At 61.8% G+C, this 230,686-nt stretch carries 206 protein-coding genes and 1 pseudogene (2 of these 207 only partly in view); 107 read left to right on the top strand and 100 right to left on the bottom strand.

Annotated elements, in window-relative coordinates; all coding sequences use genetic code 11:
• The 4 genes from IB266_RS13010 to IB266_RS12995 all read right to left on the bottom strand — a co-directional run.
• On the bottom strand, positions 1-817 hold the start of the coding sequence (locus tag IB266_RS13010) for a non-ribosomal peptide synthetase (protein ID WP_192261444.1). Its footprint begins 2,246 nt before the window's first position; the window shows 817 of its 3,063 coding nt (coding positions 1-817); it begins with the start codon at positions 815-817; its stop codon lies beyond the left edge, outside the window.
• Positions 818-928: 111 nt separating this feature from the next.
• Positions 929-1,975: a TauD/TfdA family dioxygenase gene (locus IB266_RS13005; protein WP_192261443.1), complete on the bottom strand. Its 1,047-nt coding sequence runs from the start codon at positions 1,973-1,975 to the stop codon at positions 929-931.
• A 17-nt stretch (positions 1,976-1,992) separates the two neighbouring features.
• The gene (locus IB266_RS13000) at positions 1,993-5,421 is read right to left on the bottom strand and encodes a condensation domain-containing protein (protein WP_192261442.1); all 3,429 of its coding nucleotides are present in this window, start codon (positions 5,419-5,421) and stop codon (positions 1,993-1,995) included.
• A 7-nt stretch (positions 5,422-5,428) separates the two neighbouring features.
• On the bottom strand, positions 5,429-6,406 hold the full coding sequence (locus IB266_RS12995; protein ID WP_192261441.1) for a TauD/TfdA family dioxygenase: 978 nt from the start codon (positions 6,404-6,406) through the stop codon (positions 5,429-5,431).
• Between the two features lie 247 nt (positions 6,407-6,653).
• Between IB266_RS12995 and IB266_RS12990 the strand changes: the two genes are divergently transcribed.
• Positions 6,654-8,714 (top strand): TonB-dependent receptor, encoded by a 2,061-nt coding sequence (locus IB266_RS12990; RefSeq protein WP_192261440.1) that lies wholly within the window; start codon positions 6,654-6,656, stop codon positions 8,712-8,714.
• Positions 8,715-8,820: 106 nt separating this feature from the next.
• Positions 8,821-10,242 (top strand): diaminobutyrate--2-oxoglutarate transaminase, encoded by a 1,422-nt coding sequence (locus tag IB266_RS12985; protein ID WP_103308069.1) that lies wholly within the window; start codon positions 8,821-8,823, stop codon positions 10,240-10,242.
• Between the two features lie 55 nt (positions 10,243-10,297).
• Here the strand turns inward: IB266_RS12985 and IB266_RS12980 are convergent, their stop codons facing one another.
• From IB266_RS12980 to tssB, 11 genes are all read right to left on the bottom strand, one after another.
• Positions 10,298-11,251, bottom strand: coding sequence for an MBL fold metallo-hydrolase (locus IB266_RS12980; protein ID WP_192261439.1), 954 nt, complete (start codon positions 11,249-11,251; stop codon positions 10,298-10,300).
• Positions 11,252-12,193: 942 nt separating this feature from the next.
• Positions 12,194-12,730 carry a toxin-antitoxin system YwqK family antitoxin gene (locus IB266_RS12975; RefSeq protein ID WP_192261438.1) on the bottom strand — a complete coding sequence of 179 codons (537 nt, stop codon included), beginning with the start codon at positions 12,728-12,730 and terminating at the stop codon, positions 12,194-12,196.
• Positions 12,731-12,743: 13 nt separating this feature from the next.
• Positions 12,744-14,753, bottom strand: a complete 2,010-nt coding sequence (gene tssI / locus IB266_RS12970) for a type VI secretion system tip protein VgrG (protein WP_192261437.1) — start codon at positions 14,751-14,753, stop codon at positions 12,744-12,746.
• A gap of 35 nt (positions 14,754-14,788) precedes the next feature.
• Positions 14,789-15,340, bottom strand: coding sequence for a hypothetical protein (locus IB266_RS12965; protein ID WP_225613510.1), 552 nt, complete (start codon positions 15,338-15,340; stop codon positions 14,789-14,791).
• A gap of 74 nt (positions 15,341-15,414) precedes the next feature.
• Entirely contained in the window at positions 15,415-17,958 is a 2,544-nt protein-coding gene (gene tssH / locus IB266_RS12960; protein ID WP_192261436.1) for a type VI secretion system ATPase TssH, read from the bottom strand.
• A gap of 1 nt (position 17,959) precedes the next feature.
• Positions 17,960-18,985 (bottom strand): type VI secretion system baseplate subunit TssG, encoded by a 1,026-nt coding sequence (gene tssG, locus IB266_RS12955; RefSeq protein WP_192261435.1) that lies wholly within the window; start codon positions 18,983-18,985, stop codon positions 17,960-17,962.
• A complete protein-coding gene (tssF, locus tag IB266_RS12950) occupies positions 18,949-20,739 on the bottom strand; it encodes a type VI secretion system baseplate subunit TssF (protein ID WP_192261434.1) in 1,791 nt (596 codons plus the stop codon). Before tssF ends, tssG begins: the two co-directional genes overlap by 37 nt.
• Positions 20,723-21,166 (bottom strand): type VI secretion system baseplate subunit TssE, encoded by a 444-nt coding sequence (gene tssE, locus IB266_RS12945; protein ID WP_092165319.1) that lies wholly within the window; start codon positions 21,164-21,166, stop codon positions 20,723-20,725. The genes tssF and tssE overlap by 17 nt, the downstream gene beginning before the upstream one ends.
• Positions 21,167-21,179: 13 nt before the next feature.
• Positions 21,180-21,677, bottom strand: coding sequence for an Hcp family type VI secretion system effector (locus tag IB266_RS12940; RefSeq protein ID WP_046063980.1), 498 nt, complete (start codon positions 21,675-21,677; stop codon positions 21,180-21,182).
• 223 nt (positions 21,678-21,900) lie between these two features.
• Positions 21,901-23,382, bottom strand: a complete 1,482-nt coding sequence (tssC, locus tag IB266_RS12935) for a type VI secretion system contractile sheath large subunit (RefSeq protein WP_060741946.1) — start codon at positions 23,380-23,382, stop codon at positions 21,901-21,903.
• Positions 23,383-23,412: 30 nt separating this feature from the next.
• Entirely contained in the window at positions 23,413-23,973 is a 561-nt protein-coding gene (gene tssB, locus IB266_RS12930; RefSeq protein ID WP_192261433.1) for a type VI secretion system contractile sheath small subunit, read from the bottom strand.
• Positions 23,974-24,197: 224 nt separating this feature from the next.
• Here tssB and IB266_RS12925 point away from each other — a divergent pair, with 224 nt between their 5' ends.
• From IB266_RS12925 to tssA, 5 genes are read left to right on the top strand one after another with little or no spacing between them, the layout of a single operon-like run.
• Entirely contained in the window at positions 24,198-24,662 is a 465-nt protein-coding gene (locus tag IB266_RS12925; RefSeq protein WP_192261432.1) for a type VI secretion protein, read from the top strand.
• A 52-nt stretch (positions 24,663-24,714) separates the two neighbouring features.
• On the top strand, positions 24,715-26,046 hold the full coding sequence (gene tssK, locus IB266_RS12920) for a type VI secretion system baseplate subunit TssK (protein WP_192261431.1): 1,332 nt from the start codon (positions 24,715-24,717) through the stop codon (positions 26,044-26,046).
• Between the two features lie 18 nt (positions 26,047-26,064).
• Positions 26,065-26,829, top strand: coding sequence for a DotU family type IV/VI secretion system protein (locus tag IB266_RS12915; protein ID WP_192261430.1), 765 nt, complete (start codon positions 26,065-26,067; stop codon positions 26,827-26,829).
• Positions 26,826-30,650: a type VI secretion system protein gene (locus IB266_RS12910; protein WP_192261429.1), complete on the top strand. Its 3,825-nt coding sequence runs from the start codon at positions 26,826-26,828 to the stop codon at positions 30,648-30,650. Before IB266_RS12915 ends, IB266_RS12910 begins: the two co-directional genes overlap by 4 nt.
• The gene (tssA, locus tag IB266_RS12905; protein WP_192261428.1) at positions 30,647-31,726 is read left to right on the top strand and encodes a type VI secretion system protein TssA; all 1,080 of its coding nucleotides are present in this window, start codon (positions 30,647-30,649) and stop codon (positions 31,724-31,726) included. The genes IB266_RS12910 and tssA overlap by 4 nt, the downstream gene beginning before the upstream one ends.
• On the opposite strand, the gene IB266_RS12900 is transcribed toward tssA, so the two are convergent.
• From IB266_RS12900 to IB266_RS12865, 8 genes are all read right to left on the bottom strand, one after another.
• Positions 31,723-32,676, bottom strand: a complete 954-nt coding sequence (locus IB266_RS12900; protein WP_192261427.1) for a 2-hydroxyacid dehydrogenase — start codon at positions 32,674-32,676, stop codon at positions 31,723-31,725. The genes tssA and IB266_RS12900 overlap by 4 nt on opposite strands.
• A 219-nt stretch (positions 32,677-32,895) precedes the next feature.
• Entirely contained in the window at positions 32,896-33,258 is a 363-nt protein-coding gene (locus IB266_RS12895) for a Mor transcription activator family protein (protein WP_092201048.1), read from the bottom strand.
• A 31-nt stretch (positions 33,259-33,289) separates the two neighbouring features.
• Complete coding sequence (locus IB266_RS12890; protein WP_192261426.1) at positions 33,290-33,610, bottom strand: hypothetical protein; 321 nt, start codon at positions 33,608-33,610, stop codon at positions 33,290-33,292.
• 1 nt (position 33,611) lies between these two features.
• Positions 33,612-34,793: an ExeA family protein gene (locus IB266_RS12885; RefSeq protein ID WP_192261425.1), complete on the bottom strand. Its 1,182-nt coding sequence runs from the start codon at positions 34,791-34,793 to the stop codon at positions 33,612-33,614.
• Complete coding sequence (locus IB266_RS12880) at positions 34,793-36,547, bottom strand: DDE-type integrase/transposase/recombinase (RefSeq protein ID WP_192261424.1); 1,755 nt, start codon at positions 36,545-36,547, stop codon at positions 34,793-34,795. Before IB266_RS12880 ends, IB266_RS12885 begins: the two co-directional genes overlap by 1 nt.
• A 3-nt stretch (positions 36,548-36,550) precedes the next feature.
• Positions 36,551-37,477 carry a hypothetical protein gene (locus IB266_RS12875; protein WP_192261423.1) on the bottom strand — a complete coding sequence of 309 codons (927 nt, stop codon included), beginning with the start codon at positions 37,475-37,477 and terminating at the stop codon, positions 36,551-36,553.
• Between the two features lie 9 nt (positions 37,478-37,486).
• Complete coding sequence (locus IB266_RS12870) at positions 37,487-37,789, bottom strand: helix-turn-helix domain-containing protein (RefSeq protein ID WP_092201036.1); 303 nt, start codon at positions 37,787-37,789, stop codon at positions 37,487-37,489.
• Between the two features lie 217 nt (positions 37,790-38,006).
• Positions 38,007-38,243, bottom strand: a complete 237-nt coding sequence (locus tag IB266_RS12865; protein WP_025214346.1) for a DNA-binding protein — start codon at positions 38,241-38,243, stop codon at positions 38,007-38,009.
• A 121-nt stretch (positions 38,244-38,364) separates the two neighbouring features.
• On the opposite strand from IB266_RS12865, the gene IB266_RS12860 reads away from it, so the two are divergent.
• The 6 genes from IB266_RS12860 to IB266_RS12835 all read left to right on the top strand — a co-directional run bounded on the left by IB266_RS12860 (position 38,365) and on the right by IB266_RS12835 (position 41,357).
• Positions 38,365-38,784: a helix-turn-helix domain-containing protein gene (locus IB266_RS12860; RefSeq protein ID WP_192261422.1), complete on the top strand. Its 420-nt coding sequence runs from the start codon at positions 38,365-38,367 to the stop codon at positions 38,782-38,784.
• Between the two features lie 16 nt (positions 38,785-38,800).
• The gene (locus IB266_RS12855) at positions 38,801-39,286 is read left to right on the top strand and encodes a hypothetical protein (RefSeq protein ID WP_092349359.1); all 486 of its coding nucleotides are present in this window, start codon (positions 38,801-38,803) and stop codon (positions 39,284-39,286) included.
• A gap of 69 nt (positions 39,287-39,355) precedes the next feature.
• Complete coding sequence (locus tag IB266_RS12850) at positions 39,356-39,955, top strand: hypothetical protein (protein ID WP_192261421.1); 600 nt, start codon at positions 39,356-39,358, stop codon at positions 39,953-39,955.
• Positions 39,956-40,105: 150 nt separating this feature from the next.
• A complete protein-coding gene (locus tag IB266_RS12845; protein WP_192261420.1) occupies positions 40,106-40,519 on the top strand; it encodes a hypothetical protein in 414 nt (137 codons plus the stop codon).
• Between the two features lie 149 nt (positions 40,520-40,668).
• Positions 40,669-40,974 carry a hypothetical protein gene (locus IB266_RS12840; RefSeq protein WP_192261419.1) on the top strand — a complete coding sequence of 102 codons (306 nt, stop codon included), beginning with the start codon at positions 40,669-40,671 and terminating at the stop codon, positions 40,972-40,974.
• Between the two features lie 164 nt (positions 40,975-41,138).
• Positions 41,139-41,357, top strand: a complete 219-nt coding sequence (locus IB266_RS12835) for a hypothetical protein (protein WP_192261418.1) — start codon at positions 41,139-41,141, stop codon at positions 41,355-41,357.
• An 812-nt stretch (positions 41,358-42,169) separates the two neighbouring features.
• Here the strand turns inward: IB266_RS12835 and IB266_RS12830 are convergent.
• Positions 42,170-42,772: a hypothetical protein gene (locus IB266_RS12830; protein ID WP_192261417.1), complete on the bottom strand. Its 603-nt coding sequence runs from the start codon at positions 42,770-42,772 to the stop codon at positions 42,170-42,172.
• 237 nt (positions 42,773-43,009) lie between these two features.
• On the opposite strand from IB266_RS12830, the gene IB266_RS12825 reads away from it, so the two are divergent.
• The 12 genes from IB266_RS12825 to IB266_RS12770 all read left to right on the top strand — a co-directional run bounded on the left by IB266_RS12825 (position 43,010) and on the right by IB266_RS12770 (position 52,672).
• Positions 43,010-43,510 (top strand): structural protein, encoded by a 501-nt coding sequence (locus tag IB266_RS12825; protein WP_192261416.1) that lies wholly within the window; start codon positions 43,010-43,012, stop codon positions 43,508-43,510.
• Complete coding sequence (locus IB266_RS12820; RefSeq protein ID WP_192261415.1) at positions 43,507-43,725, top strand: hypothetical protein; 219 nt, start codon at positions 43,507-43,509, stop codon at positions 43,723-43,725. Before IB266_RS12825 ends, IB266_RS12820 begins: the two co-directional genes overlap by 4 nt.
• A gap of 18 nt (positions 43,726-43,743) precedes the next feature.
• The gene (locus tag IB266_RS12815; RefSeq protein WP_192261414.1) at positions 43,744-44,049 is read left to right on the top strand and encodes a DUF2730 domain-containing protein; all 306 of its coding nucleotides are present in this window, start codon (positions 43,744-43,746) and stop codon (positions 44,047-44,049) included.
• The gene (locus tag IB266_RS12810; protein WP_192261413.1) at positions 44,046-44,339 is read left to right on the top strand and encodes an ArsR family transcriptional regulator; all 294 of its coding nucleotides are present in this window, start codon (positions 44,046-44,048) and stop codon (positions 44,337-44,339) included. The genes IB266_RS12815 and IB266_RS12810 overlap by 4 nt, the downstream gene beginning before the upstream one ends.
• Positions 44,340-44,341: 2 nt before the next feature.
• Positions 44,342-44,893 carry a phage protein Gp27 family protein gene (locus IB266_RS12805; protein ID WP_192261412.1) on the top strand — a complete coding sequence of 184 codons (552 nt, stop codon included), beginning with the start codon at positions 44,342-44,344 and terminating at the stop codon, positions 44,891-44,893.
• The gene (locus IB266_RS12800; RefSeq protein WP_192261411.1) at positions 44,890-46,494 is read left to right on the top strand and encodes a terminase large subunit domain-containing protein; all 1,605 of its coding nucleotides are present in this window, start codon (positions 44,890-44,892) and stop codon (positions 46,492-46,494) included. Before IB266_RS12805 ends, IB266_RS12800 begins: the two co-directional genes overlap by 4 nt.
• Entirely contained in the window at positions 46,491-47,873 is a 1,383-nt protein-coding gene (locus IB266_RS12795) for a DUF935 domain-containing protein (protein WP_192261410.1), read from the top strand. The genes IB266_RS12800 and IB266_RS12795 overlap by 4 nt, the downstream gene beginning before the upstream one ends.
• Position 47,874: 1 nt before the next feature.
• The gene (locus IB266_RS12790; RefSeq protein WP_192261409.1) at positions 47,875-48,717 is read left to right on the top strand and encodes a phage minor head protein; all 843 of its coding nucleotides are present in this window, start codon (positions 47,875-47,877) and stop codon (positions 48,715-48,717) included.
• 110 nt (positions 48,718-48,827) lie between these two features.
• Positions 48,828-49,310, top strand: a complete 483-nt coding sequence (locus IB266_RS12785) for a phage virion morphogenesis protein (RefSeq protein WP_192261408.1) — start codon at positions 48,828-48,830, stop codon at positions 49,308-49,310.
• Between the two features lie 93 nt (positions 49,311-49,403).
• Entirely contained in the window at positions 49,404-50,414 is a 1,011-nt protein-coding gene (locus tag IB266_RS12780) for a restriction endonuclease (RefSeq protein ID WP_192261407.1), read from the top strand.
• A gap of 47 nt (positions 50,415-50,461) precedes the next feature.
• Entirely contained in the window at positions 50,462-51,274 is an 813-nt protein-coding gene (locus IB266_RS12775) for an AbiJ-NTD4 domain-containing protein (protein WP_192261406.1), read from the top strand.
• A gap of 138 nt (positions 51,275-51,412) precedes the next feature.
• Positions 51,413-52,672, top strand: coding sequence for a hypothetical protein (locus IB266_RS12770; protein ID WP_192261405.1), 1,260 nt, complete (start codon positions 51,413-51,415; stop codon positions 52,670-52,672).
• A gap of 116 nt (positions 52,673-52,788) precedes the next feature.
• Here the strand turns inward: IB266_RS12770 and IB266_RS12765 are convergent, their stop codons facing one another.
• The 3 genes from IB266_RS12765 to IB266_RS12755 all read right to left on the bottom strand — a co-directional run bounded on the left by IB266_RS12765 (position 52,789) and on the right by IB266_RS12755 (position 54,962).
• Positions 52,789-53,370, bottom strand: coding sequence for a hypothetical protein (locus tag IB266_RS12765; RefSeq protein ID WP_192261404.1), 582 nt, complete (start codon positions 53,368-53,370; stop codon positions 52,789-52,791).
• Between the two features lie 96 nt (positions 53,371-53,466).
• Entirely contained in the window at positions 53,467-54,018 is a 552-nt protein-coding gene (locus IB266_RS12760) for a hypothetical protein (protein ID WP_192261403.1), read from the bottom strand.
• Between the two features lie 164 nt (positions 54,019-54,182).
• Positions 54,183-54,962: a hypothetical protein gene (locus tag IB266_RS12755; RefSeq protein ID WP_192261402.1), complete on the bottom strand. Its 780-nt coding sequence runs from the start codon at positions 54,960-54,962 to the stop codon at positions 54,183-54,185.
• Positions 54,963-55,859: 897 nt separating this feature from the next.
• Here IB266_RS12755 and IB266_RS12750 point away from each other — a divergent pair.
• The 11 genes from IB266_RS12750 (at position 55,860) to IB266_RS12700 (ending at position 63,933) form a co-directional block, all read left to right on the top strand.
• The gene (locus tag IB266_RS12750) at positions 55,860-56,213 is read left to right on the top strand and encodes a DUF6124 family protein (protein ID WP_192261401.1); all 354 of its coding nucleotides are present in this window, start codon (positions 55,860-55,862) and stop codon (positions 56,211-56,213) included.
• 415 nt (positions 56,214-56,628) lie between these two features.
• Positions 56,629-57,468, top strand: coding sequence for a phage protease (locus IB266_RS12745; RefSeq protein ID WP_192261400.1), 840 nt, complete (start codon positions 56,629-56,631; stop codon positions 57,466-57,468).
• Positions 57,469-57,477: 9 nt separating this feature from the next.
• Positions 57,478-57,846: a head decoration protein gene (locus tag IB266_RS12740; protein WP_192261399.1), complete on the top strand. Its 369-nt coding sequence runs from the start codon at positions 57,478-57,480 to the stop codon at positions 57,844-57,846.
• Between the two features lie 13 nt (positions 57,847-57,859).
• On the top strand, positions 57,860-58,840 hold the full coding sequence (locus IB266_RS12735) for a major capsid protein (protein ID WP_192261398.1): 981 nt from the start codon (positions 57,860-57,862) through the stop codon (positions 58,838-58,840).
• A 3-nt stretch (positions 58,841-58,843) separates the two neighbouring features.
• Entirely contained in the window at positions 58,844-59,275 is a 432-nt protein-coding gene (locus IB266_RS12730) for a gp436 family protein (protein ID WP_192261397.1), read from the top strand.
• Complete coding sequence (locus tag IB266_RS12725; RefSeq protein WP_192261396.1) at positions 59,275-59,757, top strand: Gp37 family protein; 483 nt, start codon at positions 59,275-59,277, stop codon at positions 59,755-59,757. The genes IB266_RS12730 and IB266_RS12725 overlap by 1 nt, the downstream gene beginning before the upstream one ends.
• Positions 59,754-59,996, top strand: a complete 243-nt coding sequence (locus tag IB266_RS12720; protein ID WP_192261395.1) for a hypothetical protein — start codon at positions 59,754-59,756, stop codon at positions 59,994-59,996. The genes IB266_RS12725 and IB266_RS12720 overlap by 4 nt, the downstream gene beginning before the upstream one ends.
• Before the next feature lie 3 nt (positions 59,997-59,999).
• Positions 60,000-61,421 (top strand): phage tail sheath subtilisin-like domain-containing protein, encoded by a 1,422-nt coding sequence (locus tag IB266_RS12715; protein WP_192261394.1) that lies wholly within the window; start codon positions 60,000-60,002, stop codon positions 61,419-61,421.
• Positions 61,422-61,946 carry a phage major tail tube protein gene (locus IB266_RS12710; protein WP_192261393.1) on the top strand — a complete coding sequence of 175 codons (525 nt, stop codon included), beginning with the start codon at positions 61,422-61,424 and terminating at the stop codon, positions 61,944-61,946. It begins immediately after the preceding gene.
• Between the two features lie 101 nt (positions 61,947-62,047).
• Positions 62,048-62,716, top strand: coding sequence for a hypothetical protein (locus IB266_RS12705; RefSeq protein WP_192261392.1), 669 nt, complete (start codon positions 62,048-62,050; stop codon positions 62,714-62,716).
• Positions 62,717-63,015: 299 nt separating this feature from the next.
• Positions 63,016-63,933, top strand: coding sequence for a hypothetical protein (locus IB266_RS12700; protein ID WP_192261391.1), 918 nt, complete (start codon positions 63,016-63,018; stop codon positions 63,931-63,933).
• A gap of 9 nt (positions 63,934-63,942) precedes the next feature.
• Here IB266_RS12700 and IB266_RS12695 read toward each other — a convergent pair whose 3' ends face one another.
• The 4 genes from IB266_RS12695 to IB266_RS12680 all read right to left on the bottom strand — a co-directional run bounded on the left by IB266_RS12695 (position 63,943) and on the right by IB266_RS12680 (position 67,016).
• Positions 63,943-64,533 (bottom strand): hypothetical protein, encoded by a 591-nt coding sequence (locus IB266_RS12695; protein WP_192261390.1) that lies wholly within the window; start codon positions 64,531-64,533, stop codon positions 63,943-63,945.
• A 79-nt stretch (positions 64,534-64,612) separates the two neighbouring features.
• Complete coding sequence (locus IB266_RS12690) at positions 64,613-65,101, bottom strand: hypothetical protein (RefSeq protein WP_318646593.1); 489 nt, start codon at positions 65,099-65,101, stop codon at positions 64,613-64,615.
• A 140-nt stretch (positions 65,102-65,241) separates the two neighbouring features.
• Positions 65,242-66,123, bottom strand: a complete 882-nt coding sequence (locus tag IB266_RS12685) for a FitA-like ribbon-helix-helix domain-containing protein (protein WP_192261389.1) — start codon at positions 66,121-66,123, stop codon at positions 65,242-65,244.
• A 602-nt stretch (positions 66,124-66,725) separates the two neighbouring features.
• The gene (locus IB266_RS12680) at positions 66,726-67,016 is read right to left on the bottom strand and encodes a hypothetical protein (RefSeq protein WP_192261388.1); all 291 of its coding nucleotides are present in this window, start codon (positions 67,014-67,016) and stop codon (positions 66,726-66,728) included.
• A gap of 265 nt (positions 67,017-67,281) precedes the next feature.
• Between IB266_RS12680 and IB266_RS12675 the strand changes: the two genes are divergently transcribed.
• Positions 67,282-67,647 carry a DUF6124 family protein gene (locus IB266_RS12675; protein ID WP_192261387.1) on the top strand — a complete coding sequence of 122 codons (366 nt, stop codon included), beginning with the start codon at positions 67,282-67,284 and terminating at the stop codon, positions 67,645-67,647.
• A 326-nt stretch (positions 67,648-67,973) separates the two neighbouring features.
• Here the strand turns inward: IB266_RS12675 and IB266_RS12670 are convergent, their stop codons facing one another.
• The gene (locus tag IB266_RS12670) at positions 67,974-68,267 is read right to left on the bottom strand and encodes a hypothetical protein (RefSeq protein WP_192261386.1); all 294 of its coding nucleotides are present in this window, start codon (positions 68,265-68,267) and stop codon (positions 67,974-67,976) included.
• A 158-nt stretch (positions 68,268-68,425) separates the two neighbouring features.
• On the opposite strand from IB266_RS12670, the gene IB266_RS12665 reads away from it, so the two are divergent.
• Complete coding sequence (locus tag IB266_RS12665) at positions 68,426-68,740, top strand: phage tail assembly protein (protein ID WP_192261385.1); 315 nt, start codon at positions 68,426-68,428, stop codon at positions 68,738-68,740.
• 59 nt (positions 68,741-68,799) lie between these two features.
• On the opposite strand, the gene IB266_RS12660 is transcribed toward IB266_RS12665, so the two are convergent.
• On the bottom strand, positions 68,800-69,060 hold the full coding sequence (locus IB266_RS12660) for a hypothetical protein (protein ID WP_092349438.1): 261 nt from the start codon (positions 69,058-69,060) through the stop codon (positions 68,800-68,802).
• Between the two features lie 21 nt (positions 69,061-69,081).
• Between IB266_RS12660 and IB266_RS12655 the strand changes: the two genes are divergently transcribed.
• From IB266_RS12655 to IB266_RS12635, 5 genes are read left to right on the top strand one after another with little or no spacing between them, the layout of a single operon-like run.
• A complete protein-coding gene (locus IB266_RS12655) occupies positions 69,082-71,604 on the top strand; it encodes a phage tail tape measure protein (protein WP_192261384.1) in 2,523 nt (840 codons plus the stop codon).
• Positions 71,604-72,485: a phage tail protein gene (locus IB266_RS12650; RefSeq protein ID WP_192261383.1), complete on the top strand. Its 882-nt coding sequence runs from the start codon at positions 71,604-71,606 to the stop codon at positions 72,483-72,485. Before IB266_RS12655 ends, IB266_RS12650 begins: the two co-directional genes overlap by 1 nt.
• The gene (locus tag IB266_RS12645; RefSeq protein ID WP_025214311.1) at positions 72,485-72,691 is read left to right on the top strand and encodes a tail protein X; all 207 of its coding nucleotides are present in this window, start codon (positions 72,485-72,487) and stop codon (positions 72,689-72,691) included. The genes IB266_RS12650 and IB266_RS12645 overlap by 1 nt, the downstream gene beginning before the upstream one ends.
• Positions 72,679-73,731, top strand: a complete 1,053-nt coding sequence (locus IB266_RS12640) for a phage late control D family protein (protein WP_192261382.1) — start codon at positions 72,679-72,681, stop codon at positions 73,729-73,731. Before IB266_RS12645 ends, IB266_RS12640 begins: the two co-directional genes overlap by 13 nt.
• Positions 73,728-74,261: a phage baseplate assembly protein V gene (locus tag IB266_RS12635; protein ID WP_192261381.1), complete on the top strand. Its 534-nt coding sequence runs from the start codon at positions 73,728-73,730 to the stop codon at positions 74,259-74,261. Before IB266_RS12640 ends, IB266_RS12635 begins: the two co-directional genes overlap by 4 nt.
• Here IB266_RS12635 and IB266_RS12630 read toward each other — a convergent pair.
• Complete coding sequence (locus IB266_RS12630; protein WP_192261380.1) at positions 74,258-75,133, bottom strand: hypothetical protein; 876 nt, start codon at positions 75,131-75,133, stop codon at positions 74,258-74,260. The genes IB266_RS12635 and IB266_RS12630 overlap by 4 nt on opposite strands.
• Positions 75,134-75,231: 98 nt before the next feature.
• Between IB266_RS12630 and IB266_RS12625 the strand changes: the two genes are divergently transcribed.
• The 8 genes from IB266_RS12625 (at position 75,232) to IB266_RS12590 (ending at position 81,486) form a co-directional block, all read left to right on the top strand.
• Positions 75,232-75,609, top strand: a complete 378-nt coding sequence (locus tag IB266_RS12625) for a GPW/gp25 family protein (protein ID WP_192261379.1) — start codon at positions 75,232-75,234, stop codon at positions 75,607-75,609.
• Complete coding sequence (locus IB266_RS12620) at positions 75,593-76,714, top strand: baseplate J/gp47 family protein (RefSeq protein ID WP_192261378.1); 1,122 nt, start codon at positions 75,593-75,595, stop codon at positions 76,712-76,714. The genes IB266_RS12625 and IB266_RS12620 overlap by 17 nt, the downstream gene beginning before the upstream one ends.
• Positions 76,707-77,252: a phage tail protein I gene (locus tag IB266_RS12615; protein ID WP_192261377.1), complete on the top strand. Its 546-nt coding sequence runs from the start codon at positions 76,707-76,709 to the stop codon at positions 77,250-77,252. The genes IB266_RS12620 and IB266_RS12615 overlap by 8 nt, the downstream gene beginning before the upstream one ends.
• The gene (locus IB266_RS30710) at positions 77,252-78,196 is read left to right on the top strand and encodes a glycine-rich domain-containing protein (RefSeq protein ID WP_225613509.1); all 945 of its coding nucleotides are present in this window, start codon (positions 77,252-77,254) and stop codon (positions 78,194-78,196) included. Before IB266_RS12615 ends, IB266_RS30710 begins: the two co-directional genes overlap by 1 nt.
• Positions 78,190-78,699, top strand: coding sequence for a DUF4376 domain-containing protein (locus tag IB266_RS12605; RefSeq protein WP_225613508.1), 510 nt, complete (start codon positions 78,190-78,192; stop codon positions 78,697-78,699). Before IB266_RS30710 ends, IB266_RS12605 begins: the two co-directional genes overlap by 7 nt.
• A complete protein-coding gene (locus IB266_RS12600; RefSeq protein WP_318646592.1) occupies positions 78,675-78,902 on the top strand; it encodes a Com family DNA-binding transcriptional regulator in 228 nt (75 codons plus the stop codon). Before IB266_RS12605 ends, IB266_RS12600 begins: the two co-directional genes overlap by 25 nt.
• On the top strand, positions 78,863-79,714 hold the full coding sequence (locus IB266_RS12595; RefSeq protein ID WP_192261376.1) for a DNA cytosine methyltransferase: 852 nt from the start codon (positions 78,863-78,865) through the stop codon (positions 79,712-79,714). Before IB266_RS12600 ends, IB266_RS12595 begins: the two co-directional genes overlap by 40 nt.
• Positions 79,715-80,205: 491 nt before the next feature.
• The gene (locus IB266_RS12590) at positions 80,206-81,486 is read left to right on the top strand and encodes a serine/threonine transporter (protein ID WP_192261375.1); all 1,281 of its coding nucleotides are present in this window, start codon (positions 80,206-80,208) and stop codon (positions 81,484-81,486) included.
• 260 nt (positions 81,487-81,746) lie between these two features.
• Here the strand turns inward: IB266_RS12590 and acnB are convergent, their stop codons facing one another.
• Entirely contained in the window at positions 81,747-84,356 is a 2,610-nt protein-coding gene (acnB, locus tag IB266_RS12585; protein WP_192261451.1) for a bifunctional aconitate hydratase 2/2-methylisocitrate dehydratase, read from the bottom strand.
• Between the two features lie 406 nt (positions 84,357-84,762).
• Here acnB and IB266_RS12580 point away from each other — a divergent pair, with 406 nt between their 5' ends.
• Positions 84,763-85,233, top strand: a complete 471-nt coding sequence (locus tag IB266_RS12580; protein WP_060741956.1) for a DUF1289 domain-containing protein — start codon at positions 84,763-84,765, stop codon at positions 85,231-85,233.
• A 186-nt stretch (positions 85,234-85,419) separates the two neighbouring features.
• Here the strand turns inward: IB266_RS12580 and IB266_RS12575 are convergent, their stop codons facing one another.
• Positions 85,420-86,283, bottom strand: a complete 864-nt coding sequence (locus tag IB266_RS12575; RefSeq protein WP_192261374.1) for a universal stress protein — start codon at positions 86,281-86,283, stop codon at positions 85,420-85,422.
• A gap of 178 nt (positions 86,284-86,461) precedes the next feature.
• On the opposite strand from IB266_RS12575, the gene IB266_RS12570 reads away from it, so the two are divergent.
• Positions 86,462-87,067, top strand: a complete 606-nt coding sequence (locus IB266_RS12570) for a tRNA-(ms[2]io[6]A)-hydroxylase (protein ID WP_060741958.1) — start codon at positions 86,462-86,464, stop codon at positions 87,065-87,067.
• A gap of 123 nt (positions 87,068-87,190) precedes the next feature.
• Here the strand turns inward: IB266_RS12570 and IB266_RS12565 are convergent, their stop codons facing one another.
• The 3 genes from IB266_RS12565 to IB266_RS12555 all read right to left on the bottom strand — a co-directional run bounded on the left by IB266_RS12565 (position 87,191) and on the right by IB266_RS12555 (position 89,600).
• On the bottom strand, positions 87,191-87,679 hold the full coding sequence (locus tag IB266_RS12565; protein WP_192261373.1) for a GFA family protein: 489 nt from the start codon (positions 87,677-87,679) through the stop codon (positions 87,191-87,193).
• A 200-nt stretch (positions 87,680-87,879) separates the two neighbouring features.
• Positions 87,880-88,494, bottom strand: a complete 615-nt coding sequence (locus tag IB266_RS12560) for a DNA-3-methyladenine glycosylase family protein (RefSeq protein ID WP_192261372.1) — start codon at positions 88,492-88,494, stop codon at positions 87,880-87,882.
• Positions 88,495-88,517: 23 nt separating this feature from the next.
• Positions 88,518-89,600 carry a bifunctional transcriptional activator/DNA repair enzyme AdaA gene (locus tag IB266_RS12555; protein ID WP_192261371.1) on the bottom strand — a complete coding sequence of 361 codons (1,083 nt, stop codon included), beginning with the start codon at positions 89,598-89,600 and terminating at the stop codon, positions 88,518-88,520.
• A gap of 211 nt (positions 89,601-89,811) precedes the next feature.
• On the opposite strand from IB266_RS12555, the gene IB266_RS12550 reads away from it, so the two are divergent.
• A complete protein-coding gene (locus IB266_RS12550; protein WP_192261370.1) occupies positions 89,812-90,399 on the top strand; it encodes a LysE family translocator in 588 nt (195 codons plus the stop codon).
• An 89-nt stretch (positions 90,400-90,488) separates the two neighbouring features.
• Here IB266_RS12550 and IB266_RS12545 read toward each other — a convergent pair whose 3' ends face one another.
• The gene (locus IB266_RS12545; protein ID WP_192261369.1) at positions 90,489-91,313 is read right to left on the bottom strand and encodes a helix-turn-helix transcriptional regulator; all 825 of its coding nucleotides are present in this window, start codon (positions 91,311-91,313) and stop codon (positions 90,489-90,491) included.
• Positions 91,314-91,450: 137 nt separating this feature from the next.
• Between IB266_RS12545 and IB266_RS12540 the strand changes: the two genes are divergently transcribed.
• A complete protein-coding gene (locus tag IB266_RS12540; protein ID WP_192261368.1) occupies positions 91,451-92,413 on the top strand; it encodes a sensor domain-containing diguanylate cyclase in 963 nt (320 codons plus the stop codon).
• 264 nt (positions 92,414-92,677) lie between these two features.
• On the opposite strand, the pseudogene IB266_RS31165 reads toward IB266_RS12540, so the two are convergent.
• Positions 92,678-92,758, bottom strand: a pseudogene (locus IB266_RS31165) (enoyl-ACP reductase); the annotation flags it as partial.
• 160 nt (positions 92,759-92,918) lie between these two features.
• Here IB266_RS31165 and IB266_RS31160 point away from each other — a divergent pair.
• Positions 92,919-93,329, top strand: coding sequence for a lipid II-degrading bacteriocin (locus tag IB266_RS31160; RefSeq protein ID WP_192261450.1), 411 nt, complete (start codon positions 92,919-92,921; stop codon positions 93,327-93,329).
• A 6-nt stretch (positions 93,330-93,335) separates the two neighbouring features.
• Entirely contained in the window at positions 93,336-93,803 is a 468-nt protein-coding gene (locus tag IB266_RS12530) for a hypothetical protein (RefSeq protein WP_192261367.1), read from the top strand.
• Between the two features lie 3 nt (positions 93,804-93,806).
• Here IB266_RS12530 and fabI read toward each other — a convergent pair whose 3' ends face one another.
• The 8 genes from fabI to gloB all read right to left on the bottom strand — a co-directional run bounded on the left by fabI (position 93,807) and on the right by gloB (position 104,536).
• A complete protein-coding gene (gene fabI / locus IB266_RS12525; RefSeq protein WP_192261366.1) occupies positions 93,807-94,601 on the bottom strand; it encodes an enoyl-ACP reductase FabI in 795 nt (264 codons plus the stop codon).
• 20 nt (positions 94,602-94,621) lie between these two features.
• Positions 94,622-96,232, bottom strand: a complete 1,611-nt coding sequence (locus IB266_RS12520) for an ABC transporter ATP-binding protein (RefSeq protein ID WP_060741966.1) — start codon at positions 96,230-96,232, stop codon at positions 94,622-94,624.
• A gap of 1 nt (position 96,233) precedes the next feature.
• The gene (locus IB266_RS12515; RefSeq protein WP_060741967.1) at positions 96,234-97,253 is read right to left on the bottom strand and encodes an ABC transporter permease; all 1,020 of its coding nucleotides are present in this window, start codon (positions 97,251-97,253) and stop codon (positions 96,234-96,236) included.
• Position 97,254: 1 nt separating this feature from the next.
• Positions 97,255-98,328 carry a microcin C ABC transporter permease YejB gene (locus IB266_RS12510; RefSeq protein ID WP_060741968.1) on the bottom strand — a complete coding sequence of 358 codons (1,074 nt, stop codon included), beginning with the start codon at positions 98,326-98,328 and terminating at the stop codon, positions 97,255-97,257.
• 4 nt (positions 98,329-98,332) lie between these two features.
• A complete protein-coding gene (locus tag IB266_RS12505) occupies positions 98,333-100,186 on the bottom strand; it encodes an extracellular solute-binding protein (protein WP_192261365.1) in 1,854 nt (617 codons plus the stop codon).
• Positions 100,183-102,015 carry an extracellular solute-binding protein gene (locus IB266_RS12500; protein WP_103308053.1) on the bottom strand — a complete coding sequence of 611 codons (1,833 nt, stop codon included), beginning with the start codon at positions 102,013-102,015 and terminating at the stop codon, positions 100,183-100,185. Before IB266_RS12500 ends, IB266_RS12505 begins: the two co-directional genes overlap by 4 nt.
• Positions 102,016-102,220: 205 nt before the next feature.
• Positions 102,221-103,669: a transglycosylase SLT domain-containing protein gene (locus tag IB266_RS12495; protein ID WP_092165368.1), complete on the bottom strand. Its 1,449-nt coding sequence runs from the start codon at positions 103,667-103,669 to the stop codon at positions 102,221-102,223.
• Between the two features lie 99 nt (positions 103,670-103,768).
• Positions 103,769-104,536 (bottom strand): hydroxyacylglutathione hydrolase, encoded by a 768-nt coding sequence (gloB, locus tag IB266_RS12490; protein WP_192261364.1) that lies wholly within the window; start codon positions 104,534-104,536, stop codon positions 103,769-103,771.
• Between the two features lie 65 nt (positions 104,537-104,601).
• Between gloB and IB266_RS12485 the strand changes: the two genes are divergently transcribed.
• From IB266_RS12485 to IB266_RS12470, 4 genes are all read left to right on the top strand, one after another.
• Entirely contained in the window at positions 104,602-105,360 is a 759-nt protein-coding gene (locus tag IB266_RS12485; RefSeq protein WP_053119806.1) for a class I SAM-dependent methyltransferase, read from the top strand.
• Positions 105,361-105,448: 88 nt separating this feature from the next.
• Positions 105,449-105,901: a ribonuclease HI gene (gene rnhA / locus IB266_RS12480; protein ID WP_030142629.1), complete on the top strand. Its 453-nt coding sequence runs from the start codon at positions 105,449-105,451 to the stop codon at positions 105,899-105,901.
• A gap of 236 nt (positions 105,902-106,137) precedes the next feature.
• The gene (gene dnaQ / locus IB266_RS12475; protein WP_060741972.1) at positions 106,138-106,899 is read left to right on the top strand and encodes a DNA polymerase III subunit epsilon; all 762 of its coding nucleotides are present in this window, start codon (positions 106,138-106,140) and stop codon (positions 106,897-106,899) included.
• 268 nt (positions 106,900-107,167) lie between these two features.
• Positions 107,168-107,782 carry a GNAT family N-acetyltransferase gene (locus IB266_RS12470; protein WP_103308052.1) on the top strand — a complete coding sequence of 205 codons (615 nt, stop codon included), beginning with the start codon at positions 107,168-107,170 and terminating at the stop codon, positions 107,780-107,782.
• Here IB266_RS12470 and IB266_RS12465 read toward each other — a convergent pair.
• On the bottom strand, positions 107,748-108,641 hold the full coding sequence (locus IB266_RS12465) for a LysR family transcriptional regulator (protein WP_192261363.1): 894 nt from the start codon (positions 108,639-108,641) through the stop codon (positions 107,748-107,750). The two genes, IB266_RS12470 and IB266_RS12465, sit on opposite strands and share 35 nt — an antisense overlap.
• 86 nt (positions 108,642-108,727) lie before the next feature.
• Positions 108,728-108,991: a hypothetical protein gene (locus tag IB266_RS12460; protein WP_081015420.1), complete on the bottom strand. Its 264-nt coding sequence runs from the start codon at positions 108,989-108,991 to the stop codon at positions 108,728-108,730.
• A gap of 185 nt (positions 108,992-109,176) precedes the next feature.
• Between IB266_RS12460 and IB266_RS12455 the strand changes: the two genes are divergently transcribed.
• From IB266_RS12455 to IB266_RS12445, 3 genes are all read left to right on the top strand, one after another.
• Complete coding sequence (locus IB266_RS12455; protein ID WP_072404556.1) at positions 109,177-109,734, top strand: NADPH-dependent FMN reductase; 558 nt, start codon at positions 109,177-109,179, stop codon at positions 109,732-109,734.
• Between the two features lie 202 nt (positions 109,735-109,936).
• The gene (locus IB266_RS12450) at positions 109,937-110,287 is read left to right on the top strand and encodes a metalloregulator ArsR/SmtB family transcription factor (RefSeq protein WP_192261362.1); all 351 of its coding nucleotides are present in this window, start codon (positions 109,937-109,939) and stop codon (positions 110,285-110,287) included.
• A gap of 37 nt (positions 110,288-110,324) precedes the next feature.
• Positions 110,325-111,608 carry an arsenic transporter gene (locus tag IB266_RS12445; RefSeq protein WP_060741978.1) on the top strand — a complete coding sequence of 428 codons (1,284 nt, stop codon included), beginning with the start codon at positions 110,325-110,327 and terminating at the stop codon, positions 111,606-111,608.
• A 140-nt stretch (positions 111,609-111,748) separates the two neighbouring features.
• On the opposite strand, the gene IB266_RS12440 is transcribed toward IB266_RS12445, so the two are convergent.
• Positions 111,749-112,714 carry a DUF1853 family protein gene (locus tag IB266_RS12440; protein ID WP_192261361.1) on the bottom strand — a complete coding sequence of 322 codons (966 nt, stop codon included), beginning with the start codon at positions 112,712-112,714 and terminating at the stop codon, positions 111,749-111,751.
• Positions 112,715-112,988: 274 nt separating this feature from the next.
• Between IB266_RS12440 and IB266_RS12435 the strand changes: the two genes are divergently transcribed.
• The 8 genes from IB266_RS12435 (at position 112,989) to IB266_RS12400 (ending at position 123,366) form a co-directional block, all read left to right on the top strand.
• The gene (locus tag IB266_RS12435) at positions 112,989-113,879 is read left to right on the top strand and encodes an NAD(+) kinase (protein WP_003180647.1); all 891 of its coding nucleotides are present in this window, start codon (positions 112,989-112,991) and stop codon (positions 113,877-113,879) included.
• Positions 113,876-114,850 (top strand): metallophosphoesterase, encoded by a 975-nt coding sequence (locus IB266_RS12430; protein ID WP_192261449.1) that lies wholly within the window; start codon positions 113,876-113,878, stop codon positions 114,848-114,850. The genes IB266_RS12435 and IB266_RS12430 overlap by 4 nt, the downstream gene beginning before the upstream one ends.
• On the top strand, positions 114,847-115,719 hold the full coding sequence (locus tag IB266_RS12425; protein WP_060741981.1) for a rhomboid family intramembrane serine protease: 873 nt from the start codon (positions 114,847-114,849) through the stop codon (positions 115,717-115,719). The genes IB266_RS12430 and IB266_RS12425 overlap by 4 nt, the downstream gene beginning before the upstream one ends.
• Positions 115,720-115,764: 45 nt before the next feature.
• Positions 115,765-116,025: a YeaC family protein gene (locus IB266_RS12420; protein WP_060741982.1), complete on the top strand. Its 261-nt coding sequence runs from the start codon at positions 115,765-115,767 to the stop codon at positions 116,023-116,025.
• Positions 116,022-116,852: a DUF2797 domain-containing protein gene (locus IB266_RS12415; RefSeq protein ID WP_072404542.1), complete on the top strand. Its 831-nt coding sequence runs from the start codon at positions 116,022-116,024 to the stop codon at positions 116,850-116,852. The genes IB266_RS12420 and IB266_RS12415 overlap by 4 nt, the downstream gene beginning before the upstream one ends.
• Before the next feature lie 13 nt (positions 116,853-116,865).
• Positions 116,866-119,523 carry an aminopeptidase N gene (gene pepN, locus IB266_RS12410; protein ID WP_192261360.1) on the top strand — a complete coding sequence of 886 codons (2,658 nt, stop codon included), beginning with the start codon at positions 116,866-116,868 and terminating at the stop codon, positions 119,521-119,523.
• Positions 119,524-119,894: 371 nt separating this feature from the next.
• Positions 119,895-120,947, top strand: coding sequence for a WD40/YVTN/BNR-like repeat-containing protein (locus tag IB266_RS12405; RefSeq protein WP_192261359.1), 1,053 nt, complete (start codon positions 119,895-119,897; stop codon positions 120,945-120,947).
• A gap of 43 nt (positions 120,948-120,990) precedes the next feature.
• Entirely contained in the window at positions 120,991-123,366 is a 2,376-nt protein-coding gene (locus IB266_RS12400; protein WP_192261358.1) for an efflux RND transporter permease subunit, read from the top strand.
• 169 nt (positions 123,367-123,535) lie between these two features.
• Here IB266_RS12400 and IB266_RS12395 read toward each other — a convergent pair whose 3' ends face one another.
• The 3 genes from IB266_RS12395 to IB266_RS12385 all read right to left on the bottom strand — a co-directional run bounded on the left by IB266_RS12395 (position 123,536) and on the right by IB266_RS12385 (position 131,185).
• Positions 123,536-128,224 (bottom strand): dermonecrotic toxin domain-containing protein, encoded by a 4,689-nt coding sequence (locus IB266_RS12395; RefSeq protein WP_192261357.1) that lies wholly within the window; start codon positions 128,222-128,224, stop codon positions 123,536-123,538.
• A gap of 248 nt (positions 128,225-128,472) precedes the next feature.
• Positions 128,473-129,192 (bottom strand): FadR/GntR family transcriptional regulator, encoded by a 720-nt coding sequence (locus tag IB266_RS12390; protein ID WP_060741988.1) that lies wholly within the window; start codon positions 129,190-129,192, stop codon positions 128,473-128,475.
• A gap of 256 nt (positions 129,193-129,448) precedes the next feature.
• Positions 129,449-131,185 carry an IlvD/Edd family dehydratase gene (locus IB266_RS12385; protein WP_192261356.1) on the bottom strand — a complete coding sequence of 579 codons (1,737 nt, stop codon included), beginning with the start codon at positions 131,183-131,185 and terminating at the stop codon, positions 129,449-129,451.
• A 193-nt stretch (positions 131,186-131,378) separates the two neighbouring features.
• Between IB266_RS12385 and IB266_RS12380 the strand changes: the two genes are divergently transcribed.
• The 7 genes from IB266_RS12380 (at position 131,379) to IB266_RS30880 (ending at position 137,768) form a co-directional block, all read left to right on the top strand.
• Positions 131,379-132,701, top strand: a complete 1,323-nt coding sequence (locus IB266_RS12380; RefSeq protein WP_060741990.1) for an MFS transporter — start codon at positions 131,379-131,381, stop codon at positions 132,699-132,701.
• Positions 132,702-132,851: 150 nt separating this feature from the next.
• Positions 132,852-133,844, top strand: a complete 993-nt coding sequence (gene araD1 / locus IB266_RS12375) for an AraD1 family protein (protein WP_192261355.1) — start codon at positions 132,852-132,854, stop codon at positions 133,842-133,844.
• 12 nt (positions 133,845-133,856) lie between these two features.
• Positions 133,857-135,437, top strand: coding sequence for an aldehyde dehydrogenase (NADP(+)) (locus tag IB266_RS12370; protein ID WP_103310143.1), 1,581 nt, complete (start codon positions 133,857-133,859; stop codon positions 135,435-135,437).
• A gap of 237 nt (positions 135,438-135,674) precedes the next feature.
• Positions 135,675-135,971 carry a DUF5629 family protein gene (locus tag IB266_RS12365; RefSeq protein WP_192261354.1) on the top strand — a complete coding sequence of 99 codons (297 nt, stop codon included), beginning with the start codon at positions 135,675-135,677 and terminating at the stop codon, positions 135,969-135,971.
• Positions 135,958-137,133, top strand: coding sequence for a lactonase family protein (locus IB266_RS12360; protein WP_192261353.1), 1,176 nt, complete (start codon positions 135,958-135,960; stop codon positions 137,131-137,133). Before IB266_RS12365 ends, IB266_RS12360 begins: the two co-directional genes overlap by 14 nt.
• Positions 137,134-137,289: 156 nt before the next feature.
• Positions 137,290-137,469, top strand: a complete 180-nt coding sequence (locus IB266_RS12355) for a hypothetical protein (RefSeq protein WP_003202673.1) — start codon at positions 137,290-137,292, stop codon at positions 137,467-137,469.
• 173 nt (positions 137,470-137,642) lie between these two features.
• On the top strand, positions 137,643-137,768 hold the full coding sequence (locus IB266_RS30880) for a hypothetical protein (protein WP_256587218.1): 126 nt from the start codon (positions 137,643-137,645) through the stop codon (positions 137,766-137,768).
• A gap of 149 nt (positions 137,769-137,917) precedes the next feature.
• Here IB266_RS30880 and IB266_RS12350 read toward each other — a convergent pair whose 3' ends face one another.
• The 9 genes from IB266_RS12350 to IB266_RS12310 all read right to left on the bottom strand — a co-directional run bounded on the left by IB266_RS12350 (position 137,918) and on the right by IB266_RS12310 (position 150,525).
• The gene (locus IB266_RS12350; RefSeq protein ID WP_192261352.1) at positions 137,918-138,520 is read right to left on the bottom strand and encodes a glutathione S-transferase; all 603 of its coding nucleotides are present in this window, start codon (positions 138,518-138,520) and stop codon (positions 137,918-137,920) included.
• Positions 138,517-142,158 carry an AAA family ATPase gene (locus tag IB266_RS12345; protein WP_192261351.1) on the bottom strand — a complete coding sequence of 1,214 codons (3,642 nt, stop codon included), beginning with the start codon at positions 142,156-142,158 and terminating at the stop codon, positions 138,517-138,519. The genes IB266_RS12350 and IB266_RS12345 overlap by 4 nt, the downstream gene beginning before the upstream one ends.
• Positions 142,155-143,399 (bottom strand): exonuclease SbcCD subunit D C-terminal domain-containing protein, encoded by a 1,245-nt coding sequence (locus IB266_RS12340; RefSeq protein WP_192261350.1) that lies wholly within the window; start codon positions 143,397-143,399, stop codon positions 142,155-142,157. The genes IB266_RS12345 and IB266_RS12340 overlap by 4 nt, the downstream gene beginning before the upstream one ends.
• Before the next feature lie 282 nt (positions 143,400-143,681).
• Complete coding sequence (locus tag IB266_RS12335; RefSeq protein ID WP_192261349.1) at positions 143,682-145,319, bottom strand: BatD family protein; 1,638 nt, start codon at positions 145,317-145,319, stop codon at positions 143,682-143,684.
• A complete protein-coding gene (locus tag IB266_RS12330) occupies positions 145,316-147,052 on the bottom strand; it encodes a tetratricopeptide repeat protein (protein WP_192261348.1) in 1,737 nt (578 codons plus the stop codon). The genes IB266_RS12335 and IB266_RS12330 overlap by 4 nt, the downstream gene beginning before the upstream one ends.
• On the bottom strand, positions 147,049-148,128 hold the full coding sequence (locus IB266_RS12325; protein ID WP_192261347.1) for a vWA domain-containing protein: 1,080 nt from the start codon (positions 148,126-148,128) through the stop codon (positions 147,049-147,051). Before IB266_RS12325 ends, IB266_RS12330 begins: the two co-directional genes overlap by 4 nt.
• A complete protein-coding gene (locus IB266_RS12320) occupies positions 148,121-148,615 on the bottom strand; it encodes a DUF4381 domain-containing protein (protein WP_060742000.1) in 495 nt (164 codons plus the stop codon). The genes IB266_RS12325 and IB266_RS12320 overlap by 8 nt, the downstream gene beginning before the upstream one ends.
• Positions 148,612-149,556: a DUF58 domain-containing protein gene (locus IB266_RS12315; RefSeq protein WP_060742001.1), complete on the bottom strand. Its 945-nt coding sequence runs from the start codon at positions 149,554-149,556 to the stop codon at positions 148,612-148,614. The genes IB266_RS12320 and IB266_RS12315 overlap by 4 nt, the downstream gene beginning before the upstream one ends.
• A gap of 9 nt (positions 149,557-149,565) precedes the next feature.
• On the bottom strand, positions 149,566-150,525 hold the full coding sequence (locus tag IB266_RS12310; protein WP_039589986.1) for an AAA family ATPase: 960 nt from the start codon (positions 150,523-150,525) through the stop codon (positions 149,566-149,568).
• 599 nt (positions 150,526-151,124) lie between these two features.
• Here IB266_RS12310 and IB266_RS12305 point away from each other — a divergent pair.
• Positions 151,125-151,493 (top strand): DUF6124 family protein, encoded by a 369-nt coding sequence (locus tag IB266_RS12305; protein ID WP_192261346.1) that lies wholly within the window; start codon positions 151,125-151,127, stop codon positions 151,491-151,493.
• A gap of 423 nt (positions 151,494-151,916) precedes the next feature.
• Here the strand turns inward: IB266_RS12305 and IB266_RS12300 are convergent, their stop codons facing one another.
• The 5 genes from IB266_RS12300 to IB266_RS12280 form a co-directional block, all read right to left on the bottom strand.
• Positions 151,917-152,894: a 2-hydroxyacid dehydrogenase gene (locus IB266_RS12300; protein ID WP_192261345.1), complete on the bottom strand. Its 978-nt coding sequence runs from the start codon at positions 152,892-152,894 to the stop codon at positions 151,917-151,919.
• A gap of 15 nt (positions 152,895-152,909) precedes the next feature.
• A complete protein-coding gene (locus IB266_RS12295) occupies positions 152,910-154,208 on the bottom strand; it encodes an MFS transporter (protein ID WP_060742004.1) in 1,299 nt (432 codons plus the stop codon).
• 92 nt (positions 154,209-154,300) lie between these two features.
• The gene (locus IB266_RS12290) at positions 154,301-155,275 is read right to left on the bottom strand and encodes a sugar kinase (RefSeq protein WP_192261344.1); all 975 of its coding nucleotides are present in this window, start codon (positions 155,273-155,275) and stop codon (positions 154,301-154,303) included.
• Complete coding sequence (locus tag IB266_RS12285; RefSeq protein WP_192261343.1) at positions 155,268-156,050, bottom strand: AP endonuclease; 783 nt, start codon at positions 156,048-156,050, stop codon at positions 155,268-155,270. The genes IB266_RS12290 and IB266_RS12285 overlap by 8 nt, the downstream gene beginning before the upstream one ends.
• A gap of 230 nt (positions 156,051-156,280) precedes the next feature.
• Entirely contained in the window at positions 156,281-157,306 is a 1,026-nt protein-coding gene (locus IB266_RS12280) for a LacI family DNA-binding transcriptional regulator (protein WP_192261342.1), read from the bottom strand.
• Between the two features lie 244 nt (positions 157,307-157,550).
• On the opposite strand from IB266_RS12280, the gene IB266_RS12275 reads away from it, so the two are divergent.
• The gene (locus IB266_RS12275; protein ID WP_192261341.1) at positions 157,551-159,704 is read left to right on the top strand and encodes a WG repeat-containing protein; all 2,154 of its coding nucleotides are present in this window, start codon (positions 157,551-157,553) and stop codon (positions 159,702-159,704) included.
• Positions 159,705-159,753: 49 nt separating this feature from the next.
• Here the strand turns inward: IB266_RS12275 and IB266_RS12270 are convergent, their stop codons facing one another.
• A complete protein-coding gene (locus IB266_RS12270) occupies positions 159,754-160,107 on the bottom strand; it encodes a hypothetical protein (RefSeq protein WP_092168782.1) in 354 nt (117 codons plus the stop codon).
• 429 nt (positions 160,108-160,536) lie between these two features.
• Here IB266_RS12270 and IB266_RS12265 point away from each other — a divergent pair, with 429 nt between their 5' ends.
• Positions 160,537-165,405 carry an NAD-glutamate dehydrogenase gene (locus tag IB266_RS12265; protein WP_192261340.1) on the top strand — a complete coding sequence of 1,623 codons (4,869 nt, stop codon included), beginning with the start codon at positions 160,537-160,539 and terminating at the stop codon, positions 165,403-165,405.
• Between the two features lie 187 nt (positions 165,406-165,592).
• Here IB266_RS12265 and IB266_RS12260 read toward each other — a convergent pair whose 3' ends face one another.
• The 3 genes from IB266_RS12260 to IB266_RS12250 all read right to left on the bottom strand — a co-directional run bounded on the left by IB266_RS12260 (position 165,593) and on the right by IB266_RS12250 (position 168,174).
• Entirely contained in the window at positions 165,593-165,997 is a 405-nt protein-coding gene (locus IB266_RS12260) for a cupin domain-containing protein (protein ID WP_192261339.1), read from the bottom strand.
• Between the two features lie 329 nt (positions 165,998-166,326).
• On the bottom strand, positions 166,327-166,620 hold the full coding sequence (locus IB266_RS12255) for a putative quinol monooxygenase (RefSeq protein ID WP_060742010.1): 294 nt from the start codon (positions 166,618-166,620) through the stop codon (positions 166,327-166,329).
• Positions 166,621-166,740: 120 nt separating this feature from the next.
• Complete coding sequence (locus IB266_RS12250; RefSeq protein WP_092473724.1) at positions 166,741-168,174, bottom strand: PLP-dependent aminotransferase family protein; 1,434 nt, start codon at positions 168,172-168,174, stop codon at positions 166,741-166,743.
• Positions 168,175-168,369: 195 nt separating this feature from the next.
• Here IB266_RS12250 and IB266_RS12245 point away from each other — a divergent pair, with 195 nt between their 5' ends.
• On the top strand, positions 168,370-168,810 hold the full coding sequence (locus tag IB266_RS12245; protein ID WP_072404481.1) for a carboxymuconolactone decarboxylase family protein: 441 nt from the start codon (positions 168,370-168,372) through the stop codon (positions 168,808-168,810).
• Between the two features lie 126 nt (positions 168,811-168,936).
• Here the strand turns inward: IB266_RS12245 and IB266_RS12240 are convergent, their stop codons facing one another.
• Positions 168,937-169,287, bottom strand: coding sequence for a hypothetical protein (locus tag IB266_RS12240; RefSeq protein WP_192261338.1), 351 nt, complete (start codon positions 169,285-169,287; stop codon positions 168,937-168,939).
• A 205-nt stretch (positions 169,288-169,492) separates the two neighbouring features.
• On the opposite strand from IB266_RS12240, the gene IB266_RS12235 reads away from it, so the two are divergent.
• The 3 genes from IB266_RS12235 to IB266_RS12225 are packed head-to-tail and all read left to right on the top strand — an operon-like array spanning position 169,493 to position 171,646.
• A complete protein-coding gene (locus tag IB266_RS12235) occupies positions 169,493-170,125 on the top strand; it encodes a secretin and TonB N-terminal domain-containing protein (protein WP_060742014.1) in 633 nt (210 codons plus the stop codon).
• A complete protein-coding gene (locus IB266_RS12230; RefSeq protein WP_060742015.1) occupies positions 170,122-170,667 on the top strand; it encodes a sigma-70 family RNA polymerase sigma factor in 546 nt (181 codons plus the stop codon). The genes IB266_RS12235 and IB266_RS12230 overlap by 4 nt, the downstream gene beginning before the upstream one ends.
• Before the next feature lie 37 nt (positions 170,668-170,704).
• Positions 170,705-171,646, top strand: a complete 942-nt coding sequence (locus IB266_RS12225; protein WP_192261448.1) for a FecR family protein — start codon at positions 170,705-170,707, stop codon at positions 171,644-171,646.
• A 227-nt stretch (positions 171,647-171,873) separates the two neighbouring features.
• Here the strand turns inward: IB266_RS12225 and IB266_RS12220 are convergent, their stop codons facing one another.
• Together IB266_RS12220 and gspH are read right to left on the bottom strand one after the other, a co-directional pair.
• Positions 171,874-172,485 (bottom strand): type II secretion system protein J, encoded by a 612-nt coding sequence (locus IB266_RS12220; RefSeq protein ID WP_192261337.1) that lies wholly within the window; start codon positions 172,483-172,485, stop codon positions 171,874-171,876.
• Complete coding sequence (gene gspH / locus IB266_RS12215; protein ID WP_092445040.1) at positions 172,482-172,934, bottom strand: type II secretion system minor pseudopilin GspH; 453 nt, start codon at positions 172,932-172,934, stop codon at positions 172,482-172,484. Before gspH ends, IB266_RS12220 begins: the two co-directional genes overlap by 4 nt.
• 116 nt (positions 172,935-173,050) lie before the next feature.
• On the opposite strand from gspH, the gene IB266_RS12210 reads away from it, so the two are divergent.
• Positions 173,051-173,521 (top strand): type II secretion system protein N, encoded by a 471-nt coding sequence (locus tag IB266_RS12210; protein ID WP_192261336.1) that lies wholly within the window; start codon positions 173,051-173,053, stop codon positions 173,519-173,521.
• 75 nt (positions 173,522-173,596) lie between these two features.
• Here the strand turns inward: IB266_RS12210 and gspI are convergent, their stop codons facing one another.
• Positions 173,597-173,974 (bottom strand): type II secretion system minor pseudopilin GspI, encoded by a 378-nt coding sequence (gene gspI / locus IB266_RS12205; protein ID WP_192261335.1) that lies wholly within the window; start codon positions 173,972-173,974, stop codon positions 173,597-173,599.
• Between the two features lie 148 nt (positions 173,975-174,122).
• Between gspI and gspG the strand changes: the two genes are divergently transcribed.
• From gspG to IB266_RS12160, 9 genes are all read left to right on the top strand, one after another.
• Entirely contained in the window at positions 174,123-174,572 is a 450-nt protein-coding gene (gene gspG, locus IB266_RS12200) for a type II secretion system major pseudopilin GspG (protein WP_060742020.1), read from the top strand.
• Between the two features lie 8 nt (positions 174,573-174,580).
• The gene (gspK, locus tag IB266_RS12195; RefSeq protein WP_192261334.1) at positions 174,581-175,567 is read left to right on the top strand and encodes a type II secretion system minor pseudopilin GspK; all 987 of its coding nucleotides are present in this window, start codon (positions 174,581-174,583) and stop codon (positions 175,565-175,567) included.
• Positions 175,564-176,745, top strand: coding sequence for a type II secretion system protein GspL (gene gspL / locus IB266_RS12190; protein WP_192261333.1), 1,182 nt, complete (start codon positions 175,564-175,566; stop codon positions 176,743-176,745). Before gspK ends, gspL begins: the two co-directional genes overlap by 4 nt.
• On the top strand, positions 176,738-177,313 hold the full coding sequence (gene gspM, locus IB266_RS12185; protein ID WP_192261332.1) for a type II secretion system protein GspM: 576 nt from the start codon (positions 176,738-176,740) through the stop codon (positions 177,311-177,313). Before gspL ends, gspM begins: the two co-directional genes overlap by 8 nt.
• The gene (gene gspD / locus IB266_RS12180; protein WP_192261331.1) at positions 177,310-179,673 is read left to right on the top strand and encodes a type II secretion system secretin GspD; all 2,364 of its coding nucleotides are present in this window, start codon (positions 177,310-177,312) and stop codon (positions 179,671-179,673) included. The genes gspM and gspD overlap by 4 nt, the downstream gene beginning before the upstream one ends.
• 169 nt (positions 179,674-179,842) lie before the next feature.
• Positions 179,843-181,261, top strand: a complete 1,419-nt coding sequence (gene gspE / locus IB266_RS12175) for a type II secretion system ATPase GspE (protein WP_192261330.1) — start codon at positions 179,843-179,845, stop codon at positions 181,259-181,261.
• On the top strand, positions 181,261-182,472 hold the full coding sequence (gene gspF, locus IB266_RS12170; RefSeq protein ID WP_192261329.1) for a type II secretion system inner membrane protein GspF: 1,212 nt from the start codon (positions 181,261-181,263) through the stop codon (positions 182,470-182,472). The genes gspE and gspF overlap by 1 nt, the downstream gene beginning before the upstream one ends.
• A gap of 509 nt (positions 182,473-182,981) precedes the next feature.
• Complete coding sequence (locus tag IB266_RS12165; protein WP_060742026.1) at positions 182,982-184,151, top strand: substrate-binding domain-containing protein; 1,170 nt, start codon at positions 182,982-182,984, stop codon at positions 184,149-184,151.
• Between the two features lie 214 nt (positions 184,152-184,365).
• Positions 184,366-196,983 carry a filamentous hemagglutinin family protein gene (locus tag IB266_RS12160; protein WP_192261328.1) on the top strand — a complete coding sequence of 4,206 codons (12,618 nt, stop codon included), beginning with the start codon at positions 184,366-184,368 and terminating at the stop codon, positions 196,981-196,983.
• 150 nt (positions 196,984-197,133) lie between these two features.
• On the opposite strand, the gene IB266_RS12155 is transcribed toward IB266_RS12160, so the two are convergent.
• The gene (locus tag IB266_RS12155; protein ID WP_192261327.1) at positions 197,134-199,707 is read right to left on the bottom strand and encodes an EAL domain-containing protein; all 2,574 of its coding nucleotides are present in this window, start codon (positions 199,705-199,707) and stop codon (positions 197,134-197,136) included.
• 339 nt (positions 199,708-200,046) lie between these two features.
• On the opposite strand from IB266_RS12155, the gene IB266_RS12150 reads away from it, so the two are divergent.
• The 3 genes from IB266_RS12150 to IB266_RS12140 all read left to right on the top strand — a co-directional run bounded on the left by IB266_RS12150 (position 200,047) and on the right by IB266_RS12140 (position 202,162).
• The gene (locus IB266_RS12150; protein ID WP_192261326.1) at positions 200,047-200,433 is read left to right on the top strand and encodes an EF-hand domain-containing protein; all 387 of its coding nucleotides are present in this window, start codon (positions 200,047-200,049) and stop codon (positions 200,431-200,433) included.
• A gap of 129 nt (positions 200,434-200,562) precedes the next feature.
• Entirely contained in the window at positions 200,563-201,408 is an 846-nt protein-coding gene (locus IB266_RS12145; RefSeq protein ID WP_192261325.1) for a DUF692 domain-containing protein, read from the top strand.
• Entirely contained in the window at positions 201,401-202,162 is a 762-nt protein-coding gene (locus IB266_RS12140; protein WP_192261324.1) for a DUF2063 domain-containing protein, read from the top strand. The genes IB266_RS12145 and IB266_RS12140 overlap by 8 nt, the downstream gene beginning before the upstream one ends.
• Positions 202,163-202,272: 110 nt before the next feature.
• On the opposite strand, the gene IB266_RS12135 is transcribed toward IB266_RS12140, so the two are convergent.
• The 4 genes from IB266_RS12135 to IB266_RS12120 all read right to left on the bottom strand — a co-directional run bounded on the left by IB266_RS12135 (position 202,273) and on the right by IB266_RS12120 (position 205,799).
• Positions 202,273-202,779 carry a DoxX family protein gene (locus IB266_RS12135; RefSeq protein WP_192261323.1) on the bottom strand — a complete coding sequence of 169 codons (507 nt, stop codon included), beginning with the start codon at positions 202,777-202,779 and terminating at the stop codon, positions 202,273-202,275.
• A 17-nt stretch (positions 202,780-202,796) separates the two neighbouring features.
• Positions 202,797-203,429: a ferric reductase-like transmembrane domain-containing protein gene (locus IB266_RS12130; protein ID WP_092198371.1), complete on the bottom strand. Its 633-nt coding sequence runs from the start codon at positions 203,427-203,429 to the stop codon at positions 202,797-202,799.
• Between the two features lie 322 nt (positions 203,430-203,751).
• Entirely contained in the window at positions 203,752-205,062 is a 1,311-nt protein-coding gene (locus tag IB266_RS12125) for an ATP-binding protein (protein ID WP_192261322.1), read from the bottom strand.
• Positions 205,059-205,799: a response regulator gene (locus IB266_RS12120; protein ID WP_003202589.1), complete on the bottom strand. Its 741-nt coding sequence runs from the start codon at positions 205,797-205,799 to the stop codon at positions 205,059-205,061. Before IB266_RS12120 ends, IB266_RS12125 begins: the two co-directional genes overlap by 4 nt.
• Positions 205,800-206,024: 225 nt before the next feature.
• Between IB266_RS12120 and IB266_RS12115 the strand changes: the two genes are divergently transcribed.
• The 3 genes from IB266_RS12115 to IB266_RS12105 all read left to right on the top strand — a co-directional run bounded on the left by IB266_RS12115 (position 206,025) and on the right by IB266_RS12105 (position 208,212).
• Positions 206,025-206,288 carry a DUF2790 domain-containing protein gene (locus IB266_RS12115; protein WP_072404435.1) on the top strand — a complete coding sequence of 88 codons (264 nt, stop codon included), beginning with the start codon at positions 206,025-206,027 and terminating at the stop codon, positions 206,286-206,288.
• 168 nt (positions 206,289-206,456) lie between these two features.
• Positions 206,457-207,665, top strand: a complete 1,209-nt coding sequence (locus IB266_RS12110; RefSeq protein ID WP_192261321.1) for a cytochrome c biogenesis protein DipZ — start codon at positions 206,457-206,459, stop codon at positions 207,663-207,665.
• 229 nt (positions 207,666-207,894) lie between these two features.
• A complete protein-coding gene (locus IB266_RS12105) occupies positions 207,895-208,212 on the top strand; it encodes a hypothetical protein (protein ID WP_412548307.1) in 318 nt (105 codons plus the stop codon).
• A 3-nt stretch (positions 208,213-208,215) separates the two neighbouring features.
• Here the strand turns inward: IB266_RS12105 and IB266_RS12100 are convergent, their stop codons facing one another.
• Complete coding sequence (locus tag IB266_RS12100; RefSeq protein ID WP_192261319.1) at positions 208,216-210,081, bottom strand: sigma-54-dependent Fis family transcriptional regulator; 1,866 nt, start codon at positions 210,079-210,081, stop codon at positions 208,216-208,218.
• Between the two features lie 343 nt (positions 210,082-210,424).
• Between IB266_RS12100 and IB266_RS12095 the strand changes: the two genes are divergently transcribed.
• The 5 genes from IB266_RS12095 (at position 210,425) to IB266_RS12075 (ending at position 215,789) form a co-directional block, all read left to right on the top strand.
• Positions 210,425-211,498: an ATP-NAD kinase family protein gene (locus tag IB266_RS12095; RefSeq protein WP_103310215.1), complete on the top strand. Its 1,074-nt coding sequence runs from the start codon at positions 210,425-210,427 to the stop codon at positions 211,496-211,498.
• Positions 211,499-211,500: 2 nt separating this feature from the next.
• The gene (locus tag IB266_RS12090; RefSeq protein ID WP_192261318.1) at positions 211,501-212,478 is read left to right on the top strand and encodes a thiamine pyrophosphate-dependent dehydrogenase E1 component subunit alpha; all 978 of its coding nucleotides are present in this window, start codon (positions 211,501-211,503) and stop codon (positions 212,476-212,478) included.
• Positions 212,479-212,514: 36 nt separating this feature from the next.
• Positions 212,515-213,531 carry an alpha-ketoacid dehydrogenase subunit beta gene (locus IB266_RS12085; protein WP_060742039.1) on the top strand — a complete coding sequence of 339 codons (1,017 nt, stop codon included), beginning with the start codon at positions 212,515-212,517 and terminating at the stop codon, positions 213,529-213,531.
• A complete protein-coding gene (locus tag IB266_RS12080) occupies positions 213,531-214,643 on the top strand; it encodes an acetoin dehydrogenase dihydrolipoyllysine-residue acetyltransferase subunit (protein WP_192261317.1) in 1,113 nt (370 codons plus the stop codon). Before IB266_RS12085 ends, IB266_RS12080 begins: the two co-directional genes overlap by 1 nt.
• Positions 214,644-214,724: 81 nt before the next feature.
• Positions 214,725-215,789, top strand: a complete 1,065-nt coding sequence (locus IB266_RS12075) for a 2,3-butanediol dehydrogenase (RefSeq protein WP_225613516.1) — start codon at positions 214,725-214,727, stop codon at positions 215,787-215,789.
• 53 nt (positions 215,790-215,842) lie between these two features.
• On the opposite strand, the gene IB266_RS12070 is transcribed toward IB266_RS12075, so the two are convergent.
• The 17 genes from IB266_RS12070 to IB266_RS11990 form a co-directional block, all read right to left on the bottom strand.
• A complete protein-coding gene (locus IB266_RS12070) occupies positions 215,843-216,346 on the bottom strand; it encodes a DUF6644 family protein (RefSeq protein ID WP_225613507.1) in 504 nt (167 codons plus the stop codon).
• Positions 216,346-216,696 carry a DUF6152 family protein gene (locus IB266_RS12065; protein ID WP_192261316.1) on the bottom strand — a complete coding sequence of 117 codons (351 nt, stop codon included), beginning with the start codon at positions 216,694-216,696 and terminating at the stop codon, positions 216,346-216,348. Before IB266_RS12065 ends, IB266_RS12070 begins: the two co-directional genes overlap by 1 nt.
• A 27-nt stretch (positions 216,697-216,723) precedes the next feature.
• Positions 216,724-217,278, bottom strand: coding sequence for a DinB family protein (locus IB266_RS12060; protein WP_192261315.1), 555 nt, complete (start codon positions 217,276-217,278; stop codon positions 216,724-216,726).
• Positions 217,279-217,428: 150 nt separating this feature from the next.
• On the bottom strand, positions 217,429-218,346 hold the full coding sequence (locus tag IB266_RS12055; RefSeq protein WP_025213515.1) for a dihydrodipicolinate synthase family protein: 918 nt from the start codon (positions 218,344-218,346) through the stop codon (positions 217,429-217,431).
• Between the two features lie 205 nt (positions 218,347-218,551).
• Positions 218,552-219,580 (bottom strand): trans-3-hydroxy-L-proline dehydratase, encoded by a 1,029-nt coding sequence (locus IB266_RS12050; RefSeq protein WP_192261314.1) that lies wholly within the window; start codon positions 219,578-219,580, stop codon positions 218,552-218,554.
• A 108-nt stretch (positions 219,581-219,688) separates the two neighbouring features.
• A complete protein-coding gene (locus tag IB266_RS12045) occupies positions 219,689-220,411 on the bottom strand; it encodes an amino acid ABC transporter ATP-binding protein (RefSeq protein WP_192261313.1) in 723 nt (240 codons plus the stop codon).
• Positions 220,404-221,054, bottom strand: coding sequence for an amino acid ABC transporter permease (locus tag IB266_RS12040; protein ID WP_060742045.1), 651 nt, complete (start codon positions 221,052-221,054; stop codon positions 220,404-220,406). Before IB266_RS12040 ends, IB266_RS12045 begins: the two co-directional genes overlap by 8 nt.
• A 12-nt stretch (positions 221,055-221,066) precedes the next feature.
• The gene (locus IB266_RS12035) at positions 221,067-221,732 is read right to left on the bottom strand and encodes an amino acid ABC transporter permease (protein ID WP_060742046.1); all 666 of its coding nucleotides are present in this window, start codon (positions 221,730-221,732) and stop codon (positions 221,067-221,069) included.
• The gene (locus tag IB266_RS12030) at positions 221,725-223,500 is read right to left on the bottom strand and encodes an aconitase X (protein WP_192261312.1); all 1,776 of its coding nucleotides are present in this window, start codon (positions 223,498-223,500) and stop codon (positions 221,725-221,727) included. The genes IB266_RS12035 and IB266_RS12030 overlap by 8 nt, the downstream gene beginning before the upstream one ends.
• 10 nt (positions 223,501-223,510) lie before the next feature.
• Positions 223,511-224,329, bottom strand: a complete 819-nt coding sequence (locus IB266_RS12025) for a transporter substrate-binding domain-containing protein (protein WP_192261311.1) — start codon at positions 224,327-224,329, stop codon at positions 223,511-223,513.
• 234 nt (positions 224,330-224,563) lie between these two features.
• Positions 224,564-225,313 carry an AraC family transcriptional regulator gene (locus IB266_RS12020; protein ID WP_192261310.1) on the bottom strand — a complete coding sequence of 250 codons (750 nt, stop codon included), beginning with the start codon at positions 225,311-225,313 and terminating at the stop codon, positions 224,564-224,566.
• Positions 225,314-225,500: 187 nt separating this feature from the next.
• On the bottom strand, positions 225,501-226,757 hold the full coding sequence (locus IB266_RS12015; RefSeq protein WP_192261309.1) for an FAD/NAD(P)-binding oxidoreductase: 1,257 nt from the start codon (positions 226,755-226,757) through the stop codon (positions 225,501-225,503).
• Positions 226,754-226,990 (bottom strand): 2Fe-2S iron-sulfur cluster-binding protein, encoded by a 237-nt coding sequence (locus IB266_RS12010; protein ID WP_060742051.1) that lies wholly within the window; start codon positions 226,988-226,990, stop codon positions 226,754-226,756. Before IB266_RS12010 ends, IB266_RS12015 begins: the two co-directional genes overlap by 4 nt.
• A gap of 233 nt (positions 226,991-227,223) precedes the next feature.
• On the bottom strand, positions 227,224-228,339 hold the full coding sequence (locus tag IB266_RS12005; RefSeq protein ID WP_192261308.1) for an NAD(P)/FAD-dependent oxidoreductase: 1,116 nt from the start codon (positions 228,337-228,339) through the stop codon (positions 227,224-227,226).
• Positions 228,336-229,268, bottom strand: a complete 933-nt coding sequence (locus tag IB266_RS12000) for a 4-hydroxyproline epimerase (protein WP_192261307.1) — start codon at positions 229,266-229,268, stop codon at positions 228,336-228,338. The genes IB266_RS12005 and IB266_RS12000 overlap by 4 nt, the downstream gene beginning before the upstream one ends.
• Positions 229,269-229,380: 112 nt before the next feature.
• A complete protein-coding gene (locus tag IB266_RS11995) occupies positions 229,381-230,052 on the bottom strand; it encodes a GntR family transcriptional regulator (RefSeq protein WP_060742054.1) in 672 nt (223 codons plus the stop codon).
• Positions 230,053-230,193: 141 nt separating this feature from the next.
• Positions 230,194-230,686: the 3' end of an MFS transporter gene (locus IB266_RS11990; RefSeq protein WP_192261306.1), read on the bottom strand. 674 nt of this gene lie beyond the right edge of the window; the window shows 493 of its 1,167 coding nt (coding positions 675-1,167); its start codon lies off the right edge, out of view — the gene reads right to left on this strand; it ends in the stop codon at positions 230,194-230,196.

The raw sequence follows: 230,686 nt of genomic DNA, 5'->3' as shown, positions 1-230,686 counted from the left end.
GCTCGAACAGACCCAGGGTGTTCTCCAGTTCCGCGCCGCGACTTTCATGGATCAGGGTGAGCGGCACCTGTTGTTGGCCGGCCAGTCGTCCCAATACCGCTGCCCATGCCGCCAGCAGCACGTCCGGGGTCAGGGCCGGGTGGCGGGCGATGTCAGCCGGCAGCGCCAGGTCCAATCGGGTCGGCGCAAACCCGCCTTTGAGGGCCGATTCTATGGGCAGTTGCAGGGTGGCCTGTTCGGTTTCGCCCGAGGGTTGCCAGAAAATCACGCCCGGATGGTCCGGCGCGTCTTCAACCAGGCTCCAGCGCCATTCGGCGTAGTCGGCGTACTGCAAGGTGTCGGACAGGTCCGTGGCGCTGTCTTGCAGCAGTGCATCGGCCAGCCATTTCAGGCTGGCGAGGTCGAAGTGGCTGCTGGCCGCCGCCAGGTCCAGGATCGTCTGTTCATCGGACAGGCGCACCAGGGTCACGTACAGGGGAGACGTCCAGTCGCGGGGTTGGCCGGCGAGTTGGGCCAGCGCGGCGTCCTGATCGGCGCGGTTGTATTGGCGCAGGTCCTGGAGCTTCACCGCCAGCGGAGCGGTTTCGTCGATCACCTGCACCGGGTGGCGCAGGCCGGGCACGGGCATCAGGCGCGTGCGCAGGATTTCACTGCCGGCCACCAGCGCCTGCAGGCGCTCGTTCAGGGCATCGACGTCCAGCGATTGCGACAGCGACCATTGCAAATGGCAGCTGAACGGATGCTCTGCCGCACCGTTGATATGGGGGTAAACCGATGCCTGTTGCGGCGAAATACGAAAACCTTGAAGTCCGCTCATGTTCATCTCGATTGAAAAAGGGCTTGAGCCTGGGTCACCGCACAGACGCTGGGGCTTGCTGGACAAGGGTCAGGCAAGCCTCCTGCGAACGGCGGGTGGACCCGTTGAATGTCAGACGGCAACGTCGCTCGACAGCAGGGCTTCAGCCATGCCGGTCATGATGGCGCGCTTGCCGGTAAAGGGTTCGCGACCGTGCACAGCGAGCATGTTGTCGATGAACAACACGTCCCCCTGTTGCCAACTGAACCGCACCAGCGAGTCGAGGTAGGCCGCGCGTAGCGACTCCAGGACCTGGGGCTCGATGGGTTCGCCATCGCCATAAAAGGTGTTGGTGGGCAGGTCGAGGTCGTTGAAGTTGCTTTGCAGCGAATCGCGGATTCGCCCGGGCAGGGTGCTGATGTGGAAGAATGTGGCGTGGTTGAACCAGACCTCTTCGCCGGTGCGCGGGTGGCGCACCACGGCCGGCCCGCGTTGGCGGGTGCGCAGGCGATTGTGGTCTTTCCATTCCACTTCGATGCCGACGCTGGCGCAGTAGGCTTCCACTTCGCCACGGTCTTCGGACTGGAACACGGTCTGCCACGGCAGGCCGAAACCGTCGCCGTAGTTGCGAACGTACAGCACGCCTTTTTCCCGGAAACGCGCCTCGATCTGCGGGCTGATCCTGGCCTTCACGGCGCGGGTCGAGCCGATCGGTGTTTCACCGCCGGTCTCGGACGGCAGTTGGCAGTAGAAGAACAGCCGCAGCGGGAAGCGCGGTGAGTAAGAGTGTTCGTTGTGGGGGAAGATCATCTGGTCGGCCGGGTAGTCGGTCGAGGTGTAGATATTGCCGCCGACCCGTGTCCGGGGCGAGGCACGGAACATGTATTCCAGCGCTCCGGGGGAAAGGGCGGCGATCACCTGGTCGAACTGCTCGACGGACGCGACGTTGAAGCCACGAAACAGCAGGGCGCCGTACTGCAGCAATTTCTTTTCCAACGACTCGCGTTCCCGGGTGGCCCAGGCGACCAGATCAACACCACTGACCGCTGGCTCGATCACCAGGGGCAGGGCGTGGTCCGGGCTGAGCAGGCGCTCGGTCACCAGTTGTTGTTCCGAGACGTTCATGGCTTTGCGACGCACGGCGCCGAGGGCGCGTGGCGATGGGGGCACGATAGACATAACGGCATCCGACTCGGTTAAAGGGACAAGGAGCGACGTTTGGCTTGCATCATCTGGCTGCGACCGGCCAGCGCCTGGGACTGTTGTCGCTCACGGGCAAAGGCCTGATCCCAACTGTCGATGCGCTCGGCCAGTGCCGGCAACGGCTCGTCCAGCAGGGTGTGCAGTTGTTCCAGCAGGCAGGTCCACAGGTGTTGCAGGCGCAAGGCACGGCCCTGGTCGAAGTATTCGCCGCGATACTTGAGGGTCGCGGCAAGGCCTTCGCTGCCGTGTACAAGGTCGAGTACCAGGTGGAAATCCCCCGGTGCCTGGGCCACGTCCAGCGCGGCCAACTGCGCACCGGCGATGGCGGTCGGGGTCACCCGTGACGGTTGGTAGTTGAGCTTGACCTGGAACAGCGGCGAGTGACCGGGACGGCGCTGCGGCGCGAGGGCCGAGACCACCAGATCGAAAGGCAGGCCTTGATGGGCGTAGGCCAGGCGCGCTTCATCGCGAACCCGCTCAAGGAAACCGGTCAGGGTTGGCTCGCCACGCAGGTCACAGCGCAGGGTCAACTGGTTGACGAAGAAGCCGATGACGTCGTTGTGCTCGGCCAGTGGTCGGCCGCTGACGTCGGTGCCCAGCAGGAATTGCTGCTGGCCGCCCAGTTGCTTGAGCACCAATTGATAACTGGCCAGCAACAGCATGAACAAGGTCATGCCTTGCTCGCGGGCCAGCGCTGCCAACCGCTCGCAGCTGGCCTGGGGCACGGTGAAGTCCAGGCTGTGTTCGCCCGGGGCCTGGCCGCTGCCACCCAGTTCCAAGGTTTGGGGCATGCCGGCCAAGTGTCCGCGCCAGAAGTCCTGCTCGTTGGCGATCCGCTGTTCGTTCCAATGCCAGGCTTCCCATTGGGCGAAATCGAGGTATTGCCCTGGGAGCACGGCGTCCGCTGACCCCGCCAGTTCCGCCAGCAATAGTTGCGCCGAGCGCCCATCGAAGGCGATGTGGTGCAGCGTCAGCAGCAGGTCATGCTGTTGCTCATGTCGGCTGAGTAATTGCGCCCGCAGCAGCGGGCCGACTTGCAAATCGACGGGGGTGGCGTGTTCGTGGGCCAAGCGCTGGCTCAGTGTCTGCTGTTGCTGCGCTTCATTCTGCCCACGCACATCGTGATGGACCAGCGCTACGGCCGTGGCCGGCAACACGTGTTGTTGCGGGCCATCGACACCGTCGCGGTACACCGTGCGCAGCACGCCATGTCGCTCGACCAGCGTGTTCAACCGCAGGGCCAGCGTCTCGATGTTCAGCGGACCTTGCAGGCGCAGGTGCAGCACCAGGTTGTGGCGAGTGTCGTCCGGGTTCAGCTGGCGCAGGAACCACAGGCGACGCTGGGCGAACGATTGATGTCCCTGGCTGAGGTTGGCCTGCTCGGTCGAAGCCTCGGCCGTCGGCATTGGCTGATTCAGGAGGTCTTGCAGGGCCAGCGCCCATTGGTCGAGGGTGGTTTCCCCGAACAGACTTTGGGTATCGAGGTTCCAGCCCAGGTCCTTGTGCAGGTGCGCGGCGAAGTCGGCCACGCCGATGGAGTCCAGGCCCTGGCCGATCAGGCTGAGGTCGAAGTCGGCGGAAAAATACGGGTTGACCGCGTGCAGTGTCTGTTCCAGCCATTGGCGGCAGGCGGCTTGGGCCTGTTGCGGTGTTTCGGTCACCAGGCGTTTGAGCTGGGCAAGGTCAAGGAGCTCGCCGTTCGCGGCCAGCACTGCACCGCTCTGGGCGATGATGCTCAACGTGCCCGCAGCGAGCTGTTTGCGTGCGCCTTGACGGGCGATCTTGCCGCTGGTGGTCATCGGGATGGTACCGGCTTGCACCAGCACGATCTGGTCGATGCCACAGTCGGCGGCTTCGCGCACGGCGTTTTGCATTGACGCGAACAGCGCTGGGTGATGCGCTGGGTCGACGAACTTGCGTTGCGGCTCGGCGACAATCACCAGCTTCTCGCGACCCAGTGCCGGGTCCATTTCCGAGAAGGCGGCGATGCGCCCGGTGCGGATGCCCGGCTCGGCGTCGGTAATGGCGAATTCGATGTCGTGAGGGTAGAGATTGCGCCCATTGAGAATCAACAGGTCCTTGAGCCGTCCGCAGATCACGACTTGGCCTTCGTGCATGAAGCCCAGGTCGCCGGAGCGCAGGTAATGCTCCGATGAACCGACAATCCGGGCTTCAAAGGCTTCGCGCGTGGCTTGGGGATTCTTCCAATAGGATTCGGCGTTGCTCGGGCCCTTGAGCCAGACTTCGCCAATACGATCGGTGGCGCACTGCTCGAAGGTGTGCGGGTCGACGATGGCAATGCTGTGCAGGGCTTGCGGGTAACCACAGGCGACGAACTCCACGGCGGCGGCATCGGCCGCCGCCAGCGCCACGCGGCCGGTTTCCAGCACGGCCTTGTCCAGGCGCAGCACCACCGGCAGCGCGTCGGCCGGCGTGGCGCTGACACACAGGGTCGCTTCGGCCTGGCCATAACCGGGGCTGATGGCCAATGGGTCGAGGCCACAGGCGGCAAAGCGCTGGGCGAACGCTTCGAGGGTGCCAGGGTGGATCGGTTCGGCGCCGTTGATCGCGTGCTTCCAGGCGCTCAGGTCGAGCTGCGCGATGAGGTTATCGCTGACCACGCGGTTGCACAGGGCATAAGCGAAGTTGGGGGCGAAACTGGCGGTGGCGCGATAGCGACTCAACGCTTGCAACCAGGTCGACGGCGCATTGACGAAGGTCTGGGAAGCCATCAGGTAGCACGGCATGCCGCTGTAGAGCGGGGCCAGCATACCGCCGATCAGGCCCATGTCGTGGTACAGCGGCAGCCAGTTGACCATGGCGCCGTGTTCGTCGAAAGCGTAGGCCTGGCGCATCAGTTCGACGTTGGCGATCAGATTGCGCTGACGTACTTCGACGCCTTTCGGCGAGCCGGTAGACCCCGAGGTGTATTGCAGGAAGGCCACGGTCGAAGCGTCGATGGCCGGGCGTTGCCACTGGCTGGCCGGTGGTGTGCCCAGGTCCTGGACAGTCAGCACATCGACCCGGCCCTCCACCAGTTCCAGCAAGCCTTCGCAATAATCCGCCGGGGTGAGAATCAGTGCCGGCTCGGCATCCACCACCACGTTGCGCACGCGGTCGAGGTGGCGCGGTTTGCGCGACGGTGGCGGAAACAACGGCACCGCAATCAGGCCCGCATACAGGCAAGCGCAGAAGGCGCGGGCGTAGTCGAGGCTGCTGGGCAGCATCAACAGCACCCGATCACCCGGCGCATAACGCGCTTGCAACGCGGCCGCCAGGGAGCGGGATTGCTCGTGCAGTTGGGCAAAGGTCAGGGTTTCGCCAATCTCTACGCCGTCCGGCAGAAAATGCAGGGCGGCACGCTGAGGGAAGTGCTGGGCGTTGGCTTCCAGCACGTCGATCCAGTGTTCGAATGAAAACATGTGCAGTTCACGCCATGGCCACGATGACTTTGCGGTCACCGGTGAAAGGATTGCGACCGTGTGCCACCAGTCGGTTGTCGAGCATCAGGATATCGCCGGGCTGCCAGGGGAAACTGATGGCAGTCTCGCGATAGACCTCGCGCACGGTGTCGAGCATGTCGTCGGCAATCGGCGAACCGTCGCCGAAATAGACATGGCGCGGCAGGTTTTCTTCACCCACCGCCGCCAACAGGCTGGCGCGTACGCTCGGTTCGATGGCCGAGACATGGAACAAGTGTGCCTGGTTGAACCAGACCCACTCACCGGTCTCGGGATGCTGCTGCACGGCGGCGCAACGCTGGCGGGTGCGCAGGTCGCCGTCGGCTTTCCATTCCCATTCGATGTCGTTGTCCTGGCAGTAGCGTTCGACCTGGGCGCGGTCCTGGGTGTTGAAGACTTTTTCCCAGGGCAGGTCCAGGGCGCCACTGTAGTTGCGCACATAAAGCAGCTCGCGACTGGCGAACAGCTCGCGGATCTCGGCAGGCATGCGCTGGTAAATCAGGCGGCTGTCGGCAATCGGGGTCTCGCCGCCGGTTTCACTGGCCTTGATGCAGTGGAACCAGATGCGCGAAGGCCAGGGGCGGGTGTAGGCCTGTTCGTTGTGCAACGGAATGAACTGATGGGCCGGGTACTCGGTGGAGCTATAGACCCCGGCGAAGACTTTGCTGCGCGGCGTGGAGCCGAATTCGTAGCTGGCCAGCGGGGCGCCGAAGCTGGCGGCGAAGCGCTTGAAGTCGATGGGGGTGGCGACGGTGAAGCCGCGGAACAATACGCCGCCCACCGTGGCCAGGACCTGGGCCAGGCCGTCGCGAATCGAGGCGTCCAGGTCATGGATCGACTGTCCCGATGCCCCCTGCACCAGCACGGGCAGCGATTGGGCGCTTGCATCCGTGGGCGCCATTGAAAACAGCTCGGAACGCCCGTTCAGGTGTTCGATTGAGGTCATCCTTGTGCATCCTCTTATAGCTTCTTCGACCAGTCACAAGACCTTGAAAGCAGGGCAGCGGTCGGTTGTGTAGGACTCGTCTGTAATGTATTCAATTCAATACAAGACGACATACTAGGTACAAATGAGAGGGATTATCAATACTATTTATTTAATTTTTTTTTTGGATTAGACTCCGCTCCGCTGGCGCCAAACAGCCTTCGGCCAGCTCAAAAAACCAAAAATATCTGTCGCAGGGGAGCGGGGCGTGAATTTCAAAAAGAACACAATTGCGTTGGCTGTAGGGTCGGCCATAGGCTTGAGCAACGGCGCTTGGGCGGCTGAAGAAGCCGGCAAGATGGAGATCGCTCCAATCACCGTGACCGGTGAAAAGATCGACCGTACCCTCGAAAAGACCCAGTCCAGCGTCGTGGTCGTCACCGACAAGAACCTGCGTGAGCACGGCGACAAGGACCTGGTGGATGTGTTTGCCCGCACGCCCGGCGTCTATAACCAGGCCGGCAATGAGAACTGGGGGATCCGTGGCGTGCCGGTGTCCGGTTTCGACGACCAGGGCCCGGCGGCTCTCAACGGTGCGGTATCGGTGTATGTCGACGGTGCAGTACAGCCTAACCGCGCACTGACCCTCAGCCCGGTTCCGCTCTGGGACGCCGAACAGGTCGAGGTTTTCCTTGGCCCGCAATCCACCACCCAGGGCCGTAACTCCCTGGCCGGCGCGGTGGTCATCCAGACCAAGAACCCAACCTTCGAACCGAGCTTCTCGGCGCAGACCAGCGTGGGCAACTACGGTGAGCACGGCGCAGCCGTGGCGGGTGGCGGGGCCATCGTGGATGACAAGATCGCCGGGCGTATCGCCGTGGATTACGGCGAAGGTGACGGCTACATCCGCAACACCACGCTCAATGACGACGCCAACCCGCGTCGTACCAGCAACGCCCGCGGCAAATTGCTGATCCTGCCTAACGACGACACCGATGTCCTCTTGACCTACGCCCACAGCGAACACCGCCAGGGCGACCGTTCGACCATGCGCGTCAACGGCAAGCCGAGCTACTACGACATCGCGTCCAACACCAAGGCCTTCGACAACCTCAAGCAGGACACCCTCAGCGCCAAGGTGGACTATCGCCTGAACGATGCCTGGTCGCTGACGAGCATGACCGCCAACACCCGTACGGACTACAGCAACCGTCTGGACTTCGACCAGACTGCCGTGGACAACGAGGTCGTTCTGCGTAAGCAGGACGGTAACCTGTTCAGTCAGGAGCTGCGTCTGAATTACGCCTCGGACACGGTGAAGAGTTTCGTCGGGGCTTACTATGGCCACAACACCAACAACTTCCACGACCGGTTGCTGTTCGATGACGTACTGGTTCGTACCGTCAAAGGTGATACCAAGATTGAAAACAAGGCGGTGTTTGGTGAAGTGAACTGGACGTTCGCGCCGCGCTGGACGTTGATCACCGGCCTGCGTTACGACCACGAGACGAACGATACCGATATCGAGGAGGACGGCCGCTTCGTCCCGGAGAAAATCAAAAAGTCGTTTGATGCCGTGCTACCGAAACTGGGCATCGACTACGAACTGGCAACGGACCAGTACCTCGGTTTCATGGTGCAGAAGGGCTACCGCGGTGGCGGTGTCAACCTGCGCTCCGGTAGTGGCCACCAGGCCTATGACCCGGAATATACCACCAACTACGAGCTGTCCTATCGCGGTTCCTTCTTCGACAAGACCCTGCGCACCCGCGCCAACCTGTACTACACCGACTGGAAAGACCAGCAGGTCAGTGTGCGGGAGAACGGTAGCAACGTCATTGATATCTTCAACGCCGGTCGCAGTGACATCAAGGGCTTGGAGGTCTTTGTCGAAAAAGACATCACCGAACAACTGACCCTCAATGTAGGTGGCGCCATTACCGATGCCAAGTACAAGGACTTCGTTGCGGACAATGGGCAGGACCGGAGCGGCGAATCGTTCCTTTACTCGCCCAAGTACAAGATGTCCGTGGGCGGTGTCTATCGCTTCGACGACCGTCTGATATTCGGCACGGACGTTACCTACCAGAGCACCGCGCCTTCGGAATACGAGTTCGATGCCAGCGGCAAGGTCACCGGTGAGCGCCGCAGCGACAACTACGTGCTGGTGAATTTCAACACCGAGTACAAAGTCACCAAGAACGTCGCGGTTTCCGCTTACGTGAAGAACGCGTTCGACAAGGAATACGTCACCAACAACCGCAACGACGACATCATCGACGTCGGCGCACCGCGCACGGTGGGGATGATTCTGCGTTACGACATGTAAACCCAAGGGCGCGGGGAGGCAATCTCCCCGCGCCTGCTCCAACGTTTCGGATGTTTGTTTCCAGGCTGTTCGTTCCCTTCCAAACCCAGCCTCCATGGAGGAAATCATGAGTGCTTTTTCGAATGTCACAGCAGGTGGCGCGCAACAGCTACGCCTGTTGCACACCGGTCTGTCGAGCCCTTACTGCCTCGATTCGACGCCGCTGCTGGAGCGTCAGCAACAGCAGGAGTCCAACGCCCGCAGTTACCCGCGACGCATTCCCCTGGTGCTTGAAAGGGCCCATGGCATCTATGTGCAGGACAGCCGGGGACAAGTGTTCGTCGATTGCCTGGCCGGTGCCGGAACCCTGGCGCTGGGGCACAACCATCCGGTGATCATCGAAGCCATCACCCAGGTCATGGCGGCCGGTGTGCCGATGCATACCCTGGACCTCATGACACCTGTGAAGGACGCATTCGTCCAGGAAATTTTCGCTTGCCTGCCCAGCGAGTTCGCTCGTCACGCACGCATCCAGTTCTGCGGCCCGAGTGGGGCCGATGCGGTCGAGGCCGCGCTCAAGTTGACCCGTACCGCCACCGGGCGACACTCGGTCCTGGCGTTCGAAGGGGCCTACCACGGAATGACCCTGGGCACGCTGGCCATCAGTGGCAACCTGTCGCCCAAAAATGCCCTTGGCGCCTTGATGCCAGGGGTACAGCGCCTGCCGTTCCCCCACGATTATCGTTGCCCGTTCGGGGTGGCTGGCGATCAGGCGGTCACCTTGAACGTGCGTTACCTCGAACACTTGCTCAACGACCCCGAAAGTGGGGTGACCGCACCCGCGGCGATGATCCTGGAGCCAATCCAGGGCGAGGGCGGGGTGATTGCAGCGCCGGACCGTTGGCTGCAGGAACTGCGCCGGTTGACCCAGGCCCACGGTATTCCGCTGATTGTCGACGAGATTCAGTGCGGCATCGCCCGTAGCGGGCGGATGTTCGGCTTCGAGCAATCGGGCATCACCCCGGATGTCATCACCCTGTCCAAAGCCATTGGCGGCGGGTTGCCGCTGTCGGTGATGGTTTACCACGAGTCCCTGGACGTCTGGCAGCCAGGTGCCCACGCCGGCACGTTCCGTGGTAATCAGTTGGCGATGGCGGCGGGTACCGCGACCTTGCGCTTCATCCGCGATCAAGGCCTGGTCCAGCACGCCGAAACGGTAGGGGCTCACCTGCAAAAACAATTGCAGGCACTGCAAAACGAGTTCGACTGGATCGGTGATGTGCGTGGGCGTGGCCTGATGCTCGGCATGGAAATCGTCGACCCGCAGGGCACCCCCGATGTACAGGGTCATCCGCCGGTGGACACGGCCCGGGCCAAGGCTTTCCAACAGGCGTGCCTGAAGCACGGATTGATCGTTGAACTGGGCGGCCGCCACGGCGCGACCGTCCGCTTCCTGCCGCCGTTGATCATCACCGAGCAGGAAATCGATTTTGTCGGGAAAATCCTGTTCCAGGCCGCGAGCACGATCAACGAGCGTCCCGCACGCTGATCATCGGGCAGGGGGCCGCGTCCGGCTTGGACGCGGGCCCCGGTCCAACGGGCCCTCAGTAGTCCCAATAGGCCGCTACCCAACGAAAGGCGTCACCGTCGACCGCCACCCGGCCAACGGAGGGGAACGGTAGATGAGTGGCGACCAGCAGCTCACCGGACGCCGCCGCTTCTTGCATCAGGCGGACCCGAACGCGGACCGACTCTTCAGGGTCATGTTCAAAGCCGTTGTGCCAGTCGGGGTGGTCGAAGGCGACCGGGAACAAGGCATCGCCGGCGAACGTCAAGCGCTCCTCGCCGCAGGTCACGTGGACCACGCTGTGCCCTGGCGTATGGCCGCCGGTGCGCTTGACCAGCACGCCCGGGGCGACCTCGTAGGCTTCCTCGAAGGTGCGCAGCTTGTCGTGGTACTCGTGCATGAATTGCTCGGCGGTGGCGCGCAGTACGTCCGGTACCGGCGAGGGCATGGAGGTGAGGGAGAAATCCGGGGCCGCCCAGAACGCTACCTCGGTCGCGGCCACGTGGATCCGCAGGTCTGGACGCAGCCGGCGCTTCACCTCATCGACCAGCAACCCGCCAATGTGGTCCATGTGCATGTGGGTAATCACCACGTCGGTCACCGACGCCAGATCGATACCAGCGGCGGCAAGGCGCTTGGGGAACTGCCCGGCCCGCGGGAAACCGGGGAACTGGCCGCCGAGCCCGGCATCGACCAGTATGGTCTGCTCGCCGCTACGTACCACCAGCACATTCAACGCCCAATCGAAGGCGTCCGGGCCCAGGAACATGTCCTTGAACCAGGCCGCGCGGGCAGCTGGGTCGGCATTGGTGGACATCGTTGCGGTCGGCAGGGGCAACACCCCATCGCTGACCACCAGTACGTCGATCTCGCCAATCTTCAGCGCATAACGCGAAGGGACCAGCTCCTCGTACGAGGTAGCGTGCAAGCTCATGTTTGAGTCCGGGTGCATTCCATCCTTTGCTGCAGGGGCGTTCAAATGCGTGGTCATGGTCGTTCTCCGAAGGCTTGGCTCAAGGGCTTTGGCGAAAGCCGCCTCTCTCGGCATGAGAAAGTGGCTGTCGCTGGAGAATGAGTCTGCATCGCGCCGGACCGCGTTCGATACCATACGTGGGTATGTTGTGCAGGCGCTTTAGCGTGATGGACCCCAGCAAAAGGTATGGGCATTCAGTGAGCCGGGGAGACGGCGGCACAGGCGCCATTGATGCAACTGACCCACCGCCATCGCGAGCAAGCCCGCTCCCACAGGGGATCCGGGTGTTCATGAGCTTTGCATGCAACGCAGGGCCAATTGTGGGAGCGAGCTTGCTCGCGATGGCGGCGACGCAGTCAACATCGATTCAAGCTGACCCAGCGCTTTCGCGAGCCAGCTCGCTCCCACAGGGGATCTGGGTGTTCATGAGCTTTGCATACAACGCAGGGCCATTGTGGGAGCGAGCTTGCTCGCGATGGCGACGGCACAGTCAACATCGATTCAAGCTGACCCAGCGCTTTCGCGAGCCAGCTCGCTCCCACAGGGGATCTGGGGGGTCATGAGCTTGCATGCAACGCAGGGCCAATTGTGGGAGCGAGCTTGCTCGCGATGGCGGCGACACAGTCAACATCGATTCAAGCTGACCCAGCGCTTTCGCGAGCCCGCTCCCACAGGGGATCTGGGGGGTCATGAGCTTGCATGCAACGCAGGGCCAATTGTGGGAGCGAGCTTGCTCGCGATGGCGGCGACGCAGTCAACATCGATTCAAGCTGACCCACCGCTTTCGCGAGCAAGCCCGCTCCCACAGGGGATCTGGGTGTTCATGAGCTTTGCATACAACGCAGGGCCATTGTAGGAGCGAGCTTGCTCGCGATGGCGGCGATACAGTCAACATCGATTCAAGCTGACCCACCGCTTTCGCGAGCCAGCCCGTTCCCACAGGAAAGTCAGGGGGCATGTTTAAGCGGGCTCATTCCAGCGCTTGAACCACCAGTGCAGCCGGGAGATCGGTTTGCCCTCGGCGTCCAATGGGCGGCCGTCTTCGGCGTAGGCTTGGGCCGGTTCCAGCAGTTGGCCGTTGAGGTAACGGGCTTCGACCGCCGGGTTGCCGTTGGGGTGCAGGCGGCGGTAGCGGCCGTCGCGCACGCCGTCGCGATAGACTTCGGCTTCGGCCAGTTGCCCGTCGGGGAAGTAGTTGTTGGCCTCACCGTGCAGCAACCCGCGACGGTACGTGGCCTGGCGTTGCAAGCCGCCTTCGGCCGCGTAAAAGCTCGCCACGCCCTGCAATTTTCCCTTTACGAACGGCAGGACCGCCGAGACCTTGCCATTGGGGTGATACAGGGTGCTGGTGCCCTGCAGTTCACCTTGGCTGTAGTTGAGTTTTGCTTGCGGGCGTTGGGCTTCTTCGATGTGCAGCGGACCGTCGAGCCGGCCCTCGACCAGTTGCCCGTCCAGCCGGCTGTCGCCGCGTTCCAGGTCCAGTCTTTTCGTGGTCATCGCCGTGCTCCCGTCAGTTGACCTTCACCAGGCCACCCTTGATGGTCAGCATGCCGCCGCCGTCCACCGTTTGTTCGGCGGCCGCCTTGTTCACCAGGCTGATGCCGGCGTCGTTGGTCAGGGTGGTGCCAGCCTTGTTTTCCAATGACGTCCCGGCCTGGTTGCTCAGGGCCGTGCCGGCTTTCTGGCTGATGGACGTGCTGGCCTGGGCCGCCAGGTCCGCGCCGCTCTTGATGGCGAAGCTGCCGCCGCTTTGCAGGGTCAGGGTGCCGCTGACCTTGATGGTCAGGTTGCCGTCCACCGTCAGGCTGTAATTGCCGGTGACCTTGTGCTCATAGTTACCGCCGGTGCTGTGGGTCTGGTCCGAGCCCACGGTGACGGTGCGGGTGTCCTTCACATCGAGGCTGTCGCTGCCGGTCTGGATGGTCACGCTGCGCTTGCCTTTCTCCAGGGTGACGGTCTCGTCGCCTTCCTTCACCGTGCGGGTGCGGGCGTTCTGCACCGTGAGGGTTTCGTCGTGGCCGACGGTGGCGGTGGTGTCGTTGAGCACGTTGATGTTGAAATCCTTTTGCGCCTGGAGGAACACCTCTTCGGCGTCCTTCTTGTCTTCGAAGCGCAACTCGTTGAATCCGCCGCCGCCCTTGGACGAGTTGGTCTTGATTCCGGATTGGGTCTGGTTCGCCGGCAGCGCGTAGGGCAGGGCGTTGTCGCCGTTATAGACGCAACCGGTGACCAAGGGACGATCCGGGTCGCCGTCGATGAAGGTCACGATGACTTCCTGGCCGATTCGCGGCACGAACTGCATGCCAAAGCCTTTGCCGCTCCAGGGCAGGACCACGCGCACCCAGCAGGAGGAAGTCTCGTCGTTCTTGCCGGTACGGTCCCAGGGGAACTGCAACTTGATCCGCCCGTACTCGTCGGTCCAGATCTCTTCGCCGGCCTTGCCCACCACCATGGCCGTCTGGGTGTGCATGCGCGGTTTTGATGTGGTGCGGGTCGGTCGATAAGCGGTGGCCTTGGGGATCGCTTCGAAGCGATTGCGGTAGCTTTCATGGCTGGCTTCGTGGCTGACCGAGGTCACCACCCAGTCGATATTCAGCGTCGTGTCTTCATGGCCGGCGAGGGTGAACCAATACCCCGGCACCAACCAGCGGCAGTCGCTCTCGCCGACAAAACATTTCTCCTGGCTGCGCAGGCCGTCCACCCGCTGTTTGGTCAGTGCATCGCCCTGGGCCTTGGCGTTGTAGCCGCCCGGATGTTCGTACATCGAGTTGGGTCCGGCCACGGCTTCGGCCTGGCTGAAGAGCGATGTGGTCGGCGTGGTGAATTCATAATCGGTGGCTTGGTAAACCCCGGCCACCGCCTGCAGGCACACCTGCCCTGAGCGGATACCGTGCAGTTCTCGCTCGCCCATTCCCTGCCCGAGATAATTCACAGTCGGCCCGTTGGGAATCGGTGCGAAGGCGTCGTTGCTGTCGGCCAGCACCAGGGTGTGCTTACCGGCTTCATGGCTGAAGAACCAGAAGATCCCATCTTCTTCCAGCAGTCGGGAAACGAAGGCCAGATCGGTTTCGCCGTACTGGACGCAGTACTCCCTTGGCGTGTAACTGCCGCTGAGTTTGAGCTGGAAATCGGTAAACGCGTGGGCCTTGAAGATCGTGGTGACGATGTCCGAGGTGGCAAGGTTCTGGAACACGCGGTTGTTGCTGGCAAGGCTCAGCCACCAGAGCCAGGGGCGCAGTACCAGTTGATAGTGCTCGGCGGTGGCGTCGGCGGGCAGTTGGCGGATTTCGGCGACCAGCCAATCCAGCGGGCGCAGCAAGGCGTCCTTGTGCAGCGTGGTGGTCACGTGGCTGGCGACCGCCGTGGTGAGGTCCAGCGAGGCGCCGTCGTTGATGCCGTTGAGAATGTGCGAGCCCAGGGCATTGAGGCGTTCTTCGCCGGACAGCGAGTCGGGGTACAGCGCCGACAGCGTGGCGGCGGTGAGGGAGAGGGTGGTGTTGCTGTCGGTGGAGCGGGGCATTGAAAGTCCTCACGACTTCAAGAAAAACGCAGGCGTCAGCTGTAATGAGTGGTGATGAAATTGTACGGCGCGCTTAATTCGTTCGATCGACTGAAAGGAAGGCCATGAGGGTACGTGTCTATGTTGCAGAGATAAGCGGTAAAGGACCCCTCGGCGTCGAAGACCCATGAATCACCACGGTTCAATGTCTTGTCCAGCAACTCACGATTTTTCTGGCTTGTAGCGACGACAACGACCCAGCGATTATCAGCCTTGAACCCGTGGAGCTTGTTGACATCCCGGGTGATGGATTCCTGAAGGTTCGCACCCCCGAAATCTCCGTTTGTGCTCTCTACCTTGATTTCCACTGCATAACTCTTTCCCAGAAGAACGAAATAGAAATCCACCTTCTCTGCGCTGTAAGGCCAGGGGTAACTGATCTCCCTGACCTTGGCAGTGATCCCGTAGCCACGTTGGAGGTGGTAGGAAATCTCAACTTGGGCGGCGCTTTCCCACGGGCCGTTCGAAGTCCAGCTTTTATTGAACTGGCTGGGTGTGCCGGAGAAGTCTTGCGGATGGACGCCAGCCGCTTGCAATACAACGTTCAAAAAGTCTCCTTCCGTCATGATGCCTGTCTCCGCTGAGTAAGAAGCTGTTGTAAAAGTCGGCCGGTTTAGCAGTATTACTCCAACACCCACTCCGCCAACTTCCCGGTCACCTGCGTCATCAACACATTCTCGACATCCCGCGCACCCGCCGCGCTGCACTTGGCCAACACGGCTTTGACGATCCCGGCATCGAACTCGAATTGCTTACCGGTCGCGGCCTTGTAGCGGCCACGCAGTTTCTCCAGTTTCGCCAGGACAATTCCCTCCAGTGTCGCCTCATCCAGCGGCCGGTACGCCACCACCGTCATGCGCGCCAGAAACGCCGGGCGAAACGCTTGTAGCAGGACTTTATGCAAGGCTTCGTTGAAGGCATCAGTGCCCAATTGCGCGGAGGGTGTGTCCAGCAGCAGTTCGGCGCCGACGTTGCTGGTGGCGAGCATCACGGTGTTCTTGAAGTCCACCACCAGGCCGGTGCCGTCTTCCATCAGGCCTTTGTCGAAGACGTTGTAGAAGGCTTCGAGCACGTCCGGGTGGGCCTTTTCGATTTCATCCAGCAACACCACGGAATAGGGTTTGCGCCGCACCGCTTCGGTGAGCACGCCGCCGCTGCCGTAGCCGACGTAGCCGGGCGGGGCGCCTTTGAGTTGGCTGACGGTGTGGGCTTCCTGGTACTCCGAGAGGTTGATGCTGATCAGGTTGCGTTCGCCGCCGTACAAGGCATCGGCCAAGGCGTAGGCGGTTTCGGTCTTGCCCACGCCGGTGGGGCCCACCAGCAGGAACACGCCGACCGGTTTCTGTGGGTCGGTGAGGCCGGCGCGGTAGGCTTGCAGGCGTTGGGCGATGGTGTTCAACGCCGTGCCCTGGCCCATGACCCGCTGGCCCATGCGCTGGCCGAGGGTGCGCACGGCATGGGCTTCGTCGGCGAGCATCTTGCCCACCGGGATGCCGGTCCAGCCGGCGATCACGGCGGCGACGGTCTTGCTGTCCACCTGTTCGGGCACCAGCGGATCGTCCTGGCGAATGGCATCGAGGCCGGCTTCCAGGCGCAGCAGTTCGGCGGCCAGGTGGTCGATGCGGTTATCGACCTCGGTGTCGGCTTTTTCACTGTCGGCCCGTTCGCTCAGGGCCAGCAGTTCGCGCCGGGTGTCGAGCAGTTCGCGTACGGCTTCGCGCTCTTCGCCCCAGCGGGTTTCCAGCTCGCGGATGGCCTGCACATTGCTGGTCGATTCGCCCTCTAGCAGGGTGATGCGCTCGCGGTGATCCAGGCCAGTGGCCTGTTCGCGGCGCAGGCGTTCGACTTCATCCTTGAGGCTGTTCTGCCGGTGGCGCAGGCTTTCCAGTGGCGGCGGCACGTCGTGTTGGCCGAGGGCGACCCGGGCACAGGCGGTGTCGAGCACGCTGATGGCTTTGTCCGGCAACTGCCGCCCGGAGATGTAGCGGTGGGACAGTTTCACCGCCTCGTGGATGGCGGCGTCCAACACTTGCACGCCGTGGTGCTGTTCCAGTTTGCTCGCCACGCCGCGGAGCATTTCCACGGCGGTGAGTTCGTCCGGTTCTTCGACCTGCACCAATTGGAAGCGGCGGGCCAGGGCCGGGTCTTTCTCGAAGTATTTTTTGTATTCCAGCCAGGTGGTGGCGGCCAGGGTGCGCAGTTCGCCCCGGGCCAGGGCCGGTTTGAGCAGATTGGCCGCATCGCTGCCGCCCTCCGCACCGCCGGCGCCGATCAGCGTGTGGGCTTCGTCAATGAACAGGATGATCGGTTTTTCGGCGCTGCGTACCGCGTCGATCACGCCCTTGAGGCGTTGTTCGAATTCGCCCTTGACCCCGGCGCCGGCCTGTAACAGGCCCAGGTCGAGGACGCGCAGGGTGACTTCCTGCAGCGATGGCGGCACATCCCCGGCGGCGATCCGCAGGGCCAGGCCCTCCACCACGGCGGTCTTGCCGACACCCGGCGCGCCCACCAGGATCGGGTTGTTCTGCCGGCGCCTGAGCAGGATGTCGATGCATTGACGGATTTCGCCGTCGCGGCCGACGATGGGGTCGATGCGACCGTTCCGGGCGTCGGCGGTCAGGTCCTGGGTGTACTGGTCCAGCACCGGGTCCTGTTTCTGTGGCGCCTCGCCGGGCTTGGCCGGGCGCACGCCAGCGACATGCTCACGGGAGCTTTCGGTCCATTCCAATAGCTGGGCGCGCAGGGCGTCGCGGGGAATGCGCAGCAACGACGAGGCGCTGTTGAGCAGCAGGCTGCGGCGCTCATCACGATCCAGCAGTGCCAGCAGCAACAGCCCGGAGCGGATGCTGTCCAGGCCCAGCACACTGGCCTGGACCACGGCGTCTTCCAACAGGCCGATGGTGTGCGCCGACAGGGCGGGGGTGCGGGTGCTGCCGGATTTGAACAGGTCCAGGGCCTTGTTGGTTTCCGCGGCCACCGCGTCACGTTCCAGGCCGAAACGCGGGAGCAGGCAGGCGAAGTCACCGCCCTCGATATCGAGCAACTCCAACAGCAGGTGTTCGATTTCCACGTAGTGGTGGCTGCGCTGCATGCAGCGTTGCGCGGCCCGTTCCAGGGCGCGGCGGTTGTCCGGGTTGAGGCGTCCGATCAGGCTGGCCAGTTCCATTTCAGGCAATCTCCGGCTGGCGAAGGCGGGTTTCGATCCGTTGCACGGCCAGGCTCGGCTGGCGTTGCAGGCCAGCGTTCCAGTTCAGCCGTGGCGCTGCCTGGCGACCCAGTTGCAGCGGGCCTGCACCGCGGACCAGCAGCACCAGGGTGCAGTCCAGGTCGGGGCCGAAATACAGGGCGTAAAGGCTGGCGAGCAGCGGATGGGTTTCGCCGGTGGGCAGCAATCCGCTGGCCTGGGCCGTGCTCAGCGGGCCGAGGGTCAGGCGCACGCCGGCATGTTCGTCCCAGACCCGGGTGCCGGCCACCGCGCTGCGGCCCAGGCGCAGGTTGCGCCCGCCCGGTTGCAGGCGGCTGCGACTGGCCGGCGGGATTTCACGCCAGCCGCCTTCGTAGGCACTCAGTTCCACGGGCAAGCCGAACTGCTCGCGAACAATCGCCGCGAACCCGTCCAGGGAGCGCCGGCCATCGGCGTACAGCGCGGTGCAGGCCAGGACCGCCGAGTCGGGGGCGGCCTGGCGCTCTTGCAAGGCCTTGGGCAGCAGGCCGGTCAGCGCTCGCAGCTGTGCGTGTACGGCGGACGCGCCTGGGGCGGTGAAACCGAGGGCGATGCGATGTTTGCGCATCACCTTGTAAAGCAGGCTGAGCAGGCGATGCTGGAACAGGTCGAGGAATTCCGCCGGGGCGTGATCCTTCGCCCGCGCTCGCTGTTGCAGCCATTCCTGGTAGGCGTAGGGCAGCGGGCCGTCCGGGCCTCCGAGGCCGAAGATCGGTGTGGTCAAGGTGGGCGGCAAGCCGGGTTCGTGGTCCAGGCTCTCGACTTCACTGGCGGCGAACAGCGGCGTCAAGGGCCCGCGCAGGCGCAAGGCTTCGGCGTGCGGCGCGGTGCCGCTGCCCAGGGGCTCGGCCTGGGGGTGTTCGCGTTCGAGTAATAACAGCGCCTGGAGCCATTCGAAGCGTTGCGGATCGCGTCGCAGTCGCTCGCTCAGGTTCAGAGCACCAGGGGTTTGCCGGCTTGGGGTTGCCATGTCTTCACCTCCTTGTCGGACTGGACCAGCACCGTGCGTACGAAGCGGTTGGCGGTGGCGTAAAGGGAAAAGAACTGCGCCAGCACGCCGGAGAAGAGCACGGCGCTGCTGCCGACAAAGTGTTGCGGATCCAGGTGCAGGCGCACCTCCAGGCCGTTGCGCCAGCCGCGCCAGGCGTCTTCGCCGACATGGGCGATGACGCGCTCGCAGCCCAGTCCGGCGACCCCTTCGATCTGACGGTGGGCGCTGGCCTCGTCCCGCAGGTTGTGCAATTCGAGAATCTCACGCAGTGCGTCCAATGCCTGGGGGCCTTCGACCAGTGAGAGATGGTTGAGGGTCAATTGCGACACCAGCCGCCAGCGCGATTCACCGTCCAGGCGCGGCAGGCTTTGCGGGCTGGGTGGGTTGCGCAGGCGCGCCCAGGCCACCGGTCCCGGGCGCTCGAAACCCAGCGGCGTACCGGCCGGCAGGCTCTGGGCCAGGTGGCGATTGGTGCACAGCAGTTCGGCGGTGAGGCTGTAGTCGCGGGTGTCGGCCAGCGGGTCGAACCGGGTGTCCACCAGGCTGATCATCAAGTCGGTGCCCAGCCGGTTCGGGCTCATGCCGCTGACCCGGCGCGCATGCCAATAGCAGGTTTGGTCGCTGCCATGCTGGCTGCCGTAGTAGGCCGGCACTTTGCGCACGCCCTGTCCGGAGATGGCGCGCATGCCCCGGATGCTGTGGATCTCGACGCTGTTTTCCCGATGACTGTCGGCCACCAATCGGTACTCGCTGCGGGTGCCATCCGGGCGCAGCGGCTCGGACGTGCGGGGGAACAGGTTGATCACCGGCGTGCAACCGAGGGCGATGTCGCTGGCCTGGAGCGGCAGGCGACTGCTGGGCGCCCGGTCGAACACGATGTACAGGTACAAGGCCTGGCTGTCGCTAGTGGCGCCGGCCAGGGGCAGGTCGAAGAAACCGAATTTATCCGGGAAGGCAAAGTACTCGGCCAGCAGGCGCATGCCAGGGTGCACGCCGTCCTCGTCCGGCAACAAGACCTGGTCGCTGGCGAAACCGACGATCTGCGGCAAGCCGGCCAACGGCTCGGGCACGCTGCCCGGCGCGCCGGCCAGGACCTTGATGGCGTGAGCACCCAGCAAATCGTACAGCCCGGCGTTGATCATCGGTGACGCCGCCAGGTGCACCCGCAGCGAGTCGATCCCCAGCGTTGACCACTGGCTTTCCCCCAGGCATCGCAATTCCAGGCGCAAGGCCGAGCGGGCCTGGACCACCCCGGTCAGCGCCTGGGCTTCATCGCTGCCCAACAGCAACGCTTCGCTGACGTGGACTGGCCACAGATGCACGGCGGCCGTGGTGCGAAAATGAATGCTCTGGCCTGTGTCGGTGGTGACGAACAGCGGTGTGTCGCGGGGCAGCGGGTAGCCCTCGTTCAAGTTGCCTTTGCTCGGGTCGGGCTCGAACTGCACGATGGCGCACGATGGCAAGGGCCGCATGGCCAACGGGTAAAGTTGTTCGAGCAGGGCATCGCTGAATTCGGCGTAGTCGTCGTCCAGCCGCCGTTGCAAGCGCGCGGCCAGCAGCGCGAACCCTTCCAGCAGGCGCTCGACGTGGGGGTCGGGGCATTCGCCGGGGGACAGCTCCAGGCGCCGGGCGACCTTGGGATAACGCTCGGCGAACAGGCTCCCGGCGTGACGCAACCAGGTCAGCTCCCGTTGGTAATAGTCCAGCAGTTGCGGGTCAATCGAGTCGCTCATGGCGTACCTCCAGGCCGTCGCCGGCGGGCTCGATGACAAAGGCCACGGGCCATGCATGCAGGTCGCCGCGCAGCTCGCCCGACAGCCGTATGCACAGTTGTTGCGGATGGCCCGGCACTGGGCAGACCTGGACCTCGCCCAGACGCAGGCGAGGTTCGAAGTGGGTGATGGCCTGGCGGATTTCCCGGGTCAGTTGGCGCCGGTCATCGCTGCGCTGCTGTTGCAGCGCGGTCCAGTCGGCGATGCCGTAGTCGAGGATGCTCGGGGGTTCGGTCAGCGCCCGTGGACCGCGTCGGGTATTGAACAGGCGCGACAGTTCGGCATGCACCGAGTCTTGCAACGCCTGTCGGTCGAACGCCCGCCCGGTGTCGTCCGCCGGGCTGGCCAGGCGTTCGAACAGGGGTGGGCGCAGCCCGAAGCCAGCCATGGGCGCGGCTGCCTTACTTGGTCATTTTGTTGGCGGCCAGGTCCCAGGTCGTGCCCGCCGTGCCTTCCTTGGTACCGTCGTCTTTCTGTGCGGTGAGCTCCCATTTGATCTTGGTGAAGTTCAGCGACAGGGTTTCCACCGGTTTGCCGCCGGTGCCGCCACTGACACTGACGTTGGATAGCACGACGTTGGTCAGGGTGTAGATGATGAAGGGCATGAGTTTGCCGCTGCCCTCGGCGGCGTTGCGGCCGATGGTGATGACCGCTTGCGGGATTGGCTTGCCGGCGCAGCAATACTCATTGAGGGTGGGGGTGGAGCTGTCGACGAACTTGGTCAGGGTGAATTCGCCGATGTGGGGCCGGCCGGAGGTGCGCTCCGAGTTGCTGACGTCGTTGGTGACCTGCATTGCCACGTTATGGCTGTAGGACATGACCTCGATCTTGTCCGTGAACCCCTCCAGCAGGCTGTCGCCCTTGATGTCGCCGCCGAGGTCGAGAATGATTGCATCCATTGTGTGGAACTCCTGAAGTCGAGTGGGGTGTTACCCGATATCGATCCGTTAAAGACGAACGCTGAACCTGTGGCGAGGGAGCTTGCTCCCGCTGGGCTGCGCAGCAGTCCTAAAAAACAGGGCCGCTTCGCGCCCCAGCGGGAGCAAGCTCCCTCGCCACATAGCCACATAGCCACATAGCCACATAGCCACATAGCCACATAGCCACATAGCCACATAGCGGTCAGGCAGCTACCGGCGGCGGCAGGGTCGCCACCAGGCGGATCGACGCGGTCAACTCCTCCAGTTGGAAGTGCGGTCGCAGGAACACCGTGGCCTTGTAGGCGCCGGGCTTGCCGGCCACCTCCGTCACATCCACCCGGGCTTCGCGCAATGGGTACTGCGCCTTGATCTCTTGTGGCGCGTTGTCATTGATCAGCACGTAGTCGGCAATCCAGTTGTTGAGGTAGGTCTGCACGTTGTCGCGGGTCATGAAACTGCCGACCTTGTCGCGCATGATCACCTTCAGGTAATGGGCAAAACGCGAAGCCGCGAGTACATACGGCAACATCGCCGAGATCCGCGCGTTGGCATTGGCCTCGTTGGTGTTGTAGACCTTGGCCTTGTTGGTGGTCTGTCCGCCGAAGAACACTGCCACGTCGCTGTTTTTCTTGTGGCACAGGGAGATGAAGCCCAGGTCGTTGAGTTCTTTTTCACGGCGGTCGGTGATTGCCACTTCGGTCGGGCATTTGAGCGACAGGTCCCCGGAGCTGGTGCGGAAGGTATGGGCCGGCAGGCCTTCGACCGCGCCACCGCCTTCGGCCCCGCGAATCGCCGCGCACCAGCCATATTTGGCGAAGGCTTCGGTGATGCGTTGCGCCAGCGTCCAGGCGGCATTGCCCCACAGGTACTTGCTGTGGTCGGTGCCATTGACGTCTTCGACGTAGTTGATGCCTTCCACCGGCAGCGTGTCCGGGCCGTAGGGCAGGCGCAGCAGGAAGTGCGGCAACACCAGGGACACGTAGCGCGAGTCTTCGCTTTCCCGGAAGGCGCGCCATTTGATCAGTTCCTGGCTCTCGAAAATCTTCGACAGGTCCCGGGGGATCGCCAGTTCGGTGAAGCTGGTCATGTCGAACAACCGCGGGCTGGCGGCGGCAATGAACGGGGCGTGCGCGGCGGCGGCGACGTTCGAGAGTTTTTCCAGCAGGCCGATGTCCTGGGGATGCCGGCCAAAGGTGTAGTCACCCACCAGCAGGCTGAACGGATGCCCGCCAAAGGTCCCGTATTCTTCCTCGTAGATTTTCTTGAACAGCGCGCTCTGGTCGAATTCGACGGCTTTTTCCAGGTCGTTCTGCAGTTCTTTCTGAGTGACGTTGAGCAGGCGCAATTTCAGCCGGGTGCTGGTTTCGGTGTTTTGCACCAGCAAGTGCAGGCCGCGCCAGGAGGCTTCGAGTTTCTGCAGGTCGGGGTGGTGCAGCACTTCGTTGAGCTGGGCGCTGATCAACTCGTCGATCTGGCTGATGCGGTCGTTGATCATCGCCACTGTGTCCTTGTCGATGGCCATGCCTTCGTCGAGGACCTGGGTGGCGAATTCGGCCAGCATGTCGCGGGCGTAGTCTTGCTGGCTGTCGTCGTGGGCCATGCGGCCTTCGGCGATGATCTTGTCCAGCAGGGACAGGGTCTGGGTCGTGCTCTCGCTGGTTTGAGCGCTGGATGAAGCAGGCATGGCGTTATCTCCCTTGAATGATGCGCGCGATCAGGCCTGTGGTTCGGCCGGGGCAGGGTCATCGTTGGCGGCGACGCTCGGCAGCTCCTGCGTCGCGTCCTGGGGCCTGGCCGACTTGATCTCCTGCAGGCCCTCGGTGTTGGCGATCACGTCACGCAGCAATTTGTCCAGGTCATCGTTGCCGTCGAGCTTGGTCAACAGATCCCGCAGGCGTTGGCGCGCCTCGAACAACCGACGCAACGGCGTGACCTGCTCCACGACCTTGACCGGGTCGAAGTCGTCGATGTGCCGGAAGTTGAGTTCGATGTTGAGCTTGCTGTCGTCGCCGCTGAGGGTGTTGTTCACCTGCAGCGTGGCACGGGGGGAGATGGAGGCGAGCACCTCGTTGAAATTGTCCCGGTCGATTTCCGTGAAGCGCCGCTCATTGAGCTTGGGCAGCGGGTCCAACGGCTTGCCCGAGAGGTCGGCCAGAATGCCGACCACCAGTGGCAATTCTTTTTTCTCGATGGCGTTGCCGATTTCCACGTCATAGGTGATCTGGACGCGGGGAGGACGGACTCTGTCGAGCTTGTGCTGGGTACTTTCTGCCATGGCGGCCGACTCCGATGCATGTGTGGGAGCAATGCATCGGGAGTCCCGCTCATCGCATTCCCTTGCTGATCCGCAGGTTGCAAATGGGCGGCAGAAAACCTGTCATTCCCTTGACGAACCTGGTCCATTCAACCGCGTGGGTCGAACTACCCAAGACGCTAGAACAGGTCTATAAAAAAGCAAGCAAAAACAATTTTTGACCGCTGAGAAAAGGAAGATTCATTTTGCGTGGGTTTTTTTATGGATTTTTTTTGAGCCTGGCACTCACCGGTTGCTCGTTCTTTGCACCCAGTGTCGACCTGGACAGCCTGACCCTGGACGTCGCGCCCCGGGCCAATGACGACACGCCGATCGCGGTGGATTTCATCGCGGTGAACGACCCGGACCTGCTCAAGCAGCTGTCGGGCATCACCGCCAGCCAATGGTTCGCCGAGCGCGAACAGTTCCAGCGCGACTATCGTCAACTCATGTCGGTATGGGGGCTGGAGCTGGTCCCGGGGCAATTCATCGACCGCCAACCCTTCCCATTGGAGGGCCGGCGCGCCGCTGGACTTTTGGTCTTCGCCAGCTATAACACTCCCGGAGCCCACCGGCTTCGGCTGGACGATCAGCGCAAGGCCTGGCTGAAGTTCGACAGTCGCGAGATGACCCTCGTCAACGATGGCCAGCGTGATGACCATCAGCCTTGAGTAAACCGCGGGCCGCCATGGGCGGCGACATTGGGATGTCGAAGGGAGTCGTATGAGTCTGTTACCTGACGCGGTGTGCTGGCATGAGGGCATGCAATTGCTGCCCCAGCATTTTCAATTGCAGGGGCTGCGTGCCGAGGCCTTGGCTGCGCATTTCGCCGGGGCCTGCAACCCTTGGTTCTGGGGCGTCAGCCAGTTGGAGGTCGACCCGTCGGCCCTCAGCGCCGGCCAGGTACGGCTGCTGCAATTGCAAGGGACCTTGCCGGACGGCTTGCCGGTCAACCTGCAGGCTGGCGTCGGGCCGACGCTGGAGCTGGACATCACCGAGGCCATCGACAAGACCGCCGACGCCACCGTGACCGTGTACCTGGCCGTCAGCCCACTGTGGCGTGCCGGGCAACTGTTGCCACTAAAGGGCCGTTTGCAATCGGTGGTCGGCGAGGCGTTGCCGGACCTCACCAGCGGTGAGTTTCCCGAATCGATCACTGTCTGGCGACCTAACCCGAGGTTGTGCACGCAACTGAGCAAGGCCGATTCGATCTGCCTGCCGTTGCTGCGCATCCGCAAGGAGGGCGGTGGCTTCTGGCGCGTACCCTACACGCCACCAACGCCGGTCCTGTTGCCGGAATCGGTCCTCGGCCGGCGGGTCGCCGGGGTGTGTGCCCGGGCCCGGGAAAAATGCATGTTCCTCGCCGGTCGCTTGCGTCAGGCCCAGGCGGCCGGCAACCAGGACGATGCCATGGAGATTCGCCGGCAATTGACCGCCTTGTGGGCGCGCTTGCCGGAAGTCGAAGGGGCGCTGAACACCCGGGTGGCGACGCCCCAGGCACTCTACGGTTTGCTGCTGGGGCTGGCCGGGAGCTGGTCGGCCCTCGATCCGCTGGCGGGCGTCCCGGCCTTCGCACCGTTGGATTTTCTCGAGTTGCAGCATGGCTACGAGCCGTTGCTGGATTGGCTGGAAACCACCCTGGAGCTGGTCCGTGCCGGCTATCGCAGCCTGGCCTTCGAGCGCAACGAGCAGGTCTTCTCCATCCAGTTGCCGGACGACCAGCCGGATCAACGCCTGGTGATCGGCCTGCGCATGCCCAACGGTGCCAGCGAGCAGGCCGCGGCCGACTGGTTGCGCGGGGCGATCATCGCGTCGGCGCGGCACGTTCCGCTGCTGAGCCGGCAGCGCATGAGTGGTTTGCCCCACCAGGCCATGAGCCGTAACGAACAGGTGGCCTACAGCGTCGGCGACGACACCCGTTTGTTCGTGGTGGCCGCCAGTGGGCAATGGTTCGACGGGCAATTGCCGCTGCACATCGTGGCGCCGGCATCGGCCCAGGCCAGCAGCCCGTGGCAGGTGGTGTTGTTCGTGGCGCAAGCCAGTGAAAGTGCCTGATCGCAAAAGGGGAGTCGTATGCCTGACGGAAGTGGCGGGGCGGTTCGGAGTCTGCATGAGGCGCCGCTGAGCAGCGCTTTTCGCCAGGCCTGGCTGAAGTGGTCCCAGGAGTGGCAGGACTTGCCCAAGGACAGCGACCCCGCGGTTTTGGTCAACCGGGTGGTGGAGTTTTCCGGGCGCAGTGCCCAACGCCTGTGGCGGGTGGCCTTCGCCACCGTCGGCGATGCGGCCACCGAGCAGGTCAAGGCGCTGGTCTATGCCTTCGTCGCGCTGGTGGACGAAACCCTGTTGTTCAGCCCTTGGCCCGGCCAACTGGCCTGGCAGCAGCACCCCCTCGAATCACGCATGTATGCCAGTCGCCAGGCCGGCGAGCGCTTGCCGGCGGCGATCAAGAAATTGCTGGACGAGCAGATGCCCGGTACCCGGGACCTGGCGAACGTCTACCTGCAGTGCCTGATCCTGGGGTTCCAGGGGCGATTGCGGGGCGAGCCTGGCCAGGTCCAGCAGGCCAAGTGGCGCGCGGCGCTGTTCACCTTCGCCTGGCAACACGACCCCGATTACGTCGATGTCAGCCAGCGCCTGGCGTTGGCTGCGGCCGCGCCGCCAGTGCGCATGCCGGTGCAGCAGTCGTTGCCGGACGGCTTGCGCCTGGGGCTGGCGATCCTGGCGATGGTGTTGTTGCTGACCGGCTTGGGACAGGTGTTCTGGCGTGACATCCGTTTGGAACTCGAGCCGGTGTTGCAACTGAACGAGTCGGCGGTGGTTCAGGAGCAGGATTCATGAGCACCCTGAGCATCGTTGCCCTGGTGTTGATCGCCATCGTCGTGGTGCTGTTGATCGCGGCCCTGATCTGGTGGCTGCGGACCCAGGGCGGGGCGGCGATCCGCAGTTTCTATGGGGCGGTGCGCCACATGGAACAGGAGCAGGGCACCCGGGATCGCTATCAGATGCCCTGGCTGATGATGCTCGGCAATGAAACCGACGGTGCCCGACTGTGTGCCCAGTGGCGCTTGCAACCGACCGACAAGGCGGCCTGGTTCGGGCGCTGGTTTTCCGATGTCGAAGGCGCGGTGCTGGTGGTGCCCCAGGCGTTGTTCCTGCCCGACGAAGGCATGAACCGGCAACGGGGCAACTGGTGGCGCCTGCTCGGGCTGATGTTGCGCTTGCGCAGCAAACGGCCATTGGATGCGGTGATCTGGACCGTGCCGTTCAGCACCCTTGATGACATCGAGCACACCACCGAGCTGAGCCTCAAGGTCCGGCGCTGCTTCATCGACCTTTTGCAACGCTTCGGCCTCAGCCTGCCGGTGTATGTGGTGATGACCGGGATGGAAGAGCTGCCCGGGTTCCAGGAACTGGTCAGCGCGCTGCCTGCCGAGGCGCGGGAGTCGATGCTGGGCTGGTCGTCGCCGTATTTGCCGGATGCGGCGTGGCAGTCGCAGTGGAGTGATCAGGCCCTGGACCAGGTCAACGCCGCGCTGTCGCAGTCGATCATCGAGATCGGTGCGCTGTCGGGACAATTGGGCACCGATCTCTATGGCTTGCCGGAGCGTTTCGAAGGCTTGCGGCGGGCCTTGCAGATCCTGCTGGAGCCGGTGTTCCAGGGCAACGCCCAAGGCGAAGCGCCGCGTTTTCGCGGGGTGTATTTCACCGCCAGCCAGGCGCCGGCCGTCAGCGGCGACGGGTTGACCGCCGCCGACAGCGCCCAGCGGCAAACTGTGTTCGCCCGGCAATTGTGGTCGCGGCGGCTGGTGGCCGAGCGTGGCCTGGCCCAGCCAGTGCCACGGCTGTTGCGCTTGCGCCAGCGTGGGCATCGGTTGGCCGCGGCGGTGGCGTTGGTGGTGGGCCTGGTCTGGCTGGGGGGCATGGTCTGGGTCTGGCACGATTCGGTGGAGCAAGCCGAGGGGCTGTCGCGGTTGATCCTCAGCGCCCATAAGAACCACCTCGTAGTCGACCCCGACGAACCCCAACTGGAGCCGACCCGGCACAATGTGCAGAACTACTGGAACGTGTTGGAAAAAGCCCCGAGCTGGCGCTTCGTCTCGGTGGTCTTTCCCACCTCGTGGTTCTCTTCCGTGGACACGCAACTGGAGAATGGGTTGCGCCTGACCGCCCGGCATCATTGGATCTTGCCGTTGCGGGATCTGTTGAACGCAGACCTGGAACAACTCAAGTCCATCCGCAACACCGAGCGGCGGGGCAATCTCGAGAGTGAAGACCCCGCGCAATGGCAGAGCTACGTGAAGGCCAAGGCACTGGTGGACCTGGCGGTACGCCTGGAACAGCACAACAAGATGTTCAGCCAGGTGGTGAACGATCCCAAGGCGCCGCTGGACGAACTGGTGCAACTGAGCAATACCGCGTTGTCCCTGGGACTCAACACCGGCACCTTGAGCCGCGCACATTTCTACAACCGGGTGCTGTTCGATGCCCAGAACAGCGATTTGAAAGGGTTGGACCTGAACGCCGCGCGCCCGGTGATCTCCGATAACTTCACCGGCCTGATGCAGCGCTGGCTGGACCATTACTTCCTGGCGGACAACTTCGTGCGCCAGGCCGGTTACCTCAAGCTGCACCTGCAACGGCTGGAGGCCGGCAGTGGCAATTCCTTGAGCGAGCTCGAAGACCTGATGGCGCTGATCGACGATTTGCAGACGCTGGTCAGCCTGACCAATTCGGCCTGGGGCCGAGGCAAGGGCCAGGACCTGGTACCCGGCTACAGCCAGATGCTGGACAAGGTCAGTCACAGCGCTTTGCTGGGGCCGGATATCGAGCAGGACCTGGAGAGCCAGGCGGCGAAGTTGCAGCAGAGTTTTCGTGACCAGTGGATCGTCCAGACCGGCTCCCGGGACAACCTGCTGGTGCAACAGGGCAGCGGCCTGCTGGTCTTGCAGGATCATGTCACCGCGCTGGATGGTGCGGTGCAGGCACTGTTCAAGCGCGATTTCGTGGCGTTGGCCATGCAGAAGGATCCGTCGGACAGCAACCCCGATGCGATGGGCCAGGGCGATGGCAGTGATGATTTCAGCGTTGCCCTGAACTACTTCGCCAGTTACAAGAGCTATGCCAGCGAAGAACTGCCGCGCATTCCGCCGGATTACCGTGACGCGCTGATGCAGGCCGCCGAAGGCGCTGCCGCACGGGCCATGTGGTTGAGCCTGGATGAAAGCGACGCGTCGTTGCCCGGCATGGGGTTCAATGTGCAAACGACCCAGGCCGTGGCGCTGCAGAAAGCCTTCATGGATGTGCACCGCGGCGACCTGGCGATCCGTTTCCAGCGCTTGCTCAATCGCCGGGCATTGGCGCAGATCAAGAGTGGCCTGGACGAAATCGATGCCCAGCCGCTGTTCAGCCAGCGGGCGGATGTCCAGCGCTGGGACGGTTCGAAGAACTTCGGCTTGCAGCTGTACGGTGCCAGCGATCCACAAGACTTGAAGCTGAGCCTGAGTCAGCAATTCGGCGTGATGCTGCAGGTCGCCGAACAGCGAATGCCCGCCCTGGAATGGCTGATCGTCCAGCAGGACAACCTGTCGGCCCTGGAGCACGACCAGGTGGCGCGCTTCATGGCCCTCAACGATGAATTGCTCAAGTACAAGAACCAGAACCCGGCCAGCTCGGCGGCCCAATTGGAGCAATTGGTGAGCCGGGACTTCATCGCCATGGACACCACGTCCTGTGCGCAGATCTTGCAGACCTCCAGCCTGCCCAGCGGGCGCGGTGACCTGGCCCAGCGCACGGTCGCGTTGCAGCAGGGCGCCCTGCAACGGTGCCTGTACCTGCAACAGAACCAGGCGGCGAGCGCCTGGAATGACTTGGCCAATTATTTCAATCAATACCTGGCCGGGCGTTTTCCGTTCGCCCAGGATGTGCGCGCCAGCGATGCCGACCCGGCGCGGGTCCAGCACCTGCTGGAGCTGATCGACACGCGCCTGCCCCTGGCCCAGGCCGGGCTGGTGTTGAGCCAGACGCCGGACCGCCTGGCGGCCGAGGATTTTCTCAACCGTTTGAAACAGGCCGGCACCTGGCTCGGGCCGCTGTTCGTGCGCGACAAGAGTGGCATTCTGGGGGTGGAGATGGACGTGCGCTGGCGGACCGATCGTGATGAAGAGCGCGGCGCTGACCAGGTGATCGCCTGGAGCCTGGACGCCGGCAACCAACAGATCAGCTACCCCGGCGGCGGCCAGCAGAACCTGCGGTGGATGGTCGGCCAGCCCGTGCGCCTGACCTTGCGCTGGGCCCGCAACGGCTACCAGCGTCCGGCCAACGATCCATTGCAACCGAACCTGGTGGTGCGCGACCTGGAGGCTGGCTGGGAGTACCAGGGGCCGTGGTCATTGCTGCGCCTGATGCGCGCGCTGGGGTCGGCCCAGCGCCAGCCGAATGTCGACTACACCGATTTTCCCCTGGCCCTGCAACTGCCGGTCACTGCCCAGACCCAGGCCCGCACGGCGGAACAGACACTGATGTTCGTGCGCCTGTCGTTGATGAGCCAGGGTTCCAAGCTGCCGTTGTCGATCCCGCCGCTGCCGACGCGGGCACCCCGTTCACCTTTCATGGCGACCTCATCGAGCCCCGCCATTGCCACTCGTGAGGAGGGCCTGTGAGCGTGCCGATATCGCCTTTGCCCGAGCTGGTCACTCAGTTGCTCGAGCCGATCAGCGTCGAGTCGCCCTGTGGCCTCGACCTGCGCTACGAGCCGGAATACGACCAACTGCGCGAATTGCGCCGGGAGGACGACACCAGCTTGCCCACCGGTGTGTGGCAGTCTTCGATCAAGCGCGCCCTGTGGCCGGACCTGGAACGGCTCGCGACCACGCTGCTGCTGGAGCGTAGCAAGGACTTGATGATCAGTGCCTGGCTGGGGGAGGCCTGGTTGCATCGGGCCGGTCTGGAGGGGTTGCCGGGCAGCCTGGCGCTGGTGGCGGGGTTGTGTGAACGCTATCCGGAGCAGTTGCATCCCCAGGCCGATGAAGGCGACCAGTCGTGGCGAGTGATCCCCTTGGAGTGGCTGGCCCGGCGCTACAGCGAAGTGTTGCTGACGCGGGTGCCATTGCTCGATGGCCGGGACCCGGCGTTTGCCAGTTTCTGCCTGGACGACTGGCAGCGCTTGCAACGTCAGCAGGTGTTGGTCAACGACAGCAAGAACGCCAAGGCGTCGGCGGAAGCGGCGCGCAACGAGCAAAAGAAACTCACCGAACTGATTCGCAGCACCCCCTTGTCATTCTGGTTGCATCGCCAGGGCAGCCTGATGCTGAGCCTGCAGCACCTGCAACGGCTCGAAGCCTGGAGCGACGCTTACCTGGGCAACCTGGCCCCGGGCTACAAATCCCTGCAAGACATGATTCAGGCGTTGCTGACACTGGTAGAGGAGTTCATCGCGATGCACCCACAACAACCCACCGTCGTGCCGGTGCAAACGTCCCCGGCGCCGCCGTCGACGCCTCAGCCACAGGCGGCCGCCGCCCAGGTCTTCCAGGAACCGGCCAATCGTGAGGAGGCCTACCGACAGCTACTGGTGATCGCCGGTTACCTGGCCCGTACCGAGCCCCACAGCCCGGTGCCCTATCTGATCCGGCGCGGCGTGGAGTGGGGCAACAAGCCGTTGAGCGAGCTACTGGGTGAACTGATCAGTGCCGATGCCGAATCCCGGCGGTTATGGACCTTGCTGGGCGTGCTTTAACGCTGCGCGTCGGGTAGCGGCACCGGCGTCAACACCGGTTTGCCGGCAAAGAACGCGTTCAGGTTCTGGCCCACCAACTCCACCGTGCCACGCGTCGCTTCCGGCGACAGGCCGGCCACATGGGGCGTCAGTACGACGTTGGGCAGGTTTTTCAGCGCGTCCGGCACTTCGGGTTCGTGATCGAACACGTCCAGGGCCGCGCCGGCGATCCGCCGCTGTTCCAAGGCGCTGATCAGGTCGGCGGTGGCGACCACACTGGCGCGGGCGATGTTCACCAGGAAGCCATGGGGGCCCAGGGCGTCGAGGGCCTGTTTGTTGATCAACTGCCGGGTATCCAGGCCGCCGGGTGTGGCGACGATCAGGAAGTCCGAGACCCGGGCCAGTTCCGTGGGCGTGGCGCAGAAGGTGTAGGGCACGTCGTTGCGCACCCGGCGATTGTGGTAGCTGACGCTCATGTCGAAGCCGAGGGCAGCGCGCTTGGCAATGGCCATGCCCACCGCGCCCAGGCCCAGCACGCCCAAGCGCTTGCCGGCCAGGGAAGGGCGCATGACCTTGGCCCACTCGCCACGGCGCACACTCGCATCGGCCCGGGGGATGTCGCGCACCAGCGCCAGCAGCAGTGCCATGGCATGGTCGGCCACCGACGACGCGTTGACCCCGGCGCCGTTGGTTACCACGATGCCCCGCTGGCGCGCGGCCTGCAGGTCCACCTGCTCGTAACCGGCACCGATCACGCAGATGATTTGCAGATTGGGCAGGGCGCCGATTTCTTCCGCCGTCAAACCCAGGGGGCCGCGGGTCAGTACCGCACTGAAGCGTTCACCGTGTTCGAAAATCGCTGTCTTGCGTTCGGCCGGCGTGGGCGCCAATTCCAGGTGGTAACCCTGCCGTTCGAGAATCGGCAGGTATTCATTGACGGTTTCAACCAGTACCAGAACGGTTGCGGTCATGCTGGGCTCCTGTGGGCGCTGGATCGATTGTGGCTATTCAACCTGATTGTAGGAGCCGGGGGCAGGGGGGCTTGGCTTTTTATGTGCATTTCGTGTTCAGGGTTGAGATAAATCCTACCGCATAAGCGAGATAAATCCGGTCTATTCCGGGATAGGCTGGCACAAATTGGGACAGCCTATGCAATACCGTTGCAACCAGTGCAACAAAAAACACCCCGCTCAGTCATCGACTGGCGGGGCGAACATATCGGCCTGGCGACGCGCTATCTCGTCTTTTCGAACCGCCTTAACGATCTTATAGATCCACTGAAGCGATACCCCCCACTTACGCGCCAGATCGCTTTGATTGGTGCCGTTGAATTCCTCGTAGATCTGCCGATCCCGCCGGCTCAGCTTGCCCGCCAGCCCCATTGGGAAATAGACGTTCTGCCCACCCCAATGCGCCGCCATGCGATCGGTGACCTCCTTGGCCACATGGCGGGCAGCCTCATCATCCATCGACACCAACTCACGTAGCGCGCCCGCAACGTGTTCAGTCAGATCAACCAGCAGTTCCGGCCCCTTGCTTCGGAAGTCATTCATACAGCCTTCACCGCAGCATCAAGGGCCAGGCTCATTGATCCTGCTCCTTCACTGGCGTAAACCAAGCCACATCAACACCTCGAACGGTCACGGTGTTGCAGGTCAATGGCCCCGCAGGCGAATAGCGAATCCCTCGCAGCTGAGAACCAAAGCGGCACATAAACCGCTCAAGGCTGCTCAGTTCAATAACAATCTTATTGTCCAAAAGTACCAGAAGCATGATCGAAACCCCGGCATCACGAATGTCACGCGTTAACTCATTGAACGCGGATAACTGCGCTGGAAACGCCTCAGTCAAAATGCTCAACGGCTGTACCGGTGCTGCTGTCGCTGCCAAATTCAGAGAATCCATCTCAAACCCCCTTAACGACATCGGCAGTCACCTTCGGCACACCCAGTTGAACAGCCAAATTCATCGCCGCAATCATCAGATTGCCAATCGCCAACGGATAAAGCAGAGAAACGGTCCCATCCCGCCCACCATGGCGAGTCGGCTGAGACAGCCGTGCCGCAATCGCCTCAATGGCACCCTGATCGATGACGTCCCCAAGCACCTTGCCCACTCGATCGAATCGAAACGTCAAAAACTCCTCCAGACGCGAATGCTCAACTGGCGTCAACGTAACCCGCTCACAACGCTGTACGACCTCACGCACATCCGCATTACGCTCGCTCAGCTTCACCCCAAGCTCCGGCTGACCAATCATGATCACACTCACCAACTTAGTGAACCCGACCTCCAACTCCAAAATACGCTTAAGGTGTTTCAGCGTCGGCACCGGCAAACTGTGCGCTTCCTCAATCACCAGACAATGGCGATACCCTGCGGCATGCGACTCCTTCAACGCCTTATGCAACTGAGCGAAGCGCGCCTCGGGACTGCTCTTGGGCTTAGATAAGGGCGCGACAGCCGCCATCATCGACTCGGCAATGTGGGTGCTCTTCAGCGACTTGCCCTTAACGTCGTTATCCTCGGACGCCAACACATACGGCTCAATGACCATCACAGGGTCATTGTTCTCGGCAATGCGGTTCACCAGGTCTCGGCGGAGCGTAGTTTTGCCGGCCCCCGATTCCCCCTCAACCGCTAGAAACCCACCATGCCGCGCCGTTTGATACATCGCCTCGCGCACATAACGAATATCCGGGCTCACCCACATATCCTGAGAACACTGCAGCTCATCAAACGGATCTCGAAACAGGCCAAACGCCTTACGAGTAGCTAGCTGTAGCGTTTGTTTAGGCAGTAACATCAATTCGTCCTCCCCGGACGGCTCTTTCACAAGGGCCGGACCTGCCGTGTTGGCGCACGGCGGGTCCACTTCATCAAAAGCATTAGCAATAGCGGCGTCATTGGCACCGGACTCCGTCAAGAATCCCCGAATGCGCCCCCGCAAAACCTCACCATCCAGACTGCGCGGCCAAAGGCCGTGGTTCAGCAACTGCGCAACCGTAGCGCTGCTCAAACTCAGCGACTGAGCCAACGCCGCCTGAGGTCGCCCCATCTCCTGCAAAATCCTTTTCAGCTTCAACATCACTCACCTCCAACCATGTGGCGCATGACCTCAACAGGCCGTTTCAACTCAGCCTCAACCGCCTCAATCTGCTCTTGAGGAACACCTTCTGGAAAACGCCTCAGCAACCACCCAAACGTCTCAGCCGACCAAAGATGGCCCAACCGCGGACGCAGAAGCTTCGCCGCCTCAACATGACTCAGCGGGGCAATCTCAACAGAGGGAACATTGACGTTCAGACTCGTACCGCGCCGTGGCAGATAAGCCGGCAGCACCGTGTCATTCACATGTTTATGCGGATCAATCAGCCCACCAAACGGCACGGCCTTCGTCTTACGCACGGCCTGTGCGTCGGCCTGACTGCTCGTGCCGGTCGCAATCTGCTCCAACACTTTGCGCGACACCTGAGCCGGCGTTTCGGCATGACGCTTGTACGCTTCGCCGATAGTCGCCGCAGTCTCGCTAAAGCCAAACGCATTCACCCCAATGCGCTCAATCACGTGATACCGCTCACGCCCGTCATCGCCCACCAGTACCGCAATTGCCGAGTCCTTATCCCGCCAACAATTGCGAGTGATCAGCAGTTGTTCGCCCACCATCACCCCCGGCACCGAACTCACATCAAACTGCGAGCCCCGGAACGAAACCCGCAGCAAATTGCTCACCTTGCGGTTTTCCGGCGTGCTCACCGCCAACTCGCGACATACCTCAACGCTGGGCGCCAGCCGCAGTTGCTCCTGCTTAATCAGCTGCCAAACGCCATACCGAGTACGCCGCGTGCGGGTATGAATCGACGTCGCATTGAAGTACCGCATCCACTGGCCGGCCCAGGTATTGATCTGATCCAGACTGCTGGCGGCCTGAAACTTCAAAGCACTTTCAAACTCACGCTCAACAATGTTGTGTGCCTGTTCAACCTGACCCTTGGCCCGCGCATTACCGACCCGATTGATAACCAAATCGATCGACAACACACGGCAAAGATTGCGAAAAATACCACTGGTCATCGCCGCCCCTGGGTCCGTCATCAGCACCCAGGGCACCCCATGAAATGGGTCTGACTCACTGCGTTTCTGCATTGCGTTAATGAGCACCGCGCACAGGTTCTCCGCTGATTCCGCCCCCAGCACATACTCGACATACAGCGTGCCGCTCGTATGGTCCGTGATCACATACCGCCACAGGCGCTGGCGTTCGATCTTCTTCAGATTCGCGGGCTTACCGTCATAGAACTCGGCCTTATTCATCACCCGAGCGCCATCATCGGCCAGATAAAACTGCGTCGAGATCGAAGCATCAATCTGCCAAACATGATTGGGATGCTGACTCGCCAACGACACCGCCGGCGCGTCCTGCAAAAGTTGTTCGGGGTGCAACTTATAAGCGCGCAACGCCCGGCTGATCGCACTGCGGCTCAACGGTCGAAACTCCCCCGTTTCCTCATCCACCCGGCCAGCCATCACCAAGTTATTACTGCGCAAGCGCTCAACGGCCCGCACAATCGTCGACAACTGCTTATTGTTCGCCCGGATGGACTCCAACAACACCGCCGAAATCAACCGAGCTTCCTCAAGCGGCAAAGCGCTGCAACCCGCATCACTGCGCCGCTTTCGCGGCTTCGCCAAACGCACCGCCTTCAACTGGCGTTGCAGAGTAGAAATCGAAACCCCCAACGCTAGCGCCCCAGCTTCGTAAATAGCCGTACGCTCACCATGCACAGCCGCATCAGCGCGCTGTGCGACCTGCATCAACTGCTCAATGTGTACCGGATTCATCAATCAGGCCTCCGCAGGCGTCATCCAGGCCACGCCATCCGCCTGATCTGGCAAGTTGAACTCACTGCGAACCGCCCCCAGCGTGACCTCCAACTGCCGAATCAAACCGGCTTTAAAGACCCGGTGGTCCTCACCACCGGAGGCTAGCGCTTCAAGCTTCGCAAACCCCTCGCGCAATGGCCCCAACACACTGGCCTCTGCCTCATAAGCGATGGCCGCCACTTCCCCACGCAAAGCCTTCGCCACCTCATCCGCAGACATCGCCTGGATTCGCTTACGGGATACCTCCAACTCCCGCCGAGCCTTATCCAACTCACCGGTCTTCTTCGCCATCACCTCGCTCTGCGCGGTGTAATCAGCCTTCATCTCATCAAGGCGCCGGCCTAACAGCTCCTTCTCCTGGGTGTGCTTGGCAATCATCTCCTCAGCAAGATCAACAAACGCCTCCTTGTCACCGGCTTTCGCCACCTCAATCAGCGCCGCCTGCTGGTCCTGCGGCAAACGCCGATACTGGCGCAGCTCGCGATAACCGATCCCCATACGCGACATCGAATCCAGCGCCTCCTCACCGAAGGCTCGCAGGTTCGCGATATCCCGATCCACCTGATCAACCGAACGCCCCAGCAGCCCGCAAAACTCCTCCCACGTACCGCTCAACACCTGCGCACCGTGCGGACTTTTGCGCCCAGCCAGCCCTCGATACAGCTTCTTCTCCTTCACAAATGCCAACTTCGAAGTCCGCACCGTGCGGGAAAACGCCTCAAACACGCCGGCCATTTGTGCCTGCCCCAGCAACTGACTCACCATGTCACGCTCTTCACCGTGCGAGGCGTGAAGCGCAGCCATCGCGTTCTGATCAGCCGTCAACATCACCCCATCCAAAACAGGCAGCGCCAGCGCCTCCACGGGTATGCTCTTGCTCCGTGCCATACAACCTCCTTAAACGATCGACCCAGCGGCAATACGCTGATTGATTTCCTGCATACGCTCCGTCAAACGGGCCATGTGCTCGGCATGCGCCTGTGCGATCTGCAACACACCCACCGAGTGAGCAAAGCGGCCGTTATCCAGCTTCACCGCCAGACCTTCCTCAATCAGGGTTTGCATGGCCCGGGTGATATTGCAGGGACTGTCCTGCGTCAGCTGCGCCAACTCCGTATTACTCAAACCCGTCACCGTGTGCCCCTTCAACGCCTTCAGCGCACGCAAAACGCGTGCAGCAGCCGACACCGAACGATTCATAACCTCGCCTCCGGCTCAGACATTTCAGGTAAATTGACACCCTCAATACCGGTGGCATTGAGTGGCAATGGGTTCAGGCAAAAAGTGGAAACAACGAAAAAGGTGTGAATTGGTGGGTTTTTTGTAGGAAAACTCTTTTTTTGCCCTGCGCACCCACACGACGTAGGTTTTAAAACGGTAGATTCCGAATAGCCGATATGATTTTTCATCATGAGCCTCACGCCACAAAACGGTTGAGCTCAAGGGCCGTCGCCGGATCAGTACAAATTTCTCCGGCCTTAAGACCCAGTTTGATCGCAATCTCGTGGGCCTGACCCCGTACACATTTCTTGCGTCCACCCAACACCTCGAACACCAGGTTGGGTGAAAAACGATTGGCGATTGCCCATTGGGTAATCGAAACACCTTTGGCCTTGAGCTCCGCTCGGGCCTGATCTGCTGTACGTAGCGCCATGGGTTCACTCCGGGGGCTGCGGGCACCGCTGGGGTGCCGATTAAGTTGCCGTTCGTGGTAGGACGGTGTGAATTCATGATGGAACCAAACGGTTCCCATTCAAAGGCTTTTTGGTAACCGAATGGTTTCTTTTTGTGAGCGATTGCGCGTAGAGCGGACACGACTTGGCCTCAACCAGACCGACTTCGCGGCACTGGCCGGCGTGACAAAAAAAACGCAAATGCTCTACGAAGCAGGCGAACGCGTGCCCGACGCTAACTACCTGGCCGCCATTGCCGAAGCCGGTGCCGACCTGAGCTTCATCGTCACCGGGCAAAAAAACACCGCCACGCCGTCCGCTGCCGCATGGGCGCCCATCGACAGCGAAAAACTTGGCCGAATTATCGAAATGCTAGAAGCGGCCGCCAAACAAGCCGGGCGGCGCTGGCCGGCCAAAAAGTTGGCCGAAACGGCCACCGATATCTACAACGCGCTGGGTGACGATCAAGGATTTGATCAACCACGCGTTGAGCGAATATTGAAGTTGGTAGTAAATCGCTAAATAGCAAAGGAATTCTATGCGAAGAGACGACGAGGCCCTGGTAAGCAATCTGTCAGCCAGGCTATCTGAGGAAATCGAAAATCTCCCCAGGGACGGAAAAAATCGCGAACTCACCATCAAGATCAAGGGCAACCGGGGGCATATCAACCTCGGTCATCAAACCTTTGACATAAAGACTGCCAAAGCACCCCCACCAGAAGGCGGTGATCGTGCTCGGGAATGCCCGCAGTGCCGCCACTGCACATGGCGCTACACACAGTTGTGCATGCACTGTCATTACAACCTGCACCGTCACGACGAAGTCGCTGAGCAGGAAAAAGATTGGGCGCACAAAAAGCGACACAACCTCCAAGTGTTGAAAGCAGGTGTCTGCTGCGTCGGCATTACCGGTCTCAGCTTTTTTGTCATGGACTATCCGCTTGAAACGCTAAAACCGTTGGCCTTAGGCCTGACAGGTGCTCTGGGATTCTTTGCACTCACAACCATGAGGTCACACAGATAAAGCACTGGCAGATAACCGCCAGCATTTAACGGTCAGGGACGACCAAAGACACTTTAAAAGGAGGTTTCAATGACCGAGAGAAAACACAGCACCCCTTGGAAGGATCGGCCAGCCGCCGAGAAAATCACACTGATAATCGGCTGGTGTGTTATCGCAAGCCTCATGGCATACGCATTCCTGCCGAACAAACCCGAACCAAGCGCCCCCTTACCAAGCGCCGCATCTGAAGCGCACCCGTCCACAGCGCGATACAACGGCCCGAGTGCACAGGCACTGAGCAGTGCAACCCAACACCTGTTGCAACTGGACAGCGCGATGGCCGAGGGTATGCAAATACTCAAAGCCGGCCAGCTCGGCGAGCTGAACGCTCACAGCCAACGATTCAAATCACTGCTGGAAGGTAGCTACGCGCAATTCGGTCGCTCCGTGTTTCAACCGCTGGGCAAATGCACCTCGGCGGCTGTCTTTGCTAATAGCTGGTGGCAGGCCCACGTGACTGCCATCCGCCAAGGCGGTACAGAGGCGATTCCCGGCTCGATCCAAAGCCACTTGGGTGAGTACACACTCAACCGAGCTGACTGTCTGCAAAGTGCGAATCCCTCGGTTGAGACCGCTGCTCCAACAATCGACCAAACACGGCGGATTGGCCAGCGCACGTATCAGCCATGATCGGCTGAGAGCAACTCGTCGATGCAGATGACGACAAGCAGAAAACGGCCAAAAACGAACAATTGCTCATTGGTAGTTAAGCTGCCGATGACAGTTCATAATGGCAAACTGAAGTCTTTCACTCTCTGTCAAAACTGAGAAAATTGTTTTATGAACGAAGGTTGGCAAAACGACGACTATCTCATCGTTCTCACGCAGGATGAGAGCGTCGCTGCGATGAAAGCCTACAGATTTGATCATTACCTGCCAGGTTACACGCTCCTAGGCCTAAGGGGCTGGGACGACTTTATCGTCATCAACGTTTCCGGAGTAATGTTTACTATTCCAACGCTGCCACTCGATGCGTCCTATGCCGCGCCGTTTGTGCTTCCCCATGAGCTTTCGCTGGAACCTGACGATCGGTTCACAGGAAAGATCAAGTGGCATCTGAAGCCGTTAGTCTTTGGGGGCGACCCGACAGATAAAGCGAATTTCGTGTGGATCACTCATGAACAACATGCTGAACTTGTCATCTGGTGGAACGAGCAGTACAAGAACGCCAAAGCGCAGAATCCGAGTAGTTAATCCTTAAAGCCAAAATCGCGTTGTTCGGGACGTCACCTAGGGAGCGACGTTTACCGGTCACAACCGTCAGGAGTCGGTCCGAAGTGGACATTTAGAGTGGCTAAAATAACCTGTCCCTTTTCCACACTTTCCGCAAGGAGCTATTCCTTATGACTCCATCAGTCATTCTTACTTTCGTCGAGCAACAAACAGGCATCCCGCGTCCAGATGGCCTTTTTCTGTATGGTCGAGATGATCTAACCGAAAGAAACGAGACGTTTGAGATCACTCAGTATTTACCCGGATACTTGCTGATTGGAGATGATAGCGGCAGCCGTGGGGTACTTGTCCATTATGAACTATCAGCGTATCCGGTCTATCTCTGTGACCTTGGCGTCTTGGCAGAAGAGGACCTCGTCCCGCTGGCCCCTACTCTCCATCACTGGATTGAGTTGAGTTGCCCTCTTCCAGATTAGGGGGGCTAGGTGCTGCCAGGCAATCATGCGAGTCGGAGCCGCTTCGCAGTAGTACTCAGTTCCTGCGTTTGCGCATGTCTGCATTGGGTTAGCAGCCGTCGTCCTTGCACCAGCCAAACGGGCTGAGTACGCTCTGAAAGCGCTTATAGCCACGGGAGGTGCATATGGAGAGCCATGCAGCATTGGAAATCGAGAAAGCTGCTTACGATGAGTTTCTGATCCAATGGAATCAAGGCGCCTTCCAACAACAGAGGCTTGGTCAAGCTTTCTATAATTTTTTCAACCTTCATAAGCTCACGGATCAGACATTGCTGACTGGCGTGTATGAGGCTGATGGTCAAAAAGCTACAGGCCTGATCTCCCGAATTTTCAACATCAGGTAGTAGCCGATTACCGGCCAAAAACAGCCGATAGGATTGGACTGCACCGAAGGCCTGTAAGGGATGATTAACATGCTGATTGAATGCCAAAGGTGCGAGCAAGGATACATACGAGCAATGCGTGTCCGCGCTACAAAAATCTCACTTTGGGTGTGCGAAGAATGTGAAGCCACGTGGAAGAGTCAGGCTGAAGTAAATGTCAGCACGTTTGAAGACTACGGAACGTTGATGGTCGGTACTGGACGTAGTCCTTTATGGTCAGAGCTGGAACCACAGTGAAGAGCACGTCATAGGGGGCCTTTTATCCAAGGTATATTCCGGCTTGGCGAAGCATCGCGACACCCGCCCCAGCATGGCGAGGATCGAGATCCCGCATCGCAAAAAACTCGAGCAGTACACGCGTTTACCAAAGCCAAGGCGCAGAAAAAAGGAGACCGAAATATGAAAGCGTCGAGAATGACTAAAGCACACGGCTCTCACAGGGCTCAAAAGCTAGTGGAGCTTGGCTGGACGGTTAAACATGAATTCAAGGCTGACAACGAAACATACGAGTGGTACTTGGAATGGGAACACGTCGAAGACCCTCCGTTGCTGTCCTCGCAAGATAATTGTGATGAACCCAGTCACTAACGCCCCTGTGACTGATTCAATATGGCAGATTTAACGTTGATGACCTAAGCACGATGGATGCGTTTTTTCAGTCTCAGCCATAAGCTGACATGATTGTCCATATGGCTGGGATTCTTAAGGCGCTTTGATGGTATCCGCAGATGGGGACGTGATACCTATGAGGACGAAGCCCTACCTATTTCGTCTCATTCATAAGTTGCAGAAGCACCTTCCAGACAGGTGTGCAGTTGCGACAAAAATCTGCAGTGGCCTTTGATTTTAGCCAGCTCCGCCATCAGTAGATCAATCCGGAAAATCATCAGTTTCGCGTCGCCACCTTCCAGTGCAATACCATCGCGTTTTTTTGCATCTGGCGCGCTTCTCGAAAGAGCCACTAGATGCTTTCCATCCGAGTACCGTTGAACGACCCAGTGAGAGAATGTGTGTCGGAACATTCTGTGCATCTCAAACGTTTCCACCGCGCAGATGATGCCGGCCTTGTCGATATTCAGGCCTGTCTCACGAGCTTCTTTTTTTGTGTGAAGCAAGACGTCGGTATCGTTCAGCGAGTATGCCGAATCACTTGCAATACCAAGCCGATGCTCTTGAAGCATGGCGATGAGCCCACGGCAGAATGCGTCTGCCACGCAGTACATCTGGATCAGCTCGCCGATCAGGGCGAGATCCTCCTTACTGGGGGCCAACAGGAGTCGTGGCAACTCATGAGTACCTTCAGCGTCCTCCAGTAGACGCATAATCTCGCGCAACTCTTCATCGACCGATTCAACCATTGAGTTGTCAGCTTCCATTTTTTGTCCTCGTGATGTCTGAATTAGCGCATAGACCTAGGCGGATGTTGCGCCATGCTTACATACTCGGGTGCTGGTTTGCTCAGCTTACCTCAGCAGAATATCTTTGTTGTCTGCTCGGCTAATCCCCTCCCTAAACCCGATTAAAAGCCCCTCCAGCCCACGCCGCCCACCATAGCGGCGTGAGCATTTCTAGCGCCTCAAATCACAGGGGCGCCACGACTGGAGGCATCCCCCATGCGACCCGAACACCCCCGCGGCATCCGCAACTACAACCCCGGCAACATCCGCCACGCCCATCGCATCCGCTGGCAAGGCATGTCCACCGCCCAGACCGACAGCCAATACGTCCAATACATCAACCCACGCTGGGGCATCCGCGCCATCGCCCGCGTCCTCATCACCTACCAAGACAAACACCGTGCCGCCGACGGCAGCCCCATCGACACCGTCCGCGAAATCATCGAGCGCTGGGCGCCGCCCTCAGAAAACAACACCGACGCCTACATCATCAGCGTCGCGCGCGCCCTGGGCCTCGACCCCGATGTGGCCAGCGTCGACGTCTACGACTTCGACATCATGCGCGCCCTGGTCACCGTCATCATCCGCCACGAAAACGGCCCTGGCCCCTTGCCGGGCGGCCGCTGGTACGGCGACGCCATCATTGCCGACGGCCTATCACTGGCCGGCATCGAGCGCGGCATTGTCCACGGCCAATTCAAAGGGGCGCCCGCATGAGACTCATCAGCGATTGGCGCCACGGCTACAAGCTCTACAGCCTTCAGATCGGATTGGTCATCGTCCTGGCAGGGTTCGCCCAACTGGAACTATTGCCCCTCTGGCAGCCCCAGCTAACCCCCAAGGCCTACGCCACCCTCAACAGCGCACTGGCCATCCTCCTGTTCGTCGCACGCCTGATCAAACAAGGGCCAGACCTGCCGCCACGGCGCTAAGAAACCCCGGAGCGTTGAATGAACCTCAATGAACTCAACTTCGGCTTCCAGACCGTTCAATGGCTGGTCCTCACCGTACTGGCTCTCTACACCTGGATCACCAACCGCCACACCGTCAGCGCCCGGGAACTGCTCGAACTGCGCACCCGCATCGTCGCCCTCGAGGAACACGTCCGGCACCTGCCAGACCCATCGGCCGTCACCGACCTGCTGGGCGACATGAAAGCCATCCGCGCCGAACTCACCGGCGTCAAAGACGCCCTCAGCCCCTTGGCCCGGTCGCTCGACCGCATCAACGACTACCTGCTGCGAGAAAAAACATGACCCCCTATGCCGACTACCTGCGCCACGACATGCGCCTGGTCATCTTGCGGCTGCTGGTTGAAATGCCCGGCTACCGCGCCAACAGCTCCGTCCTCAACACCGCCCTCGACAATTTTGGCCACACCGCCAGCCGCGACCAGGTCAAAACCGAACTGCAATGGCTCGCCGAACAGGGCGCCGTTAGCCTTGCCGACATCGGCCCGGTACTGGTTGCCACCCTCACCGAACGCGGCCAAGACATCGCCGCCGGCCGCGCCCGCGTGTCCGGCATCAAACGCCCGGGGGCCTGACCATGGCCGGCAAATCCTCCATCAATCGCCTGCCACCCCTGGTCAAGGCCTACATACAAAAACTTCTGCGTGAAGATCGCTTAACCCTCGACGACATGCTCGCCGACATCCAAAAGCGCTTCCCCGACGAAAAAGCCCCCAGCCGCAGCGCCTTGGGGCGCTTCAAACTGGGCTTCGATGAACTCATCGACAAAGCCCGCCAACAGCGCGAAATGGCCGAAGCTTTCGTCGGCGCCTTCGGTGAAGACGCCTCAGACAAAACCGGCGCCTTACTCGTCGAAGCCATCTCAACCCTGACCTACCAGGCCGCCATGGGCGCCCACGAAAAAGACGACGTCACCGTCGCTGAAGTCTCCGCGCTGGCCCGCGCCGCCAAAGCCACCATGGAAGCCCGGACCCTCAGCGTCAAAGAACGCCAAGCCATCGAAAAAGCCACCCGTGAACGCCTGCTGCAAGAGCAAGCCGCCGAACTCGACAACGCCGTCAAAGCCCAAGGCATGACCGAAGACCAGGCCCAGTTCTGGCGGCAGAAATTCCTCGGCGTCAAACCATGAAAGCCGCCGCCAGCACACTGCGCGTCATCGAATGGGACGAACTGCCGCCCAGCGTCCGCCAGATCCCCGAGGGCTACAACCCGCTGGCCGAAGGCATCCTCATGGCCCACCAATCCCAATGGCTGGCCATCGACGCCCACATCAAACTCTGTGAAAAGGGCCGCCGCACCGGCATCACCTTCGCCGAAGCACTGGACAGCGTCATCACCGCTGCCTCGCAAAAAATCGCCGGCGGCATGGACTGCTTCTACATCGGCGACACCAAAGAAAAGGGCCTGGAATTCATCGGCTACTGCGCCAAATTCAGCCGCGTCATCGCCGAAGCCCAAGCGTCGGGCGTCAGCCAAATCGAAGAATTCCTCTTCCAGGACCAAGACGACGCCGGCAACACCCGCCACATCAACGCCTATCGCATCCGCTACGCCTCGGGCTTCAAAATCGTCGCGCTCTCCAGCAACCCGGCCGGTGTGCGCGGCCTACAAGGCAAAGTCATCATCGATGAAGCCGCGTTTCACCGCGACGTTGCGGCCGTGCTCGACGCCGCCACCGCGCTGCTGATCTGGGGCGGTCGCATCGTCATCATCAGCACCCACAACGGCAAAGCCAACGCCTTCAATCAGATGGTCAGCGACATCCGCGATCAGCGCTACGGCAGCAGCGCCCAGGTCTTCCGCGCCACCTTCGACGATGCCGTCGCCAACGGCCTGTTTGAACGGGTCTGCTTCATGGCCGGCAAGGTCGCCACGGCTGACGAAAAAGAAGCCTGGTACAAACAAATCCGCAGCGCCTACGGCCCGCGCAAAGCGCAAATGCGCGAAGAACTCGACGCCATCCCCCGCGACGGCAACGGCGTCTGCATCCCCGGCGTATGGATCGAAGACGCCATGCGCCCCGGTCGTACCGTCCTGCGCCTGGCCCTAGACGACGACTTCGCCCAACAGCAGGTCTACCGGCGCGAGGCCTACGTCAACGACTGGATCGAGCGCTACCTCGCGCCATTGCTACAGTCGCTCAACCCTGAGCGACGGCACTTCATCGGCATGGACTACGCCCGGCACCGTGACTTCTCCATCATCTGCCCAATGTCCGTTGACCAAGCACGGCATCGCGACGTGCCGTTCGTGGTCGAGATGCACAAAGTGCCCACCCGGCAACAGCAGCAGATCCTGTTCTACATCCTGCGTCGGCTGCCGCGTTTCGTCGGCGCGGCCCTGGACGCCACCGGCAGCGGCGAAACCCTCGCCGAAGACACCGCCGACGCATTCGGCCACAACCGCATCCAACAAGTGAAAATCACCCGGACCTGGTACGGCGCGTGGATGCCCAAATTCGTGCAACTGTTCGAAGACGCGACAATCACGCTGCCCAAAGACGACTCGCTGCACCAAGACATCCGCGCCATCGAAACCGTCGACGGCATCCCCATGATCGTCAAAGCCCGCAAACAAGACCTCAAAGACCCCGACCTCTATCGCCACGGCGACTTCGCCGGTGCCGGTGCGCTCGCCAACTTCGCCACGCTGGAAGTCGCCAGCGGCCCGGTCACCGTCAAATCACGCCGCCCGCGCCAAGGCCAACACCTCACCCAGGGGTACGCATGAACAACACAGGCCTGTGGGTCAGCCCCACTGAATTCGTCCACTTTGCCGAGCCCCAACGCAGCCGCCCCCTCAACCGCCACATCGCTACCCGAGGCCGCGCCCAGGCCAGCGACTTCGGCAGCCATTTGCCTAACCCAGACCCGATTCTCAAAGCCCAAGGCAAAGACATTGCGGTGTACCGCCACCTGCGCAGCTCCGCCCTCGTCGGTGGCAATATCCGCCGCCGCAAGGCCGCCGTGCTGTCGCTGGAACGAGGCCTGCAACGTGAAGACACCGCCAGCAAAGTGGAACGCTTCATCACCGACTGGCTCAGCGACCTCGACCTGGACCGCATCATCCGCGAACTGCTCGACGCACCGTTATTCGGCTACCAACCCATCGAACTCCTATGGCGCCCCGTGGGCAGGCATTGGGTGCCACAAGACCTGCTCGGCAAACCGGCTGAATGGTTCTTCTACGACAAAAACAACGCGCTGCACTTTCGCGCCAAAGACGCCGGCCCAGACGGCGAGCCCTGCGACCCGCAACGCTTTGTCGTCGCCCGGCAAGACGCCACCTACGCCAACCCCTACGGTTTCCCAGACCTGAGCATGTGCTTCTGGCCGGCCACCTTCATGAAAGGCGGCCTCAAATTCTGGGTCCAGTTCACTGAAAAATACGGCAGCCCCTGGGTCATCGGCCAACACCCACGCGGCGCCACCGACGGCGAAACCGAACTGCTGCTCGACAGCCTCGAAGCCATGGTCCAAGACGCCGTCGCCGCCATTCCCGACGACGCCAGCGTGCAGATCATCGAAGCGGCCGGCAAAGCCGGCAGTGCCGACGTCTACCGCCAACTGCTCGAATACTGCCGCAGCGAAATCAACGTCGCCATGCTCGGGCAAAACCAGACCACCGAAAAAGACACCAACCACGCCAGCGCCACGGCTGGCGCCGAAGTCACCCAGGATATCCGCGACGGCGACGCTGCCATCGTCGCCAGCGCGCTCAACGCCTGCATTCGCCACGTCGTTGACCTCAACTTCGGCCCACACGTCGTCGCACCGCGCTATGCGCTGTGGCAACAAGAAGAAATCGACAAATCCCTGGCCCAGCGCGACAAGGCCCTGACCGAGTCCGGCGTAAGGTTCACCAACGCCTATTGGCAGCGCACCTACAACCTGCAGGACGGCGACCTACAACAAGCACCGACCCGGGGCGACAAACCCGCATTTGCCGAAACCACCCAACACCGGGCGCCGGACCAAGCCGCCCTCGACCAAGCCATCAATAGCCTGCCGGCCGAGCCCTTAAACCAACTGACTGAAAACCTCGCCAACCTGATGTTCATGGCCGACACCTGGGGCCGCCTAAGCACCACCGCAGACCGGGAAGACTGACATGGCCAGCCCCGCAAAGCAGCTCAATCCCGCGGACCTCAAGGTCATCTTCGGCCTCGAGCCCGCCAACGCTATCGCCTACCTGAAGGCCAAGGGCTACGCCATCACCTGGCATTGGCAAGAGATCCTCGACCAAGCCCACGACCACGCGTTCACCGTCGCCAAAGCCATGCGCCTGGACCTACTCAGCGACATTCGCGCCGCCCTGGAAACCGCCCTCCAACAGGGCCAAACCCTCCAGCAATTCACCGCCCATTTGAAACCCGTCCTACAAGCCCAAGGCTGGTGGGGCCAGCAAGTCATCGTCGACAGCCAAGGTAGCGCCGAAACCGTCCAGCTCGGTAGCCCACGTCGCCTAAAAACCATCTACCAAACCAACCTGCAAAGCGCCTACATGGTCGGTCGCAAAACCGCCATGGAACAGACCACCGAGACCCATCCGTACTGGATGTACATCGCCGTCCTCGACGGAAAAACCCGCAGCAGCCACCGGGCCATGCACGGCCAGGTCTTTCGCCACGACGACCCCATCTGGCAAACCATCTTCCCGCCTAACGGCTTCAACTGCCGCTGCCGCGTCGTCGCCCTGAGCGAAGCCGCCGTCAAGCGCCGTGGGCTTACCGTCATCTCCAGCCACGGAAAAACCTTCACCGAAACCGTCGAAACCGGCGCCGACAAACGCACCGGCGAGACCAGAACCGCCACCGTCACCGGCATCCGCCTCACCAACGCCCAAGGCCACACCCTCACATTCCGCACCGACCCAGGCTTCAACCACGCCCCTGGCACCGGCTTGGCCGAAGCCCTGAAACACAAGCAGGCCGACCAACCACCGACCGGATGAACACCACAGATCCCGTGGCGAGGGAGCTTGCTCCCGCTGGGCTGCACAGCAGCCCCAAATCCAGCCAGCCAAATTCCCCGACCCACCGTAAACCCTGAATGGATCGATCCATGTTCCTCATCGAACTAGACCACCAACACCTTCAACAAACCCTAAGCAAAGTGGAACAGTCCATCGGCGACCTCACTCCACTCATGCATAGCTTGGCCGCCGAACTCGCCAGCCAAACCGAAGAAAACTTCGAACACGAAGGCCGTCCCGAATGGCCCGAGCTCTCTGACGTCACCACCGAGCGCCGAGCTAAAACCGGTCACTGGCCCGGCAAAATCTTGCAAGTCAGCGCTGCCGGTTTGGCCGCATCAATCACCACCCAGGTCACCGACAGTTCGGCAGTAGTGGGCAGCAACAAGCCTTATGCGGCGATGATGCAGTTTGGAGGGGATCAGGCAGATTTTCCGCACCTGTGGGGCGATATCCCGGGGCGACCGTATTTGCCTATGGATGCTGAGGGTAACCTGCAGGATGAAGCGGAAAAGGCAGTCCTGGATTTAGCTTTGCCCCATCTGAGGGTCGTTACCAAGCGTGTTAAATAACGATCGTTGGCCGCGCTCAAGAATTTTCCAAAAATCTCCGCAGTAAGGTTACGCTATGGCCACTCGCCACATCTTGGATGTCAGGAGCTCTAAATGGCTCATCTATTCTATGGAAAAAGCGCTCCCAAGAGCATTGAGTACGTGAATTCGGACGTATTTCTAAAATTCCTGGCTAATATGACGAATGACTTTGCCGACATCCAAGATGCGCAATTTAATAAGTGGAACCACCTTCGCTTTGTTGATGTGACGGATACATATGCGAATCTGAAATCTTCGATTCAAGAGCTGTGTGATAACTCGCCTGTACCTGCATCGATTACCTCCTACTTCTCAGACGAAAACTCGGAGTTAACGCTAGAGCAACGATTCGAACTCTACACTAAACTTAATGCACATGAAGAGCAGTTAAACCCGCTACTGAATTTTGTAGACCCAGCAGGCTATAAATGGCACAAAGAATATTTTGAGTCTTTTGAGGCCGGGGTTCGCACCGCTACTGTGCTTGGGGGTATGACACGGTTGTCGGCTCAATTTTACGCTGAGGTTAATAACTTTAAGGTCGCGCTTGATTCCATCATCCCCAACCGAGACGCGATTATAAAAGTATTCACCAGCCAAAATATACGATACGCCACAGGCGAGCTGAATTTCGATAAAATATTTAAGGTGCTAAAATCACAGTTTGGCGATGCTTGGAAAGGCTACGTGGCTTACAAAGGCGTCCTAATTGAGTATTTACTGGATAGCACTGGGACTACTGTTCTTGCGAAGCCAAGCCCCAGCACTACAGGTCTTAGCCTAGAAAAAGCGGTTCTTGAGCTTTACCAAATCATTGGTTATACCGTCTCCGAGACCAGTGTTAGCGGAGACTTTGGCATTGATATCCTCGCTCAGTCGAATACTGAAAAAATCGGGATACAATGTAAAAACTATGCGGGCAATGTAGGCGTGGACTCGGTAATGCAAGCCCATTCGGGCGGGCACTATTACGGCTGCTCCAGGTTCGTAGTTTACAGCTCTAACGGGTTCACCAGCGCCGCTCATGAAATGGCAAAAAAGCTTAACGTTGAACTTCTTATATATAAGGGCGCACTGGGATAACGTTAAGCTCTACATTGCTTGTCACGACAAAAAAGGACCTGGCACAAATGAAGGATACGTTTTCGAAGCGAAATGGTTTTGCGAGCTCTGAAGAAGTCGACATCACTGTTCGAAATGACGCGCCGGAAGAGTTGCGGGGATACCTGATTCAACTGTGCTACGAATGTGGGCTTGGTCCGAAAGACGTGCGACACATTTTGTGCAGAGCGCTTAAGAAGCAGCCTGATCCAAACAATTGGAGTGATTATCCTAATGTTGATGGCGAAAACCTTGACCTTGTCCAGTCGGCAAAATGGTACAAGATTTACGATATTATCGAGCGATTGGAAGACTATCTAGCAAACCAAAATTACCGATCGGAAAATCACGAACATTTTTACGAGCAACTCAACGAATACTTTATTGAAAATGGAATTGGGTGGAAGTTGTTCGAGGGTAGAGTTGAGATTCGAGGGCCAGAATCATTCGAAGTTATCGTTAAAACCGCCTGTGATACCGAAAAGCAGGCGGGGAATGTTACTGCCAGCAAAGAGCTGCACCAAGCCATCGGAGATTTGTCGCGTCGACCGGAACCGGACCCGACTGGTGCGATCCAGCATGCTATGGCTTCCCTCGAATGCGTAGCGAGAGAAATTACCGGCGACGTTAAGGCAAATCTGGGTGACATCATGAAGCGCCACGGGTCGATTATTCCCAAGCCTCTCGATGAGGCTGTCATTAGAGCATGGGGCTTTGCCTCCGAGCATGGAAGACATCTTCGAGAAGGGCGAGAACCAACCTTTGCGGACGCTGAACTGATAGTTGGATTGAGCGCTTCGCTGGGTAACTATCTAGTCAAAATTACAAAGGGCAATCCATGACCCTCCGTTGCGGCCCTACCTTATTATTTTTGGCCGTTGACAACGACTATCCGCATGCGCATTTATACGCTGTAGTACTCCATGCGTACTTAATACGCACATTACATAATGCTAATTGCTAAAAAGTGAAGGAAGAGCATGAGCGAGGAAAAATATTCTTACAAACTACCCGATGAAACTTTGCCAGGTATAAGCTTTAAGGATCATGCGGCCGATTTACTTCAATTCAAAGAGTTTATAGATAATCTCGGGATAACAACACACAATACTAGAATTGACAGATATGCACGCTATTTTCATGAGTTGGCAGAGGGAACGGCAATCGATGAAAAAAGAATTTTCAAAAACGTCAATGATGTGAGATTTCAAAGCCCCCTCGACTGGCACTTGTATCTATTGAGAGAGGCCCACGAACTAATGTGGATTCTACGCGGCCTGAAAAAGCATGTCCCAATAGGAGTCGAGCCAAAATTAGAGAAAATAGTCAGCGGTAGTGATTTCGCGGCTCTCGACAAGAATACCGAGTCAAGGGATACGCAATTCGAGCTGAGAATTGCAAGTTACTTCTGTCAGTCGGGATGTACTGTGGATCTCGCTACTGATACCGACATAATAGCCATCACCGACAAGCACGCTTATTTTGTTGAATGTAAAAGAATAGCGGGCATTCGTAACCTGAAAGACAACCTCGTAAAAGCTAAAGACCAAATACTTCTTCGCATGCCAAAAAAATATGAAGGTAGGCACGCGAATGGCATAATCGCGGCAGATGTAACAAAATTAGCGTTTTTACACAATGGTCTGACTATGGGGCAGACGCCGGATCATGCGCGAGATATTATTCAGAGCAAACTTAAGGAGATCGCTCGAAAAGCATCGACATTGCAAATTTTTACTGGTCGCCCGGATATCATTGAGTGTCTACTTCAAATTCATATACCGTCCGTTGTTATGTTTCCGTCAGCAACCACAACCCGCTTTTCTTCCTACTCAATACATAACAAAAAACTGGACAGAAAGAGTAGCTCGGCAATTAGAGAGTTTTACAATATCTCCCAAGCTGGTAGTATCTCTGACGACCGAGAAATACCCTCAAAACAGTTAAAGCATAGAAAATTCATAGATGTGCCCGCAGGCAGCAGTTACTCTCTGGAGCAGGATTTGATAACAAAAATCCTCTCAGGAACAACTACGCAAAATTTCGTACCAGAAACAATAGTTGCCTCACTGAAGATGGACGATATTATTCATGAGTTTACCGTCTCGGATTTAAATACGGTGATGCGTAGACTTGCACCTGATAGAGTCCGCAAGTTCGCGGAGAACGAATCACCTAATAGAATCGAGCTGATCTTAGAAATGTTTGCGCGACGCTACCCTTATGAAAAAGAATCTTAGTAATCCAGGGGGACTAACTAGCGTTTCGGATAGGTAGCTTCGATCTAAGATGGTTGGGGAGGCGGCTAGCTCTTTAGCATACTGCGCATATCTTCTTGATATTTTTCAAAACTACGTCACCCAATCAGTGACGTTACATTGCTTGCATAGCTCTCTAGGTTAGGATTTTCCAGGTCGAAAGCTGGGTCCTTATTGTTAGAACCATAGCCATGTGCCGTAGCCAAATTATTAAAAATACTTGCGCTGACATTCTTAAGCTTGGAATCGTTAAAGTGGACGTGTTGATTTCGAGCCGCATACACGATTAGCCCTAAAGGAGTGCTTCGCACTTCTCGCCCTACGCAGAACTTAGCCAAGTACGGTGGAATTATAGCCCCCCAAGGTTCATGTAGCTGGGTATTTTCTGAATATATTTCCAAGCCCTTTTCGGCAATTTGTAGTATCGAACCGCATATGGTATCGAGGGCGAATGCTTCGGCACGAAAATCCTCCATAGCTGCCTTGGACTTCGCTAGCTCCTCTGAATTCGCTAAGCACCATTCAGAATAATGCGCGTCTTGCTCCGGACCATAGGGTAATCCGGAGACAAAAATTGGCCCTATCCCGGCCTTCAATGTATCTATATACCCGGTTATAGCGTTGAATAGGTGCCGCACGGCACTTTCGGTTCTCTGAAGATATTCGTCTACATTTCTCATTTGCAAGCTCTAAATTGAGTAAATAAGGCGTTGCGATGCGCTATAATTTTTTAGTTATGAATTTATCTTGTGGCGTTTACGTTGTGATTTTCACTTTTAGGTAGACTGGCGTATCTTCCTGGCAAGTGTCCGAAGACCAACCAATCTTACCGTTCCATGCGCAATCGCCCGCAGAGCAAAGAAAAAAGCTGAAAATGAATTTAGCACCAGCAATATTGGAATAAAATACACCAACAATGTTCTAGATGACCCCGACGCGTTTGAGATATCAAGCTTTAAAACTTCAGTAATCGTCGCAATTATAGAACCCAGCCCTACACCAACGACAAATAAGATGGTAGCTTGAAGCCCCCTTTCTGCCGCATACAACGACCTCCGTTGAGCTGCCCCAGGCTGCAAGGCTCTCGAACGGTTATACAACAGTGCTGTGAACCCAAATAACACGGCCAGTACGGGAAAACACACGCTACCAAGAGATAAGTAATCTTTTAGTTGCAAGTAATGATTCATTGCGCCAAAAAATACTGTTGAGCCAAGCGATAGGATAAGAAAGTAAAACAACCTTACAGCGGAGCGTTCCAAAAAGCTAACAATCTTACCAATTTTTTTTAGCAGCTTTTTAATCCCTGCATCTTCGTATCCTTTCATTTCAACGACTCCTAGTCCCACAGTGCGCTCCTGCATCGCAACAGTTCACGACCGTTACTATCAGATTGTTTATGTTACCCATTCCCCGACGAGCGTTGGCATAGTATGGCTCACCGGGAATAGATGTCACGAATAGAACCAGATCAGGCTTTATACTGACTACCCTAGAGATCACGTGAAATATAAATTGGAATTTCGCGACTCCAAGTACCGACTCCTTCGATATCCAATTGAAATCTGAACGGAAAAAATCCGTCAACATTCTCTGTAGATAACATCTCTACAACCTCCACCTTCCGAACAGCCATCAAAGGAGTTGTCGGCTTTATGGGATTGTGACCTGTATGTGGTATGCAAGCCATCCTAATAGTTTCGAGTTTTATCAGTCTCGGCAGCCACGGGGAACCAAAGAAAACTTGTGAATACTCTCGAATTCGCGTGCCCCATGAAGGATGAAATAACATCTCACCACGACTCGTTGATAAGCAGAGCTTTATTTTTTGTGGAAGTGCATCCAAACCACGGACCGTCGCTAGGTTTCCGTTCGTTATGAAAAGATCATTGTCGTCGCTAAGTGCGAGATCCATAGGCAGATGATTAGCATCGGTACGGGGAAAACTTTCAATAACAGCTACAGCAAGAGTGAGTTGTTGTTGGTGCTTTGACCATATCGGGGCTGAAGCTAGTTGACGTCCATCACCAAGCGCGTTGACTAGAACAAACCGATCGTAGGGATCTAGCGTTGTAAAACATTCTCCAAAACGGATTAGGTCCCCAAGCTCTCCGATAATGAAGTGGTCTAATCGGAATGACCATATGTTGGCCTCAATGCCAACTAGCTCACCGGTGAAGACGAGATCGGGACCAAGCGCTATGAAATCAGTGTCATGATGCGGGGCACTCGCCCCAGCTAAACGTGCTACCTGCGCTGTTTCATGGGCCATTTTGATTTCATGGAGACGGTGAACAGGGAATGCGTCAGGATTCACGTCAATCAGTCGAGCATGGCTTTGGCACAGCCAAATTCCATTCGTGATAGACGATCGCTGCTCCGAGGTCATTGTCGCGTCATACCTTGGTCCGCCCGGCGAAGCTGCGGTGATATGAGCAGCTACTCCAATGTTGACATGCTTATCCGGGCCAGTCTCGCTAGGTCCAACCGTAGGTCTTCCGCACTCTGAAAGAGAGCAACAATACCCAGCACGCAAAGCAAGAGCCCTTATGGTCGGCTTGCTGAAATCGTCGCGTTTTTCCTTAGCTGATTGGCCTGAGTCTGGGCCGCTGTGGCTGGTCATTAGTCCGAAGGTCCCTACTGATTAAAGTTCGTGCATGGCTTTTGCAGCCGCCGCATCGTATTGAGTAGCGCACGTGACCGGTAAAGGAGTTAAAAACTACATTCATGCTGCTTACTGCATTGCAGAATCATTTTGCCATCTATTTCGGAGGCATGCACTTCCGCATTGCCGCCCTTGGCATCAAGTCCTACAGCCACATACCCCGTAACACCAAGCCCTAGTCGCGAGGCTACGTCGCCTTGCGCCTTTGCCTACAACTAAGCCAGAATCCGCCCGCTTGTGTGTCCTGGTCCGTAACGGTAGTTTTGTTTCCGTCACTGCTCATCAGTGATCGGGTTTAGCGACCCGAATCGGTACGGTTGCATCAGCGCTCCTGATCTCATTGCAGATATCCCTATCTGCGACTGCTGTAATGGTGGCTGTGCGCGGGAGACCTTCGGGTCTGCCGGGCTCCTGTACCCCCGGTTCGCTAACCTGCGTACAGCCGCCACCCTAACTTGCTTAGCGACAAGTCATGGTGGCTCAACTAGGTACAGGAGTTCTATCATGTTCAAGGTCACACCCAATCCTCCGAATTCGGACCCCAGCTCCGCCGGCCTCGATCCAAAGAAAGTCCAAGAGGCCACCGATCGGGCGCTGGATTTCTATCTGAAACCGAAAGAAGCCGCCGCCAAAACCGCCCCGTCACCGGGTCAGCTCTTCACCGTCATCGACGGCATCGACACCGAAAGTCTGCTCGCCAACCTCAGCGAAAACCTGGCCTCGGCCAACGCCATGATCAACGACCTGGCGTTCGACCTGGACGGGTCGCGACGACATGTTGCGCTGGGCATTCAGCAGGTGATCGAGCTGAGCGAGCTGTTGGCAAATCGGGCGTTGGATAACGTCGATCCACGCTAGCACCCAGCCCGCAACGTGAGGCCGAGTCGGACCTTTGTAGTACCCCCAGCCTACAGAGCCGCCGACTCGCCCACCCGGCAAGGGAGCGTTGCGCCGCTAAGCGCTATAAGCTCCTGTCGCCCGCGTGCACCAGCCCAACTCACATTGCCCGGCGGCAATCTCAGATCCCCGGCATAAATACGTTATAAAACGCGTCAGAGGCCTTGTTCCTCAGTAGCCGACCTCATCATCCGCGATCAACCCAAACTTTCCCCCAAAGCCAACGTCTGCTCGCACACGTTCGCGTCTTCTGCTGCCGTTCTGAACCCACCTCAACCACGCCAACCTCTGGGCACCACCTCCCTAATCCTGATTAAAAGCCCAACCCGCCCGAAGCCCCGAAACTGCGCACACCATCCCCATCAAGCGCAGCCCCATGAACCCACTCCACATCTTTAAACCCGGCACCCACACCGCCCAATGCGGCACCACCTTCCACTTCACCGAAGCCGACCTAGCCGCCACCGTCGCCGCCTACAACCCAACCCTCCACGAAGCACCACTGGTCATCGGCCACCCACAACACGATGCCCCGGCCGCCGGCTGGGTCAAATCCCTAACCGCCACCGCCCAGGGCCTCATCGCCGAACCCCAACAAATCGACGCCTCCTTCGCCGAGCAAATCGCCAAGGGCAGCTACAAAAAAATCTCAGCGTCCTTCTACCACCCAACCGCCGCCAACAACCCCGTGCCCGGCGTCTATTACCTGCGCCACGTTGGCTTCCTCGGCGCCCAACCCCCAGCCGTCAAAGGTCTACGGCCCATCGAGCTGGCCGAGAGTGAGCCCGGCGTCATTCAATTCAGCGAAGACGGTCCACAGGCCACTGACCTAACCACCGCTGTACTAGAAGCAGAGAACCACCGCCTAAAAGCCGAACTCGCCCAACGCGACAACGCCGCCCGTATCGCTGCGCAACAAACCACTCACGCAGCCAGCGTCGCCTACGCCGAACAACTGGTCGCCGCCGGCATGAAGCCGTTGCACGCCCCAGTCGTCATTGCCGCCCTCGACGCCGCGCAGTCCGGCACCACCCCTTTGGAATTCGGCGAAGGCGACCAGTGCCAGCCCCTAAGCGTCGGCCTCAAGACCCTCTTCAACGACCTGACCAACCCCGTCAGCTTCACCGAAGTCGCCACCAAGGCCCGCACCGGCCTAACCGAGGCCGCACCCACCAACCCTTTACTCGCCGACGCCGCAGCCCGCGCCCAACGCTAGGAATCCCCCATGGCCACCTTCAACCAACCCAAAGACCTGGGCGATTTACTGCTGCTCCAAGTCAGCCCCGGCTGGACCAAAAGCAACGTCACGCTGCTCGCCGGCACCGACTACCCACTCGGTCAGGTGCTCGCCAAAGTCGCCGGCAAATACCAACGCCTTGATCCCGCTGGCAGCGGCGCCGCCAAAAAAGCCGCTGCCGTCCTGGCCGAACGCGTAGACGCCACGGCCAGCGATCAGCCCGGCGTGGTCATCGCCCGCGGCGCCGTCCTGGCCCTGGGGCAGTTGGTCTGGCCCGCCGGCATCACCGACGCCCAGCAAGCCGTCGCCCTCGACGAACTCAATGCCCTGGGCATCGTCGCCCGCGCAACCCTCTAACCCGGAGCCACCCATGAACCTGCCAGACCTGTTCAGCGTCGCCAACCTCACCGCCGCCATCAACAAACTCCCGGCCATCCCCGGCAAGGTCGGCGCCATGGGCCTGTTCGACGAGAAAGGCGTCACCAGCACCGCCGTCGTCATCGATGAGCGCGAAGGCCGCCTGGTGCTGGTGCCCAACACCTCACGCAATGACGACCCGGCGCCGCTCGAAGGCCGCAAGCGCAAACGCCGCACCTTCGAAACCTTGCACCTGCCGGTCAGCAGCTCGATCCTGCCCAGCCAGCTACAAGGCATCGCCGCCTTCGGCCAGGAAAGCGCCACCGCGCCCGTCGTCACCGTCGTCAACGACCACCTGCAAGAACTGAAAAACAGCATCGAAGCCACCCGCGAATTCCAACGCGTTGGCGCACTGCGCGGCCAATTGCTGGACGCCGACGGCTCGGTATTGTTCGACCTGTTTGGCGAATTCGACGTCAAACAGAAGAAGGTCACCGTGCCCCTCAGCAAGCCCGACACCAACGTGCGCAAGGCCTGCCTCGACGCCAAACGCCACGCCGAATCCAAACTCGGCGGCGTGATGGTCACCGGCTTTCGCGCCTTGTGTGGGCCAGACTGGTTTGACGCGTTCACCGACCACGCCAAGGTCAAAGAAGCTTTCGCCCACTACCAGGCGGCCCAAGACCGCCTCGGCGGTGACATGCGCTCAGGCTTCACCTTCGGCGGCATCGAGTACATCGAATACGACGTCACCGTCAGCGGCCAGCGCTTCATCCCGGCCGACATCGCCCAGATCTTTCCCGTCGCCCGTGGCGTGTTCCGCCTGTTCAACGCCCCGGCCAACTACAACGAAACCGTCAACACCCTGGGCCAGGCGTTCTACAGCAAAGCCGAGCCGCGCAAGATGGGCAAAGGCTGGGACCTGGAAGCCCAGGCCAACCCCTTGGCCATGTGCCTGTTCCCCGAAGCCCTCGTTGAACTGAAGGCGGGTTGAGCCATGCGCTACTGCACCCGTGCCGACCTCGCCAACGCCATCCCGTTGATGCCCCTCATCCAGCTCTCCAACGACGACCCGGCCGCCACCGAGCCCAACGAAGGCGTCATCGCCGACGGCGTGCGCCAGGCCCAAGAACTGGTCGACGGTTACCTGCGCGGCCGCTATCAACTGCCACTCGACCCGGTGCCCACCGTCCTGCGCGATGCCGTGGTCTACCTGGCCCGGCATTGGCTCTACCAACGCCGCCCCGAGGGCGCCTTGCCCGACGCCGTGAAGGACAGCCGCAAAGACACCCTCCAACTACTGGAAAACATCCGCGACGGCGTCATCACCCTCGGCACACCCACCGGCCAGGCCGTGCCAGAGCCGGGCGAGATCCGTGTGCGCGCACGTCCTCAACAATTCGGCGCCCAACAGTGGGACCGCTATTAATGACGCCGGCCAAAACCCAAACCGAACAACTGCTCGACGCCATGCTCGTCCGGCTACAAGCCGACCTTGGCAGTGAATTGATGATCGAGCTGTTCCCTGAAAATCCGTTGCAATACCGGCTCAACCATCCCCGCGGTGCCGTCTTGCTCGCCTACGGCAAATCCACGTTCGGCCAGTCAGAAAGCACCGACGCCTGCTTCCAGGCACGTCACTGGGTGCTGCGCCTCACATTGGTGTTCCGCCAACTCAATGGCAAAGACGGCGTCGTCGGTCACCTTGACCGCATCCGCACCTGCCTCACCGGGTGGTACCCGCCGCATGCCAACCAGGCCTGCCGTCCCGTGTCCGAACACTTTATCGGTCACCAAGGCGGCGTCTGGCAGTACGCCCAAGACTTCACCACCCGCACCACACACCTGCAAACCCTTGTCCCCGAAAGCGGACCACGACTGACCTTGGCTCAATTTCAGGAGTACCCATGAAACTCACCACGTACCGCTACGCCGGACCACCCAGTTGCGCCTCTCTACGCGTCGGCAAAACCGGCGAACGCCTCGAAGTCCTCCTGCACCCAGGCCAACCGGTCGGCATGCCCGCCGACCACGAGTACACCCGCGTTTTACTGGCCCTCAAACACCTGCATCCGCAACCCGCCAACCCTCTGCCGACGGGCTTACCCGTAAAGGCAGCAGCACAATCAATATCCGCCGCGAAGGAATAACCCATGCCCGCCAACTACCTACACGGCATCGAAACCACCGAAGTCGAACGCGGCCCCAGACCCATCCGGGTGGTCAAATCCGCCGTCATCGCCGTGATCGGCACGGCGCCCACCGGCCCCATCAACGAACTGACCCTATGCCTTAACGACATCCACGCCGCGCAGTTCGGCCCGCACAGAACAGGCTTCTCCATCCCCGAAGCCCTGCAAGGCATCTTCGACTTCGGCGCCGGCACCGTACTGGTCGTCAACGTGCTCGATCCTGCCGTCCACAGCACCACCGTGGATGAGCAAGACAAACAGTTCGCCCCCAACGATCAATTGCAACTGGAGCACGGCGCCCTGCAAACGCTGCAAATAAAATCGGCCGACGGGTTGGTTACCTACTTGGAAGGCGTGGACTACAAAGCCGACAGGCTCACAGGTCACATCAGGCGTCTGCCGACCGGCAATATTGCCGCCAACGCCCTGATCAAAGTGGCCTACACCTACGCCGATCCCAGCAAAGTCACCGCGACGGACATCATCGGCGCCGTCAACGCTGCCGGACGGCGCACCGGCCTGAAAGCCTTCCAAGACAGCTATAACCAACTGGGCTTCTTTCCTAAAATCTTCATTGCCCCAGGCTTCAGCACCTTGAAAGAAGTGACCGCCGAACTGGGCGCTTCGGTCGGCCAAGTCGGCGGCATCGCCTACATCGACGCGCCCATCGGCACCACCGTGCAGCAGGTATTGGCCGGGCGCGGTCCAGCGGGTGCCATTAACTTCAACACCAGCAGTGACCGTATTCGGTTGTGCTACCCGCACATCAAAGTCCGCGACGCCGCCCACGGCGAACGCCTGCAACCGCTGTCCATCCGCGCCGCCGGCCTGCGCGCCAAAGTCGACAACGACCACGGCTACTGGTGGAGCAGTTCCAACCAGGAACTGATCGGCGTCATCGGCCTGGAGCGGCCGCTAACTGCTCGGGTCGATGACTCGAACAGCGAAGTCAACCTGCTCAACGAAAACGGCATCACCACCGTCTTCAACTCCTTCGGCAGTGGCCTGCGCTTATGGGGTAACCGTACCGCGGCCTGGCCGACCGTCACCCACATGCGCAACTTCGAAAATGTGCGACGCACCAAAGACGTCGTTGATGAATCCATCCGCTACAGCGCATTGCAGTTCGTCGACCAGCCCATCACCACCTCGTTAATCACTAGCATCACCGAAAGCGTCAACCTGTTCCTGCGCAAACTCATCGGCGACGGCGCCTTACTCGGCGGCGAGTGCTGGTACGACCCGGCTCGCAACCCACAAACCGAATTGGAACAAGGCCACGTACTGTTCAACTACAAACTCACCGTACCGCTGCCGTTTGAGCGCGGCACCTTCGAAACTGAAATCACCGGGGACTACCTGGTCAACTTGGGGGCTGCATAAATGGCCGGCTTTAGCGCGCATCGTATTTCTAACGCCAACGTGTACCTGGATGGCACCAGCTTCTTTGGCAAATGCGAAGAGATCGACCTGGGCACCATCAAAACCGTGATGAGCGACTTCCAGGGGCTGGGCATGGTCGGACTGATTGAGCTGCCGGATGGCATCGACAAGCTGGAAGGGAAAATCACTTGGAACAGCTTGTACTTTGAGGCGGCCAAGAAGCTGGTGACGCCGTTCAAGAGCGTGCAGCTGCAGTGCCGTTCTAATGTGCAGGTTTTCAACAATGGTGGGTTGGTGAATGAGATTCCGCTGGTCACGACCATGACCATCACGGGGAAGGAGTATCAGTTGGGCACGCACAAGCCGCGAGATCCGACCAAGTACGAGACGCCGTTTTCGGCTACCTATGTGCGGCAGATGATCAATGGGGATGAGGTGGTGTTGTTGGATTATTTGGCGAATATTTTTCGGGTGGGAGGGGAGGACCAGTTGGCTAAGTACCGAAAGAACATCGGTCAGCTTTAGATTTCAAGGCTCCTCTACGCCAGCCAGGGTGAGCAGTGACTCATGAAGCCGGAGCGTCAGCCGATATTTAGTCCCAGTGACTCATTACGGGATGATAATTAATGGCTGACTCATCGTGGTGGCAGACCGCGGCGGCTTCACTGCTGACGGCTGCTTTTACCCTTGCAGGTACAAACTATCAACAGGCTCACCAAGATGAACGAGCGGACCGATCAAGATTTCTAGACGGTGCCCAATTAACGGCACAAGAAACCAGCCATCTATTAGACGACGGCTATAATGCGCTAGCGAAGCTGTTAAAGGAAATGGATAAAATGGGATCGGACGAGTTTTCGAAAGGGCCATTGGACGAGTACAAGGAGTTCTATCGTGGATGGCGTCAACAGTTGATCGCTGAACATTTCAAGTTGTCCCGATATTTCGGAAAGAGTATGGCAAATCAGCTCATCCATCTAGATGAAATTGACATCCATCCCGTAAACAATCTCGCTTCCCCTGATCCATGCACACCACCAGGAAGCGAAGATAGCTTTGATATAGAAAAGCTTGCATTCGAAACTCAGTGCTATGCTCGATCCGTGACAGTAAAGCAAGATATCATCAATCGCGACACTGAAGACAGAAACATTGACGAATTTGCAGAAGCGCTTAACGCAAAGCTGAGGACGCAAAACTTTACCAAAAAGCTACTTCAGCACTATGATAAGTCGTCAGTCAGTTACCTAAGAAAGCTGGATGTACGACTGACGGAGCTAGGATATCCTAAGTAATTGCAGTGCTTGGTCTTCATAGCGATAAATTCTAGTGCCGCACAATATCTACAAAGCGCTGTGCTCTGCCAAACCGCCTTCGCTGAGCCAGCTCTTGCGTGAGTCTGAGGCAGAGGGTTACTCTTGATCAAGAGCGATGGCAATATGACACGCCATATGGGCTGGTGGCAGAGGCAGGATGACATCGAAAACATACAGGACATGCTTACAAGTTCTTACTGTCTGTATTCCATCGCAGACGATGAGGCTAGGCGCTGACCAGTGCGCGCATAACGTAGTCAACAAGGAAGACAGAGTTTATGAGTGGGTTGAAATTACAAAAGGCTTTTCATAAGGAGTCACGAGGTAAGACCGGCGAAATTAAGCTATTTCGAGCATTCATTCGCGCCTTCAATTCGCTCGGCCCCGACGTGCTGGCGAAAGAGTACCACGGCAACCGGCACCAAGTTACATTTAATGAGTCTCGAGGCGCCGGCCGAGCTACCCCCCGCTGCGAGTTATGTGACGTGATGATTATTAATTATCCGGTTGGCAACCCTAGTGCTGCCCGAATAACATTTAATCAGGCAAAAGTCGCCGATAACACGCTAGGATGCACTCGAATAATTACAGCTGCTACTCCCTACAGCTTTCGTGCTAACTTGGAACAGTGGGATTTGCTTTCAAATCGCCCAGACATAAGCTCAGCGTCGAGAGCATTTCATCCACCATCAAATCTGCTATCCGGCGCGCTTCTTCCGTCTATCGGTACATTTGGTGTTTTTTACCCCGTAGGTACAAGCTTCGACTTCGCCTACTTGGTAGCCGATGGTCTCGCTCCGCTCAATAATAATCTCAGTCCTTCCGGAACCCTTTTATGGAGTACGCCACTAGGCATAGTTCGTGCAGTTAAAGGCCATGATGAAATTACAGGAACCTGCTGTCTTGAGCAGTTCGGAGATGCCTTAGGACTGAATCTAATTGGTACGCCTATCTCAACGCTCATGTATGGAGCCTCTGGAAACGTGGCAGCTCAAATGCGGATTTGGCTTACCGAAGTGTTGTTTATACTTCAGCGAGAACACCCTGAGTCATTACTACCTAAAGAATTGTTGGACGGGCTTGAGCTGAGGCGTGAGGCCGAAGAACAGCGCAACACTAAAAAACCAAAAAAAACCCCGGCGCTGCCCCGGGCAGTAATATTGATTAGGTCAAGTGAGCCCAATGACATGGCCTAAAAAGCCGGCCTATAGCTCCGATGAGGTTGGCTTATTTCTCTCGTAGTGCTCTCTCAACTCCTCATCTCCTGAGAGCACCATCATCATAATCTGCATCATGAGAATGGGGCCCGGCGTAATCTCATCAGGATTGACGTCTCGCCCATCATAATCGGGGTCAGTTTCGAGCTCGACGTTAACTATCCACCAAACCTCAACCTTGCGCATCAAGTTCATGACGTCTTGCATTTTCTCCGTAAGTGCAAGGTCTTTTCCATTCAAAACAATTTCAGGCATTTCATGCGCTAATGAGTTGCGTAGCTCTTTGAGCTGCTCCAAAACCTCATTGTCATCCTGATCAATAGCCCCTATATTCGTTAACCATATTAATGATGCATAAAGAGGGCTTCTCTTTTTATGAAGAGCAAGTACCTTGAGATCGTAATCTGGCGAGGTGGTTATACCATCGGCATCAAAACCGATGCAGTAGAAATCTTTTAAACGACCAATGATTGATTCTTTAAGCATTTCATAGGCCGTTATGTACAGCGATACAGCAATCATTCGCTCCTGCATCACTGCAGGCGTCAGAAGATTTCCCCACTGTTCCTCGACGCTCATATCGTTCCCCTTGAATGAGTTTTTTGCACGGTTCGGCAGGTTTGACGGTAGACGTATCGTAGCGGGGTGTCGATGATCTCTATTCGCGCAACCAGCGCGGCGCACTTATGGCGATGAACTGCCTGATCCCCAGCGAACCACGCTCATTGCGAGCTTTTGACCCAGGCTTTGTCAGCGCTGTAACCACCACATCGCGGCTGGCCTCGTACATAGCAAAAGCGTTGAAATCAGGATCCAGCAACACCAACAGCACTGAATCGAAGGGTTGGACCAAATCAATCGCGCCTAACCGACCGACCATTTTGCTCGGGTTCGGTACGCACCGGCCTTTAATCTGAATACGTACCGGGCACCCATTTCTAAATTCGGTGGCGTCAAAGCCAGCCTTTCTGGCGCAATGCAGATCCAAGCCAAGCTTTGTCGCCGCTTCGAATTCGGCCACCTCACCAGTGATGCCTAACAGCTTGCCCGTTAACCGGTAGTAACGCCGGGCAAGCACCTTTGCATCACGTAAGACTTCAAATATCTCAGCATTGATAGAATCGACACTGGTTTGGATATCAATCACATGTGGGAGCCTAGCCAAATCTGAGCCTCTTTGATGGTCAGCAGGGTGCCTCAGGGTTTGCGGTCGCGGGACAGCACATTAATAAGGGCGATCGCGTATGCAGTGCCAAGACGATACGTCAGATTGGCTACCACCTGATCTCACTCAGTCTCACCGTTGCCAAACGGCAATTCATTCATATCCTTCCATAGAGGCGAATATCCAGCCAGCCAATTAGCAGGGTCTTCCCCACTGAATAGCTTGCGCAACCAATCAGCCTGGCTAGCTAAGCGTAGGTAATACAGGGGATGATGGGCGCCTTGCTGCGTATTCATCTCGCTTTCTTCATAGTTATAGGCTCTCAGGACGCGGTTGCCACAGTTCGTTTTCAGGAAGCGAATAAAACTGTTGAGATTGCCGCTTCCCCCAGAGCCCATCCCTTCCTTAAGCATAAAGTGTTCGGAAATATAGCCACTGGAATAGGTTTGTCTTGCCCTGTCGTGCCGAATGCACAAAAGCATCCCATCAGAGCGACCTCCACAAACGCGTAGTAGGTAAAAGGTGACGTCTTTGCTGTGCCGGTCGTATAGGAAAAAATCTTGATATTTATTGCCGATGTTTTCGACAGGAAAGACCGTGCCCATGCCGCTCAGTAACCAACTATGGGACCCGCCGGACCAAGCAACGATACGATCCAACATGTCAAAGGTTGGCGAGCTAAGGCCGTCCAAGCAGTCCAGGAAATTCGCAGGCGATTCTTCGCCAATAGCCCGTGCTATGTCAGCGATGCTTTGAGGCTCCGTGATCGGAAAAACTTGATCTCTGCGCACGCAAGCTAACAGCTGATCCAGGCGAGACCCAAAGCCCTTCTGCCAAGCCTGACGGTAGGTTTCGGCTATCGCCGGTTTAGCTTCTAAGCTCGATACGTAGCTTTGCAGTATCGAACGGACTTCACCTTCAGTGGATCGATTGTTTTTGACGGCGGATTCACTAATCGCCTGGTGAATGTGATCTGGTAACTCGCGGATATTTATTCTCGCCATAACAGTCTCTCCTAGATGTTTGCGCCTCAATGACTTCATTTTGACTACAAAATGAAGTCATATTTTGCGAAAAAAAGCCCTCGTTTTGAGGGCGAATTGACACTATCCGACATTTTCTCCCAAAGGACAAGCTCTGAAGCGCTGAAATTCGGACGGATCGATCTTCAAGAATTCGGGGGGCTACATCTTTCAGCGCCATTCCCTACAACCACCACAGAATCCCCCGGCAGCGCATCCATAGCCCCAAAGGTATCGTATTCCCCGTCACCGCTCACGGTGACCGGGCGGAGCGGCCTGCAGTAGTACTTAAGGTGCCTCTGATGAAGAACAGGTCGCTCCGCCCGATGTTTGATGGCGCTGTACGCCAGGCCCCTAGGCTTTCTGGCGATGCCCAGTTCTCCGGTCTACTCCGGCGTGCAGTGGCCATCTTTTTAGCCAACCGGCTACTTATGGTGGCTGTGCGAGGGTTCAGCCGACTGCATCAAGGTCGGCCTCTTTGCTGGAGACCTCGTACAGCTGCCTCCCTCCGCCAAGCAGCCTTCAAAACCCATCAAGAGCGGTCGAGGGCCGAAGCCAGTCGCCCAAGACAACAATCTCCAACCTCAAACCCTCTGCCGAGAAAGCACGTCGTTGCTGCGGGCAAATGTAGGTAAATTCCTCAAAGCATCCGCCAGCGTATTATCTACAGCATGATCTCGTTTAATATCGATGAGGCCGGAGCGTCCCATAAGACGCTGTATTTGCAACAATACAATTTCAAGAGATAACGAAGAAAACTCGCCCCGTTTAATTGCTGTAAACATATCCAGCGCGACACGTTTAAATACATTCCATATGACGCCCAAAAGGCTACGAAACCTTGCGTCCTTACTTACGCATGCGTCAGAATCCACCGGCTTGTGCGCTTTGCCCCTGACCTCTATCGTTTACCTGCCACTGCCCATCAGTGGTCGGGTTTAGTCGCCCATCAGGTTTGGTAAGGTGCTTGAGCACCGTTCAGTCAGGTCATTATATTCCTGCACTAAATGGTGGTTGTGCGCAGGGCGTCCTAGGGCGCGCCGGGTTTTGCCAATTCCTACCGGTCGACTAACCTGCGTACAGCCGCCACCCTTCTTTTAGTCGAGAACGGTTGCAGCTCCAATGTAGGAATTGTCAATTATGTTCAAAGTAACTCCGAACCCCCCGGATATCGACTCGGTACTCTACGGCGACTCTCTCGACCCCGAAAAGTTGAAAGAGGCGGCAGACCGCGCGCTCAAGCACTACCTCAACCCCGGGGCAACGAAAACGCAGATACAGCCCCGCAAGCCCAGCACGATCTTCACCATCGACGCAGCGGTGGATGACGAAACGTTGCTCGTTGAGGCGTGCGAATCCTTGGCATCCGCCAGTGTGATGGTCAGCGACCTCACCGATTTGACGGACGGCCCACGACGCCAAACGATGCTGGTGCTGCAACGGGTCATCATGTTGGGTGAGTTAGCGGTCAATCGAGTACTGGATAACCACAAACTACCTGGGTAGTCGCCAGGTAATGTTGCGGGGGCGCCGCAAGCGCCCTCACAACAGAAGATCAGCAAGAACTACAGGGTCTCTTGCCTCTTCTGTTCAGCAACACGGCCAACGTAAGCACGCAGGTGAACCCTCGCGGCACTGACTGGGCTAAGCCCACGAAGCTCCGTGGAACGTTGGCTTCCGTCAGGCAGCGACACCGTTAAGGTGTCATTGAACACACTGTACAAAGCGGTGTGCTGCACGCCGTCAATTTCAATTGTGATTTCGTCTTCCATCCGGTCTCCGGTCGTAGCGAGGATAATCATTCCCGCAGCGACGGGAATGATCGTAGGTGATCAACGCGTGTTCAGACAGTCGGGTAGGCTATCGAACACCTCCAGACCGTGGCCGGTCACCACGTATTCCGAATTCCCTCGGATAAGCTCTTCATCTTTGAGCCACTTAATGCAGTCGTTCAGAAATGATTCCTCTAGTGACTGCTCGTAAAACATCGATTGAGCGTCCACATGACCTGATGGAAAGCCGAAATCCTCCGGACTCAAGCCAATAGGTGTAGGACAAGCATTGATCAGTTTGCTCATTATCTGAGTAATCAAATCATTAAATTTTTCTTTGTTCGACTCACTCATAATTCCATTTCTCCTTGTGTATCGGGTCTGGTTGCCGTCTTCCAAAGCAGCCTGAATCCTCTCTTTAAATCCGATTAAAAGCCAGTATCCAAGCGCACCGTCACCATCAGGGCTCAACGACGAGCAACCGATCCCACTGATCGACCTGGAGCATAACGATGGCCGACGCACTCAACTTCATCCTCAAATTCCCCTTCAACAGCGCCAGCGGCGAGCTGATCTCGACGCTGCCCATCAAACGCCTCAAACGCAAAGACATCACCGCGGCTCAAGCGGTGACCAAAGATGAAGGCGCCATGGAAGATCTGCTCGTCGCCAAGATGCTCAGCATCACGCTCGAAGACCTCGGCGAATTCGACATCGCCGACTCCCGGCTAGCCACCGAGGTGTTGCGGGAAATGGCAGCCGCACGTGACCTTGCTGCAGTCCTGGGACGAAGCCCTGTTGCTGGTGCTCAGGATGCAGCCGTCTGAGATCGCCCAGCTCGACATGCTGGAGTACTGGCGCTGGGTGGCGGTGTGTGAACGAGAGATCAATCGTCGGCTCGAACTGGCCGACAAAGCCAGTGGCTGATCAGCGTTACAACGCTCACCACCAAGCCGGCCAGTAACGCGCCGCCCGCAGCAAAAGGGGCAGCCATCAAAGCCAGCAACGGCAGCCCAAAACAGAACGCCAACACCGCCGCCCATAACGGCAAATGCACCAGACACAGCCAGGCAAGCCCAATCACACCGGCGCCGATGGTCAGTGCGTAAACAGTGTGGGCGGTGCGTAGCGCGGCTTTTTCAATCATGCCCAAAGCGTAGCAAGATCCATGGCGAATGAAGTCCTGTTGGGGTTAAAAATCGGTGGGGTTGTTTCAGGCAGTTTCAATGCAGCCTTCGGCTCAGCCAAATCTACCGTGCAGCAGCTCGGGCGGGCCACTGATGGTCTCACTGCCAAGCAGCAGACCATTGGCAACGCGCTGTCGGCGTCCCTGGCACGCGGCGGCACTGGCCTTGTCCAGCTGCGCCGCCAGTACCAGTCGGTGGGCAACGCCATCGACCAACTCAAAGCCAAGCAAGACAGCCTCACAGCCAGCATCGAGCGCGGTGCGGTGCTCAAGGGCAACCGCCGTGAGCTGCGCGGTCAGGCCATGGAGGTCATCGGTACCGGTGTAGCGTTGGGCGCGCCCGTGATGAAGTCGTTCAATACAGCGGTCGATTTCCAGGACCAGACCCGCGACATCGCCATCACCGGCGGCTTCAACCCAGCGCAAGAACAGCGCCTGAGCGCGGCCATGCGTGGTGCGGCGCTCAGGTGGAACCAGACCCAAACCGACATCGCCAACGGCACCGCCATCCTCATCGCCGGCGGCCTCGACAACCTGCAAGAGCTCACCGCATACGCCCCGGTCATGGCCAAAGCGGCCACCGCCACCCGCGCCAGCATGAAGGATCTGGGCTCGGTCGCCATCGCGCTCAACGACAACCTGGGCATCGGTGCCGCAGGCCTTGAGCGCGCCATGAACATGCTGGCGTTTGCCGGTAAAAGCGGTCAGTTCGAACTGGCCGACATGGCCAAATGGCTGCCGCAGCTCACGCCTCAGTTCGCTGCCTTGGGCATTACCGGCGAGCGCGCCGTGGCCGAGATCGGCGCCTCGCTGCAAATCGCACGGCGCGGGGCCGGTAGCAACGATGAGGCCGCCAATAACTACAAAAACTTCCTCTCAAAACTCACCGCGCCAGAGACGCTAAAAGCCTTTGAAAAGGCTGGCATCGATCTAAAGGGCAGTATGAAAAACCTGGTCAGCGAGGGTTTGTCGCCCGCGCAGGCCATGCTCAACATCCTCACCGCCCACCTGGGCAAAAAAGCCCCGGCCGCAGCCGCCGAGTACGGCAAAGCGCTGAACATCAAAGATGAACAAGAACGGCAGACGGCGCTGGCCCGGCTCGATGAAGCCTATAAGCTCGGCGCGTTATTCGCCGACCAGCAAGTCCTGTCCTTTATCCGGCCCGCCTTGGCGAATCAACAGAATCTGGCCAGTATCGAACAAGGCAGCAAAAGCGCCGCCGACCAAGGCCTGCTCGATCAGGACTGGGCCAAGCGCATGGGCAGTTCCAAAGAGCAATTGAAAGAGCTGCGCAACAACCTGACCGACATCGGCCTTTCAGTCGGCAGCGCGCTATTGCCCGCCATCGTCGACGTCAGCCGCGCCGTGGTGCCGCTCATGCGCTCGTTTTCGGCCTGGTCAGAACAGCACCCAGATCTTATTCGCGGCGTGGTCGGCTTGGTGGGGGGCCTGCTGCTCGGCAAACTGGCCTTCATCGGCGTGGCCTACGGCGCCCAACTGGTCATCGCACCGTTCGTGGCCATGACCACCACCATCACCGCACTGTCTGCCAAGTGGGCGTTGCTCCGTGGCCTGTGGCAGACGGGTAAATTCGCGCCGCTCATCACGCGGCTAAGCCGTATTGGCGGCGGGTTGCTCAAGGTCGCCCGCGGCGCGCTGTTCTTGGGCAAGATGCTCGGCGGTACGCTGTTGGTCGGGTTAAAGCTCGCCGGGCAAGCCGTCCTATGGCTTGGCCGAGCATTGATGCTCAATCCCATTGGGTTGTTGATCACCGGCATCGCGCTGGCGGCGTATTTGATTTACCGGCACTGGGCGCCGATCAAAGCGTTCTTCACCGGTCTGTGGGCCGAGGTCACCACTGGCTTTAGCGGCGGTCTGTCCGGCATCGTCGGCTTACTGGTCAATTTCTCTCCGGTCGGGTGGTTCTATCGCGCTTTTGCCAGTGTCATGACTTACTTGGGCATTGAGCTACCGGGCACGTTCACCGAGTTCGGCGGCCTGCTGGTCACGGGGTTGGTCAACGGCATCAGCAACATGGCCGGGGCCCTCAAAGACAGTGTCGTGGGCATTGGGTTATCCGTTAAGGGCTGGTTTACCGAAACCTTGGGCATCGAGTCCCCCAGCCGGGTTTTCATCGGTTACGGCGCTAACATCAGCGAAGGTGCAGCCCTCGGTATCCGCGCCCAGGCAGGCTTGGTTCGTCAGGCCGCGCTCGGCATGGCCGCACAAAGCGCGGTGGATATGGCGCCGCCCAATCCCGCGCAGGTGACCCAGGCCAGCATGATGGGCGGCACTGGCCGAAGGTCAGCCGTCGCGGGTTCTGAATTCGCGGGCCCAATGACCTTCCATTTCTCGCCTCAGATCAACCTGCCCAGCGGTGCCGGCATGGACCAGATCAACCAAGGCTTGCACGCCAGTTATGCCGAATGGGTGCGGTTGATGGAGCGCTACCTGCACGACAAACGCCGCCGCAGTTACGGCCCCGCCGATGAGGTCACCGCCTAATGTTTGCCATCTTGGGCGATATCGAATTCACCGTCGCAGGCGGTATCAGCGGCATGGAACACAACGCCTCAGCCGACTGGGCCGAGCATGCGCGCATCCAGGGCAAGCCGTTATTGGAGTGGATGGGCGATGGCCTGGATGAATGCAACCTGACCATCGAGTTACACCCGATGCTCGGCGACCCCGAAGAACGCCTACGGGCGTTACGCCAGGCCAAAAGCCAACATCAGCCGTTGGCGTTCGTCATGGGCAGTGGCGAGTACCTGGGGGCCTATGTCATCAGGCACATCAGCAACACCCTGCGGCGTGCCACCGCGACTGGGCAGACCAAAGCGGCCACTGTGCAACTCAATCTGGCGGAATACACCGGCACCTTTACGCGCAAAGTCGCGCACCCCGGCTTACTCGACGCCACCCTGAGCGGTACGTCAGCCGCCAATAGCGGTTCACCTGGCTGGATCACCCGCGTGACGCCATCACCCAGCACCACGCAAAAGGTGATCGCCCATGCGAAAACGGCAGCGAACATGCTCAAGGCGGGCCAAAGCCTTTATCACACGGTCAAGGACGGTAACGCCGCCATGATCCTGGGCCAAGTGCCGCAGCTACTCGGCATCACGGCGCGAGTCATCGAGCCGCTGCAAGGGTTAGCCACCGTCGCGGGGGTGCTCGACCACGGCTCAGATTTATCCCGCCTGGGCGAGCAAGTGCTGGGCAGCGTCATGGGCGCACGCGCCAGCCTGAACCCTGTTGACCTGGACAACATCCTCGATCGCTTTTCCGCGTCCCAAGAAGCGCTGGACCAGGCACTCAGCACCATGGATGCGGCCAACACCCGATTGGCGGGGCTGGCCGCGCAAGTCTTGACCCGGAGGGCCTGATGTTTATCGCGCATATCACCACCGAGGGCGAACGTTGGGACCAATTGGCCTGGCGGTATTACGGCGACGCCCACCGTTATTTGCCGATCGTCCAGGCCAACCCCCACGTGCCCATCAGCGCCATATTGCCCGCAGGGCTGACCCTCGCTATCCCTGTACTGCAACCGCTGCCCACCACAGAAGATCTGCCGCCATGGATGCGATGATTCCCCAGCAAGTGCCACAGGCGCGCTTTGTACTTATCTACCAGCAGCGCAACATCACCCGTAACGTCAGCCAGCACCTGCTGTCTTTGTCCTACACCGATTACCTCACCGGCCAGGCCGATAGCCTGGCGGTCGAGCTGGAAGACACACAAGGCCAGTGGCGTGACCAATGGTACCCAGGCCACGGCGACAGCCTGGAACTGTCCATCGGCTGGGAGGGTCAGCCCCTGCGCGCCCTCGGTCGTTTCGAAATCGACGAAATCGAACTCAACTGCCCACCCTCGACCATCACACTCCATGGCCTGGCCACCGGCATCAAAACGGCGTTGCGCACCACACAACACCACGCCTACGAAAACACCACACTGGCCGCTATCGCCCAGCAAATCGCCACCCGCCAAGGCCTGCAGCTGATTGGCAACATCCAACCGATCCCACTCGATCGACTGACCCAGCAAGACGCCGACTTGACCTTCCTGCGCAATCTGGCCGCCGAGTACGACTACGCCTTCAAAATCACCGGCCAACGCCTGGTCTTTCACGCCATTAGCCAGCTCGCCAACGCCGCGCCGGTAGCAACCCTGATACTCCAGGACCTAAGCCGCGTGAACCTGCGCGACCAAATAAAAAACGTCCCCCAGGCCATCGAGCTCAAACACAAAGACCCCGCCAGCAAACAACTGCTTACCTACAAAATCGAGAACGGCGAAACCGTCGCCGTGCCCAGCAGCATCAGCAAAACCACCACCAGCGGCGACACCCAAAAAAGTCGCAAACGCAGCGCCTCCACCGAAGAATCCAAAGCGAAAGCCAACGCAGAACAGGCCAAAGCCAACCGCGAACGCACCACCGGCAGTTGGGCGGCCATGGGCCGACCCAACCTAGTCAGCGGCAACGTCGTCACCCTGGCCGCGGCCGGCCAACTCGGCGGCCGCTACCTCATCACCTCATCCCACCACCGCATCACCCGTATTGGCGGCTACACCGTCGACAAACACGTTTGCCGCGTCCGCACAACCAATCAAGAGCAAACCCCATGAGCATCGATCTGGCCTACGGCGAAGTCAGCGCCATCGACTACCCAAGCTGCCGCATCCGCGTCCGCCTGGACGACCGCGATGGTCTTCAGACTTATTGGCTCAATATCCCTCAACGCAATACCCAGGGCACCAAACGCCGCCCACTCATGCCCGAACTGGGCGAACAGGTTGCGGTGTTGCTTGATGCGGATGGGGTGGATGGTGTTTACCTGGGCGGGATCTATTCAACCGCCGAACCGCCACCGGTTGGGGATGAGGACACGGATTATGTGCGGTTTAGTGATGGGACGGTTTCGACGTATGACCGGGAGGCCGGGGTGATGACGTTGGATTGCGTAGGGGCGTTGGTGCTGAAGTGTGGAAGGAACATCACGATTGAAGCAGGTGGTCCCGTAGTGGTGAAAGCACCTTCGGCGACGTTGGATATCGCGCAGGTCACGTTGAATGGTGACCTGCAGGTGAAGGGCGATCTCTATGCAACAGGAACTGTCCTGGATGCAGGAGGAAATTCGAATCACCATTCGCATTAAACTTTGGGAGTGGTACCACCTAAGGGTTTCTTTTTTTTGTACGTTTTTGTGAGAGCCAGTGAAAGCGGAGTACCGCTGCCGATACGTTTGAAATACTTAATGTCTTTCTCCATAGCCGCCTCCAGGTCTTTCCATTGACCGATAGGGCCAAGCGCGGAAAGGTCAAAATGTTGCTCTACGAGCGCCTGGAGCATTTCCGGGTAGCGTTTGTAATAGAAATCCCAAGCAGTTAAAAACTTCACTCGTACGAGCGGAGACTTATGAGAGCGCATTTGATGGTGGATATCCTTCAAAAAACGTACTTGCCAAGGTACGTTGGGTGCGTAGTCATCCCCGGGCAGTTTAGGGTCAAAAGGATAGGAGCCACGGGAAAAATTATTCAGGTCTTCCAGGCTTCGGTTGAGATAAACAAACTCAAAATTGTCACTGAACGAAGCAGTACGAAAAAACCTATTGTATTTAAGGCACTCTGTACTCATGAAAAGGCCTAGCGACGGGATCCCTTTCTCTGCGTTGTACGCGTCGATTAAGGCACCGCCGAAGAAGCACTCAACATTATCCAGTCTGTAATGAGTGAAATCTCCTTCGACCAAGACGGCCCGAAAATAGATGTCTTGCCCAGTCAGCCGGTGATGAAGGTCTTCAGCGAATTCGGTCAGCAACCACACACAATCCTCTCGCACAGGATCAGTGTCCGCATCTGCTGTGTTGTAGACCAAAATAGTGTCTGAAAAAACGATAGTGCTGAAGTTTGTTTGATGGTGAGCGTTGAGCGTATCAAGAATCGAGTAGACCCTTGCAACCTTCCGAGGCTCTGCCCGAGTCATTTCGGAAAACCCTAAGATATCTATATAGAGAAGAAATCGGCTCATTCCATGACCTTCTTGAGTACCAGGGAGGGACTTGGATATTGCCTCTCTTTAAATTCGATTAAAAGCCTGCGTCGTTCGCTTTCTGCACCATGGGCAGCATGACCAAGCCCATCTCGTACACCCACATCACCGCAGCCAACTGGCAGCCCACCATCGGTACTTCCGGCGAGGTCGTCGAGGGCCTGCGCGACATCGACCAATCCATCCGCATCATCCTCTGCACGCCCAAGGGTAGCGATCCCCATCGCCCAGAGTTTGGCAGCAACCTGCACCTGTACCTCGACTGGCCCACTAACCGCGTCACACCGCACTTGGTCCGCGAAGCCGTCGACGCGATTCGCCAATGGGAACCCCGCGTCTCGGTAGTGCAAGTGCAAATCCAGATTCACGCGGCGCAGATCACCGTGCGGGTGAAATGGCGCGTAGCCGGGGAGGTTCCCCAGTTGACCGAGGTGCCTTATGCGCGAACTACCTAAACCCGAATTCCTCAAAATAGACCCCGCCGCGCTAGAAGCCCAGCTCATCGCCCGCTATGAGCAGAAGTCCGGCAAAACCCTGTACCCAGCCCAGATCGAACGGTTGTACATCGACCAGATTGCCTACGCGGTATCCCGGTTACAGATGAGCATCCAACATGCCGGCGAGCAACTGCTGGTGCGGTTCGCCCGCGGCCCGATCCTCGATTACCTCGGCGAACTGGTCGCTACACCCAGACTGCTGGCCCAAGCCGCCCGTTGCACCATCCGCTTCACCATGCCCGCAGCCGTGACGCAGCCATTGCTGATCCCAACCGGTACTCGGGTCAGTGCCCAAGATGCCAAGCTCACCTTCATCACCGATCGAGACGTGGTGTTGGCGGTCGGTCAAACCCACATAACCGTTACCGCGACCTGCCTGACGACTGGCGAGCAAGGCAACGGCTGGACCGCCGGGCAGATCAGCTTACTCGGCAACGCGCCAGCGCCGGGTCTGACCGCAAGCAACACGACTGTCACCGCTCACGGTGCCCAAGATGAAGACGATGACCGCTACCGCGAGCGCATCATCCTGGCCCCCGAAGCCTTCAGCAACGCGGGAAGCCGGGCAGCCTATCGCTACCACACCCTGGCCGTTCACCAATCTATCGTCGACGTCGCCGTGCAGGGCCCAGATGAAGGCCAGCCCGATGGCCACGTCGCGCTGTTCCCGCTGACCACCTCTGGCTTGCCAACAGACGATCTACTCCGACGCATCGAGAACCAAATCAGTGGTGAAAAACTCCGCCCTCTGTGCGACACGGTCAACGCGCGGTCACCCACAGAGATCGCCTATCAAATCAAGGCAAACATTACTTTCTATGCCCACTCGGACCGAAGTGTCGCCATGGCCACCGCGCAGGCCGCCGCACGAGCTTATGCCGACGAATGCCGTGCCAGTCTTGGTCGCGACCTGGTGCCAGAACAACTCACCGCTTTGCTTCAGGTCACCGGCGTATACCGTGCCCATCTATTGCTTCCCGCAGCTCCACGGGAGTTGCAGGGCAACGACTGGGCAAACTGTTCAGAGATACAACTGATCGACGCCGGAGTGGCCCATGACTGAACAACCGCTGCCGCCGCCATTGGCCGGCGATGAACGTTTCGCGCTGCTGTGTGCACTGCTTAACCAAGCCTTGGATGACCTCGATCTCAACGTGATGTTGGTCTACCTGATCGATCTAGTGAAACCCTCACTACTTCCAATCCTGGCCGACCAGTTCTCACTCTTGGACGAAGCCGCCTGGCAGTTGGCCGAGTCCGAAGAAGCCAAACGCAAGTTGATCAAAGGCGCCGGCGAACTGCATCGCTTCAAAGGCACACCGTGGGCAATCCGAGAAGTCATCCGCCTGCTGGGCTTCGGCGAGGTCACCCTCTTGGAAGGGATACAAGCGCAGCCAAGCACCGAGCCCTCCATCTGGTCGCTATACCGGGTCGTTTTAAAGCGCGTCATCACCAACGACCAGGCGATGCTCCTGCGCCGCCTACTTCTTTCCGTCGCCCCGGCGCGCTGTCGCCTGGTGTCGCTCGACTATCAATCCGTCGCCATCCGCTACAACGCAGTCGCGTGCTACGACGGCCAATACAACCATGGGAGCAGCTAATGGCCGATTTACCCGAGTCTCAAGATTGGGCACCCGGTGTGTACCAGCTCGAAACCTCCGATCCCGTACTAGGCGGGCCGGAGGGCATATCGAATCAACAAGCCAAGCAATTGGCGAACCGAACGTCCTGGTTAAAGAAAAAAATAGAGTCTTTCCTCGACGGCTCAGGCATTAACTTTGCCAGCCAGCAGGAAGCAGAAAAAGGGGTTGAGACCAACAAACCCATGAACGCTCTCAGAGTGTTCCAAGCGATCGGCGCCAAAGTCGTTCAGGCGACCACAAGCACCTCAGGCATCGCGCGGATCGCAACTTCCACCATGGTCAGAGCCGGCACCGACAACCGCGCAATCGTGACGCCTAAGATGCTCGCGGCGATGTTCCCGTTCCGGGGGCGGCAGGTCTATAAAGTGCCGGGGGTCTACACCTGGGAAGTGCCCTCTGGAGTAACCAAAGTCTGGGTAGAGGTCATCGGCGCAGGTGGCGGTGGCGCGCGACTTACAACGCTCCCAGGTCCCTCCGGTGGTTCTGGTGGCGGGATAGCTCGAAGATTTTACGATGTCAGTGACAAAGCGTCGGTGATAGTCACAGTGGGCGCAGGCGGTATCGGCGCTTTAGTTGACGGGGGAACAGGCACCGGCGGTGGCACCTCGTCATTCGGTACGACCATAGCGGCCACGGGGGGCGGTGGTGGCTTAATCAACGGAAAAGGACCATACGGGGGAAGGGGTCATGGTGGCGACGAGAACCATAGTATTGGGATGGCCGGCCACGCGATTGGTGGCTCCGCCAGTACCACTTTCCTCGGTGGCGCTGGCGGTGGCGGATCGTCGGGGCCTTCGTGGACAGACGATGTAAAGCCTCTGACTCCTGGACATGGGGGCGGAGGACGAGGCGGCGGCGCCGCCCCTGATGGCGCAGATGGACAGGTGACCATTCAATGGTAACCAGCACCTGGGCACGAATAGAAAACGCAACAGTCGCCGAAGTGACGAACATAGACCCGCAAGACAGATTCCCGCCATCCCTTGTATGGATAACCTGTCCTGACGACACACGGCCAGGCATGCAGTATGTGGATGGAATATTCACGGCTAAACGTGAAACGCCCATTGACCATGCCGCACACATCGCCCGCGTGCGCTACCAGCACGAAACAGCAGGCATCACCGTCAACGGCGTGAATATCGATACCCACCGCGACAGCCAAGCCTTAATCACAGCCGCGGCGCTATCGGCCGTCATCGACCCAACCTACGTGTGTGTTTGGAAAGCCCTAAGCGGCCCGGTCACGCTAACGGCCACCCAACTGATCGACATCGCCACCGCGGTACGCACGCATGTTCAAGCCAGTTTCGACCGCGAGTGCCAGTTGCTGACAGCACTGGCAGAAGGCACCTACGAGGTCGACATGCTCGACCACGGATGGCCCGCGGCGCAGGGGACATAACCATGCAGGAAATACGCTGTGGCGAGTGCCACCGCAAACTCGCCACCGTTCGCAGTTTCACCGAACTACAAATCAAGTGCCCGCGCTGCCGGACACTCAATCACCTGAAGGCCCCGAGCCTCCTATCCGAATGCCCTGAGCATCTGCCCACAAAAGAGCAGACATGCCCCAGCCCACCATTGGAAGCCTGTTCGCAGGCATAGGAGGTTTTGATGTCGGATTCGAAAACGCAGGCTACCGAACCGCCTGGCAAGTGGAACTCAACCCCACCAACCGGGCTGTCCTTGCCGACCGATTTCCACATGCCACCCAGTTCGAAGACGTCCGCCGCTGCGGCGCCCACAATCTCAGCCCCGTCGATGTCCTCACCGCCGGATTCCCCTGCCAGGACATCAGCATTGCCGGCTCAAGACCCAACAACAAAGACACCCGAGGCCTGCGCGGCCAAAGAAGCGGTCTGTTCTGGGAAGTCATACGAATCCTCAAAGAGACACAACCTCGCTGGGTGGTGCTTGAGAATGTCGTTAACCTGCTCGCTATCAACGATAGCCAAGACTTTGAAACAGTCATCGGGGCCCTTGCGCAATGCGGGTATGTGGGATGCTGGCGAGTGCTTAATGCTCAATATTTCGGAGTCCCCCAGCAACGTCGCCGCATATTCCTGGTCGCAGGTCATCGACGAATGCCCCCCATCGAGCTGCTGGCTGACGCTGCGCCAGTGGAAGCAATACCTCCAGCGTCTAGCAAGATCCAATGGCCACGGCCAGCGGATGCATGGGCTGCCAATACTCTATTGGCAAACAAAGCAGGCTCACAAATCGCTATGGGCTGTACAACTTTCATCGCTCACCCGAACGGATGGCATCAGATGGCTGAGCGGCAGCGAACGTCTGAAAATGATGGGCTTTGCCTCGGACTGGATGCGGCCAACCTTGCAGAGGCTTTCGCTGCCGGAAACGCCGTCGTTACGCAAATCGCGCAATGGATTGCCGAAAAACTAATCACAGCAGGCTAACAACAAGGCAGCGAGGACATCATCTCGCTGCCTACCCACCTCAGTTCTGAAATTCCCTTGCACCAGCCGCAAAAAACCTAAACCCTATTTACCTCGCGCCAGAGTCCGAGTTTTTCGCGCTCGGCATCAATTTCGGTTGCCGTGGTGCCTTTGTGTGGGAGCCTGACAGACGGCCTGTCTCGCTGGTTGTACTCCGATCCAATATCCAAGGGTGGGGGCAAGCTTGCTCGCGATAGAGGTGGATCCGCTTGCATCGATGTGAACAGACCGGCGCCATCGCGAGCAAGCTCGCTCCCACAGGGGATGCAGGGAAATACAGGGACAATCCACTGCGGCGATCTGATCCGCATAACCGCTCCTCAGCTAAGTCTTTGCTTCTGCTCGTGAATCCCGGACAATCGCGCCCCTGTTTCGGCCAGGGCGCTGCCTGTCGGGGTTTTCCGACTCGTCCCGGCCGGGTGCATGTGACCGGAAAGCGGAGATCCGACCGGATGAATGATCAGGCCAATAGCGTCGAAGAGCGCTTTGAAACGACAGCCCCAGCCACCCTCAGCCAATGGAGTCGCCAGGACACCACCTGGATGCTGGGTCTGTTTGGCACCGCCATCGGTGCCGGCACTCTGTTCTTACCCATCAATGCGGGCCTGGGTGGCTTTTGGCCGCTGCTGATCCTGGCGTTGCTGGCGTTCCCCATGACGTTCTATGCCCATCGGGGCCTGACCCGTTTCGTGTTGTCCGGTCGCGACGGCGCGGACATCACCGAGGTGGTGGAAGAGCATTTCGGCCTCAAGGCCGGTGCGCTGATCACGCTTTTGTACTTCTTTGCCATTTTCCCGATCCTGCTGATCTACAGCGTGGCGCTGACCAACACGGTGGGCAGCTTCTTGGAACATCAGTTGCACATCCAGCCGCCCCCTCGGGCCGTGCTGTCCCTGGTGCTGATCCTCGGCCTGCTGGCGGTGGTCCGTTGCGGCGAGCAGGCGATCGTCAAGGCCATGAGCCTGATGGTCTACCCGTTCATCGTGGCGCTGCTGTTTCTGGCGGTGTTCCTGATTCCCCACTGGAGCGGCGGTATCCTGAGCACGGCGTCGACGCCGCCGGAACCTTCGGCGTTGTTGCATACCTTGTGGCTGGCGATTCCGGTGATGGTGTTCTCGTTCAACCACTCGCCGATCATCTCGGCGTTTGCGGTGGACCAGAAGCGTCGCTACGGCGGCAACGCCGAGGAGCGCAGTTCGCAGATCCTGTCGCGCGCCCATGTGCTGATGGTGGTGATGGTGCTGTTCTTCGTGTTCAGTTGCGTGCTGACCCTGACCCCGGCGCAATTGGCCGAGGCCAAGGCGCAGAACCTGTCGATCCTGTCGTACCTGGCTAACCATTTCAGCAACCCGACCATCGCCTTTGCCGCGCCGTTGATTGCGTTTGTCGCCATTTCCAAGTCGTTCCTGGGGCACTACATCGGCGCCAGCGAAGGCCTCAAGGGCCTGATCGTCAAGAGCGGCCGCCGTCCGGCACCCAAGACCCTGGACCGCCTCACCGCAGCGTTCATGCTGGTGGTGTGCTGGATCGTAGCCACCCTCAACCCGAGCATCCTGGGCATGATCGAAACCCTGGGCGGCCCGGTCATCGCAGCCATCCTGTTCCTGATGCCGATGTACGCCATCCGCAAAGTCCCGGCCATGGCCCGCTATCGCGGCCAGGCCTCCAACGTCTTCGTTGTGTTGGTGGGTTTGGTGGCGATTACGGCGTTGGTCTACTCCCTGATGGCCTGACCATCCCCTTGTGGGAGCGGGCTTGCTCGCGAAACCGGTGGTTCAACTGGCAGGGATGTTGGATGTGCCGCCGTCTTCGCGGGCAAGCCCGCTCCCACACTGGTTTTGGGATGTTCATGGAAATTGCAATCACCCCAAATCCCCTGTGGGAGCGAGCTTGCTCGCGATAGCGGTGGTTCGGCTGGCATCGAAATGACAGGCATAAAAAAAACGCCGCCCCTCGCAAGAAGGGCGGCGTTTTCAGTCGGGCGTTTTAAGCTTTACGCTTGAACGACCGGGATGTTGGCGTTTGCAGCCGCTTCACGGAACTCGGCGATCTGGTCGAAGCTCAGGTAGCGGTACACGTCCGCTGCCATGCTGTCGATCTTGCCGGCGTATTCCATGTACTCCTCGACGGTCGGCAGGCGACCCAGGATCGAAGCCACGGACGCCAGTTCGGCCGAAGCCAGGTAGACGTTCGCGCCGTCACCCAGACGGTTCGGGAAGTTACGGGTCGAGGTCGACACCACGGTGGAGTTCGGCTCGACGCGCGCCTGGTTACCCATGCACAGCGAGCAGCCTGGCATTTCCATCCGTGCACCGGCCTTGCCGTAGATGCCGTAGTAGCCTTCTTCGGTGAGCTGGTGAGCGTCCATCTTGGTCGGCGGCGACAGCCACAGACGGGTTGGCAGCTGACCCTTGACCTGCTCCAGCAGTTTACCGGCGGCGCGGAAGTGACCGATGTTGGTCATGCACGAACCGATGAACACTTCGTCGATCTTCTCGCCAGCAACACTGGACAGCAGACGGGCATCGTCCGGATCGTTTGGCGCGCAGAGCACAGGCTCGTTGATGTCGGCCAGATCGATTTCGATGACTTCGGCGTATTCGGCGTCGGCATCGGCTTCCATCAGTTGCGGGTTGGCGACCCAGGCTTCCATCGCTTGGGCGCGACGTTCCAGGGTACGTGCATCACCGTAGCCTTCGCCGATCATCCAGCGCAGCAGGGTGATGTTCGATTGCAGGTACTCGGTGATCGACTCTTTCGACAGCTTGATGGTGCAACCGGCAGCCGAACGTTCGGCCGAGGCGTCGGACAATTCGAAAGCCTGTTCCAGGGTCAAGCCTTCCAGGCCTTCGATTTCCAGGATGCGGCCGGAGAAAGCGTTTTTCTTGCCTTTCTTCTCGACAGTCAGCAGACCGTTCTGGATGGCGAAGTACGGAATGGCATGAACCAGGTCACGCAGGGTGATGCCAGGTTTCATTTTGCCTTTGAAGCGCACCAGGATCGATTCCGGCATGTCCAGCGGCATGACGCCGGTGGCAGCGGCGAACGCGACCAGGCCGGAACCGGCCGGGAACGAGATGCCCATCGGGAAACGGGTGTGCGAGTCACCACCGGTACCCACGGTGTCTGGCAGCAGCATGCGGTTCAGCCACGAGTGGATGATGCCGTCGCCCGGACGCAGGGAAACGCCGCCGCGGGTCATGATGAAGTCAGGCAGGGTGTGGTGGGTAGTCACGTCGATCGGCTTCGGATAGGCCGCGGTGTGGCAGAAGGACTGCATTACCAGGTCAGCCGAGAAGCCCAGGCACGCCAGGTCTTTCAGTTCGTCACGGGTCATCGGACCGGTGGTGTCCTGGGAACCCACGGTGGTCATCTTCGGTTCGCAGTAGGTACCCGGGCGCACGCCTTGGCCTTCCGCCAGACCGCAAGCCTTGCCGACCATCTTCTGCGCCAGGGTGAAACCCTTGGTGCTTTCAGCGGGGGCTTCCGGCTTCTTGAACAGGTCGAACGCTGGCAGACCCAGTTCGGCGCGTGCCTTCTCGGTCAGGCCGCGGCCGATGATCAGCGGGATACGACCGCCGGCACGGACTTCGTCCAACAGGACCGGGGTCTTCATTTCGAAGGTGGTCAGGACTTCATCGGTACCGTGCTTGCAGACTTTGCCAGCATGCGGGTACAGGTCGATCACGTCGCCCATGTGCATGTTGGACACATCGAATTCGATCGGCAGGGCGCCGGCGTCTTCCATGGTGTTGTAGAAAATCGGTGCGATCTTGCTGCCGAAGCAGAAACCGCCGGCGCGCTTGTTCGGAACGAAAGGAACGTCGTCGCCGAAGAACCACAGTACCGAGTTGGTCGCCGATTTGCGCGACGAACCGGTACCGACCACGTCACCGACGTAGGCGATCGGGAAGCCTTGGCCACGCATCTCTTCGATCTGCTTCATCGGGCCGGTCTTGCCTTGTTCATCAGGCACGATGCCGTCACGGGCCATTTTCAGCATGGCCAGGGCGTGCAGCGGGATGTCCGGGCGGGACCAGGCGTCAGGGGCAGGGGACAGGTCGTCGGTGTTGGTTTCGCCGGTGACCTTGAACACCCGCAGGCTGATCTTGTCGGCCAGCACAGGGCGGTTCTTGAACCACTCGCCGTCGGCCCAGGATTGCAGCACGGCCTTGGCGTGAACGTTACCGTTCTTGGCTTTTTCAGCCACGTCGTGGAAGGCATCGAACATCAGCAGGGTGTGCTTGAGTTCCTTGGCGGCTACCGGCGCCAGTTCGGCGTCGTCCAGCAGTTCCACCAAGGTCACGATGTTATAGCCGCCCTGCATGGTGCCGAGCAGTTCAACGGCACGCTTCTTGTCCAGCAGGGGGGATTGGGCCTCGCCCTTGGCCAGGGCGGAGAGGAAACCGGCCTTGACGTAGGCGGCTTCGTCGACTCCAGGCGGAACGCGGTTGGTGATCAGGTCAACGAGAAAGGTTTCTTCGCCAGCCGGAGGATTTTTCAGCAGCTCGATCAGGCCTGCGGTTTGTTCGGCGTTAAGCGGCTGGGGAACGATACCCAGGGCTGCGCGCTCTTCGATATGTTTGCGGTAGGCTTCAAGCACAGTTATTACCCTCATCAGTGGTCCCAAATGGGTGTCCGGGACGCTCATCCAGAAACCCACAGTACTCATGCGCGTCGGCGGCTTTTTGAGCCACCACGCCAGAGTTTCCGGAGTTCCTCACAGAAGCTGCTTTCAAAGTTTTACGCCTGCAGAACGGGAGCTGATGAGGGTTGGCGTTGGGCTTTCCCCGCTGGAAAGACCCTTCGCCAACACCGCTCTGAAGGAACGACTGTGCTCGTGACGCTTTGAAAACAGCTTCTAACGGACATTGGCGCCTTAAAAGGCTGGCTGATTCTACGGGAAAAAAAAATTAAAGGTAAGTTGGGCGCTCAAGTTTGAGGGGTGATCAATCTTAGACAAAGGGCTAACATGCCAGCCTGTCCTGCTTTTGCGTGTGCTTTTCCTTATGCCCAACCAGCTCATCAAGACCCCCTGCGTCGGCCTCTGCTCCACTGTCTACGGTGACCTGGTGTGCCGTGGCTGCAAGCGGTTCCACCATGAAGTGATTCACTGGAACGGCTACAACGAGGACGAAAAACGCGCGGTGTGGATGCGGCTCGAACAACTGTTGGTGCAGGTGATGGTGGCCAAGTTGGAGGTTTTCGACCCCGGGTTGCTGCGCCAGCAACTGGAATCGCGCAAGATCCGTTTTGTGCCGCACCAGTCGGAATATTGCTGGGCCTACCAGTTGATCGCCCGGGGCGCGCGGGTGATCAACAACCTGGAGGCCTATGGCATGGTGCTGATGCCGGAGTTTCGCGATTGGGACCTGCCGGACCTGCGCGATGCCATTGATCGGGAGTTTTTCCTTCTGTCCGAAGCCCATTACCAGCGGTACATCGCGCCGGGGTTCCTGAAGGATGCGATCGGCGGCTGACCCCTGGCCATTTGTGCAAAGGCGCTTTTGTGCCCGGGAGCTTTTGTGGCGAGGGAGCTTGCTCCCGCTCGGCTGCGCAGCAGACGCCTGGATTTTTCAGGGCCAGAAACTTTTTAGATCAAGAGCGAGGGTCGCTTCGCAACCCAGCGGGAGCAAGCTCCCTCGCCACAAAAAAGCCCATTCGCTTTATTCCTTGGCCGCCAGCTCCACCAGATGGTCCTCGACCTCCTGCGGCTTGAGCACCAGTATGTCGCTTTCCAGCGTATCGAGCACCGCCTCGGCGGTGTTGCCGATCAACACCCCGGACAACCCTGAACGGGCCACGGTGCCGATCACCGTCACCGCCGCCTGCAGCTTGCGCGCCATGAACGGGATCAGTACGTCCGCCGGGCCTTCTTCGATGTGCAGATGCTGGTCGTCGATGTCGAACTCGGCCTGGAACGCCCGGCATTGTTCGCGATACCGGGCTTCGATGGTTTCCTTGAGCTGGAAGGTCGGGTCGGCGGACGAAAGCATTGGCGTGGGATGGGCGCTGATTACATGCAGGTGCGCCTTGGCGAGGAGGGCGATGTCGTAGCCATGGTCGATGATGGTGGAGTGCAGGTGGCGGTGTTCGCCGTCGGCATTGCCAACGTCGACGGCGGCCAGGATCACCTTGTCTTTCCAGGAACCGGCGGTTTTCACCAGCAGCACCGGGGTGGGGCAATGGCGTAGCAGTTTCCAGTCCGCCGGGGTCAGCAGGGCCTTTTTCAGCGGACTGTCGGGAAAGTGCTGTTTGATCACCAGCCCGCAACCTTCAGCCTGCTGCACGTCGATGATGGTTTCGTAGAGGCTTTCGTTCCAGGCCTGTTCGGTGGTCACGCTGTAGCCATCCGCCAGCAGCGCAGCCTTCAGCACGCCGAGCATGCCGGCGTGATCGTGCTTTTTGTCGCACACCAACAGGTGCAGGTGTGCCTGGGTCACACCAGCGATCAGTTTGGCGCGCTTGAGCGCCAGGCTTTCCGAATGTTCGGGCTCAATGACCACCAGGATGCTGCGAATGGCTTGCATGATCGGCGTTCTCCTGCAATGAAAAGGCTGGCATTGCTCAACTATAGTTGTTGTGGGGCAGTCTAGTTGCTATGGGTGAGTCGTCGACTTGATGCATATCAATGGCGGTGGCTGGTGGTCTGGAGGCAGGCCGGTATAATCGGCGCCCTTCGCTCGACTACCTTTGCCCGTGAGCCCCATGAATCTTCCCGAAATCCACGAATTCCTTGGTTGCCGCACCCCCGATGCCTGGGTCCAGGCCGCGCTGGCCGACCAGGAAACGTTGCTGATCGACCACAAGAACTGCGAATTCAAGGCGGCCAGCACCGCCCTGAGCCTGATCGCCAAATACCATTCCCACGTCGACCTGATCAACCTGATGTCGCGCCTGGCCCGGGAAGAGCTGGTGCATCACGAGCAGGTCATGCGCCTGATGAAAAAACGCAAGATCGGCTTGCGCCAGCTCTCTGCCGGGCGTTATGCCTCGGGGCTGCGCAAGGTGGTACGCAGCCACGAACCGGTCAAACTGGTGGACACCCTGGTGGTCGGTGCCTTCATCGAAGCCCGCAGCTGCGAGCGCTTCGAAGCTTTGGTGCCGCACTTGGACGAGGAGCTGGGCAAGTTCTATTTCGGCTTGCTGAAAAGCGAAGCCCGGCATTTCCAGGGTTACCTGAAACTGGCCTACCAGTACGGCGACGCCAAGGACATTGCCCAGGTGATCGACAAGGTCCGTGAGGCCGAGCGCGAGTTGATCGAATCGCCGGATGTGGAGTTTCGGTTCCACAGTGGTGTACCGGCTCGATAGTGCAGAGGTGCCGGTACTGACGCCATCGCGAGCAAGCTCGCTCCCACAGGGGATTGGTGAACTTTCCAAGTCCAATGTGGGAGCGAGCTTGCTCGCGATGGGGCCTTATGCAGCACTGCATCTCTAAGTGACCAGCCCCAGGCGTTCATGCCACTGGGCAATGGATTCCTCGGGGTAGACATCGAACCGCTGATCGCCCTTATGCGCCTCGATCTCCACCCACGGTGCCTTGGAACCAAGCATCAAGTGGGTGTGTTCCGGCGGGGCCGGCAGCGGTGTGTCGATGGCTGAGGCAAACGGGTGCACCAGTTCCGGCCATTCGGGGCTGAACAACCACAACCCCGAACCGCACAGGGAGCAGAAATGCCGTTCGGCACTGCTGCGGTGGGCGCGTTTATCGCCTTCGTCCTTGAGCCGTGCATGGTAGATCGAGATGTGCTTGCGACCGTGCACCTTCAGGCTTCGGGCATCGCCCCCCAGGTTGATCGCATAACCGCCGCCGCCCTGGGTCTTGCGACAGATCGAGCAGTAGCAGCGCTGGTAAGGGTAGGGATGGGCACAGGCCAGGCTGAACGATACGGCGCCGCAGTGGCAGGATCCTTCGAGCTGCATGGGAACCTCCAGTGGGATTGGAAATGACTCAGTACAGCCTAGACAATCTGTGTCTTGACAGTCGAATTGAGGGTGGCCATGCGACCGCCTTCGCGAGCAAGCCCGCTCCCACAGGGGATCTGTGTCGGTCATAGAGCTTCTGCCCGTTCTCGGTCAGTGTGGGAGCGGGCTTGCTCGCGAAGGCGTCGGTACAGCCAATATCACTTCGGCACCCGCCACAAATACCACGCCGCCACCGTCCGATAAGGGCTCCAGGCCAGGCCGATCTCGACCATCTGCTTGCGGCTGGGTTGGTGCTCCAGCCCCTTCATCCGTCGATAACCTTCCCGCACCCCAAAGTCATCGGCCGGCAGGATGTCGGGCCGCTCCAGGCTGTAGATCAGCAGCATTTCCACCGTCCAGCGCCCGACGCCACGCAGGCTGATCAGGCGCTCGATCAACGCTTCGTCCTCCATTGCCCGCGCCGTGGCGTAATCCGGCACCACCCCGTCCAGGGCCGCTTGGGCGATGCCCTGGATGGTCGCGATCTTGCTGGCGGAAAATCCACAACCGCGCAATTGAGCAACGTCGGTCGCCAGGATTTGTACGGGTGTGGGGAATGTCTGCGCCGGGAACAACGCCAGCAACCGGCCCAGAATCGCATCGCCGGCCTTGGCGTGCAGTTGCTGATAGGCAATCGCCCGGACCAGGGCTTCATAGGGATCGCGGGCCGGCTTGGGTTGCAGCAGGCAAGGGCCGATCGTCGCGATATGCCGTCGCCAGTCTTCGTCGAGGTTGGCCAGGAAGGCACTGGCATCGTGGTAGGGCACAGGCATCAGGTGTTCGTTCTCCGGGACGCTCAAAACGCCAGGGGCAGTGAAACCTGCACCGCGGCTTTTTCCAGCCGCAACAGAAACGCCTTGCGCGGCTGGCCGCCACCATAACCGGTCAACGAGCCATCCGCTCCGATCACCCGGTGGCAGGGAATGACGATGGCCAGGCGATTCTGCCCGTTGGCCAGGCCCACGGCGCGGCTGGCACCAGGGCTGCCCAGGGCCGTGGCGATGCCGCCGTAGCTGCGGGTTTCGCCGTAGGGGATTTTTTGCAACTCGGCCCAGACCCGCACGGCGAAGGCGCTGCCGGGCATGTGCAGCGGGACATTGAACGTCGTGAGCTTGCCAGCGAAATAGTCGGCCAGTTCGGTTTCGATCTGTTGCAGGTGAGCGTTGTGCCCTGGTGCGACGGTGTAGCCGTAGCGTCGCTGCAGCTCTTCCAGCTCCTTGGTCAGGGCCGGGCGGTCGAGGAATTCCAGCAGCACCAGGCCCCGCCGTTCGGCCATGGCCAGCATCGGCCCCAGCGGCGTGGTCAGGCGGGTGAACAGCAGGGGTTCACTGAGGGCGGCGCGGCCCGGTGTGATGTGGAAGGATTTGACGAAAGCGTCCCGAAAACCGCTCAACGACTCATAACCGGAATCGAACGCCGCATTGTCGATGGAAGTGCCGTCCTTGATGCCGCCCAGGGCAATGCCCAGGCGGCGGGTGCGCAGGTAGGCGTGAAAGGTCATGCCGAAATGTTGCTTGAACCAGCGCCGCAGTTTCAGCGGTTCGATACCTTGTTCCAGCAGCAGGGCGTCGGTCCAGCGCAGGTCGGGTTCGGCGTCCACCGCTTTGAGCAGGGCCTGGATCCAGTCCGGCGCGATGGCGGCGGCGTCCAGCGGCTTGCAGCGCAGGCAGGCGCGGTAGCCGGCCGACATGGCTTCGTCGGCATGGGCGAAGAACTCCACGTTCTCCGGCTTCGGCTTGCGCGCGGTGCAACTGGGACGACAGAAGATGCCGGTGGTCTTGACCGCAGTGAAGAACACCCCCTCGTAGGCGGTGTCTCGTTCGAGCATGGCGCGGACCATCTCGGCGTGGGGCGGGAGCAGCGAGTCTTGTAGGTTCATGGGGCAGAGCATAGAACCGTGCCCGGGACGACTCCACCGGAAAATCGACAGTGAATTTTCCCGCAGTTGGTCGGATGCTCACGAGGATTGGCCGGCGACCGCACCGGCACCACTCGCACCGTGGATCCCCCAAGGGGCAGTTTTCTTCAATACCGGTAGCAACGGGAGATTTACCTTGATCGCCACCTCACAGATATGAAGAAGGTTTGCGATGAGTCTGATTCTTTCCATGGCGGCGTTTGCCTTAGTCGCCTCCATTACGCCGGGGCCGGTCAACATTGTGGCCCTCAGTTCCGGGGCTCGGTACGGGTTTCGAGCGACCTTGCGCCACGTGGCCGGCGCGACCCTGGGTTTTGTCTTGTTATTGGTGTTGATGGGGCTCGGGTTGCATGAAGTGCTACAACGCTGGCCTGGGCTCACGCGGGTGGTGCAACTGGGCGGTGTGGCGTTCCTTTTGTACATGGCCTGGAAACTGGCGATGGACAACGGGCACCTGGGCGCCAAGGACGAGGACCGGGCCCCGTCGATGTTCTACGGCGCGCTGATGCAATGGCTCAATCCCAAGGCCTGGCTGGCCTGTGTGGCGGGGATGGGGGCGTTCGTGGCTGATGGCGAGGCGCGGCTGGTGTGGCAGTTTGCGGCGGTCTACCTGGTGATCTGTTACCTATCGGTGGGCTGCTGGGCCTACGCCGGCAGTTTTCTGCGTACCTGGCTGGGGAATCCGGCGACCATGCGCCTGTTCAACCGGGCGATGGCGGTGTTGTTGGTGGCCAGTGCGGTGTATTTGGTGTTGCCTTGAGTCGAGCCCGCTGATCTTTGGCGACTGCTGCGCAGTCGAGCGGGAGCAAGCTCCCTCGCCACAGAATGTATTTAAGTCAGAGCGGCGCATCAACCGCGATACTGGCCCGGAGTAGCCGCCAGGTGTTGCTTGAAAGCGCGCTGGAAATGCGCCTGGTCGGCGAACCCGCTGTCCAGCGCCACGTCGGCGATCAGCTTGCCCTCGCGTAACTGGCGGCGGGCGAACTGGATCCGGCGGTTGACCAGAAAGGCATGGGGCGTCATCCCGTAGTGGCGCTTGAAGGCACGGCTCAGGTAGGACGGCGATAATTGTGCGGCGGCGCAGATGTCTTCGAGCCTCAGGGCTTCGGTGCAATGGTCGTGGATGAACTGCGCCGCGCGCATCAAACCCGGGTGGCTGCCCCGGTCCGGCCGGCCGGCAGGGTTGAGCCGTTGTTGCAGGTCAGTGAAAAACGCCTCGGCGGCGGTGCGCTTGCGGTCGGTGCCGAGCCGCTCATCCACCAGTTGCTCATACAACCCTTGCAACGCGGCAAACAGCTCGACATCACGGCTGTGGGTGGTGGAAAAGCTCTGGAAGTCCAGGGTTTCATCGAAACCGATACGACGTTGCAAATCCCTGAGCCACTGGGTATCGACGTACAGCATGACATACGACCACGGTTCATCGTCGATCGGGTTGCACGCATGGACATCGCCGGGGTTCATCAGCACCACCGTGCCGCACTGCACCTGGAAATTCGACCGTTCATGAATGTAGGTGCTGCGCCCGGCGGTGATCGCTCCGATGGAAAAATGGTCGTGGGAGTGGCGTGAATAGCAGACCTTGCGCCCATCGGCGATGGCCCGGGCTTCGATGAAGGGCAGGGCCGCGTCGCGCCAGAAGCGTGGGGCGGCGTCATGGGTGGCGTGCTTCATCGGTCAGCGTCCTCGTCTTGAACCTGTGAAGCAGTGTATTAGCCCTGGTCGGCAAATGCCCGTTGGATTTAGCCGTTCGGTTTGAACGGCAGTGGTACTGAACTAGACTTCATGAAGCCCCGCCCATGGAGTTCCCGATGCTTGCGCCAGGTAAACCGGACAACGAGGCCGTTCGCCTCAAGAATCTGCATTCGCTCAAGCTACTCGATACCGCACCCGAAGAGCGGTTTGACCGCCTGACCCGCCTTGCCCGGCGTCTGTTTGACGTGCCCATCGCCCTGGTGTCCTTGGTGGACGCCAACCGGCAGTGGTTCAAGTCCAGTGCCGGCCTGGATGCCAGCGAAACCCCGCGGGAAGTTTCCTTTTGTGGGCATGCGATTTTGCAGGATCAGATCCTGGAAATCTGCGACGCGGAGCAGGACGAGCGGTTTCACGACAATCCGTTGGTCACGGACACGCCTGGCATTCGCTTCTACGCCGGGCATCCGCTGGGGTTGGAGGATGGCAGCAAGCTTGGCACGTTGTGCCTGCTCGACACCAAGCCGCGCCAGCTCAATGACGAAGAGCGCGAACTGCTGCGCGACTTGGCGCGCATGGCCGAGCAGGAAATGGTTGCGGTGCAGATGGCGAGCATGGACGAGTTGACGCTGTTGTCCAATCGGCGCGGCTTCAAGACGTTGGCCCAGCATGCGTTGAATGTGTGTGATCGCTTGTCGCGACCGGCGACGCTGCTGTTCTTCGACCTCAACGACTTCAAGCCGATCAACGATCGCTATGGGCATGCCGAGGGTGACAGCGCGCTGAAAACCTTCGCTGATGTGCTGCGTATCGCCTTTCGCGAAAGTGATGTGATCGGTCGCTTGGGCGGTGATGAGTTCGTGGCGCTGCTCACCGGCTCTTCCTATGTCGAGACTTCGGCGATCATGGCGCGCCTCAAGGAAATCCTCGATGAGCGCAATGCGATGTTGCAGCGTGGCTATGACATTCGTTTCAGCGTGGGCCAGATCGAATACGACGCCCAGCGCCATCGGTCAATCGACAACCTGTTGGCCGACGCGGATGCGGCCATGTACGCCCAGAAACAGGCGTTGCGCCGCTGACATTCAGCATTGATGCAAGCTGACCCACCGCTATCGCGAGCAAGCTCGTTCCCACAGGGGATGTGTGGTGGGCGCGACTTCTATGAACACCTGGAACCAATGTGGGAGCGAGCTTGCTCGCGATGACGGCGGTACATCCAACATCAATGCCAGCTGATCCACCGCCATCGCGAGCAAGCTCGCTCCCACGGGGAGGTGTGGTGGGCATAAAAAACGCCGCTTGGCCTTTCCAGGGCAAGCGGCGTTTTTGCTGTAGCGTGAAGATTACTCTTCGAGGTTACCCATGGCGGTGGTGTTGAAGCCGCCGTCCACGCACATGACTTCACCGCTGATGCCAGAAGCAACGCAATAAATATGTACCGCACCAAGGGTATGGGGAATACGCAGAATGAGTTTCTCGCATCGTGTGATGCGGATTCATAGCTGCAGTGTTATCCATTACTCACTTGGCGAGTACCCGTATGAATACCGAATTACCCCCGACATTTGTTTACCCCGATGATTTCTGGGGAAGGGCAAGCCTGTCAGCGTCCGGCTGGATAGAATTGGTATCAGCCCTACGCCCAGCAAAATTCCAGATTTGATGGCGATTATTAATACGGCGGGTGTAGGCGTTACCAGCGTCAATCTCAAGATGCCTTATTCCACGGCCCAGGACTCAAACGTCGCACGGATCTACCTTGGAAACATTACGCTTCAAATTACCGGAGACGTTACTCGATATGCATCAGGTACTCTCAAGTTCTCTGGAAAGATAAAAGCGTACTCGGATCGTTATGATGCTAATGCCAGCAGTCATAGGGCTGCCTTTGATGAGCAAGCCACGAGCGCGCTCCGTGAAGTGGGAAGGGTCGCCAACGCACGGGATTATGAAATTCGAATCACTGGCGAGCTGCCAATCAATTTCTCTAGGTAAGTAGCCATGGCAGCAGGAAGACACACATTAAGTCTCGCCGCCATTGCTTCAGTGATGGGCGCATGCGCATTGTTGTTCTTTTTTGCGCTGGAGGGTGTCTCGGAAAATCCCAATGATTTAAGTGATACCCGGGGTATTCCCGCGGTAGCGATGTACACGGTCATGCTGATTATCTTGACCGCCGCTTCGGTGGCCCTGACGGGGTTGGGTTATCTGTTTCAAAGGCTTCTAAGGCGACGTGCTTTCAAATGGCGCATTGGCGTGTATGCGTTGACCAATGTCCTGCTTTTCCTTACGTCGCTCATGGGGACGTTCGTCGCCGCCATCTACACGTACGACACCATCGCAGGTGTATTGGGGGGGGCTGCTGTTTGTGTTCTCCCTTGTTTTGGTTCTGATTGGTTTTCCACGGAAATCGGGATAAAAAAAGCCGCGGGCCCTTTGCAGAACCCGCGGCTTTTTTATGCGCGGTGAAGATTACTCTTCGAGGTTACCCATGGCGGTGGTGTTGAAGCCGCCGTCCACGTACATGATTTCACCGCTGATGCCCGACGCCAGGTCCGAGCACAGGAAGGCGCCGGCGTTGCCGACTTCTTCGATGGTGACGTTGCGACGCAGCGGAGTTTGCGCTTCGTTGGCGGCCAGCATCTTGCGGAAGTTCTTGATGCCGGAAGCGGCGAGGGTGCGGATCGGGCCGGCCGATACGCAGTTGACGCGGGTACCCTCCGGGCCCAGGGAACCGGCCAGGTAACGTACGCCGGCTTCCAGGGAGGCCTTGGCCATGCCCATGACGTTGTAGTTCGGCATGGTGCGCTCGGCGCCCAGGTACGACAGGGTCAGCAGGCTGCCGTTGCGGCCTTTCATCATTTCGCGACCAGCCTTGGCCAGGGCCACGAAGCTGTAGGCGCTGATGTCGTGGGCAATGCGGAAACCTTCGCGGGTGGTGGCTTCGGTGAAGTCGCCGTCCAACTGGTCGCCCGGGGCGAAGCCCACGGAGTGCACGATGCAGTCCAGGCCGTCCCACTTCTTGCTCAGCGCTTCGAAGACGTTGGCGATTTCTTCATCGCTGGCCACGTCGCACGGGAAGCACAGCTCAGGGCTCGAGCCCCAGCCTTGTGCGAACTCTTCGACACGACCCTTGAGTTTGTCGTTCTGATAAGTGAAGGCAAGCTCAGCGCCCTCGCGATGCATGGCGGCGGCGATGCCGGATGCGATGGACAGCTTGCTGGCGACACCGACGATCAGTACGCGCTTACCGGCGAGAAAACCCATGTGTTGCTCCTCTTTTCAGGTTATTCGGCAGTTGTTGGGGCCAGGAAGGCGGCCTCCAGCAACTGCTGTGTATAGGGGTGCTGCGGCGCGGCGAATATGCTGCGGGCATCACCTTGTTCGACCACTTGGCCATGCTTGACCACCATCAATTGGTGGCTCAGCGCTTTGACGACAGCCAGGTCATGGCTGATAAACAGGTACGTCAGGTTGTACTTGGTTTGCAACGACCGCAACAGCTCCACCACTTGGCGTTGCACGGTACGGTCCAGGGCCGACGTTGGTTCATCCAGCAGAATCAACGCCGGCTTGAGCACCAGGGCCCGGGCAATGGCGATACGCTGCCGTTGCCCTCCGGAAAATTCATGGGGATAGCGGTTCCGGGTTTCCGGGTCCAGGCCTACCTCCTTCAATGCCGCGATTATCGCTTGTTCCTGTTCGGCCGCGGTGCCGATCTTGTGGATTCGCAGGCCTTCGCCGACGATCTGGCTGACACACATCCGTGGGCTCAGGCTGCCGAACGGGTCCTGAAACACCACTTGCATCTCCCGACGCAGTGGCCGGACCTGTTGCTGCGTCAGGCTGTCCAGCGGCTTGCCTTCGAAGCGGATCCCGCCCTGGCTGCCGATCAACCGCAGGATTGCCAGCCCCAGGGTGGATTTGCCGGAACCGCTTTCGCCGACGATACCCAGTGTCTGGCCCTGGGGCAGGCTGAAGCGGATGCCGTCCACGGCCTTGATGTAGTCCACCGTGCGTTTGAACAGGCCTTTCTTGATCGGGAACCAGACTTTCAGGTCCTCGACCTGCAACAGCGGCGGGCCGACGACGTTGTTCGCCGGGGTGCCGCTGGGCTCGGCGCCCAGCAGTTCCCGAGTGTACGGATGCTGCGGCGCGCGGAACAACTCTTCGCACGATGCCTGTTCGACGATGCAACCGCGCTGCATGACACATACGCGATGCGCAATTCTTCGCACCAGGTTCAAATCGTGGCTGATCAGCAGCAACGACATACCCAATCGCGCCTGCAACTCCTTGAGCAATTGCAGGATTTTCAGCTGGACGGTGACGTCCAGGGCGGTGGTCGGCTCGTCGGCGATCAGCAGTTCCGGCTCGTTGGCCAGGGCCATGGCGATCATCACTCGCTGGCGCTGGCCGCCGGACAACTCGTGGGGCAGGGCCTTGAGGCGCTTGTGGGGCTCGGGAATGCCGACCAGCTCCAGCAACTCCAGGGTCCGGCGGGTCGCGACCTTGCCGCTCAGGCCCTTGTGGATGCCAAGTACTTCATTGATCTGTTTTTCAATGCAGTGCAGCGGGTTGAGGGAGGTCATCGGCTCCTGGAAAATCATCGCGATCCGGTTGCCGCGGATATGGCGGATGGTCTTTTCCTTCAATCCCAGCAAATCCTGGCCGGCGTACTGGATGGTCCCGGTGGGGTGATGGGCCAGCGGGTAGGGCAGCAAGCGCAGGATCGAGTGAGCGGTGACCGACTTGCCCGAGCCGCTTTCACCCACCAGGGCCAGGGTTTCGCCGCGCTTGATGTCGAAGCTGACGCCCTCGACCACGCGCTGACGGCGTTCGCCGACAATGAACTCCACCGCCAGGTCGCGCACTTCGATCAGATTGTCCTGGTTCATATCACTTCCTCGGATCGAAGGCATCGCGAGCGGACTCGCCGATGAACACCAACAGGCTCAGCATCACGGCCAGCACGGCGAACGCACTGATGCCCAGCCACGGCGCCTGGAGGTTGGATTTGCCCTGGGCCACCAGTTCGCCCAGGGACGGCGCGCCCGGCGGCAGGCCAAAGCCGAGGAAATCCAGGGCGGTGAGGGTGCCGATAGCGCCGGTGAGGATGAACGGCATGAAGGTCATGGTCGAGACCATGGCGTTGGGGAGGATGTGCCGGAACATGATCGCGCCGTTCTGCATGCCCAGCGCCCGCGCGGCGCGCACGTATTCCAGGTTGCGCCCGCGCAGGAACTCGGCGCGGACCACGTCCACCAGGCTCATCCAGGAAAACAGCAGCATGATGCCCAGCAGCCACCAGAAGTTCGGCTGCACGAAGCTGGCGAGGATGATCAGCAGGTACAGCACCGGCAGCCCGGACCAGATTTCCAGGAAGCGTTGGCCGGCCAGGTCCACCCAGCCGCCATAGAAACCCTGCAGGGCGCCGGCGATCACGCCGATGATCGAGCTGAGCAGCGTCAGCGTCAGGGCGAACAGCACCGAGATACGGAAGCCGTAGATCACCCGGGCCAAAACATCGCGGCCCTGGTCATCGGTGCCCAGCCAATTCACGGAGGAGGGCGGTGCCGGGGCCGGGACCTTGAGGTCGTAGTTGATGCTCTGGTAGCTGAACGGAATCGGTGCCCACAGCACCCAGGCGTCCTTGGCCGCCAGCAGTTCACGGATGTACGGGCTCTTGTAGTTGGCTTCCAGGGGAAACTCGCCGCCAAACGTGGTTTCCGGGTAGCGCTTGAGGGCCGGGAAGTACCAGCCGTCGTCGTAATGCACCACCAGCGGCTTGTCGTTGGCGATCAACTCGGCGCCCAGGCTCAGCCCGAACAGGATCAGGAACAGCCACAGCGACCACCAGCCACGCTTGTTGGCCTTGAACAGTTCGAAACGACGGCGATTGAGAGGGGACAGGTTCATCTCAATGCTCCCGGCTTTCGAAGTCGATGCGCGGATCGACAAAGGTGTAGGTCAGGTCGCCGATCAGTTTCACCACCAGCCCCAGCAAGGTGAAGATGAACAGGGTGCCAAACACCACCGGATAATCGCGGTTGATGGCCGCTTCGAAACTCATCAGGCCCAGGCCGTCGAGGGAAAAGATCACTTCCACCAGCAAGGAACCGGTGAAGAAGATCCCGATGAACGCCGAAGGGAAGCCGGCGATCACCAGCAGCATGGCGTTGCGGAAGACATGGCCGTAGAGGACCCGATGGCGGGTCAGGCCCTTGGCCTTGGCGGTGACCACGTATTGCTTGTTGATTTCGTCGAGGAAGCTGTTCTTGGTCAGCAGGGTCATGGTGGCGAAGTTGCCGATCACCAGGGCGGTCACGGGCAAGGCCAGGTGCCAGAAGTAATCGAGGATCTTGCCGCCCATGCTCAATTCGTCGAAGTTGTTGGAGGTCAGCCCGCGCAACGGGAACCAGTCGAAATAACTGCCGCCGGCAAACACCACGATCAGCAGGATGGCGAACAGGAACGACGGGATCGCGTAGCCGACGATGATTGCCGAACTGGTCCACACATCGAAATGGCTGCCATGCCGCGTGGCCTTGGCGATCCCCAGCGGGATCGACACCAGGTACATGATCAGTGTGCTCCACAGCCCGAGGGAGATGGACACCGGCATCTTTTCCTTGATCAGGTCGATGACCTTGGCATCGCGGAAGAAACTGTCGCCGAAGTCCAGGTGGGCATAGTTCTTGATCATGATCCACAGGCGTTCGGGGGCCGACTTGTCGAAGCCGTACATGCGTTCGATTTCCTTGACCAGCGTCGGGTCCAGGCCCTGGGCCCCGCGGTAGGAAGAACCGGCCACCGACACCTCGGCACCGCCGCCGGCAATGCGGCTGGTGGCGCCCTCGAAACCCTCGAGCTTGGCGATCATCTGTTCCACCGGCCCGCCGGGCGCGGCCTGGATGATGACGAAGTTGATCAGCAGAATGCCGAACAGGGTCGGGATGATCAGCAGCAGTCGCCGAAAAATGTAAGCCAGCATCTTGTTACTCCACGCTCGCAGGGGCGGCGATTTGCTGCTCGATGACCTGCTTTTCTACTTCATCGGCCGGCTTGACCTCCGGCTTGACCCACCAGGTGGTGGTGCCGATGTCATAGGTCGGCGTGATCTTCGGATGACCGATGTGGTTCCAGTAGGCTACGCGCCAGGTCTTGATGTGCCAGTTGGGAATCACGTAGTAGCCCCATTGCAAGACCCGGTCCAATGCCCGGGCGTGAGCCACCAGGCTCTTGCGCGAGTCGGCATTGATCAATTGCTCCACCAGTTGGTCCACGGCCGGGTCCTTCAGGCCCATGGTGTTGCGGCTGCCGGGCTTGTCGGCGGCGGCGGACATCCAGAACTCACGCTGTTCGTTACCCGGCGAGCTGGATTGCGGGAAGCTGCCCACCACCAGGTCGAAGTCCCGGGAGCGCACGCGGTTGATGTACTGGGAGACGTCCACCCGGCGGATCACCAGGTCGATGCCCAGGTCGCTCAGGTTGCGCTTGAAGGGCAGCAATATACGCTCGAACTCGGTCTGGGCCAGCAGGAACTCCAGCACCACCGGTTTGCCTTGGGCATCGACCATCTTGTCGTCGACGATGCGCCAGCCGGCCTCTTGCAGCAATTGGTAGGCCTTGCGCTGCTGGTCGCGGATCATGCCGCTGCCGTCGCACATGGAAGGCTGGAAGGCTTCGCTGAAGACCTGCTCGGGGATTTTGCCGCGCAGGGGTTCGAGAATCTTCAGTTCGTCTTCGCCGGGCAGGCCGGTGGCGGCCATTTCCGAATTCTCGAAATAGCTGCGGGTGCGGGCGTAGGCGCCGTTGAACAGTTGCTTGTTGGTCCACTCGAAATCCAGCAGCAGGCTCAAGGCCTTGCGCACCCGCACATCCTGGAAGACCGGTCGGCGCAGGTTGTAGATAAAGCCCTGCATGCCGGTGGGGTTGCCGTTGGGGATCTGTTCCTTGATCAGCCGGCCTTCGGTCACGGCCGGGATGTTGTAGGCGTTGGCCCAGTTCTTGGCGGTCATTTCCAGCCAGTAATCGAACTGCCCGGCTTTCAACGCTTCGACCGCGACGGTGTTGTCGCGGTAGTAGTCGGTGACCAGCACGTCGAAGTTGTAGAACCCGCGATTGACCGGCAGGTCCTTGCCCCAGTAGTCCTTCACCCGCTCATAGCGGATCGAGCGGCCGGCCTTCACTTCGGCGACCTTGTAGGGGCCGCTGCCCAGGGGGATCTCCAGGTTGCCCTTGTTGAAGTCGCGCTCGGCCCACCAATGCTTTGGCAATACCGGCAATTGGCCGAGGATCAACGGTAGCTCGCGATTATGGGTGTGCTTGAACTTGAACAGGACTTTGAGCGGGTCTTCGGCGATGACTTCGGCGACGTCGTTGTAGTAGCCGCGGAACATCGGTGCGCCGTCCTTGGTCAGGGTCTGGAAGCTGAAGACCACGTCTTCCGCCCGTACCGGATGACCATCGTTGAAACGGGCTTCGGGGCGCAGGTAGAAGCGCACCCAGCCATTGTCCGGGGCTTTCTCGATTTTTTCGGCGATCAGGCCATATTCGGTGAAGGGTTCGTCCAGGCCCTGCTTGGCCAAGGTGTCGTAGATCAGGCCGATGTCATCGGCTGGCACGCCTTTGCTGATGAACGGGTTGAGGCTGTCGAACCCTCCAAAGCCGCCCTGGCGGAAGATACCGCCTTTGGGCGCGTCCGGGTTGACGTAGTCGAAGTGCTGGAAGTTGGCCGGGTATTTCGGCGGCTCGTTGTACAAGGTCACGGCATGCTGCGGCGCGGCGCAGGCCAGCCCGGCGAACAACAGGCTGCTGGCCTGCAGGAGCAGGGCACGTAAAGGCTTCATTGATCTTTCTCCGAAGATTTCAGCCACCAGGCGCTCAGGCCCAGGGTATAGGGCGGCGTGGTGACGAAGGCGAACCGGTTGCGGTACGCCAGGCGATGATAATTGAGATACCAGTTGGGAATGCAGTAATGCTGCCACAGCAGTACGCGATCCAGGGCCTTGCCGGCGGCGACCTGTTCGTCGCGGGTCTGGGCGGCGAGCAGTTTCTCCAGCAGATGGTCGACCACCGGGTTGGCGATCCCTGCGTAGTTCTTGCTGCCCTTGACCCCGACCTGACTGGAGTGAAAGTACTGCCATTGCTCGAGGCCCGGGCTGAGGGTCTGGTTCAATGTCAGCAGGATCATGTCGAAGTCGAACTGGTCCAGGCGCTGTTTGTATTGGGCGCGGTCCACCGTGCGCAGCCGGGCTTGAACACCGATGCTGGCAAGGTTTTCGACGTAGGGTTGCAGGATACGCTCCAGGTTCGGGTTCACTAGCAGGATTTCGAAGCTCAGGGGCTGGTGGTCGGCGTTCAGCAGGCGTTGGCCGTTGAGATTCCAGCCGGCTTCCTTCAAGAGTCCCAATGCCTTGCGCAGGGTTTCCCGGGGAATGCCGCGCCCGTCGGTCTTGGGCAAGCTGAAGGGTTCGGTGAGCAGTTTGGGCGGCAATTGATCCCGGTATGGCTTGAGCAGCAGCCATTCATGCCCCACCGGCAGGCCAGTGGCGGAGAATTCGCTGTTGGGGTAATAGCTGAGGGTGCGCTTGTAGGCGCCGCTGAACAGGGTGCGGTTGGTCCACTCGAAGTCGAACATCAGCCCCAGGGCTTCGCGCACCTTGACCTCGGCGAACGTGCCGCGCCGGGTGTTCATGAACAGGCCCTGGGTCTGGGTCGGGATCTGGTGGGGTATCTGCGCCTTGATCACATCGCCCCGGTTGACCGCCGGGAATTGATAGCCGTTGGCCCAGTTCTTGGCCTGGTGTTCGATGTAGATGTCGAACTCGCCGGCCTTGAAGGCTTCGAAGGCGACTTCGCTGTCACGGTAGAACTCCACGTCCATGCGGTCGTAGTTGTACTTGCCGCGATTGACCGGCAGGTCCTTGCCCCAGTAGTCCTTGACCCGCTCGAACACCAATTGGCGGCCTGGCTGCACTTTGGTGATGCGATACGGCCCGCTGCCCAGGGGCGGTTCGAAGGTCGTCGCCTTGAAGTCGCGGCCTTTCCAGTAATGCTGGGGCAGCACCGGCAGCTCGCCCAGGCGCAGGATCAGCAAGGGATTGCCCGAGCGCTTGAAGACGAAGCGGATTTTCAGCGGATTGAGAATGTCGACCCGCAGCACTTCCTGCAGGTTGGTGCGGTATTGCGGGTGGCCATCCTTGAGCAGCGTCCTGTAGGAGAACGCCACGTCATAGGCGGTGATGGGTACGCCATCGTGGAAGCGCGCTTCGGGACGCAGGTTGAAGACTACCCAGCTGCGGTCTTCGCTGTATTCCACCGACTGGGCGATCAGGCCATAGCTCGACGTCGGTTCATCACCGGACGGTGCGTACTGGCCAGTGCCGACCATCAGCGGTTCGTTCAGCTCATTGATGCCGTATTGCAGGAAATTGGGTGTGGAAACCGGGCTGCTACCCTTGAACGTGTAGGGATTGAGCGTATCGAAGGTGCCGAATGCCATGACCCGCAAGACTCCGCCCTTGGGCGCTTGCGGGTTGACCCAGTCGAAGTGGGTGAATCTGGCCGGGTACTTGAGCGTGCCGAACTGCGCATAGCCATGGCTTTCGCTGATGGTTGCGCTGGCGGGAGAGCTCAAGGCCAGGCTGATCAGGAGCAGGAGGAGGGGACGTATCAAGTCTGAGATCCGATCCAGGCGGCTTGGGCTTTATGGCCTGTACAGTAACAGCTTGTATCGGCAGGAAAAAGGCGGGGGCTGTAGGAGCTGTCGAGTGCAACGAGGCTGCGATCTTTCCCCAGACACTTGAGTCCCAAGCGAAAGATCAAAAGATCGCAGGCTTCGCCAGCTCCTACACACAGCCCAGCGGGAGCCCCCGGTCATGTCAGTGCGGCGAGTAGACCGTCAGCATCTGCCCAGGCTTGAGTGCCTTGCCCATCCGCGGGTTCCAGCGCTTGAGGTGCTGCATTTCCACGTTGAAGCGCTTGGCGACGACGTACAACGAATCGCCCTGCTTGACCTTGTATTGGGTCTGCTTCTTCTGGTCCTTGCTGTTGGCGGCCACTACGGTGCTGATGCGCTTGCCGGTGGCCTTGCTGGCCTTGGCGTCTTGCATCACCAGGGTCTGGCCGACCTTGAGCTTGTTGCCGCTGAGTTTGTTCCAGCGTTGCAGGTCCTTGGTCTGGACGTTGTTGGCCTTGGCGATCTGGGCCAGGTTGTCGCCGCGCTTGACGCGGTAGGTGCGCCTGGCACCTTCCACTTCGCTGTCGTCGGCTGATTCGAAAACCGGCTTGAGCGCGCGCTGGCTGATCAGCTCTTCCGGGCGCATGGTCGACAGGCTGGCGGTCAGCAACTGGGCCTTGGACGTCGGCACCAGCAGGTGCTGGGGGCCGTCGATGGTGGTGCGCTGCTTGAAGGCTGGATTGAGCTGGAACAGCTCGTCTTCGTCGATGTTGGCCACCGCCGCGACCTTGGACAGGTCCATGCGCTGGTTGATCTCGACGACCTGGAAATACGGTTCGTTGGCGATCGGGTTGAGGTTCACGCCATAGGCGTCGGGTGCGAGCACCACCTGGGACAGCGCCAGCAACTTCGGCACATAGGCCTGGGTCTCGCTGGGCAGCGGCAGGTTCCAGTAGTCGGTGGGCAGGCCAAGCTTCTCGTTGCGTTCGATGGCGCGGCTGACCGTGCCTTCACCGGCGTTGTAGGCCGCCAGCGCCAGCAACCAGTCGCCGTTGAACATGTCATGCAGGCGCGTCAGGTAGTCCATGGCGGCCGTGGTGGAGGCGGTGATGTCGCGTCGCCCGTCATAGAAGCGGGTCTGGCGCAGGTTGAAGTAACGCCCCGTGGACGGGATGAATTGCCACAGCCCCACCGCGTTGGCCCGGGAATAGGCCATGGGGTTGTAGGCGCTCTCGATCACCGGCAGCAGCGCCAGTTCCAGCGGCATGTTGCGTTCTTCAAGGCGTTCGACGATGTAATGGATGTACAGGCTGCCGCGCTCACCGGCGTTTTCCAGGAAGGAAGGGTTGCTGGCGAACCACAGGCGCTGTTGCTCGATGCGCGGGTTGACGCCGGCCGTTTCCTGCAGCTGGAAGCCCTGGCGCATGCGTTCCCAGATGTCCTGGGGCACTTGGGGGCTGGGTTTCTCGGTGAGCCATACCGGCTTCTGTTTGGCGCGAGCGGCGATATTCGGGGTGTGCGCCGCATCGGTCTGCGGCAGCTGGCTCGTGCTCTGGCAGCCCGCCAGGGTGGCGGACACAGCCACCGCGATGGCTTGAGCCAAGCGGGTCAATGTGTCTGACTGGACGGACCTGCGTATGGATGACGACATTGGCTGGAAGTAAGTTCCGGGCAAAAATGTCGGCCGATTCTAGGAAGCGCACCCCAACAGGTCAACCTTTCAGAATTTTTGTATCAATCGATAGCTGCCTTAGAACGTATCTTTCCAAGCCCTCAAGGCCGCAAAAACCTCACTCGGCGTCTGGTTTCGCTGGCCGCTCCGTTCGTCTGCTTTTTGTTTAACGGATGTTTCAGTCGTACGCAGAAACGGGTTGGTGAGTTTTTCCAGGGCCAGGGTCGAGGGCAGCGTCATGATGCCTTCGTTGCGTTGGCGGGCGACTTTTTCCAGGCGGGCGGCGATGTCCGGGTTGCCTGGCTCCACGGCGGCAGCGAACTTCAGGTTGCTGAGGGTGTATTCATGGGTGCAGTAGACCAGGGTATCTTCAGGCAACGCGGCGAGGCGACCCAGGGAGTGGTGCATCTGCGCGGGCGTGCCTTCGAAAAGCCGGCCGCAGCCAGCGGCGAACAGGGTGTCGCCACAAAAGAGCAGGCCATGGTGGTAGTAGGCGATGTGCCCCAGCGTATGGCCAGGTACCGCGTAGACATCGAAGTCCCAGCCGAGCACGCTCACCTGGTCGTTGTCATGCAGGGCCTGGTCCCGCGCCGGGATGTTTTCGCTGGCCGGGCCGTAAACGGTGGCGTTCGTCGCATTCTTCAGCGCCTGGACGCCGCCGACATGATCATGGTGATGGTGGGTGATCAGGATGTCGCTCAGGACCCAGCCCGGATGGGCGTCGAGCCAGGCCTGTACTGGCGCGGCATCACCCGGGTCGACCACGGCGCAGCGCTGGGTGGAGTGATCCTGTAACAACCAGATGTAGTTATCGGTGAACGCGGGCAGGGCACTGATCTGTATCATCGCGGAATTCGCCAAGCGGAAAACAAAGGCGCATCTTAGAACTTCCTGACGCGTTGGAGAATGCAATGACCGATGAAGCGTTCGCTCAGGCTGATCCTGACTGGCTGGCGTTGATCAGCGCGGCCCGTGAATGGCTGTCCGGCCCTGTCGGGCAATTTTTGCTGGAAGAGGAACGGCGCATGCTCGAAGACGAGTTGGGCCGGTTCTTTGGCGGCTATCTGGTGCACTACGGGCCTTCGGCGCAAACCCCACCGTCGGCACCGCAGGTCCAGCGCAACGTACGCCTGGGGGCGCCGTTGCCCGGGGTGGAAATCGTCTGCGAGGAGCAGGCCTGGCCCCTGAGCGAGCATGCCGCCGACGTGGTGGTCATGCAGCACGGCCTGGATTTCTGCCTGTCGCCCCACGGTTTGCTGCGTGAAGCCGCCAGCAGCGTGCGCCCTGGCGGGCATCTGTTGATCATCGGTATCAACCCCTGGAGCACCTGGGGGTTGCGTCATGTGTTTGCCCACGACGCCTTGCGCCAGGCCCGCTGCATCTCGGCGTCGAGGGTCGGCGACTGGCTCAACCTGCTGGGCTTCGCGCTGGAGAAACGCCGCTTCGGGTGCTATCGTCCGCCGCTTGCGTCACCCAAGTGGCAGGCTCGCCTGGCCGGCTGGGAGCGCAAGGCCGGCGACTGGCAGCTGTCCGGCGGTGGTTTCTACCTGCTGGTGGCGCGCAAGATCGCGGTCGGGCTGCGCCCGGTGCGTCAGGCGCGACGCGAGCCGATGGGCAAGCTGATTCCCTTGCCGATGGCCAAGGTCAATCGTCGTCACATCGAGCCATAACCCCTTTTAGCAGGCCTGGCCGGCCTTTCGACTACAGGCATCAACCGCCTGATCGGCTGGCCTTTGCATTTTTTCTGGATAGATTGGCATGAGCGATAGCGTAGAACTCTTCACTGATGGCGCCTGCAAGGGCAACCCCGGCCCGGGCGGCTGGGGCGCGTTGCTGGTGTGCAAGGGCGTGGAGAAGGAGCTCTGGGGCGGCGAAGCCAATACCACCAACAATCGCATGGAGCTGATGGGCGCCATCCGTGGCCTGGAAGAGCTCAAGCGGCCTTGCGATGTATTGCTGGTGACCGACTCGCAATACGTGATGAAAGGCATCAACGAGTGGATGGCCAACTGGAAGAAGCGCGGCTGGAAGACGGCGGCGAAGGAACCGGTGAAAAACGCCGACCTCTGGAAGCTGCTGGATGAGCAGGTCAACCGCCACAACGTCACCTGGAAATGGGTGCGTGGCCACATCGGCCACCACGGCAACGAGCGGGCCGACCAGTTGGCCAACCGTGGGGTGGATGAGGTGCGGGGCTACAAGCAGGCCTGATAGGGGCGTTGTCGGGATCTGGACAGGATGACATCTGTGGCGAGGGAGCTTGCTCCCGCTGGACTGCGAAGCAGGCCCCTGGGGCGGTCGCTGCGCAACCGAGCGGGAGCAAGCTCCCTCGCCACAAGAGCGCCAAGCCATAAAAAAGCCTGGCTGACAGGACATTGCGGATGCACTGGCGTGAGCGTGTTAAGATCCGCGCTTTTGCAAGACTGCCCGTTGAGAGCTGAACACTGATGGCCAACAGATCTGTAGTACTGGATACCGAAACCACCGGCATGCCGGTGACCGATGGTCACCGGATTATTGAAATCGGTTGTGTCGAGCTGATCGGCCGGCGCCTGACCGGTCGCCATTTCCACGTTTACCTGCAACCGGACCGTGAAAGTGACGAGGGCGCTATCGGCGTCCACGGCATCACCAACGAATTCCTGGTGGGCAAGCCGCGTTTTGCCGAAGTGGCCGATGAGTTCTTCGAATTCATCCAGGGCGCGCAGTTGATCATCCACAACGCGGCGTTCGACGTGGGGTTCATCAACAACGAATTCGCCCTGATGGGGCAACACGACCGGGCCGACATCACCCAGCATTGCACCATCCTCGACACCCTGATGATGGCCCGGGAACGGCATCCGGGGCAGCGCAACAGCCTCGACGCCTTGTGCAAGCGCTACGGTGTCGACAACTCCGGTCGTGAACTGCACGGCGCCTTGCTCGACTCCGAGATCCTGGCCGACGTCTACCTGACCATGACCGGCGGCCAGACCAGCCTGTCCCTGGCCGGCAACGCCTCGGACGGTAACGGCACCGGCGAAGGCTCCGGCAACCAGGCCACGGAAATTCGCCGTTTGCCCGCCGACCGCCAGCCATCGCGGATCATCCGCGCCAGCGAAAGCGACCTGGCCGAGCATGCCGCGCGTCTGGAAGCCATCGCCAAGTCCGCGGGTGCTCCGGCATTGTGGACACAGTTGGCCGAGGCACAGGCCGCCACGCACTGATGAAACCCCTCCTGTGGGAGCGAGCTTGCTCGCGATGACGGCGGCACATCCAGCATTGATGCTGGTTGAACGACCGCCATCGCGAACAAGCTCGCTCCCGCAGGGTCATCCATTGTTCATTTCTCGCCACAATCGCCACGACCTTCTACCCTGAGGTAACGGGCAGGCTACGGTACGGATTCCGCTTGATGTGTGATGATTTGAAAGACAAGGGCAATGGATGGCACCACGCCGTTGGGTGCTTCAAGGAATGAGGACCTTCCCCAGTATGCAACCGGTCATGAATCCCAAGCACCCCGGGCTGTCGGTGCGCATCGTCGATGATGGCTTTGCCGCCTACATCTGGGGCAGTGATTTCAGCTTTGAAGTCAGCGACTACGTGACGGCGCAGATCGGCCGTCCCGTCAGCCAATGGCCGGTGACGCCCATCGTTCCCTATCGCAAGTGCTATGGCATCGATCCCGAAGAGTTCAGCAGCTTCCGCGATGCCCCGGACAGCGAGATCTTCATGGCCTACCTTGATGACCAGCCCGTCGGGCACCTGGTGGTCAGCACCAACTGGAACGGTTATGCCCACATCGACGAGCTGGCGGTACACGCCCCGGCCCGTCGCCACGGAGTGGCCAAGGCGTTGCTCGATGTCGCCCAGTTCTGGAGTCGCAAGAAAAAACTGCCGGGCATCATGCTCGAGACCCAGAACAACAATCTGGGCGCCTGTCGGCTCTATGAGCGTTGCGGTTACGTGCTGGGTGGTATCGATCACCTGCGCTATCGCGGCATTGACCGGCATACCGCCGAAGTCGCGCTGTTCTGGTACCGGCTGTTCGACGACCCACTGGGCATGTCGATCAGTGGCTCAGCAACGCCTCGGCTTGTTCCGTAACCCGTTCCAGCAGCGATTGAAGGGCGGGTGAAGAGGGTGCGCCGTTGAGACTCAAGGCATAGAGGCTGATCGCGATGGCGGGCGATACCGGGCAGACGTCGAGGCCGCCATCCTTGGCGCCTGAGGCGGTGAACGGGTCGACGATGGCCAGGCCTTCGCCGGCCTCGACCATGGCGCGCATCATCTGATGGGTCTGGACGCGGAGCTGGATCATGGGTGCCGGTCGCAGCGCCGCCAGTTTATGCTCGAATGCAGGGCTCAGCGGGTCATGGCCATCCAGGCCCACCAACGGCTGGCCGGCCAGGTCCTGAAGCGAAATATATTTTTGACGGGGTTGCAGCCAGCCGTGGGGCGCGAGCAACTGCAGTTTGCCCTGGGCGATCATCTGGCAATGGATGTCGGGATGTTCAGGGTCGTGCAGGCTCAGGCCCAGGTCGCTTTCGCGCAACAGCAGGCTATGGACGATGTCGCGGGTCGGTCGGCTGAGCAGGGTGCACGGCGCATCCGGATGGCGACGACGCAAGGCGGCGATGCTCTGGGGCAGCAACTGCTGGGCCAGCGGTGGTGTGCAGATAATGCGCAAGGGCGCCGCCTGATGGTGTTTCAGGCTGCTGGCCAGGCGCTGCACCGGTTCTAGGGTGTCGTACACCCGCGTGATGCCGTCGCGTAATTCAAGGGTTTCCCGGGTCGCCTGCAAACGACCGCGCACACTGGCGAATAGCATGAAACCCAATTGGGCCTCGGCATCGCGCAATATCGCCTCGACCTCCGCCACCGGCAGTTGCAGCCATTCGGCCGCCGTGCCGAGGTGGCCGGTCTGCAGCAGCGCCTGGATCACTTCGATGTGGCGTAAACGCATGCAAGAAGTCCATGTTCGGCGGGTGAGCCATTGATTGGCTGAATCCTAACCCAAGTCCGGGTATGACTTCTGCTCATAACCAACGGTTATGAAGCTATTTGCGTTTCAGCGGGCGTTTGAGTGGGCAGTGGCGTTTCCGGTTCGCGCGTCAATTCGATTTGAGATTGCACGAGAATAAATTTGCCGTCGTCGAGTTTGTTGACTCGATCACCGATAGCCAATTTATAGGTAGTGACAGGCTCCTTGCCGTTTCCGTCGGGCGACGGGGTCGATTCCTGAAACTCATGCACTGAATAGACGCGACCTTCGGCGTCCCGCGCATGAAATTGTCCGACAAGTACTGCTGCCATTGCTTAGAACCTCTGGAAATAAATCACTCGATTTGCGGTTCTGTAGACCCTGGTCAAGCGCGGTAAGTTTTCCTACATGAAAAAAATAGTCCAGCCGGCCGGTTTTTGTCGCTCCACTGGTCCAATTGTCACCCCGATCATCTATAACTACAGGCTCCTTTGAGCCGACAGTCGAGAAGCCTCTCATGAGTAATGTCTACACAGTGGCCGTTTTGGTGGGCAGCCTGCGCAAGGCATCGATCAACCGCAAGGTCGCGCTGGCACTGGCTGACCTGGCGCCAGCCAACCTCAAGCTGAATATCATCGAGATTGGCGAGTTGCCGCTCTACAACGAAGACATCGATGTTTCCCCTCCGCCAGCCTACAGCACTTTCCGTCAGCAGGTGGGCGCGGCCGATGCCTTGTTGTTCGTCACGCCGGAATACAACCGTTCGGTGCCGGCGCCGTTGAAAAATGCCATCGATGTGGGGTCGCGTCCCTACGGCCAGAGTTGCCTGAGTGGCAAACCGGGCGCGGTGATCAGCGCTTCGCCGGGTGCCATTGGCGGTTTCGGCGCCAATCATCATTTGCGCCAGTCCCTGGTGTTCCTTGACGTGCCCTGCATGCAGCAGCCGGAAGGCTACCTGAGTAACGCCGGGACGGCGTTCGACGAGGCGGGCAACCTGTCGGAGTCCGTCAGGCCGTTCCTGCAGAAATTCATCGATGCCTATGGCAAGTGGGTCGAGCAACATAAGAAGGCCTGATACCCGGGATTTCAGATAAACCTGTGGCGAGGGAGCTTGCTCCCGCTGGACTGCGCAGCAGGCCCCTTTGGGCGGTCGCTGCGCAACCGAGGGGGAGCAAGCTCCCTCGCCACAAAAGCGTTTTGCGCGACCTATCCAGGGCTTTACTGAGTATTCGAATATCCATATATTCGCCATTCGCTCATCCCAGGCTTCCCACGCCATGCCCGACTCCCCCAATCCCGTCGATGTCTTCAAGGCCCTGGCCGATGACACCCGTACGCGCATTGCGTTGCTGGTGGCCCGTGAAGGCGAGTTGTGTGTCTGTGAACTCACCGCCGCGCTGGGCCTGAGCCAGCCGAAGATCTCCCGGCACCTGGCGCAATTGCGCAACGCTGGGTTGCTCAGCGACCGACGCCAGGGGCAGTGGGTTTATTACCGCCAGCACCCGCAGTTACCGGCCTGGGTCGGTACGATGCTGGAGCAGGCGTTGGCGGCCAGCGCTGCCTGGCTGACAGCGGACGTGCAGCGCTTGAATGCCATGCCTGATCGTCCGGTGGCGCGTTGCTGCTGAGTCCTTCTTTCCCATCCCTTTTCCAAGGCTGTTGCGCATGCTGATCGCGTCGTTGATTTTCCTGCTGACCATTACGTTGGTGATCTGGCAGCCCAAGGGGCTGGGCGTTGGCTGGAGCGCGACGCTGGGTGCGGTGCTGGCCTTGTTGAGCGGGGTGGTGCAGGTCAGTGATATCCCGCTGGTCTGGCAGATCATCTGGAATGCCACCGGGACGTTCGTCGCGCTGATCATCATCAGCCTGTTGCTGGACGAGGCGGGGTTCTTCGCTTGGGCGGCCCTGCATGTGGCCCGCTGGGGAAAGGGCAGCGGGCGCAAGCTGTTTGCGTTCATGGTGTTGCTGGGGGCGCTGGTGTCGGCGTTGTTTGCCAATGACGGGGCGGCGCTGATCCTCACGCCTATCGTGATCTCCATGTTGCTGGCCCTGCGGTTTTCCCCGGCGGCGACCCTCGCGTTCGTGATGGGCGCCGGTTTCATTGCCGACAGTGCGAGCCTGCCGCTGGTGGTGTCGAACCTGGTGAACATCGTCTCGGCGGACTTCTTCGGCATTGGTTTCAACCGCTACGCGGCGGTCATGGTGCCGGTGAACCTGGTGAGCGTGGCGGCCAGCCTGGCCATTCTGCTGTGGTTCTTTCGCCGCGACATTCCGCGCGACTATGACCCCGATCAACTGGACGATCCGGCGACGGCGATCCACGACAAGGCGACGTTCTATGCCGGCTGGGCGGTGCTGGTGATCCTGCTGCTGGGCTGCTTTGCCCTGGAGCCGCTGGGGATTCCCATCAGTGCGATCTCGGCGGTCTGTGCTGCGTTGCTGCTGGCGGTCGCGGCCCACGGCCACAAGATCTCCACCCGCAAGGCAATGAAGGAAGCGCCCTGGCAGATCGTGATCTTTTCCCTCGGCATGTACCTGGTGGTCTATGGCCTGCGCAACGCCGGGCTGACCGGTTACCTGGCCCACTGGCTCGACGGTTTCGCCGAATATGGCGTGTGGGGCGCGGCCATGGGCACCGGTGTGCTGACGGCGTTGCTCTCGTCGGCCATGAACAATTTGCCGACGGTGCTGATCGGCGCCTTGTCCATCGATGCCAGCCAGGCCACCGGGGCGGTGAAGGAGGCGATGATCTATGCCAACGTCATCGGCAGCGACCTGGGCCCGAAAATCACGCCCATTGGTAGCCTGGCGACGTTGCTGTGGCTGCATGTGCTGGCGCGCAAGAACATCCAGATCGGCTGGGGGTATTACTTCAAGGTCGGGATTGTGCTGACCGTGCCGGTGTTGCTGGTGACGTTGGCGGCGCTGGCTGTGCGGTTGTCCTTCTAGAACCGAGTTGGCTTCATCGCGAGCAAGCTCGCTCCCACAAGGGCGTGCATTCCAGTGTGGGAACTCACTTTTGCAGAAAAGTGCTTTCCAATGTGGGAGCGAGCTTGCTCGCGATGAGGGCCTGACAGGCAGCACAAGGCTCAGCCACCGCCCGGCACATCCGGCCAACGATCCGCCACCAGGAACACCCGCTCGGCTTCTTCCCACTCACCCTCGGCGTTTTCGCTCAGGCGCACCATCAATTGCGCCGGCGCCATGGGGTCCAGGGCCATTCGCCAGGCCTCCAGTTGCGCGGTGCTCCAGGTTTGCTCGGCAGGATAATGCGCCGGGGCCAGCCAGGCGGCGCGGGGCAGGGGTTGCCAGCGACCCGGCGGACGTTGGGCGATGAACGCAGGCCAGTCCCGTTGATGCAGCCAGCGCCCGCGTAAATGCCTGGGGTGGGCGCCGGCCGGTGGTTCGGCCTGGCCCGGCCAGGGGTAGAGCAAATACCCGCCCAGCCAGAGTTCGGAGCGAAACAGTTCGAGGCCCGAAGGCTCGATCCCCAGTGCCGCCAGGGCCTCGCGGCTTTCCGGGCGGGCGGAGATCGGCAGTTGGTGCTCGCGCAGATGCGCCAGCTTGCGGTCGAGCCGGTCATGGCAACCCGGGCCCAGCCATTGCGCGGCGTCCAGCCCGTTTCCGTGCTGGGGCCCGAGGTACAACTTGATAGCCAGCTCCAGGTGGTGGATGCCGTCGCGATCACGCAGCAACAGGTCCAGTTCCCCCAGGGTATGGCCTTCGCGTCGGATCGGCAGGTTCGCGGCGATCAATTCGATGCCTGGGGCATGCTGCACGGCAAACTGCCACAGTCTTTCGTAATACAGGCCCAGGCGGCGCGTTCGCCCTTGGGACAGGCAGTGCAGCAATGGATAGCTGTCGCGGTCCAGTTGCCGCAGCCAGTGTTCCAATCGGCCAGGCTCCTGCACCCAATCACTGCCAGCCAGGGGATGGCGCTGGGGCCAGGGCGTGTCGATGAGCATCGGCGGGGCGATGATCGCCCACGCGAGGTCGCGCACTTCGGGATGGTGCAGGCGTCGGGGCAAGTCCAGCAATTCAGGGAACAGGATCATTTTGCGAGCATAGCCGCTATGCGGCCAATGCTGTTCATTCCAGGAAAGTAAAGAACCCGTGGGCGAGGGAGCTTGCTCCCGCTCGGTTGCACGGCCACCGCCCCAAGGGGCCTGCTTCGCAGTCCAGCGGGAGCAAGCTCCCTCGCCACAGTGGTTCAGCTAAACCTTGGATGAACAGCATTGCGCCATGGGCAAGGCTTAAAGGATTTTGTCTACGGCGCGCTTTCGCCCATAATCGTGTTTTTCGCCCGCCGCAGACCCTCGCAGGAGCCTCATGGAGCAATTTCGCAATATCGGCATCATCGGTCGCCTGGGCAGTTCGCAGGTGTTGGACACCGTTCGCCGTCTCAAACGTTTCCTCCTGGAGCGGCACCTGCATGTGATCCTCGAAGATACCATCGCCGAAGTCCTGCCGGGCCATGGCCTGCAGACGTCGTCGCGCAAGATGCTCGGCGAAGTCTGTGACATGGTCATCGTGGTCGGCGGCGACGGGAGCCTGCTGGGGGCCGCCCGGGCCCTGGCACGACACAACATCCCGGTGCTGGGGATCAACCGGGGCAGCCTGGGGTTCCTCACCGATATCCGCCCCGACGAGCTGGAGATCAAGGTCGCCGAGGTGCTGGACGGCCACTACCTGGTGGAAAACCGCTTCCTGCTGCAGGCCGAGGTCCGCCGTCATGCCGAGGCCATCGGCCAGGGCGATGCCCTCAACGACGTGGTGCTGCACCCCGGTAAATCCACGCGGATGATCGAATTCGAGCTGTACATCGACGGCCAGTTCGTCTGCAGCCAGAAAGCCGACGGCCTGATCGTCGCCACTCCCACCGGCTCCACCGCCTATGCGCTGTCGGCCGGTGGGCCGATCATGCATCCCAAGCTCGACGCTATTGTGATTGTGCCCATGTACCCCCATACCTTGTCTGGGCGACCGATCGTGGTCGATGGTAACAGTGAGCTGAAAATCGTCGTGTCCAAGGATATGCAGATCTACCCGCAAGTGTCCTGTGACGGCCAGAACCATTTCACCTGCGCGCCGGGCGACACCATCACCGTCAGCAAAAAAGCGCAGAAGCTGCGCCTGATCCATCCGCTGGATCACAATTACTACGAAGTCTGCCGGACCAAGCTTGGCTGGGGCAGTCGGTTGGGGGGTGGAGGCGACTGATGCTCGATCCTGCGCGCAGTTACGATTTGATCGGTGACGTGCACGGATGCGCCCTGACCCTGGAACACCTGCTGGACCGACTCGGTTACCACAAGCAGGGCGGGGTCTGGCGGCATCCGTCGCGCATGGCCGTGTTCCTGGGGGACATCATCGACCGTGGCCCGCGGATCCGCGAGGCGCTGCACATCGTCCATGACATGGTCATGGCCGGCCAAGCGCTGTGCATCATGGGCAACCACGAGTTCAACGCCCTGGGCTGGAGCACACCGGCATTGCCGGGCAGCGGCCAGCGCTACGTGCGCGAACACACGCCGCGCCATGCCCGCCTGCTCAACGAGACACTGACCCAGTTTGAGCAGCATCCCGGCGACTGGCATGACTTTCTCGAATGGTTCTATGAGTTGCCGCTGTTTGTCGACGCTGGCCGCTTCCGGGTGGTGCACGCCTGTTGGGATGCCGGCCTGATCGAACCGCTGCGGGGCCTGTTCCCGGACGGTTGTGTCGACGAGCACTTCCTCCAGGCCTCGGCGCAACCGGGCAGTTTTGCCTGCACGGTGTTCGATCGCTTGCTGCGCGGCACGGACATGCGCCTGCCCCACGGCCTGACGCTGACGGGGGGCGATGGCCTGACCCGTTCGTTTTTCCGCACCAAGTTCTGGGAAGACAACCCGCAGACTTACGGCGACATCGTGTTCCAGCCCGACGCCTTGCCGGAACCGGTGGCTCGCACGCCGTTGTCGTCGGATGAAAAAAACAACCTGCTGCGCTATGGCGTCGATGAGCCGCTGTTGTTCGTCGGTCACTATTGGCGCAGCGGCAAACCTGCGCCGATCCGCCCGAACCTGGCCTGCCTGGATTACAGCGCGGTGCTCTACGGCAAGCTGGTCGCCTATCGCCTCGACCAGGAAACCCGCCTGGATCCGCACAAGTTTGTCTGGGTCGATGTCGAGCGACCGGAGGTGGTGCAATGAGTGCCGTCGCGGTTCTGCGCTTGCCCCTGGCAGTGGACCTGAGCGGCTTCGTCAAGCTGCTGCAGCGCATGCAGGTGCCCCATCGGGTCAGCGAAGAGGCGGGTGAGCAGGTGCTCTGGGTGCCGGATGAAATCAGCGAGAACGTGCGTGCGTTGTACGCCCGTTTTCCCGCCGGCGATCCCGATCAGCAGTTGGAACTGCCAGACACGGGGGGCACTTCCCGGCGAGCCGGGTTCGTCCAGCAATTGACCCGCCATCCAGTGACGGCCCTGGTGCTGTTGCTGAGCCTGATTGTCAGCGCGGTCACCCTGCTGGGGGAGAATCTTGCGACGCTACGCTGGCTGACCTTCCTCGAGTTTCGCGTCGTTGGCGATTACATCCAGTTCACGCCGCTGGGCGATAGCCTGGCGGCGGGGCAGTGGTGGCGCCTGGTAACGCCGATGCTGATTCACTTCGGCTTCCTGCACATCGCCATGAATGGCATGTGGTATTGGGAACTGGGGCGGCGGATCGAAGCGCGCCAGGGCGGTATCAACCTGTTGGGGCTGACGCTGTTGTTCAGTCTCGTCTCCAATTTCGCCCAGTACTTTTTCAGCGGTCCGACGCTGTTCGGCGGCTTGTCCGGTGTGCTGTACGGCCTGCTGGGCCATTGCTGGATCTACCAACTGCTCGCACCGAACCCGGCCTATCACTTGCCCCGTGGGGTGCTGGTGATGATGCTGGTGTGGTTGCTGCTGTGCCTGTCCGGATTGGTTTCGCTGATCGGCTTCGGTGAAATCGCCAATGCGGCCCACGTCGGCGGGCTGCTCGTCGGGTGCTTCACGGGCTTGTTGGGCGGGCTGTTCGCTCGCCGTAAAATGGCCCTTTGACCGGCGCCTGTGCCTTTTGAGAATGCGCGATTGCGCGGAGAACCCATGTCTTCCTTCAATGAAATGATCAAGAACATCACCCCCGATATCTACAAGAGCCTGAAACTGGCCGTGGAAATCGGTAAATGGGCCGACGGCAACAAGCTCACCGCCGAGCAGCGCGAGTTGTCGCTGCAGGCCATGATCGCCTGGGAAATCCAGAACCTGCCCGAAGACGAGCGCACCGGCTACATGGGTCCGCAGGAATGCCAGTCGAAGTCGACCGAAGTGCCCAATATCCTGTTCAAGTCGGACGCCATCCATTGATCGAGATTGGCCGCGGTGCAATCAGCAAGATGTCGGCACGCCTTGACGGGCCGACCGTTCAATACGCCTTTCGCCTGGACGAGGTCGAGGTGCCGGTCAACCCGTTGATCGGCAGCACGATCCGCCTGGAGTACCTCGGTGCGATCCACTGCACCCATTGCGGACGCCGGACCAAGACCAGCTTCAGCCAGGGTTACTGCTACCCTTGCATGACCAAGCTGGCCCAGTGCGACCTGTGCATCATGAGCCCGGAGCGTTGCCATTTCGACGCGGGCACTTGCCGTGACCCGGCCTGGGGCGAGCAATTCTGCATGACCGACCATGTGGTCTACCTGGCCAACTCCTCCGGTGTGAAGGTCGGCATCACCCGTGCCACGCAGCTGCCGACCCGCTGGCTGGACCAGGGCGCCAGCCAGGCGCTGCCGATCCTGCGGGTCGCCACGCGCCAGCAGTCAGGGTTTGTCGAGGACCTGTTCCGCAGCCAGGTGGCGGACAAGACCAACTGGCGCGCCTTGCTCAAGGGCGATGCGACAGCGGTGGACCTGCCGGCGATCCGCGACGCGCTGTTCGAAAGCTGCGCCCAGGGATTGCAGGGCTTGCAGGAACGATTCGGCCTGCAAGCGATCCAGACCATAGCGGACGTCGAGCCCATCGAGATTCGTTATCCGGTGGAGCAGTACCCGGCCAAGATCGTCAGCTTCAACCTGGACAAGAACCCGATCGCCGAAGGCACGCTGCTGGGGATCAAGGGCCAATACCTGATTTTCGACACTGGCGTGATCAACATTCGTAAGTACACGGCCTACCAGCTCGCCGTGCATCAGTAGAAGGATTCGACCCATGCGCACCGAACAACCGAAGATGATTTACCTCAAGGACTATCAGGCCCCCGAGTACCTGATCGACGAAACACACCTGACCTTCGAGTTGTTCGAGGACCACAGCCTGGTCCATGCGCAACTGGTGATGCGCCGCAACCCCGAGCGCGGCGCCGGGCTGCCGCCGCTGGTGCTCGATGGCCAGCATCTTGAATTGATCTCGCTCAAGCTCGACGATGCCGACCTGGGGCAGGGCGATTATCAACTGGACGACAATCATCTGACCGTGCACCCCAAGGCCCAGGCCTTTACGGTCGACACCACCGTCAGGATCCATCCGGAAACCAACACCGCCCTGGAAGGCCTGTACAAATCCGGCAGCATGTTCTGCACCCAGTGCGAGGCCGAAGGGTTCCGCAAGATCACCTATTACCTCGACCGTCCGGATGTGATGAGCAAGTTCACCACCACCGTGGTGGCCGAGCAGCACAGCTATCCGGTGCTGCTGTCCAACGGCAATCCGATTGCCAGCGGCCCCGGCGAAGACGGCCGGCACTGGGCGACCTGGGAAGACCCGTTCAAGAAACCGGCCTACCTGTTTGCCCTGGTGGCCGGTGACCTGTGGTGCGTCGAAGACACCTTCACCACCATGACCGAGCGTAATGTGGCGCTGCGCATCTACGTCGAGCCGGAAAACATCGACAAATGCCAGCACGCCATGACCAGCCTGAAGAAGTCGATGCGCTGGGACGAAGAGGTGTACGGGCGCGAGTACGACCTGGACATCTTCATGATTGTCGCGGTCAACGACTTCAACATGGGCGCCATGGAGAACAAGGGTCTCAATATCTTCAACTCCAGCGCCGTGCTGGCCCGCGCCGAAACCGCCACCGATGCCGCGCACCAGCGGGTCGAGGCGATCGTTGCCCACGAATACTTCCATAACTGGTCGGGCAACCGCGTGACCTGCCGTGATTGGTTCCAACTGTCGCTCAAGGAAGGTTTCACGGTGTTCCGCGACGCCGGGTTCTCGGCCGACATGAACTCCGCCACCGTCAAGCGCATCCAGGACGTGGCGTACCTGCGCACCCACCAGTTCGCCGAAGACGCCGGCCCCATGGCCCACCCGGTGCGTCCGGACAGTTTTATCGAGATCTCCAACTTCTACACCCTGACCGTGTACGAAAAGGGCTCGGAAGTGGTCGGCATGATCCACACCCTGCTGGGGCCTGAGGGTTTCCGCAAGGGCAGTGACCTGTACTTCGAACGCCACGACGGCCAGGCCGTGACCTGCGACGACTTCATCAAGGCCATGGAAGATGCCAACGGCGTCGACCTGGCCCAGTTCAAACGGTGGTACAGCCAGGCCGGTACACCACGGCTGGCGGTGAGCGAGTCTTACGACGCCGCTGCCAAGACCTACAGCCTGACCTTCCGCCAGAGTTGCCCGCCGACCCCGGACAAGCAGGAAAAGCTGCCGTTCGTGATTCCCGTGGAACTGGGCCTGCTGGACAGCCAAGGCGCCGAGATCCCGTTGCGGCTGGCCGGTGAAGCGGCGGCAAACGGTACGTCCCGGGTGATCTCGGTGACTGAAACCGAGCAGACCTTCACCTTCGTCGACGTCGCCGAACAACCGCTGCCTTCGTTGCTGCGTGGTTTCTCGGCGCCGGTGAAGCTGAGCTTCCCGTACAACCGCGACCAATTGATGTTCCTGATGCAGCACGACAGCGACGGCTTCAACCGCTGGGATGCCGGCCAGCAGTTGTCGGTGCAGGTGTTGCAGGAACTGATCGCCCAACATCAGCAGGGCGCCAGCCTGACGCTGGATCCACGCCTGGTCAGTGCGCAGCGTAGCGTGTTGTCGGACGAATCCCTGGACCAGGCCATGGTCGCGGAAATGCTCTCGCTGCCCAGCGAAGCCTACCTGGCCGAAATCAGCGAAGTGGCCGACGTCGAGGCGATCCACGCCGCCCGTGAGTTCGCCCGCCAGCAGTTGGCCGAGAACCTGTTCGAAGCGCTGTGGCTGCGTTATGAAGCCAACCGCGACCTGTCGAAACGCACGCCATACGTGGCCGAGGCCGAGCATTTCGCCCGCCGCGCGTTGCAGAACATCGCGCTGTCCTACCTGATGCTCACCGGCAAGCCTGAGGTGCTGAGCGCGACCCTGGAGCAGTTCGACACCGCCGACAACATGACCGAACGCCTGACCGCGCTGGCGGTGCTGGTCAACTCGCCGTTCGAGACCGAGAAGGCCAAGGCCCTGGAAGTGTTCGCGGAAAACTTCAAGGGCAACCCGCTGGTCATGGACCAATGGTTCAGCGTCCAGGCCGGCAGCCCGTTGCCCGGTGGCCTGGCACGGGTCAAGGCGCTGATGGAACACCCGGCGTTCAATATCAAGAACCCGAACAAGGTCCGGGCACTGGTCGGCGCGTTCGCCGGGCAGAACCTGATCAACTTCCACGCCGCCGACGGTTCGGGTTATCGCTTCCTGGCGGACCTGGTGATCCAGCTCAATGGCTTCAACCCGCAGATCGCTTCGCGGCAGCTGGCGCCACTGACCCGCTGGCGCAAATATGACAGCGCCCGCCAGGCGTTGATGAAGGGCGAACTGGAACGCATCCTGGCGTCCGGCGGGCTGTCGGCCGATGTGTTCGAGGTGGTGAGCAAGAGCCTGGCGTGACCTTGATGCCGCGGTCTGCCTGGCGGACCGCGGTGCTCCCATCGCGAGCAAGCTCGCTCCCACATGGGATTTTCAGTGCACACGAGCTTTGTGTTCGCCGCAGATTCCATGTGGGAGCGGGCTTGCTCGCGAATGGGGCAACACCGATCCTCCTTTGAAATACAGCTATCACCCCACCGAATACCCCGCCATTCACCCCCAGCGCCAACCCTCTTGGTTAACAAAAGATAACGCGGCGTCGATTGTCAGACCTTTCGAAAGCCCGATAGGATAGGTCAGCTTCCGAAGTGGCTCTAGATTGCAGGTTTCAGGACTATGCTCCAGGACTGGCAACGTACCAAGCCATAACAATAATAATGGGGGAAAGGTCTATGAATGAGCCTGTCATGGCTGTGGGCCGCTGCTGGCCGCCGATGCTGCGCAGAATCGCGTTGCTGGCTTCGGCGCTCTCGCTGCTGGGCTCTGCGGTGTTGTCGGCACCGGTGATGGCCGTTGCGGCGTCGACGTCCGATGTCATCTATTCCGTCGAATCGGCCAAGGCCAGCAAAACCCTGATGCTCGATGTGGTCCATGCCGGCCAGCGCCTGGTGGCGGTCGGTGATCGTGGGCACATTGTCTATTCCGACGACCAGGGCACGTCCTGGACCCAGGCCAAGGTGCCGAGCCGCCAACTGCTCACCGCGGTGTTTTTCGTCGACGACAAGCACGGCTGGGCCGTGGGGCACGACGCGCAGATCCTCGCCAGCGACGACGGTGGCAGCACCTGGACCAAGCAATACGAAGACCTCACCCGTGAAGCGCCGCTGCTGGATGTCTGGTTCAAGGACGCCAGCAACGGGTTTGCCGTGGGTGCCTACGGCGCGCTGCTGGAAACCACCGACGGCGGCAAGCACTGGGAAGACGCCAGCGACCGCCTCGAAAACGAAGACCAGTTCCACCTCAATGCGATCGCGGCCGTGAAAGACGCCGGGCTGTTCATTGTCGGCGAGGCCGGCAGCATGTTCCGCTCCGCCGACGAGGGCCTGACCTGGGAGAAGGTCGAAGGCCCGTACGAAGGCTCGCTGTTCGGGGTCATCGGCACCGCCCAACCTTCGACGCTGCTGGCCTACGGCTTGCGCGGCAACCTGTACCGTTCCACCGATTTTGGCGGCACCTGGGAGCAGGTCGAGCTCAAGGCCGCCCGGGGCAGCCTGGAATTCGGCCTGTCGGGTGCCACGCTGCTGGCGGACGGTTCCATCGTGATTGTCGGCAACGGCGGCAGCGTGGTGCGCAGTACCGACGACGGCGAGACCTTCAGCGTGTTCAACCGTCCGGACCGAATCTCCGTGGCGGCCGTCACGGCGGCAGGCAACGGCAACCTGATCCTGGCGGGGCAAGGCGGCGTGCGCGCCACCACCTCCACCGGCGCCGAACTGAGCAAATGAGTCAGGCCTGCAAGACGGGCATAAAAACAAGAAGGCGGACCCCATGAGCAGTCATCATCAAGACAAGGCGACGTTCCTCGAGCGCCTGATTTTCAACAACCGCCCGGCAGTGATCGTCATTTGCCTGCTGGTCAGCATTTTCCTGTTCTGGCAGGCCACGCTGATCCGTCCCTCCACCAGTTTCGAAAAAATGATCCCCCTCGAGCATCCCTTCATCCAGAAGATGCTCGAGCACCGCAACGACCTGGCGAACCTGGGCAACACGGTGCGCATTTCCGTGGAAGCCACCAATGGCGACATTTTCTCCAAGGACTACATGGAGACCCTGCGCCAGATCCACGACGAGGTCTTCTACATCTCCGGTGTCGACCGTTCGGGGCTCAAGTCATTGTGGAGCCCCAGCGTGCGCTGGACCGAAGTGACGGAGGAGGGCTTCGCCGGCGGTGAGGTGATCCCCCAGAGCTACAACGGCTCGGCCGACAGCCTCGACCTGCTGCGCAACAACGTGCTCAAGTCCGGCCAGGTCGGGCGCCTGGTGGCCAACGACTTCAAGTCGAGCATCATCGACATCCCGCTGCTGGAGTCCTATCCCGACCCGCAGGACCAGGGCAAATTGCTCGCCCTCGACTATCGGAAGTTTTCCCACGAGCTTGAAGACAAGATCCGCAACAAGTTCGAAGCCCAGAACCCGAATGTGCAGATCCATATTGTCGGTTTCGCCAAGAAAGTCGGTGACCTGATCGATGGCCTGGTCATGGTGGTGCTGTTCTTCGGCGTGGCCTTCGTCATCACCCTGATCCTGTTGTACTGGTTCACTAACTGCATGCGCAGCACCGTGGCGGTGTTGACCACCACCCTGGTGGCGGTGGTCTGGCAACTGGGGCTGATGCACGCGGCCGGTTTCGGCCTGGATCCGTACTCGATGCTGGTGCCGTTCCTGATCTTCGCCATCGGCATTTCCCACGGGGTGCAGAAAATCAATGGCATCGCCTTGCAGTCCAGCGAGGCGGACAACGCCCTGACGGCGGCGCGGCGTACCTTCCGCCAGTTGTTCCTGCCGGGGATGATCGCGATCCTGGCGGACGCCGTGGGCTTCATCACCTTGCTGATCATCGACATCGGCGTGATCCGCGAACTGGCCATCGGCGCCTCCATCGGCGTGGCGGTGATCGTGTTCACCAACCTGATCCTGCTGCCGGTGGCGATCTCCTACGCCGGCATCAGCAAGCGTGCGGTCGAGCGCAGCAAGAAAGATGCGACCCGCGAACATCCGTTCTGGCGCCTGCTGTCGAACTTCGCCAGCGCCAAGGTCGCGCCGGTGTCCATTGCCCTGGCGGTGATCGCCTTTGGCGGTGGCCTCTGGTACAGCCAGAACCTGAAGATCGGCGACCTGGACCAGGGCGCGCCGGAACTGCGTCCGGACTCGCGCTACAACCAGGACAACAACTTCATCATCAGCAATTACTCCACCAGCTCGGATGTGCTGGTGGTGATGGTCAAGACCAAGGCCGAAGGCTGCTCGCGCTATGAAGCCATGGCCCCCATCGACGAATTGATGTGGAAGATGCAGAACACCGAGGGCGTGCAGTCGGCGATTTCCCTGGTGACCGTGTCCAAGCAGATGATCAAGGGCATGAACGAGGGCAACCTGAAATGGGAGACCCTATCGCGCAACCCTGATGTGCTGAACAACTCCATCGCCCGGGCCGATGGCCTGTACAACAACAGTTGCTCCCTGGCGCCGGTGCTGGTGTTCCTCAACGACCACAAGGCCGAGACCCTGGACCGCGCGGTGAAGGCGGTGCAGGACTTCGCCAAGGAAAACAACCGCGATGGCCTGGAGTTCATCCTCGCCGCCGGTAACGCCGGCATCGAGGCGGCCACCAATGAAGTGATCAAGGAATCGGAACTGACCATCCTGATCCTGGTGTACATCTGCGTGGCGACCATGTGCATGATCACCTTCCGTTCCTGGGCGGCGACGCTGTGCATCGTGCTGCCGCTGGTGCTGACGTCGGTACTGGGCAACGCCCTGATGGCTTTTATGGGCATCGGTGTGAAAGTCGCGACGCTGCCGGTGGTCGCGCTTGGCGTCGGGATCGGCGTCGACTACGGCATCTACATCTACAGCCGCCTGGAAAGCTTCCTGCGGGCCGGGTTGCCGTTGCAGGAGGCTTACTACCAGACGCTGAAATCCACCGGCAAGGCGGTGCTGTTCACCGGTTTGTGCCTGGCCATCGGCGTGTGCACCTGGATCTTCTCGGCCATCAAGTTCCAGGCCGACATGGGCTTGATGCTGACCTTCATGCTGCTGTGGAACATGTTCGGTGCGCTGTGGCTGCTGCCGGCGCTGGCGCGGTTCCTGATCAAGCCGGAGAAACTGGCGGGGCAGAAGGGCAATTCGTTGTTTGCCCACTGATGAGGGCAGCCCTAGGGGCAAGCCAATGTGGGAGCGAGCTTGCTCGCGATAGCGGTGTGACAGTCAATGAAGGTATTGAATGTCCGTCAGCCATCGCGAGCAAGCTCGCTCCCACAGGTTTTTGCTGGCGCTCAGCGACTGATCACTCCAGCCTAGCAAACCCTGGCCATCAAGGCGCCAAGGGCAAGAACCTGCTCTGCGCCAGCGACTTGCTGAGCTGTCCTCGATGCACGTTCACCACCGCATAAGGGCTGGTGGCCTTGGCCAGCAGGGAGTGGTAGTGCTCCTTGCGTTGTTCCTTGGTCTTCAGGTGCGCGACGCTGAAATTGTCCTTCGGTGTGTCAGCCGTTTCGTAGTGAAAATGCGCATACCAGAGGGGAGAGCCATTACGGTCGTTGATGGCGTACTCCTGGAGGAAATCCTTGCGGCTTCCTTTCAAGGCCGTGCGTTCGCCGAGACGTGCGACTTGTATCAGGTTCTTTTCGAACAGGAACCGCAAGTTGCCGTCGGTAGGCGGCAATTGCAGGCTCAATTCGGTGCGCAGGGCACTGCCCTTGGCGGTCAGGCTGGATACCGCGTCTGACAACTGTTGGCTCAGTGCCTGGTCTGCCGGGGTAAGCGGGGTTTGCGCTGCGGTGAACCCCCGGTCGAGTTCCTCGGCAAGCTTGCGAAACCGACTCGCCTCATTGTTCATGATCTCCTCGATTTCCTGAGGATGGCGGCAGTTTTTCTTGTAGCTTTCAGCGCGATGCATGCGCGCGTCCAGCTCGTCGAGCAGTTTTCGCGCATCGGCCTTGATCGCCTTGACCGATCTTGTCTCGGGTGCCGGGGCCGGGCGACGTACTTCGACGACATCCCAGACATCATCATGGCGGGAATAGGTGGCGAGGATCTCGTCATCGACTTGCGAGCGCAGCTCGACGACTTCAATCGGCAAGGAGGTGCCGGCCGGTTTCAGGTCGCCAATCAAGACGCCATTGTGGCGGGTCCTGATCAGCTTTTTCTGGGCGTGTGCAGCGGCTGGCCTGGGGCGTTTCGGCGGGCGTTTGCGTGGTTTTGGCTCGGGTTTGATTTCGGCGGCGAGTTTGCCCGACACCTCCTGGTAAAGACTGTCGACCAACTTGACCAGCCTGTCGAAATAGGACGCGTGGATATCGTCGGGGTAGAGGGTCTTGACCCCCTGCAACGCATCCAGGGTCTTGCCATAGCGCTCGGTCAGGCTTGCCAGGATGTCGAGTTGTTCCTGCGGCGTCAGCTCATACAGCCGTAGCTCGCTGTGGGAGCGCGTTTGTTCCCCCAGCGGTACGACGATGCGAAGCAGGACGGCGGGCACGTCCGATTGGGGATTTTTGATCGACAGCATGGGAAGCGTAGAAAGTTGCAGGGCTTTGCGGCTGATGGCATTGCCTTCGTTCAACGGACGGTCCCTGGTCAGGCGTTCGAACGCCTGGGCGCCATCGGCATCGAAGTTCAAGAGGCGCTCAAGGTATTCGTCCTTGAGTTCCAGCCAGTAGATCGCTCGATCATTGATGTCGCTCATGAGGTCGAGGAACTTGATGTAGTCCTGCATGTGGTGGGTAAGGACTTCCCGGACATCGCTTTCTGCTCGAAACCTGGGGTCCCTGTTCTTGGCGGCTATGTAATCCATTTCGGTGACCACGACGGCCTTACGGGCATTGTTGATCACGTTTTCAAAGAGTCCGCGCATGTACTTAGGTGTAAGCCCGATACCCAGGCTGGCGCGTTCGGACGCACTCTTCACCAGTTTCAAATAAACTTCGGTCTGCTCCTGGAGCAGGTCATGGAATATTTTGCGTTTCGGCTCCCGCTGCGCTTCGGTGTAAGTGCTTCCTTCCTGGAGCCTTGTCATCACTTGCTGGGCCACGTCGAGGGCTTTCTGTCGATCGTCTTCCTGCGCCACCCACTGGTTGAGTTCCTCGGTCAAATCCCCGATACGCTTCAGATTGGCACGACGCTGTGCATCCATCCGCTTGGGCGGCGCACCGCCTAGCAGGCGCAGGCGCAGATCGAGGAGCCAGCGGCCCTGGCGGTCGGTTTTCAACGGCGGACCGTTGCGGCTGGGGTCGAGTGGGTCGACGATGGTCGCGCTACCGTCCGCTTCAGGGTTGACCCGATACAGAGCGCCTTCCACCTCGGCATGCCATTTGTTGTCGATCACGTACAAACCCTTGTAAGGGCCATATTCGATGGGTTCGGGCATTGCCGGAGGGCGCAGTGCCTGCAAGCGCAGCAGCCGGGTGCGTTGTTCCGGTGTCAGGCGCTGGCCGGCGCTGGCGAAACTGAAGTCCAGGCGTCTACTGGTGGCTTCGGCATGGGCGCCAGGCACGGCGATGGTTCCCTCCGCCACGGTGGGCGGCGCCGACGCGGGCCACTGCTCGGCAACGGTGCGTGGCGCCGGGGGACGCATGGCTTGCTCCTTCAGCGATGGGGCCAGCGCCGCACGGGTGACCGGCGCATGTCCGGTGGGCAGTTGGCTCACCAGCATGGCCAGGTTGACGAGCAGGTCGACGGCGGCCAGCTCCCGCGCCACCGGGTCCTCGCTGATCAGGGCTGGAATGTCCTGTTGGGCACTGGCCATCAGGTTCCATAGCCAGGCAGTGGTCATGACTGGGCCGCGCAATAAAGGGAGCAGCAATGTGTTGAACAACAGGTTGCCGCCCTGGAGCAACACCGCCCAGCGGCTCTCGCTATTGGACACCGAGTTCCGGTCGGCCTGGGCGACCAGGGCCTGGGCATTGCAGCCATAGAGGTACTGCATCAGCTCGCCGTTGTGCAGCGCTTGCAGCAGTTCGCCGTGGGGGTCCTGCGTGGCGAGTGTGGCCGGGGCGGGTTTGTCGGGGGCGCTGAACTCGTCACCGGGAAAGAACCGCACGATGTGTGGCTCCAGGAAACCGCCGTTGGCGTACACCGGGCGGGCGGCGTCGGACAGCCAGGTCAGGACGCTGTTCTGCAGGTCCCCGGCGGCGGCAATGGCCTGAAGCAGCGCCTCGCGTGTCGGGAACTCTTGCAGCGCAGGGGCGTAAAGCGGTCGATACAGCAGGTGCGGGCCGACCGTGGTGTCCTGCGATTCGATCAGGAACATGTTGGTCACGGTATCGGGCTGGGCCTGGGGCTTGCGCATTAAACCCAGGTGGCGAATGACCACCGGCCGACCGTTGAGCTGTTGGCTCGCCGCGTCAGGTTGGAGAACCGCTTCCAGCAGGCGCAGGCCTTGGACAGTCATGCCGTTTTCGTTGTCCAGCCGCTGTTTCAGCGCTTCGAGGGCCAGTTGCGCAGGGATCTGTTCGGCGAACATCCGTTGGCGGTTCTTTGCCTGGGGCGAGCCACCGAGCAGGTGTTGTTGCAGGTAGCGAGGATAGGTCGCGCCAATGTCGACCTGCTCGACCAGCCCGGTAACGAAGTTCGGGGTCAACCAGGTCGGCAGCGTCAGGCCCAGGCGATGGCTGAGCGTGAAGTGGCCACTGGGACGGGCGACGAGATTGTGGATGGCCAGTTCGGTCAGGCTCATCTGCCGCTTCTCGCTGAGGCCGATGGTCCCGGGGTAGCCTGCGGAAACGGTGAAGGTCAGCAGCACATCGTCGGGTTGGTATTGGCTCGATGGCACCTTGCCCGGGCTGCTGTCGTTCGTTTGCCCCATGGCGCTGGACAAGGCGCTGGCGGTAAAGGCCTTGATGTCCTCGATGCCGCTGAGGAAGGTCTGGCCCTGGTGGCGTTTTTTGGCACTGGCCAGGGCCAGGCTGTAGTGCTGGAGCGTCGTCTGGTCGACGATGGAGCTTTTTTTCAGCCAGCGGGGCAGCAAGGGAGCCAGGCGTGCCGAGGTTTGCGGCGAGAGTCGGGGGGCTTCCAGCAGGTAGCGGGCTGGGTCGCTCAGGTCGTTATAGAGGTTCTTCAGGTTTTGCAGGCCGATCCCGGCGGGCAGCTGTACAGCCTTCAGGTCGGCCAGTTGTTGCTCCAGCAGCATCGCCGCCTGGCTCTCGAAGACGTCGCCGCTTATCTCGTAGCGCTGGCAGGTGACGGCGTCGACGGTGTAACGGCTGGCGATCGATGCGCCCCAATGCTGATTGAAGGCTTCCAGGGAGGCAAAGGATTTTACGGCGCTGCCAGGGCTGCACAGCAGGACGTCAGTGGTGCCTTTCGTGGCACGGACCAGAAGGATCTCGCTGCCGACCAGTACGCTGCTGGTGGTGCCCCGGGTGATTCGGGTTTCCAGGTTGTAGGCGTACACAGGCGCCTGTGGGTCGAGACAAAAGCGTCGCTCCCGGTGCGGCCAACGGGCGACCTGGTCAAGGGCTTCGCGGGCCGTGTCAGCGAGCCCGGGCTGTTGCAGCCCATGGATGCTCAGCATGTTCCTCAGCACATCGCTGAGCCAGCGCCAGCGGTTGCTGCGGCTGTTCGCACCGGTTGCGTCAATGTCGTCGCCCCAGTAACGGACCAGCGCATCCTCCAGCCCGAGCGGTACGCTCCAGGCCAGTTCCAGCAGCGAGTTCTTGATGACCTGGATGTCCACTTCCTGGTTGCCTGCCCGGAGCCGGTGCGGTGGGGTGTCGGAGAGAAAGCAGTCCAGGTTGCCCCGTGGGCTGAAATCCACGGGTGTGCCAACGGCCAGGTGATCGAGCACCACGGGCATGAACGGCTGGAATTGCCAGGCGCGTCCGCTGGCGTCCGGAGTCGCCAATTGGACCTTGGAGAGGTCAATGTCCAGCCAGGGGTATGTTCGCTTGATAGCTTGTTCGAGCATGCGTTGCGCGATCTGTTCGAAGGTCGGGTGACTGGCGAATTGCAGGCTGACGCTTTGCGTCAACGCGGGGATGGAGTCTGCGGAGGAGGAAGCGGTCATGAGAAGTCCTTTTCATAAAACATGGCCGTCGGGATGACGGCGAGAAAAGTATCGACTTCTCGCTGTGGTGCGGGTGGTACATAAATACCACCCGCTGAGAATAATGCCGGTCAGTCAGTCAAGCCAAACCTCGTAGGAGCAAAGCTGCTCAGTCAAGCCACGACCCTGTGGGAGCAAAGCTTGCTCGCGACAGTGGACTGGAGTGCGCCCCATCGCGAGCAAGCTTTGCTCCCACAAGTCTGACCTTATCAGGCGGGATCGTTGCCCAGCACGACGTTCAGCGCGCTACGGGCATCGTCCAGTTGTACCAGGGTGGCGTGGCGGGCACCGAGGGCATCGCGGTTCTCGATGGCGGTGAGGATCGCCTTGTGCCGTGGCATCGCCAGCTCGTGCAGGTTGGGCCGCTGGTTGGAGTGCTTGAGGGCTTCGGCGATGGCCACCGACAACATGTTGCACAGGTTGGCGAGCAGGTCGTTGTGGGTGGCGTCGGCGATGCGGCTGTGGAAGTCCAGGTCCGGTTGCAGCACGGCCTCGGGGGTCGGGGCGGCTTCCATGCGTTGGTAGGCTTCACGGATGGCGGCGATGTCGGCCTCGTCGGCGAACTGTGCGGCGAGGGCGGCGGCGGCCGGCTCGATAATGCTGCGCACGCTGGTCAGCAGGTTGAAGAACTCATTCTGCGGGCTGCTCTGCATCAACCAATGCAGCACATCCGGGTCGAGCATGTGCCATTCCCGCCGGGCCTTGACCACCGTGCCCACGCGCGGACGCGAATACACCAGGCCCTTGGCGACCAGCACCCGCGTGGCTTCGCGCAGCACCGGGCGGCTGACCGCATACTCTTCGCACAACAAGGCTTCGGCGGGCAGTTTATCGTCCGGCTTGAAGCGCCCGGAAACGATCTGCATGCCCAGTTCCTGGACGATGCGCGCGTGCATGCTCTTGCGGTCGGAGGGTTTACGGTAATCCATGGGACGCGGCGCGATCCTGTGCGAGGGGAGTGTTGCGCATGATAGCAGGCGCGGCGATGGCGGGTCGCTAGTGCGATTTTTGATTTAGATACAGACCCATTGTGGGAGCTGAGCTTTTTGTGGGAGCTGAGCTCGCTCGCGATGAGGCCTTTCCAGTCAACATCTCTGTTGTCTGTGACACCGCTATCGCGAGCAAGCTCAGCTCCCACAAAAGCTTGTTCCCACAAAGGCTCGCTCCCACAGGGGATGGATAGGGTCAGTGGGAGTGACGTGGTACTTCGGCGCCGCGGCAGCCCACCAGGAAGTCGAAGTCACAACCCTGGTCCGCTTGCAGCACGTGGTCGATGTACAGCTGGCGATAGCCGCCCACGAGCAGTTGCTGCGGGGGAGCGAGGTCGGCCAGGCGCGCGGCGAGTTCGGCGTCGGGGATGTCCAGGTGCAGGCGGCCGCTGGCGCAGTCGAGCTCGATCCAGTCGCCTTCCTTCACCGCCGCCAGAGGTCCGCCGGCCGCTGCTTCCGGTGCCACGTGCAGCACCACGGTGCCGTAGGCGGTGCCGCTCATGCGTGCATCGGAAATCCGCACCATGTCCGTCACGCCCTGGGCCAGCAGCTTGGCCGGCAAGCCCATGTTGCCCACTTCGGCCATGCCCGGATAACCCTTGGGCCCGCAGTTCTTCATCACCAGGATCGAGTTGGCGTCCACGTCCAGTTCCGGGTCGTTGATCCGGGCCTTGTACTCGTCGAAGTTCTCGAACACCACGGCGCGACCGCGGTGCTGCATCAGTTCGGCGGTGGCGGCGGACGGCTTGAGCACCGCCCCCAGTGGCGCCAGGTTGCCGCGCAGCACGCAGATACCACCGTCGGCGCGGATCGGGTTGTCCAGGGTGCGGATTACCTCATCCTGGCCATAGATCGGCGCGTCCTTGGTGTTCTCGCCGATGCTCTTGCCGTTGACCGTCAGGGCATTCGGATTGGGAATCAGATTGGCCTCGCCGAGACGCCGCAGCACGGCGGGCAGGCCGCCGGCGTAGTAGAACTCTTCCATCAAAAAGCGCCCGGACGGCTGCAGGTCGACGATGGTCGGCATGCCGCGGCCGATGCGGGTCCAGTCGTCCAGGTCCAGCTGCACGCCGATGCGTCCGGCAATGGCCTTGAGGTGGATCACCGCGTTGGTGGAACCGCCGATGGCGGCGTTGACGCGGATGGCGTTTTCGAAGGCTTCCTTGGTCAGGATCTTCGACAGCTTGAGGTCTTCACGGACCATTTCCACGGCGCGCATGCCGGACATATGGGCCAGCACATAACGCCGTGCATCCACGGCCGGAATCGCTGCGTTGTGGGGCAGGGAGGTGCCGAGGGCTTCGGCCATGCAGGCCATGGTCGAGGCCGTGCCCATGGTGTTGCAGGTACCGGCCGAGCGGGACATGCCGCCCTCGGCCGCGAGGAAATCGTCGATGGTGATGGTGCCGGCCTTGACCTGCTCGCTCAATTGCCAGACCACGGTACCCGAACCGATGTCCTGGCCTTTGTGCTTGCCGTTGAGCATCGGCCCGCCGGTGACGACGATGGCTGGGACGTCGCAACTGGCGGCGCCCATCAGCAACGCCGGGGTGGTCTTGTCGCAACCGGTGAGCAGCACGACGCCGTCAATCGGGTTGCCGCGAATCGCTTCTTCCACGTCCATGCTCGCCAGGTTGCGGGTCAGCATGGCGGTGGGGCGCAGGTTCGATTCGCCGTTGGAGAACACCGGGAATTCCACCGGGAAGCCCCCGGCTTCGATCACGCCACGCTTGACGTGCTCGGCGATCTGCCGGAAGTGCGCGTTGCACGGCGTCAGCTCCGACCAGGTGTTGCAGATGCCGATGATCGGCTTGCCGTGGAACTGATGGTCGGCGATGCCCTGATTTTTCATCCAGCTGCGGTACATGAAGCCGTTTTTGTCGGCGGTGCCAAACCATTGGGCCGAGCGCAGGGAGGGTTTCTTATCAGACATGATCGATTCTCTTATTGTATGACTATATTGTTCGAGCTTGAGCGTAACATAAGCGCAAATTGCGCGCTTTGGAAGTGTTGTTGGGTAAATAGTATTACTATATAGTCCGATTCAACGGAGGGGTTGTCCTGGCGGTCATTCGCGAGAGAAATCCCCCGAGGTTCCATAACAACAACAATCGGAGACCGGTCCCATGAGCCAGGAATTGCGGCTTATTCGTCGCATTACGCTGAAACTGATTCCCTTCCTGATCCTGCTGTACCTGATCGCCTACGTGGACCGCTCCGCGGTGGGCTTCGCCAAGCTGCACATGGGCGCCGACATCGGTATTGGCGACGCCGCCTACGGCCTGGGTGCCGGGCTGTTTTTCATCGGTTACTTCCTGCTGGAGATCCCCAGCAACCTGATGCTGGAGCGCTTCGGTGCCCGGCGCTGGTTCGCCCGGATCATGATCACCTGGGGCGCCATCACCATCGGCATGGCGTTCGTACAGGGGCCTCATAGCTTCTATGTGATGCGCTTTCTGCTGGGCGCGGCCGAAGCCGGGTTCTTCCCGGGCGTGCTGTACTACATCACTCAGTGGTTCCCGGTGCGCCATCGCGGCAAGATCCTGGGCCTGTTCATCCTCTCCCAACCTATTGCAATGATGATCACCGGCCCGGTGTCCGGCGGCTTGCTGGGCATGGACGGCATCCTCGGCCTGCACGGCTGGCAGTGGCTGTTCATCGTCATCGGCCTGCCGGCGGTGCTGTTGACCTGGCCGGTGCTGCGTTACCTGCCCGATGGTCCGCAACAAGTGAAATGGATGGACCAGGCCGAGAAGGACTGGCTGACCGGTGAGCTGAAAAAAGATTTGCAGGAATACGGCCAGACCCGTCACGGCAATCCGCTGCATGCCCTCAAGGACAAGCGTGTCTTGCTGCTGGCGCTGTTCTACCTGCCGGTGACCCTGAGCATCTACGGCCTGGGCCTGTGGCTGCCGACGCTGATCAAGCAGTTCGGCGGCAGCGACCTGGTGACGGGTTTCGTCTCGTCGGTGCCGTACATCTTCGGTATCGTTGGCCTGCTGATCATTCCCCGCAGTTCCGACCGCTTGAACGACCGCTACGGTCACCTCGCCGTGTTGTACGTGCTGGGCGCGATCGGCCTGTTCCTCAGCGCCTGGTTGTCGGTGCCGGTGTTGCAACTGGCGGCGCTGTGCCTGGTGGCCTTCGCGCTGTTTTCCTGCACGGCGGTGTTCTGGACCTTGCCAGGGCGTTTCTTTGCCGGCGCCAGTGCGGCGGCGGGTATTGCGTTGATCAACTCGGTGGGCAACCTGGGTGGCTACATTGGTCCGTTCGTGATCGGTGCGCTGAAGGAGTACACCGGTAACCTGGCTTCGGGGCTGTATTTTCTGTCCGGTGTGATGGTGTTCGGCCTGGTGTTGACCGGCGTGGTCTATCGGTTGCTGGAACGCAAGCATGTGCTGCCGGCGGATCAGTTCGCTGCCAGTGCCCGCGGGGCGACGCGTACCTAGATCACTGCACTTAACTGTGGGAGCGAGCTTGCTCGCGATGACGGTCTGACAGTCGACATCATCGGTGAATGTGAGACTGCTATCGCGAGCAAGCTCGCTCCCACAGGGGGGCTGCACCGAATTCAAGTTTTGCTTACAAGGAGAAAAGTTATGCGTTTAGTTCAGTTCGAATTGAGTAACGGCGAACGCCGCGTCGGTGTGGTCGACGGCGATCAGGTGCGTGAAGTGCAGGGCGCCGGTAGCGTGCGCGAGCTGGCGCTGGCGGCCATCGAGGCGGGTGTGAAGCTGGAGCAGCAGGTCGGCAGCCTGGGCCTGGGGGCGAGTCATGACTACGCCCGGCTGCTCGGCGAGTTGCGCATCCTGCCACCGCTGGACCATCCGGACCCGGCGCACCTGCTGGTCAGCGGTACCGGCCTGACCCACCTGGGCAGCGCCTCGGCCCGGGACAAGATGCACCAGCAGGCCGGCGACGAAGCGACCATGACCGACACCATGCGTATCTTCAAGTGGGGCGTGGAGGGCGGTAAACCCCAGGCCGGACAGGCCGGGGTGCAACCGGAATGGTTCTACAAGGGCGACGGCAGCATTGTGGTCCGCCCGGGCCATCCGTTCCCGCTGCCGCCCTTTGCCGAAGACGCCGGCGAAGAGCCGGAAATCAGCGGACTGTATGTCATCGGCCACGACGGCAAGCCCTATCGCCTGGGCTTCGCGGTGGGCAACGAGTTTTCCGACCACGTGATGGAACGCAAGAATTACCTGTACCTGGCCCACTCGAAATTGCGCAGTTGCAGTTTTGGCCCGGAACTTCGCGTCGGTGAACTGCCTCAACATCTGTCCGGGACCAGTCGTATCCTGCGCAATGGCGAAGTGCTGTGGCAGAACGAGTTCCTCAGCGGCGAGGCGAACATGTGCCACAGCCTCGAGAACCTGGAGTTCCACCACTTCAAGTACAGTCAGTTCCTGCGCCCGGGGGACGTGCACGTTCACTTCTTCGGCACCGCGACCCTGTCGTTCGCCGACGGCATCCGCACCCAGCCAGGGGATGTGTTCGAAATCAGCCAGGCTGAATTCGGCGCGCCGCTGGTCAACGGCATTGCCCCGGTAGACGCGGTGTTCAACCCGGGTACTATCGGCACACTTTAAAGGAGACTTGCGATGAACCAGATCCTTGGCCACAACTACATCGGCGGCGCACGCAGCGCGGCCGGCCAGACTCGCCTGCAGAGCGCCGACGCCAGCACCGGCGAGGCTTTGCCCCATGATTTCATCCAGGCCACGGCCGAAGAAGTCGATGCTGCCGCCAAGGCCGCGGCTGCGGCTTATCCGGCCTACCGCAGCCTGAGCGCGGTGCGCCGGGCCGAGTTCCTCGAGGCCATTGCCGATGAACTGGACGCCTTGGGCGATGAATTCGTGGCCGTGGTCTGCCGTGAAACCGCGCTGCCGGCGGCACGGATCCAGGGCGAGCGCGGTCGCACCAGCGGCCAGATGCGCCTGTTCGCCAAGGTCTTGCGCCGAGGCGATTTCTACGGCGCGCGCATCGACCGGGCATTGCCTGAGCGCACGCCGTTACCGCGTCCGGATCTGCGCCAATACCGCATCGGCCTGGGGCCGGTGGCGGTGTTCGGCGCCAGTAACTTCCCCCTGGCGTTTTCCACCGCCGGCGGCGACACGGCGTCGGCCCTGGCGGCCGGTTGCCCAGTGGTGTTCAAGGCCCACAGCGGCCACATGGCGACCGCCGAGCACGTGGCCGATGCGATCATTCGCGCGGCGGAAAAAACCGCGATGCCGGCTGGCGTGTTCAACATGATCTACGGCGGTGGTGTCGGCGAATGGCTGGTCAAGCATCCGGCGATCCAGGCCGTGGGTTTCACCGGTTCTCTCAAGGGCGGGCGTGCCCTGTGCGACATGGCGGCCGCACGGCCGCAGCCGATTCCGGTGTTCGCGGAAATGTCGAGCATCAACCCGGTGATCGTGTTGCCGCAAGCCCTGGAAACCCGCGCCGAGAGCGTCGCTCGCGACTTGACCGCCTCGGTGGTGCAGGGCTGCGGTCAGTTCTGTACCAACCCGGGCCTGGTGATCGGCATTCGCTCGCCGCAATTCACTGCCTTCACCCAGCAAGTGGCCGCGCTGATCGGCGACCAGGCGCCCCAGACCATGCTCAACGCCGGCACGCTGCAAAGCTACGGCAAGGGCCTGCAGAAATTGCTCGCTCACCCGGGCATCGAGCACCTGGCCGGGCGCGAGCAGCAGGGCAACCAGGCCCAGCCGCAGCTGTTCAAGGCTGATGCCAGCCTGCTGATCAACGGTGACGAGGCGCTGCAAGAAGAAGTGTTCGGCCCGACCACGGTGTTTGTCGAAGTAGCCGACCAGGCACAACTGACCGCCGCGCTGAACGGCCTGCACGGCCAACTGACCGCGACGATGATCGGCGAGCCGGCGGATTTCGAACGGTTCAGCGAATTGACACCGCTGCTGGAACAGAAGGTCGGCCGCATCCTGCTCAACGGTTATCCGACCGGGGTGGAGGTGTGTGATTCGATGGTGCACGGCGGGCCTTACCCGGCGACGTCCGATGCCCGGGGTACCTCGGTGGGCACATTGGCGATCGATCGCTTCCTGCGCCCGGTGTGCTTCCAGAACTATCCAGACAGCCTGCTGCCGGAACCGCTGAAGAACGCCAACCCGCTGGGGATCCTGCGGTTGGTGGATGGGGTGCCGGGGCGCGAGGCGCTCTGAGGATCGCGGTGAGGCCGTGGCATTGATGTTGAATGTGCCGGCCTCTTCGCGGGCAAGCCCGCTCCCACACTGGGTTTCCTGGGAATACAGAATGTGTGTTCACTGCCGATCCAATTGTGGGAGCGAGCTTGCTCGCGATGGCGATCACCCGGTCAAGATCGCTTCTGAAGTGATGGCCCAAGGTCCACTCGCCCATTGGGTTATCATGGCTACTTTCCCAAAGACCGACTGATCACCATGACTGCCGTAACCGACCCCCTGCTGCTTGCCCTCGACTCCTGCAACATGCTGATTATCGACGGGCTGCACGCATTCAATTTTGAGCTCGACGAGCAGGACCAACTGCACGTCGAGTGCATGAACGGCCGTACCCTCGAGCACTGGCGTTTCACGCCGGCGCAAATGCAGGCCGCGACGTTCGACAAGGCTTCGAATCACTGGATCATCACCAGTGATTCCGGTGACCACCGTCTGGAATGCGTGGACGCCACCAGCGGCCACGACGATGAGGACGACGAAGATGAAAATGCGTAGTTTCTGGCCGCTGTTGATGGCCGGCAGCCTGGGCGCCATGGGCGTCCAGGCGGACACCGAAGAACGTCATCAACTGTTGGTGGGGTCTTATACCGCCGGGCAGAGCCAAGGCATCTATCGGTTGCAGTTCGACAGCCGTACCGGCCAGATCGACGCCAATCCCTTGCAAGTGATCAAGACGGACAACCCCTCGTGGCTGACCCTCTCGCCCGACCTGACCCGGCTGTTCGTGGTCAACGAAAACGGTCCGGGCCAGAAAGACCCGGTGGGCAAGGTCAGCAGCTACGCCATCGACCCGAAGACCCATGCCATCAGCCTGATCAACCAGGTGCAATCCCTGGGCAACGAGCCGACGCATTCCAGCCTCAGCGGCGATGGCCGGCATCTGCTGGTCAGCAACTATTCAGTGCTGGAAGACCCGGGCGGCACCTTGGCGGTGTTGCCGGTGGGCGCCGACGGCAAGCTGTCGCCGGTGGTGCAGTTGAGCAGCCATCAACCGAGCCGAGTCAACCCCGAGCGGCAGATGTCGGCCCATGTGCATTCGGCGGTGTCGTCGCCCGATGGCAAGTACGTGTTCGCCAACGACCTGGGGGCGGACAAGGTGTTTATCTACCGCTACGACCCCAAGGCCAATCCCGAGCTGCCGCTGATCGCCGCCGCCCCGGCCTTCGTGCAGTTGCCACCTGGCAGCGGACCGCGTCACCTGCTGTTCAGCGCTGACGGCAAGCACGCCTGGCTGACCATGGAAATGAGCGCGCAAGTGGCGGTGTTCGATTACCAGGACGGCCGCCTGACCCAGCGTCAACTGGTCGACCTGGCCGCCGGCAAACCCCAGCCGGGCAGGGCGGCGGCTGCGCTGCATGCTTCCAGGGACGGCAAGTTCCTCTACGTCAGTAACCGTGGCACCACCAATGAAGTGCTGGTGTTCGCCATTGACCCGGCTGCGGGTACGCTCAAAGAGCTGCAGCGGCGCTCGGTCGAAGGCGATCATCCGCGGGAGTTCAGCCTCGACCCGAGCGGAAAATTCCTGCTGATTGCCAATCAGAAGAGCAACCAGATCGTGGTGATCGAGCGCGATCCGAAGACCGGCCTGCTGGGTAAAACCGTGCAGAAAATGCCGATGGATGCACCGAGCGACTTGAAGTTCATGCTGCGTCAATAGACCGCAGGCCTTGGTTTTCAAGGCCTGCGCCGTTGTATCAACGAGACTGATATTCGCTAGTACTACAAAGCATTTCAAAGCGAGACGCCTCGGCGCGTAAGTTTGCTCCACGGCCCAACCGGGCAAGTCAGCCAACTGAATCCGAGGTCTACCGCCATGAATCTGAATCTCTTCTCCGTGATCGCCGCTTCCGCCATCTCTGCCACCGTAGCGCTGCCCGCCAGTGCCAGTGTCGAGATCAGCGACAAGAAAAACCGTACCCAGAGCTACACCGAGAAATACCTGCAACAAAGCGCTAACTTCTATGCGGCGCTGGACCACAAGACCCAACACTGAAATTTCGCGCAACGCCTGAAGCCTGCGATCTTTTCATCTTCACTGATATCGGGTGAAAGAGAAAAGATCGCAGGCTTCGCCGTTTCTGGAAAAATCCCGCTGTAATATCACTTGGCCATGTGTTTAAATTTGACGCTGACAAATTGACTCCTTCGCAGATAAGGATCGACACCATGGCGATGCGTCTGGCAGTGATGCTGCTGTTTCTCTACTCCACGCCGATTGTCTCGGCGGCCCAACCGGATGCCGGTGAGTTGGAAGTGGCGCGTGAGCGCTTATTGAGTCTGCTGAGCGACTGATTGGACCAAGCCGGTTATTGATATTTTGTGGGAGCAAGGCTTGCCCGCGATGAAGGCGATGCGGTCCTTCAGAAATCGAGTCGCCTGTATCGCGGGCAAGCCTTGCTCCCACAGAAATCCCCCTTGCCACAAGGGCTGTGTGCAGGGCGTTATTTGGCCATGATCGCCACAAACAGCTCGGACTCCAGGAACCTCTGCAACCAATCCTGCAGCCGCGGATAGGGCGCCTGGGCAAACCAGTCGCGGTCGACGTGGGCGAATTGCCGTATGAAGGGCATCACTGCCACGTCCGCCAGGCTCTGGTGCTCCGCTGCCAGAAACGGCCGGGTTGCAAGCAGTGCCTCCAGGCGACGCAGAAAGTCTTCGCCCTGGCTGCGGTAATGCTCCTTCGGGTACTCGGGGTGGCGCTCGGGGTACTTGTAGCGATTCAAGTGCAGCTTGAACACCTGGTCGTTTTCCTCGATCAACGCCGCCGTCAACGCCTGGCCGTCGGCGTTGTCCCGTAGCCGCCAGTCTTGCGGGTCGTGCTGGGCCAAGGCCCAGTTCATGATCTCCAGGCTTTCATCGATCACCCGGCCATCGACCTGCAGCACCGGCACCGTGCCTTTGCTGGAGAGGGCGAGCATCTCGGCGGGCTTGGCCTTCAGGCTGACTTCGACAATCGCCACCTCGACCGCGCTGTAGCGCAAGGCCATGCGCGCCCGCATCGCGTAGGGGCAGCGGCGGAAGGAATAGAGCGTGGCGCGGCTCATTTCACTTCCACCGTGCTCAACCCGTTGCCCTGACGACGGACCTGGATCTGCACCGGGATCCGCTCGTGCATTTCCTGCACGTGGGAGATCACCGCGACCTTGCGGCCTTGGGCCTGCAAGCCGTCGAGGGCGTCCATCGCCAGTTGCAGCGATTCGGGGTCGAGGCTGCCGAAGCCTTCGTCGATGAACAGCGATTCGATCTTCAATGTGCTGGACGCCATCGAGGCCAGGCCCAGGGCCAGGGCGAGGGAGACCAGGAAGGTTTCGCCGCCGGACAACGAATGCACCGAGCGCAGTTCATCCCCCATTTCCGTGTCCATCACCAGCAGACCGAGCATGCTGCCGCCACGCTTGAGCCGGTAGCGGCGCACCAGTTGCCGCAGTTGGGCATTGGCGTGATGCACCAGCAAGTCGAGGTTGTAGGCCTGGGCCAGTTTGCGGAAGCGGTCGCCGGTAGCCGAGCCAATCAGCGCATCGAGGCGTGCCCAGCGCTGGTATTCGGCGTAGGCCTGTTCGATCTGCTGGGCCAGGGCTTGGTTGGCGTTCTGCCGGCGCTGGTCCTCGGCCTGTTCGGCACGCAGTTCGGCGCAACGCTGTTCGCTGACGGCGAATTGAGTTTGCAGTTCGGCGAGGGCTTCGGCGAGTTGCTCGGGCGGCAGGTTGCCGTTGTGCTGGGCCTGGTGGTTATGCAGGCGCTGCTCGCGTTCGGTGAGCAATACGCTGGCCTGTTCGATGGCTTTTTCGCTGTTGAGCAAGCGCTGGCGCAACTGGCCGACGTGTTGCTCGTCCAGGCCGAGCAGGGCTTCAAGGGCGGCATCGTCCAGTTCAGGATGGCCGGTGCGCCACTGCGCGATACCCGTGGTCAACGCCTGAAGTTCGTGGGCCAGGGATTGCGCCTGCTCCTGACGGGCCTTGAGTTCGGCGGCCAGTTGCACAAGGCTGTTGCGCACTTGCTGCAACTGCTGATTGGCCGTCGCCTCGGCCTCCCGGGTCTGTTCCAGGCGCTGGTCGAGTTGTTGTTGCCATTGTTCGGCGCTGAGGTGTTCGCCGAGCAGTTGCGCGAGTTTCTCCTGGCAGGCCTGCTGTTGCTCGCTCAGGGCGCTGAATTGCAGGCGGGCCGCTTCCAGTTGCTGGACGCGGGTCTGCTGGCGGTCCTGCTCTTTCTCCAGGGTCTGCTGGCGCTGGCGTTGTTCGTCCAGTTCGTCGCGCTGCTGTTCCAGTTGCTCCAGGCGTTGGGCAATCTGCTGGTCGAGCTGCAGGAAGGTCGCGGCGGGTTCGCTGCGCAAGGCCTGCAAGGTGTCCGCCGGCAGCAGGGCGCTGAAGTGGTTCAGTTCTTCGTCCAGGCGCTGGCGGTCGCGGGCCAGTGCTTGCTGCTGGTTGCCCAGGTGGTGTGACGCCTGCTGGCTGGCCGTTTCGGCCTCGCGCAGGCGTTGGCCCATGCGTGCGGCGTCCTGCTGCAGGGTCAGCAGGGCGGCTTGGCGTTGTTCGTCCTGGCCGATGCGCAGGTGCAATTGGCTGTTCTGTTGGGCCAGCCAGGCGTCGCGCTTGCTCGGATCCTGGGCCAGCAGTTGCGCCGACAACGGGTGGGCTTCCAGGCTGGGCGCGAGGCTCTGTTGCTGGCTGGCGAGCTGTTCCTGTTGTTGTTTGAGTTCCTTGAGCTGGGCAATGACCCCGCTGTATTGCGCCCGCAAGTCGATGACTTTTTCATTGAGCCGCTCGACGGCTTTACGGGCGTTGGCCTCCTCGGCTTCATCGAAGCGTCCGAGGTTTTCCAACAGGGCTTCGGGCTGATGATAAGGGTGCTCGATGCTGCCACACACCGGACAGGGCTGCTCGTCCTGCAACTGTGCGCGCAGTTGTTCGACGCTTTCGCTGCGGGCCAGGCGCTGGCGTTCCAGCAGTTCGCGGGTCACGGTCAGGGTCTGTTCGGCGATGGTCAGTTCGGCCTTGGCTTCTCCGCCCTCACGCACCAGGCGGTCACGTTCCTGCAACGCCTGTTGTTGGCGTTGCTCGAGCTCGGCACCCCGTTTGTCCAGTTCTTGCTGACTCGCCCACAGCCGGGTCAGGTCTTCGAAGGCGCGCAGTTGCTTGCGGTTGTCTTGCAGCAGGGTGCCGAGCAATTGGATCTGTTCGGCCACGGCCTCCGGCTCGGCACCGGCTTCCTTGTACAGCACCTCAAGGTCTTGCCGGCGGCTGGCCAGTTCCTCGGCGGCACGGGCGGCGCCTTGCTCCAGCAGGGAGAGTTCGGCCTGGCCCTGGTTCAGGCGATTGCCGATCAGCATCAGTTGTTGGAGGCGATCGCGATAAGCGTTCCAGGCGTCGCTCAGTGGTGCCAGGTGCGTACTTTGTTCAAGCTCGCCGGCGATTCGCTGCAAGCGCTCGGCCACCTGTTTCTGCTGTTCGAGCAAGGTGTCGATGGCACGCTGGCCTTCGGTGCAGGCCTGTTGCGCCTGGTCCTGATGCCCGGCGGCCTGGCTGGCGTCCCTGACGAGACGGGCGAGGGTGCTTTGCTCCTCGAAAGCCTGGCGTAATAACGGCGCACTGTCACTGCTTTGTTGCCGGGCCGCGACCAATGCCAGTTGCGTGACGCCCAGGCCTTTTTCCAGTTCGGCTTGCTGCTGGTGCAGGTCGATTTGCTGCTGGGTGAGCTGCTGGATCTGCGCGGCCAAGGGCTCGAGCTGTCGGCTCAGTTCCGCCTGGCGGATGAACTGATGGCGTTGGGGCGCCAACTGTTCCAGGCGGGTCAGTTTCAGGCGTTCGTCGGCCAGGGCGTGCCAATCGGCCTGGGCCTGTTGCAACTGTTCGGCGGCGCTGGCGTGTTCATCCTGCAATTGGCGCAGGTCGCGCAGCCAGGTGTGTTGCTGCTCCAGTTGCTTGAGTTGCGCCTGTTGGGCCTTGAGTTGTTGCTGGGCGTCGTTGAAGCGCTGGTCGAGCTCGGCCCGGGCTTCGGGGGCCAGCGGGGTGACACCGGTGGCCTGGTCCTGCAGCTGTTTGTGGGTTTCCTTGGCTTGCTTGGCCTTGTCGAAGGCGCGACGACCGAGGCGGGTATACAGGGCGGTGTCGGTGAGTTTTTCCAGCAGTTCGCTGCGGTCGTTGTCATCGGCCTTGAGGAACGCGCTGAACTCGCTCTGGGCCAGCAACACGGCGCGGGTGAACTGCTCGAAGTTCAGGCCCAGGGCGGCTTCGAGCTGGGTCTTGTATTCGCCTTTCTGGCTCGCCAGCAGTTGATCGTTGTCCAGGTCCCGCAGGCTCTGGCGGCTGGCTTGTAATTTGCCGCCGGCCTTTTCCCGGGCGCGATTGGCTTCCCAGCGGGCCCGGTAGCGGCGCCCGTCGATGCCGCGAAAATCCACTTCGGCAAAACCATCGCCGGTGCCACGGCGCAACAGTGTGCGCGGATCGCCCGTGGCAATCTCGCCATCGACGTCCGGCACCTTGGCATCGCGACCGGTGTTGTTGAGGCGCGGCACGGCACCGAACAGCGCCAGGCACAAGGCGTCGAGCAGCGTACTCTTGCCGGCGCCGGTGGGACCGGTAATGGCGAACAGGCCGGCGCTGGCCAAGGGTTCGGCGGTGAAATCGATTTCAAACGGCCCGGCCAGGGACGCCAGGTTTTTCAGGCGGATCGCGAGGATCTTCATGGTTGCTCGCTCTCCATCTGCACGTCTTGCAACAGCACGGCAAAGTCCTTGAGGGTCTGTTCATCCACTTCGTTGCCATAGGTGTCCAGCCAGGCGCGGCTGAACAGTTCCTGCGGGCTGAGTTGATCCAGTTCCACCAGCGCGCTGCCTTCATCGGCGCTGCCGGCGCCACCGTTGCCGGCGTACTCGGCGGCGATCCGCACCAGGCGCACGGCCTTGCCTTGCAGTGCGGTTTCAACCTGGTGGCGCAGGTCCGGCTGCGGTTCGTCGAGGCGCACCCGCACTTCCAGCCAGGGTTGGCGTTGGACGTCGGCCAGCAGGTCGATGTCGGGCAGCTCCTTGAGTTGCCCAAGGATATCGGCCAGGGGAGCCGGGCCCAGGCGTTGCAGGTTGACGGCCCGGGGAATCAGGCGCGGTTCGACCTTGACCAGGGTTTCGCCGTCCAGGGTGATGTCGAGAATCTGATGCTGGTAGCCAATTTCCGAGAATGACAGCGGGATCGGCGAGCCGCTGTAGCGGATGCGCTCTTCGCCGTTGACCTTCTGCGGTTTGTGCAAGTGGCCGAGGGCGACATAGCTGATGCTCGGGCCGAACAGGCTGGCGGGCAGGGCCTCGGCGTTGCCGATGATCAGGCTGCGCTCGGAGTCCTCGGACACCGAACCGCCGGCCATGTGCGCATGACTGATGGCAATCAGCGCCTGGCCTTTCTTGCGCTTGCTGTTGGCCGCGGCGATCAGCCACTCATGCACCTGGCCGATACCCCGCAGGTAGTCGTCGCCCAGTTGCGCGCCGGTGACTTCGGCGGGCCGCAGGAACGGCAGGGCCAGGCACCACGCCTTGACCTTGCCCTTGGCATCGGGCAATGGCAACAACAGGCGCTCGACGTCCAGTTGGCCGTCGTCCAGCCACAACACCCGGCCCAGGGCGTGGGTGCGCAAGCGTCGCATCAGCGGCGCAGGCAGTTCGATTCGCGAGCCGGAGTCGTGGTTGCCGGCGATCATCACGATGGTCAGGTTGGCGTTTTGCTCATGGGCGCTGACGATGAAGTCGTAGAGCCGCTCCTGGGCTTTGACCGGCGGGTTGACGGTGTCGAAGATGTCGCCGGCGATCAGCAGCACGTCGGGTTTTTCGTGGGTCAGCTGGCGCAGCAGCCAGTCGAGGAAGCAGGCGTGTTCGAAATCGCGTTCCTGACCGTGCAGGTTTTGCCCCAGGTGCCAGTCGGAGGTGTGAAACAGACGCAAGGCAAACTCCAGAAAACAGATGATGGCCGCGGTGAAGAGAAGGGCGGCTAAAAGAAGGAGAGTTTACTGGGAAACGGGGGGGAGGACTTGTTCAACTTCATGGGATCTATTTGAACACGCCCCTGTGGCGAGGGAGCTTGCTCCCGCTGGGCTGCGCAGCGGCCCCTTTTTGCGATTGCTGCGCAATCGAGCGGGAGCAAGCTCCCTCGCCACAAAAGCCACAAAAGCCACAAAAGCCACAAAAGCCACAAAAGCCACAAAAGCTGCAAGACAAGGCGTGGGTTATTTGGGGTAAAGCGGTGGCAATCCCGAATCACCGGCCGCATCCAGCGCCCCTTCGGTGGGCGGGATGGTGCGGATCGCGCGCCACAGGTCTTCGCCTTGCCAATGCTGGCCGGTCTCGCTGTAGAGCGCGCCGTTGAGGCCGTCCAGGGCGTCGGACAGCGGCACGAAACGCGCCGCCATGTCGGCCAGGGTTTCCGGTTGCTGGCGGGCCCAGGCGTCCAGGGCCTGGCGGGTGGCGTGGGGGTCGTTGGCCAGGCAGGTGCGCTTGAGGTCGTCCAGCAGCGTGCGCGGGCTCGGTCCGGCCTGGGTCGAGCGCAGGATGGCCGGCTGCCAGCGGGCGCGCCACCACAAGCCGAAGCCGAGCAGCGTCGTGCAGGCCAGGATCAGGCTGCTCAGTTGCCAATACCACAGGGTCTCGCTGTCGACCGTCGTCACGATCTGCGCCGTGCCGGCGGGCGTATCCACCATCAGGCTCGGATTGTTCGCCACCTGCAGGGTCCGCGCCGGGAGGCTGGTGCGGTCCAGGTGATCTTCCAGGGTGTTCCACCAGACCACTTCCACCGGTGGCAGCTCGATGGTGCCGCTGCGGTTGGGCACCAGCGCCTCGCGGTCTTCGCGGCTGCCCACCAGCCCGCGTTCACTGCTGCGGCTGCTGAGTACCGGCTGGTCCGGATAACGTCGCAGGCCGTTGATCTCGGTGGCCGGCAGCGGTGGTAATTGGGCGCTGGCCAGGCCTTCGGCTTCCAGGGTCAGGCTGCGGGTCAAGGAGTCGCCCACCTGGCTGTGGGTCGGTTCCGGGCTCCAACTCTCGCTCAAGGACAGGCTGCGTGCCGGCAACCAAGGCACGTCGGCCGGGTAGCTGGCGGGCTTGGGCTTGACGCTCAGTTGCAGGAGCTCGGAGCTTACCCGCATCAATTGACCGGGCTTGGGGCCCGAAGGGGCCGCGTCCTGGGCCACCGGTTCGACCAGGGTGGCGCTGAAGGTCTGGGCCGGGATCGTCAGCTCGCCGCTGCGCTGCGGGTAGATGCCATAACGCAGCTCGATCACGCCGTGGCGCACATCGTTGATGACCTTTTCATAGGTGCGCGATTCGCCCAGTTGTTCGGTGCGGGCATCGGGGATGTGCAGCGGCGTCAGGCTGCTGTCGTCGTACAGCGACACCGAATGGTAGATGCGCAACGTCAGGATTGCCTGGGCCTGCACATACACCTGGGTCTGGTCGAGGCGGGCCTCGATGAACACCGGTGCCAGGGTCCCGGACGCATTGCGGGTTTCACTTTCGATGACTTGCAAGGTGATCGGCTGGCTGGTCACTTCGCCCAGTTGCAGCGGGGGAATGATCACGGTACCGCTTTGGCGCGGCAGCAGGGTGACGATCCAGCGGGTGGTGGCGCGGTTCTCGCCGTCGAGGGTCGTCAACTGGTTGACCTGACGGGTGCCGCGCACATCGAACAAGGCCTGGAGCGGACCCAGATCGGGTTTGCCGAACAACGTGGCGTCGTTGGATTCCAGGGTCAGCTCCACCGTTTCCCCGGAGTTCAGGCGGCTGCGGTCCACACTGGCCGTCAGCTGTGCAGCCTGGGTTCCAGAGGCCCAGAGCAGCAAGACGAGGAGGTAGGCGGTGAAGCGGGTCATGGGGTTTTTCCCTGGGCCTGATGGCTTTGCTGTTCATACCAGAATTTACGCCTGAGCAGCTCGCCGGGATTGTCCGGGATCTGGCGCAGCCATTGTTCCATGGCCTGGCGTTGTTCTTCTTCATTGCGCTGGCCGGCGGCGGGACGCAGCGGCGGCGTGGTGGTCTGCTCGTCGGGCAGCTCGCTGCCCGGCACATCCTGGGCGGTGGGCGCTTGTGCGGTCCGTGGCGGCTGGGACTCGTCCGGTGTCGCGGTGGCCTCGGCGGGGGGGTGGCCCGCTTCGGAAGATTGACTGGTCGAAGTGCTATCCGGCGTTTGCTCGCCCTGGCCCGGTTCCTCGCGTTCGGCGGGCTTGGGCTCTGGCGTCGGTGGTGCCTGTTCGTTCAACAGGTTCTGCACCAGGGCCTTGTTGGTCTGGGCCGGGCGCAGGTCGGGTTGCAATTCCAGGGCTTGTTCATAGGCATCCAGTGCGGCTTCCAGCTCACCGCTTCGGGCCAGGGCGTTGCCACGATTGTAGTGGGCACGGGCGTCGTTGCCTTCGGCGAAGCGCCGGGCGGCTTCGCTGTATTGGCCGGCTTCGTACAGGGCGACGCCTTGCCATTGGCTGTCTTCGAAGTGGGCGGCGGCTTCGGCGGGGCGCTTTTGCTTGAGCAAGTGCTGGCCCTGCTGGTCGGGGCGCAACCACAGGTCCTGGAATTCGAAAGCATGGCCGGTTTGCGGCAACATGAACAGCAGCGGCAGGCAGAACAGCCAGCCTCGACGCCCGGCGCAAGCGGCCAGCAGCAGCAAGGGCAGGAGCAGCCAATAACCCTGGTCGGCCCAGGTGTCCAGGCGCAACGTCTGGCCGTCGCTGCGCAGATGGCGAGGACCGTCCAGCAGACCCAGGCCGCGCAGGTCGCTGTCGTCCAGCCGCGCCGGTCGGTAGCGGCCGTCCAGCTCGTTGGCGAAGGCCTTGAGGCCCGGGCTGTCCAGGCGCGGTACCAGGATCGAACCCTGGGCATCCTTGAGGTAACTGCCATCTTGCTGGGCCACCGGTGCGCCTTCGCGGGTACCGATGCCCAGCATCAGCCATTGTGTGGCGGAACCGTCCAGGACCTGGCGGATGCCTTCACGTTCCTGCTCGTTCAACGACGAACCGATCAGCAGGATCCGACCGTGGCCGAGTTCACCCTGGTCCAGCAGGGCCATGGCTTTATGAACGGCCAGGTCGGCGCGATGGCCGCTTTGGGGCATGATCGACGGCGCGAGGGCTTCGAGCAGGTTGGTGCTGGTGGCCAGGTCGTCGGACAGCGGCACCAGCGTGTGGGCGCTGCCGGCATAGACGATGATCGCGGTCTGGGCATCGCTGCGGTTCTGCAGCAGGTCCAGTACCTTGCGCCGGGCCTGTTCCAGGCGCGTGGGCGGGACATCGGTGGCGAGCATTTCCGGGGTCAGTTCCAGTATCACTATCAGCGGATCGGCGGGTTTCTGGCTGGTCTGTTCGACCCGCGCCCAGCTTGGCCCCAGCAACGCCAGCACGATCAACAGCCAGCCCAGGCCCAGGGCAATCCACGGCAGCCGGCTTTCCCGACCACTGCCGCCACTGAGCAGTACCGCATGAAAGGCCGGCGGCAGGATCATCTGCCAGCGGCCCACCCGTTTCTGCCGGTGCCACAGTTGCCAGAGCAACCAGCCCAGCAACGGCAGCAGCAACACGAACCAGGGGCGCAGCCAGTGCGGCCAGAGGGCAATCATCGACGCCTCCGCAAGCGCAGGCGCTTGAGTCGCTGGCGCCACTCGGTGTGTTGGGACGGCTGGAACAGCGGCTGGTTGAACAGGCGTTGCAGTGGATTGTCCGGCCAGCGCGCCCGGGCCACCAGCAATATGCTCAACAGCAGGGCAGCGGCCAGGGGCCAGTGATACAGCGCCAGGGCAGGGCGTGCCTGGGTCGGTTGCTGGGTCACCGGTTCGAGCTGGTCGAGGGTGGTCTTGATCGCCAGCAATTGCTCGCCATCCTGGGCACGAAAATAGCGACCGCCCGTGGCTTGGGCAATGTCCTTGAGGGTCGGCTCGTCGAGGTCCAGGCTCGGGTTGACGCCGAGGAAGCCCGCCGTGCCACTTTGTTCCGGGTCGGCACCAATGCCTATCGGGTAGATTTTCACGCCCTCGTCGGCGGCCAGCCGCGCGGCGGTCAGCGGGTCTATTTCGCCGCCGTTGTTGGCACCGTCGGTGACCAGGATCAGTACGCGACTGTGGGCCGGACGTTGGCGCAGGCGCTTGAGGGCCAGGCCGATGGCGTCGCCGATGGCGGTATTCTTGCCGGCGATGCCGATGCGCGCCTCGTCGAGCCAGCGACGCACGGTGCGGCGGTCGAAGGTCAGCGGTGCCTGCAAGTAGGCCTGGCTGCCGAACAGGATCAGGCCGACCCGGTCACCTTCGCGGCCTTCGAGAAAGTCCCCGAGCATGTGCTGGACCAGCGCGAGGCGACTGACTTCTTCGTCCTTCCACTGCATGTCGGGAAAGTCCATGGAGCCCGAGACGTCCACCGCCACCAGCAGGTCGCGACCGCTGGCGGCAATGGGCAGCGGTTCCCCCAGCCACTGCGGTCGTGCAGCGGCGATCAGCAACAGCAGCCAGAGCAGGATAAAGGGCGCCTGTTGCCGCCAGGTCGGCAGATTGGCCCGGGCCCGACGGCCCACCAGGCCTTCCAGGTCGCCGAGGAAGCTGACCTTGAGCGCCGGCTCGCCGCTGTCGGCCGCCGGCAGCACCAGGCGCATCAGCCAGGGCAGCGGCAACAGGGCGAACACCCACGGCCAGGCGAATTCAAACATGTTTGCGAATCCAGATTTCGACCGCCTGGGTCAGGCCGGCGATGGCTTTGTCATCGAGCTTGCATTCGGGCTTGTAGGCGCCTTCCACCAGTACCATCCAGCGCGTCAAGCCAGCGGCCGGGCAACGGTTGTCCAGGAAGGCCAGCCATTTGCGCCCGTTGAGGGTGTGGCTCTGGCTGTAGGGGTAGTGGTTGCGACACAGGCGCTTGAGCAGCCCGTTGAGTTGCTGCAACCAGGCACCGGCCGGCGCGCCGTCGTAGGGCTTGGGCAGCCGGGCGAGTTCGGCCAGGGCGGCCAGGCGCACCGGGTCCAGGGGTTGCTCGCTGCGGTCGGCGGTACGCTTGGCGGGAATGAACCGGCGCAATTGCCACAGCCCCAGGCCCAGCAACGGCAACATCAGCAGTAGCAACCACCAGCCCGGCGCGGGCGGCCAGAAACCAATGGGCGGTGGCGCCATCAGCGGCTGCAATTGATCGAGGCTGCTCATCGGCTTTTCCCGGCCCGCTTGGGGTTCAGGTATTCGCGCAGTTGCTCGACCATGTCGCCCTGGGTACTCAGGGGCATCATCAGGATTCGCAGCTTTTGCGCCAGCAATTCCCAACGCGCCTGGCGTGCCTCGGCCTGGGCGCGATAGGCCTGGCGCAGTTCGAAATTCAGGGTGTCGAGCTCCAACTGCGCGCCACGCTGGGCGAAACGCAGCAAGCCGGCGGCGGGCAAGGCGTGATCCAGCGGGTCCGACAGCGGCAGCAGCAACAGGTCGCAATGGCGCGACAGCAGGCTCAATTGCTGTTCGGCGCTGTCGGACAACGCACGCTCGTCGCAAATCACGATCACCAGGCTGCCGGGCCGCAGCACTTCCCGGGCCCGACGCAGGGCGATGCCGAACGAGTCGCGGTCCGGCTCGCCCTCGGTGTGCAGTGACTGATTGACCCGCACCAGCCGATTGAGCAATTGCAACAGGCTCTGTTTGCTGCGCCGTGGCTTGACCTCGTAATGGGTGTTGTTACCGAACACCAGGCCGCCAACCCGGTCGTTGTGCCCCAGCGCGGCCCAGCCGATCAGGCTGGCGGCCTGGGCGGCGAGTACCGACTTGAACATCAGCCCCGAGCCGAAGAACAGCCGGTGGCTCTGCTCGATCATGATGAAGATCGGCCGCTCCCGCTCTTCGTGGAACAGCTTGGTGTGGGGCTCCTGGGTCCGGGCGGTGACGCGCCAGTCAATGGTGCGCACGTCGTCGCCGGCCTGGTAGACCCGCACCTGGTCGAAATCCACCCCGCGCCCGCGCAGCTTGGAGTGGTGCAGGCCGATCAGCGGGCTGCGCTGGCCCGGTGTCGAGAACAGTTGCACCTCGCGCACGCGATGGCGCATCTCGATCAGCTCCGAAAGGCTGACGCGGATGCCCGGTGCGGGCGCCAGGGGGTTATTCATGACTCATGCTCAAGCGACAGCGACGACGTCGAGAATCCGCTGCACGACCCGATCCTGGTCGATGCCGGCGGCCTCGGCTTCGAACGACAGGATGATGCGATGGCGCAGCACGTCGAACAGCACGGCCTGGATATCTTCCGGGCTGACAAAGTCGCGCCCGGCCAGCCAGGCATGGGCACGGGCGCAGCGGTCAAGGGCGATGGAACCCCGCGGACTGGCGCCGTAGGCGATCCACTCGGCCATTTCCGGATCGAACTTGGCCGGGTTGCGGGTGGCCATGATCAGTTGCACCAGGTACTCCTCCACGGCGTCGGCCATGTACAACCCGAGGATTTCCTTGCGTGCGGAGAAGATCGCCTGCTGGCTCACGCGGCGCTCGGGCTTGGTCTCGCCGTTCAGCGCTTCACCCCGGGCCTGCTGCAGGATGCGGCGTTCCACGGCAGCATCGGGAAAACCGATCTTGACGTGCATCAGGAATCGGTCGAGCTGGGCTTCGGGCAGCGGGTAGGTGCCTTCCTGCTCGATCGGGTTCTGCGTGGCCATCACCAGGAATAGCGGTGACAGTTCATACGTGCTGCGCCCGACACTGACCTGGCGTTCGGCCATGGCTTCGAGCAGGGCCGACTGGACCTTGGCCGGGGCGCGGTTGATTTCGTCCGCCAGCACCAGGTTATGGAAAATCGGCCCTTGCTGGAACACGAAACTGCCGGTTTCCGGCCGGTAGATTTCCGTGCCGGTAATGTCGGCGGGCAGCAGGTCAGGGGTGAACTGGATACGATGGAACTGCGCTTCGATGCCCTCGGCCAGCTCTTTGATGGCCTTGGTCTTGGCCAGCCCAGGCGCGCCTTCCACCAGCATATGACCGTCGGCGAGCAAGGCGATGAGCAGGCGCTCGATGAGTTTTTCCTGGCCGAGAATCTGCGTTGAAAGAAAGGTTCGCAGCGCAAGCAGCGCTTCACGATGTTCCATCGGTGACTGTTCCTGGAAAGGGTGGCCCCAGGCGTTCGGATAACGCCGGGGCTGGGGGCGTTACTTTAATGCATGGCGGGGGGTGGCGACTAACGGGATTTTGATTGGCCGTGTGAATTGTGATCGGCTTGGAAAGATTGTGTGGGGGGGGCTTGCCATGAATCCCACCCGGACAGGCGCACTTACCCCGTGGCGAGGGAGCTTGCTCCCGCTTGACCGGGCTGGCGCTCCAGTGCGAAGCACTCACAAAATGAAGGGGTGTTTATCCGGACGTAGGAGTGCTCTGGAGCAGGCTACGTTGCCTTGCGCCATTGCCTACAACTGCGCCAGAATCCGCCGGCTTGTGCGCTTGGGAGGCAGGTTCTATCGTTTCCGGGTCGCTGATGAATCAGCGATCGGGTTTGGTAGCCCGGCTTTTGACTTGTCGCACAGCCCCTGCAACAGAGGCCTTTTTGGTATCTGTTTTATGGCGGTCATGCGCAGGGCGTCTTCGGACGCGCCGGTTCTCCAAGTCACCGGTCTACCAACCCGCGTATGGCCGCCACCTTCGTTTGGTAGCGAGGTTGATGGTCTCCTTTTTCTGATTTGGAGATTCATTCATGTTCAAAGTAACCCCGAACCCACCGAACACCGATCCAACGTCACCGCGTCCAAAAACCAAGTCCCAAAAACACGACGAAGTCACCGACCGAGTCCTCGACCATTACCTGAACCCCAAGCCGGACAAACCCGAAGCAGAACCTGCCCCCGGCCAACTCTTCACCGTCAACAAAGACATCGACACCGAAAGCCTGCTTGCCAACCTCAGCGAAACCCTGGCTTCGGCCAATGCCATGGTCAATGACCTGGCTTTCGACCTGGACGGTTCACGCCGGCATTTCCTCCTGGGCATTCAGCAACTGATCGAACTGGGCAGCCTGCTGGCGAACCGCGCACTGGACAACATCGAAACCCGTCAGCCGACATAGCCCTTGTGGCATTCCTTAAATCCTGGGCAAGCCGCAAAACCTGTGGGAGCCAAGCTGCTCGCGATGGCGGCGCAATATCCAACATAGATGGAGTCTGACCCACCGCCATCGCGAGCAAGCTCAGCTCCCACAGGGGATTGGCGGTGGACGCAGGAGCAAGGAACACCACGAATCCATTGTGGGAGCCGAGCTTGCTCGCGATGACGACGGTACATTCAACTTCAATGCGGCCGAGCCACCGCTATCGTCAGCAAGCTCGTTCCCACAGGGGGATTGGCGGTGGACGTGGGTGCAACGAACACCCCGGGTCCATTGTGGGAGCCGAGCTTGCTCGCGATGACGACGGTACATTCAACTTCAATGTAGCCGACCCACCGCTATCGCGAGCAAGCTCAGCTCCCACAGGGATTAGCGGTGAATAGCTCAGCCTTTCCACGCCCCCGCATTCACCAGATTCACCGGCCGCTCCCCCGCCAATGCCGCCAGCAGGTTGTCCACGGCGCAGCGCGCCATCGCTTCCCGGGTCTCGTGGGTGGCCGAGCCCATGTGCGGTGTCGCTACCACGTTGTCCAGTTGCAGCAGCGGCGAATCCGCATTCAAGGGTTCGTGCTCGAACACATCCAGCCCCGCGCCACGGATCTGTTTGTTGCGCAGGGCGTCGATCAGCGCCGCTTCGTCCACCACTTTGCCCCGGGAGATATTGATGAAGAGGGTCTCGGGACGCATTCGGGCAAACGCCTGCGCATCGATCAGCCCTTGGGTTTCAGCCGTCAAGGGCAAGGTCAGGCAAACGAAGTCCGCCTGCTGCAACAATGTTTCGAGGCTGCAATAGCGTGCGTTGAAACGCTGCTCGACCGCGGGCTTGGGCGAGTGGCTGTGGTAGAGCACCGGCATGCCGAAGCCGAAGTGCCCGCGCTGGGCCAAGGCTTCGCCGATGCGCCCCATGCCGATGATGCCCAGGGTCTTGCCATGGACGTCGGTGCCGAAATGCCGGGGGCCGATGCTCTGTTGCCAGCCGCCTTCGCGGACCAGGTTGGCCAGCTCCACCACGCGCCGGGCGGTTGCCAGGATCAGGGCGAAACCGGTGTCCGCGGTGGTTTCGGTGAGCACGTCCGGGGTATTGGTCAGCAGGATCCGACGTTCAGTCAGGTAGTCGATGTCGTAGTTATCGACCCCCACCGAGACGCTGGCGATGGCTTGCAGGTTCGGCGCCAGGTCCAGCAGCGCCGCATCCAGCTTGAGGCTGGCGCCCAGCAGGCCGTGGGCCGTGGGCAGGGCGTCGCGCAGTTGTGCCAGGCCCTGGGCATCGAGGCGTTCGATGAGCGTGACTTGGGCCTGGGCTTGCAGGCGAGCCATCAATTGAGGTGACAGCGCTTTGTACAACACCACGTGCTTTTTCATGGGAGGGGTCTCGATTCAGGAACGGGCGGGCGCCGGGCTCGGCGTCGCGGAGTGGGAGACGGTCCGGTCGCTGGCGCCGGGCTTGAGGGCGAGCGTCAGCACGACCGACAGCAGCAAGGCGCCGCTCATCAGCAGGAAGGACATGCCAGGGGAGCCGGTGGTGCCGTTGAGGTAGCCCACCAGGTACGAACCGCCGAACGAACCCAGCGCGCCCATGCTGTTGATCAACGCCATGGCGCCGCCGGCGACATTGGCCGGGAGGATTTCCGGAACGATGGCGAAGAACGGACCGTATGGCGCGTACATGCAAGCGCCGGCGACCACCAGCAAGCCATAGGACCACCAGAAGTGCTCGGCCCCCAGCAGGTAGGAGGCGTAGAACGCGATGGAGGCGATCAGCAGCGGCGGCCAGACAAAACGCTTGCGCTTCTGCGCCTTGTCCGACGCCCAGGACACCACCAGCATGCCGATCACCGCCGCCAGGTACGGCAAGGACGACAGCCATCCGGCCTCGACCATGTTCATCTGCAGGCCGGCCTTGAGGATCGACGGCAACCACAGCACAAACCCGTAGACGCCGATGCTCCAGCAGAAAAACTGCAACGCCAGGATGATCACCTTGGGAGAGCGGAAGGCTTCGGCGTAGTTCTTCACCGCCTTGATGCCGACCTGTTCGGCCGCCAAGGCACTTTCCAGATCATGTTTTTCCTGGTCGCTGAGCCACTTGGCCTGGGCCGGGCGATCATCGGCCAGGCGCCACCAGACAAAGGCCCAGAGCACCGCCGGCAGGCCCTCGATGATGAACATCCAACGCCAGTCGAATCGCTGCACCAGGTAACCCGAGACCACGGACATCCACAGCATGGTCACCGGGTTGCCGAGGATCAGGAAGGTATTGGCGCGCGAGCGTTCGGCCCGGGTGAACCAGTGGCACAGGTACACCAGCATCGCCGGCATCACCGCGGCCTCGACCACCCCGAGCATGAAGCGGATCACGATCAGCCAGTAGGCATTGGAGACCACGCCCGTCAGGGTGGCCAGCGAACCCCAGAGGATCAGGCTGACGAAGATCAGCTTCTTCACGCTGTGCTTTTGCGCGTAGATCGCCCCCGGGACCTGGAAGAAAAAGTAGCCGAGGAAAAACAGGGCGCCCAGCAGCGACGAAAGCCCTGGGGTGATCATCAGGTCCTTGGCCATGCCCGAGGCGGCGGCAAATCCATAGTTGGCCCGGTCGAGGTAGGCCAGGCTGTAGGTGATGAAGACGATGGGCATGATGTACCACCAGCGGCGGGTGGCGAGGTTGAGCGTTTGCATGTCGTTGACTCCTGAGCTTGTTGTTTTTGTTGCAGCAGGTGTGTTTTTTTGTGGCTCTATCGCGAGCAAGCTCGCTCCCACATGGGATCGAGTTAACCCCTGTGGGAGCGAGCTTGCTCGCGATTGGCGGTTTCAAATTCAGCCAATAATTCAAGGCGCGTCGGCAATCCCTCCATATCCCCACGGCTCTGCACCGCGCGGCTGCCAATCCAGTTGGCGCGCTGCACGGCCTCGGTGATGGCCTGGCCTTCGAGCAATGCGCTGATCAGGCCCACGGCGAAGCCATCACCGGCGCCCACGGTGTCCACCACTTGGGCCACCGGCACGCCGGGGATGACGCCCTGGTCCAGCGCCGTGCGGTAATAGGCGCCGTCCGCGCCGAGCTTGATCACGACGAGTTCGGCACCTTGGTCCAGGTAGAACGCGGCGATGTCGGCCGGGTCGTCGAAGCCGGTCAGCAGCCGGCCTTCGCCGAGTCCCGGCAAGACCCAGTGGGCGAGGGCGGCGAGGCGATTGATTGCAGTGATCATCGTCGACTCGCTGCCCCATAGGCTTGGCCTCAGGTTGGGGTCGAACGACAGGCTGCGGCCGGCCGCGCGCATACGGCTCATCAATTCAAAGGACATCTCGCGGGCTGTACCCGACAGCGCCGGGACGATGCCGGTGGCGTGCACGTGACGGGCGTCAAGCAGTGCAGGCGCGATGGAGCCGATCGACAGATGACTGGCCGCCGAGCTGCGCCGGAAATACTCGACTTGCGGGTCGCTGCCATCGACGGTAAAGGACTTGAACTGGAAGCCGGTGGGGTGCTCAGGGTCGACCGCCACGTGGCGACAATCCAGGCCCTCGTTTTCCAGGGTCTGCGTCACGAAGCGCCCCAGGGAGTCGGCGCCGACCCGACTCAGCCACGCCACCTTGAAGCCCAGCCGCGACAGACCGATGGCCACGTTGCTGTCGGCCCCCGCAATGCGCTTGTGGAACTGGTCGACGCTGGCCAGGTCACCGCGCTGGTCCGCCACCAGCATGGCCATGGTTTCGCCGAACGACAACACATCGAATTCAGACATGGGCAGGCTCCTGGCGCGATTGCCCGAGGCGGGACAAGGTGGCGACATGGTGGGCGGTCAATTGCAGCAGGTCATCGTCTTGCAGCGGGTATTCGGCGGCGCGCATCACGCCGGCGGGCATGTGCTTGAGCAGTTGTTCCCACACGTGCAGGTCGGTCATGGCTGGAGGCACGGCGACGAGTTTGCCGTCGGCGCGCCGGGCCACGGCCTTGCAGTGCACATACGCCACATAGCGTCCGAGCTGGCGGGCGGCCACGGCGGCCGATTGGTCCTGCCATTGCCAGTTGCCAATGTCGAAGGTCATGGCGACGGGCAGCACCTGGTGCTCCACCGCGGTGAAGAACCGTTGCAACGGTTCGATCCGCCCGCCCTGCAAGGTCTGGTCGTTTTCCACCAGCAGCTGCACCGGACTGGCGGCGAGCACCTGGGCCAGTGCCGACAGGTCATTGGAGTCGGTGAAATGCCCGAGGGAGACTTTCAGCCAGGTCGAACCGAACGCCTCGCCGCGTTGCAGGGCCAGCGCCAGGGCGGGGTTGGGCCTGGGCTGGCCGGCGAGCCACAGTTCCAGGGGGGACGAAAAAATACTCTGCAGCCCCAGGGCCCGGGCAGCGGCGGCCAGTTCAGCGGGTTGTTCGGTGGTGAGCAATTCTTCGCGCCATTCGATGCGTGAGGCACCGGCGGCGGCCAGCAGATCGATGAAGCGGCCTTGGCCATGCTGCCGCACCAGGTCGGCGCCGTAGCTGGAAAGACTGATGGAAACGGGTGGGTTGTGCATTGTTGTTGTACCTCTGAAACCGGTTTCATTTTTATTCAAAAAAAGCGTTCAAAAAAGGGGGCGTTACGGATAATGCCGTTCAGCCAGCCGTAAACCCGTGGGAGCAAAGCTTGCTCGCGATTGGGGCACATCAATCGACACCTGTATTGGCTGGCCCACCGCGATCGCGAGCAAGCTTTGCTCCCACAGACTGAGTTGCGCCTTCACTGATCGGTATTGGGCTTTCACACTCACCGAAGATTCCCCCGCGTCGACCCACGCTCAATCAACCGCGCCGCAAAATCCAGGGTCCGCACCGGCCCGTTGTCACCGCGCAAGCGCTTGAGCAGGCATTCGAAAGCGCTGGCGCCGATCTGCGCTGTCGGTTGGGCCAGGGCCGTGATGCCGCTGCCGACCAAGGGGTACCAATCCAAGTCATCGAGGGCGATCAGGCCCACGTCATCGAACAAGTGACAACCCAGTTCGCGCAACACCGTCGTGGCGGCCAGGGCGGCAATGCCATTGGCGCAGAACAACGCCTTGGGGCCCTGGCCAGGCTGGGCAAGAAAGGCCTTGATACGCGTGGTCAACTGATCAGAGGTTTCCACCACGGTGCCGGCCAGGGCAGGCCGCCGTTGGATACCAGCCTTGAAACTCTCGACCCGCTCGATTCGCGAACTGGTGCCGTCGAACGGTTCTGTCACCAGCAACAGATCGCGGTAGCCCCGTTGTTCGAGGTGATCGAGGGCCATTTCGATGGCCGCCGGGTTGTCCAGCCCGACCAGGTCGCTGTCGAGCCGATCGACCTTGCGATCCACCAGCACCAGGGGCATTTCGCTGCGCAGTTCGAACAGTTCGTCACGGTGGTGACCCAAGGTGTTCACGATCAACCCTTCGATGTTGTAGGCGCGCAGCAACGCCAGGTGCTGGCGTTCCTGCTCGTCGTCGCGGTCGGTGTTGCACACCACCAGGCTATAGCCATGGCGACGACAGGCGGTTTCCACGCCATGCATCACGGCAATCGAATATGGGTTGCGGATATCGGCCACCAGCATGCCGATCAGGCGTGTGCGCCCGCGCTTGAGGCCGCGGGCCATCTGGTTCGGCCGGTAGCCCAGCTCGCTGATGGCCTGCTCGATGCGCCGGGCGATGGCCTCGGAGAGCAGGGCCCGGTCTTCGCCAATGAAACGCGAGACACTGGCCTTGGAGACCCCGGCGCGTTCGGCGACATCGAGCATGGTCACGCGGTTGCGCTGGGCGGCGGAGAAAGAAGTCACGGATTGAAACCTGCTTATTGGATTTATTAGTGGTTCTGAAACCGGTTTCAGGAAACACCAGAACCCAATCGGTCGTCAAGGGCGACGTGTCGCAGGCACGACCAGCGGTGGTTCGCTTGCGTCGCACAGGGGCGACGATCCAGACAGGTCTTCATCAGAACCGGGCCACCCAGGCGATTTGCAGCGCGCAAGGCCGTGTGGTTAGCTGCCTGTCTCCCCAGCCCTTTGACTGCCGAAAACCACCATGAATTTTACCCAGCCTCGTTTGAGATTGCTGTCGATACTGAGTGTGACCTTGTTGGTGGTGGGCTGTGCGTCCTATTACCTGTTACGCCACAGCGGCGCGCCGGTAGATGAAGGTTTCGCCGCCGAGCAACTGAACGAAGGGGGCATGGAAGACATCGGTACGCTGGCAGCGCCCGAGGTGGAAAAACGCCTCAATTACTTGATTCAGGACACCGGTGAAACCCTCAGGTCCCTGGAGCTGATCAGCGACGCGCAATTGAGCCTGACCCTTTCGACGAGCGAGCCCGACGACGAGCAGCCATTGCAATACGAGCCGCTGTTTGTCCCGTTCACCAGCGCGCAACTGAAAGCTGAGCTGGCGTCGATTCAAGGCTTGCGTTTTACCCAGCGGCTGTTTGCCGAGGGTTCCGAGGTGCGGCTCGATACCAGCCGCCTCGATCCGCTCTGGAAGCGCGCCGCCACGCCGGAGGAGCCGGCGGCCGAGCAGTACCTGCCGCAGCGCCTGCGTTTTCGCGATGGCAGTGAAACAACCTTCGCCGAGCTCAAGGTGTCGCCCCAGGTCGAGTCCGACGACACGATCTCGTCCCATGACGCCTTCGCCCTGTCGGTGAACAAATCCCTGGCGAGTCTCGGCCTGACGGTCGCTTACCGCAGCTACCCGGCGTTCAAGCAAGTGGTACTGGACAAGGATCACCCGAAAGTGACCCTGGACGGCGGTCAGTCCTTCCAGCTCACTGCCCTGGGTGATGACAGCGCGTCCGTGCGGTTGAGTACACCGAAATTGTCGACCTTCGTGGTGCAGGGGCTGGATGACGCGGGCAGGGCGCTCTACAGCAACGGTAACAACTCCCGGGCGTTCCCCTCCGATGGCGATATCGCGGCGTTGCATGCGTATTACAACGCGCTGTTGCAGACCAAGGACGATCTCAAGCAGCTCAAGACCGGCCAGGCGGTGCAACAGCAATTGCAGCGCTTGACCGAGGCGCTGGCCGCTCAGGTGGGGCCGTTGAAAAACACCGAGGTCGACTATCGATTCGAGGCCACCCCGCAACGTATCGTCATCCATGTGCTCGATCCGATGGAGGACAACACCGTTGAGTTCGCCCAGGTCGACAACGTCCTTGCAGCGCAAGCGCGTTACATCGCCTTGGACCGGAATGCCGAGCGCTACGGCTTCATCGATCAGGCTGGCCAGTGGTTGATCAAGCCCCGTTGGGTGCAGGTGCAAGATAGCCAGATGGCCGATACCTACACGTTGTTTTTCCCGGAGAAGTCCAGCGACCCGGAGTCGGAGTGGCAGGCGTTGCGCAGCCAGCTCGCCTACTTCCCCGCCGGTAGCAACAAACTCGTAGACCTGCCGTTCGAATACATCACCGAGGCGTTGAGCAATGGCCTGCTGTTGGTGGAGCGCGAAACCAACGGCCCTTACGGGCTCTATGATGCCAAGCGTCATCGTTTCGTGTTGCCGATGAAATTCGTCAACCCTACTGTGACCGATAACGTGTTCATCGCCCGTCTCGGCAAGCGAACCGATGTCATGGAAGGCCTGTACGGCGCCTATACCCTGGACGGCAAAGAGATCCTGCCGACGCAGTTCTCGGGCATCGAGTACCGCGAGGGGTTGCTCTACGCCAGCTCCGCCGATCGGAGTCGTCAAGACGTGTTCGACCTGCAAGGTAAACGGATCAACCCTCAGGGTGACAACGTGATAGGCCGGTTTGTCGGGCAACAACCGCTGCTGGTGCAGGACACTAAAAGCCGGAAATTCGCTTTTATCGATCGCCAGGGCGCGCGGCTACCCATCAAGCTGCCATATGACGAAGTGACGCCGTTTTCCAACGGCATGGCGGTGGTCGGACGCGATGGCAGCTACGGTGCCATCGACCTGGCGGGCAGGTTGCAGGTCCCGCTGGATTACAACCAGATCAGCGCGTTCCAGACCCACTACGCCGCGGCCATCCGGGCCGATGGTGGTTCCGGCCTGGTCTTGATCAGTCGGGACAACAAGGTGATCAAGGAACTGGGGTCCTACACCAGCCTGGACGTGCCGGATAACGGCAATGAGGCTCGTTATTACGTGAGGGATCCGAATAACAGTGACGAGTACCTGGTTTATGACGCCGATGGCAATCTCGTGAAGAAAGACGGATAAAGGCGGATGCACTGATTTCTCGCCACAGGAGCGTGTTCGTGTCCGGATCTCAGAGCTGGCTTATATAGGTCCCCGTCCCCTTGAGGATGTTCTGCAGCGTCAGTTCCACTTCCGCCAGGTCCGCCGTATCGGTGTCGTGGGTGATCTCCAGCACATCGTCGCCGTTGAGCGCATCGGCATCCGCCGGGGCAATTTCAATCAGCAAGCGGGTCGGGCTGAGGGTGACCTTGACGCCGTCCAGTGTCGAAGGCTCTCCATCGAGGGCGATTTCCAGTTCGTCTTCGTCGGGGTAGCGCGTCATCAGGAACATTTCGCCCTGGGCGCTGTGGCAGCAGAGCATGGCCATGTTGTCTTCTTCTTCATCACACGGGTTGGCGATCAGAAGGGCGGTGGTCATTTGCATGGTGATGGCTCCAGGATCGAGTGCACCTGCGGGGTGCGAAAAGTGGATTCTGCCAGCCCGAAGGATTTTCTGCTGGTTTACCGCCTCGGGGTGCCGTTTGGCCCCCAGCCTGCTAGGGTTGTTCGGTGCGTACCGGCTGTTTAGCTAGCCGATGACCGAATATGTCGCAGCGCTGCAAGCAGGCAGGTTGTCGCACTCGTTAAGCTGCGCAACGGATGTGCACCTGCCAAGGCCACCCCTGGGTGGTTTTTGCAGGTGTCCATGGCATGAAATTACATGGAAAAGGATGTGACCTGCGGGTCCTGTCCAGCTTCACCCACCTGTCATCCTGTTTCCTCTGCCCGAGAATCAGGAACGGGGTGGCCGACAGCCCCGCAGGGGTTGCACGCGACGCTTCAATCAATAACAAGCCCAAGCGGAGTACCACAGATGGCGTTCTTCACCGCAGCCAGCAAAGCCGACTTCCAGCACCAACTGCAAGCGGCACTGGCGCAGCACATCAGTGAACAGGCACTGCCACAAGTGGCGCTGTTCGCTGAACAATTCTTCGGCATCATTTCCCTCGATGAACTTACCCAGCGCCGGTTGTCCGACCTCGCCGGCTGCACCCTGTCTGCCTGGCGCCTGCTTGAGCGCTTCGATCACACGCAACCACAGGTGCGCGTCTACAACCCCGATTATGAACGCCACGGCTGGCAGTCGACCCACACGGCCGTGGAAGTGTTGCACCACGACCTGCCGTTCCTGGTGGACTCGGTCCGCACCGAGCTGAACCGTCGCGGCTACAGCATCCATACCCTGCAAACCACTGTGCTGAGCGTGCGTCGCGGCAGCAAGGGCGAGTTGCTGGAAATCCTGCCAAAAGGCACCCAGGGCGACGACATCCTGCAAGAGTCGTTGATGTACCTGGAAATCGACCGCTGCGCCAACGCCGCCGAACTCAACGTCCTGAGCAAGGAACTTGAGCAAGTGCTGGGCGAAGTGCGCGTGGCCGTGGCCGATTTCGAACCGATGAAAGCCAAGGTCCAGGAAATCCTCGACAGCCTGGACAGCAGCGCCTACGCCATCGACGCTGATGAAAAGAGCGAGATCAAGAGCTTCCTGGAATGGCTGGTGGGTAACCACTTCACCTTCCTGGGCTACGAAGAGTTCGTGGTGCGCGACGAGGCCGACGGCGGTCACATCGAGTACGACCCCGACTCGTTCCTCGGCCTGACCAAATTGCTGCGCGCCGGCCTGACCGCCGAAGACCTGCGCATCGAAGACTACGCTGTCGCTTACCTGCGCGAACCAATGTTGTTGTCGTTCGCCAAGGCCGCGCACCCGAGCCGCGTGCACCGTCCGGCCTACCCGGACTATGTGTCGATCCGCGAAATCGACGCCAGCGGCAAGGTCATCAAGGAATGCCGTTTCATGGGCCTGTACACCTCTTCGGTGTATGGCGAGAGCGTGCGGGTCATTCCGTACATCCGTCGCAAGGTCGCGGAAATCGAGCGTCGCTCGGGCTTCCAGGCCAAGGCGCACCTGGGCAAGGAACTGGCCCAGGTGGTCGAAGTGCTGCCCCGTGACGACCTGTTCCAGACCCCGGTGGACGAGCTGTTCAGCACTGTCATGTCCATCGTGCAGATCCAGGAACGCAACAAGATCCGCGTGTTCCTGCGCAAAGACCCGTATGGCCGTTTCTGCTACTGCCTGGCCTACGTGCCACGTGACATCTATTCCACCGAAGTGCGCCAGAAGATCCAGCAAGTGCTGATGGATCGCCTGAAGGCCTCGGACTGCGAGTTCTGGACCTTCTTCTCTGAATCCGTACTGGCCCGTGTGCAGTTGATCTTGCGGGTGGACCCGAAGAACCGTCTCGACATCGATCCGGTCCTGCTGGAAAAAGAAGTGGTGCAGGCCTGCCGCAGCTGGAAGGACGACTACGCCAGCCTGGTCATCGAAAGCTTCGGCGAAGCCCAGGGCACCAACGTGCTGTCGGATTTCCCGAAAGGTTTCCCGGCCGGCTATCGCGAGCGCTTTGCCGCGCACTCGGCCGTGGTCGACATGCAGCACCTGCTGAACCTGAACGAAAAGAACCCGCTGGTCATGAGCTTCTACCAGCCGCTGGGCCAGGTCTCCGGCCAGCGTGAGTTGCACTGCAAGCTGTATCACGCCGACACGCCGCTGGCGCTGTCCGACGTGCTGCCGATCCTGGAAAACCTCGGCCTGCGCGTGCTGGGTGAATTCCCGTACCGCCTGCGCCACACCAACGGCCGCGAGTTCTGGATTCATGATTTCGCGTTCACCGCCGCCGAAGGCCTGGACCTGGACATCCAGCAACTCAACGACACCTTGCAGGATGCCTTCGTCCACATCGTGCGTGGCGATGCCGAGAACGATGCGTTCAACCGCCTGGTGCTGACCGCCGGCCTGCCATGGCGCGACGTGGCGCTGCTGCGTGCCTACGCCCGTTACCTGAAGCAGATCCGCCTGGGCTTCGACCTGGGTTATATCGCCAGCACCCTGAACAACCACACCGACATCGCTCGCGAGCTGACCCGGTTGTTCAAGACCCGCTTCTACCTGGCGCGCAAGCTCAGCGGCGATGACCTGGAAGACAAGCAACTGCGCTTGGAGCAGGCGATTCTCTCGGCCCTGGACGACGTCCAGGTGCTCAACGAAGACCGCATCCTGCGTCGCTACCTGGACCTGATCAAGGCCACCCTGCGGACCAACTTCTACCAGACCGACGCCAACGGCCAGAACAAGTCCTACTTCAGCTTCAAGTTCAACCCGCACCTGATCCCGGAATTGCCCAAGCCCGTACCGAAGTTCGAGATCTTCGTCTACTCGCCACGGGTCGAAGGCGTGCACCTGCGCTTTGGCAACGTTGCCCGCGGTGGCCTGCGCTGGTCCGACCGTGAAGAAGACTACCGTACCGAAGTGCTGGGCCTGGTAAAAGCCCAGCAAGTGAAGAACTCGGTGATCGTGCCCGTGGGCGCTAAGGGCGGTTTCTTGCCACGTCGCCTGCCGCTGGGCGGCAGCCGGGACGAGATAGCGGCCGAAGGCATCGCTTGCTACCGCATCTTCATCTCGGGCCTGTTGGACATCACCGACAACCTGAAGGACGGCGCGCTGGTACCGCCGGCCAACGTCGTGCGTCATGACGACGATGACCCGTACCTGGTGGTCGCCGCGGACAAGGGCACGGCGACCTTCTCCGACATCGCCAACGGCATTGCCATCGACTACGGCTTCTGGCTGGGCGATGCGTTCGCCTCCGGCGGTTCGGCTGGCTACGACCACAAGAAAATGGGCATCACCGCCAAGGGCGCGTGGGTCGGCGTGCAGCGCCACTTCCGCGAGCGCGGCATCAATGTCCAGGAAGACAGCATCACCGTGGTCGGCGTCGGCGACATGGCCGGCGACGTGTTCGGCAACGGCTTGTTGATGTCCGACAAGCTGCAACTGGTCGCGGCCTTCAACCACCTGCACATCTTCATCGACCCGAACCCGGAGCCCGCCAACAGCTTTGCCGAGCGCAAGCGCCTGTTTGACCTGCCGCGTTCGGCCTGGACTGACTACGACACCAGCATCATGTCCGAAGGCGGCGGTATCTTCTCGCGCAGCGCGAAGAGCATCGCCATCTCGCCGCAGATGAAAGAACGCTTCGACATCACGGCCGACAAACTGACCCCGACCGAGTTGCTCAACGCCTTGCTCAAGGCGCCGGTGGACCTGTTGTGGAACGGCGGTATCGGCACCTACGTCAAGGCCAGCACCGAAAGCCACGCCGATGTCGGCGACAAGGCCAACGATGCGCTGCGCGTGAACGGCAACGAACTGCGCTGCAAGGTCGTGGGCGAGGGCGGTAACCTGGGCATGACCCAACTGGGTCGCGTCGAGTTCGGCCTCAATGGTGGCGGTTCCAACACCGACTTCATCGACAACGCGGGCGGCGTGGACTGCTCCGACCACGAAGTGAACATCAAGATCCTGCTCAACGAAGTGGTGCAGGCCGGCGACATGACCGACAAGCAACGCAACCAGTTACTGGCGAGCATGACCGACGAAGTCGGTGGCCTGGTGTTGGGCAACAACTACAAGCAGACCCAGGCCCTGTCCCTGGCGGCACGCCGCGCCTTCGTGCGGATCGCCGAATACAAGCGCCTGATGAACGATCTGGAAGCCCGGGGCAAGCTGGACCGCGCCATCGAGTTCCTGCCGACTGAAGAGCAACTGGCCGAACGTGTCGCGGCGGGCCACGGCCTGACCCGTGCCGAACTGTCGGTACTGATCTCCTACAGCAAGATCGACCTCAAGGAAGCGCTGCTCAACTCCCTGGTACCGGACGACGATTACCTGACCCGTGACATGGAAACCGCGTTCCCGCCGACGCTGGTGAGCAAGTTCTCCGAGGCCATGCGTCGCCATCGCCTGAAGCGCGAGATCGTCAGCACCCAGATCGCCAACGACCTGGTCAACCACATGGGTATCACCTTCGTTCAACGGCTCAAGGAGTCGACGGGCATGAGCCCGGCGAACGTGGCCGGTGCCTATGTGATCGTGCGCGATATCTTCCACCTCCCGCACTGGTTCCGGCAGATCGAAGCCCTGGATCACCAGGTCTCGGCCGACGTGCAACTGGAGCTGATGGACGAGCTGATGCGCCTGGGCCGTCGTGCCACGCGCTGGTTCCTGCGCAGCCGTCGCAACGAGCAGAACGCGGCTCGTGACGTCGCTCACTTCGGTCCGCACCTGGCCGCGTTGGGCCTCAAGCTCGACGAACTGCTGGAAGGTCCGACCCGTGAAGGCTGGCAGACCCGTTACCAGGCCTATGTGGCCGCTGGCGTGCCGGAGTTGCTGGCGCGCATGGTTGCCGGCACCACGCACCTGTACACCTTGCTGCCGATCATCGAGGCGTCCGACGTCACCGGCCAGAACGCCGCCGATGTGGCCAAGGCTTACTTCGCCGTGGGCAGTGCCCTGGACATCACCTGGTACCTGCAACAGATCAGCGCACTGCCGGTGGAAAACAACTGGCAGGCACTGGCCCGTGAAGCGTTCCGCGATGACGTTGACTGGCAGCAACGGGCGATCACCATCTCGGTCCTGCAAGAGGGCGACGGTTCCCAGGACGTGGAAACCCGCCTGGCGCTGTGGCTTGAGCAGCATCACGAAATGGTCGAGCGCTGGCGCGCCATGCTGGTGGACATCCGTGCCGCCAGCGGTACCGACTACGCCATGTACGCGGTCGCCAACCGCGAACTGCTGGACCTGGCGTTGAGTGGTCAGGCGATCGTGACGGCCAACTGATCCGGCGTTGAATGAAAAAGCCCCGCATTGAGAGATGCGGGGCTTTTTTTTGGCTTTAAAGATTCACTGTGGACCCCTGTGGGAGCGAGCTTGCTCGCGATAGCGGTGGGTCAGCGACATTGAACTTGACTGATACACCGCCATCGCGAGCAAGCTCGCTCCCACAGGATGACTTGTAGTGTGACTGTTAGTTTTTCAGCGGTATCAACACCGCTTCATCCTCTCCCATCACCATGAACACCAGCAATTTCGCCGGTTGGCTCGTGCTGGCGTTTTTCGATACCAGGTGCTCGGAACCCGCCGCTTCATACCAGAACTCCCCGGCCTTGTAGGTCTTCGCCGGCTCGCCCTTGACCTGGGAGGTGATGGCGCCTTCCAGCACATAGGCCATGGCCGTGCCTTCGTGTTTGTGGGCAATGGACGCTTGGCCGGGGGCATAGTTGACGGTCAGCATCATGGCTTTTTTGCCTGGAACGTTTTTCAGCAGTTGTTCCTGCAATACCGTGACCTTCTCCGAAGGCGCGGCTTCGTGGGCGTAGGTATGGGTAACGGGCAGCAGGCTGAGAGCGGCGATCAGATAGAGGGTTTTCATGGGCATGGACCTTGGTGATTTCGAGTGATTTCGCGCTGTCGCGGCGATGGGTTCACCCTAAGCCCCAAGGTGGGGCAAGCAAACGTCCAATCTTTCGGAAGGTGGGTAGACCAATGGTTGGGTGGCAAATTTCCATCAGGCTGGCCCGTACCCCCGTGGCGAGGGAGCTTGCTCCCGCTGGGCTCTGTAGGAGCTGTCGAGCGGAGCGAGGCTGCGATCTTTCCCCAGGCACTTGAGTCTCAAACGAAAGATCAAAAGATCGCAGGCTTCGCCAGCTCCTACAGCGCAGCCGAGCGGGAGCAAGCTCCCTCGCCACAGGTTAAGAGCGCTCAGACAACCGGAAAACTATTGAAATCCACGCTTCGGGCCAGGCGGTTGTCGATCAGGCTGATGAAACCTTGCACTTCCGGACAGTTGAAGTGGGCTTGCATGGCCGCTTCCGATTGCCAGCGGGCGCTGACGTTCCAGCGGTCGCCATCGTCCGGGCAACGGTCGACCATGTAGGCGTCGCAGCCTGGCAGGGCGCGCAGGGTTTCGACGATCTGCTGCAATTGCCGGCCCAGATCTTCCGAGCGCCCGGCGGCGGCTTGCACCTGTACGGTATTGATCACTTGGCGAGACATTTTTCAGACTCCTGAATCAAGTCGGACGGAGGTGTTCACGAGTAATGACACCCGTGCAGGATAGGCCTGGCGGCGCGAGGCTCAAACAGCCAATGGGCGGATAAATGCCCAGTCCAATCCTCAGGCCACCTGCTGGAGAATGTCGCGCAAACGGTCGAGGGCGATGTCGATGTCGAGGGTTTCGATTGCGCCGAAACCGAAAAACAGGCCCGGCCGCACGGGCACATCATTGAAAAAACCGTCGAGGCTGTAGAGCCCGACCTCGGCTTTTTTCGCCAGCTCGATCACCAGCGCCAGGTCCACCGGGACCTTGCACAGCACGGCCATATGAAAGCCCGCGGTGGTGGGCACGGCCTCGAACCAGGGCGACAAGTCCCCGGCCATGCGCGCCAGGATCCGCTCGCGGCGTCCGGCGTACAGAGTGTGGCAGCGGCGGATGTGCTTGAGCAGGCAGCCCTCGGCGATGAACTTGGCCAGGGCCCATTGGGGCAGGGTGGAGGTGTGCTGGTCGGTGAGGCGCTTGGCCAGGATCACCGCTTCAAGGATCGCTGGCGGCAGGATCGCGTAGCCGAGCCGCAGCTCCGGCAACAGGGTCTTGGAGAAGGTGCCGACGTACGCGACGATCCCGCGCTCATCCAGGCTCTGCAATGAATCGGCGGGCCGGCCTTCGTAGCGGAATTCGCTGTCGTAGTCGTCTTCGATGATGATCGCCCCCAGCTCATAGGCCCGCGCCAGCAAGGCCTCGCGGCGGGCCTGGCTCATGGGCATGCCCAGGGGAAATTGGTGAGAGGGCGTCACATAAATCAGCCGCGTGCCGTCGGGGATCAGGTCTACCCGCATGCCTTGCTCGTCCACGGGCACCCCAGCCACCGTGGCGCCCTGGGAGCCGAACAGCAAGCGCGCCGGCGGATAACCCGGATCTTCCATGGCCACCAGGCTGCCGGGACGGGTCAACACCCGCGAGATCAGGTCCAGGGCCTGTTGCGCGCCGTTGCACACCACGACGTCCTCGTCCTGGCAATTGACCCCGCGGGAAAAGGCGATGTGCCGGGCAATCGCATTGCGCAGCGACGGCAGGCCTTCGGGCTGGCTGTAGAAACCCTTGGCACTGGCGATCTGGCGCAGCGCGTGGGCGGTGCAGCGCCGCCAGTCGTCCAGCGGAAACTGACCCTTGCCGGTGGCGCCGCCGATGAAGTCGTAGCGCAACGCACCTTCGAGGGTGGGGTGGCGCATCAGGTCCGGCATGGTGCGCCAGGCCTCGACGACATCGGCACCGGCCAGCTCGCGGTGGCTTTGCTTGCGCACGACTTTGGCCGGTCGCGCATTGACGTAGGTGCCTTTGCCGATGATGCCAGTGAGGAAGTTCTCGTAGGTCAGTTGGGCGTAGGTGTCGGAGACGGTCTTGCGCGAGACACCCAGTTGCTCGGCCAGCAGGCGACTGGGCGGCAGTTGGGTACCGGCGGCCAGGCGACCGCTCTCGATGGCGCTGCGCAATTGTTGATACAACTGGCCCGACAGGTCCTTGCGGCCGTTGATGACAACATGAAGTTCCATACCCGCGAGCTCCTGGGCGATTGTTCGGTGGCCAGCGTCAAAGGCGCAAGATTACCCGCATTGTGCGACTGCATAGAAGTTGCGTGGGGAAAATCCCGTCCATTGGACTTGTCCCCGGTTTTTTCGCCGAATTGGACCTGTCATTGCCCGGCACCAGGGCCTACCGTGAAGGTCTCGAATGCCACGGAGCCCGCCATGAGCCCGCGTCTGGATTACTACACCGCATCCCCCGGGGCGATGCGAGCCATGATCGGCCTGGAAGCCCTGACCAGTCGCCTGAGTATCGAACCGGCGCTGCTGCACCTGATCAAAATCCGCGCCTCGCAACTCAATGGCTGTGCCTTCTGCACCGACATGCATTCGGTGGAGGCACGACGCCAGGGCGAGACCGAGCGGCGGCTCTACGCGGTGGCGGTATGGCGCGACAGCGGTTTCTTCACGGCTCGCGAACGCGCCGCCCTGGCCTGGACCGAGGCGGTGACGCTGTTGGCTGAAAGCCAGGTGCCCGATGACGTCTATGCCCAGGCCCGGGCCTGCTTCAGCGAGGAAGAACTGGTGGACCTGACCCTGGCGATCAGCACCATCAACAGCTGGAACCGGCTGGCGGTGAGTTTTCGCCAGAGTCCGGGGGGGTGATCGGCGAGAGCCAACTGTGGGAGTAAGGCTTGCCCGCGATGAACGATGAGGAGGTGAACCTGGCGGACCGTGTCGCCTGGATCGCGAGCAAGCTTTGCTCCCACAGAGCAGGTCTGTCGTTTGCCTCTATTTATTTCCATTGGGCAACGGTGAGTTGTTGACCGGAACCGGCGGCCGCTGGGGCTTGACCGAAGTGCCGAATGTATTGCCCATGCGCACCCCCGTGGCCGCCGGGGTGGCCAGGCCGATGCTGTTCGGAGCGCGCTCGTTGACCGGCACGTTCATGGCGTCCTGGGCCCGTTGCGCCGCCTTCGCGGCCTGGGGGTCGTTGCCCATCTGCCGACTCAGGCAGTTGTAGTCGGGGGTCTTGTAACCCCCCACGGTCACCTCGATACAGGCCGGGGCTTCTTCGCCCTGGGCCCAGGGCAGGGCCATGAACAGCCCGAGGCCTGCCATCATGTTCATCCACTGTTTCATCTCCGACCTCCTGGCCCGTCGCAGCGGACGGTGCGTTGTCAGGGCATCAGTCTAGTGCGGCCTGGAGGATTTGTATCAGTTGTCATACGACATTCATAAACACCCCTCAGGATGACGATTTTCAACGGATACGTCAGTCGTGCAGCAGGGCAGAGCCGGGGGCGGACGCGGACGTGGATTGACCAGGGCGCCCTTGGGGTGGCTGATGGTGTTGCTGTGTCTGCTGGCCGGGCCGATCCAGGCGGTGGGCCTGGTGGACCTGGACATCGCGCCCCAGGAACTGACCACGGCGCTGGAGCAGTTCAGTCGCGCGACGGGCATGGCGGTGCTGGTGGATCACCAGCTGTCGAGCCAGCGCCAGACGCTGGGCGTGCAGGGGCGGTTCACCCCCTCCGAAGGGTTGCGGGTGTTGCTCAGCGGTACCGGGCTGGCGGCGCATTATGCCCGGGCGGATGCGTTCACGTTGCAGCCGGTGCGGGTGCGCGAGGTGCCGCTGCCTGCCGGTGTCACCCCGGGCTTGAGTGACAGCAACTACGCGGCAGCCATCCAGACGGTCATCCAGCGCAATTTATGTCGTTCACCGTTGACCCGCCCGGGCAGTTTTCGGGCGGTGCTGCAAGTCTGGATCGGCCGGGACGGCGTGGTCCAGCACAGCCGCCTGGTCAGTTCCACGGGCGACCTGATGCGGGACAAGGCCCTGGTCAACAGTTTGCAGAACCTCAGGATCGACCGTCCGGCGCCCAGTTCGTTGCGCCAGCCGGTGACCCTGCTTTTGTTACCCGACTCATCAGGAAAAAGCATGGAATGCATGACAGGGGAAGGGGTGTCCGGGCGATGAAAGACATCGGTCGCAGCCCGTTGGTGAAGTTGTTCCTCACCTCCTATGAGGATTTCAGGGTGCGCCTGCGCAGGCGCCTGGGCTCCGAGGAACTGGCCAACGACGTGCTGCATGAAACCTACCTGCGGGTCGATCGCATGGTCGACACGCCGGACATCGCCCAGCCCAATGCCTATCTGTATCGCATGGCCCTGAACATCGCCGCCGACCGTCGGCAGGCCGATGCGCGCTTGCTCACGGGCGATGAAATCGAGGAACTGCTGCAGGTCTCGGATGAGGCGCTGGACCCGGCGCGGGTGGTCGGCGGGCAGAAGGAGTTGCAGACCTTGCTCAAGGCCTTGTACGAACTGCCGGCGCGCCGTCGCAGGATTTTCATCGCCGCCCGCCTGGAAGAAGCGCCGCACTTGGAAATCTCCCAGCGCTTCGGTATTTCCACGCGCATGGTGGAAAAGGAAATCAAGGCGGCACTGGGGCATTGTGCCCTGCGCCTGGAAAGAAAAGTCATTCAGCGGTTCGGTCCCGGCGCGGGAAAACCGTCTTGAGAGTAGAGACCCGACCCTTTCATGAGTGTGTGTGCGCTTGAACATCTTCAGCATCGCTTCCCCTGATGCCACGCCCCAGGCCCGATTGGCCAGCGAGGCCCGAGATTGGCTGATCCTGCTGACCTCGGGGCGCGCCACCGTGGCCGATGCCCGGGCCTTGCGCCTGTGGTGCGGGCAAAGTCCCGAACATGCGCAGGCCTTTGAACAGGCCAAGGCGCTGTGGCATGGGCTGCAACCCGCCGCCGCAGCGTTGCAGGCGCCTCGGCATTTCGGCCGTCGGGCGTTGTTGGGTGGCGCCCTCGCGGCATCGGCGGCCTTTCTGTTGATCCGCGCCACGGTGCCCGGCGGTGTTTCCGGGCTAGGGGCCGACTACATCACCGACGTCGGCGAACAGCGCCGAGTGGAATGGGTCGAGGGCGTCAGCCTGGAGCTCAACACCCAGACCCGTCTCAGCCGTCGCGCGCTGGCCGATGGCGGGCAAGGGTTGGAATTGCTCAGTGGCGAAATTGAAGTGCAGGGGCGCAGTGCCCAGGTGGTCAGCGTCCAGGCCGGCACCGGTTGGGTCAGCGCCGCCCGGGCACGCTTCAACATCCGCTACACCGGCCAGAGCGTCTGCGCGACCTGCCTGGAGGGCGTGGTGCAGGTCGAAGTGCAAGGCCAGCGGTTTCGCCTGGAACCGGGCATGCAACTGACTTACGACCCTCACCAGGTGGGCGCGCCCAAGCGTGCCGATGTGTCGGCCGCCATTGCCTGGCGTGAGCAGGTGCTGGTGTTCAACGACGCGACCCTGGCTAGCGTCATCGATGAAATCAACCGCTACCGTCCCGGCATGTTGCTGCTGCTCAACCGCGAACTGGGCCAGCGCAAGGTCCAGGCACGGTTTCGCCTTGACCAGCTGGCGGGTGTGGCGCTGTTGATCCGCGATGCCTACGGCGCCAAATGCACCGAATTGCCGGGTGGAGTGGTGGTGCTGAGCTGAGGCCGGCGATGCCTGGCGGGCCTCATCGCGAGCAAGCTCAGCTCCCACAGGAGTTCGTGGGGCCCCACAGATTCAGCATCCGCCCACAATCCTCTGTGGGAGCTGAGCTTGCTCGCGATGAGGGCGGCACACTCAATCCAGATGCAAGCTGACCCACCGCTATCGCGAGCTTACTCCTGCAAGGGGCCTGTGTTGGGCTCTGGCCTTGAAGGTCCTCCAGTAACCGCCTAATCCAGCGGCCCCAACACCTGTCGATAGGTTTCGGCCCCCTGAGGTGTCTGGCGAGTCAGGCTGACCTCGATGCCCGTCGGGTTTTCCTGGCGGTTGCCGCTGAGTTTGCGCCAACCTTTTTCCGTGTCCCAGTACCGCAGGCCGGCGTCGCTGACGTCACTGAGTACGGCCACGCCCGGGCCGGGTGCGGGCAGGGGGTAGCGGTTGCGGGCCTGGCCCTGGGCGCGGTAAAGCGTGTCGCCCTTGAGCCACCAGCGCACCCGTTGCAGCTCGCCTTCCTGGGCCGCCGCCACGCGGATCACATCCAGGCGAAAGCCCCGACCTTCGGTGCTGCGCACGGTGAGGGCGGGCGGGGCGGTCGAGGGCTGGTCGTCGACCCCGGGTTTGACCGGTTCGCTCAGCTCGATGCTGGCGCGCAGGGCCACGTCGCGCTCCAGTTGGTTCAACACCCGCAGCAGCGCTTCGGTCTGCTCGGTACTGGCCTGCAAATGGCTGTCGGCACGGGTCACGCTGTCCAGCCCGCGCCAGGTGATCAGGCTGACCACCGCCATCAGCAGGATCGCCACCATCACCTCCAGCAAGGTGAAGCCTTTCTCCCGGGCGCTCATTGGAGTTGCACCCGCCCGGCGGCACTGCGTTGCACAGTGAGACTGTTCTGGCCGTCCGACAAGCGGATCTGCAAGGGTTCGCCGATCCATTCGGCATTCAACACGACCCGCTGCCTGGGTTCCACGCGCACTTCCATCGACGGACTCTGCCAGCGACGTCGACGCAGTTGCGGGTCGTCCTCGAAGCGATCGACCCCGGTGCCCCGGTCCGCGCGGCGACTGAAGCCAAAGCCCTTGGCATCCCAGCGCCAGGTAATCGGCCGCCCGTCGGTGCGTGCTTCGGTCTGGGCCAGTTGCAACAGCTGCACCAGCCGTTCGCCATCCTGGCGCAGCAACTTCAACGGGTCCGGCTTGATGCTCAGGCTCACGGCGGCACTGGCGATGCCGATGATCACCAGCACCACCATCAATTCGATCAGGGTAAAACCGCGCTGCTTGCCGAGGTTCATGTGCGCTCCTTTGCGTGAGCGTCATCCTGCACGGTGAAGATGATAAGGATGTGAAATAAAACGGAGAGAATTGACGCGTACGCTGCAAGTTGGAATCAAAAAAGGAGATTCAGGCCATGGCGTTCATCGAGCGTGTGTCCCCGGCGCAAATCGTCCAGGTCGTGGGCTTGTTGGCAGCATTGGCTGGGGTGGCGACCTGGTCTTCGCTGCTGCTCACCTCGGCCGAGTCGCGCACGCCGGACGTCGCTCCGCAGCGCATGGCCGAGCGTTCCGATAACCCGGCGTTGCAATGGTTCTCCAACCAGCCGGCACCGGTGGACATCAAGGTCAGCGGCGTGCTGGCCGGCACCCACGCCGCCGTGGCGATCCTCAGCCTCAACGACGGGCCGCCGCGCAGTTTCCTGGTGGGTGAGCGCGTAGCCCAGGGCGTACGGCTGGTGGCGATCGAGGCGCAGGCGGTGGTCATCGAACGTGGCAACGAACAGACCCGTCTGGCCCTGGCCCGGTTGCCGGACTCGGTGGTTTTGCCCTCGCTGTGGGAGCAAGGCTTGCCCGCGATGAAGACGGTGCAGTCTCCGAGGAAATGAGGCGCCTGCATCGCGGGCAAGCCTTGCTCCCACAGATAAACCCCTCGTCACAGAGGATGTGTTAATCCACACCATTCAAGGTTTGTCCCGGCTGACCAACGTCTCCAGCCGAGCCAGCGGCGGGGCTTCGCGACTGCGGTCCGACACGCTCAGTTCAACCCGCAGCAGCCGGCCGTTTTCCGCCGGGCGCAGGGTCTGTTCGCAGCGCAGCAGCAAGCGCCCCTGGTCGCACTCGAACACTTTGGAACCCTGGGCAAAACGGCCTTCCAGGCGCAACTGCGCCAGTTGGCTGCGAGCGGCCAGCAGGGCGATGGATTTGTCCCGCAGCAGGCTGTTGCTCTGGGTCATCACCGCCGCCACGCGCACGGCGGCCGACATGGCCACGGCGATGATCGCCAGGGCCACCAGCACTTCGATCAGGGTGAAGCCGGCTTGCGGAGCAGGGCGTGGCATGGCGCGGGCTCAGGTGCGAGGGCAGCCTTCAAGGGTAGCCGGCGTTCGTGACCGATTGACGACGCAAGCTCCTGAGCAATTTCAATATCACTGACATATTTTCTTGCAACACTGCGCCTCGAATCGAATCCAGCGAAGGACCGTCGAGATGCAGATCGCCCGTTACAACGCCCGTTCCCAAGGCCCTCGCGGGCAGCGGGGTTTCACCCTGATCGAAATCATGGTCGTGGTGGTGATCCTCGGCATCCTGGCGGCGATGGTGGTGCCCAAGGTCCTCGACCGCCCCGACCAGGCGCGGGCAACGGCGGCGAAACAGGACATTGGCGGCCTGATGCAAGCCTTGAAGCTGTATCGTCTGGACCACGGCAGTTACCCGAGCATGAACCAGGGCCTCAAGGTGCTGGTGGAGAAACCGGCCGATGCGAAAAACGGCACCTGGCGTTCCTACCTCGAGCGCCTGCCCAACGACCCATGGGGCCGCCCCTACAACTACCTCAACCCCGGTGCCAACGGCGAAGTCGATATCTTTTCCCTGGGGGCCGACGGCCAGCCTGATGGCGACGGCGTGAATGCCGACATTGGCTCCTGGCAGCTGTAAGGGCCGTGATGCGAACGGATTCGCCCCTCGCGGCGAAGCAGCGCGGCATGGCGGTGATCAGTGCCTTGTTGATCGCCGCCGTGGTGGCGGTCATCGCCGGCGGCATGCTGACCCGCCAGACCCTGTTCACTCGCAGCCTGGAGGCCGAGCAGTTGCGTGTCCAGGGCTCGGCGCGGTTGCAGGGCGGCCTGCAACTGAGTCGCCAGTTGCTCCGGGATGCCCGCCAGCGCGATCCACTGACGCGCTTCGGCCAACCCTGGGCCAAACCCATCGTGATACCGGGTTCAGGCCAGATCGACACACCGTTCGAAGGCCAGTTGGAAGATGAGCAAGGCAAGTTCAACCTGCGCAACCTCGTCGCCAATGAACGCGTGGATGAGGAACAAGTGCGCGCCTTCGAACGCCTGTGCCAGCAGTTGGGAGTGGCCGCGACGGTCCGCACGCGTATCGTCGAAAGGGTGGTCGAGGCCTATCCGCGCCTGTTGAATCCGCAGCGGGTGGACCAGGCGCCAAAGGCCAATACCTTCAACAGTGGCCGCGAAACGTCGCCACAGGCCGACAATACGCCGCTGGCCCCGACGCGGCCGATGTTGCGCACCTTGCAAGACTTGCGCAGCGTCAAAGGCGTCACCACGCGGTTGCTGGACACACTGGCGCCTTACGTGACGATCCTGCCCACCAACACCTGGCTCAATGGCAACACCGCCAGTGCCCCGGTGCTGGCCGCCTACGTGCCGGGGCTGTCGCTGCAACGGGCCGAGGCACTGGTCAGGGAGCGTGACGGCGGCCATTGGTTTATCAACCGCGGGGATTTCGTCAATCGCCTGCGCATGCCGGAGTTGGAGACCGCCAGCGTCAAGGTTGGCATCACCAGCGACTGGTTCCGCCTGCGGGGTCAGGCGCGCAGTGGTCAGCGGCGGGTCGAACTGGACGCTTTGCTGCAACGCACCGAGGACCGCTTGCCCCAGGTGATCTGGTCAAGGGTGGGCGTATGACGCGCTTGCGCATCGCCCTGGCGCCGCTGGGCAGCCTGGACCTCGACAGCCCGCTGGCGTTTGCCTGGCTGGATCGCCAGGGCCAGGTCCGCGAGCAAGGCCGCAGCAGCCTTCGGGCGTTGGGTCAGCGGGGTAAAAACCTTTCGGTGGAGTGTTTCCTTCATCCCCGCGACAGCGTGTTGACCCGCCTGGAGTTGCCGCTGTTGCCGGCGGCCAAGATCAGCGCAGCGGTGACGTGCGCGGCCCAAGCCCTGATGCTCGGCGCCAGCGAACACATGCAGGTGGCCCATAGCCCGCGTGACATTGACGGGCAGGTACAGATCACCTGGCTGGACCGTGAATCCCTCGCCAATCTCGGGCGGCTAGTGCACCAGGCCGGCATGAAACTGCGCGGCCTCTACCCGGCGGCCTACGCCTTGCCGGTGCTGTCGGGGCCGGTGGCTTGCATCGAGGACGACCATCTGCTGGTGCGCCATGGCCTGCAACACGCTGTGGTGCAACCGTTGCAGGAGGAGGCGCTGGACGAGTGGCTACTGGAAACGGGGGCTGGGCTGCATTGGATCGGCGCCGCGCCGCCCAAATCTTCCCTCGACACCTTGGCTGAAAGCCAGCGCTGGACTGGCCCGGCACCGGGCTGGGGTTTGCATGCCGGTCTTGCACGCAACGCCGTCGAGCGCGGTGGCTGGGGCCGGGCGGTGGCGATCTGCGCGACAGCGCTGGCGGTGTGGGTGGTTGGGTTGAACCTCTATGCCGCCCGCGAAGCGGCCCAGGGCCAACGGCTCAAGGCACAGATGAGCCAGCGGGTGAAACAGGCGTTTCCCGAGTTGCCAGTGATCCTCAACCCATTGCAACAGGCACGCCAGCAAATCGCTGTGCGCCAGAGCGGTGCGGCGACCGACCCGGCCCAACGCTTTGCCAGCCTGGTGCAGCAGGCGGGCAGCGCCATGCCGTTCATGAGCGGCAATGTCCAGGCGTTGGTGTTCGAGAACGGTGAGTTGCGCCTGACTGTCGTGGCCGAGGCGCAGAAAACCGCCGCCGAAGAGGATTGGAAAATCCCCCTGGCCCAGGCCGGCATCGACGTCGCCGCCGTCGACCAGGGCTGGCGCCTGCGGGTGGCCGTGGCCGACCAGGGTACGCAGGACGCCTCCGACGAAACCCCGGACACCGACGATGAATAAGCACTCCCTGGCACTGGCGCGGGTCCGTTGGCAAACCTTTCGCACGCGTTTGCGCACGTTCTGGCAGGGGCTTGCCGTGCGCGAACAAGCCGCCGTGGCTCTGGCTGCGCTGGTGTTGGGCAGCTGTCTGGTCTGGCTCGTGCTGATCCAGCCACCGCTCAAGACCATCGCTTACTGGCAAGCCGAAACCCCGAAGCTGCGATCGCAGACCGAGGCTCTCGAAGTACTGTTGCGTGACGTCGCCGGGCCCGCGCAAGGCCTGCCCCTTGAAGCCGCCTTGCGCCAGAGCCTGGACGCCAGCGGTTTGAGCCAGCACTACCAATTGCAAGCGCCCGGCACCGAGCGCCCCGGCGCCTGGCAGCTCACGTTCGATCAGGCCCCGGCGGAGGCGGTCATCAGCTGGCTGCTGGGCAATCCACGGCAATTCTCCCTGGAGGTGATCGAGGCCCGTTTGCAGCGCACTGCCCTTGCCAATCCCGATAACCACGACAACCTCGACAACAGCGCCGGCACACTGTCCGGAACCGTTCGCATGGATCAGGCGCAAAGCGCTAAGGAAGCTTCATGAAAGGGGCCCGATACCCACGTCATTGGCGCAAGGCCGCGCCACTGTTGTTGCTGGCGTTGAGTGCGTGCAACAGCACGCCGCCCGCGTCGCAGCCACCGTTGCTGGTGGACAGCGAGCTGGGTATTCCATTGGGGAGTACCCAGCGCAGCGGCGATGCATTGCTCGATCGCCAGCGGGCCCAGGACCTGCGTGAGCGCAAGCCCGCGGTGCGGCATCAGGTCGATCTCACCGCCCGTGCCCGAGAGCCCCGCAGCAATGCGCCGGCGCGCACGCCCCTGGGGGATCAACCGGTGACGCTGAATTTCGTCGAGGCGGATATCCAGGCGGTGGTGCGGGCCTTGTCCCGTTCCACCGGCCAACAGTTCCTGGTGGACCCGCGGGTCAAGGGCAACCTGACGCTGGTTTCCGAAGGCCAGGTCCCGGCTCACCAGGCCTACGACATGCTGCTGGCCGCGCTGCGCATGCAAGGCTTCAGCGTGGTAGACGTGGGGGGCGTGGCCCAGGTGGTGCCGGAGGCCGATGCCAAGCTGTTGGGTGGGCCGATCTACAGCGCCGACAAACCGGCCGGCAACGGCATGCTGACGCGCACCTTCCGCCTGCAATACGAAAACGCGGTGAACCTGATCCCGGTGCTGCGCCCGATCGTGTCGCCGAACAATCCGATCAATGCCTACCCGGGCAACAACACCATTGTCGTCACCGATTACGCCGAAAACCTGTCGCGGGTGGCGCAGCTCATCGAAGGCATCGACACCCCGAGTGCCATCGACACCGATGTGGTGCCGATCCACAACGGCATCGCCGTCGACATCGCGCAAATGGTCTCTGACCTGCTGGAAAACCAGGGCGGCGACCAGACCCAGAAGATCAACGTGATCGGCGATCCGCGCTCCAACTCCATCATCATCCGCGCCGGCAGCCCCGAGCGCACGGAGCTGGCGCGCAACCTGATCTACAAGCTCGACAACGCTCAGAACAACCCGAGCAACCTGCACGTGGTGTACCTGCGCAATGCCCAGGCCGGCAAACTGGCCCAGGCCCTGCGCGGCTTGCTCACCGGGGAAAGTGAAGGCGAGGGCAACGACAACTCGCGCTCGGTGCTCAGTGGCATGGGCGCCAATACCAACGGACAGAGTGGGCAGGGCAGCAGTGGCGATGGCACCGGCAGCACCACCAGCGGCAGTGCGTCGACCAGCGGCAACGGCTACGCCCAGGGCAGCAACGGGACAACCTCCGCGTCGACGAAAAACGAACAGAGCACTGCTTTCAGCGCCGGCGGTGTCACCATCCAGGCCGACGCCACCACCAACACCTTGCTGATCTCCGCGCCGGACCCGTTGTACCGCAATCTGCGGGAGGTCATCGACCTGCTGGACCAGCGCCGGGCCCAAGTGGTGATCGAGAGCCTGATCGTCGAGGTCGGCGAGGACGACGCCAGCGAATTCGGCGTGCAATGGCAGACCGGCAATCTCGGTGGCAGCGGGGTGATCGGCGGGGTCAATCTCGGCGGCACGGGGCTCAACCTCAACGGCAAGACCAGCATCGATGTCTTGCCCCAGGGCCTGAACCTGGGTTTGGTCAACGGCACCGTGGACATTCCCGGCATCGGCAAGATCCTCGACCTCAAGGTCCTGGCCCGGGCCTTGAAGAGCAAGGGCGGCACCAACGTGCTATCGACGCCGAACCTGCTGACCCTGGACAACGAAGCGGCGAGCATTTTCGTCGGCCAGACCATTCCCTTCGTCAGCGGCAGCTACGTCACGGGCGGGGGCGGCACCAGCAACAACCCGTTCCAGACGGTGACCCGCGAGGAGGTGGGTTTGAAGCTCAATGTCCGGCCGCAGATTTCCGAAGGCGGGACGGTCAAGCTCGACATCTACCAGGAGGTCAGCAGCGTCGATAATCGCGCCTCGAGCACCACGGGTATCGTCACCAACAAGCGCGCCATCGACACCAGCATCCTGCTCGACGACGGGCAGATCATGGTCCTTGGCGGGTTGCTGCAGGATGGCTACAGCCAGAGCAACGACGCGGTGCCGTGGCTGTCGACCATTCCCGGGATCGGCGCGCTGTTTCGCAACGAGCGGCGGCAGATCACCAAGACCAACCTGATGGTGTTCCTGCGGCCCTACATCATCCGCGACACCGCGGCGGGACGCGGCATCACCCTCAATCGCTACGACTTCATGCGCCGCGCCCAGGGCCTGCTGCAACCGGATCGCAGTTGGGCAATGCCGGACATGCAGGCCCCGCAACTGCCGGCCTCGGCGAGGGCGATCCCGGGGACGCCGCCTGCCGGGCCGCAGATGCCCAGGGCGGTGATCAAGGCGGTGCCTGTAACGGAGCCGATTGGACAATGACTTCCGTGGCGAGGGAGCTTGCTCCCGCTGGGTTGCGAAGCGACCCCAAAAAGATTGCATGCCATCTGTCTGGCACACCGAGGTGCCTGGCTTTGGGGCTGCTGCGCAGCCCAGCGGGAGCAAGCTCCCTCGCCACATTGGGTGGGTCAGTAGTAGAGGAAGTGTGCCCATGAACACCCTCCCATATGCCTGGGCCAAGGCCCAGCGCCTGGTGTTGAGCCAGTCCGAAGAGGGGGCAGTGCTGATGGTGTGCCCGTCCACGCCGGGCTGGTCCATCAGTGAAGTGCGCCGTCAGTTCGGCGAGGTGCGGCTGGAGCGGGTGCGCGACGAGGAGCTCGATGGGCTGCTCAACAGTGCCTATGCCGACACCGGCAGTGCCGCCGCAGTGGTGGGCGCGGCGGAAAACGAAGTCGACCTCGACCGGCTGATGCAGGACATCCCCGAGATCACCGACCTGCTGGACACCCAGGACGGCGCGCCGGTGATTCGCATGATCAACGCCTTGCTGACCCAGGCCGCGCGGGATGAGGCCAGCGACATCCACATCGAACCCTACGAGAGCCATTCAGTGGTGCGCTATCGCGTCGACGGCACCCTGCGCGATGTGGTTTCGCCACGCAAGGCCCTACACGGTGCGCTGGTGTCGCGGATCAAGATCATGGCCCAACTCGACATCGCCGAAAAACGCCTGCCCCAGGACGGCCGCATCGCTTTGCGCGTGGCCGGCCGACCGATCGATATCCGCGTCTCGACGGTGCCCACCGGCCACGGCGAACGGGTGGTGATGCGGTTGCTGGACAAGCAGGCCGGCCGCCTGCAACTGGAAACGTTGGGGATGGATCCGGATGTACTGGGCAAGCTCGATCACCTGATCCGCCAGCCCCACGGTATCGTCCTGGTCACCGGCCCCACGGGCAGCGGCAAGACCACCAGCCTGTATGCCGCCCTGGCCCGGCTGGACGCCAGCGTCCACAACATCCTCACGGTGGAGGACCCGGTGGAATACGACCTGCCGGGCATCAGCCAGATCCAGGTCAACGCCAAGATCGACATGACCTTCGCCCTGGCGTTGCGGGCGATCCTGCGCCAGGACCCGGACATCATCATGATCGGCGAAATCCGCGACCTGGAAACCGCACAAATCGCCGTGCAGGCGTCCCTCACCGGTCACCTGGTGCTGGCGACGCTGCACACCAACGACGCGGTGTCGGCCATCAACCGCCTGATCGACATGGGGGTCGAGCCGTTCCTGCTGGCCTCGTCGATGCTCGGCGTGCTGGCCCAGCGACTGGTGCGCAGGTTGTGCCCGCAGTGCAAGCAGCCAGATCCGGCCACGCCCGGCACCTGGCGCCCGGTGGGTTGCCCGAGCTGTAACCAGACCGGCTACAGCGGCCGCACCGGGATCCATGAACTGTTCTGCATCGACGATGACATCCGCACGCTGATCCACCAGGGGGCAGGGGAGCAGGCACTGCGCGCCGCCGCCCGCCAGGCCGGCATGTTCAGCATGCGCGAGGATGGCGAGCGCTGGGTGCGCAGTGGCACCACGGCCCCTGAAGAAATCCTGCGCGTGACACGGGACGCCTGATGAATCGCTACCGTTTCGAGGCCGCCGACGCCCAGGGCAAGATCGAATCCGGACACTTGGAAGCCGACAGCCAGGGGGCGGCCTTCAACCTGTTGCGCAGTCGCGGGCTGACGGCATTGCAGGTGCAGGTCGAGCGCAACACGATACCGGCCAATGGCGGTGGCTTGTTCAGCGCCAAACTCTCGGACAACGACCTGGCCTGGGCCACCCGGCAACTGGCGAGCCTGCTGGGCGCGAGCCTGCCGTTGGAAGCCGCGTTGAGTGCCACGGTGGAACAGGCCGAGCGCAAGCACATCGCCCAGACCTTGAGCGCGGTGCGCGCCGATGTGCGCAGCGGCATGCGCCTGGCCGAAGCCCTGGCGGCACGCCCCCGGGATTTTCCGGAAATCTATCGGGCATTGATTGCCGCCGGTGAAGAGTCCGGCGACCTGGCCCAGGTGATGGAGCGATTGGCGGACTACATCGAAGAGCGCAACAACTTGCGGGGCAAGATCCTCACGGCGTTCATCTACCCCGGGGTGGTGGGGCTGGTGTCGGTCGCCATCGTGATTTTCCTGCTCAGCTACGTGGTGCCCCAGGTGGTCAGTGCATTTTCCCAGGCCCGCCAGGACCTGCCTGCGCTGACCGTGGCGATGCTCACTGCCAGTGATTTCATTCGGGCCTGGGGCTGGTTGTGTTTTGGCGTGCTGGCCGGTGGGTTCTGGAGTTGGCGCATGTACTTGCGCAAACCGGCGGCGCGGTTGAACTGGCACGCGCGGGTCTTGCGCCTGCCGCTGATCGGGCGTTTTGTACTGGGCCTCAACACCGCGCGCTTTGCCTCCACCCTGGCGATTCTCGGCGGAGCCGGGGTGCCGTTGCTGCGAGCGCTCGAAGCCGCACGCCAGACCCTGTCCAACGACCGCCTGAGCCAGAGCGTCAGCGAGGCCACGGCCAAGGTCCGCGAAGGGGTCAACCTGGCGGCGGCGCTGCGGGTGGAAAAAGTCTTCCCGCCGGTGCTGATCCACTTGATCGCCAGCGGTGAGAAAACCGGCTGCCTGCCGCCGATGCTCGAACGCGCCGCGCAAACCCTGTCCCGCGACATCGAACGCCGCGCCATGGGCATGACTGCGCTGCTGGAGCCGTTGATGATCGTGGTCATGGGCGGCGTGGTGCTGGTGATCGTCATGGCGGTGCTGTTGCCGATCATCGAGATCAACCAGTTGGTGCAATAGCCCACCGCGCAAAAACCGTGGCGAGGGAGCTTGCTCCCGCTGGGCTGCGCAGCAGACCCAAAACCTGACTTTCCAGTACTACAGACAGATCGCAACCAGCCCGTTTGGGGTCGCTTCGCAACCCAGCGGGAGCAAGCTCCCTCGCCACAAAAGCAGCCCGTTTTTTTGCAGTGATGCAACACCTCCCGAGCCTCGCCATCGCCAAACTCGGGTTCCTCGTTCTGTCATGTTTACGCGCCTGCCAACCGCCTGCCGCCACCTTCACGGTGAACCCTTGCCGCATCCCCGCAAGAACCAGCCGAACCCTCAGCCCAGAGCCCTCGAACACCCGAGAAAAAAGCCTAAAAAACAGCCTTCAGCTCCCGAGGTTTTTTCCTTTATCTGTCACCGGAAACTGCGAATTTCTAACCCATGGCCTCACCCCATCGCCATCGGCACAGGACCGAGCGCCATGACGGCAAGCACGCGTCACCCAACCTACGTACGAACACGATGAAAGGAGATTCTTCATGTTTAAGCGCAACGTTCTCGCGGTATCCCTGACCCTCGCCGGCCTCTGCGCCGCTCAGGCCGCCATGGCTGATGTCAATGGCGGTGGTGCTACCTTGCCTCAGCCGCTGTACCAGACTTCCGGCGTCCTGACTGCCGGTTTCGCCCCTTACATCGGCGTGGGCAGTGGTGCCGGCAAGTCGGCTTTCCTGACCAACGATTACACCAAGTTCGTGCCAGGCGACACCAGCGGCAAGAAAGTGCACTGGGCCGGTAGCGACTCCAAGCTCAGCGCCACCGAACTGAGCACCTACGTCAGCGCCCACGGTGCCGCCTGGGGTCCATTGATCCAGGTGCCTTCGGTCGCCACCTCGGTTGCCATTCCGTTCAACAAGACCGGCACTGCCAACGTCAACCTGAGCGTCAATCAGCTGTGCGGTGTGTTCTCCGGCCGTTTGACCGACTGGAGCCAGATCACCGGTTCGGGCCGTACCGGCGCGATCACTGTGGTTTACCGTGCAGAAAGCAGTGGCACCACCGAGCTGTTCACCCGCTTCCTGAACGCCAAGTGCGCTGAAACCGGCACCTTTGCCATCACCACCAACTTCGCTTCCAGCTATAGCGGCGGCCTGCCAGCCGGCGCCGTTTCCGCCACGGGCAGCCAGGCTGTGATGACTGCAGTGAACGCCGCCCAAGGCCGTATCAGCTACATGAGCCCGGACTACGCCGCTACCACCCTGGCCGGTCTGGACGACGCCACCAAGGTAGCCCGCGTTGCCGGTGTTTCCCCAGCCCCGGCCAACGTATCGGCCGCCATCGCCGCTGTCGCGGTACCTGCCGTCGCCAACCGTTCCAACCCGAACGCCTGGGTACCGGTGTTCGCCGCTACCACCAACCCAAGCGACCCTAGCGTCGTAGCCTACCCATCCACCGGTTACCCGATCCTGGGCTTCACCAACGTGATCTTCAGCCAGTGCTACGCCGATGCGACCCAGACCACCCAGGTTCGCAACTTCTTCAGCCGCCACTACGGTTCGTTGACCAACAACGACTCGGCCATCACCGCCAACCGTTTCGTGCCGCTGCCTTCGGCTTGGAAAACCGCCATTCGTGATTCCTTCGTCACGGCTTCCAGCGGTCTGAGCATCGGTAACACCAGCGTCTGCAACGCCATCGGTCGTCCGTTGTAAGCCCACGCTTGAGCGACCCGCAATACCCGGTCAGCAACGGTGAAAGCCGTTGCTGACTTTTTGCGTCATAGCCGTACCAACACAGCCACATGAAATTTTCATGACATCCGTTCGGTCGCGAGCGGTTGTAACCGCCTAACCCCTATAACCAACGCTGGCAGCTTGATAGCACTGCGTTGCGCCCCCTTAGAGCGAACCCGAAAGGATGAGTAGGATGCTGCGCTGCAAACCCCAGACGAACCTGAATGCTTCACGTCGCGATGGCGAGTTGTCGATGTTGCGGCTCAAGCCGCTGGCCCAGGCCATTGCCCTGCTGATGGTGGCCGGCAATGCCCACGCGGCGACGGCGTTCAGTTCGGCCTGGTTTGCCGCCAAGGGCGCGTCCCAGGCCGGTGGTACGGGGCGGCCCACGACCGCGCAGCCAGGCATGCCGCCGCCCTTGGCCCAACAGCAACGGGCCAATGCGCAGCTGCAGCGTTCATTGACCAACCTCAACAACACCGTGGCCGCCATCGCGGCTCAGCAGGCGGCCCAGGCCGCCGGGCGGCAAGCCGCGCTCGGACAAGTACAAGTCGTGCCTGACGGTTTGGGCGAGGGCGGGCTCAAGGTCGACAACAGCCTGACCCAGGGCTGGCTCAACGCCAAGGGACCGCAGCAGACCCAGGCGGGCGGCAAGACCACGGTGAAGATCGAGCAGACCGCCGACAAGGCGATTCTCAACTGGGAAACCTTCAACGTCGGCCGCAATACCACGGTGGATTTCCAGCAGCAGTCGGACTGGGCCGTGCTCAACCGGGTCAACGACCCCCAGGCGCGACCGAGCCAGATCCAGGGCCAGATCAAGGGCAATGGCACGGTGATGCTGGTCAACCGCAACGGCATCATTTTCAGCGGCAGCAGCCAGGTTAACGTGCGCAATCTGGCGGCGGTGGCGGCCAACGTCAGCGATGAACAATTCAGCAAGCGCGGCTTGTACGTCGATGCCACCGGCAGCCAACCGACCTTCACCGACGCGGCGGGCAAGATTGAAGTGCAGCAGGGCGCACTGATCGAAACCCATCGCGCTGCCACCTCCACGGCCGGTGGTGGTTATGCCTTGCTGCTGGGGTCCGAAGTGGAGAACGCCGGTTCCATCATCACCGCCAAGGGCCAGACCACCCTGGCGGCGGGTGACAGCTTCTACATCCGGCGCGGCCAGGGCACCAGCGGCAACCTGCGTTCCACCACCCGTGGCAACGAGGTCGCGACGTCCCTCAAGCCCGGCAGCAGCGCCGGCACGGTGATCAACAGCGGCCTGATCCAGGCCAGCACCGGCGACATCACCCTCACCGGGCACAACGTGCAGCAGAACGGCGTGGCGGTGGCGAGCAGTTCGGTGGACACCCGCGGCACCGTGCACCTGCTCAACGCCTTCAGCGACAGCAGCGGCAGCGTGACCCTGGGGCAGGGCAGCGCCACGGCGGTGTTGCTCGATGCTGCCGGCGGCAGCGCCCTGGACAGCCAGCGCAACGCCGGACCGGCCGGCCTGGATGGCACGCCGAACAACCTGATCACCGGCCAGTTCAACAACCTCAGCAGTGTGGTGGACCGCAGCGACCAGTCCCGGGTCGAGATCGTCAGTGGCGGCAGCGTCGACTTCCAGAACGGTTCCATCACCCTGGCCACCGGCGGCCAGGTCGCGGTCAGCGCCGCCGGGCGCAGCCTGGTGCGCGATGGCGCGGTGATCGATGTGTCCGGCGCCATCGGCGTCAAGGTGGCGATGGAATCCAATTCCATCAAGGTCAACGTGCAGGGCAATGAACAGCGCGACGCCCCGGTCAACCGCGACGGCGGTAAACTGACCAACAACGATGTGTGGGTGGACGTGCGTGACTTGATCTACGTGCCGGCGGGTACCAACGGGTACGCCACCGATCGTTGGTACACGGCGGGTGGATTGTTGGAGGTCGGCGGTTACCTGGGCACTCGCGGCCACAGTGTCGGCGAATGGGCCGCACAAGGCGGTACCCTGACGTTCACCGGCAACGACGTGGTGACCCAGCAGGCGGCGCAGTTGAACCTGTCTGGCGGCACTTTGGATGTGCAGAGCGGCTACCTGCGCCAGTCCTGGCTCAAGGGCGCCGATGGGCGCTTGTATGAATTGTCCAAGGCACCGGGGGACATTCTCTATACCGGCATCTACAAAGGCTACGAAGACCACAGCCAGCGCTGGGGCCAGACCGATTACTACTACAACCCGCTGATCGCCCCGCGCGAGCGTTTTGAGGCCGGCTACACCGTTGGCCGCGATGCCGGCAAGCTGGTGGTATCGACCCGCAACGCGGTGCTGGAAGGCCAGATCGTTGGCGAGGTCTACCAGGGTGAACGCCAGACCCAGGCGCCGAACCTCAACCTTGATGGTTACCAGCAATCGCAAAACGCCGTGGCCCGACGGGCTCAGTTGTGGGTAGGCAGCTACACACCGATCTATGACAAGACCAGTGGCGTGATCAATAGCGGCCTGAACCCCACCTTCGATCAGGTCACCGTCGGCAAGGTGACCGACAAGATTGCCGCGGGCCTGGACCTGACCTCGGCGGTCGGCAGCGACCGGCAAGGCAAGTTGGTGCTGGATAACGCGCTGCTCAATGGCTTCCAGCTCGGCGCGGTCAAGGTGGCAGCGGCGCAAGGCATCAACGTCGATGGCACGCTCAAGGTGGCCGACGGCGGGGATATCACGCTTTATGCGCCGCAAGTGGAGGTGAACGCCGACCTGACCGCCCGTAGTGGGCGCATTGCCTTGGGTAACGTGCTTAAACAGGTCCGAACCGATAATTTCCAGATGGAAGACGTTGTGCTTTCGCCCGCCACCGGTCAGCGTGCCGCGGTCACGCTGGGCGAGGGCGTGACATTGAACACCGCTGGTCGGTGGAGCAACCTGCTACTCGACGGCAACGATCACCAGGGCCTGCCGTTCCTCAATGGCGGCGCTGTGTCTGTACGCAGCAGCGGCGACATCGATGTGCGCCAGGGCAGCCTGATCGACGTCAGCTCCGGTGCTGCGGTCATGGCCGATGGCAAGACCCGTGGCGGCAAGGGCGGTGACCTGACCCTGACCGCCAGTACCGGCACGTCGTCCAGTAACGGTGCCTTGAACCTGGGCGGCGAATTGCGCGGCACCGGCGTGAATGGCGGCGGGACCTTGAAACTGTCGGCTAACAAAGTGCTGATCGGCGACAGCGGTTCGCCCCTCGAACCCGGCACCTTGCAACTGGGCGGTGACTTCTTCGACAAAGGCTTCTCGGCCTATGACATCACCGGTAACCAAGGCCTGACCGTGGCCGACGGCACCCGCGTCGATGTGACGATGCCGGTGTACCGTTTCGGCGAGCAGGCGTTGAGCACCGGCAGCGGCGCAGAACCGGCCGATGCGTTGCAGCGCTGGACGCCGCAGCTGTACCAGGAGGATGCGATCAAAGGCGTCCTGACCCAGCGTCGCGGCGCAAGCCTGAGCCTCACTGCCGGTACCGCCAACTCCAGCGCGGCCGACATGGCCAGCACGGTGTTGAACCTTGGCAAGGGCAGCGTGATCAGCGTCGATCCGGGGCAGGGCATCGATGTGCGCAGCATCGGTCAACTGACCGCCAACGGCACCCTTAATGCGTGGGGTGGGCGGGTCAGCCTCACCGGGTTGAGCGTCATCGGTGCGCAGGGTGAAGCCGTCAACGCCCAGGGCCACGGTCGTTCCATCTGGCTGGGCGAGCAAGCGCTGATCGACGTCTCCAGTCGGGCCGTGACCGCCCAGGATATGCGCGGTCAGACCTATGGCTTGGTACGTGATGGCGGGCAGATTGTCATCGGCGGCCAGATCGATGCCACAAAGGGTTCGGCTTCCGCATCCGAACTGTTTGTCGTGGTGCGCGACGGCGCGCGTCTGCAAGCGGATGGCAGCCAGGCCGTGCTGGATATTCCCGGCCAGGGACGCACGTCGGTGGCGAGCGATGGCGGCAGTATTTCCGTGGCGTCGGCCAATGGTTTGTACCTGGATGGCGATTTCAGCGCTCGTTCGGGGGGCACGGGGGCGGCAGGGGGCAGTTTGTCGGTGGCCCTGGAAACGCCGTATTACCGCAACGATGCGGTCAGTGACCGGGTGTTGCAAGTGCGTGAGCTGGTGCTCGGGCAAAACGCCCAAGCGACCCTGCCGGGCGACACGGCCGAAACCTCGGCGGATTCACTGGTCTACGGTCACGGCCGATTGGGTGTGGATCAGGTCCAGTCGGGTGGCTTCGACAGCCTGGCGCTGTTGAGCAACGGGCTGTTGAGCATCGATGGCGACGTGTCGCTGTCCCTTGGCCAAAACCTGAGCCTGTATGCCCGCAGTTTTGTAACCAGTGCAGCCGCGCCAAATACCCGGGCTCAACTCAATGCTTCCCATGTACTGCTATCGGGCCCCGCAGCCAACCTTCCAAACAGGGATAGCTACGTCCGACCGGTGGTCGATGGCGGCGTATCGTTGCAGACGAACAAGGCCGTGTTTTCTGTCAACGCAGACCTGCTGGATGTGCAGGGTAACGTGACCTTCAGTAGCAAGGGTACCGTGCGACAGGCCGACGGCAGCACCGTCGAGTTGGAGCGCGCCGGTTTTGACCGGGTTCAGTTAAGCAGTCGGGGGGATGTGCGATTCCTGGCCGGGTTCTCGAACGATGGATTGCCTACAGGCTTTACCACCCAACTCCTGACGCCTTCGGACATGATGTTGCAAGCCGCTCAGCTGTATCCAGCGACGGGCGTTGGCGCCCGGGTTTTGGCGGGTTGGAGCATGACCGCGGAGGGAACGCCGCAATATGATCCTTTGCGCAGCCTGGTCATCGGGCGAACGACCCAAACCACGTCCCAGGTGCCTTACTCGGCGTTCGGGCGCTTGCAATTGGGTAGCGCAAGGATTGAACAGGGCGGGGTGGTACGGGCACCGCTGGGTTTGATTGAAATCGGCACCAATGGTGGTCCCGGGGAAGCCATCACCGATCGGATCAACCTGTTGCCGGGCAGCTTGACCTCGGTCAGTGGCCTGGGTCTGGTCATGCCGTATGGTGGCACTGTCGATGGTCAGAGTTACCAGTACGCCGGCAAGAAGGTTGTGCTGCTGGGACAAGGCGCGGTTCCTTCCGAAAACGGCGACATTAATATCGGCGTGATTCTGGGCGGCAAATCGGTGGAGGGCCAGGAAGGCTCGGTACTCGACCTCTCGGGCGGCGGTGACTTGCTCGGTGCTGGTTTCATCTCCGGCCGTGGCGGTTCTACCGATGCGCGTTTCAACCCGCTGGTCCAGATTGGCGCCAACGGCGGCTTCACCCTGCCGGGCCTGTCCACCAACCCGGTCTACGCCATCGTGCCGGGCAACCAGAGTGCTTATGCGCCCGTTGCCCCGGAAGGCGGCGCGGTGGATCCGCGAGTAGGCCAGCAAATTACCATTGGCGCCGGTGTGCCAGGGCTCGCCGCCGGTACCTATACCCTGATGCCGTCCACGTATGCGTTGATGCCAGGAGCGTTCCGAGTCGAGGTCAACGGCCTGGCGGGGCAAGGCCTCACAACGGGCGCGCAACAGATGCGCAACGGCTCCTGGACCACCGCTGGCGTGCTCTCGGTCGCCAATACCGGGCAGCGCGACAGTTTGTCCAGCCAGGTCATCCTGACGTCGGGGGATGTGCTGCGTCGCTACTCTCAATATAACGAAACCAGCTACGCCCAGTTTGCCGTGGCCGATGCCGCTCGCCTGGGCGTGCCTCGGGCCCTCTTGCCGGTCGATGCCAAGACCTTGAAGTTGAGCCTGTCGCCTGGCGCGGGAGATCAGGCTTTTTCCTTCAAGGGCATCGGCAAGTTCGCGCCTCAAACGGGGGGGTATGGTGGTACTGTCGCTGTGACTGCTATCGCGAATAAGGCGTTGGAGGTGGTAGCCGAGGGAAGTGGGGCGACGGCTGGCTTCGAAGGCGTGACCCTCAATGCCGAGAGCCTGAATGCGTTGAATGCCTCGCGCCAAGTGATCGGTGGCCAGTTTTCAGTGGTCTATGGACAAGGCGGCAATTACATCAGCCCGCAGAAGGTGTCGAGCAGCGTGATCTTGCGCGAAGGCGCGACCTTGGCAGCTCCCGAAGTATTCCTTCTGTCCAGTGGCGGGGAAGTGCTGGTGGAGCAAGGCGCCGCCATCAATACCATCGGCCGGGGCAAGGCCGCCTATGACGCCCGTGATGGTTTTATCTATAACCTGAGCGGGAAATCGCTCAACTACAGCATGCTGGCTGCCTCCAACGGTTTGCTCAATGTGCTTGCGCCCGAGTCGGGTTCCAACGGCTCCATCAACATCGGCGGTTGCAGCCTGATAGCGTGCAGTGGCGTCACACGGATTCATTCCGAGGGCAGTATTGTCGCTGCTTCGGGCGGCAGCGTGGCCCTGAGCGACCAAGTGCGCTACGGCACCCGTCACCTGACCCTGGCCCTGAGTAATATCAACGTCGGCACCGCCCAGGCACTCAGCGATGCGGCGATGCGCCAGGTCTTGCCAGCGGGGCTGACCCTGAGCCAGACCGTGCTTGATCGCCTGTTGCGTGGCGACACCGAATATGGCGCACCGGCCCTGGAAACCCTAGAGCTGTCGGCCCGCGAGGCGTTGAACTTCTACGCAACCGTCAGCCTCGACACGTATGACCCGGTCACCGGCAAATCGCGCCTGAGCAACCTGATGCTCAGCACCCCGGCCATCTATGGCGCCGGCAACGCCAATGACGTGGCGACTATCCGTACCGCCAACCTGATCTGGAACGGTGCCGTCGGCGCGCCGGGTTCGGTGATTGCTGGTGGGGCGGGCACCGGCGCCGGTCGCCTGGACATCCAGGCCCAACGGATCGAGTTCGGTTACGGTGCCTTCGCCCAGCCCAGCTCGATCACCACCCTGGATCGCCTGGCGCTGGGATTCGCCAACGTCAACCTCAGCGCCAGCGAACGCTTGACCGCCAACCACAAGGGCAGCCTGGCGGTGTATCAAAGCCAAGGCGCCTATGACGCGAAAACAGGCTACGCCTACAGCGGCGGCAATCTGAATATCCTTACCCCGTTGCTCACCGGTGAGGCCGGTTCGGTCAACCGCATCACCGTAGGTGGGGCGGTCAATGTGGCAGGCACGACCGCTAAGCCGGGCGCTGTCTCCGGGCTTGGGGGTGAGTTATCCCTCAAGGGGCAGAGCCTCAACCTGGCCAGTGCCGTGGTGCTGCCCAGCGGCAAGCTCACCCTCAGCGCAACGGATGACCTGACCCTCGCCGATGGAGCGCTGATCGACGTGGCTGGGCGCGCAGTCACCTTCAACGATGTCACGCGCTACAGCGCCGGTGGCGAGGTGATCCTGCAAAGCCGCAACGGCAACATCCGCCAGGCGGATGGTTCAAGCATCGACCTCTCGGCTCGCAATAATCAGGCTGGCCGGCTCAGTGCGGTGGCGTTGGACGAGGCGGCCGGGCTGGTCGACCTGCAAGGACAAATCCTCGGCAGCAGCAGTGGCGAATACGACGCCGGCGGCACCACCATGCCGTACCAGGCCGGCGGCGTGGAAATCCAGGCCCAGCGCCTGGGCGCCAGCGGTAGCCTCAGCGAGCAGTTCGCGGCGTTGAACCAACGCTTGAACGATGGGCAGGTCTACGGCTCCCGTGGCTTCCAGCTCAAGCAGGGCGACCTGGTGATCGGCAACGAACTCAAGGCCTCGACCATCAGTGTATCGGTCGACAACGGAAACCTGTTGGTCAATGGCAAGGTAGACGCCAGCGGCGAACGGGTCGGCAGCATCCGGCTCGCCGCCGGGCGCTCTCTGACCCTGGGCAGCAACGCGGTGCTCGATGCCCACGGCAATCGCCTGCGGGTGGACAGCTACGGCAAGATCATCGACTCACCGAACCGCGCCATGGTCGACCTGACCTCCCGGGGCGGCGTGCTGACATTGGCCGACGGCGCGCGCATCGATTTGCGTCATGGCACCGCGGCGCCTGCGGGGCAGCATGATGGTCGCGCTCGCGGCACCCTGGAGCTCAATGCCCGGCGCGCCGGCCCGGATGCCACCCACGGTGACATTGCCATCGACGCCAGCGGCAACCTGGATATCCAGGGCGCACGGTCCATCGCCGTCAATGGTATGTGGCAATACAACGACGCAGCCTTTGGCAGCGATCCGGCGGCCAGTGGCCGTCCTTATCAGGTCATCGACCAGGCCTACCTGGATGGCAAGCATCAGGACAGCCTCGCCTTCATCAACGCGGCGCTGGCCAACAGCGATTTGATGCAACGCAAACTCGCTGGTCTGAACAACGCCCGTTATGTCGATGCGTTCCACCTACGGCCCGGCGTCGAGATCGTCAGTGCGACGGCCGACGGTGATCTGGTGGTGCAGGGGGACCTGGACCTGTCCGGTTATCGCTACGCCAGTGTCAACCCGCACACCCGGCAAACCGCCGTGTACGGTTCCGGCGAGGCCGGCGCGCTGACCCTGCGTGCCGGGGGCGACCTGAGCATCTACGGCAGCATCAACGACGGATTCGCTCCGCCGCCCGCCACTCAGGATGACAAAGGCTGGGTGTTGCTGCCCGGCATCGATTTCACCGGTGGCGACATCGTCGTCCCCGGTGCCGGCGTGACCCTGGCCGACGGTACGGCGTTCCCGGCGGGAACCACGCTCAACTACGACTTACCCATCAAAAACGTGACCCTGGCGGCCGGCACCCGGTTGCCAGTGGCGGCGATCCTGGAACAACCTTTGGAACTGCCGGCCGGCACGGTATTGGCGGCGGCGGTGCACGACGCCTCCGGCAAACTGCTGTTTGCCGCGGGCACTTTGCTGAGCCGGGCCCAGACCCTCGAAGCCGGCTCGCAGTTGGGCGCCGGCAGCGTGTTGAGCGGCGCCGCCGCATTGCTCGGTTTCACCTGGCCCAAGGGCGTGGCGCTGCCCAATGTGGCTGACGCTGGCAATGTGCAGAGCAATATCCTCAAGCTTGAAGGCAGCCTGGTCTTGAACCGTGGTTCGCTGATCCCCTCGGGCACCGATGTGAAGTTGCCGGATGGCGTCGAGTCGATCCAGCTACGTCCGGAAGTCGCTGGCAGCCAGGGGCGGATGTGGGCCGTCGCGCCGATGCTCGCCGAGGGTTCGCAATCCTGGTCGTTGCGGTTGGTGGCCGGGGCCGATACGACGGCAGCGGACAGCCGGATCGTCCAGCCCGATCCGGTACAAGGCGACTTGCGTCTTGCCGATAGTCACTACGGCATGTTTGGCAAATCCGTGCCGGCCAAGGGCACCTATCGGTGGACTCAACAAGGGGTCGATGAGCTGGCGGGCGCGGGATTCACGGTAGAGCTTGGCCAAACCGTTGACCTGGACATCGTGAGCAATTTTGGCTACGACTCGGTTGACGCCTTCTGTGCGGATTTCGCCGGTATTTGCGCGCTTCAAGCTTCTTACAGATGGACCAAGGCCGCGGAGGAGGAATTGGCAGGTTCCGGCTTTGAGGTCAAGGCCGGCGAGCTGATCAGCCAGGCCGCTGCGCAGTTTTTCCAGTTTGATTCGGTTCAGTCACTCTGCGACGCGGCGCCGAGTGTCTGTGCTCCCGCTGACGTGGAATATGAAGCGGTTGCCGGCAGTGTCCGTCCGAGCGTCATCCGCACCGGTACCGGGGACCTGGAACTGCTCAGCGGTGGCAGCCTGCGCATGGATTCGTTGTTCGGCATCTACACCGCCGGCACCTCGTCAGTGCCGACGTTCCCGGGCGATCCCTACAACCAGCCCAAGGCCTTGGGCGCCAACGGCAAGGTGCTCAACGACGAGGATGGCAGCAACGAAAAGCTGGTCGATGGCGGGCCTGAAAGTCTCTATCGCGCCTGGTATCCGGACGCGGGCGGCAATCTGTTGCTCAAGGTCGGCGGCGACCTCAGCGGTAACCTGACCGCGCCTGCAGCAACCCCGAGCGGACGACCGAATCCCGCCGACATGGGCCAGGACTCGGCCAATGTGGGCAATTGGCTCTGGCGCCAGGGCAATGGTGATTCAGTGAGCAGCCAGCCGACCGCCTGGTGGATCAACTTCGGTAGTTATACCGCGTCGACGGTATCGGGTGGCGCTGATCAAATGGCCGCTTTCACCGGGTTCGGAACTTTGGGTGGCGGTGATCTGGATGTACAGGTGAAGGGTGACGCGGGCGTGTTGAACCGACTTGCCGGTAGCGACTTCAACTCAAACATCAACCCTCGTAGCCAGGGGCTGCTGTTGGCGGTGGGCAGCACCGGACGTGTGGGCGCTGATGGCAGCCTGCAATTGACCGGCGGTGGAGATCTCAATCTGCGTGTGGGTGGTGCTTTGAATCCCGAGAGCCTGTTCGTGAACGGGCATCTCAACGGCGTGGTCACCAACCTGCGCGGGCACGTGCAAATCGACAGCGGTGCCATTGGCCGGATTGACCTGCGCTACGGCAACCAGGTCTCTGACCAATCCCCTGGCGAGACGCGGGCCTACGATCCTTTCCGGTCCACCCGTGGCATGGCGTCAGGTGGGCTGACCCTGATGCCGGGGGATGCGACCTTCAATCTTTCGACGCTGGGCGACCTCGTCGTGCAGGACGTCGCCGACCCGGGCCGAGCACCGATGATGAGCGTCTCGCCGTTTAAAAACGGGTCGGCCAACGGTTCGGGGATAAGCTGGTTTTCGTTGTGGACGGCCAACACGGCCATCGACCTGTGGTCATCCGGGGGCAACCTGACGCCGTTGACGGTGGGTTTCGAAACGGACCTGGCGGTGGTCTATCCGTCGATCCTGCGCGCCGTGGCGGCCAGTGGCAGTCTTTACTACGGTGAGGCCAAGACCCTTGGCACGGGGGGCTACGATGGCAGCTTTCGCTCGGCCTTGCTGCTGGCGCCCGGTGACAACAGCGAGTTGCAGTTCCTGGCTGGCGACTCCATTTATGGCGGCGACCTGACGGTCAGTCGTTCCGGTGCTTCGTCAGCGGCCATGGCCACACCGTTGCGGCCGGCCTTTATGGGGCTGGTCGATGGCAGTGTGGTGGTCAGCAATCTCTCGGCCGACGGTAACCGTGTGACCTCCACGACGAACCTGCCTCTGTTGGCTTTCGACAGCAGCAGTGCCTCCAGCGAGTGGGCCGCCCACACCGATCCTGCCCGCTTCTATGCCCTGCGGGGCGACTTGCTGGCCATCAACACTGGTCGGGCCATGACTTACACCAGCACGACAGACAGCCGCTTGGGACAAACCGCCTATGAAGGTGCCGGTCCGGTATGGATGATGGCCGGGCGTGACATTGTCAGCAGTGGTATCCCTCTGAGTGGCGGCCGAGGCGGGGATGGAAATAACGGTGGGGCCTATACCGTCGCCGGCAACCTCTTCATCCACAACAACCCCACTGACATCTCCATTGTCTCGGCCGGGCGCGACATCCTCTACAGCAACTTCAACGTCGCCGGTCCCGGCCTGCTGGAGATTACCGCCGGGCGCAATATCCTAATGGACGACAAGGTCAGCATCACCAGCCTCGGCGCCGTGGTGCCAGGGGATTCGCGCCCTGGCGCGAGCCTGGTGCTGCAAGCCGGCGCGGGTCTCAACGGCGCGGATTACGAACGCTTCGTCAAGGCGTACCTGGACCCGGCGAACCAGGCCCTGGCCGGTGTGCCCCTGGCGAACCAGGACGGCAAGGTCGCCAAGACCTATGAAACCGAATTGGTGGATTGGCTGGAGAAGCGCTTCGGCTTCAGCGGCGACAGCGAACAGGCTCGCAGCTATTTCGCGGCGTTGCCGGCCGAGCAGCAACGGGTGTTTGCCCGCGACGTGTACTTCGCCGAGCTCAAGGCCGGTGGTCGTGAGTACAACGAAGTCGGCGGCGTGCGCCAGGGCAGCTACCTGCGCGGGCGAGAGGCTATCGACCTGCTGTTCCCAGCCAAGGACGTGGCGGGCAATGCGATCACCTACAAGGGCGACATCACGATGTTCGGCGGGGCGGGGGTGCATACCGATTTCGGCGGCAGCATCCAAATGCTCACCCCGGGTGGCGGGCAGACGTTCGGCATCGAAGGCAACGCGCCGCCGTCCACCGCCGGGGTGATCACCCAGGGCGAGGGCGATATCCAGTTGTATGCGCAGAACAGCATCCTGCTGGGGCAGAGCCGAATCATGACCACCTTTGGCGGCTCGATCCTCGGCTGGTCGGCCCAGGGCGACATCAACGCCGGCCGGGGTTCGAAGACCACCGTGGTGTACACGCCGCCCAAGCGTTTGTATGACACCTGGGGTAACGTGACGCTGTCGCCTTCGGTGCCGAGCACCGGGGCCGGTATCGCCACTCTCAACCCCATTGCCGAAGTGGCGCCGGGGGATATCGACCTGATCGCGCCGATGGGCACCATCGATGCGGGCGAGGCGGGGATCCGGGTGTCGGGCAACGTCAACATCGCGGCGTTGACCGTGGTGAACGCGGCCAACATCCAGACCCAGGGCAAGTCCACCGGCGTGCCGCTGGCGGCCTCGGTGAACACCGGGGCCATCACCTCGGCCAGTTCGGCGGCGTCTTCGGCGACGCAGGCGGCTGAAGACGTGGCCCGTCAGCAACAGAACGCGGCGCGGCAGAACCAGGCGTCGGTGTTCACGGTGCAGGTGGTGAGTTTTGGCTCCGAGCAATTGGCCCCGTCACGCGATGGCGCCAGCCGCGACGCGCCTCGGGCCTACGACCCGGCCAGCCCGGTGCAGGTACTGGGCGCGGGGCCTTTGGACGAGCAGAACCGCCAGCGGCTGACCGAGGAGGAGCGGGGGCGGTTGAGTTTGTAGGGGATTGAGCTGCAGTGTGAGGTGGGCTGTGCTGGCCTCATCGCGAGCAAGCTCGCTCCCACAGGGAGCTGGGGTTGTCCATGAGCTTTTGCCTGCACCACAGCGCCCATTGTGGGAGCGAGCTTGCTCGCGATAGCGGTGGGACGTGGGTTACAGCCACCGTGGCGTGGTGAAGAACGAGGCCATTTCCGAGCGGGCCAGTGCCGCACCGAAGTACGGGCCCTGGACATGGTCGCAGGCCACGTTGCGCAGTTGGCTGAATTGCCGGGCGTTTTCGATGCCTTCGGCGGTGACCATGAGCCCTACGCTGCGGCTCAACCGGATCATCGCCAGGACGCCTTCCTTGTCGTCCTCCAGGCCCAGCTGCGACAGGATGTTGCGATCGAAGCGGATGCCATCGAACGGCTGGTCCAGCACCTCGCGCAGGGAGGCGATGCTGGTGCCGAATTTGTCGATGTTGATCCGCACGCCGAGGTCCTTGAGCGCATGGAGGGTGCTGGCGACGGTCTTGTGGTCGGCCAGCAGGACCCCTTCGGCCACTTCCAGGGTCAGCCGGTGAGGCGCCAGGCCGCTCGCTTCGAGGGCCTCTTGCACCTGGTTGAGCAGGAAGCTGCTGTTGAACCACCGGGGTGAAACCGCGATGGAGACATTGACGGCGCTCGGCCAGGTCGCGGCCTCTTCACAGACATTGATCAACATCCAGGTACCCAGCTCTTCCAGTTGGCCCGAGGTTTCGGCCACCGGTATGAAGTCGGCCCCACCCAGCTCACCTTTCTCGGGATGGTGCCAAAAGGTCTGGGCTTCGAAACCGTGCAGTTGCTCGGCGCTCACATCGAAGCGAGGCAAGTAGCGCAGTTCCAGTTGGTCCCGCTGCATGGCGTCGCGCAGTTGCTGCTCGTATCGCCGCCGGTCGCGGGCCAGGTTGCCCATGGCTTCCACATACACGCGCCAGGTGTTGCGGCCTCCTGCCTTGGCCGCATACAAGGCGATATCGGCGTGGCGCAACAGTTCATCGGCGCGTTCGTCACCGGGCTGCGCCCAGGCAACGCCGATGCTTACCCCCAGGTACAGCGTATTGCCGTCCAGGTGCATGGGCCGTTGCATGCAATCGATCAGCCGTTCACACAGTTGATCGAGATCGTCGGCGTCGCCGGGGTCGGGCATGACAATGACAAATTCATCACCGCCCAGGCGCGCCACCAGATCGGTGCCACGGACGTTTTGCTGGAGGATATGCGCCACTTCCCTGAGCACTTTATCGCCCACGGCATGGCCCAGGGAGTCGTTGACCGGCTTGAACCGGTCCATGTCCAGGTTCAGCAGCGCCAGAGGCGGGCGATCAGGTCGGTCCAGGTGTTCGCGCAGGCAATCGAACAGGCGGTTGCGGTTGGCCAGCCCGGTCAGCGGATCATGCAAGGAAAGGTGCTTGATCTGGGCGAGCGCCCGCAGCTCGTCGGTGATGTCGGTGGCGGTGCCGCGAAAACCCAGGGTGCCGGCCTCGATGGCCCGTACCGACAGTTTGCAGGTGCGGATGCGCTGGTTGCGCGCGGTGTACTCGCACAGCAGCGGCGCCGAAGAGAGGCTGTTGGCGCCGCCGAGCAGCCATTGGGCAATCGAGATCGAGCCGCCATGGGGGTGGAGCAGCCGTTGCAGAGGTTTGCCCAGCCATTCCGTGGGGCTGAACCCGGTCACTTGTTCGAAGCGCTCCGACAGGTAGGTCAGTGTCCCGGTCGAATCGACCTCCCACAACCAGTCGGATGAGACTTCGGCAATGTCGCGGAAACGTTCTTCACTGCGTTCCAGCGCCTTGCGGTGGGCCAGCAGGCTGGCGTATTGGCTTTCCTGGGCGCGAAGCATCACCAAGGCATGGCGTAGGACGGCCAGCGCCAGGATTCCCAGCACCAGCAGCGCCAGGGCCAGCAAAGGCAGCAGCCCCTTGCGCAGATCCTGGCCCGGGGTTTGTGGTCGCCAGGCCAGGGCCTCCAGGGTCAGGTTGTCGAGCAACAGTTGGGCGGTATCGGCTGGGCCTGGTGTCCTGGCGATATGGGCATCGGGCAGGGCGAAGTCCCGCGCCAGGTTTTTCAGGGCACCGGGGTCCAGGACCTTGACGAAGAGCATCAGGCTGGGCGGGCCGGGAATTTGCGCCACGCTGTTGTCCGTGCCGGTGGTGATGGCGGACACGGCGACGAATGCAGGGGCATCTTCGTGATGCAGCATCTCGACGACCACTTCGTCGTGATTTTCCTCGGTGCTGGCTTTGTTCCACAGGGCGCGCAGATCGCCGGTCAGCCAGGTATCGGCATCGACGTCGCTCATTTGGCCATCGATCACCGAATAGACGGTCTTGCCGGTCGGGGAAATGACAAACACCGCCTGGTAACCGTAGAGCGAATACACGCTGCTACCGACGTTTTCCTGGTCATAGGCCCATTCCTTGTCGACCTGGACATGCAGGTGCCGGTAGGCGTCGCTCCACTTGGAATAGTCGCTCAGGTCGCGGCCAATGCCGGTGCGGATCCCCTCGATGGCCCGTTGGGCGAAAAACAGGCTCTGCTCACGGGCGCGTCGGTCCTGGGTACCGGTGATGTTGAGCAACACGGCGATCGCCAATGCGGACATGACAAACAGCAGGAGCATGATGGCCGGAAAAGTGCGACGGGTGAAGCTACGGGTTGGCGAGCCCGGGGAAAGGACAGTCGAGTCGTTGCCAGCATTTTCAATCATAAAGATAAGTCGTCAGCCAAAAAGCGATTTCACCCGCACCTGTTTTGTATCGGCGGATGGGCTGATTTACTTAGTCGTGTTAACGAATGGGCCGACGGGCTGCGTTGTCTTCGTCATGTGCGGACCTTGAAGCGTGATGCCCACTCGAGGGCGACATCCCGTTGGGGCGGGCATGTATCGCAGTGTGTACCGCACAGGCCCGGATACACCTGCTTGACGAAGGCCCAGGCCGGCGACACAGGCCGGATACACACCGGCGATTAACTACGCCAGCCAGCCGACACCGAGCCTCGGTGCGGGTGACTGGCGCCTTAATCGTCAATCGTCAGAGGAATACCCATGCTCAACTTCTCCCGCAATTCGTCCCTTGTACTCGGCCTGGCCCTGGTCGGCGGCCTGGGTCTCTCCACGGCGGCTTCGGCCTTGACCATGAACGATCTGGCCCAGGGCTACACCCTGGCGGCAGCCGATACCGTGAAGAAACCCGCCGAAGGCAAGTGCGGCGAAGACAAGTTCGCCAAGACCGATACCAACCACGATGGCCAGGTCTCGCGTGACGAGTTCATCGCCGCGGCACCGGAGCGCGCGGCGGAGTTCGACAAGATCGACGCCAACCACGACGGCGGCATCTCGTTGCCGGAAGCCAAGCAATACCTGTCGGCCCAGGCGAAGACCGCGGAAGGCAAATGTGGCGAAGGCAAGTGCGGGGCGGCTATCGAGTCCTGATTCGCCCCGGGTGGTGAGCCTGATGGGTTGATGCCAGCTCCCTCGCCACGGGTGTTCGGTTTCCATTGTGGGGTGGGTGTTCGTTCCATGAGGCTCTCCACATCTCGTTTCCCCCAAGAGAGATGTGTCATGTTGAATTTACCTCAACCCTCGGCAGGCCTCGGCCTGCGTCGGGCCTTGCTCGATGAGCTACGCCAGGCGCCGGCCGGGGATTTCGATTTTCTCGAAGTGGCCCCGGAAAACTGGATCGGAATCGGCGGCCCCCATGGGGCCGCCTTGCATTCGCTGGCCGAACGTTATCCGTTGACGTGCCATGGCCTGTCGTTGTCCCTCGGTGGGCCGGCGCCGCTGGACCTGGCGTTTCTCGGCCAGGTCCGCGGGTTTCTCGAGCGTTTCAACGTGCCGCTCTACAGCGAGCACTTGAGCTACTGCGGCGATGACGGGCATTTGTATGACCTGTTGCCGCTGCCCTTTACCGAAGAAGCGGTGCATCACGTGGCGGCGCGGATCCGTCAGGCCCAGGATGTGCTGGGGCGGCGTCTGGCGGTGGAAAACGTCTCCTATTACGCCGCCCCCCGACAAGACATGAGCGAGCTGGAATTCACCCGGGCGGTGTTGCGCGAAGCCGATTGCGACCTGTTGCTGGACGTCAACAACGTCTACGTCAACTCGATCAATCACGGTTTCGATCCGCGGGCATTCCTGGCGGGCCTCGAGCCGGAGCGGGTGGTCGCGATGCATGTGGCCGGGCATTACGATGAGTCCGACACGTTGAAAATCGACAGCCATGGCGCACCGGTCAAACCGCAGGTCTGGGCGTTGCTGGCCCAGGCCTACGGGCGTTTCGGCGTGCGGCCGACCTTGCTCGAACGGGACTTCAACTTCCCGCCCTATGCCGCGCTGGTGGCCGAATTGCAGACGATTCGCCAGTTGCAATACCCGGCCGTCACCCGGCAGGCGGTGCCCCATGGCTGAGGCCCGGCAGACGCTGCATCAGCAGCAACAGGCGCTGACCCGTTACCTGCGCGACCCGGAACACTGCCCGGTTCCGGCCGGCATGGACGCGGCGCGGGCGCAGGTGTACCGCGACCTGGTCTTCGAAAACATGCGTTCGCTGCTCAGCGGCACCTTCCCCGTGCTGGTGAGCGTACTGGGGCAGACTCCCTGGTGTGCCTGTGTGCGCGGGTTCCTGCGCGAACACCGCTGCGTCACGCCCATGTTCGGTAAAATCGCCGAGGAGTTTGTGACCTACCTCGCGGCCCATCCATCGCCGGACTGGCCGCCGTTCGTGGCGGAGCTGGCGCACTATGAGTGGGTCGAGATGGCGCTGCTGCAATCCGAGGCCGAGCCGTTGCCGAGTCATGATGAGGCCGCCTTGCTCGATCTGCCGCTGCGTGTCTCGCCCCTGGCCTGGCCGCTGGCGTACCAGTGGCCGGTGCATCGCCTGGCCCCGGGCTACCAGCCCTCGACGCCACCGGCCCAGCCGACGCTGTTGCTGGTGCGGCGCACGCCTGGGTTTGAGGTGCGCTTTGCCGAACTCAGCCCGTTGGCCTGGCGTCTTTTGCAGCGCATCGAGGAACATCCCGGGTTGGCGGGGCGAGGGCAGTTGCTGGCGTTGGCGCAGGAGGCGGGGGTGGCTTCGTTCGAGTTCATGGACAGCGCCGTGGCGCTGTTGCGGCGGATGCAGGAGCAAGGGGTTGTTGGCGTGCAGCCACATCCCGTCAATTAAACCCAACCCCTGTGGGAGCGAGCTTGCTCGCGATGGCGGTATGTCAGTCATTGTGACGTCGACTGACCCACTGCTATCGCGAGCAAGCTCGCTCCCACAAGGGTTTTTTGTCAGGCTTTACTTGGGTGAGGCAGGCCGCTCTTCAGCAGCGCATCCACACTCAGCTTCCCAGCCCCTTGCAGCACCAACGGCAGCAACGCCACCAGGTAGATCAACGGCAGCTTGAAGTTGCCATGCCCCTTGTTGGTAATCGCATAACCCTGGGCCAGTTCGCTCAAGCTCGACCAGTCCGCCGGCCAGTGTACGGCAGCGGTCGCCACCACGGTGACGACGATCAGCACCAGCGCCGACAGGCGCGTGCCCAAGCCGATCAACAGGGCGATGGCGCCGATCAGTTCGGCCCACATCGCCAGGTCCCAGTTCCACTGGGCCGGTACATGGTCGAAGGGGAACGGGAAGGCCGACTGGATCTCGGCGAACCAGTTCTCGCCATTCCATTTTTCCAGGCCGGATTCGAAAAACTCCCAGGCCAGGAACAGGCGCAGGCCCAGCGGCGCGAGCCAGGCGCCTGCCTGATCGAGATGCAGGTGCAGTGTTTTCAGTACGTTTGAATACATGATCGGCCTCCCTGGGCTCAAGCGTGTTGCGGCCGTTGGCGGCGCTGAGTGGCCTGGGCCAGCTTGCCCACCAGGCGGATGGCGGTGGCGGCGCAGATCAGGCCGAACGGCAGCACGTACCAGTCGCTCATGGGAATGCGCTTGAAATTGGAGTAGGCAAAGATCGCCGCCAGCACCCACATACCCGTGACATGCAGGCGCTTCCAGGCCTTGAAGCCGATCAGGCGCGTGGTGCTTTTGAACGAGGTCAGGGCCAGCAGCAGGATGAAGACGTAGCCCACGGTGCCCGGCACGTTGCCGAGGGTGGTGCGGCCGGGCCAGAACTCGGTGTTGAGCTGGCCGTAGCTGTAGATCAGCACCGCGTGGACCAGATGGGAGAAGGCAAACGCCAGCCCGATGAAGCGTCGTTCACGCACCAGCGAGCGGCTCAGGGGCGAGGGCACCAGCACCGCGAATGCCGAGGCGGTGAAGGCCAGCAGGAAGAGGAAGAAGGACGAACGAGCCGTGGCGCGAATGGCGCTGCGCACGCCTTCGGTGAGGTCCGGGTTGAGCACCAGGATCAACCCGGTCATCAACAGCACCAGGGCGGCGAGCAGGCTGAACAGCGACCAGCCCTGGAAACGAAGGGGAGATGCAGTTGCGGTAGGCATGTAAAGGCTCCTTGGATGTCGAGGCCCGGTGGTGATAGCCGCCGGGGTACGAGGAGTCTTTCAAGCCGGTGTAAGCGGGGTGTGTCCGCAACGCCTTATCGTGCAAGTTTGTGTATGTCCATCATCCGCAGACACACTGACATACAAACCTGCATCCAAATCCAATACCCCACAGGGGGATTGGTAAGGCATCAATCTGTATAACGCCTCGGAACAGTGTGGGAGCGAGCTTGCTCGCGATGGCGTCAGGTCAGTTGAACAGGCGCCGGCTGATACACCGCTATCGCGAGCAAGCTCGCTCCCACAGAGGTTGTTGGTTGTGTCAGCTTGCGAAGGCCAGGCGCAGCTCGGCGCATAGGCCGCCGCCGTCGCGGTTGCTCAGGGTCAGTGAGCCGCCCATGGCGATCGCCAGTTGCTGGGCGATCGCCAGGCCCAGGCCGGTGCCACCGGTTTCCCGGTTGCGCGAGCTTTCCACCCGATAGAACGGTTTGAGCACCTCGGCCAGTTCCAGCTCGCTGATCCCGGGGCCACGGTCCAACACCTGGATCACCAGTTGCCCGTTGGATGCCGGTTGCACCTGGATCTGCGCCGCGCCGCCGAATTTCAAGGCGTTGTCCACCAGATTGACCAGCACCCGCCGCAGGGCATGGGGGCGGGTGTCGATGACGGCGGCGTTTTTCCCGCACAGTTGCACGTCCTTGCCGGTGTCCTGGTAGTCGAACACCAGGCTGTCGAGAAACGCATCCAGGCTGATCCGGCAGCTGGCCTCGGTGGCGCCATGGATGCTGCGGGCATAGGCCACGCCTTCACGCACCAAGTGTTCCATTTCGCTCAAGTCGCTCCACAGTTTGTCCCTTTCGATCCCTTCGTCCATGAACTCGGCGCGCAGCTTCATGCGCGTGATGGGCGTCTGCAAGTCATGGGAAATCGCCGCCAGCAACTGCATGCGCTCCTTGAGGTAGGCGGCGATGCGGTCCTGCATGGCATTGAAGGCCTTGGCCGCATGCACCACTTCGGTCGGGCCCTTTTCGTCCAGGCGGACGCTGTGGGCGTTCGGGTCGAGGGTTTCCACCGCCTGGGCCAGCCGGGTCAGGGGGCCGACGGCGATGCGCACGGCCAGCCAGGTGCAGCCGATCAACAGCGCCAACTGCCCCAGCAACACCATCGGCAGCCAGGGGGAGAGGGGCATCATCGCCGGGCGTACGTCGATGGTCAGCGGGCTGCCGTCCCCCAGGCGCAGGAGCGCCTGATAGTGCATTTTCGGCCCGGGAATCTGCTTGAAGGTCAGGCCATAGGCCTGGCCGATGGCTTCCTGGATCGAACTGACCGAGATCGGCGCATCGGCAAGATCCATCGGTTGCCCGGGCTGGCCTTCGTCGAGCAGGTAGCCATAGTTGCGCCGGGCGAGTTTCGGCAGCCAGGCCGGGCGTTCGGCGGCAGGCAGGCGGTCGAGAATGGCGACGGAGGTCGAGACATCGGTTTCCAGGTTGCCGAGCATGGTCGACTTGGCACTCTGATAGCGCTCGTAGTATTGGACACCGAAGGACAGGCCCTGGGCCAGGATCAGGCCGATCAGGAAGATCAGCGACAACCTCGAGGCCAGGGTCCGTGGCCAACGCAGCGGCAGACTCATACCGAGGCCTCGAGGATCTCCACCGGCAGCGAGAACACGTAGCCTTCGCTGCGCACGGTCTTGATGTAGGCCGGTTCCCGGGCGTCGTCCAGCAGGCGCTGGCGCAGGCGACTGACCAGCAAATCGATGGAACGATCGAACAGGTCGGCGTCCCGGCCCTGGGTGAGGTTAAGCAACTGGTCGCGGTTGAGCACCCGTTGCGGATGGTCGAGGAATACCCGCAACAAACGATATTCGGCGCCGCTCAAGGCAACCATGGTGCCGTCGGTGTCCAGCAGGTGGCGGGCGGTGGTGTCCAGGCGCCAGCGCCCGAACGCCAGCAGGCGACCACTTTCAGTGACCACTAGGTTGGGCGGCAGCATGCGGGTGCGGCGCAGCACGGCGTTGATCCGCGCCAGCAGTTCGCGGGCGGCGAACGGCTTGACCAGGTAATCATCGGCGCCCATCTCCAGGCCGATGATGCGGTCGGTTTCGTCGTTGCGTGCGGTGAGCATCAGCACCGGCGTGGCCTTGTGCTTGCCGGCACGCAGCTCCCGGCACAGCACCAGGCCGTCGTCGCCGGGCATCATGATGTCCAGCACGATCAGGTCCACCGGGGTGGTTTCCAGGAAAGCGCGCATCTGCCGGCCATCGGCGACGACAGTGGTGCGCAGGCCATTCTTTTTCAGGTAGTTGCCAACCAGCTCTCTGATCTCGCGATCGTCATCCACTATCAACACGTGATCGACATGATCCATGGTGTCCAGCTCCTCGGCGTTTCGTTGTGAGCAGTCTACAGGCGCCGGCCGGCCCGGCTCGCGGCGGTTTGTATTGCAGTGTATCTGGCGCGCGACGGATACACAGCGATGCAAAAAGCCACCGGGCTCGATACAGACGCGATACCTGCGCGGCATTCAATGGCACCCATCGAGGCAACACAACGCAGCCTCGGCAGATAAACCCCATTGAATCGAGGAATCGCCATGAACACCAAAGCCCTCTACGCCGCCTGCCTTTTCGCCGCGCTGAACATCTGCACCCTGTCGGCCCGGGCCGAAAGCAACGTGCAGGCGCACAGCTACACCTACGGCACCCACCTGGACATCCAGAAGGTGCTTTCCCTTACCGAAGACGCCGAGCCGACCTGCGGCGTGGTCAACGCCCACATGACCTACCTGGATTCGGCAGGCCACGAGCAAGCGCTGGACTATCGCAAGTTTTCCGATAACTGCAGCAACCAGAACTGACCTGCTTTTGTGGCGAGGGAGCTTGCTCCCGCTGGGGCGCGAAGCGGCCCCTTTATTTTCCTGACGTACCCAGTTGTCAGGTCGATTTCGGGGGCTGCTGCGCAGCCCAGCGGGAGCAAGCTCCCTCGCCACAGGGTCTATGTCAGCCTTTTAGATTGAGGTGTTGCCATGCTTCTGATCGCTTTTCTCGGCGGGATCCTGACGATTCTCAGCCCCTGTATTCTTCCGGTGGTGCCGTTTCTGTTCGCCCGGGCCGATCGCTCCCGCGGCTCGGTGCTGCTGACCCTCGGCGGCATGGTGCTGACGTTCGCCCTGGTCTCCAGCCTGGCGGTGGTCAGTAGCGAATGGGTGGTGCGCGCCAGCAGCGTCGGCCGGCAAGTGGCCTTGGTGGTGATGGTGGTGTTCGCCTTGTCATTGATCTTCAGCCGGGTCGGCATCTGGCTGGCGCGGCCGCTGGTCAGCCTGGGCAATCGCCTGGACGCCGGGGCCGGGCGGATGGCCGGGCCGGTGGCCTCGGTGCTGGTCGGGGTCGCCACCGGGCTGCTCTGGGCACCGTGTGCCGGGCCGATACTCGGGGTGATCCTGACCGGTGCGATGCTGCAAGGCGCCAGCGCACAAACCAGCCTGTTGTTGCTCGCCTACGGCCTGGGCAGTGCCTTGTCCCTGGGCACATTGATCCTGGCCGGGCGTGGGCTGGTCTGGCGCCTGAAACTCTCGCTGCCGATCACCACCTGGTTGCGCCGGGGAACGGGGGCAGTGGTGTTGCTGGCAGCCGTGGCGATTGGCACCGGGGCGGACGATCGGTTGTTGGCGGCGACTTCCTCCCAAGCCTCGGCCACCTTGGAACAAGGCTTGCTGAAGAACGTGCCCAAGGTCATTGACTATGTGGTGAGCAAGGCCGGCGCAAGCTCTATGCCGGCCCTCGAATCCCAGGGCGCCATGCCTGCGCTGGACGGCGCGGTGCAATGGCTGAACTCGCCGCCACTGAGCAGCGAGTCACTGCGGGGCAAGGTGGTGCTGGTGGACTTCTGGACCTACGACTGCATCAACTGCCAGCACACCTTGCCCTATGTGAACGGTTGGGCGAAGAAGTATGAAAAGGACGGGCTGGTGGTGATCGGTGTCCACACCCCGGAATACGGCTACGAGAAGATCATCGATAACGTACGCGAGCAGGTACGCAAACTGGACATCCACTACCCGGTGGCGATCGACAATCAGTATGCGATCTGGCGTGCCTTCAACAATCAGTACTGGCCGGCCCATTACTTCATCGATACCAAGGGGCAGATGCGCTACAGCCACTTTGGCGAAGGGCGCTACGGCGAGCAGGAGCAGGTGATCCAGCAGTTGTTGCAGGAGGCGAAGACGGGTTGATGACTAGAGCGAGCTTGCTTGTGCGAGGGGAATCTGTGGGAGCAAGGCTTGCCCGCGAAGCAGACGACTCGGTTTCAGATAGACCGCGCGAACTTCATCGCGGGCAAGCCTTGCTCCCACAGATTCCCTCGCCACAAGTCGATGTAGTGGTGCTGGCCCCTTGCTCATTTGCATCCAGTCAAACTTCTTTCCTTTCAGAAAGTTGGGCGACAAACCTATGCGTATTTCTATGTGGGTCGTAACGACGTTTCTCGTGGCCGCCGTCTCGCTTGGGGCCCAGGCCAAGGCGCTGACGCAGAACCAGCAGTCGGTGTGCCGCTGGGGTGCGGACATTGCGGCGGGCGCGCAGGCGTCGAAGCTTTCCGGCGTCAGCCTGTACGGCGCGCGCAAGAAGCTGCAAGTGCGCAAGTTTCCCCGGCCCTGGATGCGCATGACCGCCTTGGGCATTACCGAGCAGACTTACAACAGCGCTTCGCGTCTGAAGCCTGCTGCGGTCAAGCAGACCTACTACGAACAATGTGTTCGTCATGAGCTGGCACGCCGATAGGCCTCAGGCCGGGCTCCGGCCTGGCATCTCGATACCGTGCTGGTGCACCCGCCGATACAGGGTCGCCCGGGAAATGCCCAGGGCCCGGGCGGCGGCGGTGGGTTTCCAGCGGTGGCGCACCAGGGCATCGAGCAGCGCCTGGCGTTCCGGGCTGGCGCTCGGCTGCGGTCCATGATCGGCGGCGTCCGCGCGGTGCAATGACTCGGGCAGGTGGCTGAGTTGGACCACACTGGCTTCGCACACCGCGCAGGCATAGCGCAGCACATGGCGCAACTGGCGGACATTGCCCGGCCAGTGATAACCGAGCAGGCATTCCAGCGCCGCGCTGCTCAGTTGCACTGTCTCCCCACAGAGCGCCGACTCCTCGGCAAGCATTCGATTGATCAGCGCCAGCCGGTCGCTGCGTTCGCGCAACGGCGGTAGCTGGAAACGCGCGCCACCGAGGCGGAAATACAAATCCTCACGAAACTCGCCAGCGGCCACCAGGGTCTCCAGGTCGCGGTGGGTGGCGCAGATCACCTGGATGTCCACGGCCTTGCGGCGGGATGCCCCCAGCGGCGCCACTTCACCCTCGGCCAGCACCCGCAGCAGGCGGGTCTGCAAGGCCAGCGGCATGTCACCGATCTCATCCAGGAACAAGGTGCCGCCATCGGCCTGTTGCAGCAGGCCTTGCATGCCTTTGGCCGAGGCACCGGTGAAGGCGCCGGCGACGTAGCCGAACAATTCGCTTTCGATCAGGCTTTCGGGAATGGCGGCGCAATTCAACGCCACGAAAGGGCGATCATGGCGCTGGCTGGCCTGGTGCAGCTGCCGGGCGAACACTTCCTTGCCGGAACCGGTTTCGCCCTGGATCAGCACCGGCAGGTTGCGATCCTTGACCCGTACCGCCAGGCGCAGGCTGTCGGTCAGGCGCGGATCGATCTCGGCCGGCGTCATCGCCACCCGCGGACGCGGATTGGCCCGCTGGCGGGGGGCGCTCAAGCGGCCATGCAAAGCGTGATCGAGGAAGCAGAGGCTTTCGTCCCGGGCCCGGTGCAGCCGCTGCTGGTCGAACACCTGGCCGATGTGTTGCGGCAACTGTCCGTAATGTTGCAGCAGGTAGTGGCGGGCGGCCGGGTTCAGGGCTTGCAGGCAACCGTCGTCGTCCCAGGCGAACAGGAAGTCCGGTTGGCTGTCGACGTAGCCGGCGTTGCGATGGGCCCGGAGCACCCAGTAGCCCTGGGCACTGCTCATGAAAAACGCCTGCTCGATCTCCCGGGCGCTCTGCACGACCATTTGCCGGATCAGGTGCTGCGAGCGTCGATCATCCGGCGAGCGCACTGCCGAGACGTCCAGCACCCCGAGCAATTCGCCCTGGGGGTCGAAGACCGGTGCGGCGGAGCAGGTCAGGCCAATGAACGCCGCGCGGAAATGGTCGCGCTTGTGCACTGTCACCGGGGCTTTGCCCGTGAGCACCGCCGCCACGCCACAGGTGCCTTCTTCACCCTCCGACCAACATGTGCCCAGGTACAGCCCAGCCTTGCGGCAGTCATTGCGGATCGTGGTTTCCACCCGATAGTCGATGGTCTGGCCCTGGGCATCGGTCAAGAGCACGCAGTAGTCGGCATCACGTACCCGGCCATGGAGGCGGGCCACTTCTTCACTGGCGATATTGAGGAACAGCTCGGAGCGCTCGCGGCATTGCTTGAGCACGTCCTGGGACAGGATGCGCGGGCCCTGCAGCGAACCGGGGTCCAGGTGATGTTGCTCCAGGGAGCGGCGCCAGGAGTCGAGGATCAGGTCCGGGACCGGCAGTTGAGGCAATTGCGCCGCGTTTTTCACCACGCGGCTGACGCAATCCACGTGCGCCCGGGAGTGAGCGGAAAGCATAGGGGCCTCCGATTCAGCTTCTTGTCGTTGTGCGCACATTAAGCGCCGTTCGCCGGGTGCAGACAAGCACGACGGGTTGTGCGGGCAGATGTGAGACGCCACGTCTCAGCGTCTCGCGGTTACCTCGTGCAGGCTGACATGGAGCGTCTCAGCGAGGCTCGCTTGGCCTCATCGAACATCCCGCCTGGACCGCTCTGGCCCGGCTGTCTCCTGGACTTTTCCCGTAGCTGGCACCGCCCTTGCTGTACCCCTGGAGCCCGCCCGCCGGGTCATCCAATAATAACAACGAGGTGCCTATGTTCTCCTGCCCAGGCCGTTCGCCTGTTTCTCCCGCGGTGGCACCATGAGCCGCCGGCCACTGACCGTGGGCATCATCGCCAACCCCGCATCGGGCCGCGACGTGCGGCGCCTGACCGCCAATGCCGGGCTGTTTTCCAGCACCGACAAGGTCTCGGTGATCCAGCGCCTGTTGGCCGCTTTCGGTGCCACCGGCATCGAGCGGGTGTTGATGCCCACCGACATGATTGGCATGGCCGCCGCCGTGCTGAAGAACAGCCACAGCCGCCAGGCCCGCAGCAGCCACTGGCCGGCCCTGGAGTTCCTCGACCTGACCCTGCGCCAGACCGTCGAAGACACCCGCCAGGCCGCGCGCCTGATGGCCGAGCGCGAGGTGGCGCTGATCGCCGTGCTCGGTGGCGACGGTACCCACAAGGCGGTGGCCGCCGAAGTGGGGGACATCCCGTTGCTGACCCTGTCCACCGGCACCAACAACGCCTTTCCCGAACTGCGCGAAGCCACCAGTGCCGGACTGGCCGGTGGCTTGTACGCCAGTGGCCGGGTCCCGGCCCAGATCGGTTTGCGCCGCAACAAGCGTTTGCTGGTTTGTGACGCCGGACGTGGCCTGCGGGAAGTCGCCTTGGTGGACGTCGCCGTGTCGCCCCTGCGGTTTGTCGGCGCCCGGGCCATCAGTCGGGCACAGGACTTGGCCGAAGTGTTCGTGACCTTCGCCGAGCCGCAGTCCATCGGCCTGTCGGCGCTATGCGGCTTGTGGTTTCCGGTGTCACGCCAGGCACCGGGTGGCGCCTGGATGCGCCTGGACCCGCAATCCCCCGAAGCGTTGCTGGTGCCGCTCGCGCCGGGCCTGTTGCAGGGCTGTGGCGTGCTCGCCGCCGGCCCCCTGGAACCCGGTGTCGCCCACGGCCTGTCGCTCTCCAGCGGCACCCTGGCCCTGGACGGCGAGCGGGAAATCGAATTCAACGTTCATGACCGGCCCACGGTCACCCTCGATGCCGGCGGTCCACTGAGCATCGATGTCAACGCGGTGCTGGCCTACGCCGCGCAACAACGTTTGCTGGCCATCGGCCGCGAACACCCGCAACACCCTCTGAATCTTCAAGAAGACACCCCAGGAGAATAAAAATGTCGACACCGCTCACCCACGATCAACTGCTGCACGCCTATCAGGTGATGCGCACCATCCGCGCCTTCGAAGAGCGCCTGCACGTGGAGTTCGCCACGGGTGAAATCCCCGGGTTCGTCCACCTGTATGCCGGCGAAGAAGCCTCGGCCGCAGGCGTCATGGCCCACCTGGGCGATGACGATTGCATTGCCTCCAACCACCGTGGCCATGGCCATTGCATCGCCAAGGGCGTGGACGTCTACGGGATGATGGCCGAGATCTACGGCAAGAAAACCGGCGTTTGCCAAGGCAAGGGCGGCTCGATGCACATCGCTGACTTCGAGAAAGGCATGCTCGGCGCCAATGGCATCGTCGGCGCCGGCGCGCCCTTGGTGGTCGGCGCGGCTTTGGCGGCCCGGCTCAAGGGCACCGACAGCGTCGCCGTGGTGTTTTTCGGCGACGGCGGCTCCAACGAGGGCGCGGTGTTCGAAGCCATGAACATGGCCTCGGTGTGGAACCTGCCGTGCCTGTTTGTCGCGGAAAACAACGGCTATGCCGAAGCCACCGCTTCCAATTGGTCGGTGGCCTGCGATCACATCGCCGACCGCGCGGCCGGGTTCGGCATGCCCGGTGTGACTGTCGACGGCTTCGACTTCTTTGCCGTGCATGAAGCCGCCGGGGCCGCCGTCGAACGCGCCCGTGCCGGGGAGGGGCCGTCGCTGATCGAGGTCAAGTTGACCCGCTACTACGGTCACTTCGAGGGCGACGCCCAGACCTACCGGGCCCCCGACGAGGTCAAGCACTTCCGTGAAAACCAGGACTGCCTGATGCAGTTCCGCGAGCGCACGACCCGGGCCGGCTTGCTCACCGTCGAGCAGTTGGACCAGATCGACAAGGAAGTGGACCTGCTGATTGAAAACGCCGTGTACAAGGCCAAGTCCGATCCCAAGCCTTCCTCGGCGGACCTGCTGACTGACGTCTACGTCAGCTATCCCTGAACGCCCTCCTGAACAACAAGAATAGAGAACTCCATCATGGCGAGAAAAATCAGCTATCAGCAGGCAATCAACGAAGCGCTGGCCCAGGAGATGCGTCGGGACTCAAGCGTGTTCATCATGGGTGAGGACGTGGCCGGTGGGGCTGGCGCACCCGGTGAAAACGACGCCTGGGGCGGTGTACTTGGGGTGACCAAGGGCCTTTACGACCAGTTCCCCGGGCGCGTGCTGGACACGCCGCTCTCGGAAATCGGTTACGTCGGTGCGGCGGTCGGGGCCGCCACCTGCGGCGTACGCCCGGTGTGCGAACTGATGTTCGTCGACTTTGCCGGGTGCTGCCTGGACCAGATCCTCAACCAGGCGGCGAAGTTTCGCTACATGTTCGGCGGCAAGGCCTCCACGCCCCTGGTGATCCGTACCATGGTCGGCGCCGGCCTGCGCGCCGCCGCCCAGCATTCGCAGATGCTCACGTCCTTGTGGACGCACATTCCGGGGCTGAAAGTGGTCTGCCCGTCATCGCCTTACGACGCCAAGGGCCTGCTGATCCAGGCGATCCGCGACAACGACCCGGTGATCTTCTGCGAGCACAAGTTGCTCTACAGCATGCAGGGCGAAGTGCCCGAAGAGCTCTACACCATCCCCTTTGGCGAGGCCAACTTCCTGCGCGACGGCAAGGACGTGACCCTGGTGTCCTACGGACGCATGGTCAACACCGCGATGGACGCCGCCCGCAGCCTGGCCGGGCGCGGTATCGACTGCGAAGTCATCGACCTGCGCACCACCAGCCCGATGGACGAGGACAGCATTCTCGAAAGCGTGGAGAAGACCGGGCGCCTGGTGGTGATCGACGAGGCCAACCCGCGCTGTTCCATGGCCACCGATGTTTCCGCGCTGGTGGCACAAAAGGCCTTCGGCGCGCTCAAGGCGCCGATCGAAATGGTCACCGCGCCGCACACGCCGGTGCCGTTCTCCGATGCCCTGGAAGACCTGTACATCCCTGACGCGGCGAAGATCGAGCAAGCCGTGCTCAACGTGATCGAGTGGAGCAAGCGCTGATGAGCCAGATTCATACCTTGACCATGCCCAAGTGGGGCCTGTCGATGACCGAGGGCCGGGTCGATGCCTGGCTCAAGGAGGAGGGCCAGGCCATCGCCAAGGGCGATGAAGTGATGGACGTCGAGACGGACAAGATCTCCAGCAGCGTCGAGGCGCCGTTCTCCGGAATCCTGCGTCGGCAGGTTGCCCGCCAGGACGAAACCCTGGCGGTCGGCGCCTTGCTTGGCATCGTCGTCGACGGCGAGGCCAGCGACGCCGAGATCGACGCGGTCATCGAGCAGTTCCAGTCCAACTTCGTGCCCGGTGACGCAGCCGATGAAGACAGCGGCCCGACACCGCAGAAAGTCGAGTTGGACGGGCGGGTGATTCGCTATTTCGAGCGCGGCGAGGGCGGTACGCCGTTGGTGCTGGTGCACGGTTTCGGCGGCGACCTGAACAATTGGCTGTTCAACCATGAAGCACTGGCTGTCGGGCGGAGGGTCATTGCCCTGGACCTGCCGGGCCATGGCGAATCGTCGAAAACCCTGCAACGCGGCGACCTGGACGAGCTGAGCGGCGTGGTGCTGGCCTTGCTCGATCACCTGGACATCAACGCTGTGCATCTGGTGGGGCATTCCATGGGTGGGGCGGTGTCGCTGAATGCCGCGCGCCTGATGCCCCAGCGCGTACGGTCGCTGACTTTGATCGGCAGCGCCGGGCTGGGCGCGCAGATCAACGGCGGCTACCTGCAAGGTTTCGTCGAAGCGGCCAACCGCAACGCCCTCAAGCCGCCACTGGTGCAACTGTTCTCCAATGCCGAGCTGGTCACGCGGCAGATGCTCGACGACATGCTCAAGTACAAGCGCCTGGAAGGCGTGGACGCCGCCCTGCGGCAACTGTCAGCGACGCTGTTCGCCGACGGCCGCCAGCAGGTGGACTTGCGCGATGTGGTGCAGGCCGGTCACGTACCGACCCTGGTGATCTGGGGCAGCGACGACGCAATCATCCCGGCGGCCCACAGCGAAGGGCTGGATGCCCAGGTCGAAGTGCTCCCCGGCCAGGGCCACATGGTGCAGATGGAAGCGGCCGAGCAGGTCAATCGATCGATTATCGAGTTCATCGCACAGCACTGACCAAGCGGGCGGCGATGAATCGCCGCCCTATAAAATCCTCTGGAGGCAACTATGAACGTTTCAATCAAGCCGACCCGCAGCATGCGCGCCGCCGTCTGGCATGGCCGCAACGACATTCGCGTCGAAGACGTGCCACTGCCGGTTTCGCCGCCGGCCGGTTGGGTGCAGATCCGCGTGCAATGGTGCGGCATCTGCGGCTCGGACCTGCATGAATACGTGGCCGGGCCGGTGTTCATCCCGGTGGACGCGCCGCACCCGCTGACCGGGATCAAGGGCCAATGCATCCTCGGCCATGAGTTCTGCGGCGAAATCGTCGAACTGGGTGCCGGCGTCGAGGGTTTCAGTGTCGGTGAACCGGTGGCGGCCGATGCCTGTCAGCACTGCGGCACTTGCTATTACTGCACCCACGGGCTCTACAACATCTGCGAGAACCTGGCCTTCACCGGGCTGATGAACAACGGCGCGTTCGCGGAGCTGGTCAACGTACCGGCGAACCTGCTCTACAAACTGCCTGCCGACTTTCCGACCGAGGCCGGTGCGTTGATCGAGCCGCTGGCGGTGGGCATGCATGCGGTGAAAAAGGCCGGCAGCCTGTTGGGTCAGAACGTGGTGGTGGTCGGCGCCGGGACCATCGGCCTGTGCACCATCATGTGCGCCAGGGCGGCCGGTGCGGCCCAGGTGATTGCCCTGGAAATGTCTGGAGCCCGCAAGGCCAAGGCCTTGGAAGTCGGCGCCAGCCATGTGATCGATCCGAACGAGTGCGACGCCCTGGCCGAAGTCCGCCGCCTGACCGCGGGCCTGGGGGCCGATGTCAGTTTCGAATGCATTGGCAACAAGCACACTGCCAAGTTTGCCATCGACCTGATCCGCAAGGCCGGCAAATGCGTGTTGGTGGGCATTTTCGAGGAGCCGAGCGAGTTCAACTTCTTTGAACTGGTCTCCACCGAGAAGCAAGTGCTTGGCGCGCTGGCTTACAACGGTGAGTTCGCCGATGTGATTGCCTTCATCGCCGACGGACGCCTGGACATCTCGCCGCTGGTGACCGGGCGCATCCAGTTGGAGGAGATCGTCGGGCAGGGCTTCGAGGAACTGGTGAACAACAAGGAGCACAACGTGAAGATCATCGTGTCCCCCGCACGGATCTGAGAGCGCCCGGGTGGGCGATTTGGCGATGGCCGGCAGCGGTCGTCGCCTTTTTTTCAGGTATAAGCCAGCAGGCGGCCGCAGCAGATCACCGCGATCCATAGCGCCATGGACACCAGCGCCTGGGTTCTGGCCAGGCCAGGTGCCTTGTGGTGGGTGTTCCATTGCTGGACGCTGCGGTAGGTTCCAACGTGGAATACAAGGGCGTTGAGGCCCGCCGCCGCAATCAGACAGAGCTTGAGGGCGAAGACGTCGTTGCCGGCAAAGTCATGGGGGTGAGCGCTGAACATCATCAGCCCGGCAGGTACGATCAGCAGCAGGGCCGCAACGGCCCAGGTCAGCAGATGACGGGCCAGGGCGGTCACGGCGATGCCCTTGGACAGCCCCAGGATGCGCAGGTCGAACATCACCACCGCGCCCACCAGCACCGAAAAGCCAATGATGTGCACGACTTCCACCAGCGGGTAGAGCCACAGCTCGCTGCGCATGGCCACCGCCAGGGATGAATCCCCCAGCTGGTCCATCCAGCCTTGGGTCGCGCCAGTCTGGGAGGCCTGCATCAGCGCAACTCGGTGGTCTTGTCGTCGATGGTGAAGCGTTCGGCGCGCAATTCGTCGGGCTTGTTGCGGTTTGCATAGCCGACCACGGTGGCCCGGTTACCCGCTTTGAGCATGTCTTTGGTCAGTCCCCGATTCTCCATGCGTGACGGCGGGGCCAGCACGACGGTCCAGGTTTTGTCGGTGGTTTGCAGGCGCACGTAGCCATGGGGATGGGAGTAACCGGCTTCCTTGATGGTGCCGTCGAGTTCCAATGGGGTGCTGGCGTCGTATTCGCTCCAACCGTGGTGAGCGAGTGCTGCCGTGGCCATCAGCATCGACGCCAAACCGATGCAACGAAGGATAACGTTCATGGCAAGGTCTCCTTTTGGGGGGGCGGTTCAACCAGACACGTAATTGCGCCAGACCCGCCGTTCATCGAGTTGAAGCCGCTGTTCCTCGTCCTTGCGCAAGGGGCGGTCGCAATCGAGAAAGAACTCATCGAGTTGTGGCAGCTTGACCTGGGTGGCGCTGAGCATGGTGTGGACCTGCCCACGATGATGGATCTGATGTTCGAACAGGTGCAACAGCAGTCGGTCGATTCGTTCGAGCACCACCCCGTCGGCACGCACCAGGTCGACGCAGCGGGCGAGGTCTTTTTCTCGCAGTGATTCGCAGAAGGCCACAAGCCGCTGGTCGGTTTGAGCCTGGCTCTGCATGAGCTGGGCAAAGGGCAGGATCTCGGAGAAATCTTTTATCTGGCCGTCCCGGTCACCTTCCAGGGCGGTGAGGTAATAGCGGTCCACTTCCAGGATGTGGCAAAGCGTGGCTTGGATGGACGGGAAGAACCCCGTGCGCGGCGCGGCGTAGTCAGCCTCGCTCAACTGCGCGCAGGCGCCGAGCAGCCTGTGGTTGGCCCATCGGTTGTTCAGGGCCTGGGCCAGGAAATAGTTCATGGGCGGTCTCCCTGTTGTGTTCGCCACCGACAGTGTGGGAGCGAGCTTGCTCGCGATGAAGGCGGCACATTCAGCATAGTCGCTTCAGGCAGACCGCTATCGCGAGCAAGCCCGCTCCCACACAGGCCTTCATATTTCTAGGGCGAGGTCCTAAAGCCCCACATCCGGCAACGCCGGCCGATTGGCCATGGCCTTGGCCATGATCTGCTCCACATACACTCGGTCTTCCTCTGGCAAGGCCAGGCGCGGTGGGCGGGTGAGGGCGCTGCCGCGGCCGGCGATGGCTTCGCACAGCTTGATGCATTGCACCAGATCGGCGCGGGCGTCCAGGTGCAGGATCGGCATCAACCATTCGTAGATCGGCATCGCTTCGGCGAACCGTCCGGCGCGGGCCAGGCGGAAAATGGTCTCGCCTTCCTTCGGGAACACGTTGGACATGCCCGAGACCCAACCTTCGGCGCCCACGGCAAGGCTTTCCAGTACCACGTCATCGAGGCCGGCGAACAACACAAAGCGATCGCCGACTTCATTGCGCACGTCGATGAAGCGCCGGGTGTCGCCGGAGGAGTCCTTGAAACACACCACGTTGTCGCAATCGGCCAGGGAAATCAGGATGTCCGGCGTCACGTCATTCTTGTAGATCGGCGGGTTGTTGTAGACCATCAGCGGCACATCGGCGTGGCGGGCCACGTAGCGGAAATGCTCGGCGGTCTCGAAGGGTTTGGAGCCGTAGACCAGCGCCGGCATCAGCATCACCCCGTCGACGCCCACCTTACGCACTGCGTTGGCGACCTTGGCGGCCTGCACGCTGGTGAACTCGGCCACGCCGCAAATCACTGGCACGCGGCCACGGGAGGCGTCCACCGCGACTTCGGTCACGGCGATTTTTTCCTCGGCGCTCAGGGACGTGTTTTCCCCCACCGAGCCACAGACCACCAGGCCGGAAACACCGTCCCGAATGACGTTGGAAATCACTTGGTGGGTTTTTTCCAGGTTGATGGAAAAGTCATCGTTGAATTGAGTGGTGACGGCAGGGAACACGCCGCTCCAGTTGATGCGTTTGCTCATGGTTGTCTCCGGTGGTTAATGGTATTTCGTATACGCAAATAAAGTTGAGTCGAATACAGAGCTTTTGTGGCGAGGGAGCTTGCTCCCGCTGGGCTGCGAAGCGGCCCCAATAACGACCTGGCAACTCGGTGTGTCAGGCAAATCCAGAGGGCCGCTTCGCGACCCAGCGGGAGCAAGCTCCCTCGCCACAGGGGATGTGCAAAATTCATGCGCCAGGCCAAGTGTCGGAAAGCCGATAGCCCTGCGGCCACGGATCGGCCGGGTCGAGCAACAGCTGATGGGTCCCGGTGATCCACGCCCGTCCGGCGATGCATGGGTAAATCGCCGGGCGTGTAGCCACATCAGTCAGTGAGTCGATGCGGCAGTGGAATTCGGAGCCGATGATCGAGCGGCCGATAAACCGCTCGCCCACCTGCATCAAACCCTTGGCGTGCAGCACCGCCATGCGTGCCGAGCAGCCGGTGCCGGTGGGGGAGCGGTCGATCTTGCCGGGCTGGATCACCACGGCGTTGGCGCCAGTGGCGATCCCATTCTCCTGGACGATGGGCGCGGCGATCTGGCAGAACGAGATGTGCGACCAATCAGGATTCAACGGGTGCACGAAGCCCAGTTGTTCGTTGGCGGCGCGGGTGATCTTCAAGCCCACGGTCACCAGCTCGGCGGCTTCATCGGGGCGAATGGCAAAACCCAGGCGTTGGGCGTCGACGATGACAAAGCTGTCGCCGCCGTAGGCGGTGTCCACCTGCAGGGAGCCCAGGCCTTCGACTTCGATCCAGGCATCGAGGCGGTCGGCGAAGGAGGGCACGTTCTTGATCTCGACCCGTTGCACCTTGCCGTCGCGGCAGTCGGCCACCGCCTCGATCAGGCCGCCCGGCGCTTCCAGCACCAGGCGGGTCTGGGGCTCGGTCATCGGCAGGATGCCGCTGTCCAGCAACACGGTGGCGACGCACAGCGAGTTGGAGCCGGACATCGGCGGAGTGTCGGCCGGTTCCATGATGATCCAGGCCATTTGCGCCCGTGGGTCCTTGGCCGGCACCAGCAGGTTGACGTGACGGAACACACCGCCGCGGGGTTCGTTGAGGACGAAGTTGCGCAGGGTCTGGTCCTGGGCGATCCAGCGTGACTGCTCCCACACCGTGGCACCGGGTGGTGGCGCGACACCGCCGACGATCACATCGCCGACTTCGCCTTCGGCGTGGCAACTGACTACATGGATGATTTTGGATGAGCGCATGAGTCAAATCCTTGGGTTGTCTGGTCGGGCCTCATCGCGAGCAAGCTCGCTCCCACATTGAAATGCGTTCCCCTGTGGGAGCGAGCTTGCTCGCGATAGGGCCATCCGCTATTTCACCGACTTGAGAAACGCCGCCGTCTCCGGCTGAATCGGGTTGCCGATCACCTGGTCCGGCGGGCCGATTTCATGGACCCGACCGTTGCAAAAGAACGCCACGCGGTCGGACACGTCCCGGGCGAAGCGGATCTCGTGGGTCACCAGCACCATGGTCATGCCGTCTTCGGCGAGCATGCGCATGGTGTCCAGCACTTCGCCCACCAGTTGCGGGTCAAGGGCCGAGGTGGCTTCGTCGAAGAGCATGTAGTCCGGCGACATCGCCAGGGCCCGGGCAATGGCCATGCGCTGTTGCTGGCCGCCGGAAAGCTTGCCGGGGAAGGCCTTGAGCTTGTCCCCCAGACCCACATGTTCAAGCTGCTTCACCGCCAGGGCCTCGGCGTCCTGCCGGCTCTTACCGAGCACCTTGCGCGGCGCCAGCATCACGTTTTCCAGCACGGTCAGATGGGGAAAGGCATTCCATTGCTGGAAGACGATGCCGATCTTCTGCCGCAAGTGATTGAGATCAGTGGCCCGGTCATGAACCTCGATGCCGTCCACGCGGATGCTGCCTTTCTGGATCGGCTCCAGGCCGTTGATGCACATCAGCAGGGTCGACTTGCCAGAGCCGGAACCGCCGATGATGGACACCACTTCGCCCTTGTCCACCGTCAGGCTCACACCCTTGACCACTTCCAGGTCACCGAAGGATTTGTGTACGTTTTCGATCTCAATCATTTTCCTGCCACCTTCTTTCCAGGCGTGCGCCGAGGCGGGCGACCACCAGGCTCATGACGTAGTAAATGAGGCCCGCGATGCACAGCACCAGCAGGGGTTCCTGAATGCGCGTGACGATGGTTTGCGACGCCCGCAGCAATTCGACGATGCCGATCCACATCACCAGCGCGGTGTCCTTCATCACGCCCAGCACCAGGTTCAGCCAGCCGGGAAAGGCCACCCGCGTGGCAATCGGCAGGACGATGAAGCGCAGGTCCTGCACATAGCTCAGGCCCAGCGACCGGCTGGCCCGGCGGGTGCTCAACGGCACCGCCAGCACGCCACCGCGGACGATCTCGGTGAAGTACGCCGCGGCGTAGATCCCGAGGACGATGCAGCCGACGGCAAAGGCGCTGAGGTTCAGGCCGGCGATGCTTTTGAGGGAGTTGAACAGCACGAACTGGATCAGTAGCGGCACACTGCGAAACACGTCCAGCAGCCAGGCCAGTGGCAGGCTGGCCCGCGGCAGCAGCGCCCGCAACAGGCCGAACAGCAACCCGGCGAAGGTGCCCAGCAGGATCGACCACACGGTCAGTTGCAGCGTGACCCAGGCCCCCTCGAGCAAATACAGCAGGTCGTTGACGCTGAGGCTTGTAGAAAACATGACCCACCCTCCTCAGTAACGAAACAGCCGCCAGGACAACAGCCGGGCCAACCCGACGATCAGCTTGGCGATCAGGTAATACAGCACCGCCGCGAGGGCGAAGTATTCGAAGGTGCGGAAGGTCTTGACGTTGTATTCCTGGGTGACGCCGGTGAGGTCGTTGTTCAGGCCGACCACCACCCCCAGGGACGTCATCAGCACCGCCCAGACCATCTGGTTGGTCAGCGGGTAGAAGACGATGCGCAACAGTTGCGGGACGATGATCATCCGGTAGGCCTGGAAGGCACTCATCCCCAACGAACGGGCGGCGCGCATTTGCGTACCGGGCACGGCCTTGAGGCCGCCGCGAAAGTTTTCCGCCAGGTAGCCGGCGTTGTTGAAGGTGATCCCGGCCAACAAGGCCAGCCAGGAACTGACGTGCAGCCCGAGGGAGCCGAGGCCGAAGTAGAGGATGTAGATCTGGAACAGCGAGGGCGTGTTGCGGGCGATGGACACCCAGCCGTTGCCCACGCCCCGCAGCAAGCGATTCGGGGCTTGGCGCATCACCGTCAGCACCAGGGCGATCAGCACGCCGAAAATCATCGACAGCGCGGCGGTCTCGAAGGTCACCCAGGCCCCGGCGAGCATGTCGGGCAGGGCGCGCAAGGCCGGGCGCCATTGGAAGCTGTAGTCAAACATGGGACGGGCTCCCGGTGCGGGTGGGTTGCAGCCATGTTGGCGGCTGGCCGCGAGTGGCGGCGGTGCACGCGGCCTCGACGCAATCGGCGAGGGCGGCAAAGTGCACCCCGCGACCGACCAGGCCGGGTGCGTAGTGGGCGTATTTACCGGAGTTGGTCATCAGCGTGGTGGCGCGGGGCGGGATCACCGGCTCACCCAACATGCACCAACAGGTGTCGGTCATCAGCACCGCGCCGAAGGCCTCGATGGCGGTCAGATACCCGGCTTTGCGGGCCTGCTCCAGCACCGCCCGACCGCAGGTGATTGCCAGCACCACATAGGGATGCTTGACCCGGCCCGCGCACAAGGTCGCGAGGGCGGCGAATTCGCTGAGGGAGAAATGCGGATTGCCCAGGGACACCACGTCCACCCAGTTATCTCGGGCGCTGTTGAGTTCGCGCCAACTGGCAAGCAGGCCCGTGGCATCGACGCTTTCCTGTGGCAACGCGACGTCGCGCTCCAGGACATCGGCCGGGTCGAGGGCTTCCGGTGTCACCCCGGCGATGTGGAACAGCGGCGCGGCGCTGGTGGTGGCGAACGCGGCGCCGAAGGCCTTGAGGTCGTCCAGGCTCGGTGCGGCGTGTTCCAGGCCGCGTATCAGCGGAATACGCCGGCCGGCCAGACTACCGATGTGGTAACCCAGCAGCGGATAGAAACTGTCATCGACCTTGCCCAGCGCCGGCACGTCGACGATCAGTCGGGCCTTGCGCGGGTCGTCGAGATGGCAGCCGGTCAATGGTGCCCGCCCGCACAGGGCGATGCAGATGTCGAGGAAGTCCGGGTACTTTTGCGTGCGCGCGCCCAACACGCTGTTGGCATAGACCACCGCATTGGATTCGGCCCAGACGATTTGCTCGCCGGCTTTTGGCGCGGTGTCCAGCAGGTAGGGTGCACAGGTGAAACTCAGCTGGGCGCCCATGGCCATGTAGGCGTCGCCCAAGGCACTGGCCGGCTCGCCCAGCGCCGGGTCGACACCCAGCTCGCGCCAGCGACGCTGGTCCACGGAGATGGAATTGAGGGTGGTGGGCACGCGAACTTTCGCGCCCCATTGCACCAGTTGCTCGGCAAAGCGCAGGCTGGCGGGACCGGTGTAGATGCAGCCGTCGATGTGGGCCTGGGTCACATCCAGCAATTGCGTGGCGCCCTGGATCTCGGCCATGCGCAGCACGATGTGCATCGCCACTTGGGCGGCCTTGCCATGGCTGCCGTCGAGCAATGCCCGGTCTTGTCCGGTCAGTTCCAGGGTTGAGAACGTGGGCGGCTGCGACGCCGCGTACGAACCTTGCCAGCCGTCGTCCAGGGGCCGGCCAGACAATGTCAGGACATCGCCTTCCAGACGGACAAAACCCTGGCCGCGCAGCCCATTGAAGGCCTCGTGTCCTACGCACAACACCGGCAGCGAACGCTGGAAAATCACCTGCGCCACCAGTACGCCCAGGGTCAGGATTTCATCGGCTTCGGCCAGCACCAGGGCTGCGGGGGCGTGGCCGTTGCTGATCAGCTCCATCAAGACGCTGCTGCCGGTACAGGAGCCGCGTCCGCTGGGAATCGCCAATACGCGCCCGGCCAGGCGTTGGCCACTCAAGGGATGGTGCCGGTCGATGACCTCGCCACTGGCTGGATCGACTCCACCCCAGAAACTCAGCCCCACCTCGGCGAACAGCAGGGCGCCCTGGGCGGCACCCTCCACCAGGCTGCGGCCTTTCACACGGACAGGCGTGCTTGGCATGCGCCGATCCTCAGTAGTAGACCTGGGGAACGGTCAGGTTGGCCGGCGGGATGTCGGTGCCGACCCATTTGACGAACAACTCCTTGTAGCGGCCGGTGCGCACCTGCTGGTTGACGAACAGGTTGAGGTAGTTGAGCAGGCCGTACTCGCTGCGCTTGGCGCCGAGGGACACGTAGTCGATGACGTAGGGCGCGTCACCGGCGATCTTCAGGCCCTTGTACTTGCCCGACTTGATGGTCGCGGCGGCCACGGTGTTGGTCACCACGGTGGCATCGATGTGCCCCTGGGCGACGGCCAGCAGGGTGTCGTTCTGCGACTGGTAGGCGCGGAAGCTGCCGCTGCCCCAGCTCTTCTGGTCCTTCTCCAGGGCGATGGCTTCGTAGGTGCTACTGGTGTTGCCCAAGGCCTTGCCCTTGAGGTCGGCGTAGCTGTTGATGCCGGTGTTGTCGCGGGTCAGCACCACCATCTGGAAGGCGAAGTAGGGCACGGTCAGGCCGACGGTCTTGGCTCGCTCCAAGGTGTCCGACGTAGAGGCGACGATGACGTCGGCACGACCGGACAGCAGCGCGGGGATTCGGTCGGAGAACGGAGTTTCCACCACTTCGGCGTCTACGCCGAGGACCTTCGCCAGGTCTTGGCAATAGTCCACGTCGAATCCCGCCGGTTTGTTGTTTTCGTCGCGAAAGCCCATGGGCGGGAAGTCCAGGGTCACGGCGCAGCGCAGTTTGCCGGAACCGATGATGTCGTCGAGTTTGTCGGCGTGGGCCGGGGCGATGAAAAGCGGGGTGAGGACAACGCTGAGGGCTACGGCCAATGCAGGGTTTTTCATAAATGCCTCGCTGTCGAATAAATGCGGTGAGATATCGTATTGAGGATTTCGTATACGATATTAGATAAGCAATCGGCATGCCTGTTTCTGGTTGAGTCGCAGTAATTGTGTGGGAGGACTGACTTAGAGGCTTTCCAGGTGGGCGGTGGCGTATGAGGGCAGGGTGCTACGTTGGCCTGTGGTGTTACAGATGGGAGCAGCCACGGGATCCGACGCCCCATCAGGGAACATGGATCAGCGCTGATTCTCGCGATATTGGCTGGGCGACAGGCTGGTCAGGGCGCGGAACTGGCGACTGAAGGCGCTGTGATCGGTGTAACCGCAGCGCAGGGCGATCTCGGTGATCGGCAGGTCCTGGTCGAGCAATAGCCGCGAGGCTTCCTCCAGCCTGGCCTTGTGAATCATCTGCCGTGGTGTGAGTTGGAAGATGCGCTTGCAGTGCCGTTCCAGTTGCGCCACCGACAATTCGGCGATGGCGGTCAGCTCGGCAAGGCTGATGGGGCGGGCGAAGTGCTGTTTGATATGGGCGTCCACCGCCGCCAGCTTGTGAAACGCCGGGTGGCTTGATTGCGGCAGTTGCAGGTCGCGGGAAATGCCGGCCAGGCCGACGATCCGGCCCTCCGGATCGTGCAGGGCGAGCTTGTGGGTCAGGCACCATACGGGCTGGTTGCCGTAATACAAATGCAGTTCGAGCTGGTCGGCCAACTCCCGCCCGCTGGCCAGCACCCGGCGATCCTGTTCGGTGTACAGCGGGCCGAAGCGTTCGGGGAACACCTGGTCGGCGGTGAGGCCGAGCAGGTCGCCGCGGTGTTTGAAGCCACAACGCCGGGCCAGGGTCTGGTTGACGAAGGCGTAGCGGGCCTGCCGGTCCTTGATGAAAAACACCACGTCGGCGAGGGTGTCCAGCAGCGGGGCGATGGGCTGCAGGCTGCGCAACAGGGTGTCGAGGTCGCAAGGGGCTAGGGCGGTGAGCGAGGGGTACATGGTCTGGATTCTGAGAGGACGCAGAGATCATAGAGCCAAAGCCATTGAGGCAGGAAGGTCTGAAACCGACTCGGTCTACTGTGGGAGCGGGCTTGCTCGCGAAGGCGTTGGCACATTCAAAATCGTTGCAAGCTGAGCCACCGCTTTCGCGAGCAAGCCCGCTCCCACAATAGAATCTCAGTCCGGCTCAGGTGGGCGGGGTTTCTGCCAGGTTCAGCAAGGTCTCGATCCGCGCCGGGCTGAAGGGCGGGCGCGGCAGGGGCGCAGTCCAGCCGAACAGGTGTTCCAGGGCGGCGCCGCACACTCGACCCTGGCAGGCGCCCATGCCGCAGCGGCTGGCCAGTTTCGCTTCGCGCCAGTTGGCATGGCCGGCCAGTTCGCCATACGGCACGTCCTCGCAGCGGCAGACCAGGGTGTCCGCCGTGGCCAGGGTCTTGAGTCGTGGGTCGAGGGCGAAGGCCGTGTTCAAGGCCCGGGCGAACCCCTGCCAACGTGCGCGACGGGGCCACAGCTGTTGGGCGGCGGTGCTATTGCCGACGGCGGCATGGCCGGCGATGGCGCCTTCCACCAGCGCCAGTTCGCTGCCGCCGAAACCGGTGCACTCACCGGCGGCGTAATGTTCGCGGCGAGAGGTCGCTTGCCACGCGTCCACCGCCAGCGCCTGGTCTTCGACCGCGCAGCCCAAGGCCTGGCCCAACTGGGTATTGGGAATGAGCCCGAAACCGCAGGCGAGCCGATCGCAGGCCAATTCAATCGTCTTGCCTTGCTGTTGCAGGCGCACGCCCTCCAGCCGGTCCCGGCCGAGGGCTTCCACCACATGGGTGTCGGTGCGGTAGTGCCGGTCGAACAGACTGAACGATTGGAAAAACTTCCCCGGCCAGCGTGGCAATTGCGCGGCGAAACCGACGACGGCGCCGCGACGGGCCTGCTCGGCGATGCGTACCACCTGTGCGCCCTGATGTTTTGCCGTGGCGGCGCTGGCCAGCAGCAAGGGGCCGCTACCGGCGATGACCAACCGTTCGCCGCGCACTGGCAAGCCGCCTTTGATCAACGCCTGCAACCCGCCGGCGCCGGTCACGCCGGGCAGTGTCCAGCCGGGAAACGGCAGCAGCAGCTCACGGGCACCCGTGCAGAGGATCAAGCGCTCGTAGCTGATCTGCCAGCCGCGCTCGGCATCTTCCACCAGCAAGGTTTTATCCGCCGCGCAGGCGATCACGCGAGTACCGGCATGGCAGCGTACGTTGGCGCAGGTGTGCAGTTGATCGCGCAGGCGTCGGGCGGCGGCGGGCAGGTTGGCCTGGGGGCCGTCGCGCCAGATCTGCCCGCCGGGCAGCGGGTTGTCGTCCAGCAGCACGATGCGTGCACCGCTGCTTGCCGCGGCGAGGGCAGCGGCCATGCCCGCGGGGCCGGCGCCGATGATCAGCAGGTCGGTGGTTTCGTTCATGGTCGGGTCTGCACATGCATGCCATCGAGGCACAAGGTCTGGCAGGCCAGGCGGCGACGGCCATCGATCAACACCCGGCACTCCTGGCAGATGCCCATGCCGCACAAGGGCGCCCGTCGCTGGCCGCTGACCGAGGTGCGGCTGCAACCGTCCGCGCCCAGCGCCAATGCCGCCGCGACGCTGGTGCCGTTGGCCACTGACAAGGGGTGGCCGTCGAGAAATAGATCAGGCATAGGAACAATCCCCCAGGGGTAAATGGATATCAGCGCCAAACGCCCATCCCGTGGCGAGGGAGCTTGCTCCCGCTGGGGCGCGTTGTAGGAGCTGTCGAGTGCAACGAGGCTGCGATCTTTCCCCAGACACTTGAATCTCAAACGAAAGATCAAAATCAAAAGATCGCAGCCTTCGGCAGCTCCTACGAACCGAGCGGGAGCAAGCTCCCTCGCCACAGGTGTGGGCGTCAGGCTCAGGCATGGGCCGACTCTCCAAGGAAACGCTGCGGCAGGTAAGCTTGAGGCGCCAGCGGCGAGGTTTCGTCGAACAACTGCGCCACCAGCAAGTCGGCCGTCGCGGGTGCCGTGGTGACGCCCAGGCCTTCGTGACCGACCGCCAGCCACAGCCCCTTGTGCTGTGGATGTTGCCCCACCAGCGGCAAGCCGTCGGGGCTCGCCGCGCGAAAACCGGTCCAGGCCCTGATGCCGTTCAGATGCGCCAACCCTGGCATGTATTCGACGGCGCGCTTGAGCATCTTCGCCAGCATCCAGCCTTCCACCTGCGGATCGACGCTGCCGAACTGCCGTGAGGCGCCGATGAACAATTGTCCGGTCGGGCGTGGTTGGATATTGCACGCCACCGACGGCCCGCTGGCGTTATGGGCGCTGGTGACGTAGCCCAGTTCCACCAGGGTGTGAGTGACCGTGGCGGGGTAGCGATCAGTGATCAACAGGTGACCTTTTTTGGGTTCGATGGGCAACTCCGGGCACAGTTCGGTGGCCTGGATGCCATTGGCGAGGACCACCGCGTCGGCGCTCAGCCAGCGACCGTCGCCGAGGCGCACGCGGTGACCGTCGACTTCGCTGACCTGTGCCCGCTGCTGGCGAATGTTAGGCGCGTCGAGCATCCAGCGGGCGGCTGCCGGAGCGTAGAGGATGCCGTCACCCTTGATCAGCAGCCCGCCTTCCAGCCCTGGGCGTAGCTCGGGTTCCCGCTGATGCAGAGCGGCTTGGCCGATCAATTCGCAGGCTTCGCCATGGGCCAGCAGGTTCAGGTACTTGCTGTGGGCCACGGCCATTTCTTCGGCATTGGCCGCCAGCCACAAGGTGCCGTTGTTGCGCCAGGCACAACCCTCGGGCAGGGCCGGTGCCAGTTCGCGCCAGCGTTGCAGGGAGTATTGACTGAGGGCCAGTTCCGCCGGGTTGTCATCCAGCACCAGCAGATGCCCCATGCCAGCCGCCGTGGCGCCGTGCCAACCGGCGTCCAGCACCAACACGTTGACGTTGCGCCGGGCCAATGCCTGGGCACAGGCCGCGCCAATGATGCCCGCGCCGATGACGATCACGTCGGCGACATGGCCCTCGCTCACGGACGAATGCCCCAGGCGAACGGGTCGTCCGCTTCGATGATCAGGGTGGTTTCGGCACTGATGTAGGCGCGACCGCGAATGGTTGGCACGATGCGCTCGCCCGAGTGTTCGTAGGAGCCTTCGAACTCGCTGCCAATGACACTGGCCTGGCGCCAGATCTGCCCAGGCTGCAGTTTTCCATCGGCCGCCAGGCACGCCAGTTTGGCGCTGGTGCCGGTGCCGCAAGGGGAGCGGTCATAGGCCTTGCCCGGGCAGAGCACGAAGTTGCGGCTGTCGGCTTGCGGGTCATCGGCAAACAGTTCGATATGGTCGATCAGGCCGCCGTCCTCGCCGCGAAAACCCTGCTGCTCCAAGGCTTGCTGTACGGCGTAGGTGTAGGCGGTCAATGCGTCGAGGTTATCGCCGGCCACGCGCTGGCCATGTTCGGCGATCAGGAAAAACCAGTTGCCGCCCCAGGCCACATCGCCCACCACTTGGCCGATGCCGGGCACTTCCAGGGCCAGTGCCTTGCGGTAACGATAGGCCGGCACGTTGCGCACGCTGACCGAGCGGTCTTCGTGCAAGGTTGCCTGTACCGTGCCCACCGGGGTTTCGATGTTGTGCACGCCGGGGCCGATCCTGCCCAGGTGGGCCAGTGACGCCACCAGGCCGATGGTGCCGTGGCCGCACATACCCAGGTAGCCGCTGTTGTTGAAAAAGATCACGCCGGCACAGGCGCTCGGGTCCACCGGCTCGCAGAGCAGCGCCCCCACCAGCACATCGCTGCCCCGGGGTTCAAGCACGCAGGCGGTGCGCCAGGCGTCATGCTCGGTGGCCAGGCGTTGCTTGCGCTCGGCCATGCTGCCCTGGCCCAGTTCAGGAAAACCGTCGGTGACCAGTCGGGTTGGTTCGCCGCCGGTATGGGAATCGATCACGGTGATGCGTTTCATGGGAGGGCCACGTCCGTTCAGGTGAGTGACGGTAAGCGTGGCCCGCGCCCAGGGGTGGCGGCTTGATGGTTTTATCTGTCGCCGATGACGAAATCGGCACAGCGTTGGCCCATCAATGGCTGGAAGGCAGGAACTTGAACAAGGTCTCGCAGACGCCGGCAATGTGTTCGTCCAGCAGCGCCACGGCCCGCTCGACATCACCGGCGCGGCAGGCCTTGATGATTTCCCGGTGCTCGTGATCGGCTCGGTCCTTACCGGCCGAAAGGCTCATCTGCATGCGCAAGTAACGCTCCAGCTTGTCGTGGACCGAGCGAATCAGACTCACCATGAACGGCCGTTGCGCCGGTTCGTAGAGACAGGCGTGCAGTTGCCAGTTCAGTTCGGCCCAACGCCCGACGTCGTCTTCACCGACGAACTCCCGGCAGATGCTTTCGGCGCGGGCGAAGGTGTCTTCGGTCATGTTGGGAATCGCCAGGCGCAGTACTTTGTCTTCCAGCAGCATGCGCACTTCGAACATCTGCGCCAGCTCCGCCTCGGAAATGCGCGTCACCATCGCCCCGCGATTGCGCTGGAACATCACCAGGCCCTCGGCCTCCAGGCGCTTGAGGGCCTCGCGCACGGGGATCTTGCTGACGTTGAACTGGCGGGCGATGTCATCCTGGCGAATCGGCTCGTCCTCGGCAAAATGCCCAGCCACGATGGCATCGCGCAGGTGGCGGGTGATGATTTCCGAGGTGGAAGGGGTGTTGCCCAGGTCAGGCAGGTTGAACTTGGATAAAGTCACGGCGGCGGGTCGTTCGGCTTAGGTGGGGATATGGTATACGACTTTGCCGAGCGCAGTGTCGAGCTGTCCAAGGCTTCCCCCAATCCTTCAGCCAGCCCCCTGTGGCGAGGGAGCAAGCTCCCTCGCCACAGGTTGGTGTGTTCAGCCGTGGGACAGGTGGCTCACATAAGCCTCAGTCCGGACGATGCGCCATCCGGTAACAGACACCCCAGCCAACAACGCCAGGCCGAACACGATCAACGCCACGTCCGCGCCGAAATGATCGGCCAGCAACCCGGTCACCACCACCGGGATGCTGAACCCGACATAGGCGAACAGGAAAAAACCGGCACTGACCCGAGCCTTTTCCGCGCCGGCCATGGCCGTGACGGCCGACAACCCACCCAGGTACAGGAAACCGTAGCAAGCGCTGCTGGCGCCCAGCGCTCCCAGCAACACGGCGAGCAGGGAGCCGGCGCTCGCGCCCCAGGCCAGCAAGGCATAGCTCATCGGCAGGATCAACAGCCCCAGGCCCGTGGCCCTGGCCGGCGACATGCGCCGCACCCAAGGCTGGAAGAGCAAGCCGCAACTGATGACCGTGAAGGTCGACAGGCCCGACCAACGCTGCAAATCGTGGGTTGCCAGCACCGACGGC

The organism is Pseudomonas sp. Pdm06 (assembly GCF_014851795.1).
GTDB classification, from domain to species: Bacteria; Pseudomonadota; Gammaproteobacteria; order Pseudomonadales; family Pseudomonadaceae; genus Aquipseudomonas; species Aquipseudomonas fluorescens_AA.
This window is presented reverse-complemented; position numbering and strand designations above follow the sequence as displayed.

Coding starts and splice junctions, on each gene's coding strand:
- IB266_RS12040 (WP_060742045.1), bottom strand. CDS start 221,054: ATGTTTTCTACAAGCCTCAGCGTCAACGACCTGCTGTATTTGCTCGAG.
- gspK (WP_192261334.1), top strand. CDS start 174,581: ATGCGAACGGATTCGCCCCTCGCGGCGAAGCAGCGCGGCATGGCGGTG.
- IB266_RS12545 (WP_192261369.1), bottom strand. CDS start 91,313: ATGAAGCACGCCACCCATGACGCCGCCCCACGCTTCTGGCGCGACGCG.
- IB266_RS12775 (WP_192261406.1), top strand. CDS start 50,462: ATGAAGGATACGTTTTCGAAGCGAAATGGTTTTGCGAGCTCTGAAGAA.
- IB266_RS12065 (WP_192261316.1), bottom strand. CDS start 216,696: ATGAACGTTATCCTTCGTTGCATCGGTTTGGCGTCGATGCTGATGGCC.
- IB266_RS12000 (WP_192261307.1), bottom strand. CDS start 229,268: ATGAAACGCATCACCGTGATCGATTCCCATACCGGCGGCGAACCAACC.
- IB266_RS12715 (WP_192261394.1), top strand. CDS start 60,000: ATGCCCGCCAACTACCTACACGGCATCGAAACCACCGAAGTCGAACGC.
- IB266_RS12640 (WP_192261382.1), top strand. CDS start 72,679: ATGGATGCGATGATTCCCCAGCAAGTGCCACAGGCGCGCTTTGTACTT.
- tssB (WP_192261433.1), bottom strand. CDS start 23,973: ATGGCAGAAAGTACCCAGCACAAGCTCGACAGAGTCCGTCCTCCCCGC.
- IB266_RS12825 (WP_192261416.1), top strand. CDS start 43,010: ATGCGACCCGAACACCCCCGCGGCATCCGCAACTACAACCCCGGCAAC.
- IB266_RS12860 (WP_192261422.1), top strand. CDS start 38,365: ATGGTTTCTTTTTGTGAGCGATTGCGCGTAGAGCGGACACGACTTGGC.
- IB266_RS12910 (WP_192261429.1), top strand. CDS start 26,826: ATGAGCACCCTGAGCATCGTTGCCCTGGTGTTGATCGCCATCGTCGTG.
- IB266_RS12455 (WP_072404556.1), top strand. CDS start 109,177: ATGAGTAATGTCTACACAGTGGCCGTTTTGGTGGGCAGCCTGCGCAAG.
- IB266_RS12355 (WP_003202673.1), top strand. CDS start 137,290: ATGAATCTGAATCTCTTCTCCGTGATCGCCGCTTCCGCCATCTCTGCC.
- IB266_RS12300 (WP_192261345.1), bottom strand. CDS start 152,894: ATGAAAAAGCACGTGGTGTTGTACAAAGCGCTGTCACCTCAATTGATG.
- IB266_RS12590 (WP_192261375.1), top strand. CDS start 80,206: ATGAATGATCAGGCCAATAGCGTCGAAGAGCGCTTTGAAACGACAGCC.
- IB266_RS12345 (WP_192261351.1), bottom strand. CDS start 142,158: ATGAAGATCCTCGCGATCCGCCTGAAAAACCTGGCGTCCCTGGCCGGG.
- IB266_RS12780 (WP_192261407.1), top strand. CDS start 49,404: ATGGCTCATCTATTCTATGGAAAAAGCGCTCCCAAGAGCATTGAGTAC.
- gspL (WP_192261333.1), top strand. CDS start 175,564: ATGACGCGCTTGCGCATCGCCCTGGCGCCGCTGGGCAGCCTGGACCTC.
- IB266_RS12090 (WP_192261318.1), top strand. CDS start 211,501: ATGTCGACACCGCTCACCCACGATCAACTGCTGCACGCCTATCAGGTG.
- gspG (WP_060742020.1), top strand. CDS start 174,123: ATGCAGATCGCCCGTTACAACGCCCGTTCCCAAGGCCCTCGCGGGCAG.
- IB266_RS12595 (WP_192261376.1), top strand. CDS start 78,863: ATGCCCCAGCCCACCATTGGAAGCCTGTTCGCAGGCATAGGAGGTTTT.
- IB266_RS12015 (WP_192261309.1), bottom strand. CDS start 226,757: ATGAACGAAACCACCGACCTGCTGATCATCGGCGCCGGCCCCGCGGGC.
- IB266_RS12025 (WP_192261311.1), bottom strand. CDS start 224,329: ATGAAAAACCCTGCATTGGCCGTAGCCCTCAGCGTTGTCCTCACCCCG.
- IB266_RS12845 (WP_192261420.1), top strand. CDS start 40,106: ATGAACGAAGGTTGGCAAAACGACGACTATCTCATCGTTCTCACGCAG.
- IB266_RS12560 (WP_192261372.1), bottom strand. CDS start 88,494: ATGCCTGTGCCCTACCACGATGCCAGTGCCTTCCTGGCCAACCTCGAC.
- IB266_RS12630 (WP_192261380.1), bottom strand. CDS start 75,133: ATGAGCCGATTTCTTCTCTATATAGATATCTTAGGGTTTTCCGAAATG.
- IB266_RS12390 (WP_060741988.1), bottom strand. CDS start 129,192: ATGGATTACCGTAAACCCTCCGACCGCAAGAGCATGCACGCGCGCATC.
- IB266_RS12980 (WP_192261439.1), bottom strand. CDS start 11,251: ATGACCACGCATTTGAACGCCCCTGCAGCAAAGGATGGAATGCACCCG.
- IB266_RS12270 (WP_092168782.1), bottom strand. CDS start 160,107: ATGCAAATGACCACCGCCCTTCTGATCGCCAACCCGTGTGATGAAGAA.
- IB266_RS12380 (WP_060741990.1), top strand. CDS start 131,379: ATGAGCCAGGAATTGCGGCTTATTCGTCGCATTACGCTGAAACTGATT.
- IB266_RS12705 (WP_192261392.1), top strand. CDS start 62,048: ATGGCTGACTCATCGTGGTGGCAGACCGCGGCGGCTTCACTGCTGACG.
- IB266_RS12010 (WP_060742051.1), bottom strand. CDS start 226,990: ATGCCTGATCTATTTCTCGACGGCCACCCCTTGTCAGTGGCCAACGGC.
- IB266_RS12670 (WP_192261386.1), bottom strand. CDS start 68,267: ATGAGTGAGTCGAACAAAGAAAAATTTAATGATTTGATTACTCAGATA.
- IB266_RS12135 (WP_192261323.1), bottom strand. CDS start 202,779: ATGTATTCAAACGTACTGAAAACACTGCACCTGCATCTCGATCAGGCA.
- IB266_RS12575 (WP_192261374.1), bottom strand. CDS start 86,283: ATGCAAGCCATTCGCAGCATCCTGGTGGTCATTGAGCCCGAACATTCG.
- IB266_RS12885 (WP_192261425.1), bottom strand. CDS start 34,793: ATGTTGAAGCTGAAAAGGATTTTGCAGGAGATGGGGCGACCTCAGGCG.
- IB266_RS12385 (WP_192261356.1), bottom strand. CDS start 131,185: ATGTCTGATAAGAAACCCTCCCTGCGCTCGGCCCAATGGTTTGGCACC.
- IB266_RS12735 (WP_192261398.1), top strand. CDS start 57,860: ATGAACCTGCCAGACCTGTTCAGCGTCGCCAACCTCACCGCCGCCATC.
- IB266_RS12875 (WP_192261423.1), bottom strand. CDS start 37,477: ATGGCACGGAGCAAGAGCATACCCGTGGAGGCGCTGGCGCTGCCTGTT.
- IB266_RS12540 (WP_192261368.1), top strand. CDS start 91,451: ATGCTTGCGCCAGGTAAACCGGACAACGAGGCCGTTCGCCTCAAGAAT.
- IB266_RS12720 (WP_192261395.1), top strand. CDS start 59,754: ATGAAACTCACCACGTACCGCTACGCCGGACCACCCAGTTGCGCCTCT.
- IB266_RS12465 (WP_192261363.1), bottom strand. CDS start 108,641: ATGCGTTTACGCCACATCGAAGTGATCCAGGCGCTGCTGCAGACCGGC.
- IB266_RS12770 (WP_192261405.1), top strand. CDS start 51,413: ATGAGCGAGGAAAAATATTCTTACAAACTACCCGATGAAACTTTGCCA.
- IB266_RS12645 (WP_025214311.1), top strand. CDS start 72,485: ATGTTTATCGCGCATATCACCACCGAGGGCGAACGTTGGGACCAATTG.
- IB266_RS13005 (WP_192261443.1), bottom strand. CDS start 1,975: ATGTCTATCGTGCCCCCATCGCCACGCGCCCTCGGCGCCGTGCGTCGC.
- gspM (WP_192261332.1), top strand. CDS start 176,738: ATGAATAAGCACTCCCTGGCACTGGCGCGGGTCCGTTGGCAAACCTTT.
- IB266_RS12605 (WP_225613508.1), top strand. CDS start 78,190: ATGGTAACCAGCACCTGGGCACGAATAGAAAACGCAACAGTCGCCGAA.
- IB266_RS12895 (WP_092201048.1), bottom strand. CDS start 33,258: ATGAATGACTTCCGAAGCAAGGGGCCGGAACTGCTGGTTGATCTGACT.
- IB266_RS12515 (WP_060741967.1), bottom strand. CDS start 97,253: ATGAACCTGTCCCCTCTCAATCGCCGTCGTTTCGAACTGTTCAAGGCC.
- IB266_RS12820 (WP_192261415.1), top strand. CDS start 43,507: ATGAGACTCATCAGCGATTGGCGCCACGGCTACAAGCTCTACAGCCTT.
- IB266_RS12435 (WP_003180647.1), top strand. CDS start 112,989: ATGGAGCAATTTCGCAATATCGGCATCATCGGTCGCCTGGGCAGTTCG.
- IB266_RS12070 (WP_225613507.1), bottom strand. CDS start 216,346: ATGCAGGCCTCCCAGACTGGCGCGACCCAAGGCTGGATGGACCAGCTG.
- IB266_RS12700 (WP_192261391.1), top strand. CDS start 63,016: ATGAGTGGGTTGAAATTACAAAAGGCTTTTCATAAGGAGTCACGAGGT.
- IB266_RS12870 (WP_092201036.1), bottom strand. CDS start 37,789: ATGAATCGTTCGGTGTCGGCTGCTGCACGCGTTTTGCGTGCGCTGAAG.
- IB266_RS12625 (WP_192261379.1), top strand. CDS start 75,232: ATGACCAAGCCCATCTCGTACACCCACATCACCGCAGCCAACTGGCAG.
- IB266_RS12420 (WP_060741982.1), top strand. CDS start 115,765: ATGTCTTCCTTCAATGAAATGATCAAGAACATCACCCCCGATATCTAC.
- IB266_RS12635 (WP_192261381.1), top strand. CDS start 73,728: ATGAGCATCGATCTGGCCTACGGCGAAGTCAGCGCCATCGACTACCCA.
- IB266_RS12725 (WP_192261396.1), top strand. CDS start 59,275: ATGACGCCGGCCAAAACCCAAACCGAACAACTGCTCGACGCCATGCTC.
- IB266_RS12565 (WP_192261373.1), bottom strand. CDS start 87,679: ATGCAGCTCGAAGGATCCTGCCACTGCGGCGCCGTATCGTTCAGCCTG.
- IB266_RS12335 (WP_192261349.1), bottom strand. CDS start 145,319: ATGACCCGCTTCACCGCCTACCTCCTCGTCTTGCTGCTCTGGGCCTCT.
- IB266_RS12265 (WP_192261340.1), top strand. CDS start 160,537: ATGGCGTTCTTCACCGCAGCCAGCAAAGCCGACTTCCAGCACCAACTG.
- IB266_RS12975 (WP_192261438.1), bottom strand. CDS start 12,730: ATGACCACGAAAAGACTGGACCTGGAACGCGGCGACAGCCGGCTGGAC.
- gspI (WP_192261335.1), bottom strand. CDS start 173,974: ATGCCACGCCCTGCTCCGCAAGCCGGCTTCACCCTGATCGAAGTGCTG.
- IB266_RS12310 (WP_039589986.1), bottom strand. CDS start 150,525: ATGGAACATCGTGAAGCGCTGCTTGCGCTGCGAACCTTTCTTTCAACG.
- pepN (WP_192261360.1), top strand. CDS start 116,866: ATGCGCACCGAACAACCGAAGATGATTTACCTCAAGGACTATCAGGCC.
- IB266_RS12045 (WP_192261313.1), bottom strand. CDS start 220,411: ATGATTGAGATCGAAAACGTACACAAATCCTTCGGTGACCTGGAAGTG.
- IB266_RS12245 (WP_072404481.1), top strand. CDS start 168,370: ATGAGCCCGCGTCTGGATTACTACACCGCATCCCCCGGGGCGATGCGA.
- IB266_RS12425 (WP_060741981.1), top strand. CDS start 114,847: ATGAGTGCCGTCGCGGTTCTGCGCTTGCCCCTGGCAGTGGACCTGAGC.
- gloB (WP_192261364.1), bottom strand. CDS start 104,536: ATGATACAGATCAGTGCCCTGCCCGCGTTCACCGATAACTACATCTGG.
- IB266_RS12050 (WP_192261314.1), bottom strand. CDS start 219,580: ATGCGCTCATCCAAAATCATCCATGTAGTCAGTTGCCACGCCGAAGGC.
- IB266_RS12210 (WP_192261336.1), top strand. CDS start 173,051: ATGGCGTTCATCGAGCGTGTGTCCCCGGCGCAAATCGTCCAGGTCGTG.
- IB266_RS12940 (WP_046063980.1), bottom strand. CDS start 21,677: ATGGATGCAATCATTCTCGACCTCGGCGGCGACATCAAGGGCGACAGC.
- IB266_RS12805 (WP_192261412.1), top strand. CDS start 44,342: ATGGCCGGCAAATCCTCCATCAATCGCCTGCCACCCCTGGTCAAGGCC.
- IB266_RS12325 (WP_192261347.1), bottom strand. CDS start 148,128: ATGTTTGAATTCGCCTGGCCGTGGGTGTTCGCCCTGTTGCCGCTGCCC.
- IB266_RS12255 (WP_060742010.1), bottom strand. CDS start 166,620: ATGTCTCGCCAAGTGATCAATACCGTACAGGTGCAAGCCGCCGCCGGG.
- tssF (WP_192261434.1), bottom strand. CDS start 20,739: ATGAGCGACTCGATTGACCCGCAACTGCTGGACTATTACCAACGGGAG.
- IB266_RS12660 (WP_092349438.1), bottom strand. CDS start 69,060: ATGATTGAAAAAGCCGCGCTACGCACCGCCCACACTGTTTACGCACTG.
- IB266_RS12530 (WP_192261367.1), top strand. CDS start 93,336: ATGGCAGCAGGAAGACACACATTAAGTCTCGCCGCCATTGCTTCAGTG.
- IB266_RS12080 (WP_192261317.1), top strand. CDS start 213,531: ATGAGCCAGATTCATACCTTGACCATGCCCAAGTGGGGCCTGTCGATG.
- IB266_RS12115 (WP_072404435.1), top strand. CDS start 206,025: ATGAACACCAAAGCCCTCTACGCCGCCTGCCTTTTCGCCGCGCTGAAC.
- IB266_RS12095 (WP_103310215.1), top strand. CDS start 210,425: ATGAGCCGCCGGCCACTGACCGTGGGCATCATCGCCAACCCCGCATCG.
- IB266_RS12495 (WP_092165368.1), bottom strand. CDS start 103,669: ATGTCGTCATCCATACGCAGGTCCGTCCAGTCAGACACATTGACCCGC.
- IB266_RS12085 (WP_060742039.1), top strand. CDS start 212,515: ATGGCGAGAAAAATCAGCTATCAGCAGGCAATCAACGAAGCGCTGGCC.
- IB266_RS12020 (WP_192261310.1), bottom strand. CDS start 225,313: ATGTACCCCTCGCTCACCGCCCTAGCCCCTTGCGACCTCGACACCCTG.
- IB266_RS12710 (WP_192261393.1), top strand. CDS start 61,422: ATGGCCGGCTTTAGCGCGCATCGTATTTCTAACGCCAACGTGTACCTG.
- IB266_RS12460 (WP_081015420.1), bottom strand. CDS start 108,991: ATGGCAGCAGTACTTGTCGGACAATTTCATGCGCGGGACGCCGAAGGT.
- IB266_RS12620 (WP_192261378.1), top strand. CDS start 75,593: ATGCGCGAACTACCTAAACCCGAATTCCTCAAAATAGACCCCGCCGCG.
- IB266_RS12745 (WP_192261400.1), top strand. CDS start 56,629: ATGAACCCACTCCACATCTTTAAACCCGGCACCCACACCGCCCAATGC.
- IB266_RS12290 (WP_192261344.1), bottom strand. CDS start 155,275: ATGTCTGAATTCGATGTGTTGTCGTTCGGCGAAACCATGGCCATGCTG.
- IB266_RS12035 (WP_060742046.1), bottom strand. CDS start 221,732: ATGTTTGACTACAGCTTCCAATGGCGCCCGGCCTTGCGCGCCCTGCCC.
- IB266_RS12835 (WP_192261418.1), top strand. CDS start 41,139: ATGGAGAGCCATGCAGCATTGGAAATCGAGAAAGCTGCTTACGATGAG.
- fabI (WP_192261366.1), bottom strand. CDS start 94,601: ATGGGTTTTCTCGCCGGTAAGCGCGTACTGATCGTCGGTGTCGCCAGC.
- IB266_RS12520 (WP_060741966.1), bottom strand. CDS start 96,232: ATGAACCAGGACAATCTGATCGAAGTGCGCGACCTGGCGGTGGAGTTC.
- IB266_RS12570 (WP_060741958.1), top strand. CDS start 86,462: ATGAATCTTCCCGAAATCCACGAATTCCTTGGTTGCCGCACCCCCGAT.
- IB266_RS12405 (WP_192261359.1), top strand. CDS start 119,895: ATGAATGAGCCTGTCATGGCTGTGGGCCGCTGCTGGCCGCCGATGCTG.
- IB266_RS12100 (WP_192261319.1), bottom strand. CDS start 210,081: ATGCTTTCCGCTCACTCCCGGGCGCACGTGGATTGCGTCAGCCGCGTG.
- IB266_RS12890 (WP_192261426.1), bottom strand. CDS start 33,610: ATGGATTCTCTGAATTTGGCAGCGACAGCAGCACCGGTACAGCCGTTG.
- IB266_RS12295 (WP_060742004.1), bottom strand. CDS start 154,208: ATGCAAACGCTCAACCTCGCCACCCGCCGCTGGTGGTACATCATGCCC.
- tssK (WP_192261431.1), top strand. CDS start 24,715: ATGAGTCTGTTACCTGACGCGGTGTGCTGGCATGAGGGCATGCAATTG.
- IB266_RS12510 (WP_060741968.1), bottom strand. CDS start 98,328: ATGCTGGCTTACATTTTTCGGCGACTGCTGCTGATCATCCCGACCCTG.
- IB266_RS12120 (WP_003202589.1), bottom strand. CDS start 205,799: ATGGATCATGTCGATCACGTGTTGATAGTGGATGACGATCGCGAGATC.
- IB266_RS12330 (WP_192261348.1), bottom strand. CDS start 147,052: ATGATTGCCCTCTGGCCGCACTGGCTGCGCCCCTGGTTCGTGTTGCTG.
- IB266_RS12995 (WP_192261441.1), bottom strand. CDS start 6,406: ATGACCTCAATCGAACACCTGAACGGGCGTTCCGAGCTGTTTTCAATG.
- IB266_RS12360 (WP_192261353.1), top strand. CDS start 135,958: ATGAAAATGCGTAGTTTCTGGCCGCTGTTGATGGCCGGCAGCCTGGGC.
- IB266_RS12130 (WP_092198371.1), bottom strand. CDS start 203,429: ATGCCTACCGCAACTGCATCTCCCCTTCGTTTCCAGGGCTGGTCGCTG.
- IB266_RS12580 (WP_060741956.1), top strand. CDS start 84,763: ATGCCCAACCAGCTCATCAAGACCCCCTGCGTCGGCCTCTGCTCCACT.
- IB266_RS30880 (WP_256587218.1), top strand. CDS start 137,643: ATGGCGATGCGTCTGGCAGTGATGCTGCTGTTTCTCTACTCCACGCCG.
- IB266_RS12395 (WP_192261357.1), bottom strand. CDS start 128,224: ATGACCGCTTCCTCCTCCGCAGACTCCATCCCCGCGTTGACGCAAAGC.
- IB266_RS12790 (WP_192261409.1), top strand. CDS start 47,875: ATGGCCAGCCCCGCAAAGCAGCTCAATCCCGCGGACCTCAAGGTCATC.
- tssG (WP_192261435.1), bottom strand. CDS start 18,985: ATGGCAACCCCAAGCCGGCAAACCCCTGGTGCTCTGAACCTGAGCGAG.
- IB266_RS12250 (WP_092473724.1), bottom strand. CDS start 168,174: ATGGAACTTCATGTTGTCATCAACGGCCGCAAGGACCTGTCGGGCCAG.
- tssI (WP_192261437.1), bottom strand. CDS start 14,753: ATGCCCCGCTCCACCGACAGCAACACCACCCTCTCCCTCACCGCCGCC.
- IB266_RS12470 (WP_103308052.1), top strand. CDS start 107,168: ATGCAACCGGTCATGAATCCCAAGCACCCCGGGCTGTCGGTGCGCATC.
- IB266_RS12555 (WP_192261371.1), bottom strand. CDS start 89,600: ATGAACCTACAAGACTCGCTGCTCCCGCCCCACGCCGAGATGGTCCGC.
- IB266_RS12125 (WP_192261322.1), bottom strand. CDS start 205,062: ATGAGTCTGCCGCTGCGTTGGCCACGGACCCTGGCCTCGAGGTTGTCG.
- IB266_RS12160 (WP_192261328.1), top strand. CDS start 184,366: ATGCTGCGCTGCAAACCCCAGACGAACCTGAATGCTTCACGTCGCGAT.
- dnaQ (WP_060741972.1), top strand. CDS start 106,138: ATGGCCAACAGATCTGTAGTACTGGATACCGAAACCACCGGCATGCCG.
- IB266_RS12785 (WP_192261408.1), top strand. CDS start 48,828: ATGTTCCTCATCGAACTAGACCACCAACACCTTCAACAAACCCTAAGC.
- IB266_RS12055 (WP_025213515.1), bottom strand. CDS start 218,346: ATGAGCAAACGCATCAACTGGAGCGGCGTGTTCCCTGCCGTCACCACT.
- IB266_RS12685 (WP_192261389.1), bottom strand. CDS start 66,123: ATGGCGAGAATAAATATCCGCGAGTTACCAGATCACATTCACCAGGCG.
- IB266_RS12740 (WP_192261399.1), top strand. CDS start 57,478: ATGGCCACCTTCAACCAACCCAAAGACCTGGGCGATTTACTGCTGCTC.
- IB266_RS12550 (WP_192261370.1), top strand. CDS start 89,812: ATGAGTCTGATTCTTTCCATGGCGGCGTTTGCCTTAGTCGCCTCCATT.
- IB266_RS12900 (WP_192261427.1), bottom strand. CDS start 32,676: ATGACCGCAACCGTTCTGGTACTGGTTGAAACCGTCAATGAATACCTG.
- IB266_RS12795 (WP_192261410.1), top strand. CDS start 46,491: ATGAACAACACAGGCCTGTGGGTCAGCCCCACTGAATTCGTCCACTTT.
- IB266_RS12730 (WP_192261397.1), top strand. CDS start 58,844: ATGCGCTACTGCACCCGTGCCGACCTCGCCAACGCCATCCCGTTGATG.
- IB266_RS12750 (WP_192261401.1), top strand. CDS start 55,860: ATGTTCAAGGTCACACCCAATCCTCCGAATTCGGACCCCAGCTCCGCC.
- IB266_RS12105 (WP_412548307.1), top strand. CDS start 207,895: ATGTGGGTCGTAACGACGTTTCTCGTGGCCGCCGTCTCGCTTGGGGCC.
- IB266_RS12140 (WP_192261324.1), top strand. CDS start 201,401: ATGGCTGAGGCCCGGCAGACGCTGCATCAGCAGCAACAGGCGCTGACC.
- gspD (WP_192261331.1), top strand. CDS start 177,310: ATGAAAGGGGCCCGATACCCACGTCATTGGCGCAAGGCCGCGCCACTG.
- gspE (WP_192261330.1), top strand. CDS start 179,843: ATGAACACCCTCCCATATGCCTGGGCCAAGGCCCAGCGCCTGGTGTTG.
- IB266_RS12230 (WP_060742015.1), top strand. CDS start 170,122: ATGAAAGACATCGGTCGCAGCCCGTTGGTGAAGTTGTTCCTCACCTCC.
- araD1 (WP_192261355.1), top strand. CDS start 132,852: ATGCGTTTAGTTCAGTTCGAATTGAGTAACGGCGAACGCCGCGTCGGT.
- IB266_RS12755 (WP_192261402.1), bottom strand. CDS start 54,962: ATGGCCCATGAAACAGCGCAGGTAGCACGTTTAGCTGGGGCGAGTGCC.
- IB266_RS12315 (WP_060742001.1), bottom strand. CDS start 149,556: ATGAATAACCCCCTGGCGCCCGCACCGGGCATCCGCGTCAGCCTTTCG.
- IB266_RS12665 (WP_192261385.1), top strand. CDS start 68,426: ATGGCCGACGCACTCAACTTCATCCTCAAATTCCCCTTCAACAGCGCC.
- IB266_RS12450 (WP_192261362.1), top strand. CDS start 109,937: ATGCCCGACTCCCCCAATCCCGTCGATGTCTTCAAGGCCCTGGCCGAT.
- IB266_RS12275 (WP_192261341.1), top strand. CDS start 157,551: ATGAATTTTACCCAGCCTCGTTTGAGATTGCTGTCGATACTGAGTGTG.
- IB266_RS12760 (WP_192261403.1), bottom strand. CDS start 54,018: ATGAAAGGATACGAAGATGCAGGGATTAAAAAGCTGCTAAAAAAAATT.
- IB266_RS12615 (WP_192261377.1), top strand. CDS start 76,707: ATGACTGAACAACCGCTGCCGCCGCCATTGGCCGGCGATGAACGTTTC.
- rnhA (WP_030142629.1), top strand. CDS start 105,449: ATGAGCGATAGCGTAGAACTCTTCACTGATGGCGCCTGCAAGGGCAAC.
- IB266_RS12155 (WP_192261327.1), bottom strand. CDS start 199,707: ATGATTGAAAATGCTGGCAACGACTCGACTGTCCTTTCCCCGGGCTCG.
- IB266_RS12400 (WP_192261358.1), top strand. CDS start 120,991: ATGAGCAGTCATCATCAAGACAAGGCGACGTTCCTCGAGCGCCTGATT.
- IB266_RS12800 (WP_192261411.1), top strand. CDS start 44,890: ATGAAAGCCGCCGCCAGCACACTGCGCGTCATCGAATGGGACGAACTG.
- IB266_RS12915 (WP_192261430.1), top strand. CDS start 26,065: ATGCCTGACGGAAGTGGCGGGGCGGTTCGGAGTCTGCATGAGGCGCCG.
- IB266_RS12075 (WP_225613516.1), top strand. CDS start 214,725: ATGCGCGCCGCCGTCTGGCATGGCCGCAACGACATTCGCGTCGAAGAC.
- IB266_RS12370 (WP_103310143.1), top strand. CDS start 133,857: ATGAACCAGATCCTTGGCCACAACTACATCGGCGGCGCACGCAGCGCG.
- IB266_RS13000 (WP_192261442.1), bottom strand. CDS start 5,421: ATGTTTTCATTCGAACACTGGATCGACGTGCTGGAAGCCAACGCCCAG.
- IB266_RS12650 (WP_192261383.1), top strand. CDS start 71,604: ATGTTTGCCATCTTGGGCGATATCGAATTCACCGTCGCAGGCGGTATC.
- IB266_RS12285 (WP_192261343.1), bottom strand. CDS start 156,050: ATGCACAACCCACCCGTTTCCATCAGTCTTTCCAGCTACGGCGCCGAC.
- IB266_RS12220 (WP_192261337.1), bottom strand. CDS start 172,485: ATGAGCGCCCGGGAGAAAGGCTTCACCTTGCTGGAGGTGATGGTGGCG.
- IB266_RS12260 (WP_192261339.1), bottom strand. CDS start 165,997: ATGAAAACCCTCTATCTGATCGCCGCTCTCAGCCTGCTGCCCGTTACC.
- IB266_RS12865 (WP_025214346.1), bottom strand. CDS start 38,243: ATGGCGCTACGTACAGCAGATCAGGCCCGAGCGGAGCTCAAGGCCAAA.
- IB266_RS12985 (WP_103308069.1), top strand. CDS start 8,821: ATGAGTGCTTTTTCGAATGTCACAGCAGGTGGCGCGCAACAGCTACGC.
- IB266_RS12880 (WP_192261424.1), bottom strand. CDS start 36,547: ATGAATCCGGTACACATTGAGCAGTTGATGCAGGTCGCACAGCGCGCT.
- IB266_RS12485 (WP_053119806.1), top strand. CDS start 104,602: ATGACCGATGAAGCGTTCGCTCAGGCTGATCCTGACTGGCTGGCGTTG.
- gspH (WP_092445040.1), bottom strand. CDS start 172,934: ATGAACCTCGGCAAGCAGCGCGGTTTTACCCTGATCGAATTGATGGTG.
- IB266_RS12855 (WP_092349359.1), top strand. CDS start 38,801: ATGCGAAGAGACGACGAGGCCCTGGTAAGCAATCTGTCAGCCAGGCTA.
- IB266_RS12110 (WP_192261321.1), top strand. CDS start 206,457: ATGCTTCTGATCGCTTTTCTCGGCGGGATCCTGACGATTCTCAGCCCC.
- IB266_RS12655 (WP_192261384.1), top strand. CDS start 69,082: ATGGCGAATGAAGTCCTGTTGGGGTTAAAAATCGGTGGGGTTGTTTCA.
- IB266_RS12600 (WP_318646592.1), top strand. CDS start 78,675: ATGGCCCGCGGCGCAGGGGACATAACCATGCAGGAAATACGCTGTGGC.
- IB266_RS12150 (WP_192261326.1), top strand. CDS start 200,047: ATGCTCAACTTCTCCCGCAATTCGTCCCTTGTACTCGGCCTGGCCCTG.
- IB266_RS12440 (WP_192261361.1), bottom strand. CDS start 112,714: ATGATCCTGTTCCCTGAATTGCTGGACTTGCCCCGACGCCTGCACCAT.
- IB266_RS12030 (WP_192261312.1), bottom strand. CDS start 223,500: ATGCCAAGCACGCCTGTCCGTGTGAAAGGCCGCAGCCTGGTGGAGGGT.
- IB266_RS12505 (WP_192261365.1), bottom strand. CDS start 100,186: ATGAAGCCTTTACGTGCCCTGCTCCTGCAGGCCAGCAGCCTGTTGTTC.
- IB266_RS12445 (WP_060741978.1), top strand. CDS start 110,325: ATGCTGATCGCGTCGTTGATTTTCCTGCTGACCATTACGTTGGTGATC.
- IB266_RS12675 (WP_192261387.1), top strand. CDS start 67,282: ATGTTCAAAGTAACTCCGAACCCCCCGGATATCGACTCGGTACTCTAC.
- IB266_RS12850 (WP_192261421.1), top strand. CDS start 39,356: ATGACCGAGAGAAAACACAGCACCCCTTGGAAGGATCGGCCAGCCGCC.
- IB266_RS12810 (WP_192261413.1), top strand. CDS start 44,046: ATGACCCCCTATGCCGACTACCTGCGCCACGACATGCGCCTGGTCATC.
- tssH (WP_192261436.1), bottom strand. CDS start 17,958: ATGGAACTGGCCAGCCTGATCGGACGCCTCAACCCGGACAACCGCCGC.
- IB266_RS12350 (WP_192261352.1), bottom strand. CDS start 138,520: ATGAGCCGCGCCACGCTCTATTCCTTCCGCCGCTGCCCCTACGCGATG.
- IB266_RS12320 (WP_060742000.1), bottom strand. CDS start 148,615: ATGAGCAGCCTCGATCAATTGCAGCCGCTGATGGCGCCACCGCCCATT.
- IB266_RS12305 (WP_192261346.1), top strand. CDS start 151,125: ATGTTCAAAGTAACCCCGAACCCACCGAACACCGATCCAACGTCACCG.
- gspF (WP_192261329.1), top strand. CDS start 181,261: ATGAATCGCTACCGTTTCGAGGCCGCCGACGCCCAGGGCAAGATCGAA.
- IB266_RS12830 (WP_192261417.1), bottom strand. CDS start 42,772: ATGGAAGCTGACAACTCAATGGTTGAATCGGTCGATGAAGAGTTGCGC.
- IB266_RS12840 (WP_192261419.1), top strand. CDS start 40,669: ATGACTCCATCAGTCATTCTTACTTTCGTCGAGCAACAAACAGGCATC.
- IB266_RS30710 (WP_225613509.1), top strand. CDS start 77,252: ATGGCCGATTTACCCGAGTCTCAAGATTGGGCACCCGGTGTGTACCAG.
- tssE (WP_092165319.1), bottom strand. CDS start 21,166: ATGGCTGGCTTCGGGCTGCGCCCACCCCTGTTCGAACGCCTGGCCAGC.
- IB266_RS12235 (WP_060742014.1), top strand. CDS start 169,493: ATGGTGTTGCTGTGTCTGCTGGCCGGGCCGATCCAGGCGGTGGGCCTG.
- IB266_RS12165 (WP_060742026.1), top strand. CDS start 182,982: ATGTTTAAGCGCAACGTTCTCGCGGTATCCCTGACCCTCGCCGGCCTC.
- tssC (WP_060741946.1), bottom strand. CDS start 23,382: ATGCCTGCTTCATCCAGCGCTCAAACCAGCGAGAGCACGACCCAGACC.
- IB266_RS12695 (WP_192261390.1), bottom strand. CDS start 64,533: ATGAGCGTCGAGGAACAGTGGGGAAATCTTCTGACGCCTGCAGTGATG.
- IB266_RS12765 (WP_192261404.1), bottom strand. CDS start 53,370: ATGAGAAATGTAGACGAATATCTTCAGAGAACCGAAAGTGCCGTGCGG.
- IB266_RS12060 (WP_192261315.1), bottom strand. CDS start 217,278: ATGAACTATTTCCTGGCCCAGGCCCTGAACAACCGATGGGCCAACCAC.
- IB266_RS12145 (WP_192261325.1), top strand. CDS start 200,563: ATGTTGAATTTACCTCAACCCTCGGCAGGCCTCGGCCTGCGTCGGGCC.
- IB266_RS12240 (WP_192261338.1), bottom strand. CDS start 169,287: ATGAAACAGTGGATGAACATGATGGCAGGCCTCGGGCTGTTCATGGCC.
- IB266_RS12815 (WP_192261414.1), top strand. CDS start 43,744: ATGAACCTCAATGAACTCAACTTCGGCTTCCAGACCGTTCAATGGCTG.
- IB266_RS12365 (WP_192261354.1), top strand. CDS start 135,675: ATGACTGCCGTAACCGACCCCCTGCTGCTTGCCCTCGACTCCTGCAAC.